At 52.1% G+C, this 230,686-nt stretch carries 202 protein-coding genes, 6 tRNA genes, 1 other RNA gene, 2 pseudogenes and 1 riboswitch (2 of these 212 running past the window's edge); of the genes and pseudogenes, 72 read left to right on the forward strand and 139 right to left on the reverse strand.

Annotated features, from left to right (window positions below; translation table 11 throughout):
- Both EBAPG3_RS00995 and EBAPG3_RS01005 read right to left on the reverse strand, forming a co-directional pair.
- Window positions 1–1,126, reverse strand: partial view of a TonB-dependent receptor gene (locus EBAPG3_RS00995; RefSeq protein ID WP_227869249.1) — the 5' portion only. It extends 1,049 nt beyond the left edge of the window; the window shows 1,126 of its 2,175 coding nt (coding positions 1–1,126); the start codon lies at window positions 1,124–1,126; its stop codon lies beyond the left edge, outside the window.
- Between the two features lie 549 nt (window positions 1,127–1,675).
- Window positions 1,676–2,065 (reverse strand): Fur family transcriptional regulator, encoded by a 390-nt coding sequence (locus EBAPG3_RS01005; protein ID WP_227869250.1) that lies wholly within the window; start codon window positions 2,063–2,065, stop codon window positions 1,676–1,678.
- Window positions 2,066–2,365: 300 nt separating this feature from the next.
- On the opposite strand from EBAPG3_RS01005, the gene EBAPG3_RS01010 reads away from it, so the two are divergent.
- On the forward strand, window positions 2,366–3,712 hold the full coding sequence (locus EBAPG3_RS01010) for a right-handed parallel beta-helix repeat-containing protein (RefSeq protein ID WP_227869251.1): 1,347 nt from the start codon (window positions 2,366–2,368) through the stop codon (window positions 3,710–3,712).
- Window positions 3,713–3,892: 180 nt separating this feature from the next.
- Window positions 3,893–5,998 (forward strand): VanZ family protein, encoded by a 2,106-nt coding sequence (locus EBAPG3_RS01015; RefSeq protein ID WP_004180787.1) that lies wholly within the window; start codon window positions 3,893–3,895, stop codon window positions 5,996–5,998.
- A 4-nt stretch (window positions 5,999–6,002) separates the two neighbouring features.
- Here the strand turns inward: EBAPG3_RS01015 and EBAPG3_RS01020 are convergent, their stop codons facing one another.
- From EBAPG3_RS01020 to queG, 16 genes are all read right to left on the reverse strand, one after another.
- Window positions 6,003–7,775, reverse strand: a complete 1,773-nt coding sequence (locus EBAPG3_RS01020) for an HAD-IIIC family phosphatase (protein WP_227869252.1) — start codon at window positions 7,773–7,775, stop codon at window positions 6,003–6,005.
- Between the two features lie 146 nt (window positions 7,776–7,921).
- Window positions 7,922–8,617 (reverse strand): TylF/MycF/NovP-related O-methyltransferase, encoded by a 696-nt coding sequence (locus tag EBAPG3_RS01025; protein ID WP_004180791.1) that lies wholly within the window; start codon window positions 8,615–8,617, stop codon window positions 7,922–7,924.
- 30 nt (window positions 8,618–8,647) lie between these two features.
- Window positions 8,648–9,589, reverse strand: coding sequence for a GNAT family N-acetyltransferase (locus EBAPG3_RS01030; RefSeq protein WP_004180793.1), 942 nt, complete (start codon window positions 9,587–9,589; stop codon window positions 8,648–8,650).
- Complete coding sequence (locus EBAPG3_RS01035; protein WP_004180795.1) at window positions 9,586–10,548, reverse strand: polysaccharide deacetylase family protein; 963 nt, start codon at window positions 10,546–10,548, stop codon at window positions 9,586–9,588. Before EBAPG3_RS01035 ends, EBAPG3_RS01030 begins: the two co-directional genes overlap by 4 nt.
- Window positions 10,549–10,621: 73 nt before the next feature.
- Window positions 10,622–12,556, reverse strand: a complete 1,935-nt coding sequence (locus EBAPG3_RS01040; protein WP_040853155.1) for an XrtA/PEP-CTERM system amidotransferase — start codon at window positions 12,554–12,556, stop codon at window positions 10,622–10,624.
- A gap of 141 nt (window positions 12,557–12,697) precedes the next feature.
- A complete protein-coding gene (locus tag EBAPG3_RS01045) occupies window positions 12,698–13,858 on the reverse strand; it encodes a TIGR03088 family PEP-CTERM/XrtA system glycosyltransferase (RefSeq protein ID WP_004180799.1) in 1,161 nt (386 codons plus the stop codon).
- Between the two features lie 16 nt (window positions 13,859–13,874).
- Window positions 13,875–15,458, reverse strand: a complete 1,584-nt coding sequence (gene xrtA / locus EBAPG3_RS01050; protein WP_004180800.1) for an exosortase A — start codon at window positions 15,456–15,458, stop codon at window positions 13,875–13,877.
- Entirely contained in the window at window positions 15,455–16,723 is a 1,269-nt protein-coding gene (locus EBAPG3_RS01055) for a TIGR03087 family PEP-CTERM/XrtA system glycosyltransferase (protein ID WP_004180801.1), read from the reverse strand. Before EBAPG3_RS01055 ends, xrtA begins: the two co-directional genes overlap by 4 nt.
- A 4-nt stretch (window positions 16,724–16,727) precedes the next feature.
- Complete coding sequence (locus EBAPG3_RS01060; RefSeq protein WP_051049116.1) at window positions 16,728–17,753, reverse strand: FemAB family XrtA/PEP-CTERM system-associated protein; 1,026 nt, start codon at window positions 17,751–17,753, stop codon at window positions 16,728–16,730.
- A gap of 56 nt (window positions 17,754–17,809) precedes the next feature.
- Window positions 17,810–18,658, reverse strand: a complete 849-nt coding sequence (locus EBAPG3_RS01065) for an XrtA system polysaccharide deacetylase (RefSeq protein WP_040853156.1) — start codon at window positions 18,656–18,658, stop codon at window positions 17,810–17,812.
- Between the two features lie 151 nt (window positions 18,659–18,809).
- Window positions 18,810–19,823: an XrtA/PEP-CTERM system-associated ATPase gene (locus EBAPG3_RS01070; RefSeq protein WP_004180804.1), complete on the reverse strand. Its 1,014-nt coding sequence runs from the start codon at window positions 19,821–19,823 to the stop codon at window positions 18,810–18,812.
- A gap of 13 nt (window positions 19,824–19,836) precedes the next feature.
- Window positions 19,837–21,528, reverse strand: coding sequence for a TIGR03016 family PEP-CTERM system-associated outer membrane protein (locus tag EBAPG3_RS01075; protein WP_004180805.1), 1,692 nt, complete (start codon window positions 21,526–21,528; stop codon window positions 19,837–19,839).
- Window positions 21,500–22,420 (reverse strand): XrtA-associated tyrosine autokinase, encoded by a 921-nt coding sequence (locus EBAPG3_RS01080; protein WP_004180806.1) that lies wholly within the window; start codon window positions 22,418–22,420, stop codon window positions 21,500–21,502. Before EBAPG3_RS01080 ends, EBAPG3_RS01075 begins: the two co-directional genes overlap by 29 nt.
- A gap of 352 nt (window positions 22,421–22,772) precedes the next feature.
- The gene (locus EBAPG3_RS01085; protein ID WP_004180807.1) at window positions 22,773–24,302 is read right to left on the reverse strand and encodes an XrtA system polysaccharide chain length determinant; all 1,530 of its coding nucleotides are present in this window, start codon (window positions 24,300–24,302) and stop codon (window positions 22,773–22,775) included.
- 212 nt (window positions 24,303–24,514) lie between these two features.
- Window positions 24,515–25,141: an XrtA/PEP-CTERM system exopolysaccharide export protein gene (locus EBAPG3_RS01090; RefSeq protein ID WP_004180809.1), complete on the reverse strand. Its 627-nt coding sequence runs from the start codon at window positions 25,139–25,141 to the stop codon at window positions 24,515–24,517.
- A 436-nt stretch (window positions 25,142–25,577) separates the two neighbouring features.
- Window positions 25,578–26,699, reverse strand: coding sequence for a tRNA epoxyqueuosine(34) reductase QueG (queG, locus tag EBAPG3_RS01095; RefSeq protein ID WP_151898837.1), 1,122 nt, complete (start codon window positions 26,697–26,699; stop codon window positions 25,578–25,580).
- A 66-nt stretch (window positions 26,700–26,765) separates the two neighbouring features.
- Between queG and tsaE the strand changes: the two genes are divergently transcribed.
- The 6 genes from tsaE to EBAPG3_RS01125 all read left to right on the forward strand — a co-directional run bounded on the left by tsaE (window position 26,766) and on the right by EBAPG3_RS01125 (window position 33,177).
- Entirely contained in the window at window positions 26,766–27,209 is a 444-nt protein-coding gene (gene tsaE / locus EBAPG3_RS01100; protein WP_004180811.1) for a tRNA (adenosine(37)-N6)-threonylcarbamoyltransferase complex ATPase subunit type 1 TsaE, read from the forward strand.
- 50 nt (window positions 27,210–27,259) lie between these two features.
- Window positions 27,260–28,516 (forward strand): N-acetylmuramoyl-L-alanine amidase, encoded by a 1,257-nt coding sequence (locus EBAPG3_RS01105; RefSeq protein ID WP_151898978.1) that lies wholly within the window; start codon window positions 27,260–27,262, stop codon window positions 28,514–28,516.
- Window positions 28,517–28,738: 222 nt separating this feature from the next.
- Window positions 28,739–29,956, forward strand: a complete 1,218-nt coding sequence (locus EBAPG3_RS01110) for an efflux RND transporter periplasmic adaptor subunit (protein ID WP_004180813.1) — start codon at window positions 28,739–28,741, stop codon at window positions 29,954–29,956.
- A 6-nt stretch (window positions 29,957–29,962) separates the two neighbouring features.
- Window positions 29,963–30,646, forward strand: a complete 684-nt coding sequence (locus EBAPG3_RS01115; protein ID WP_004180814.1) for an ABC transporter ATP-binding protein — start codon at window positions 29,963–29,965, stop codon at window positions 30,644–30,646.
- Between the two features lie 203 nt (window positions 30,647–30,849).
- On the forward strand, window positions 30,850–32,007 hold the full coding sequence (locus EBAPG3_RS01120) for an ABC transporter permease (protein ID WP_040853216.1): 1,158 nt from the start codon (window positions 30,850–30,852) through the stop codon (window positions 32,005–32,007).
- A 3-nt stretch (window positions 32,008–32,010) separates the two neighbouring features.
- Entirely contained in the window at window positions 32,011–33,177 is a 1,167-nt protein-coding gene (locus EBAPG3_RS01125; protein WP_004180819.1) for an ABC transporter permease, read from the forward strand.
- Between the two features lie 52 nt (window positions 33,178–33,229).
- On the opposite strand, the gene EBAPG3_RS01130 is transcribed toward EBAPG3_RS01125, so the two are convergent.
- Window positions 33,230–33,769: an NUDIX hydrolase gene (locus EBAPG3_RS01130; protein WP_004180821.1), complete on the reverse strand. Its 540-nt coding sequence runs from the start codon at window positions 33,767–33,769 to the stop codon at window positions 33,230–33,232.
- Window positions 33,766–34,929, reverse strand: a complete 1,164-nt coding sequence (locus tag EBAPG3_RS01135) for a GNAT family N-acetyltransferase (RefSeq protein ID WP_004180823.1) — start codon at window positions 34,927–34,929, stop codon at window positions 33,766–33,768. Before EBAPG3_RS01135 ends, EBAPG3_RS01130 begins: the two co-directional genes overlap by 4 nt.
- Window positions 34,930–35,247: 318 nt before the next feature.
- On the opposite strand from EBAPG3_RS01135, the gene EBAPG3_RS01140 reads away from it, so the two are divergent.
- The 6 genes from EBAPG3_RS01140 (at window position 35,248) to EBAPG3_RS01165 (ending at window position 42,439) form a co-directional block, all read left to right on the forward strand.
- On the forward strand, window positions 35,248–36,864 hold the full coding sequence (locus EBAPG3_RS01140) for an NAD+ synthase (RefSeq protein ID WP_004180830.1): 1,617 nt from the start codon (window positions 35,248–35,250) through the stop codon (window positions 36,862–36,864).
- A gap of 124 nt (window positions 36,865–36,988) precedes the next feature.
- Entirely contained in the window at window positions 36,989–37,327 is a 339-nt protein-coding gene (locus EBAPG3_RS01145; RefSeq protein WP_004180832.1) for a P-II family nitrogen regulator, read from the forward strand.
- 195 nt (window positions 37,328–37,522) lie between these two features.
- Window positions 37,523–39,229: a M48 family metalloprotease gene (locus EBAPG3_RS01150; protein WP_004180833.1), complete on the forward strand. Its 1,707-nt coding sequence runs from the start codon at window positions 37,523–37,525 to the stop codon at window positions 39,227–39,229.
- A gap of 107 nt (window positions 39,230–39,336) precedes the next feature.
- Window positions 39,337–40,485: an efflux RND transporter periplasmic adaptor subunit gene (locus EBAPG3_RS01155; protein ID WP_004180834.1), complete on the forward strand. Its 1,149-nt coding sequence runs from the start codon at window positions 39,337–39,339 to the stop codon at window positions 40,483–40,485.
- A complete protein-coding gene (locus tag EBAPG3_RS01160) occupies window positions 40,485–41,219 on the forward strand; it encodes an ABC transporter ATP-binding protein (RefSeq protein WP_004180835.1) in 735 nt (244 codons plus the stop codon). Before EBAPG3_RS01155 ends, EBAPG3_RS01160 begins: the two co-directional genes overlap by 1 nt.
- On the forward strand, window positions 41,216–42,439 hold the full coding sequence (locus EBAPG3_RS01165) for an ABC transporter permease (RefSeq protein WP_004180837.1): 1,224 nt from the start codon (window positions 41,216–41,218) through the stop codon (window positions 42,437–42,439). Before EBAPG3_RS01160 ends, EBAPG3_RS01165 begins: the two co-directional genes overlap by 4 nt.
- A gap of 157 nt (window positions 42,440–42,596) precedes the next feature.
- Here EBAPG3_RS01165 and EBAPG3_RS01170 read toward each other — a convergent pair whose 3' ends face one another.
- The 12 genes from EBAPG3_RS01170 to EBAPG3_RS01225 all read right to left on the reverse strand — a co-directional run bounded on the left by EBAPG3_RS01170 (window position 42,597) and on the right by EBAPG3_RS01225 (window position 53,920).
- Window positions 42,597–42,908, reverse strand: coding sequence for a hypothetical protein (locus EBAPG3_RS01170; protein WP_151898838.1), 312 nt, complete (start codon window positions 42,906–42,908; stop codon window positions 42,597–42,599).
- A gap of 312 nt (window positions 42,909–43,220) precedes the next feature.
- A complete protein-coding gene (glmS, locus tag EBAPG3_RS01175; RefSeq protein WP_004180843.1) occupies window positions 43,221–45,065 on the reverse strand; it encodes a glutamine--fructose-6-phosphate transaminase (isomerizing) in 1,845 nt (614 codons plus the stop codon).
- Between the two features lie 68 nt (window positions 45,066–45,133).
- A complete protein-coding gene (gene glmU / locus EBAPG3_RS01180) occupies window positions 45,134–46,513 on the reverse strand; it encodes a bifunctional UDP-N-acetylglucosamine diphosphorylase/glucosamine-1-phosphate N-acetyltransferase GlmU (protein WP_004180844.1) in 1,380 nt (459 codons plus the stop codon).
- A gap of 476 nt (window positions 46,514–46,989) precedes the next feature.
- Window positions 46,990–47,409: a F0F1 ATP synthase subunit epsilon gene (locus EBAPG3_RS01185; protein WP_004180846.1), complete on the reverse strand. Its 420-nt coding sequence runs from the start codon at window positions 47,407–47,409 to the stop codon at window positions 46,990–46,992.
- Between the two features lie 67 nt (window positions 47,410–47,476).
- Entirely contained in the window at window positions 47,477–48,856 is a 1,380-nt protein-coding gene (atpD, locus tag EBAPG3_RS01190; protein ID WP_004180848.1) for a F0F1 ATP synthase subunit beta, read from the reverse strand.
- Between the two features lie 29 nt (window positions 48,857–48,885).
- Window positions 48,886–49,767, reverse strand: a complete 882-nt coding sequence (gene atpG, locus EBAPG3_RS01195; RefSeq protein ID WP_004180850.1) for a F0F1 ATP synthase subunit gamma — start codon at window positions 49,765–49,767, stop codon at window positions 48,886–48,888.
- A 3-nt stretch (window positions 49,768–49,770) separates the two neighbouring features.
- Window positions 49,771–51,312 (reverse strand): F0F1 ATP synthase subunit alpha, encoded by a 1,542-nt coding sequence (gene atpA / locus EBAPG3_RS01200; RefSeq protein ID WP_004180851.1) that lies wholly within the window; start codon window positions 51,310–51,312, stop codon window positions 49,771–49,773.
- Between the two features lie 12 nt (window positions 51,313–51,324).
- Entirely contained in the window at window positions 51,325–51,861 is a 537-nt protein-coding gene (locus tag EBAPG3_RS01205; protein ID WP_004180853.1) for a F0F1 ATP synthase subunit delta, read from the reverse strand.
- Between the two features lie 3 nt (window positions 51,862–51,864).
- Window positions 51,865–52,335 carry a F0F1 ATP synthase subunit B gene (locus EBAPG3_RS01210; protein WP_004180854.1) on the reverse strand — a complete coding sequence of 157 codons (471 nt, stop codon included), beginning with the start codon at window positions 52,333–52,335 and terminating at the stop codon, window positions 51,865–51,867.
- A gap of 37 nt (window positions 52,336–52,372) precedes the next feature.
- Entirely contained in the window at window positions 52,373–52,645 is a 273-nt protein-coding gene (atpE, locus tag EBAPG3_RS01215; RefSeq protein ID WP_004180856.1) for a F0F1 ATP synthase subunit C, read from the reverse strand.
- Between the two features lie 60 nt (window positions 52,646–52,705).
- Entirely contained in the window at window positions 52,706–53,512 is an 807-nt protein-coding gene (gene atpB / locus EBAPG3_RS01220; RefSeq protein WP_004180858.1) for a F0F1 ATP synthase subunit A, read from the reverse strand.
- 18 nt (window positions 53,513–53,530) lie between these two features.
- A complete protein-coding gene (locus EBAPG3_RS01225; protein ID WP_040853157.1) occupies window positions 53,531–53,920 on the reverse strand; it encodes an ATP synthase subunit I in 390 nt (129 codons plus the stop codon).
- An 815-nt stretch (window positions 53,921–54,735) separates the two neighbouring features.
- Between EBAPG3_RS01225 and EBAPG3_RS01230 the strand changes: the two genes are divergently transcribed.
- On the forward strand, window positions 54,736–55,674 hold the full coding sequence (locus EBAPG3_RS01230; protein WP_004180866.1) for a PEP-CTERM sorting domain-containing protein: 939 nt from the start codon (window positions 54,736–54,738) through the stop codon (window positions 55,672–55,674).
- Between the two features lie 218 nt (window positions 55,675–55,892).
- Here EBAPG3_RS01230 and EBAPG3_RS01235 read toward each other — a convergent pair whose 3' ends face one another.
- The 3 genes from EBAPG3_RS01235 to EBAPG3_RS01245 form a co-directional block, all read right to left on the reverse strand.
- Window positions 55,893–56,366, reverse strand: a complete 474-nt coding sequence (locus tag EBAPG3_RS01235; protein ID WP_004180867.1) for a DUF3565 domain-containing protein — start codon at window positions 56,364–56,366, stop codon at window positions 55,893–55,895.
- A 56-nt stretch (window positions 56,367–56,422) separates the two neighbouring features.
- Window positions 56,423–57,445 carry a polysaccharide deacetylase family protein gene (locus EBAPG3_RS01240; RefSeq protein WP_004180869.1) on the reverse strand — a complete coding sequence of 341 codons (1,023 nt, stop codon included), beginning with the start codon at window positions 57,443–57,445 and terminating at the stop codon, window positions 56,423–56,425.
- Window positions 57,446–57,510: 65 nt separating this feature from the next.
- A complete protein-coding gene (locus EBAPG3_RS01245; protein ID WP_040853158.1) occupies window positions 57,511–58,851 on the reverse strand; it encodes a putative O-glycosylation ligase, exosortase A system-associated in 1,341 nt (446 codons plus the stop codon).
- A 181-nt stretch (window positions 58,852–59,032) separates the two neighbouring features.
- Here EBAPG3_RS01245 and EBAPG3_RS01250 point away from each other — a divergent pair, with 181 nt between their 5' ends.
- The 6 genes from EBAPG3_RS01250 (at window position 59,033) to EBAPG3_RS01275 (ending at window position 66,791) form a co-directional block, all read left to right on the forward strand.
- Window positions 59,033–60,502 (forward strand): lipopolysaccharide biosynthesis protein, encoded by a 1,470-nt coding sequence (locus EBAPG3_RS01250; protein ID WP_004180873.1) that lies wholly within the window; start codon window positions 59,033–59,035, stop codon window positions 60,500–60,502.
- 22 nt (window positions 60,503–60,524) lie between these two features.
- Window positions 60,525–61,559, forward strand: a complete 1,035-nt coding sequence (locus EBAPG3_RS01255; protein ID WP_004180874.1) for a glycosyltransferase family 4 protein — start codon at window positions 60,525–60,527, stop codon at window positions 61,557–61,559.
- The gene (locus tag EBAPG3_RS01260; protein WP_151898839.1) at window positions 61,510–62,760 is read left to right on the forward strand and encodes a carboxylate--amine ligase; all 1,251 of its coding nucleotides are present in this window, start codon (window positions 61,510–61,512) and stop codon (window positions 62,758–62,760) included. The genes EBAPG3_RS01255 and EBAPG3_RS01260 overlap by 50 nt, the downstream gene beginning before the upstream one ends.
- A 21-nt stretch (window positions 62,761–62,781) precedes the next feature.
- A complete protein-coding gene (locus EBAPG3_RS01265) occupies window positions 62,782–63,930 on the forward strand; it encodes an ulvan lysase-like protein (protein ID WP_004180878.1) in 1,149 nt (382 codons plus the stop codon).
- A gap of 110 nt (window positions 63,931–64,040) precedes the next feature.
- On the forward strand, window positions 64,041–65,573 hold the full coding sequence (locus EBAPG3_RS01270; protein WP_040853159.1) for an MBOAT family O-acyltransferase: 1,533 nt from the start codon (window positions 64,041–64,043) through the stop codon (window positions 65,571–65,573).
- A gap of 360 nt (window positions 65,574–65,933) precedes the next feature.
- Window positions 65,934–66,791, forward strand: a complete 858-nt coding sequence (locus EBAPG3_RS01275) for a hypothetical protein (RefSeq protein WP_227869253.1) — start codon at window positions 65,934–65,936, stop codon at window positions 66,789–66,791.
- Window positions 66,792–66,957: 166 nt separating this feature from the next.
- Here EBAPG3_RS01275 and EBAPG3_RS01280 read toward each other — a convergent pair whose 3' ends face one another.
- From EBAPG3_RS01280 to EBAPG3_RS01315, 8 genes are all read right to left on the reverse strand, one after another.
- The gene (locus EBAPG3_RS01280; RefSeq protein ID WP_004180882.1) at window positions 66,958–68,310 is read right to left on the reverse strand and encodes a phenylacetate--CoA ligase family protein; all 1,353 of its coding nucleotides are present in this window, start codon (window positions 68,308–68,310) and stop codon (window positions 66,958–66,960) included.
- A 16-nt stretch (window positions 68,311–68,326) separates the two neighbouring features.
- Entirely contained in the window at window positions 68,327–69,430 is a 1,104-nt protein-coding gene (locus EBAPG3_RS01285; protein WP_004180883.1) for a glycosyltransferase family 4 protein, read from the reverse strand.
- Entirely contained in the window at window positions 69,430–70,647 is a 1,218-nt protein-coding gene (locus EBAPG3_RS01290) for a TIGR04063 family PEP-CTERM/XrtA system glycosyltransferase (protein WP_004180885.1), read from the reverse strand. Before EBAPG3_RS01290 ends, EBAPG3_RS01285 begins: the two co-directional genes overlap by 1 nt.
- Window positions 70,648–70,794: 147 nt before the next feature.
- Entirely contained in the window at window positions 70,795–72,141 is a 1,347-nt protein-coding gene (locus EBAPG3_RS01295; protein ID WP_151898840.1) for an ArnT family glycosyltransferase, read from the reverse strand.
- On the reverse strand, window positions 72,119–73,246 hold the full coding sequence (locus EBAPG3_RS01300; RefSeq protein ID WP_004180888.1) for a glycosyltransferase family 2 protein: 1,128 nt from the start codon (window positions 73,244–73,246) through the stop codon (window positions 72,119–72,121). Before EBAPG3_RS01300 ends, EBAPG3_RS01295 begins: the two co-directional genes overlap by 23 nt.
- Before the next feature lie 323 nt (window positions 73,247–73,569).
- Window positions 73,570–74,598, reverse strand: a complete 1,029-nt coding sequence (locus EBAPG3_RS01305) for a polysaccharide deacetylase family protein (RefSeq protein ID WP_004180890.1) — start codon at window positions 74,596–74,598, stop codon at window positions 73,570–73,572.
- A gap of 4 nt (window positions 74,599–74,602) precedes the next feature.
- Window positions 74,603–75,538, reverse strand: a complete 936-nt coding sequence (locus tag EBAPG3_RS01310) for a hypothetical protein (RefSeq protein WP_004180891.1) — start codon at window positions 75,536–75,538, stop codon at window positions 74,603–74,605.
- Window positions 75,539–75,753: 215 nt separating this feature from the next.
- A complete protein-coding gene (locus EBAPG3_RS01315) occupies window positions 75,754–77,262 on the reverse strand; it encodes a PEP-CTERM sorting domain-containing protein (RefSeq protein ID WP_004180893.1) in 1,509 nt (502 codons plus the stop codon).
- A gap of 407 nt (window positions 77,263–77,669) precedes the next feature.
- On the opposite strand from EBAPG3_RS01315, the gene EBAPG3_RS01320 reads away from it, so the two are divergent.
- The 6 genes from EBAPG3_RS01320 to EBAPG3_RS01345 are packed head-to-tail and all read left to right on the forward strand — an operon-like array spanning window position 77,670 to window position 82,331.
- Entirely contained in the window at window positions 77,670–78,422 is a 753-nt protein-coding gene (locus EBAPG3_RS01320) for a GNAT family N-acetyltransferase (RefSeq protein WP_004180895.1), read from the forward strand.
- 3 nt (window positions 78,423–78,425) lie between these two features.
- Complete coding sequence (locus EBAPG3_RS01325; RefSeq protein ID WP_004180897.1) at window positions 78,426–78,677, forward strand: acyl carrier protein; 252 nt, start codon at window positions 78,426–78,428, stop codon at window positions 78,675–78,677.
- Window positions 78,674–79,531 carry a hydrolase 2, exosortase A system-associated gene (locus EBAPG3_RS01330; protein ID WP_040853161.1) on the forward strand — a complete coding sequence of 286 codons (858 nt, stop codon included), beginning with the start codon at window positions 78,674–78,676 and terminating at the stop codon, window positions 79,529–79,531. Before EBAPG3_RS01325 ends, EBAPG3_RS01330 begins: the two co-directional genes overlap by 4 nt.
- A complete protein-coding gene (locus tag EBAPG3_RS01335; RefSeq protein ID WP_040853162.1) occupies window positions 79,528–80,400 on the forward strand; it encodes a hydrolase 1, exosortase A system-associated in 873 nt (290 codons plus the stop codon). Before EBAPG3_RS01330 ends, EBAPG3_RS01335 begins: the two co-directional genes overlap by 4 nt.
- On the forward strand, window positions 80,394–81,644 hold the full coding sequence (locus tag EBAPG3_RS01340) for a glycosyltransferase (RefSeq protein ID WP_004180901.1): 1,251 nt from the start codon (window positions 80,394–80,396) through the stop codon (window positions 81,642–81,644). Before EBAPG3_RS01335 ends, EBAPG3_RS01340 begins: the two co-directional genes overlap by 7 nt.
- 57 nt (window positions 81,645–81,701) lie before the next feature.
- Window positions 81,702–82,331, forward strand: coding sequence for a tetratricopeptide repeat protein (locus EBAPG3_RS01345; protein WP_004180903.1), 630 nt, complete (start codon window positions 81,702–81,704; stop codon window positions 82,329–82,331).
- Window positions 82,332–82,383: 52 nt separating this feature from the next.
- Here the strand turns inward: EBAPG3_RS01345 and EBAPG3_RS01350 are convergent, their stop codons facing one another.
- Window positions 82,384–83,433 carry an SDR family oxidoreductase gene (locus EBAPG3_RS01350; RefSeq protein ID WP_004180904.1) on the reverse strand — a complete coding sequence of 350 codons (1,050 nt, stop codon included), beginning with the start codon at window positions 83,431–83,433 and terminating at the stop codon, window positions 82,384–82,386.
- Between the two features lie 144 nt (window positions 83,434–83,577).
- On the reverse strand, window positions 83,578–84,858 hold the full coding sequence (locus tag EBAPG3_RS01355) for a nucleotide sugar dehydrogenase (RefSeq protein WP_004180905.1): 1,281 nt from the start codon (window positions 84,856–84,858) through the stop codon (window positions 83,578–83,580).
- A gap of 441 nt (window positions 84,859–85,299) precedes the next feature.
- On the opposite strand from EBAPG3_RS01355, the gene prsT reads away from it, so the two are divergent.
- The gene (prsT, locus tag EBAPG3_RS01360; protein WP_040853163.1) at window positions 85,300–88,089 is read left to right on the forward strand and encodes an XrtA/PEP-CTERM system TPR-repeat protein PrsT; all 2,790 of its coding nucleotides are present in this window, start codon (window positions 85,300–85,302) and stop codon (window positions 88,087–88,089) included.
- Between the two features lie 161 nt (window positions 88,090–88,250).
- Here prsT and EBAPG3_RS01365 read toward each other — a convergent pair whose 3' ends face one another.
- From EBAPG3_RS01365 to EBAPG3_RS01390, 6 genes are all read right to left on the reverse strand, one after another.
- Window positions 88,251–89,357 carry a fatty acid desaturase family protein gene (locus tag EBAPG3_RS01365; RefSeq protein ID WP_004180907.1) on the reverse strand — a complete coding sequence of 369 codons (1,107 nt, stop codon included), beginning with the start codon at window positions 89,355–89,357 and terminating at the stop codon, window positions 88,251–88,253.
- 149 nt (window positions 89,358–89,506) lie between these two features.
- Window positions 89,507–90,058 carry a dTDP-4-dehydrorhamnose 3,5-epimerase gene (gene rfbC, locus EBAPG3_RS01370; RefSeq protein WP_004180909.1) on the reverse strand — a complete coding sequence of 184 codons (552 nt, stop codon included), beginning with the start codon at window positions 90,056–90,058 and terminating at the stop codon, window positions 89,507–89,509.
- A complete protein-coding gene (rfbA, locus tag EBAPG3_RS01375; protein ID WP_004180911.1) occupies window positions 90,055–90,942 on the reverse strand; it encodes a glucose-1-phosphate thymidylyltransferase RfbA in 888 nt (295 codons plus the stop codon). Before rfbA ends, rfbC begins: the two co-directional genes overlap by 4 nt.
- A complete protein-coding gene (gene rfbD, locus EBAPG3_RS01380) occupies window positions 90,939–91,841 on the reverse strand; it encodes a dTDP-4-dehydrorhamnose reductase (RefSeq protein WP_040853164.1) in 903 nt (300 codons plus the stop codon). Before rfbD ends, rfbA begins: the two co-directional genes overlap by 4 nt.
- Window positions 91,838–92,902, reverse strand: coding sequence for a dTDP-glucose 4,6-dehydratase (rfbB, locus tag EBAPG3_RS01385; protein ID WP_040853167.1), 1,065 nt, complete (start codon window positions 92,900–92,902; stop codon window positions 91,838–91,840). The genes rfbD and rfbB overlap by 4 nt, the downstream gene beginning before the upstream one ends.
- Before the next feature lie 191 nt (window positions 92,903–93,093).
- On the reverse strand, window positions 93,094–93,882 hold the full coding sequence (locus EBAPG3_RS01390) for a pseudouridine synthase (RefSeq protein WP_004180915.1): 789 nt from the start codon (window positions 93,880–93,882) through the stop codon (window positions 93,094–93,096).
- A 64-nt stretch (window positions 93,883–93,946) separates the two neighbouring features.
- On the opposite strand from EBAPG3_RS01390, the gene EBAPG3_RS01395 reads away from it, so the two are divergent.
- Window positions 93,947–94,023, forward strand: a tRNA-Val gene (locus EBAPG3_RS01395).
- Between the two features lie 496 nt (window positions 94,024–94,519).
- Here EBAPG3_RS01395 and EBAPG3_RS14865 read toward each other — a convergent pair.
- The 30 genes from EBAPG3_RS14865 to EBAPG3_RS01545 form a co-directional block, all read right to left on the reverse strand.
- Window positions 94,520–95,092, reverse strand: coding sequence for an FxDxF family PEP-CTERM protein (locus tag EBAPG3_RS14865; RefSeq protein ID WP_040853168.1), 573 nt, complete (start codon window positions 95,090–95,092; stop codon window positions 94,520–94,522).
- Between the two features lie 824 nt (window positions 95,093–95,916).
- Entirely contained in the window at window positions 95,917–97,365 is a 1,449-nt protein-coding gene (locus EBAPG3_RS01405; protein WP_004180921.1) for a mannose-1-phosphate guanylyltransferase/mannose-6-phosphate isomerase, read from the reverse strand.
- Window positions 97,366–97,514: 149 nt separating this feature from the next.
- Window positions 97,515–98,540 (reverse strand): UDP-glucose 4-epimerase GalE, encoded by a 1,026-nt coding sequence (gene galE / locus EBAPG3_RS01410; protein ID WP_004180924.1) that lies wholly within the window; start codon window positions 98,538–98,540, stop codon window positions 97,515–97,517.
- A 67-nt stretch (window positions 98,541–98,607) separates the two neighbouring features.
- Entirely contained in the window at window positions 98,608–99,345 is a 738-nt protein-coding gene (locus EBAPG3_RS01415; RefSeq protein ID WP_004180926.1) for a WecB/TagA/CpsF family glycosyltransferase, read from the reverse strand.
- Window positions 99,342–100,451, reverse strand: coding sequence for a non-hydrolyzing UDP-N-acetylglucosamine 2-epimerase (wecB, locus tag EBAPG3_RS01420; RefSeq protein WP_004180928.1), 1,110 nt, complete (start codon window positions 100,449–100,451; stop codon window positions 99,342–99,344). Before wecB ends, EBAPG3_RS01415 begins: the two co-directional genes overlap by 4 nt.
- Window positions 100,448–101,380, reverse strand: a complete 933-nt coding sequence (locus EBAPG3_RS01425; RefSeq protein WP_004180929.1) for a polysaccharide lyase family 20 protein — start codon at window positions 101,378–101,380, stop codon at window positions 100,448–100,450. The genes wecB and EBAPG3_RS01425 overlap by 4 nt, the downstream gene beginning before the upstream one ends.
- 366 nt (window positions 101,381–101,746) lie before the next feature.
- Window positions 101,747–103,120: an endo-1,4-beta-xylanase gene (locus EBAPG3_RS01430; protein ID WP_004180930.1), complete on the reverse strand. Its 1,374-nt coding sequence runs from the start codon at window positions 103,118–103,120 to the stop codon at window positions 101,747–101,749.
- Window positions 103,117–103,998 carry a glycosyltransferase family 2 protein gene (locus tag EBAPG3_RS01435; protein WP_004180931.1) on the reverse strand — a complete coding sequence of 294 codons (882 nt, stop codon included), beginning with the start codon at window positions 103,996–103,998 and terminating at the stop codon, window positions 103,117–103,119. Before EBAPG3_RS01435 ends, EBAPG3_RS01430 begins: the two co-directional genes overlap by 4 nt.
- 3 nt (window positions 103,999–104,001) lie before the next feature.
- Window positions 104,002–105,402 (reverse strand): O-antigen ligase family protein, encoded by a 1,401-nt coding sequence (locus tag EBAPG3_RS01440; RefSeq protein WP_004180932.1) that lies wholly within the window; start codon window positions 105,400–105,402, stop codon window positions 104,002–104,004.
- A gap of 103 nt (window positions 105,403–105,505) precedes the next feature.
- Window positions 105,506–106,228 carry an FkbM family methyltransferase gene (locus EBAPG3_RS01445; RefSeq protein WP_004180933.1) on the reverse strand — a complete coding sequence of 241 codons (723 nt, stop codon included), beginning with the start codon at window positions 106,226–106,228 and terminating at the stop codon, window positions 105,506–105,508.
- Window positions 106,229–106,398: 170 nt separating this feature from the next.
- Complete coding sequence (locus EBAPG3_RS01450) at window positions 106,399–107,613, reverse strand: glycosyltransferase family 4 protein (RefSeq protein ID WP_004180934.1); 1,215 nt, start codon at window positions 107,611–107,613, stop codon at window positions 106,399–106,401.
- Window positions 107,610–109,193: an oligosaccharide flippase family protein gene (locus EBAPG3_RS01455; protein WP_004180935.1), complete on the reverse strand. Its 1,584-nt coding sequence runs from the start codon at window positions 109,191–109,193 to the stop codon at window positions 107,610–107,612. Before EBAPG3_RS01455 ends, EBAPG3_RS01450 begins: the two co-directional genes overlap by 4 nt.
- Window positions 109,159–110,169: a GDP-L-fucose synthase family protein gene (locus tag EBAPG3_RS01460; RefSeq protein ID WP_004180936.1), complete on the reverse strand. Its 1,011-nt coding sequence runs from the start codon at window positions 110,167–110,169 to the stop codon at window positions 109,159–109,161. Before EBAPG3_RS01460 ends, EBAPG3_RS01455 begins: the two co-directional genes overlap by 35 nt.
- On the reverse strand, window positions 110,153–111,238 hold the full coding sequence (gmd, locus tag EBAPG3_RS01465; protein WP_004180938.1) for a GDP-mannose 4,6-dehydratase: 1,086 nt from the start codon (window positions 111,236–111,238) through the stop codon (window positions 110,153–110,155). Before gmd ends, EBAPG3_RS01460 begins: the two co-directional genes overlap by 17 nt.
- A 4-nt stretch (window positions 111,239–111,242) precedes the next feature.
- Window positions 111,243–111,929: an exosortase-associated protein EpsI, B-type gene (epsI, locus tag EBAPG3_RS01470; protein WP_004180939.1), complete on the reverse strand. Its 687-nt coding sequence runs from the start codon at window positions 111,927–111,929 to the stop codon at window positions 111,243–111,245.
- A gap of 4 nt (window positions 111,930–111,933) precedes the next feature.
- Window positions 111,934–112,818, reverse strand: a complete 885-nt coding sequence (xrtB, locus tag EBAPG3_RS01475; RefSeq protein WP_040853170.1) for an exosortase B — start codon at window positions 112,816–112,818, stop codon at window positions 111,934–111,936.
- Window positions 112,819–112,991: 173 nt separating this feature from the next.
- Complete coding sequence (gene epsG, locus EBAPG3_RS01480; protein WP_004180941.1) at window positions 112,992–113,924, reverse strand: chain length determinant protein tyrosine kinase EpsG; 933 nt, start codon at window positions 113,922–113,924, stop codon at window positions 112,992–112,994.
- A 19-nt stretch (window positions 113,925–113,943) separates the two neighbouring features.
- Entirely contained in the window at window positions 113,944–115,368 is a 1,425-nt protein-coding gene (gene epsF / locus EBAPG3_RS01485; protein WP_004180942.1) for a chain length determinant protein EpsF, read from the reverse strand.
- A gap of 11 nt (window positions 115,369–115,379) precedes the next feature.
- Window positions 115,380–116,174 (reverse strand): polysaccharide export protein EpsE, encoded by a 795-nt coding sequence (epsE, locus tag EBAPG3_RS01490; protein WP_051049120.1) that lies wholly within the window; start codon window positions 116,172–116,174, stop codon window positions 115,380–115,382.
- Window positions 116,175–116,218: 44 nt separating this feature from the next.
- Window positions 116,219–117,253 carry an EpsD family peptidyl-prolyl cis-trans isomerase gene (locus tag EBAPG3_RS01495; protein ID WP_004180944.1) on the reverse strand — a complete coding sequence of 345 codons (1,035 nt, stop codon included), beginning with the start codon at window positions 117,251–117,253 and terminating at the stop codon, window positions 116,219–116,221.
- Window positions 117,254–117,732: 479 nt separating this feature from the next.
- The gene (gene epsL, locus EBAPG3_RS01500) at window positions 117,733–119,004 is read right to left on the reverse strand and encodes an XrtB/PEP-CTERM-associated polysaccharide biosynthesis outer membrane protein EpsL (RefSeq protein WP_004180946.1); all 1,272 of its coding nucleotides are present in this window, start codon (window positions 119,002–119,004) and stop codon (window positions 117,733–117,735) included.
- Window positions 119,005–119,141: 137 nt separating this feature from the next.
- Window positions 119,142–120,485 carry an undecaprenyl-phosphate glucose phosphotransferase gene (locus tag EBAPG3_RS01505; protein WP_418304124.1) on the reverse strand — a complete coding sequence of 448 codons (1,344 nt, stop codon included), beginning with the start codon at window positions 120,483–120,485 and terminating at the stop codon, window positions 119,142–119,144.
- Between the two features lie 64 nt (window positions 120,486–120,549).
- Complete coding sequence (gene epsA, locus EBAPG3_RS01510; protein WP_085921879.1) at window positions 120,550–121,335, reverse strand: XrtB/PEP-CTERM-associated transcriptional regulator EpsA; 786 nt, start codon at window positions 121,333–121,335, stop codon at window positions 120,550–120,552.
- A 1,376-nt stretch (window positions 121,336–122,711) separates the two neighbouring features.
- Window positions 122,712–122,786: transfer RNA gene (locus EBAPG3_RS01515), tRNA-His, on the reverse strand.
- A 52-nt stretch (window positions 122,787–122,838) separates the two neighbouring features.
- Window positions 122,839–122,915: transfer RNA gene (locus EBAPG3_RS01520), tRNA-Arg, on the reverse strand.
- Window positions 122,916–122,951: 36 nt separating this feature from the next.
- Window positions 122,952–123,028, reverse strand: a tRNA-Pro gene (locus EBAPG3_RS01525).
- A gap of 150 nt (window positions 123,029–123,178) precedes the next feature.
- The gene (folE2, locus tag EBAPG3_RS01530) at window positions 123,179–123,979 is read right to left on the reverse strand and encodes a GTP cyclohydrolase FolE2 (RefSeq protein ID WP_085921880.1); all 801 of its coding nucleotides are present in this window, start codon (window positions 123,977–123,979) and stop codon (window positions 123,179–123,181) included.
- 66 nt (window positions 123,980–124,045) lie between these two features.
- The gene (gene dxs, locus EBAPG3_RS01535) at window positions 124,046–125,890 is read right to left on the reverse strand and encodes a 1-deoxy-D-xylulose-5-phosphate synthase (protein ID WP_085921881.1); all 1,845 of its coding nucleotides are present in this window, start codon (window positions 125,888–125,890) and stop codon (window positions 124,046–124,048) included.
- Between the two features lie 46 nt (window positions 125,891–125,936).
- Window positions 125,937–126,830: a polyprenyl synthetase family protein gene (locus EBAPG3_RS01540; RefSeq protein ID WP_085921882.1), complete on the reverse strand. Its 894-nt coding sequence runs from the start codon at window positions 126,828–126,830 to the stop codon at window positions 125,937–125,939.
- Window positions 126,820–127,074, reverse strand: coding sequence for an exodeoxyribonuclease VII small subunit (locus tag EBAPG3_RS01545; protein ID WP_085921883.1), 255 nt, complete (start codon window positions 127,072–127,074; stop codon window positions 126,820–126,822). The genes EBAPG3_RS01540 and EBAPG3_RS01545 overlap by 11 nt, the downstream gene beginning before the upstream one ends.
- Window positions 127,075–127,317: 243 nt before the next feature.
- Between EBAPG3_RS01545 and EBAPG3_RS01550 the strand changes: the two genes are divergently transcribed.
- The 7 genes from EBAPG3_RS01550 (at window position 127,318) to EBAPG3_RS01580 (ending at window position 135,564) form a co-directional block, all read left to right on the forward strand.
- Entirely contained in the window at window positions 127,318–128,421 is a 1,104-nt protein-coding gene (locus EBAPG3_RS01550) for an aromatic ring-hydroxylating oxygenase subunit alpha (RefSeq protein ID WP_085921884.1), read from the forward strand.
- 41 nt (window positions 128,422–128,462) lie between these two features.
- Window positions 128,463–128,807 (forward strand): SpoIIAA family protein, encoded by a 345-nt coding sequence (locus EBAPG3_RS01555; RefSeq protein ID WP_085921885.1) that lies wholly within the window; start codon window positions 128,463–128,465, stop codon window positions 128,805–128,807.
- 614 nt (window positions 128,808–129,421) lie between these two features.
- Complete coding sequence (locus EBAPG3_RS01560; RefSeq protein WP_227869255.1) at window positions 129,422–131,281, forward strand: fatty acyl-AMP ligase; 1,860 nt, start codon at window positions 129,422–129,424, stop codon at window positions 131,279–131,281.
- Between the two features lie 28 nt (window positions 131,282–131,309).
- On the forward strand, window positions 131,310–132,203 hold the full coding sequence (locus EBAPG3_RS01565) for an NAD-dependent epimerase/dehydratase family protein (protein WP_237089679.1): 894 nt from the start codon (window positions 131,310–131,312) through the stop codon (window positions 132,201–132,203).
- A 36-nt stretch (window positions 132,204–132,239) separates the two neighbouring features.
- Window positions 132,240–132,491, forward strand: coding sequence for an acyl carrier protein (locus EBAPG3_RS01570; RefSeq protein ID WP_085921887.1), 252 nt, complete (start codon window positions 132,240–132,242; stop codon window positions 132,489–132,491).
- A complete protein-coding gene (gene spt, locus EBAPG3_RS01575) occupies window positions 132,491–133,678 on the forward strand; it encodes a serine palmitoyltransferase (protein WP_085921888.1) in 1,188 nt (395 codons plus the stop codon). Before EBAPG3_RS01570 ends, spt begins: the two co-directional genes overlap by 1 nt.
- Window positions 133,679–133,815: 137 nt before the next feature.
- Window positions 133,816–135,564: an ABC transporter ATP-binding protein gene (locus EBAPG3_RS01580; protein ID WP_085921889.1), complete on the forward strand. Its 1,749-nt coding sequence runs from the start codon at window positions 133,816–133,818 to the stop codon at window positions 135,562–135,564.
- 292 nt (window positions 135,565–135,856) lie between these two features.
- Here the strand turns inward: EBAPG3_RS01580 and EBAPG3_RS01585 are convergent, their stop codons facing one another.
- Window positions 135,857–136,453, reverse strand: a complete 597-nt coding sequence (locus tag EBAPG3_RS01585) for a hypothetical protein (RefSeq protein WP_085921890.1) — start codon at window positions 136,451–136,453, stop codon at window positions 135,857–135,859.
- A 106-nt stretch (window positions 136,454–136,559) separates the two neighbouring features.
- On the opposite strand from EBAPG3_RS01585, the gene EBAPG3_RS01590 reads away from it, so the two are divergent.
- Both EBAPG3_RS01590 and nirK read left to right on the forward strand, forming a co-directional pair.
- Entirely contained in the window at window positions 136,560–136,799 is a 240-nt protein-coding gene (locus tag EBAPG3_RS01590) for a hypothetical protein (RefSeq protein WP_085921891.1), read from the forward strand.
- 569 nt (window positions 136,800–137,368) lie between these two features.
- Window positions 137,369–138,469: a copper-containing nitrite reductase gene (nirK, locus tag EBAPG3_RS01595; RefSeq protein ID WP_040851618.1), complete on the forward strand. Its 1,101-nt coding sequence runs from the start codon at window positions 137,369–137,371 to the stop codon at window positions 138,467–138,469.
- A gap of 97 nt (window positions 138,470–138,566) precedes the next feature.
- Here nirK and rnpB read toward each other — a convergent pair.
- Window positions 138,567–138,869: RNase P RNA component class A (rnpB, locus tag EBAPG3_RS01600), an RNA gene on the reverse strand.
- Window positions 138,870–139,157: 288 nt separating this feature from the next.
- Between rnpB and EBAPG3_RS01605 the strand changes: the two genes are divergently transcribed.
- The gene (locus tag EBAPG3_RS01605) at window positions 139,158–139,631 is read left to right on the forward strand and encodes an LEA/WHy family protein (protein WP_004175145.1); all 474 of its coding nucleotides are present in this window, start codon (window positions 139,158–139,160) and stop codon (window positions 139,629–139,631) included.
- 155 nt (window positions 139,632–139,786) lie between these two features.
- Here the strand turns inward: EBAPG3_RS01605 and pyrE are convergent, their stop codons facing one another.
- Window positions 139,787–140,425, reverse strand: coding sequence for an orotate phosphoribosyltransferase (pyrE, locus tag EBAPG3_RS01610; RefSeq protein ID WP_004175144.1), 639 nt, complete (start codon window positions 140,423–140,425; stop codon window positions 139,787–139,789).
- A 28-nt stretch (window positions 140,426–140,453) separates the two neighbouring features.
- On the opposite strand from pyrE, the gene EBAPG3_RS01615 reads away from it, so the two are divergent.
- Together EBAPG3_RS01615 and EBAPG3_RS01620 are read left to right on the forward strand one after the other, a co-directional pair.
- On the forward strand, window positions 140,454–141,245 hold the full coding sequence (locus tag EBAPG3_RS01615; protein ID WP_004175143.1) for an exodeoxyribonuclease III: 792 nt from the start codon (window positions 140,454–140,456) through the stop codon (window positions 141,243–141,245).
- A 111-nt stretch (window positions 141,246–141,356) separates the two neighbouring features.
- Window positions 141,357–142,745 (forward strand): AmpG family muropeptide MFS transporter, encoded by a 1,389-nt coding sequence (locus tag EBAPG3_RS01620; protein ID WP_004175142.1) that lies wholly within the window; start codon window positions 141,357–141,359, stop codon window positions 142,743–142,745.
- Between the two features lie 9 nt (window positions 142,746–142,754).
- Here EBAPG3_RS01620 and metW read toward each other — a convergent pair whose 3' ends face one another.
- The 8 genes from metW to EBAPG3_RS01660 form a co-directional block, all read right to left on the reverse strand.
- Window positions 142,755–143,366 (reverse strand): methionine biosynthesis protein MetW, encoded by a 612-nt coding sequence (gene metW / locus EBAPG3_RS01625; RefSeq protein WP_004175141.1) that lies wholly within the window; start codon window positions 143,364–143,366, stop codon window positions 142,755–142,757.
- Between the two features lie 53 nt (window positions 143,367–143,419).
- Window positions 143,420–144,115, reverse strand: a complete 696-nt coding sequence (locus EBAPG3_RS01630; protein ID WP_004175140.1) for a HugZ family pyridoxamine 5'-phosphate oxidase — start codon at window positions 144,113–144,115, stop codon at window positions 143,420–143,422.
- 131 nt (window positions 144,116–144,246) lie between these two features.
- Entirely contained in the window at window positions 144,247–145,374 is a 1,128-nt protein-coding gene (metX, locus tag EBAPG3_RS01635) for a homoserine O-succinyltransferase MetX (protein WP_004175139.1), read from the reverse strand.
- A gap of 379 nt (window positions 145,375–145,753) precedes the next feature.
- Window positions 145,754–147,481 (reverse strand): phosphoenolpyruvate--protein phosphotransferase, encoded by a 1,728-nt coding sequence (gene ptsP / locus EBAPG3_RS01640; RefSeq protein WP_004175136.1) that lies wholly within the window; start codon window positions 147,479–147,481, stop codon window positions 145,754–145,756.
- Entirely contained in the window at window positions 147,478–147,747 is a 270-nt protein-coding gene (locus EBAPG3_RS01645; protein WP_040851370.1) for an HPr family phosphocarrier protein, read from the reverse strand. Before EBAPG3_RS01645 ends, ptsP begins: the two co-directional genes overlap by 4 nt.
- A complete protein-coding gene (locus tag EBAPG3_RS01650; RefSeq protein WP_004175134.1) occupies window positions 147,737–148,141 on the reverse strand; it encodes a PTS sugar transporter subunit IIA in 405 nt (134 codons plus the stop codon). The genes EBAPG3_RS01645 and EBAPG3_RS01650 overlap by 11 nt, the downstream gene beginning before the upstream one ends.
- Window positions 148,142–148,178: 37 nt before the next feature.
- Window positions 148,179–149,126, reverse strand: a complete 948-nt coding sequence (gene gshB / locus EBAPG3_RS01655; protein ID WP_004175133.1) for a glutathione synthase — start codon at window positions 149,124–149,126, stop codon at window positions 148,179–148,181.
- A gap of 239 nt (window positions 149,127–149,365) precedes the next feature.
- The gene (locus EBAPG3_RS01660) at window positions 149,366–150,937 is read right to left on the reverse strand and encodes an ExeA family protein (RefSeq protein ID WP_004175131.1); all 1,572 of its coding nucleotides are present in this window, start codon (window positions 150,935–150,937) and stop codon (window positions 149,366–149,368) included.
- Window positions 150,938–151,468: 531 nt separating this feature from the next.
- Window positions 151,469–151,569, forward strand: a riboswitch (glycine riboswitch).
- Window positions 151,570–151,614: 45 nt separating this feature from the next.
- Here EBAPG3_RS01660 and gcvT point away from each other — a divergent pair.
- The 7 genes from gcvT to EBAPG3_RS01700 all read left to right on the forward strand — a co-directional run bounded on the left by gcvT (window position 151,615) and on the right by EBAPG3_RS01700 (window position 158,832).
- Entirely contained in the window at window positions 151,615–152,697 is a 1,083-nt protein-coding gene (gcvT, locus tag EBAPG3_RS01670) for a glycine cleavage system aminomethyltransferase GcvT (protein ID WP_040851366.1), read from the forward strand.
- 41 nt (window positions 152,698–152,738) lie between these two features.
- Window positions 152,739–153,128, forward strand: coding sequence for a glycine cleavage system protein GcvH (gene gcvH, locus EBAPG3_RS01675; protein WP_004175123.1), 390 nt, complete (start codon window positions 152,739–152,741; stop codon window positions 153,126–153,128).
- Between the two features lie 101 nt (window positions 153,129–153,229).
- Window positions 153,230–154,585, forward strand: a complete 1,356-nt coding sequence (gene gcvPA / locus EBAPG3_RS01680; RefSeq protein ID WP_004175117.1) for an aminomethyl-transferring glycine dehydrogenase subunit GcvPA — start codon at window positions 153,230–153,232, stop codon at window positions 154,583–154,585.
- 59 nt (window positions 154,586–154,644) lie between these two features.
- Window positions 154,645–155,139: a thiol peroxidase gene (tpx, locus tag EBAPG3_RS01685; RefSeq protein WP_004175114.1), complete on the forward strand. Its 495-nt coding sequence runs from the start codon at window positions 154,645–154,647 to the stop codon at window positions 155,137–155,139.
- Between the two features lie 61 nt (window positions 155,140–155,200).
- Window positions 155,201–156,661, forward strand: a complete 1,461-nt coding sequence (gcvPB, locus tag EBAPG3_RS01690) for an aminomethyl-transferring glycine dehydrogenase subunit GcvPB (RefSeq protein WP_004175106.1) — start codon at window positions 155,201–155,203, stop codon at window positions 156,659–156,661.
- 45 nt (window positions 156,662–156,706) lie between these two features.
- Window positions 156,707–157,642 (forward strand): carbohydrate kinase family protein, encoded by a 936-nt coding sequence (locus EBAPG3_RS01695; protein ID WP_040851363.1) that lies wholly within the window; start codon window positions 156,707–156,709, stop codon window positions 157,640–157,642.
- Between the two features lie 410 nt (window positions 157,643–158,052).
- Window positions 158,053–158,832: a lysophospholipid acyltransferase family protein gene (locus EBAPG3_RS01700; protein ID WP_227869256.1), complete on the forward strand. Its 780-nt coding sequence runs from the start codon at window positions 158,053–158,055 to the stop codon at window positions 158,830–158,832.
- Here EBAPG3_RS01700 and EBAPG3_RS01705 read toward each other — a convergent pair.
- Window positions 158,753–159,580, reverse strand: coding sequence for a symmetrical bis(5'-nucleosyl)-tetraphosphatase (locus tag EBAPG3_RS01705; RefSeq protein ID WP_040851360.1), 828 nt, complete (start codon window positions 159,578–159,580; stop codon window positions 158,753–158,755). The two genes, EBAPG3_RS01700 and EBAPG3_RS01705, sit on opposite strands and share 80 nt — an antisense overlap.
- 245 nt (window positions 159,581–159,825) lie before the next feature.
- On the reverse strand, window positions 159,826–160,371 hold the full coding sequence (locus EBAPG3_RS01710; RefSeq protein WP_004175097.1) for a c-type cytochrome: 546 nt from the start codon (window positions 160,369–160,371) through the stop codon (window positions 159,826–159,828).
- Between the two features lie 148 nt (window positions 160,372–160,519).
- On the opposite strand from EBAPG3_RS01710, the gene EBAPG3_RS01715 reads away from it, so the two are divergent.
- Window positions 160,520–160,596, forward strand: a tRNA-Arg gene (locus EBAPG3_RS01715).
- A gap of 111 nt (window positions 160,597–160,707) precedes the next feature.
- Window positions 160,708–161,622 (forward strand): DUF2971 domain-containing protein, encoded by a 915-nt coding sequence (locus EBAPG3_RS01720; protein WP_004175096.1) that lies wholly within the window; start codon window positions 160,708–160,710, stop codon window positions 161,620–161,622.
- Between the two features lie 365 nt (window positions 161,623–161,987).
- Here EBAPG3_RS01720 and EBAPG3_RS01725 read toward each other — a convergent pair whose 3' ends face one another.
- Entirely contained in the window at window positions 161,988–163,031 is a 1,044-nt protein-coding gene (locus tag EBAPG3_RS01725) for an Lcl domain-containing protein (protein ID WP_004175094.1), read from the reverse strand.
- A 797-nt stretch (window positions 163,032–163,828) separates the two neighbouring features.
- Between EBAPG3_RS01725 and EBAPG3_RS01730 the strand changes: the two genes are divergently transcribed.
- Both EBAPG3_RS01730 and EBAPG3_RS01735 read left to right on the forward strand, forming a co-directional pair.
- Window positions 163,829–165,097 carry an OmpP1/FadL family transporter gene (locus EBAPG3_RS01730; RefSeq protein ID WP_004175092.1) on the forward strand — a complete coding sequence of 423 codons (1,269 nt, stop codon included), beginning with the start codon at window positions 163,829–163,831 and terminating at the stop codon, window positions 165,095–165,097.
- A gap of 191 nt (window positions 165,098–165,288) precedes the next feature.
- Complete coding sequence (locus EBAPG3_RS01735) at window positions 165,289–168,081, forward strand: bifunctional diguanylate cyclase/phosphodiesterase (RefSeq protein WP_004175090.1); 2,793 nt, start codon at window positions 165,289–165,291, stop codon at window positions 168,079–168,081.
- Between the two features lie 142 nt (window positions 168,082–168,223).
- On the opposite strand, the gene EBAPG3_RS01740 is transcribed toward EBAPG3_RS01735, so the two are convergent.
- From EBAPG3_RS01740 to rsmI, 4 genes are all read right to left on the reverse strand, one after another.
- On the reverse strand, window positions 168,224–170,122 hold the full coding sequence (locus tag EBAPG3_RS01740; protein WP_004175088.1) for a potassium transporter Kup: 1,899 nt from the start codon (window positions 170,120–170,122) through the stop codon (window positions 168,224–168,226).
- 484 nt (window positions 170,123–170,606) lie between these two features.
- Window positions 170,607–171,059, reverse strand: a complete 453-nt coding sequence (gene sixA, locus EBAPG3_RS01745; RefSeq protein WP_004175084.1) for a phosphohistidine phosphatase SixA — start codon at window positions 171,057–171,059, stop codon at window positions 170,607–170,609.
- A gap of 307 nt (window positions 171,060–171,366) precedes the next feature.
- Window positions 171,367–171,606 carry a thioredoxin family protein gene (locus tag EBAPG3_RS01750; RefSeq protein ID WP_004175081.1) on the reverse strand — a complete coding sequence of 80 codons (240 nt, stop codon included), beginning with the start codon at window positions 171,604–171,606 and terminating at the stop codon, window positions 171,367–171,369.
- Window positions 171,607–171,926: 320 nt separating this feature from the next.
- Window positions 171,927–172,787, reverse strand: coding sequence for a 16S rRNA (cytidine(1402)-2'-O)-methyltransferase (gene rsmI / locus EBAPG3_RS01755; RefSeq protein ID WP_004175079.1), 861 nt, complete (start codon window positions 172,785–172,787; stop codon window positions 171,927–171,929).
- Window positions 172,788–173,237: 450 nt separating this feature from the next.
- Here rsmI and EBAPG3_RS01765 point away from each other — a divergent pair, with 450 nt between their 5' ends.
- The 3 genes from EBAPG3_RS01765 (at window position 173,238) to EBAPG3_RS01780 (ending at window position 175,982) form a co-directional block, all read left to right on the forward strand.
- Window positions 173,238–173,576, forward strand: coding sequence for a YraN family protein (locus EBAPG3_RS01765; protein WP_004175075.1), 339 nt, complete (start codon window positions 173,238–173,240; stop codon window positions 173,574–173,576).
- A gap of 268 nt (window positions 173,577–173,844) precedes the next feature.
- Complete coding sequence (locus EBAPG3_RS01770; RefSeq protein ID WP_040851353.1) at window positions 173,845–174,432, forward strand: BON domain-containing protein; 588 nt, start codon at window positions 173,845–173,847, stop codon at window positions 174,430–174,432.
- Between the two features lie 164 nt (window positions 174,433–174,596).
- Window positions 174,597–175,982, forward strand: a complete 1,386-nt coding sequence (locus EBAPG3_RS01780) for an FAD-binding oxidoreductase (RefSeq protein WP_004175072.1) — start codon at window positions 174,597–174,599, stop codon at window positions 175,980–175,982.
- A 69-nt stretch (window positions 175,983–176,051) separates the two neighbouring features.
- Here EBAPG3_RS01780 and EBAPG3_RS01785 read toward each other — a convergent pair whose 3' ends face one another.
- From EBAPG3_RS01785 to EBAPG3_RS01800, 4 genes are all read right to left on the reverse strand, one after another.
- Window positions 176,052–176,600, reverse strand: a complete 549-nt coding sequence (locus tag EBAPG3_RS01785; protein WP_004175070.1) for an SCO family protein — start codon at window positions 176,598–176,600, stop codon at window positions 176,052–176,054.
- A 62-nt stretch (window positions 176,601–176,662) separates the two neighbouring features.
- A complete protein-coding gene (cyoE, locus tag EBAPG3_RS01790) occupies window positions 176,663–177,556 on the reverse strand; it encodes a heme o synthase (RefSeq protein WP_004175068.1) in 894 nt (297 codons plus the stop codon).
- A gap of 140 nt (window positions 177,557–177,696) precedes the next feature.
- Window positions 177,697–178,263: an SCO family protein gene (locus EBAPG3_RS01795; protein ID WP_004175064.1), complete on the reverse strand. Its 567-nt coding sequence runs from the start codon at window positions 178,261–178,263 to the stop codon at window positions 177,697–177,699.
- 16 nt (window positions 178,264–178,279) lie between these two features.
- Window positions 178,280–179,002: an SURF1 family protein gene (locus EBAPG3_RS01800; protein ID WP_040851345.1), complete on the reverse strand. Its 723-nt coding sequence runs from the start codon at window positions 179,000–179,002 to the stop codon at window positions 178,280–178,282.
- 61 nt (window positions 179,003–179,063) lie between these two features.
- Here EBAPG3_RS01800 and EBAPG3_RS01805 point away from each other — a divergent pair, with 61 nt between their 5' ends.
- The gene (locus tag EBAPG3_RS01805; RefSeq protein ID WP_004175060.1) at window positions 179,064–179,255 is read left to right on the forward strand and encodes a twin transmembrane helix small protein; all 192 of its coding nucleotides are present in this window, start codon (window positions 179,064–179,066) and stop codon (window positions 179,253–179,255) included.
- 58 nt (window positions 179,256–179,313) lie between these two features.
- Here the strand turns inward: EBAPG3_RS01805 and EBAPG3_RS01810 are convergent, their stop codons facing one another.
- From EBAPG3_RS01810 to coxB, 5 genes are all read right to left on the reverse strand, one after another.
- The gene (locus EBAPG3_RS01810) at window positions 179,314–180,171 is read right to left on the reverse strand and encodes a cytochrome c oxidase subunit 3 (protein WP_085921894.1); all 858 of its coding nucleotides are present in this window, start codon (window positions 180,169–180,171) and stop codon (window positions 179,314–179,316) included.
- A 31-nt stretch (window positions 180,172–180,202) separates the two neighbouring features.
- A complete protein-coding gene (locus tag EBAPG3_RS01815; RefSeq protein ID WP_151898842.1) occupies window positions 180,203–180,373 on the reverse strand; it encodes a DUF2970 domain-containing protein in 171 nt (56 codons plus the stop codon).
- Between the two features lie 35 nt (window positions 180,374–180,408).
- A complete protein-coding gene (locus EBAPG3_RS01820; protein ID WP_004177285.1) occupies window positions 180,409–180,966 on the reverse strand; it encodes a cytochrome c oxidase assembly protein in 558 nt (185 codons plus the stop codon).
- A gap of 121 nt (window positions 180,967–181,087) precedes the next feature.
- Complete coding sequence (gene ctaD / locus EBAPG3_RS01825) at window positions 181,088–182,668, reverse strand: cytochrome c oxidase subunit I (RefSeq protein ID WP_004177283.1); 1,581 nt, start codon at window positions 182,666–182,668, stop codon at window positions 181,088–181,090.
- Window positions 182,669–182,684: 16 nt separating this feature from the next.
- Entirely contained in the window at window positions 182,685–183,821 is a 1,137-nt protein-coding gene (coxB, locus tag EBAPG3_RS01830; protein ID WP_085921895.1) for a cytochrome c oxidase subunit II, read from the reverse strand.
- Window positions 183,822–185,359: 1,538 nt separating this feature from the next.
- On the opposite strand from coxB, the gene EBAPG3_RS01845 reads away from it, so the two are divergent.
- Window positions 185,360–185,938 carry a TlpA disulfide reductase family protein gene (locus EBAPG3_RS01845; RefSeq protein WP_004176155.1) on the forward strand — a complete coding sequence of 193 codons (579 nt, stop codon included), beginning with the start codon at window positions 185,360–185,362 and terminating at the stop codon, window positions 185,936–185,938.
- Window positions 185,939–185,949: 11 nt separating this feature from the next.
- Here the strand turns inward: EBAPG3_RS01845 and EBAPG3_RS01850 are convergent, their stop codons facing one another.
- The 4 genes from EBAPG3_RS01850 to lolA are packed head-to-tail and all read right to left on the reverse strand — an operon-like array spanning window position 185,950 to window position 190,045.
- On the reverse strand, window positions 185,950–186,657 hold the full coding sequence (locus tag EBAPG3_RS01850) for a DUF6781 family protein (RefSeq protein WP_004176154.1): 708 nt from the start codon (window positions 186,655–186,657) through the stop codon (window positions 185,950–185,952).
- Between the two features lie 36 nt (window positions 186,658–186,693).
- Window positions 186,694–188,064: a serine--tRNA ligase gene (serS, locus tag EBAPG3_RS01855; RefSeq protein ID WP_004176153.1), complete on the reverse strand. Its 1,371-nt coding sequence runs from the start codon at window positions 188,062–188,064 to the stop codon at window positions 186,694–186,696.
- 51 nt (window positions 188,065–188,115) lie between these two features.
- The gene (locus tag EBAPG3_RS01860) at window positions 188,116–189,429 is read right to left on the reverse strand and encodes a replication-associated recombination protein A (protein ID WP_040851729.1); all 1,314 of its coding nucleotides are present in this window, start codon (window positions 189,427–189,429) and stop codon (window positions 188,116–188,118) included.
- Window positions 189,422–190,045 carry an outer membrane lipoprotein periplasmic chaperone LolA gene (gene lolA, locus EBAPG3_RS01865; RefSeq protein WP_040851732.1) on the reverse strand — a complete coding sequence of 208 codons (624 nt, stop codon included), beginning with the start codon at window positions 190,043–190,045 and terminating at the stop codon, window positions 189,422–189,424. The genes EBAPG3_RS01860 and lolA overlap by 8 nt, the downstream gene beginning before the upstream one ends.
- Before the next feature lie 406 nt (window positions 190,046–190,451).
- On the opposite strand from lolA, the gene EBAPG3_RS01870 reads away from it, so the two are divergent.
- Window positions 190,452–191,264 carry a methane monooxygenase/ammonia monooxygenase subunit C gene (locus EBAPG3_RS01870; protein ID WP_085921897.1) on the forward strand — a complete coding sequence of 271 codons (813 nt, stop codon included), beginning with the start codon at window positions 190,452–190,454 and terminating at the stop codon, window positions 191,262–191,264.
- Window positions 191,265–191,453: 189 nt separating this feature from the next.
- Here EBAPG3_RS01870 and EBAPG3_RS01875 read toward each other — a convergent pair whose 3' ends face one another.
- From EBAPG3_RS01875 to EBAPG3_RS01895, 5 genes are all read right to left on the reverse strand, one after another.
- The gene (locus EBAPG3_RS01875; protein WP_004175409.1) at window positions 191,454–193,760 is read right to left on the reverse strand and encodes a DNA translocase FtsK; all 2,307 of its coding nucleotides are present in this window, start codon (window positions 193,758–193,760) and stop codon (window positions 191,454–191,456) included.
- A 156-nt stretch (window positions 193,761–193,916) separates the two neighbouring features.
- Window positions 193,917–195,212 (reverse strand): glycolate oxidase subunit GlcF, encoded by a 1,296-nt coding sequence (gene glcF / locus EBAPG3_RS01880; RefSeq protein WP_004175407.1) that lies wholly within the window; start codon window positions 195,210–195,212, stop codon window positions 193,917–193,919.
- 122 nt (window positions 195,213–195,334) lie between these two features.
- Entirely contained in the window at window positions 195,335–196,408 is a 1,074-nt protein-coding gene (gene glcE / locus EBAPG3_RS01885) for a glycolate oxidase subunit GlcE (protein ID WP_004175406.1), read from the reverse strand.
- A gap of 216 nt (window positions 196,409–196,624) precedes the next feature.
- On the reverse strand, window positions 196,625–198,079 hold the full coding sequence (locus EBAPG3_RS01890; protein ID WP_004175404.1) for an FAD-linked oxidase C-terminal domain-containing protein: 1,455 nt from the start codon (window positions 198,077–198,079) through the stop codon (window positions 196,625–196,627).
- Window positions 198,076–199,005, reverse strand: coding sequence for a 2-hydroxy-3-oxopropionate reductase (locus EBAPG3_RS01895; protein ID WP_051048934.1), 930 nt, complete (start codon window positions 199,003–199,005; stop codon window positions 198,076–198,078). The genes EBAPG3_RS01890 and EBAPG3_RS01895 overlap by 4 nt, the downstream gene beginning before the upstream one ends.
- A gap of 339 nt (window positions 199,006–199,344) precedes the next feature.
- On the opposite strand from EBAPG3_RS01895, the gene EBAPG3_RS01900 reads away from it, so the two are divergent.
- Window positions 199,345–200,499, forward strand: a complete 1,155-nt coding sequence (locus EBAPG3_RS01900) for an NAD(P)/FAD-dependent oxidoreductase (RefSeq protein WP_004175396.1) — start codon at window positions 199,345–199,347, stop codon at window positions 200,497–200,499.
- Window positions 200,500–200,681: 182 nt separating this feature from the next.
- On the opposite strand, the gene EBAPG3_RS01905 is transcribed toward EBAPG3_RS01900, so the two are convergent.
- From EBAPG3_RS01905 to EBAPG3_RS01920, 4 genes are all read right to left on the reverse strand, one after another.
- Window positions 200,682–201,242 (reverse strand): hypothetical protein, encoded by a 561-nt coding sequence (locus tag EBAPG3_RS01905; protein WP_051048931.1) that lies wholly within the window; start codon window positions 201,240–201,242, stop codon window positions 200,682–200,684.
- Between the two features lie 90 nt (window positions 201,243–201,332).
- Window positions 201,333–201,710 carry a hypothetical protein gene (locus EBAPG3_RS01910; protein ID WP_004175371.1) on the reverse strand — a complete coding sequence of 126 codons (378 nt, stop codon included), beginning with the start codon at window positions 201,708–201,710 and terminating at the stop codon, window positions 201,333–201,335.
- A 247-nt stretch (window positions 201,711–201,957) separates the two neighbouring features.
- Window positions 201,958–202,557: a YMGG-like glycine zipper-containing protein gene (locus EBAPG3_RS01915; protein ID WP_004175369.1), complete on the reverse strand. Its 600-nt coding sequence runs from the start codon at window positions 202,555–202,557 to the stop codon at window positions 201,958–201,960.
- Window positions 202,558–202,568: 11 nt separating this feature from the next.
- Window positions 202,569–203,018 carry a hypothetical protein gene (locus tag EBAPG3_RS01920; protein WP_004175368.1) on the reverse strand — a complete coding sequence of 150 codons (450 nt, stop codon included), beginning with the start codon at window positions 203,016–203,018 and terminating at the stop codon, window positions 202,569–202,571.
- A gap of 491 nt (window positions 203,019–203,509) precedes the next feature.
- On the opposite strand from EBAPG3_RS01920, the gene EBAPG3_RS01925 reads away from it, so the two are divergent.
- Window positions 203,510–204,001, forward strand: coding sequence for a hypothetical protein (locus EBAPG3_RS01925; RefSeq protein WP_040851483.1), 492 nt, complete (start codon window positions 203,510–203,512; stop codon window positions 203,999–204,001).
- An 89-nt stretch (window positions 204,002–204,090) separates the two neighbouring features.
- On the opposite strand, the gene EBAPG3_RS01930 is transcribed toward EBAPG3_RS01925, so the two are convergent.
- The 7 genes from EBAPG3_RS01930 to EBAPG3_RS15255 all read right to left on the reverse strand — a co-directional run bounded on the left by EBAPG3_RS01930 (window position 204,091) and on the right by EBAPG3_RS15255 (window position 212,058).
- Entirely contained in the window at window positions 204,091–206,508 is a 2,418-nt protein-coding gene (locus EBAPG3_RS01930; protein ID WP_004175366.1) for a Lon protease family protein, read from the reverse strand.
- Between the two features lie 256 nt (window positions 206,509–206,764).
- The gene (locus EBAPG3_RS01940; protein WP_004175363.1) at window positions 206,765–207,781 is read right to left on the reverse strand and encodes a glycosyltransferase; all 1,017 of its coding nucleotides are present in this window, start codon (window positions 207,779–207,781) and stop codon (window positions 206,765–206,767) included.
- A gap of 83 nt (window positions 207,782–207,864) precedes the next feature.
- Window positions 207,865–208,719, reverse strand: coding sequence for a beta-keto acid cleavage family enzyme (locus EBAPG3_RS01945; protein ID WP_004175361.1), 855 nt, complete (start codon window positions 208,717–208,719; stop codon window positions 207,865–207,867).
- On the reverse strand, window positions 208,720–209,388 hold the full coding sequence (locus tag EBAPG3_RS01950) for an LbetaH domain-containing protein (protein ID WP_004175359.1): 669 nt from the start codon (window positions 209,386–209,388) through the stop codon (window positions 208,720–208,722). It abuts the gene before it with no gap.
- Window positions 209,385–210,479, reverse strand: a complete 1,095-nt coding sequence (locus tag EBAPG3_RS01955; protein WP_040851465.1) for a DegT/DnrJ/EryC1/StrS family aminotransferase — start codon at window positions 210,477–210,479, stop codon at window positions 209,385–209,387. The genes EBAPG3_RS01950 and EBAPG3_RS01955 overlap by 4 nt, the downstream gene beginning before the upstream one ends.
- A gap of 6 nt (window positions 210,480–210,485) precedes the next feature.
- Window positions 210,486–210,887, reverse strand: a complete 402-nt coding sequence (locus tag EBAPG3_RS01960; RefSeq protein ID WP_004175356.1) for a sugar 3,4-ketoisomerase — start codon at window positions 210,885–210,887, stop codon at window positions 210,486–210,488.
- A gap of 1,024 nt (window positions 210,888–211,911) precedes the next feature.
- Window positions 211,912–212,058: a hypothetical protein gene (locus tag EBAPG3_RS15255; protein WP_162494970.1), complete on the reverse strand. Its 147-nt coding sequence runs from the start codon at window positions 212,056–212,058 to the stop codon at window positions 211,912–211,914.
- Here EBAPG3_RS15255 and EBAPG3_RS15340 point away from each other — a divergent pair.
- Window positions 212,006–212,267 (forward strand): annotated as a pseudogene (locus EBAPG3_RS15340) (IS5/IS1182 family transposase); the annotation flags it as partial. The gene EBAPG3_RS15255 and the pseudogene EBAPG3_RS15340 overlap by 53 nt on opposite strands.
- An 84-nt stretch (window positions 212,268–212,351) precedes the next feature.
- Here the strand turns inward: EBAPG3_RS15340 and cbbX are convergent.
- From cbbX to EBAPG3_RS01985, 3 genes are all read right to left on the reverse strand, one after another.
- The gene (cbbX, locus tag EBAPG3_RS01975) at window positions 212,352–213,299 is read right to left on the reverse strand and encodes a CbbX protein (RefSeq protein ID WP_004175353.1); all 948 of its coding nucleotides are present in this window, start codon (window positions 213,297–213,299) and stop codon (window positions 212,352–212,354) included.
- Between the two features lie 176 nt (window positions 213,300–213,475).
- Complete coding sequence (locus tag EBAPG3_RS01980; protein WP_004175351.1) at window positions 213,476–213,910, reverse strand: ribulose bisphosphate carboxylase small subunit; 435 nt, start codon at window positions 213,908–213,910, stop codon at window positions 213,476–213,478.
- A 22-nt stretch (window positions 213,911–213,932) separates the two neighbouring features.
- A complete protein-coding gene (locus EBAPG3_RS01985; protein WP_040851479.1) occupies window positions 213,933–215,408 on the reverse strand; it encodes a ribulose-bisphosphate carboxylase large subunit in 1,476 nt (491 codons plus the stop codon).
- A 193-nt stretch (window positions 215,409–215,601) separates the two neighbouring features.
- On the opposite strand from EBAPG3_RS01985, the gene EBAPG3_RS01990 reads away from it, so the two are divergent.
- The 3 genes and pseudogenes from EBAPG3_RS01990 (at window position 215,602) to EBAPG3_RS01995 (ending at window position 218,216) form a co-directional block, all read left to right on the forward strand.
- Window positions 215,602–216,582, forward strand: coding sequence for a LysR family transcriptional regulator (locus EBAPG3_RS01990; protein WP_004175347.1), 981 nt, complete (start codon window positions 215,602–215,604; stop codon window positions 216,580–216,582).
- A pseudogene (locus EBAPG3_RS14870) lies at window positions 216,579–216,718 on the forward strand (IS3 family transposase); the annotation flags it as partial. The gene EBAPG3_RS01990 and the pseudogene EBAPG3_RS14870, both read left to right, overlap by 4 nt.
- 283 nt (window positions 216,719–217,001) lie before the next feature.
- Window positions 217,002–218,216: a tyrosine-type recombinase/integrase gene (locus tag EBAPG3_RS01995; protein WP_004175345.1), complete on the forward strand. Its 1,215-nt coding sequence runs from the start codon at window positions 217,002–217,004 to the stop codon at window positions 218,214–218,216.
- Between the two features lie 331 nt (window positions 218,217–218,547).
- Here the strand turns inward: EBAPG3_RS01995 and EBAPG3_RS02000 are convergent, their stop codons facing one another.
- Both EBAPG3_RS02000 and EBAPG3_RS02005 read right to left on the reverse strand, forming a co-directional pair.
- Entirely contained in the window at window positions 218,548–218,826 is a 279-nt protein-coding gene (locus EBAPG3_RS02000; protein WP_004175344.1) for a tetratricopeptide repeat protein, read from the reverse strand.
- A complete protein-coding gene (locus EBAPG3_RS02005) occupies window positions 218,814–219,500 on the reverse strand; it encodes a hypothetical protein (protein WP_004175343.1) in 687 nt (228 codons plus the stop codon). The genes EBAPG3_RS02000 and EBAPG3_RS02005 overlap by 13 nt, the downstream gene beginning before the upstream one ends.
- A 478-nt stretch (window positions 219,501–219,978) precedes the next feature.
- On the opposite strand from EBAPG3_RS02005, the gene EBAPG3_RS02010 reads away from it, so the two are divergent.
- The 5 genes from EBAPG3_RS02010 (at window position 219,979) to EBAPG3_RS02030 (ending at window position 223,238) form a co-directional block, all read left to right on the forward strand.
- Window positions 219,979–220,431, forward strand: coding sequence for a hypothetical protein (locus EBAPG3_RS02010; protein WP_040851461.1), 453 nt, complete (start codon window positions 219,979–219,981; stop codon window positions 220,429–220,431).
- A gap of 11 nt (window positions 220,432–220,442) precedes the next feature.
- Window positions 220,443–220,898 carry a hypothetical protein gene (locus EBAPG3_RS02015; RefSeq protein ID WP_227869257.1) on the forward strand — a complete coding sequence of 152 codons (456 nt, stop codon included), beginning with the start codon at window positions 220,443–220,445 and terminating at the stop codon, window positions 220,896–220,898.
- 139 nt (window positions 220,899–221,037) lie between these two features.
- Window positions 221,038–221,706: a hypothetical protein gene (locus EBAPG3_RS02020; protein ID WP_040851459.1), complete on the forward strand. Its 669-nt coding sequence runs from the start codon at window positions 221,038–221,040 to the stop codon at window positions 221,704–221,706.
- A 61-nt stretch (window positions 221,707–221,767) separates the two neighbouring features.
- The gene (locus tag EBAPG3_RS02025) at window positions 221,768–222,508 is read left to right on the forward strand and encodes a hypothetical protein (RefSeq protein ID WP_051048927.1); all 741 of its coding nucleotides are present in this window, start codon (window positions 221,768–221,770) and stop codon (window positions 222,506–222,508) included.
- Between the two features lie 103 nt (window positions 222,509–222,611).
- Complete coding sequence (locus tag EBAPG3_RS02030) at window positions 222,612–223,238, forward strand: hypothetical protein (RefSeq protein ID WP_151898844.1); 627 nt, start codon at window positions 222,612–222,614, stop codon at window positions 223,236–223,238.
- 112 nt (window positions 223,239–223,350) lie between these two features.
- On the opposite strand, the gene EBAPG3_RS02035 is transcribed toward EBAPG3_RS02030, so the two are convergent.
- From EBAPG3_RS02035 to EBAPG3_RS02055, 5 genes are all read right to left on the reverse strand, one after another.
- Window positions 223,351–223,426: transfer RNA gene (locus EBAPG3_RS02035), tRNA-Lys, on the reverse strand.
- Window positions 223,427–223,647: 221 nt separating this feature from the next.
- Complete coding sequence (locus EBAPG3_RS02040) at window positions 223,648–223,974, reverse strand: type II toxin-antitoxin system RelE/ParE family toxin (RefSeq protein WP_040851455.1); 327 nt, start codon at window positions 223,972–223,974, stop codon at window positions 223,648–223,650.
- On the reverse strand, window positions 223,974–224,297 hold the full coding sequence (locus EBAPG3_RS02045; RefSeq protein WP_004175336.1) for a type II toxin-antitoxin system Phd/YefM family antitoxin: 324 nt from the start codon (window positions 224,295–224,297) through the stop codon (window positions 223,974–223,976). Before EBAPG3_RS02045 ends, EBAPG3_RS02040 begins: the two co-directional genes overlap by 1 nt.
- A 42-nt stretch (window positions 224,298–224,339) precedes the next feature.
- Window positions 224,340–224,474: a hypothetical protein gene (locus EBAPG3_RS15535; protein ID WP_257789915.1), complete on the reverse strand. Its 135-nt coding sequence runs from the start codon at window positions 224,472–224,474 to the stop codon at window positions 224,340–224,342.
- A gap of 649 nt (window positions 224,475–225,123) precedes the next feature.
- Window positions 225,124–225,924: a type I restriction enzyme HsdR N-terminal domain-containing protein gene (locus EBAPG3_RS02055; RefSeq protein ID WP_004175330.1), complete on the reverse strand. Its 801-nt coding sequence runs from the start codon at window positions 225,922–225,924 to the stop codon at window positions 225,124–225,126.
- A gap of 917 nt (window positions 225,925–226,841) precedes the next feature.
- Between EBAPG3_RS02055 and EBAPG3_RS02060 the strand changes: the two genes are divergently transcribed.
- The gene (locus EBAPG3_RS02060) at window positions 226,842–228,023 is read left to right on the forward strand and encodes a tyrosine-type recombinase/integrase (protein WP_004175326.1); all 1,182 of its coding nucleotides are present in this window, start codon (window positions 226,842–226,844) and stop codon (window positions 228,021–228,023) included.
- Window positions 228,024–228,274: 251 nt separating this feature from the next.
- On the opposite strand, the gene EBAPG3_RS02065 is transcribed toward EBAPG3_RS02060, so the two are convergent.
- Window positions 228,275–229,468: a 5'-methylthioadenosine/S-adenosylhomocysteine nucleosidase family protein gene (locus tag EBAPG3_RS02065; RefSeq protein ID WP_004175325.1), complete on the reverse strand. Its 1,194-nt coding sequence runs from the start codon at window positions 229,466–229,468 to the stop codon at window positions 228,275–228,277.
- 171 nt (window positions 229,469–229,639) lie between these two features.
- On the opposite strand from EBAPG3_RS02065, the gene EBAPG3_RS02070 reads away from it, so the two are divergent.
- Window positions 229,640–230,050 (forward strand): hypothetical protein, encoded by a 411-nt coding sequence (locus tag EBAPG3_RS02070; protein ID WP_151898845.1) that lies wholly within the window; start codon window positions 229,640–229,642, stop codon window positions 230,048–230,050.
- Between the two features lie 418 nt (window positions 230,051–230,468).
- Window positions 230,469–230,686, forward strand: the 5' portion of a protein-coding gene (locus EBAPG3_RS02075) for a hypothetical protein (protein ID WP_004175321.1). Its footprint extends 385 nt past the window's final position; the window shows 218 of its 603 coding nt (coding positions 1–218); the start codon lies at window positions 230,469–230,471; the stop codon falls past the right edge of the window.

The raw sequence follows: 230,686 nt of genomic DNA on the forward strand, positions 1-230,686 counted from the left end.
GGCCCTGATTCTTAAACCGCGTGGCGATCTGCCCGGTTCCCTCGATTTCGTTATGCTTGTAATCGTTATAACCCGTACGTACCTTGAGCTTCTCAAAACCAATGAGGGGTTTGTCCAATTCACCTGACAAATCATAACGGGTCTGCTTGAGATCGATCTTCGAACCTTCCGGGCTGGGTATGCCATACTCACTCTCCAGCCGCGAAATCGACCCGCCAATGAAGCCTCTTTCACCGACAAGGGATCCACCCGCGGATATGCCACCCGTATCTATCGCGCTGTTCCTGACAACGCCTTTCTCGCTGCTCGGGTTGCTCTCATCCGCTCGCCCAGGAATATGATAATCCCCGGTTTTACGCTTGAAGCCACCCACGCTCCAGGAAGCTCGGCCACCGATGCTGCCGGTCGCATTGAAAGCCCCGGTACGTTCCTCTGTCGCCGTATTGCCACGTAGCTCGATATCGCCTTTGGGTGATTTGAACAGTCGATTCGGGATACGTCCGGATACGACATTGACTACCCCACCCGATGCACCGCTGCCATAGAGCAGCGTTGATGGGCCCCGAAGGATTTCGATCTGGGACGCATTGAGTGATTCGACTGTTACCGCATGATCCGGACTGATGCTCGAAAGATCGAGGGTACCGATTCCATTTTCGAGAACTCGAATGCGCGGACCATCCAGGCCGCGAATAATCGGACGGCCCGCAGCCGGCCCGAAGGAGCTTGACGCCACACCCAGTTCGCGAGAGAGGGTATCGCCCAGGCTCGCTTCACGCTTACGGCGCAAGTCTTCGCCACGCAATACTGAAACAGGCTGGGCCATATCAAGCTCGCTACGATTCTCGAATGGCGTGGCGGTCACTACGACTGACGGCAGCACACTGCCGTTGCCCATATCCTGCGCCTGAACAGACGCTATGCCGGACGCAACGGACGCCAGCATAATGATGGCAGATCCGAGGCCGCTTTGAGCGGACGGGTCTCGCCTCCGGCGGGAACCGCCTCGCAAAACCGCCGTCACGTATTCCGCTGGCAAAATCGGCGGCTTGCTCAGTGACTCCTTGAGTATGCTTTCCACGTATTGTGAGAGTGCGCCCCATACGTTAGAACTTGAATAATTCATACCGACTTCTTTAATACATGGAAAAGACGAGTCTTGCGCGCAACTGAGTTGCGTTACGGCGCCAGTTAACTTTTTTTTGCCCAGATACAACCCGAATCAGGCGATATGCGCCAAATGACAGATATCGGGCAGGATTGCTCGATTTTAAGAAGCAGAGGAATTACGCTTGGGGAGGAGCGCGCGTGAGATATGGGAATGAAAAATCCAGAAGGACATGTCTGAATTTCAGGAGCGAAGGAAGCTGTCGTGCTATCTGATCCAGAAAGAGAGGGATTACGATGAGAGGGATAATGCTAAAAGCCGATAAAGCCAAGCAGTCCAGGCAAATTCGATCGAGATCGGAGTCTGCCCCGGTTTCGTTTTGCCCGTGGTCATCCGCTTGAGCCGCGCCGATGCTATCGATGTGCGTAAGCGCGTGCGTCGCCTGAAAGACCGGAACGAACGAAAACATCAATACCAGAATTAAAAATAATCCTTTCCGCACCCCCATGGAAGCGTATCCTCTGATGTAGGCATAGGGGTACCGCATTCTATGAATTGGATGTCTTATCATGCGCATTCGGCACATAAACCCTTGACGGTCAACTCGACCGCCTGAAACCGGTAACCGGCCGGCAACGGACCATCATACTTGGCCTTCAGATCATCAAGGCAAATCACCGTTGTACAACGGGTACATTTAAAATGCGCATGCTGATGTGAATAGGCATCAAAATTTGCTCGAAAACGCCATACTCGATCATCGCTCGCCACCCTATGCACAAAACATCTTTTATTCAGCCATTCAAGCACACGATAGAGCGTGACGCGGTCCAACCGCTGCTCCCCGCTCAGGCGCTCTTCAATTTCGTGATGCGTAACGGCCCGTTGCTCCGCCAGCAGTATGGCAAGAATTCGAACTCTGCCAGAGGTCGCCCGATCGCCGGTACGCCGGATCATCGATTCCGCCTGTTGCTGAAAATTGATAGGCATAGGAGTAATATTGCAACAAAGTTGCGTTTACTATAACCGGATACTTCTGCGTACGCAATATCGGCTTGATGGCTTCCTCCAAGATAGTAGAGCAAATTCAGAATGGGAAGACGGAAACTGTTCATCAGATTCTTGGTATCTGAATCATATTGATGCATAAAGATGTTTTTAATGTACCGTTATCGAACGCAGTCTCGGGGGGCGCCATGCAATTCACCTTGGGGCGGACTCACTAATAAGATGAAGGTTCAGCGGCAAAAAAAGTTTTTGGCTAAATCAATCGATATCCGGTATCTCCCATTGTTTTTAGCAATCACCGGCGTTCTATCCGGTATCTCGCCTGCTTTCGCCGGAGCTACCTACACGGTGGACCCCGGTACCTATCGTGCCAGACTCAAGCAATTGAAACCTGGGGCTGACGTACGGCTAATGCCGGGAGAATACAGGGATGGCCTGCCTGTTCAGCAACTTCAAGGCACTGAGCAAAGCCCGATAACGATTTCCGGACCGGATGGGGAGCCACGTGCGGTGTTTGTTGCGCGGCCCGGACATAACACGGTCAGTATCGTTAATTCGAGTTACGTCACTATTCGCAATCTGGTTCTTGATGGCCGCAACCTGCGGGTGGACGGAGTGAAATGCGAAGGCCACGCAGACTGGGCACATCACATCACGCTTGATGGATTGCGTATACGCGGTCACGGAAATAATCAGCAAACGGTGGGTATTTCCACCAAATGTCCGGCTTGGGGCTGGGTGATTCGCAACAATGTGATCGAAGGTGCCGGAACCGGCCTTTACCTCGGCAATTCGGATGGACGCGCGCCATTTATCGGGGGCCTGATCGACCGCAACCTGATAGTTGATACGCTCGGCTATAACGTGCAGATTAAACACCAGCAGCTTCGCCCGGTGTTGCCGGGGATACCGGATGGAGACAGCGCAACGATCATCCGTCACAACGTTTTCAGCAAGGCGCGTGGCGGATCCGCGGAAATGGCAAGGCCCAATTTGCTGGTCGGGCATTGGCCGCTTGCAGGGCCGGGAGCAAACGACCGGTATTTCATCTACGGCAATTTATTTTATCAGAATCCGCATGAAGCATTGTTCCAGGGCGAAGGCAACATCGCGTTGTACAATAACTTATTTGTGAACCATTTCGGCGATGCCATACGGATTCAGCCGCACAATGATACGACACGCGCGATAAGCGTTTTCTACAATACCGTGATAGCACGCGGGTCAGGGATAACGTTCGCGCGGCGCGAAAACGATCCAGCGTATCCGCAATTCGTTATGGCCAATATCGTATTCGCCGGAGTGCCGGTGCGGGGCGCTTCCCTGGAGACAAATCTGACCGGGGAATTTGCCGATGCGCGGAATCATCTTATCCGGCCATTCGCCCCTTTGGGCAAGATGAATTTAATACCGGTGGACACTCGGGTGCGAAAGCGCGCCGATGACGGCATGCGCTTTGATGCTTACCCTCAAGCCGATCTGGATTTTGATGGAAGCTTGCGTGGCACCGGTGAACTGGGGGCTTATGCACTGGATAGAGACAGACCTCGCTGGTTGCCGGCCCTGGAGATCAAGCCGGTACCTGCCACTCCCTAATAAGGCGTCATCCCTGATCCTTTCTTTAACCCTGAATCCGGTGGCTGACCGCTCATTTTCCAGTCTAGTACATGATCCATAGAGATTTTTACGCTACTTGCGCTACTCGACCTTTACCCCTGCGATGGGTTCACTAACACCCGGCTTGGATTAATCCCTGCTCGATAGAAAATAGAAAAAATGCGCATTCTGTCAGTGATCGCGGTATTGATTGCCTATGGGTCATTGTATCCCGGCAATTTTTCCACACCGGACGCCGAGGCAGCAAGGCAATTCCTTACCGACTGGCGTCCGTTCACCTCTCCGGGAGATTTGCTGGGCAATATCGCGTTGTTTTTCCCACTCGGAATGGCCGGTATATTATTTGCCTCAAACAGAGGCAATGCCACGATTCATGGCGCCTGGCTGCTCCTGTTCGCGCTTGTTTATTCATTCGCCCTTCAGTTGGCACAAGTTTGGCTTCCTTCCCGTTCCGCAGCCCTGGCGGATGTGCTCTGGAATATGACAGGCATGCTGTCGGGCATGGCGGTGGCGCATCTGATAGGAAAACGCTTACCCGGAAATGCACATCCATTCGACGCCGCGCTGCTTGTACCCCTATTGGTGTTAATACTGTGGCTGCTCACCGAGTTATTGCCCCTGGTACCCACATTGGACTGGCAAAAGTTCAAGGATGCACTGAAGCCACTCCTTGAATTCAATATTTCCTTCCCGGCAGCTACGATGCATGCGGCTGGCGCGCTTGCCGCGGGTAGCGCTTTCGTGGCGTTGGGACGGCAGCCCTCCACATGGCTGGGAAGTGCAATCGTAATTGTATGGGCAGGTAAAGTTATTATCGTTAATTTAATACTGGATGCATCGCTTTTCCTCGGGTCGCTGGCAGGTTATGCGGGTTGCCTGATGCTGTCGCGCCTCGGTCGCGTAAAACTCTTCGAGGCCGCATTCTGGCTGCTGTTAATTGCCTGGAGCATTGCTGCGATAACGCCCTTTTCTCCCGCTTCGGGTGGAACCTTCAACGGTATCCCGTTTGCAACCATGCTTCGGGGGTCCATGGAAACCGGTGCCCGGGGACTGGTCCAGTCATTATTTATTTACACCGCTTTGCTATGGCTTTTGCAAAGGACCGGCATGAGTATCGCCAAGGCGGTGGTGGGGCTGGTGGTATGGTCATGTTTGATAGAGCTGACGCAGATGGGTTTGCTGGGCCGCACCGCGGATGTAACAGAACCGATTTTGTTATTACTCATTGGTTGGGCATTGTCGGGAATGCGAAAACATGCAGGCCCCGCAAAGCAGCAAACAGAAACGCCCGCATCAAAGCCACACCCTTTAATGGCGGTTCGCACAGCAGCAAGCGGAAAACGCACACTTGCCTTGCTGACGATCGGAATCGGGATGTGCGTAGCGATCGGCTGGTTGATTACGCGGTCACCCTGGGTACCCTACAACGTGCGCGAACTGGTATACCAGGGCCATCCCTTTCGGTCACTGGTACTCCTTGCCGCCCTGTTGTATTGGGCTATGGGTTTTCCGATATTGATGGCGCAATGGCTGGCGCGGGGGAAGCTGTACCTGCTCAGCTTTCCGCCCCTGGCATTACTGCATGGTTTGATCGCATGGTTGCTGCTATGGTCCGCGGTGCCAAGCGAGAGCATTCACGACATCGTCGGCTCCCCCGTTTTGAATTGGCCTTGGGAATGGGAAATCCTCGGCCGTTTTCTGGCACTGTTCAGCCTCTGGAGTGTTGCGGCAACGGCAGGGACCGTTATTGCCGCGAGGCGCTCCTTCCGCAGTACGAATGGTGCTCAATCCGCGCTGCTGGGATGGGCGATCGGCGCATGCCTGCTTGTACCGATATCCTATTACATCGTGGTGAAGGCGGCCTCCACAGACAATCTGGTTGAACTGATGGCCGGCAATGGCAGCGTCGGTGCATTCCTGCTGATCGGCTTGGCCATGGCGGGAATTTCGTTTGGCGGGACGAAGACCACGCTGGCATTGATTCCCGGGACAACCGGGCGAACAATGGCAGCCGCATGGGTGCTGGCTTCCGGCGCTCTGACCTATTTGGCGATTTATTTCGGCATGGAACAGGTGATCGTCAAATATAACCAGGTGTTTTCCGCATTGCAGTTCTTGCTGAGTAGCGATCGCTCACATCTGGCCGGACCAGGCGAGTTGGCGGTGCGATACATCGCGCTGTGGAGCACTCTTATCACGGCCATTGTAATGGTGCAATATCCATTATGGAGTTGGGCCATATCGGATCTCCGCAAAGCCCGATAGCGGTTTAATGACTGGCTTCCCTGCCTGAACCGGGTTCATTTGCGGACAAGGACGCCACGGAAATAAACGCGCAATCGAGCGAGTGAAGAGTGAGGTCGACACGCAGACCTTTTTCCGGTGAGCAGGGCTCGAAGTGCAGGCTTTCGAGCACTTGTTGAGCGGGAATATTGCGCCCCGTGGGCTTGAAGTTAACCCACAGCTTCTTGGGCTTCTGTTGGCCGCTTTGTGAGATCACCAAGTGATTGAAGAATGCCTGTTCGATAAATCTCCCCTGCACACGGCAGGACAGCATAAAATCCTCGATGCGTATCTCCTGCTTCACAAATCGAACGATGGCGAATCCAACCGCACCGTAGGAACCGAAATTGTCGCTGCAACGGAGAACGTATTTCTTGACTTCGTCATCGGCCAGAATTGGCAGGATCTCCTCCCTTGCGTACTTGCGCCCGGAGAAATTTAATTGATTGGTGCGCTGGACAAGTTCGGATACACGGTCCAGGTCATCGGCCGCATAGGCATCAATGTAAAGCTTTATCTCGCATGAGGCCAGAAATCCAAGATAATCCGAGCCGAACCTGGTTGCGCTTTTCTTGCGCACGAATTCTTCTTTATAAAACTGGCTACGTTTCTTCGCTTCTTCGCTACTCGTCCCCTGATAGCGGGGATCCAGAAAGAGGTTGTCGATATCAGCCGCGTTCACGCAAGCGACTCCTCTCAGCGCCCGCGACACTTCCTCCAGTTCAAAGGGATTGTCATCAATGAAAGCAAAGGTATCCAGACCGATGTTGAGCTGTTCCGCTATGATCCTGACATTTTCGCTCTTGGGAAGCCAATTGATCTGGGGATACAGGAAATAATCCGCTATGCCGAGTTCTTCAAGGCGACGCCACGCGCTTGTCTCGTCATTCTTGCTCGCAATACTGAGCATAATTCCTCGTTCATAAAAAAAGCGCAGCAGATCAAGTACCTTTGGCCGTAACGATACCGCCTCATTTTCAAGCAGTATTCCGTCCCACATCGTGTTGTCAAGATCCCATACCACGCACTTTATCTTTGGATTGCTTGAACTCTGCACACTTTCGGTCTGGTGGTGAACGACAAAATCGGCGGTAAGGAAAACAATACGTGACGCAGTAGTCTCTGCGTCGGGGATAATGGCGATGTCGAACGGAAGACCGCACTCCGTAATCATCGAAAATTGTTCATACCCGAACTTATGCCGCGAGTATCCGGGCGGGACTGTAATCAACGCGCGAAATGGCAGGGGAAGCTTCGTGAGTTGCGCTTGTTTACTCATCATGCCGCTCGAAATCGACATATTCAGCTGCATCCGTATCGGCACATCCGCCGGGTTGTATACTTCAAGCAGGAAAAAATCCGGTTTGGATTCGGTGCGGCTTACCCGATGCATCCAGCGGGCAAAGCGCTCAAGGAGCGCATACTCAAGATACGACCAGCGCATGTCGCGTGTCAGCCGGTACATTACCGCACCCGCCGCATTGGCAAGTGGGGCAATCGAGTTGATCATGCGTTCGGCCAGCAAGGCCGCCGCGGCCGGCATCATCAGGGTATTGCCTCGGGCCTCGATCTTGCCCCATTGTTTGAATGTAACCTCCGCTCCATAACCGCGAGCGGATGGGAAGCGCGGGTTGCGATACATGCCATAGGTCAGGCGCCGGCAACGTTGATCCGGTCTGCTCTGATAGAGGTCACAAGTTGCGAAGCAGCCGGGAGCGGCGCATTCTATGCAATGCTCACCCCACATGAGCAAGGACATTTTTGCAACCCCCTTAACGGGCGTATAGGGTTTTAATGGAGCGAGGTTTCGGTCCATATGCAGATGCATCTCGTATTTATCGAATTCAAACATCACCCACCACTATTACCTTTCCGCAACACCCCGTGGAATATGAAGTTCCTTGCTCATTTTAGACGGCAGATAAATGATTTTCCAAGGGGCGCATAGTCCAGATAGGGGATAAAATTCAGGTGCGTTTCTTGCCGCACAAAATCTGCCAGCGCACGTTGTTCGCCCTGCTCAGGATCACCTTTGTAATTATAAAAATCGTCGAAGCAGATAATGGAACCATTCACGACATAGGACTGGATGAAATCGAGTACCTGAACAGTTGAATCGTACAGGTCGCAATCAACATAGATGACTGCCGCCTTGCGCCCGGATAATCGCCGGTGGGCAACATCGTTCAAGCTATCGCTGTAAAAGCCCTCGATCAGCTCGTACTCCGACGATTGAATTCCGCGGGATGCGAGAATCGTCTCGAACTCCGGGCGGGTACAGGCAAACTGCCCTTCGTACCATATATTGTCGGGATGCTTCTCTGTTGCCGGCAGGCCCTGAAACGAGTCAAAGCCCCACAGCTTCATGTCGTGGCGGCCGTAGCGCCGCTTCATTCGATGCGCATAGCCGAACGTCTTGCCTCGCCACAAACCAAACTCAAAGTAATCTCCAGGCACTTCATTGATCTTGGTGAACTCGAAGGCCTGGCTCAGCATCCCAAGCTCGGTCATTCGATTGTCTGATCGACGATCCATTACTTCAATTATGCGAGCGACCCACTCCGCATCCACTATCTGCTTCGCGATCCGTTTGATTAACATGACTTTCCACCATCCAGAAGATTGTTTAAATCAGATTCCGAACCGCATCATTTTTTTTACTTTCGATTTAAGCCCGAGCTGATCCAGCTTATCGCCAGCCAGCCTGCTGAGATGGTTCACAGCACTTTGACTATGCAGAAGGAACCTGTTACGCAGATTGCTACGCAGGAAAAAGACGTTTGCGCATTGAATACTATGAGTGGCAAATAGCTTTTTATGCTCTGACTGCCCCTCGGTAAAATCAAAAAAACGAAAAGACCGTTCCTCGAACAAATGCTCCAAGGCAAGCCATTGCAAAATTGTACCCACGGAAAAACTCATGTAGCCGGGATCATATCCGAGGTAGGCATAGATCAGGATTTCATTGGAGATCGGGCAATAGAGATAAGAGACAGGCTGGTTCTGATGGAAAAGGATGAATCCGCGAACCAGCCCCTGTTGAGCAAGGTGTTCCATTTCTCGGAGAAACGCCTCCGAATCGGGCAACCCTGCGTCAAGCAGCTTTTCCTGATAGGTTATCTTGGAAACAACCCGGGCAAGCCGGAAGAATTCCGGCATTTCTCCAGCCGACTTGTAGACTTTCCAGGGGATGTCGCCACCGCAATATTCAGCGTATCTCTTGATTTTACGATTGAGAGTCGAGCGCGTCTTGGAGGAAAACTTGCTCTTGTACTCAGCAAATGACTGACGCATATCAATATAATAGCGCTGGTGCTGGGAAGATACATAGCAGAGATAGTCATCCCGCCTTCGAAGTACAGGCTGCTTGCCGTCGACGCGCAGCGATCGCACCAGGAAACCTTGACTATTGGTTTGAAGCGCATCGGCTGGCGGCACCGGCTCTATCACCGGCGGGGTTTCATCATCAAGCCCCACTTCCCGCACTTGCAACCATAGTCGAGATGCGAGCAACGTTTTGTCACCCAGTTGAAGTTTTATGGGTACTTGGCGGTAATGCCATATTTGCTTCACGGGAGCCCCCGACGTAGGCCTTGTTCCAGCATCCTGAGTCCCGTTTTCCAGATTGGCGAGGTGAGCGGGGCAGGCTGCGAAGCCGCAAGATCCGGGATCAAACCGTAAAAACCGCGGGTACGAAAGCAATCCCGATGACGATCGAGAAAGGTGCAGAGCTTGCGGAAACGAGCTACCACGATATCGTCCGGCCGATTCATACTGCCGTTAAGCAGCTCGAAGTTGTGTGAAAGAATAACAAAGGCCTTGCGCCCCGATTCCAGCGCCTGCCAGAGCAGCCCTTCCATCTCCGGGTACGAGCATGCGGTCACTTGCGCATGCCGCAATGAATGCGTGCCACCGTGGAAGACCGTCATGGGATACTCGTACACGCCTTCATACTCGATCGGCTCCACAAGTGAAATATCCGGACTTACGCCGCTATCCCGTCCCAGCATGCTGGCGTTATAACTGCTGTCGAACGCGATATGATTCCTGGCAAGCGCCCGCAGCGTATCCCTGTTGAAACCGAAACTTCCCGCGCGAAAGGCGTTTACGTTTTGACCACCGGCGAGTTCAATCAACTTTGCGCCCGCCTGGATCAGGATCGTTTGATCCTGCAACGAAAAGTAACGCAGGAGCTGTTTTTTGCCGGTAATATTGTCGAGCAGGGGCTCCCTGGATTCATCAACCCATTCAGTGTGCAGATGAAGCTGTAATTCATGGCCGCGTTCTCGAACAAGCCCCACGATTTCCGACAAGGGATCCAGCCCAAACCGGGTCGAAAAGAGGGACTCAACAAAGAATACGCCCGTCAGGCCATGCTCCTGTAATTGATCCAGCTGGTATGGCAACCCGTAATTGCCTCTTGATGTGGGGCCATAGATGTATCGTTGAAATGCACTCGGAAACTTGGCATCAATGTTATCCCAACCATCACACCAGATCTCCACGTCAACAGTAAGAAATACGTCCATCATCCTGTTGCAAATTCCTGGTTCATCAATTTGAATCTGTCATGTGTCCGTATCTTTGGATTGCACAGCAACATCGTCATGCCACCTTGAGATCATTCTTGCGCGAGCCTGAGTGCTCCACCGGCAGTACGTTGCGCAGAAATGATTCAAACATCAGCAGCGTCCATAACGGTGCACTATAATCACGCCTTCCCGACTGATGCTGGTCCAGCATCTCCTTTAGAAAGGCTTGGTTGAAAATCCCCGTATCTGCCAGAACCGACCCCATTAAAGCGTCGTTAAGCCTTTGGCGTAGCGGGCCACGAAACCAGCTTGCCAATGGTACTGAAAATCCCATCTTGTCACGATAAAGGACATCATTGGGAAGGTAGGGTTCCAGAGCCTTTTTGAACACATATTTGCCTTCATGGCCGTGCAGTTTGAAGGACACTGGAAGGCCAGATATCCACTCGACCAGTTTATGATCCAGCAATGGTACGCGCACTTCCAGGGCGTGAGCCATACTGGCGCGATCCACCTTGGTAAGAATATCACCAACAAGGTAGGTTTTCATGTCCAGGTATTGCACACGGGACAGGGCGTCATCGACAGGGCATTTGTCAGCATGCATGCGCAAAACCTCCACCGCCTGGTACCCCTGGAGACTGCGGTGGAAAGAAGCACTGAAGAGACGCTGGCGCATTTTGTCCTTCATAATGGAAACGCTGTGAAAATACCCTTCCACGGAATCTCGCGCGAGCGCCTCGAAAGTGGATTTCGCACGCAAAACCTTTGGTGCCCAGTCGGCCTTCGGGTAGAGGCTGCCTAGCAAACCGAACAAGGGCTTTCGAAACCCAAGTGGCAGCATGGATCGCATTCGATCTTCATAAAGATGCCAGCGATAGCGGCGGTAGCCAGCGAGGTTTTCGTCGCCCCCATCTCCCGACAACGCGACCGTCACGCGCTTTCTGGCCAGTTCACAAACCCGGTAGGTAGGCATGGCCGAGCTATCGGCAAAGGGTTCGTCGTATAAAAAAGCCAGTTTGTCTATAAGCTCGAAATCGTCCTGATCCACTCGTTCGACAGCATGCCGCGTGTGATAGCGATCGGCCACTTTTTGCGCATATTGGGATTCGTTGAAGGCAGGGTCTCCAAAAGAGATGGAGCATGTGTTGACGGGCTCTCCCATCAGGTTGGCCATCATCGCCACCACCGCGCTGGAGTCGACCCCGCCGGATAGGAAGGCCCCCAGCGGCACCTCGGTCATAAGATGAATCTTTACCGATTCACGCAGCCGGACAATCAGTTCTTCCTGTGCTTCCTGCATGCTGATGGAATCGTGCGGAGTAAAGGGTATGTCCCAATACTGGCGCAGCCGCGGCATGCTCTGGCCGGGTGAAAGTTTCAGTGTATGACCCGGAGAAAGCTTGAGTGCGTGCCGAAATATCGTTTTTGGCTCCGGGACATAACCATAGGCAAAGTAGTCTTCGATAGCATGGGCATCCATCTCGCGGATGAAATCCGGATGGGCGAGCACTGCCTTGAGCTCGGAGGCGAAAATAAATGTACCATCCCCGAGCATGCCATAGTAAAGCGGTTTGATACCAAGCCGATCACGAGCAAGAAACAGGGTTTCCTGGTTGCGATCCCACAATCCGAAGGCGAACATGCCGCGAAAGCGATCCACGCAATACTCACCCCACTCTTCCCAGGCATGGACAATGACCTCGGTATCACAATGCGTGCGAAAAGTATGACCGAGGGCGGCAAGCTCTGTGGCAAGCTCCTGAAAATTGTAGATTTCTCCATTGAAAACCACAACTACACTACCGTCTTCGTTAAAAAGCGGTTGCTGTCCGCTGGAGACATCCATGATCGAAAGACGACGGTGGCCGAAGCCCACGCCAGGCTCGGTGTACAGCTCTCCTTCATCGGGGCCGCGATGAATCTGGAGTTGATTCATGCGCCAGAGCACTTGCCGATCGATTTCATTTTTGCCGCGCGTGTCAAACAGACCAACAATTCCACACATGTTGATTTTCCTTTTATTCCGTCCGTTATCCTATCGGCAGTTGTGGTGAATTCGCCGTAAAGATGAAGTCAAGTGATGCAAGAAGCTTTCCTGATCATGGCATCAAGCTGAAAAATGCATGGTCAACCACGGGAATCGGCGTTACGGGCGCAAGGCCTTGTCATAGACTTGAAGGTACCCTTTGGTCATGGCCTCCATGCTGAAGCTTGCCTCGATCTGCCGCCGTGCTGCCTTGCCGTGTTGAATGATCAGATCGGGGTTTTTATAATATCTCAGCATCGCCTCCGCTAATGCTGATGGAACTCCCGGCGGAACCAGCATTCCCGTATATTCTTCCTTTACAAGTTCCACATTTCCCCCGACGCTGGTAGCGACGACCGGCAAACCCGTGGACATGGCTTCCAGAATGGTATTGGAGATGCCTTCACCAAGCGAGGGAAGAACAAAAAGATCCATGACACGCATCAATTCTGGAATATCGGCACGCTCTCCCGGAAACCAGGCAAGCGCTTCCGCCCCGGCCTTACGCAACATATCGATGCATTCCCGGCGCGTAGTCCCCTCACCAACGATCAGCAGCCGCAGATGTTCGCGAGCCGCGGGCTCCTCCTCCAGCACCCTCAAAAAAGCCTGAACCAGGCTGGGATAATTTTTCACACCTGCCATTCTTCCGACACTACCGATGACAAAAGCATTTTCTGTAAAAAATCCTTGTGGTCCCGCTCTAAAGAGAGCGCCATCACGCGGGTGAAAACGCAGGCTATCAACACCGTTGTAGATCTGATTGATGCGCTGTGGCGTTGCTCCCACGGTATCGGCAAGCCAGCTTTCCAGATCTCTGCTGACAGCAATGAAATGATTGACAAAAGGGCGGATTGCCTTACGCAGCAGATTGTATTTGCGATTTTTTCCGTGCAGGTCAAACAGATCTCGGCCGTGTTCTCCGTGGATTCGGGTGCGCACTCCGGCAACCGCGGCAATGACTTGCCCTTCCATCGTGCTGAGATTACGGGTGTGCACGATATCCGGTTTCAAGCGTCGGAGTGTTCCGAATAAATTGATATAAAGACCAAAATCGTGTCCTTCCCGCTTGTTTAGTGCCACGATTTCCACATTCTCTCTCAAGATCCGGTGGCGAAAATCAGAGTATCCCTTGAGGCATACGATAGCGTGCCGGTAACGTTCGGGTGGAATATGGTTGATCAGGTTTACAAGACCATTTTCCAGACCCCCGACCCCCAGGTGATGAATCACATGGACAATGAGCGGAGGCTGCGTGGTAAACGTCCTTGAAGATTTCACCGGACCTTGCTGGGTACTAGCGCTCCCATGCATGCTGGAGCCCTCTTGTTATCGTTGGCATCATGTCATCGACAAAAGCCTGAAGCACTGGAACAGCTTCATCGGATGCTGCTTCGTAACGCGCCGCGATAATAATCTCCGCCCCATCGTCACCTCTGCCCAAGAGCTTATTCCGTGCCAGGATAAATTTAGCCATATAGGGACTGGCCGTCTTCTCTCCGCCAATCCAATACCACCTCCAGACGAGCAGGTTTGCGTCGGGTGAATGAAGCTGGCTCTGCTTGACGGTCACCTGCCGGGAGTCAAGAAGTATGCCGCGTGTATTTTCCTTGATGTTACGCCAGTATGATTCTGTTTCCGGCACGAGCAGATTCCCGGAATTGATCAGTTCTGTTCCCTGCTGCTGGTTGCGGTAATAACTCACATAAAGATCCACCGCCTGGTGATGGTTCCGGTAATTTTGCAGAAATTGGGTAGCGGCTCCAATATACTTGGGCCTCCAGTCGGAGATCGGACTCGTGGCGGCTTCCCATTTTTCTGCTACGCCGGGAATTTCGATTTGTGGTTCCGTGCTGCGGGAGAATCTGTTTTCCAGATAGGCCGCTGACACCGGCCAGATGAAAGCTATTGCAAGGACTGCGCTGGCAGCAAGAACTACGCTCTTCGGCGAACCCTTGCTGCCCTGCCTGAGATCTGGTTTAGGTTGGGGGACCGCATCGGCACCCTTATTCTCGCCATTGTCTTCGCGCCAGAATGATCCGATCCAGAATAACAATAGCATCACGAAACCAAAGAATATCCAACCGTAAATAAGATGGTCAACTCCCACAGCCAGACTCATGTTGCTCAGATGGCCGGTCATCACGATCAGGTAGGCACGAATCCCGTTGGCGATAATGGGCACCAGCACTGAAAGCGCGATGAACGCCAGGCGACGCCTCAGACTTCGGTACGTCAGATAGGCATAAAGCATACCCAGCGTAAAGGATGCGATGAGGTAGCGCAAACCGCTACAGGCTTCCACAACGGACCAATTGCCGCTTGGAATGGTAAAAAAACTGCCCTCACGGTAAACGGGTATGCCCGTCAACTGCAGCGCCCATACGGTAAAGTCGGCGGTAAAGTCGATGAGGGGAGGGATAAATACGTCGCCAAAAGGTACGGCAAGCAAAAGATAGGCCAATGGAAAAGCAATCGCCCAAGCCATTCGGGTTCCCAGAATTGCCCAAACGGCAGCGGGAATCATTGCCATCAGAAAATATTGCTCAAATACCTGAACGCTGGCAAGCGTTGCCATCAGCCAGCCAAAACCCAGGGCACCGAGTACCGCAAGAGCCGGAAGGTTTGGCTCAGGGGAAAATGTGCTTAAATGTTTGCGTTGCCCCCAGATCAGATAGGCACTGAAAGGAAGTATAAGGAAGCCATGGGCAAATGTATCGGATCGCTCCCAGATGGAAACCATGGACCAGGTGGTTTCATGATAACCCGCCAGGATTGCGGCAATGGTGGCAAGTGTAAGAAGGGCGGCCCCCTTCAAGCTTTGCTGATCCAGCGTTGTGGCGGAACCATGCGCGATTTCTTGCGGGGTTTGCACGCTCATGCCGCATCTCCCGCGGATTTAAAATGGTTTTGCAAGACATGCGGACGCGCTTCATCAGCAGAAATCACTTGTGGCTGGGAGAGGAGCGCCTCAACTCGCGCCAGACCTTTTTCCCAACTGTAATCCTTCAGAACCCGGGCCCTTGCGGCACGGCCCATCGTCCGGCGCGACTTGCTCTGGAGCAGCGTAATTATTTGATGAGCAAAATCATCTTCATTGTCAGCAACCAATAATTCCTGGCCGGAAACCGCACATATTCCCTCCATCGCTTGTGGAGAGGCGATTACGATCTTTGCCATGGCCATCGCTTCCAGCACCTTGTTCTGTATGCCACGGGCAATGCGTAGCGGCGCCACCGCCAAGGATGCATGTGCGAGATAGGGCCGTATGTCCGGAACCGATCCCGTTACCGTGATCCCGGGAAGGGCAGACAGCGCCATTACTCTTGCTGCGGGTCGCGCGCCGACAATATGGAACTCAACATTGGGTAAATGCACGCGGATTGCGGAAAAGATACTGCGCGCAAACCAGTCTACGGCATCCACATTAGCCCAGTAATCCATCGCTCCGGTAAAAACCAGGGTATCGGTACCGGTAGCGTAGGGATTAGGGTAAATATTTTGCGGTGAGAAATAATCCGCATCGACACCGTTGTTGAAGTAAGTGACTTTTGTCGCAACCTCCGGCGCGAGCCGCTTGAATAAATCGGCTTCTGCCTCGGAGACGAAGGTCGCAGCGTCAAACTCTCTGGCGACCCGCTTTTCGTAACTGAGCAGCAATCTCGATTCACGCCGGTATATCCAATCCATCGGCCAACTTTTGGTGGCTGCGTATTGCATCCATTTGTCCGAATCGATATCGACAAAATCGATGACCCGGCGTGCAGGCCCGGCATGGCTCACGTATTGCGCCATGCCGGAGGAGAAAACCAGAATATTTCTGACAGATCTTGTTTCGAGTACGCTATTTACCCACGCTTGCAAACTCCTGTCCCGATAGTAGGGCAAGGTAAGGGGCTGCTGGAGAAACAGGCCGCCAAGGCTGCGCAAGCGCGCGGCCTTCGGCGAAAGATTGACAAAGCAGGTCTCACCACAGAGATCCTTGACTTTAGGAAGATGGCTCCAGTCTTTCTCGTCATCAATAAAAGTACCGAGATGGACGCGATAGTGTCGACTCAGGTGCTTGAGCAGATGATAGGAGCGTATTTTGTCCCCCTTGTCCGGCGGAAAGGGAATACGATGAACGAGATAAAGAAGTTCCTGCATGAATCTAGCCCAGATTCTTCACGATGTAAGGACCAATAAGATTGGCCATCGGCAGCGGCAGCTTCTGCCAGGCCTTTATGAAAATCTGATATTTGGGATTAAGGGGATTATGATCGGGTACCGCTCCCGCGCGATGCAACTGATATTCATAATGCAGCGGTTGCGGCTCGAATCCCCAATTCTTCTTGAAATCGTAAGAGCCCGTGTTACGCTTGCTGCGCCCGAAGTCAAAAGTCTTAATCCCCCTTTCGCAAGCGCGCCGCATCAGTTCCCAGTACATGAAGTCATTTCCCGCCACCTCTCTAGCTTCACTGGTGCCGCCGCCATAATAAGGCAATACCTCGTCACGGAAATAAAAGCTCATGACGCCGCTGACGGTACGTCCTCCTTTTAGAATGACCATAAGTTCACAATCTTCAGCGAAAATTTCCTTGAGAAGCCGAAAGTATCTCCTGGAAAAGACCGGGGTACCCAAACGGTGCACGCTTGCGGAATAGGCAAGAAAAAAACGCTCGGTATTTTCATCTAGGGTACTTTCGAGTCCAGCCTTGATACCTTTGCGTACCATTGCGCGCTGCTTGCGCGGGATGGCCTGCATGTTCCGCTCCTCTTCCGGGTCTATGCCCTTGCGGAAAGTGACATAGAGATCCTTGGTGGGCCAATCCGGGTGCTGTATTCTCAGATTCCGGTATTCGAGATAATCGGTGTTCAGTCGCGCAGCAAGCGCCTGGGCAGCACGATCAAGCGCAATCCGGCTGGATTCCGAGATTGCGGCAATGCCGCCATAGACACAGAATGGGAGCGAGCTCAGGCAATGGCCAAAAAGGTGGCTATTGATTTCCGCCAACGGCAGCACTGCTTGAATTTCTCCTCCGGACTCAGCGTAGAGATACCAGGTTTTGTGGCCCAAAGCACGTTCGATGACCGTCCTCCAACCGGCGCGATGAAAGAAAGTAGCTTCGGGACAGCCTGAGACGAATTCGTCCCATCTTGCCGCATCCTGGGGCTGAAAGGCATGGACGACCGGCATGCCGGCCTGATGGAGGGAAGCTTGATGATCCTCCTGGAATGCTTCAATGATGCTGCTCATGCGTCTTGTTCCAGAAAAATCCGATCCACGCGATCCCACCGGAAGTCACGAGTCAACGCTTTGATTCGCTCTTCCATACGATGAAGATTGTAATAGTGGCGGAAGCGTGTTTTCATGCTGATGCCTTGCTGACGCGGCTGCTTATGATCTATTTCCCAGGGGTGGAAATAAAAGATAGCGGAACGGCGTTCGAGATGATTCAATCTTTGCAGGAACCACCGCGAAACCGGGTAGGGCCAAAGCCGGAAATAGCCGCCGCCGGCGGGAAAATTCCGCTTGAACAAACGCATAGTAGTAATAGGCAATTCCAGCAACCCATGATGCGTGCGCGGATGATGGGCAAAGCGGGGAGCCTCCGGCATGCCGTAATGATCATGTTGAATGGGATAAATACTGGAACTGTAACGGTAGCCGGCTTCTTCAAGTATATCCAGCGCCCATAGATTATGGCGGCCGATGGAAAAACTCGGCGCGCGATAACCCAGTACCGCGTTGCCGCCAATGTCTTCAAGAATGGCTTTGCTTCGAACGATATCATCACGGAATTCATGAGTCTCCTGATCGGAGACTCGATGATGGGCCCAACCGTGACTGGCCAGTTCGTGACCGTTTGCGACAATACGCCTGACCATGTCGGGGTGGCGGTCGGCGATCCATCCCAAGGTGAAAAAGGTTGCTTTTGCGCCTTCTTCATCCAGCAAAGAAAGTATGCGATCGATATTGGACTCCACCCGGCAAGATATGGAGGTCCATGATTCCCTTGAAATATGGGGAGCAAACGCTGAAACCTGGAAATAGTCTTCCACGTCGACGGTCATCGCGTTGCGTATTAGTGTTGAGTTCATTTGACCAACCTCGCATAGTGCCGCAAACAATCAAATCCACACTTAGCTCCGCAAACCATTTTCCATTCGCCTGTAAATTACCTCCGCGATTCCCGCCACTGACTTGCAATGAGGGTTCTCCCGGAATTGGCGTCTACTGTAAAGATGCATATCAAACCTTGTCTTTCCCAAGATTCTTGTTTACGCCCGAGGGAGACAGGATCTGCTTGAGCAGCTCCAGTAACGAAACGACAGATTCCTCCAGCTTGGCAACCCGGTCGTCCATTTTCTCCAGACTGGCAAGCGCCTCGGCACTCTTCAGTCCGGATGCGGCATCGAACTCCACCTGGACGTCGTCGGTCGCGTCCGGCATATCGAACTCCTGCTGGATATCGCGTATGACTTCATCGACTTCCGAACTACCGAACTGGTGTAATTTCTCCAGGCAGCCCATTAGCAAAAGGCGATCACACAACGTATTGATCTTGCGAGGAATACCGCCGGCATAATCATGAATGGCGGCAAAAGCATCCTCATCAAACGATGGGTCTCCGCACCAGCCCGCGGTACTTAGCCGATGCTCGATATAGGCTCGCGTTTCCGATAAATCCATGGGTCCAAGATGGTAGGTGGCAGTTACCCTTTGCCGCAATTGCTGCATATTCCCACTCAGCAGGGTTTTCCTGAACTCCGGCTGACCCAGCAGAAATGTTTGCAGCAGCGGTTTATCATCTGTTTGAAAATTGGAAAGCATTCTCAACTCTTCCACCGTGCGGGGAGAAAGATTCTGCGCCTCATCCACCACCAGAAGCGCGCGCTTCCCCTGCCGATCACATTGACGGAAGAATTCTTCGAGTCCGATCAAAAGGGAAGCCTTCCCGGAATTTTCGTACGGCAACCCAAAGGCAGCGGCCACCATTCTGAGTGTATCGTCCGAGTCCAGATGAGTATTGACGATTTGCGCAGCAAGGATATTCTCGGATTCCAGCGTGCGGAAAAGATTGCGTACCAATGTAGTCTTGCCCGCACCCACCTCCCCGGTAATGACGATGAAGCCTTCTCCCTGCGAAAGCCCATATTCAAGATAGGCCATTGCACGTTTATGCCCCTTGCTACCAAAGAAGAAACTTGGATCGGGCCGTAGTTGGAATGGTTTGACCCGGAAACCATAATAGGATGCATACATTTTTCTCTTATCCCTAGAAGCTCATGTTTAGGGAGGCGGTAACAGCATTCTCGCGATAATTTGCCCCGGATTGATTGGAGTCCCGCTCGACATGCCGGAACTCAATCATACCGTTCACGGATGGCCGATCCTGGAACTGCCTTGTCAGGCTCACTCTGCCTATCTTGAAATCGTCTTCCCTGTTCGTATTAAGAAAGGCAAATCTGGTGAACCCCAAATTAAGATTAGCCCTGGTGAGCGCGGAAATCCTGTGACTCCATAATACGTTGACGCCGCTTTGTCTGGTGTGATTGAGCAACGCGGCGTTCACCCCCAGGAGATCGGCATCATCCGCCTCTGGCGAAAATGCCCGGCGCGTCATATTGAATACCCTGAATAATAGCGTATTTGATACACCATTCAAGCCAATAGAAGCCTGGAAACGCTTCTGCAGAAAAAGGCGGTTGGTAAAGAAATTGGTGGGATCAAGAAAAGAACTCGTTCCAGAAAACCCTGGATCGGAACCACCTATACCGCCTATGCCACCTATACCGCCTATACCACCTATACCGCCCGACGGATCACCTATTCCACCTATTCCGCCTATTCCGCCTATTCCACCAAAGCCGCTGCCCATACCGGCCTGCTGATTGAAAGTCGTGATGTTTTCGTTATAACTTGCATTCCATACGGTAAGACGGGTACGGTGATTAGCCAGAACCGAGTAAGTATCCCCAAAAAATCTTTGGCCAGCGCTGGCCACGATATTCGTTCTCTCGTCTGGAATCCACGAAAAACCCACGGTCCACGTGGGACTTGTAGGACTTCCCCGGACTGAAATAAAACTATTTCGTTCGTAGCCTCCGGTCGCGGTCAAGCCGAATCGTGACGTAACCATATAACGAGCATTGGCGATAGACCGCTCCAACTCGACTGTCCGTCCGGTACGGGCAAACTCAATGATCTGATGGTCATAGTTCAGACCCCAACTGAATATCCTGAAAGCATCGCCACTGTTAAGACCCGCCTGGAAGGCGTTCCTCTGGCTATTCCGAAGCGCATTTGCACTGGACTCAACGATGCCATAGGTGTAACGGAGCTGGGCTGATGCAAAATCCTGGAAACGGTGGCGCAAATAAGGACTTATAGTATAGGTTTTTACATCAGCCCTGTTGCCTGTGACATTGACGTTATCGAGCCCCTGCGGACCAAATAAGGAAGCATTTTGTTGGGTCATTGTGGCTCTTCCATCCACAAAAAAAAGATTTTCAACCAATTCAGTTGTGGCACCAACATTGAATTGATGCCTCATCCGGGTAAAGTTACTGTTCTCCGCATAGATGAGGTTATTCATGGTGTAATTAGCAATGAGATTAAAACGGCGCCCTACGCCACTCACGGATATGCCAGGATTGATCTGAGTCACCAAATCACCACCAGACTGCCCCCCCAATCTAACATTGTCGGAGTATGTTTCCCTTAAATTCAAGCGCGGAATTACTCTCCATCCACCGGCCGCAGGATCGGGCGATACATTTTGACCCTGGCCTGGCTGGTTCTGGCCCGGCAAACCTTGGCCCGGCAGGCCCGGGCCCAGCAGGCCTTGGGCCTGCCCATACGAATAGGAGGATAGCAGCAGCATTGCCATGGCGGCAAAGCAGGCAGCCGGACATAGCCCTCCATGGCATTTCTGATTCTCAGGCACTTTCATGGTAATAGTAGCCATAATATTCTCCGCCGGAGAACGATCTGGCCTTGTTGTAAATCAGATTCACAACGTCGCACGACTCGATCTGTCTAAGCATTTCCTTAACCGCCTGCTGTGAAGTCGTTTCAGCCTCCACCACCACGACAATCTGGCCCATCTGGCTTGCCAGCACGCGTGCCTCGCTGGTTAACAGCAGCGGTGGAGAATCAAAGATAACAACGCGATCAGCGTAACGCTGTGCAAGCTCCTTCAATAGCGCTCCCATGCTTTGGCTTGCCAGCAATTCGGTAGAGTGCGAATGCCGTGTTCCCGCCGTGAGAAGTGTGAGTTTCTCGATATTGGTTTTTATCAGAACATCCGCGAGATCAAGGTTTTCATCGAGAAGAATATCCATCAAACCTCTTTCTGTTCCCAGTCCCAGAATTTTTGGTACGGTAGGACGGGCTACATCAGCATCCACCAGAAGAACCCTGCGGTCCATTTCCATTGCAATGCTCATCGCCAGGTTGACAGTACAAAAGCTTTTACCCTCTCCCGCAAGCGCACTGGTAACCATAATCAAGTTGCCATTTTTGATCATGCCCGCGCCCTGATTGAATGCATTGGTTAGCAATGGCCGCTTGATCACGCGAAATTGCTCGGCAACTTGTGTTCTTCCCTGGTCAGGCGTGACGATGCCATACTGGCGCATCTTGGCAAGATTAAGTGTAATTCGTTTGGATGTTGAAGTGGAAGGCGGGACAGGATTGGGTGAAAAACTTTGGCTGATCTCTTCCCCGGCCGAATGATTCGCGCCCGGATGTTTCTGGCCTGAATTTACCGAAGTACCGGGTGGTATTTGCGGTGGCACCTTGGGACCAATCTTTCCTTCTTTTTCAAGCTTACCCGCGGCTCTTTCAATAATACTCACGCTTTCTCCAATAGTGTTGGATTGGAATTTGCCAGAATGCGGTTATCTACCATGCCTTCCTCGAACTAAATGTCCGAATCTAAAGCAAATCGACATGATATTGATTCCGGATCTGGTAATGGAAACAGATGATCGCACCAGGTTTTCCAAGCCGGAGCAAATCTCGGGATTCCGGAAAACCTCATCCTGACCGAGAGAGGCCATTGCAACGAAGCGATGTGTGGTTCACAAATCCCAGCCGTCCCGCCTTGACCTATGCATAACGGCAAAATCTTAGTATAGACGCCTCTTGCGATAATAAATCCTCATGCGTCTCAAAAATTGGCGAGAATTCAGGTAACAAAAAACCGGGTCAAACCATCTTTACCATCAAAGTGCCATATAAACCCAGCAAAGATAGCAACGAAAGACCAAAGGCATAGAGCCGCTTCCTGCTCTTCACTTTCTCTTGGTCCGTCCAGATCATGGGGACCGAACCCAAAATCGGCCTGCCGGTTATTTCCCGCAAGCTCGCCTGGCTGTGGAATGTGGGGCGGACCTGGCTGATGACAAACGCTATCCCGATTCCGGCTAATAGGGATCCGAGAAACACCAGAGAAAACAGCTTGCTGCGGTCCGGTCCTACCGGTCGATCAGAAACCGTCGGCGGGTCGATGATCCTGAATGACATCAAATCGGTGGCGGAACCCAATTCGCCTGATATCTTTGCGGATTCACGGCGCTCAAGAAGCTTTTCATAATTGGATTTATTTACCTGATAATCGCGATTAAGTTGAGCAAGCTCCGCCTCCACCTGAGGTACCGCATTGCTCAGCGACTTTAAGCGATTGTAACGGGCGGTATATTCTTCCACACGCGCCCTCATGGAAGCCACATCAGCTTCGGCTTCCGCCAACGCCACGTTAAGCTGCTGCAGCATGGGACTATAGTTTTTCCCGGGATCTGCGGTATTTCTTACCACGAGCTTGGCCTCTTCTTTTTTGCGCTCTTCAAGTTGAGCGATCAGGCGCTTGGTGGAAATGATATCAGGATGCAACTCCGTAAAATTCAGTCTGAGCGCATCCAGGTTCTTGTTCAATGCAGCGATACGGGAATCAATCTCCACATTGACTATGGGTGACACCGCATCGCTCTGATCCACCATCATTACGGGTTCATCTCCGGTAATTTGTCTCTTGATCGCATCGCGCGCATGCTCGGCCTCCCGTAATTCCAGCCTTGTCTTGTTGAGATCCTCTGTCGCTGCGGATAACTGCGAGTAATAATCGCCGCCTTGCTGGGGCATCATTCCAATGTTCTTTTGTTTGAATGCCTTAAGGTTATTCTCTCCCGCTATCAACTTCTCCTCATAGCTTTGGATCTGCTCATCAATAAAACGGAGCGCCGCGGAAGAATCCTGTCTTTTGTCTCCCAGTCCCCCTTCGACAAAAATGGTCAGCAACGATTGAACAACATCCTTGGCCAGCCTTGGATTCTTATTATTATAATGAATCGTAAATAGGTTATCGCGACCCGTGGTCCCGAGCTTGATTTTTTCCATAAATTCCTTGACAAGCCCCTCATGATCTTTAGCATCCTTGACTTTGATATCCAGATCGACCATGCGGACGACCCTCTCCACGTTGGGGCGGCTGATCAGCGTACGGCTCATGATGGAAACCTGCTGTTGCAGATCGGGGGAAATCGTCATGCCCGCCATCAACGGCTTCAAGACATTTTGGGTATCCACGTAAATTCTGGCTGATGCCTGATAATCGTCCGGCAGCTTATAGACGATAACCCATCCCGCGATGGCCACAATCCAGGCAGCGATTACCGAGATCCAGCGATATTTCCATATCCCCTTCAAATAAACAAGCAGTTGAGTAGTCAGCTCCTCCATTTTGTCAAAGGTTCCCCGGAAATGCTATTTGGCGGCTTTTGTTGCGACGGAATTCTTGGCGGCATCCCTGCACCGCCATCGCGTAGAAAGGTAAAGAGACCATTTTCATGTTCATTGCCATCTTTTCACCCATCTATCTCTCGCTCGGGAGGTGGAACGGGCGGCCGAATCTTTTCTCACGATGGAATTGGATAAAGGATCAATTACAAGGCTCAGAAGAAGCTCTCTGGTATGACTAAAACGTCACCCTGACGCATGGGAACGTTAGCCGAGATGTCACCGTCCCTGATCAGGTCATTCAGCCGAACGCTAAACTGCTGCTGCTTCCCGTCTACACTACGAATAATTCTGGCTTTATTGCCGGCGGCAAAATCCGTTATGCCGCCCACTGCAATCAAAACATCCATTAGCGTCATTTCTTCGCGATAAGGAAGCGCCTGGGGTCTGGCAGCCTCGCCGATGACGCGGATTTGCTCGGTGTACGGTCCAATAAACTGTGTCACGACAACTGTCACAACAGGCTGCTGGATATACTTGGATAATGCCTCTTCAATGTCTCGAGCCAGCTGCGTGGATGTTTTTCCGCTGGCCGGAAGGTCTTCCACCAGCGGCGTGGTAATTTTTCCGTCAGGACGAACCGGCACCGACATGGAGACTTCCGGATTGCGCCAGACAATGATATCCACGCCGTCGCCCGGTCCTATCAAATAATCGTGCGCAATATGCTTTTCGTCGGGAGAAAGAGGCGGATATGTTTTGCAACCGCCCAGAACGAGCATAGGAAACACGATAGCAAAACAGGTCAGCCATTTCGAGGTACTGATATGGGGAGTGCTCACTGAATTTCCTTTTTCTGTTTATTGAAGGTGCGCCGGGTCATGCAGGCAGCCAAGGATAATTAAAGATGCAATAAGTAGATATTTGTGTCAATCAGACAGGATTGATTCGGGCGAAACAGCACCTTTTCAACGTATGTCACGGAATCTAGGATCTTTAATGTGCGCCATAATAGCATTTTTATATCAACCCGCTTCGGAATCGAAAAAGATTATCCTCAAGATAAACCACGCCGCATAAGCAAATCAGCCGAGTGAGCAACTTGTTTCGAGTTGTGTGTCCGCATCGTATCAAGTTCGACGGCGTGAGCAAATAGGACTTTAGTACAATCTTCTCAAGATTCGCGGTGGCATATCCCAAGCCTCACCCAGAGGCATTCACACCCCTTGGGACGCGCCTGTCAGGCATTCTGACAGTCATCCTATCCCGGATCTTTCCCTAAATGCATTCCATATCATGCCGTTGCAATGCCCATCGCACATGTTCGCGCACCAACGATGATTCGTCGTCACATCGCGTCCGCAATGCGGCGGTCACTGCCGCTGAGGATGGCGCATTCCCTAAGCCTACCGCTAAATTACGCAGCCATTGCTCATGGCCGATGCGACGAATCGGGCTGCCGGCAAGCCTGATATCGAACTCTTCTTTAGTCCAGCCAAATAACTCGACAAGTGACACATCATCCAGGCCATTGCGTACCGCGAAGTCGTCCTCACCGGTAACTGCCGCAAATTTGTTCCATGGACAAATTAACTGGCAGTCATCGCAACCATACACCCGGTTGCCGATCAGGGGGCGCAAGGCTTCTGGAATACTGCCCTTATGTTCGATAGTGAGATAGGAAATACAGCGTCTGGCATCGAGCCTATAAGGGGCGACTATCGCCTGAGTAGGGCAAATATCGATGCACTTGGTGCAGCTTCCGCAGTAATTCCCTGTTGGACTATCCACGGGTACTGGCAAGTCGGTATACAGCTCACCCAAAAAAAACATTGATCCAGCTTCGCGCGAAAGCAGCAATGTATGCTTGCCGCGCCAGCCAAGGCCCGATTTCTGCGCCCATTCGACCTCCATCACCGGCGCGCTGTCGCTGAAGACACGGTAATTGAAGTGACCCACTTCAGCGGCTATTTTATCGGCAAGTTTTTGCAGGCGTCCACGCAGCACCTTGTGATAATCTCGACCCAGTGCATAGCGGGAAATAAATGCCTTATCGCCATCGTGCATCACCTGCCAGCTGTTCTTCGCGGCGGGCGGCGTATAGTTCATGCGCACCGAGATCACGCGCAATGTACCGGGAACGAGTTCAGATGGACGTGTGCGTCGTGTCCCGTGTTTTGCCATATAATCCATCTCACCGTGATAGCCTTTGCCGAGCCACTCAAACAGCCCGGATTCCGCTTTTGCCATCTCGGCATTTGCATCCGCGATGCAAATCTCCTGAAAGCCCAGCTCCTTCCCCCATGCCTTGATCGCATCGGCGAGCCGGGGCAGGTCGACCCCTGCGTCCGGGAGATTGCACGGAATACCTGACGGATCCTTGGATATTTTTTCTTGCATAATTCTCATCATACCGATTCTTCTGCCTCATATCACTTTACGCGCAATCTCGAGGGAGAAATCGCAATGCTGGCACTCGGCGCGGAAATCGCAACGATATTGCATCCCGGTATTAGCGTCTTCCTGAGCGGCAATCTGGGCGCGGGCAAAACCACACTGGCGCGAGGGATCTTGCGCGGCCTGGATTATCAAGGAAAAGTAAAAAGCCCCACCTATAATTTAGTTGAACTTTATAAAATTTCTAGGTTATACTTCTATCACTTTGATTTCTATCGTTTCAATGATCCAGTAGAATGGGAGGAAGCAGGTTTCCGAGAATATTTCAACACGGAATCAATCTGTCTGGTGGAATGGCCCGAAAAAGCGGGCGGATTGTTGCCTCCACCAGATTTGCAGTTTCTTATCCACATCACCGGAACAGATCATCGCCGCGTCGAAATTCAGGCGCATACGGAGACAGGCAGACGGTGTTTAAAGCAATGGCGAACCCTAAGAAACCTCGGGCAATAGCCTGTTGCCACAATCTTTCTATTCCATCGGCATTCGCCCTATTTTTGTTGATGGCGACACTCGTCCCGTTTTTGTCACTCAGCAACACCGTTTTTGCGAATACCCTGGTCAGCTCCGCCCGTGTCTGGCCGGCACCGGAATATACGCGTCTCACGCTAGAATCCGCTTTGCCCATCCAGTACTCGCTCAGCGTGGTAAAAGATCCGGATCGAGTGGTGGTTGACCTGGAGCATGTCAGGCTTAGTCCGGAACTTGAGAGGCTGCCAGGAAAAATCGACTCCACCGATCCTTATATACGCGCAGTGCGTATCGGCCGTTTCAAGCCGACCATATTGCGGCTGGTGCTGGACCTCAAAACCGAGGCCATACCGCAAGCATTTATCCTCAATCCTGTAGGCAGTTACGGTTATCGGCTGGTGCTGGACATTTACCCCGCTATCCCGCCCGATCCGCTCATGGCGTTACTGAACGAGAATGCCACAGCAATGTTACAACCAGAACTCAATGCCGGTAACGAAACGAGCATAAAGACAAATAGCAAAATAGCAAAAAATACCGCGACCACCAGAAAGAATAGACCGGAAACAATACGGCTTATAACGGTCGCCATCGATCCCGGGCATGGCGGCGAGGACCCCGGCGCAATAAGCCGCAGTGGCACCCATGAGAAAGATATCACACTGGCGATTGCCAGGAAGCTTAAAGCGAAGATTGATAAAGAGCCGAACATGCGCGCAGCCCTGACACGTGAAGGCGATTATTTTATATCACTACCGATGCGCCTGGTAAAAGCACGCCAATTGAACGCCGATCTGTTCGTATCGGTGCATGCGGATGCTTTCATCAAGCCGCATGCACGCGGCTCGTCTGTTTTCGCGCTGTCCGAGCGCGGAGCAACTTCCGCGGCTGCCCGCTGGTTGGCGAAAAAAGAAAACGAGGCGGACTTGATCGGGGGAGTCAACCTGGATATCAAGGATCCCTATCTCAAGCAAACTCTGCTGGATCTGTCACAAACAGCCACCATTAACGACAGTCTCAGGCTCGGCCGGGAGGTACTCTCGGAAATCGGCGATATAAACCATCTGCATAAAAGCGATGTGGAGCAGGCGGGCTTCGCCGTACTCAAGTCTCCCGATATTCCGTCTATCCTGGTGGAAACCGCTTTCATCAGTAACCCGGACGAAGAAAAGAAACTGAAAGACGCCGCCTACCAGGATAAATTGGCCGACGCAATGCTTGCCGGTATCAAACGCTATTTCGCCAACAATCCCCCCCTCGCGCGTTCAAAAATGGTGTTTCTGGAATAACTTTCTTTTCTCATTCGCCACTATTGGCGCTTCCCTTCCTGACAAAGTTTCACTGACCTCCTGTAAGCCTGCGTGGCATCTGTTTGCCGGCTGAACTCCCAACGTCAGCATGATCACAAGGCGTACTTCTCCGCGGAGCTTGATCCGGAGAAACCAGAAGCCGCCTAGCCGTGGCTCAGCTTCTACGCCATAATCACGCCGTTAACCCGTCCAGGATGTTTTGTGGCCAACGAAGATCTATCCAGATTAAAAATTGACCGGAGCGGCGCCGCCAGTCCAACCGGCCATAGGAAACGTCCCCGCCTCATTTCCACGCTCGCGATCGTTGCGGGACTGAGTCTGCTCCTAATCTTCTACTTTCGTACTGGCACGGTGGCTGAGGTGGAGTCCGGCACAGTCACCACCGCTTACCCGTCACAGTCTTTCACGCTGCTTAACGCCACTGGCTATGTCGTTGCGCAACGTAAAGCGGCAGTCGCCTCGAAGGGTACGGGACGAGTCGAGTGGCTGGGGGTGACGGAGGGCAGCCGCGTGACAGAAGGCGAAATTATTGCCCGGCTGGAGAATATGGATGTCAGCGCAGCGATGGAACAAGCCGCGGCCAACGTCAGGGTAGCCAAGGCAAATTTACAGCAGGGGCAAGCCGAGCTGATCGATGCCGAGGCGGCATTCAACCGCAATAGCGAGTTGCTCGCCAAGGGCTTTATTTCGCAATTCGCCCAAGACATCGCAACCGCCCGCTTTCGCAAAGCCCAGGCGGCAGTTCTGGGTTATCAGGCATCCGTTGGTGCTGCTGAGGCTAACCATCGCGCCGCCCGGATTGCTGTGGAACAAACACTGATCCGTGCACCGTTTGATGGAGTAGTGCTGACTAAAAGTGCCAATGTCGGTGACGTGATAACGCCTTTCTCGTCCGCACTCGACGCCAAAGGCGCGGTAGTGACAATGGCGGATATGAATACCCTGGAAGTCGAAGCCGACGTATCCGAGTCCAATTTACCCAAAGTGAAGCTCGAACAGCCCTGTGAAATTCAGCTGGATGCGATGCCCGACGTCCGATTGCGTGGCGTGGTGCAACGCATTGTGCCGACAGTGGACAGGGCTAAAGCGACGGTGGTGGTAAAAATTCGATTTATCGACCGCGACCCGGACATTCTGCCCGAGATGAGTGCAAAAATTGCCTTTCTGGAAAAAGAAATGGCTGCGGAGCAACGTACTGCCCGCCCGGTGGTCCAGCCCGATGCCATTGTTCAGCGCAATGGAAAGAATGTGGTATTCATCATGAAAGACGAAAGAGCAGTTGAAACACCTATCGAAACCGGCGGGAAAATTGGCGATATGCTTGAAGTTCTGAAAGGCCCCAAGGTGGGTGACAAAGTAATCCTGCGCCCCGGCGATGGACTCGACAATGGCGATAAGGTGCGGACGGTGGCGAAGTAAAGAGGCATGGAGAATCTTGCGGAGCCCATTGTCCAGATCAGGCAGCTCACCAAAAGCTACCATCGCGGCGAGCAGTGGGTACCGGTACTCACGAATATCTCCTTTGATATTGTTTCCGGTGAATTCATCGCCTTAATGGGGCCTTCCGGTTCCGGCAAAAGCACCCTGCTCAATCTGATTGCCGGCATTGACAAACCAGACAGCGGATCGCTGAAGGTAAACGGAACAGATATCGCCACACTTTCTGAAGCGGATCTCGCAGACTGGCGCGCGGCCAATGTCGGCTTCATTTTCCAGTTCTACAATCTGATGCCGGTGCTGACCGCATTTGAAAACGTAGAATTGCCATTGCTGCTGACGCGACTTTCGCGCAGCCAACGGCGGGAACGCGCGGAACTGGCGCTGTCAATGGTGGGGCTGACCGACCGGATGGAGCACTATCCCTCGGAGCTGTCCGGTGGTCAGCAGCAACGCGTGGCGATTGCCCGCGCGTTCATAACCGACCCGGTCATACTGGTGGCGGACGAGCCCACCGGAGACCTTGATCGTGCATCGGCGAACGATATTCTCGCCATGCTTGAGCGCCTGAACAGCGAGATGGGCAAAACCATTATTATGGTGACCCACGACCCCCATGCGGCCAAATCAGCCCGTTCAATTCGTCATTTGGAGAAAGGAGAGCTGATGTAACGAAGTGATCGAATGGCAATATTTTTCTCAGTAATATCCTTTCTGTTTTCGTCAATTACCCCGCAGCGTACCGTGGAATATCGCAATAATCCTGAATCCATCAGTTGCATCAACTCACACCCAAAAGGCGGGCAATCCAGGATATTGTTATTAATCATAATATTGATCCACTCAATGAGCTCTCAACTCCCGGATTCAGGATAATGCATTTCCTGAAGCTTATCCTGAGAAATACGTTGCGTCACAAACTGCGCACCGGCCTGACGGTGCTGGGCCTGGTGGTGGCGATACTCGCTTTCGGGCTGTTGCGCACCGTCGTGGATGCCTGGTATGCAGGCGCGGAAGGCGCCTCATCGGCGCGGCTGGTAACACGAAACGCGATCTCGCTGGTCTTTCCGCTACCCATCAATTACCAGGAACGGATTCGCAGGGTTCAGGGTGTCACGGCAATTTCCCATGCCAGCTGGTTCGGCGGAGTGTACATTACACCGAAGAACTTTTTTCCACAGTTCGCCGTCGATGCAAAAACCTATTTTAATCTCTACCCCGAATACCTTATTTCGCCAACGGATATGAAGGCCTTCCTCACCGACCGCAAGGGCTGCGTGGTCGGTCGCAAGCTGGCGAACACGTATGGATTCAAGGTCGGCGACATCATTCCCCTGCGCGGCACGATTTATCCCGGTGCATGGAGCTTCACGGTACGGGCGATCTATGACGGCGCGAAAGCGGGAACCGATACTTCGCAGTTTTTCTTTCACTGGGACTATCTCAATGAAACCATGAAAAAAGCGGTTGCCCGCAGAACCGATTGGATCGGTGTCTACGTGATCGAAATTTCCGACCCTGACAGAGCGGCGGAAATATCGAACGAGGTAGATGCAATGTTCAGGAACTCTCTTGCCGAAACCCTTACCGAAACAGAAAAAGCCTTTCAACTGGGGTTTGTTTCCATGACCGAAGCGATTGTGGTGGCGATACGTATCGTTTCGTTCCTGGTGATTTTCATTATCCTTGCAGTGATGGCCAATACCATGGCAATGACGGCGCGCGAGCGCGTCGCCGAATACGCCACCCTCAAGGCACTGGGTTTTGGCCCGCGCTTCCTCGCCGGATTGATTTATGGCGAGTCCCTCGCGATTGCGCTGGCTGGCGCGGTGATAGGCATTCTGCTGACCTTCCCTGTCGCCGACAGATTCAGCGAACAGGTCGGCACGCTGTTCCCGGTATTTGGGGTCTCGCTGGAAACCGTCTACATGCAGGCCGCCGCCGCAATCGCGGTTGGCATTGCGGCGGCAATCCTGCCTGCCTTTCGCGCCGCTCGAGTACCCATCGTGGAAGGACTGAGAAGCATTGGTTAGCCTATGACCATTCCTCTCTCCTACATATGGCGCAACTTCACCGCTCGCAAGCTGACTACCCTGCTCACCGCAGGGGGCATGGCGCTGGTGGTGTTTGTATTTGCGACGGTATTAATGCTGGAAGAGGGTCTCCGGAAAACACTGGTGGAAACCGGCTCACCCGACAATGTGGTCATTACCCGCCGTTCCGCCGGTACCGAAGTGCAAAGCGTCATTGATCGCGAGCAGGCTGCCATTGTGGAAAACCAGCCGGAAGTCGCTTACAGCGCGAATGGCTGGCGGCTGGCGTCAAAAGAAATGATAGTGCTGATTTCCCTTGCCAAGCGCAGCTCCGATAAAGCGTCCAACGTATTGATCCGTGGTGTGGGACAAAAAGGAATCGAGCTGCGTCCACAGGTGGAAATCGCCGAGGGGCGCATGTTTCGTCCCGGGTCAACGGAAATTATTGCCGGCAAGAGCGTAGCCGAACGCTATCGGGGCGCCGGCGTCGGCGAAACACTGCGCTTCGGGCAGCGTGAATGGACCGTGGTCGGTATCATGGACGCGGGTAAAACCGGTTTCGATTCGGAAATATGGGGCGATGTGGATCAGTTGATGCAGGCATTCCGCAGGCCGGTCTATTCTTCGGTGATATTGAAGCTGAACGATCCCGCGGTGTTTTCTCAACTCAAGACCCGCATTGAGAACGATCCGCGCCTGACTCTGGAAGTCAAGCAGGAAAGTGTCTTCTATGCCGAGCAATCGCAATTGCTGGCGAATTTCATTCGCTACCTGGGAATGATACTGTCGATTATTTTCTCTATCGGCGCAATTATCGGCGCGATGATCACCATGTATGCCTCTGTCGCCAATCGTGCCACGGAAATCGGCACCTTGCGCGCGCTGGGATTCCGCCGCATGAATATTCTGGCCGCCTTTCTCGTGGAAGCATTGATGCTCGGTGCTGCGGGCGGCGTAGCCGGACTGGTATTTGCATCGTTCATGCAATTCTTTACCATCTCCACCATGAACTGGCAATCGTTCTCCGAACTCGCGTTCAGCTTTACCCTGAATGGCGCGATTATCATCAAATCGTTTGCATTTGCGCTGATCATGGGAGTCACCGGGGGATTTCTTCCAGCCGCAAGGGCCGCGCGCCTCAATATCGTGGATTCGCTACGAGCGGTGTAACGGAGTCAATTGACCGATTTGCGTACCCTGCGCATTCCTGCGGCATGGTGAATTACTTGCGAAGCTCTTCTATGGTGCCCATATGAAAACCCAATTTTCCCTGCTGGCGTTCCTCGAAGTAACGTTTCAACGGTTCCTGGATGACTCGAAACGCCAACGTATCCCAAGGAATCTCTGCCTCTCCAAAAAGCTGGACATCCAGGCTCTCGATACCGGGCTTGAAATCCAGATCCAGCAATCGCGCACGAAACAGAACGTGCACCTGATTGATATGGGGGATATTATAAATGGCATACAGGCTCCCCATTTCGACTCGTGCATTGGCTTCCTCCAGCGTTTCGCGAGCGGCCCCCTGGATCAGGGTCTCGGCATTTTCCATGAAGCCCGAAGGTACGGTCCATAAACCGTGGCGCGGCGCGATGGCGCGCCGGCATAGCAATATCCTGTCCTCCCACTCAGGTATGCAGCCCACTACTATCTTCGGATTTTGATAATGGACAACGCCGCATGCGGGGCAAACATAACGCGGCAAATTGTCGCCTTCGGGAACGCGCAGCTCAACCGGCGTGCCGCAATTACTACAGAATTTCATTTCTCTCTCATTTCTTTCTTGAATGGCGAACTCTCATTCAGCTCATCCAGATAATGATTGATATCCTGTGCTTCGTGTTTCAGATACTTCCCGATAGCGGCGGCGAATTCGGGGTGTGCAAGCCAGTGCGCCGACCAGACGCGCACGGGAAGAAAGCCGCGCGCAAGTTTATGCTCTCCCTGTGCGCCGCCTTCAAACAACGCGATGCAGTGGGCAATACAGAATTCGATGGCCTGATAGTAGCAGGTCTCGAAATGCAGTCCGGGGACAAACTCCATCGTACCCCAATAACGCCCATAGAGCGTACGGGAATTATGCAGATTCAGGGCGGCGGCAACGGGTTGGTCATCGCGCAGCGCCAGGATCAGCAATACATTTTCCGGCATGCTTTTGCCGAGCCGCAGAAAGAATTCCAGATTGAGATAGGGCATGGAATGATGGTTGCGGTAAGTTTTATTGTAGCAGTTGACGAAGAAACGCCAGTGATCAGGATTCGCGTCATGTCCGGACAGCCACTGAAAACGGATACCTTCCGCATGAACCTTGCGCCGTTCCTGCCGGATTTTCTTGCGCTTGCCATGGCTCAGCTCTCCCAGAAACGCTTCGAAATGCGCATAACCTCCAGCGTCCCGATTCTTCCAGTGAAACTGGATACCATGCCGTAACGTCATTCCCGCCAGCTCCATCTCTCGCGCCTCGTCCTCTCGCGGGAACAGGCAATGGAACGATGACACGCCTGTTTCCGCATTTTTGCTTTTGGCCATCTTTAATGCAGCCGAAACCAGCAAGGCGCGATGCTCTGGAGTTTCCGCCAGCAGCCGCCGTCCGGTGACGGGGCTGAAGGGTACTGCGCTCAGCAGCTTGGGGTAATACCTATGACCGGCGCGCCGGTAGGCATCCGCCCAGGCCCAGTCGAATACATACTCCCCATAGGAATGGTTTTTCAGATAAAGCGGCAGCGCGCCACGCAGGGTATTTCCTTCCCACAATGTGACAAATTGCGGTAGCCATCCGGTTGCCCGTGAGGCGCATCCGGTATCATGCATGGCGGAAAAGAACTCATGCCGCAGAAACGGATCGTCCCCGGCCAGTGCGTTCCATGCCTTCACAGAAATACCGTCAAGCGAGTCGATTACCTTTACTTCAAATTCTGGAATCATGAAGTATTTTCACATGCGCCCCGGGATCGCCGCAGAGTAGCAGGGAGACAATAAGCAAAGCGTATTGCATCATATGTCGATTTTATATTCAAACACATTTTCATAGTCCCTGCCAGCCTGCCAACCACGAAGCAAGTCTACATGCGGCGCATTTTTTGCGTTGCCGGAAGGCAGGAAGACATGCACCTCGAGACCGCCGGGGGGTCCTTGAAGCCCACGACCGAGAGTTCATTCTGGTATTATCCTTAGTTCTGTAGAAACCCGACAATCCCCTGCCCGCCGTACAGAGAGTGCCTATCAACCCTCCACTGTCTCATCATGAAGCTCGCTATTGCCCAGATTAATTGTACAGTTGGAGATCTTGGCGGCAATATCCGCAAGATCCTCGACTACACCAATCGGGCTAAAGATGCCGGGGCCGAACTGGTTATCACACCCGAGCTGGCGCTGTCGGGCTACCCGCCGGAAGATCTTCTACTGCGCAACGGATTCCGGTTCGCATGCGAAAAAGCGCTTGCAGACATGGCCAGCGAAGTAAGTGGGGTAACGCTGCTGGCAGGGCATCCTCATCTCGCGGACGGCAAGCTCTATAACGCGGCCTCGGTGATACGCGATGGCAAGATTATCGCCACCTATCACAAGAATCAGCTTCCCAACGACTCTGTATTCGACGAGCGGCGTTATTTCGAACCGGGTTCCGATCCCTGCCTGTTCGAGCTGAAGGGAATAAGATTCGGTGTCAACATTTGCCAGGATATTTGGCAAGGAGACGCTGTCACCCGCGCCAGGGGAGCGGGAGCCGACGTGCTGATAGTGCTGAATGCCTCCCCTTATCACATGCGCAAGCAGGCCTTGCGCCATCAGCTTGTACGGCAGCACATCCGCGAAACGGGAATGCCCGTGATTTATACCAATCTGATAGGCGCGCAGGATGAGCTGATATTCGACGGCGCTTCCTTTGCCATGAATGGCAAAGGTGAGCTGACGCATCAATTCGATGAGCTCACGGAAACGCTCGGCCTGATCGAATTGCAAAACGGCACCCCCATGCGCGGGGAAGTCTCTCCACCGCAAACACTGGAAGCAACCGTTTATCAGGCTTTGTGTCTTGGCCTCAGAGATTATATGGGAAAGAATGGCATACCGGGCGTGCTGCTGGGCCTTTCCGGTGGCGTGGATTCGGCGCTCACACTAGCGGTCGCCGTCGATGCGCTGGGTGCCGACAGGGTGGAAGCGGTCATGATGCCATCACCATTCACCGCCGATATCAGCTTACTGGATGCGCGCACGATGGCCAGGACATTGAATGTACGTTACAGCGAGCTTTCCATCCAGCCGGTATTTGATAAGTTCCTGGATACGCTGGCAAAGGAGTTTCCGGAGCCACCCGATCATAATCGCCCCGACACCACCGAGGAAAATCTGCAAGCGCGCATACGCGGCAACCTGCTGATGGCATTATCCAACAAATACGGCTCCATTGTGCTCACGACCGGCAACAAATCGGAAATAGCCGTGGGATACTGTACGCTCTATGGCGATATGGCGGGCGGCTTCGCGGTGCTGAAGGATATCACCAAAACCCTCGTGTACCGGCTTTGCCGCTACCGCAACACGCTGGGCAATGTGATTCCGGAACGTGTGATCAATCGTGCGCCTTCGGCCGAGTTGCGTCCCGGCCAGACCGATCAGGACAGCTTGCCGCCTTATGACGTGCTCGACGGCATCGTCGAAGCGTACATGGAGCACAATTTGTCGCTGCGGGAAATCCTGGGGATGAACTATGCCGAAGCGGACGTACGGCGCGTGGTGCATCTGATCCGTCTGAATGAATATAAACGCCGCCAGAGCCCGCCGGGTATCCGAATCACACAGCGAGGTTTCGGCAAGGATTGGCGTTACCCGATCACGTCAAAATATCGGGACGAGTTTTAATCGACAATCAAGCGGCGTTCAAGCTTCCCATAACCCCGTATAATCTCCCGCACACCGTCGGCACAAATCGCGGCCGCAATTTATTATAAAAAACATCCAACCAAGGTAACCAGGGTAACGCATCATGAAGAAAATCGAGGCTATTATCAAACCCTTCAAGCTTGACGAAGTGTGCGAGGCGCTTAATGAAGCCGGCGTGAGCGGATTGACCATCACTGAAGTCAAGGGATTCGGCAGACAAAAGGGCCATACCGAGCTCTATCGGGGCGCGGAATATGTGGTGGATTTTCTGCCGAAGATAAAAATCGAAATAGTGGTACCTGAAGCCCTGGTGGACGGTGTTATCGATACCATCGTTAACGTTGCGCGCACCGGCAAGATTGGCGATGGCAAGATTTTCGTCACCAGCATAGAACAGGTAGTGAGAATCCGTACCGGCGAGATAGGCGAGGCGGCAATTTAGCGCAGTGAGCCGGCCCATCTCAGGAATGCCGCGGCAGCGAGAGATAGGGGAGTAGCACGGATCACCTGGTTCCCGCAGTAGCCGCCTCCCCTGATGAAGTGCAGCTTCGTACCCCTGCACTGATATCTCCTCATGTGTCCCTGTCAAGCGCCAAGGCGTGTTGGAACTTCACCCGGATCCGGCTATCTTATCCTCATGAAATTTCGCTATTTAATGGCGGCTTTGCCGCTAGTGTTCCCCGCCAATATTTTTGCCGCGGGACTGCCTGATCTCGGCGATGCATCCCAGGCCACTTTTTCCCCACAGCAGGAGCGGGAACTTGGACTGCGGATCATGTCCGAAATTCGCGCCGACGCCGGTTATCTTGACGATGCCGAAGTCGCCGGCTATCTCACCAATCTCGGGAACCGCCTGCTCCTGAATTCCCGCGAAACACGCCCCGACCAGGAGTTTGAGTTCTTCGCGGTGAAAGATCCGATGATCAATGCGTTTGCGCTGCCCGGCGGCTTCATGGGCTTCAATACCGGCCTTATACTTACCGCGCAAAGTGAATCGGAGCTGGCTGGCGTAATGGCGCATGAAATCGCGCACGTTACCCAGAAACATCTCGCGCGCATGATTGCCGGACAAAGATACAGCATGTTGACTTCTCTGGCGGCGGTTGCATTGGCGGTTCTGGCTTCGCGCACGAATCCTCAGGCGGCGCAAGCCGTTCTGGTGGGATCGCAGGCCCGCCAGATTCAATCGCAACTCGATTTCACCCGTGACCATGAAAAAGAGGCGGATCGTATCGGCTTGAATATACTGATCAGCGCCGGCCTTGATCCCCGCGGGATGTCGGAATTTTTCGAGCGTTTGCAAAAAGCCGGACGATTCCGCGAAAATGGGGCGCCGTCCTACCTGCGCACCCACCCGATCACTTATGAGCGGATCGCGGATATTGATAACCGCACGCACAGTTTGCCTTACCGCCAAGTGCCCGACAGCCTGGATTTCCTGCTGGTGCGAGCCAAACTCCGGGCCTCTATGGATAATCCCGGCGAGGCGGTTGAATACTTTGACTCCGCTTTGCGGGAGAAGCGTTATAGCAGCGAGGCGGTCGAGCGCTACGGACTGATCAATGCCTTGTTGCGAGACAGAAAATTCGTACGCGCAGATAAGGAATTAATGCAATTGTATGAAAACTTGCAGTCTGATGCCGATGATGCATTGGAGAATCACCATCTGGCCTCGTCCCCCCAGAATATATATAAGACTCCACTGTCAAACGACATGATCGAGATGCTCGCGGAGCGCGCCCGGCTTGCCATCGGGCAACCCGCGGAAGCCCTCGATATTTACAAAACCGCCCCACGAATATATCGGCCGCACCGCTCATCGAACCATTACACCGGCACGGATAAAACCTCGGAAAACCATCGCCTCGGTACCACGATCCAGATTACACGTAAAACATTACGGCCAAGCGCCATGATCGAAACCCTTGCGGCAAGGGTTAAACTTGCCATGGGACAAACCGCGGAAGCGCTCGATATTTATGAAGCCGCGCTACGAACCTATCCCCAGCACCGGGCATTGGTCTACGACTACGCCGACGCGCTGCTGCGCAGCAATGGCGCCGAGGCGGCGCTCAAATTCGTTAATCAGCAATTGCAGTATATGCCCAACGACATACGCCTTTACCGGCTGCAGGCCCAAAGCTACGGTGCGCTCGGGGACATGATGATGCAGCATCGCGCACAGGCGGAAGTCTATACGCGTCAAGGCAACGTCCATGCCGCTATCGAACAGCTGCAGATCGCATTGAAAGGCGATGATGGCGACTTCTACCAGAAATCCAGCGCGGAGGCGCGCCTCAAGGAATTGCGCATACTGGCCGAGGCGCAAAAGAACGAAAAATGAGGCTCGGCAATCCATTCTCGCTTACAGCATGATTTCTAAACGGCGCGCACTCGGGTAACATTCGGCTTTCATTTTTCCCCATCCAGGTATCCCTTCCCGAGTTACGTATGGCATTTATTCCCCGCGGCAGGCTGCTTATACTCATCGTGGCACTGCTATCAGCCTTGGCTGGCTTCTGGTACTGGCAAGCACAACCCGATTCCAAGCAGGAACGCTACAAAACCCAGGCCGTCGACCACGGCGATATCATACAGAATATTTCCGCCAACGGCACCCTCAACCCCGTCGTGCTGGTCAATGTGGGCACCCAGGTATCGGGCACGGTATATAGATTATATGCGGACTTCAACGATGCGGTCGAGGAGGGGCAGATACTGGTTGAGCTCGATCCGTCGCTGTTCCAGGCCCAGTTGCGGCAGTCGGAAGCCAATGTGGCAAATGCCCGGACCGCGCTGAAGCTGGCCAATAACAAAATGGCGCGCAACCGCGCCCTTGTGGAACAGGGCTTTATCTCTCCGGATGCGCTGGACGCCGTCGAACAGATACTCGAAGCCGCTCGCGCCCAGCTCGCGGTAAGCGAAGCGCAGCTTGCGCGGGATCGTACCAATCTCAACTACAGTGTGATCCGTTCGCCCATTTCCGGCGTCGTCATCGCGCGCAACGTGGATATTGGCCAGACGGTGGCAGCAAGCTTTCAGACGCCCGTCCTGTTCCAAATTGCCAAGGATCTGCGCGAAATGCAGATCGATACCAGCGTGGCGGAGGCGGACATCGGCCAGTTGCATCTCGGTCAGGTGGTCAACTTTACCGTCGACGCTTTTCAGGAGCGCGAGTTCACAGGCACGGTGAAACAGGTGCGCCTCAACCCCACCATCCAGCAGAATGTGGTGTCATACAATGTGGTGGTAGCGGTGGAAAATAACGAAGGGGTATTGCTCCCCGGCATGACCGCCAACGTGCGCTTCACCGTCAACCAGAAAAAAGATGTATTGCGGGTTCCCAATGCGGCGTTGCGCTATAAGCCAGCCGAAAACGACACGGATTCCGTCACGGCCCCGGCGCGGCGACCTGGCAAGCAAATGGTTTACAGGCTGGAAGAAGGCAAAGCCGTCCCCGTCAGCATCCAAACCGGCATTGCCGATAGCAGTTTCACCGAAATCCTGGGAGACGCGATCCAGCAAGGCGATAAACTGATCATTCGAGAAACCGCCGACAAGGACAAGTCCGCCAGTAAACTCAGATTCAGAATGTTCTGATGATTCCGCAACACGTTTCCGGTGAACCGCTGCTCAAGGTTGAGAATCTTAGCAAGATTTACAGTCTGGATAGCGGGGTCAAAGGGGGGGGAGCGGTCAACAGTCAAGTGCTGTTCGACGTGAACCTGACTATCGATCGAGGAGAGTTCGTTGCCATCATGGGGCATTCCGGCTCCGGCAAATCCACCCTGATGAACATCCTTGGTTGCCTGGATACGCCCACCAGCGGGCACTATTGGCTCGACGGACGGGATATCGCATCACTTTCGGACGATGAACTCGCCCGCGTGCGTAATCGCAACATCGGTTTCGTGTTTCAAGGTTTCAACCTGCTTAAACGCATGACGGCCCTGGATAACGTAGCCACTCCCCTACTCTATGCCGGAGCGACCCGCTCGGATAGCCGCAAGCGCGCGCTGGAACTCTTGCGTCAAACAGGGCTGGGGAACTTTGCCGCGTATCAGCCTAACCAGCTTTCCGGCGGACAGCAGCAGCGCGTGGCCATCAGCCGCGCACTGGTCAACAACCCGCAGCTCATCCTCGCAGATGAGCCCACCGGCAATCTCGACACCCAGACCAGCCGTGAAATCATGGCGATTTTCGAGCAGCTCAATCGCGAGCAGGGCATTACGATTGTGCTTGTCACGCACGAAGACGACATTGCCGCCTGCACCCGGCGGCTGGTTCGCCTGCAGGATGGGCGCATCGTGCATGATGGCGGGGTGCCCGCATGAGTCTTCTCGCCATCATCGGCGAAGCGCTGCGGGCGCTGCGGCTCAACCGTTTGCGCACCGGCCTGACCATGCTCGGCATGATCATCGGCGTGGCGGCTGTGGTATTGATGCTCGCGGTGGGTCAGGGTGCGCAAACCACGGTGAACCAGGCCATCAGCTCGATGGGCAGCAATCTGTTCATCGTCGTACCGGGCGCCACCTCTTCTGGCGCACTGCGTTCCGCCGCTGGCAGCGTGCAAACCCTGACGATGGGCGATGCGCTAGCCATCGCCCATCTGCCTTCGGTCAAGGCAACCGCACCGCTCATTACCGGTACGGCGCAACTGAATTATGGCGCGAATAACTGGAGCACTTCTGTCACGGGCGTCACGCCGGATTACTTCAGTGTGCGCAACTGGCCTGCGGAAAGCGGCGCATTATTTACCGAGGCCGATCTGCGTTCGGCCACGCGGGTTGTCATTCTCGGCCAAATAACCGCCCGGAATCTTTTCGGCGACGAAGATCCGACGGGAAAGACTATCCGCATCAAAAACAGTCCTTTTGTGGTCGCGGGCGTCCTCGCACCCAAAGGGCAAAGCCTGGATGGGCGCGACCAGGACGACGCCGTGTTTATTCCCATTACCACCGGACAAAGCCAGATATTCGGCAACCAGTTTCCTGGAACGATACGGTTCCTGATGGTGCAAGGCCGATCGGACGAAGTAATGGATGAAGCCGAAACCGAAATCAACCAGTTGTTGCGCCAGCGCCATCGCCTTGCCGAGGGGACGGAAAACGATTTCACCGTGCGCAACATGGCCGCCCTCGCCGCTGTAGCAACGGGCGCGGCCAAGGTCATGTCCATCATGCTGGGCTCCATCGCTTCCATATCATTGCTGGTGGGCGGCATCGGCATCATGAATATCATGCTGGTATCGGTCACCGAGCGGACCCGAGAAATCGGCATCCGCATGGCCATCGGCGCCAACCGCCGCGCCATCCTCACGCAATTCCTGCTGGAAGCGCTGGTTATCTGCATCATGGGCGGGCTTATCGGGGTTGCCATCGGCATCGGCGGCGCCTGGGCCGTGAGTCAGGCGACGGATATGGTGGTAGTGATCACATTCGGGATGGTCGCCCTGGCATTCGCCTTTGCCTCAGCGGTGGGGATATTTTTTGGGTTTTATCCCGCGAAAAAGGCGGCGGCGTTGAAGCCGGTGGAAGCGTTGCGGTATGAATAATGGCCAATAAGCTGGAACTCTACCCTCGTTGCCATACCCGCTGCGTCGCAAGAGATGTGAAACGTAAAAATTACTTCCTGCTTCCTCAACTGTTTCGTGAAGGGCCTTCTGCGATAATTATTGTCATGGTTTGATGGCTCTTTCCGGGAGGAATATTTTAATTCTTGAATTGATTTGCACGGGCGTTGGCACGCCCCTCGCTGCCATGCTGACCGGCTGCGTCATCCGCCCGATTTAATCCGGGCATCCCCCTCTCTCGAGACCTTTCAGCGCGGTGAGTGTCGTCCTGCCTACCTTGAGTTTGCGCGTTGCCATATCCTCCCCCCGTCTGCGCCCCACCATGATTCGCCATCTGCCCTCCTCCATAATCCCCACCATGCCCTCCTCCATGCCCTCCTTCTGCCAAGGCGCAGGTAGAAACCAGAAGTATGGTTCCTGTTACAAATGCTGAAATTGTTTTGCTCATCATCGTCTCCTCATGGTTACATGTGGCTGACCGGGATCCATGTTTCCCACGTCAACGGACTCCTAATAGAGTCGAAATTTCAATGTTTGTTTTTTATTAAAGGTACGTTCAGCAGGTTAATAAATCCACCTAATGGGTCGGCAGTTAAAGCTCACGTTTCTCGATAGGGTTGCCGATCCGATGCAATGACCAAAGGCAAAAACGTGCCGGGAATAATAAGGATAGACGTTTTTATTTCTCTGAACAACTCGGAAACCACAATAAATTGTGATCTGTCCCCAAGTGCTCATGGGCTCCGCAGTCCGGGGGTGATAGTTACTCCACCGTCACCGATTTAGCCAGATTCCTTGGCTTATCCACATCCGTGCCTTTTTGCAGCGCAACATGATAAGCCAGCAATTGCAGTGGGATGGTATGAAGGATGGGGCTGAGCGACCCGGCATGTTCCGCCAGCCGAATGATATGCACGCCTTCGCTCTCCTGGATGTGGGAATCGGCGTCGGCGAAAACATAAAGTTCGCCGCCGCGCGCGCGAACTTCCTGCAAATTGGATTTGAGTTTTTCCAGCAGCGCGTCGTTGGGCGCGATGGCGACCACCGGCATGTCCTTGTCCACCAGCGCAAGCGGGCCGTGCTTCAATTCCCCGGCAGCGTAGGCCTCGGCGTGGATGTAGGAAATTTCCTTGAGTTTGAGCGCGCCTTCCATGGCGATGGGATAGTGCACGCCGCGCCCAAGAAACAAGGCATGGCGTTTCTGGGCGAATCCCTCGGCCCAGACCTTGACCTGGGGCTCCACTTGCAGCGCATGCTGCAGCGCGACAGGCAGGTGCCGCAAGGCGGCGATGATCTCGCGCTCGCCCTCGCCAGAGAGCTTGCCGCGCAGTTTCGCCAATGTCATGGCAAGCAGCATGAGTGCCGCCAACTGCGTGGTGAATGCCTTGGTGGAAGCGACACCGATCTCCGGCCCGGCGCGGGTGAGGAAGCGCAGATCGGTCTGCCGTACCAGGGCGCTTTCCGCCACATTGCAGATGGCAAGGCTGTGGCGGTGTCCCAGCGACTTTGCATAGCTGAGGGCGGCCAGCGTATCGGCCGTCTCACCCGATTGGGAAATTCCCACCACCAGGGCTTTGGGGCTGGCGACCGGATGGCGGTAGCGGTATTCGCTGGCAATCTCGACATTGCAGGTCAATCCCGCCAGCGCTTCCAGCCAGTAGCGCGCCACCAGGCCAGCGTGATAGCTGGTGCCGCAGGCGAGTATCAGAATGCCGTCGGTCGTGTTGAAAATATCTTCCGCTTCGCTTCCAAATAGCCTCGGAGAGATGGATTGAGCGTTGAGCACCATTTCCAGCGTATTCGCCACCACACCCGGCTGCTCGAATATTTCCTTCTGCATGAAATGGGCGTAGGGGCCCATATCCACGGCTTCGTTGGTCAGTTCGCTTTCATGGATGGGACGCACCACTTCCTTGCGCGCACCATCATGAAGGCTGACAATCCGGTAGCTGTCACGGCGCAGTTCGGCCACATCGCCTTCTTCCAGATAAATCATGCGCTTGGTCACCTGCAACAAGGCGGAAGCGTCGGAGGCGGCATAGTTGCCGGATTCGCTCAATCCCAATAACAGCGGTGCACCATTGCGGGAAACGACGATACGCTCGGGATCGACTTCTTCCATGACGGCGATGGCATAAGCGCCTTGCAATTCGTCCACAGAACGGCATACTGCCTCGAAGAGATCTGAGGTTTCCCTCAGGTTAAACGTGATGAGGTGGGCAATAACCTCCGTGTCGGTATCGGAAGTGAATTGATATCCCGCGTCCTGCAATCGCTGGCGCAGGGGTTCATGATTTTCTATGATGCCATTGTGCACGACCGCCACTTTCGAGATTTCGCCGGAAAAATGCGGATGAGCGTTGCGTTCGGAAGGCGCGCCATGAGTCGCCCAGCGAGTGTGGGCGATGCCTACCTCGCCATGGAAATCCTGCTCGTCTGCAAGCTTGCTGAGTTCGGCAACCCGCCCGGTGGTGCGCAGTCGATGCAACCCGCCATTCATCAGTGCAAGCCCGGCGGAATCGTAACCGCGGTATTCGAGACGGCGCAAGCCTTCCAGCAGGGTCGGAACAATATTACTTCTGGCTACCGCACCGACTATTCCGCACATTGATTGATTTCCTTTCTGCTTCGTTTCGGAGAATTGCAAGGTTGAGAAGATGCCGCCATTTCATGTTTTTACTTCTCGCCCTTCGGTTTTTTGACGGGCCGCTTCCATCCATCAATGCTCATTTGTTTGGCGCGCGACAGGGTCAGCGTCTCCGGTGGCGTATCTTTGGTGATGGTCGAACCCGCACCAATGGTCGAGCCCTGCGCCACTCTCACCGGAGCCACCAATTGCGTATCGGAGCCGACAAACACGTCATCCTCGATGATGGTCTGGTATTTGTTGGCACCATCGTAGTTGCACGTAATCGTCCCGGCGCCGATGTTGACATTCTTGCCTACCACGGAGTCGCCGATGTAACTCAGATGATTGGCCTTGCTACCGGCAGCGATGGAGCTGTTCTTGACTTCGACGAAATTGCCGATATGCACGTCGCTGGCAAGCGTTGTTCCAGGGCGGATACGGGCATAAGGGCCAATGCGGCAGTTTTTTCCGATTTCGGCGGATTCGATCAGGCTGAAGGGCGCGATCGCTGCCCCCGCCGCAACTTTGACATTTCTCAGAATACTGTGAGCGCCCACTTTCACGCCATCATCCAGCTGCACATGGCCTTCGAAAATGCAATTGATGTCTATCTCCACATCCCTGCCGCAATCGAGTCGGCCGCGAATATCAATGCGAGTCATATCCGCCAGGGTGACCCCCTGATTCAGCAGTTTTTTTGCACATTCATTCTGGTGGATACGCTCGAGCTCCGCCAGTTGCGTCTTGCTGTTGACGCCAATCGTTTCCCAGGCATGAGCTGGGTGAGCCGCGTCCACCTTCACGCCATCCTTGACTGCCATCGCCACAATGTCGGTAAGGTAGTACTCCTTTTGTGCATTGTTGTTTCCCAGCTTGTGCAACCAGCCATGGAGATGCTGGTTTGGAATCACCATGATGCCGGTATTGATCTCGCGGATTTGCCGCTGGGATTTGCTGGCATCCTTCTCTTCGACGATGGCAACGATGGCTTCTCTCTCATCCCGCACGATTCTGCCGTAGCCGGCAGGGTCAGCCAGCTCCACCGTCAGCAGGGCCAGATTTTTCTCCCCCGCCATTGCAATCAATCCCTTCAGGGTTTCGATTCCGGTCAACGGCACATCACCATACAGCACAAGCGTCATGCCGGTATTGTCCAGATGCGGCAGTGCTTGCATCAACGCATGGCCGGTACCCAGTTGTGGCGACTGCTGCACCCAGGTAAGACTCTCATCGCCGATCGCCCGGGGCACAGCCTCGCCACCATGCCCGTAAACAACACAAACTCTTTGCGGCGATAATGCGCGCGCCGTATCGAGCACATGTCCGAGCAAGGATTTTCCGGCCAGCGGATGTAAAACCTTGGGCAGTGCCGAGTGCATGCGTTTGCCGAGTCCGGCAGCAAGAATGACGATATTTAGCTTGGACATTTAATGAAGAATGGTCAGGATCCCTACTGCAAGCAGCAGGCGTTACTCTTTTGCGTATAGGCCGCAGACGGTAAACAGATCAGGGATAATGCTATTGATCCAGCGAGATACAAAGCGCATCATTGTTGATTTGAGCTGGATTCCGGGTCAAGCCCGGAATGACGAATTCATAGTATTTTCTCGGTGGACAAACTGTAAACGTTTCAGCCCCCGAAAAGATGACGTTAATTTATCACATTGCGCGCTTAAAATCCAAGTACCGGCGTCTTTTACGTGAATGCAGCCCACTCCGCGCCGCCTTTCACATGGATATGCCGCATTGGAAGACTTCGATCACAACCACGTTTGGTGATCATCCAATTTAAGCGGATTCTGTTTCAATGCCGTGTCAGCAATCCGTTTTTCCAAACATCTGGGGGCTTATTCCAAGAATAAAAAAGGCGGCTATCGCCGCCTTTGCATCTGAACTCAATGGATCAATGCCCGCGTTTTCTCAGTTTCTGGATTGCCGCCAATTGCGCGATAGCCTCGCTTAGCTCAGCCTGGGCTCGCGCATAATCCATGGAAGAGGAACGATCCCTCATGGCATCTTCTGCGCGCTTCTTGGCTTCCATGGCTTTCGCCTCGTCGAGATTCGCGCCGCGCACGGCAGTATCGGCAAGAATGGTTACGACGTCCGGCTGTATTTCCAGCATGCCGCCGGACACGTAGACGAGCTCTTCTTCCTGCAATGGTGCCTTGATGCGCACCGATCCAGGCTTGATCCGGGTCAACATGGGCGTATGTTGCGGGTAGATACCCACTTCCCCCGCTTCCGCCGGGGCTACCAGGAACTCGGCGGGGCCGGAATAGATCGACTCCTCCGCACTGACTATATCGACGTGGAACACACCCATTTTTCTTTCCGTTACCAATTGATTGGCTTACTTGATTTAAGAAGCCGGGTTTATGAAATCAATTCCTCTATTGCAGGGTTTTGGCTTTCTCGACCGCTTCGTCTATCCCGCCGACCATATAGAAAGCCTGTTCCGGCAAGTGATCATAATCTCCGGCAACGATACCCTTGAAGCCTTTAATGGTTTCTTTCAGCGACACATATTTGCCCGGTGAACCGGTGAATACTTCCGCCACGTTAAAGGGTTGCGACAGGAAACGCTGGATCTTGCGCGCCCTTGCCACGGCCAGTTTGTCTTCGGGAGAAAGCTCGTCCATCCCCAGGATGGCGATGATGTCGCGCAACTCCTTGTAACGCTGAAGGGTCTGCTGCACGTCGCGCGCGGTATTGTAGTGCTCTTCGCCCACCACAAGCGGATCAAGCTGGCGCGAGGTGGAATCGAGCGGATCCACCGCCGGATATATCCCCAGCGAGGCGATGTCGCGCGACAGCACCACGGTTGCATCCAGGTGGCCGAACGTGGTGGCGGGCGACGGATCGGTCAAATCGTCCGCCGGCACATAGACAGCCTGAATCGAGGTAATGGAACCCGACTTGGTAGAAGTGATGCGCTCCTGCAGGCGCCCCATTTCTTCGGCCAGCGTCGGCTGGTAACCCACTGCGGATGGCATCCGCCCGAGCAGTGCCGATACCTCGGTACCCGCCAGCGTAAAGCGGTAGATATTATCGACAAACAGCAGCACGTCACGGCCTTCATCGCGGAAGAATTCCGCCATGGTCAGACCCGTCAGCGCCACGCGCAACCGGTTGCCGGGCGGCTCGTTCATCTGCCCGTATACCAGCGCCACCTTGTCCAACACGTTGGATTCCTTCATCTCATGGTAGAAATCGTTGCCTTCGCGGGTTCGTTCGCCCACGCCCGCAAATACCGAGAATCCGCTGTGCTCGATGGCAATGTTGCGAATCAGTTCCATCATGTTGACGGTCTTGCCCACGCCCGCGCCACCAAACAGCCCCACTTTGCCGCCCTTGGCGAAGGGACAGACCAGATCGATAACCTTGATACCCGTTTCCAGCAATTCGGTGGACGCGGAAAGCTCGTCAAATGCCGGCGCCTTCCGGTGTATCGACATTCTCTTTTCCTCGCCAATGGGGCCCATTTCATCAATCGGCCTCCCCAGAACATCCATGATCCGGCCCAGCGTCTTGGTGCCGACCGGGACCAGAATCTGGTCACCGGTGTTGGTGACCATCATGCCGCGGCGCAGCCCATCTGAAGACCCAAGCGCAATCGTGCGCACAATGCCGTCACCCAATTGCTGCTGCACTTCGAGCGTCAGCTCGGTACCTTCCAGCACCAGCGCGTCATACACCTTCGGCATCTCTTCCCGCGAAAACTCGACGTCAACCACGGCGCCGATACACTGAACAATTTTTCCCTGGCTCATGTTGTTCCCTAAATGCTAAATCAAAATATTTAAACCGCCGCCGCGCCGCCGACGATTTCCGACAATTCCTTGGTAATGGCAGCCTGGCGCGACTTATTGTAAATCAGCGTCAATTCGTTGATCACGTTGCCGGCATTATCCGACGCCGCCTTCATCGCCACCATGCGAGCTGATTGTTCCGATGCCATATTCTCTGTCAGCGCCTGATAAATCAGCGCCTCGACGTACCGCACCATGATGTCATCAATAACCGGCTTGGCTTCGGGCTCGTAAATATAATCCCATACGCCACGCTGCCCGGTGGGCCCGTCGCCGGATTTCAGGCGCTCGTCGGAGAGCGGAAGCAATTGTTCCATCACCGGTTCCTGCTTCATGGTATTGATGAAGCGCGTGTAAAAAATGTACACTCGATCGAAACGGTCCTGGGTGTAGCCATCCAGCAAGACTTTCACCGCCCCGATCAGTTTCTCCAGATCCGGCGTATCACCCAGGCTTACGACATGGGAAATCACGCTGGCACCGAGGCGGTTCATAAATCCAAAACCCTTGTTGCCGATGCAGCACGCCTCGATCTGTTCGCCTTCCGCTTCCCACGTTTTCATTTTACTGACCGCCATGCGCAACACGTTCGTGTTGAGTCCGCCGCAAAGGCCTTTATCGGATGTGACCACGACAATGCCGATCCGTTTTACGGTGTCGCGCTCCACCAGAAATGGATGACGATATTCGGTATAGGCACGGCTCATGTGCGCGGCCACATTGCGAATCTTCTCGCCATAGGGACGCGCTTTTTTCATGCGCTCCTGCGCCTTGCGCATTTTGGAGGCCGCCACCATTTCCATCGCGCGCGTGATCTTCTGCGTATTTTTTACGCTTTTGATCTTGTTGCGTATTTCTCTGCTGCCAGCCATCGGTTAATAGGTTCCGTTCTTCTTGAATTCTTGAATCGCGGCATCAAGTTCTTTCTCGGTAGCCGCGTCGAGATCCTTGGTGGTCTCTATCTTGTCCATGATGGCGTTATATTTGCTGCGTATGTAGCCCTTCAGCGCCGATTCGAATGCCAGGGCGCGCTTGACTTCCACATCATCCAGATACCCCTTATTGACGGCGAACAGGGTAATGGCCATTTCGGACACGCTCAAGGTGGCATATTGCGCCTGTTTCATCAATTCGGTCACCATTTTGCCGCGTTCCAGCTGTTTGCGGGTCGCTTCATCAAGATCCGAGGCGAACTGCGCAAACGCCGCCAGTTCGCGGTATTGAGCCAATGCGAGACGCACGCCGCCACCCAGCTTCTTGATAACTTTTGTCTGGGCCGCACCCCCCACGCGCGATACCGAAACCCCCGCGTTGATCGCGGGACGTATACCGGCGTTGAATAAATCGGTTTCCAGAAATATCTGGCCATCGGTAATCGAGATGACATTGGTGGGAACGAAAGCGGTTACGTCACCCGCCTGAGTCTCAATCACTGGAAGTGCGGTGAGCGAGCCTGTCTTGCCCTTCACCGCGCCATTGGTGGCCTTCTCCACGTATGCCGCACTGACACGCGCGGCGCGTTCCAGCAAACGTGAATGCAGATAAAATACGTCACCGGGATAGGCTTCCCGTCCCGGCGGACGCCGCAGCAGCAGCGAAATCTGCCGGTAAGCCCACGCCTGCTTGGTCAGATCGTCATAAATGATGAGGGCGTCTTCACCCTTATCGCGGAAATATTCACCCATGGTGCAGCCGGAATAAGGCGCGATGAACTGCATCGCCGCCGATTCGGATGCGGTGGCGGCCACCACGATCGTGTACTCCATTGCCCCATGCTCTTCCAGCTTGCGTACTACGTTGGCGATGGATGAGGCTTTCTGCCCGATCGCGACATAGATGCAAACCATCTTCTCACCCTTCTGATTGATGATCGCATCAACCGCCACGGCAGTCTTGCCTGTCTGACGGTCACCGATAATCAATTCGCGCTGACCACGCCCGATGGGAACCATGGCGTCAATGGACTTGAGCCCGGTCTGCACCGGTTGATTCACCGATTGACGCCAGATTACGCCTGGCGCAATTTTTTCAATCGGCTCCGAGCGTTGTGTAGCTATCGGGCCTTTGCCGTCGATCGGCTGCCCCAGCGCGTTGACCACCCGGCCCATCAATTCTTCGCCTACCGGCACTTCCAGGATGCGGCCGGTGCACTTGACGATATCGCCTTCGGTAATGTGCTCGTACGAGCCCATGATCACCGCGCCCACGGAGTCGCGCTCGAGGTTAAGCGCAAGACCGAAAGTATTGCCGGGGAACTCCAGCATCTCGCCCTGCATCACGTCGGAAAGGCCATGGATACGCACGATGCCGTCAGTCACCGACACAATGGTGCCCTGCGTACGGACTTCCGCGGAGACGGCGAGTCCCTCGATTCTACTTTTAATCAGTTCACTGATTTCGGATGGATTTAACTGCATTTCAAATAACTCCTAGCTTTTAAGTGCGACAGCCATGGCTTCCAGTTTACCGCGCACGGAGGCATCCAGCACTTCGTCGCCGATTTCAACTTTCACCCCGCCTATCAATTCGGGATCGATACTTACCGTGGCTTCTATTTTGCGCTTGAACTTGATTTCGAGGCTGGCCACCAGATCTTTCAATTGCTCATCACTCATGGCAAATGCGGAAGCAATTTTCGCTCCCAGCACGCCTTCGTGCTGAGTCTTCAGCTGTTCGAACAGCTCTCTCACCTCGGGCAATATTTCAATCCGGCCATTTTCCGCCAGCAGCACAATGAAATTGCGGCCTGCTTCATTGAATCTGTCGCCGCCTATGCTGAGAAGCAATTCGCCCAATCGCCCGGCCGGAACTTTTGGATTGCCGATGAGCGCACGTATATTGTCGTCCGCAGCGATGGTGGCGGCCAGCTGCAGCATGTCGGACCAAGCGGGAAGCGCATCGGTGGCTTTGGCCAGCCTGAAGACAGCCTCCGCGTAAGGTCGTGCGATGGTGCGGGCTTCAGCCATCGCCTAGAGCTCCGTTTTGATGGAAGCAAGCAGATCGGCGTGCGTTTTGGCGTCCACTTCGCGGTGCAGGATTTTCGCAGCACCCGCCAAAGCCAGATCGGCCACATGCTGCCGTAATGTTTCCCTGGCGCGGAAAACTTCCTGCTCCACCTCTGCCTTCGCACCGACGAGAATACGACTGCCTTCGTCTCTTGCGACGTTCTTCGCTTCCTCGACAATCTCGGACGCGCGTTTTTCGGCCTGAGCAATGATGTCAGCCGCCCGCTGCTTGGCTTCTCTCACCACATCGGCGGAACGATGGCTTGCCAGCTCCAGCTCCTGCTTGCCACGCTCGCCTGCCGCCAGACCGTCGGCGATGGTTTTCTGCCGGTTTTCGATCGCACGCATCAACGGGGGCCAAACGAACTTGACCGTGAACCAGATAAATATGGCGAACGCCATTGCCTGAGAAAAAAGCGTGAAGTTGATATTCATGGCTAGTCTCTGATTATGGTACCGGTAGCGGGCATTATTACTTGATGACGGCCAGCAGCGGATTTCCGAATGCAAAGAGCATCGCCAGACCAACACCGATAATGAAGGATGCGTCGATCAATCCGAGTAACAGGAACACTTTGCCTTGCAGCGTCGGGATCATTTCCGGCTGGCGGGCGGCGCCCTCAAGGAAGCTGCTGCACATGATACCGATGCCGATACAGGCGCCTGCGGCGCCGAGACCGATCATCAGGCCGATACCAATGCCCGTGTAGGCCTGAATCATCGCCAAGTATTGCAAATTGTCCATCTCGTTTTCCTCTCGTCGTAGTGATAAATAATAGTTTTGTGATGGCAGATGGGGGTTAAATCAGTGCGACTCGTGCGCCATGGAAAGATAAACCACCGTCAGCATCATGAAAATGAACGCTTGCAGCGTAATGATTAAAATATGGAAAATGGCCCATCCCGCCCCCAACAGGGTACCGAACAGGGTCCCGGCCAAACCGGTGGCCGCCCACATGCCGATCAGCAGAAAAATAATCTCGCCGGCATAGATGTTTCCGTAAAGACGCAAGGAGTGTGAAAGCGGCTTGGAAACATACTCGACCACATTGAACAGAATATTGACCGGCCACAAGATGGGATTCTTGCCGAATGGGGTACACACCAGCTCATGTATCCAGCCACCCAGCCCTTTTACTTTTATATTGAAAAAAATCATCAGTAACCATACCGACAGCGCCAGCGCGAACGTGGTGTTGATGTCCGTGGTCGGCACGCTGCGCCAGTTATGCAAACCCAGCAGCTCGTAAACCGCGGCCATGATATCGATGGGCAAGAGGTCCATCGCGTTCATCATGAGCACCCACACGAACACGGTGAGGGCCGCAGGTGCGACGAACTTGTGACGGTCGCCATGGAAGGTGCTTTTGACTTGCTCATCGATGAATTCAATGGCCAGCTCGACAAATGCCTGGCGCTTGCCGGGAACGCCGGATGTCGCTCCCCGCACCACCCACCACAGGAAACCAAAGCTGATGATGCCGAGCAGTATCGACATCGCCAGTGTATCCACATGCAATGTCCAGAATGCGCCCTCGCCCACTGAACTGGTCAGGTTGGTGAGGTGATGCGACATGTAAGAAGTTGGAGTAAGCTCTGTGCCTGATGCCATTTTTATTGTCTATTCAAACTATTTAATCCCGGCAGCGCTTGTTTCATCCGTTACAAACAGCGCCATGCCAAAAATCAGCACCGTAACCGCGAACGTTCCGATAAAACCGACCGCGACCACATCCTCATAAAGTGTCAAAACCAGCCAGAGCAATATGATCATGGTAATGATCTTTATCGCCTCCGCTTTCAGCGCAGTTATCAGGACACCCCCCGCGGTGGCACCCTGGTAGTGCGAGATCACCGCCGCAAAGGCAGCGGCGGAAATTATACTGATCACACCGCCCAATAGCGCGGAAGCCGCGCCATGAAACCCCCACAGCAGACCAAGGGTCAGCACCATTGCCACGGTGACGATCATTTGCCAACGCATGACAATGCGCACCGGCTTGTTTCGTATCCAAGGCATATGTGGTGTCTGTCAGAAAACAGCGGCTTGGCGTGACGCTGGGCGGGTTGAAATTTTTTTCACAAGATCTGAATTTTTATTTCCCCAGCCGGCGCACCCTTTCGGGGTTCATCTTTTGGGCCAGCCGAACCAGCAAGATTCCGCTATTCGGCATTGACTGAATTTCAAAACACGCGGATTTTAATCTGCTTGCGCGCGCCAGTCAATGGAAAGTCTTCCCGGCATCTTGGAGAATGACTATGAAAGTTATTAAAAGCATCACACTACGCGCTGAATTGATGCGATTGGCGCAGATATCGGGGCAGATCCATTGCGCAGCAACATATCTCTGAAAACAGCCGTTTTTATAGCGTTTAACACGGAAGCCGCGAGAAATTGGAGGGAATAGGAGTGCTGGAGGGACTTAACTCCTTTTCACTCTTAAACCCGAATCCGGTAGCTGACCGCTCGCTTGATGGATCAGCGATATGGTTAATAACCATATCGTATTATTCGACTCTCACCTTCCGGCTCACCTTCCGGCTCACCTTCCGGGTATGGCCGCTACGGGATGAATTGCATGGTTTTTGCGGCCCATATGGCTGCGTTGCAACTTTTCCCGCATTCCAAAACCACACGATTCACCCGTTCAGTTACCGGATTAGGTTGAATACTTATGACGAGAATGTCGAAAATTTTTACATATATAAATGCCATCGGGCGGCATCGAGCCATAATAAGATGATTATCATGATTATTATATTGAGGTCCGATTATTGCTTCAGTTTAAAATTGCGGTTATTTTGCTTCGCTCAGACCCTTTGACAGAGATAGCAATGAAAATCATATATCCCTCGATTTTATCGACAGCACTGATCGCGAGCCTGAGCTTGCCGGTGCAAGCGAACACAATCAATGTGTTGTGGTATACCTATGCTGATCCGGCCTCGGAATACCGGCAGAAATTTTCGCAATTGGCCAGTATTGTGCATACACTTCCTCAAAGTGATGGGTCAGGCTGGAATCTGACGTACTGGGATGCCAGCAGCGCTGCGGCCCCGGATTTTTCCGCCTATAACGTACTGGTAGTCGAAAGCGGGGAATCCTTTAGGACCGGAGCGACGCCAGGCGGGCCGTTGGCAATACCAAATTACAGTGGCATCCTGAATAATAGAGCGGCAATAGAGGCTGTCCGGGGTGATCGAACCTTTATCACTGCCGCTGACTCCGACTTTCATGCGCTGCGCGGCGACACGGGAAATATTCCTGATAACCCGAGTGCCCCCGACGGGGGCGGAAAATGCGCGCCCGCGTTGACCGCATCCAGTTGTTGGGATGGCGCTTTGGGTCATTCGGTGAATGCGATCAATTGGGCGGGAAGCGGTCATGGCCTTGGAATAGTTTCGTTCCTGGATGGCGAGCACCCGGGATCTTTTTGGTGGACGAACGCAAATTCCTTCCTGCATGATGAACTTGCCGGACATGTGAATTATGCTGGTGCGGACCAGAACCCGATCATTAATCCCTTGCAGGCAGCCTACCCCTTCAATTCCGGACTTACTTCCCAAGGGCTTTCGGATTGGGATAATTCATTTCATGCGACTTTTCTGCCAATCGACGGCTATATACAAATTGTCGACTCAAGTCTGAGGCCGGGTTCCGCCGTGGCTATTGCCACATCCGTTGTCCCGGAACCGGAAATCTACGCTATGTTGCTGGGAGGTCTTGCCCTGATAGGGGCGATAATCCGTCGCAGAAAAGAATCCAGCACTTGACCCCAAATCCGGAATACCCGATTTTCATGCAGCGGATGTCAGTAGCTGGGTGACCCTCTGCATGTTGTTGCCGCAAGGCAGGGTAAAAGCGCGCTATTGTTGAAGTACGCAAAAGGTGCCCTGCTGCATCGAGAGGTCATCTATCTCATTACATTGTCCCCAGGGAGTCATTCAGGATGCCGGAATAATATATGACATCAAGATTTTTGCAGCTTGTATCATTGCCCATCTCTATCCGGCGCCCGATAGAACTCGACGAAGAAGCGAACTGGACCCAAAGGCTCCACATTATGCAGGACTTCCGGCACAACAATTCCAATCTTGTCCGGGAACAGCTCTGTTTCCACTCCGAGGGCCGGCACACGGTAACGTAACCTGCCCTCCTCCACATTTATCTTTGCCCATACACCGGTTTTTGTGGAATGATCTTTCCTCAGAGCGGCCGGTACCGATTCTTCGGTAAATTCGGATGTGCGTTTGTAGGCGATAAAATCGTCCGGAAGCTCAAATTTTTCGCATCGAACGCAATTGAGAGTCTTCCCCAACATGCTGTTGCGACCCTGCTCATCGGTTACCCACGGGCGGTTGATAAATGGCGGATTATGCCGCACATGCTGCGGATGGCCGCAACTGAGAATGGCTATCGGATCACCTTCACTATCCACTTCGAATCCTGTAATCGCTCGTTCCATAAATAATCAAAATAGCAAATCGTTAGAAAAATCCATTGTGTCGTATGATGGCTGAATTAAACGGTGTCGATGGACTTGAGCATATTTTGCGCCATGCGAAGCATGAAGCGTACCGGTTCCCGGTCCCATGGCGTAAATCGCGGCAGCTGATATAAATCCATATCCACTTTGGCTGCACCATGAGCGGTGGAAACAGCTGCGTCAAAACCGAGTTCCCTGACCATTCTCACATGATCCGCTAGATAATCGCGACCCGGTTTGCCGTTCGGATATGCAAAAAGCCGTACGGGAGCGCGAATTATACCCTCCAGCGTCTCTTTGCCATGAGCGATTTCGGCGCGGGCCGCGTCATTCTCCAAGCGGGCCAGGATAGGATGATTGACGGTATGCCCACCAATCTCCATCCCGGCGCCATGCAAAAGCCTGACTTGATCAGAAGTCATCATGAGATTTCCAGCGGGGATGACGGGAATAAGCGCACACATCTCCTCCACCCTGGACCGCCGCACTTCAAGCGGCAGATACTTGAGCGCATCCAGCACGCTATGAATGGCCTGTCGGCGTTGCGGGAGAGTTCCGGTCTCGAATTGCCCCAGGCCTATACTGGCAAGATCGAGGGTATCTCCAGGCGCGCGGCGGATTAATTCAATAACCGTGTCGTTCCACATCCGCCCGCCATCAAGGAAACCGGTCGACACAAAGAATGTCGCCGGAATACCGTGTTTTTGCAGGATCGGCAGGGCGATTTCCGCATTATCCGCGTAACCATCGTCAAATGTGATGCAGGCTGCGCGCGGCGGCAGTTTTCCTTCACGCAAGCCGTGCACCGCATCAAGAAGGGAAATTATTTTGAAGCAGCCTGCAAGCTGCTTCATTTGATGATCGAAATTTTCCGCATCACTCTCTCCGGGAAACAGCAGGTCCGGTCGAGGCAGTACGCGATGATAGATGAGTATCGTCAAGCGGCTGCTTGACCCGCCAGGAGAAAGCAGGTTCAGGAGCGCACGGCTCGGCAACAAGGTCCAGGGCGGCATGGGATTGACCGGCATTTCCACGTGGCGGGCTTCACGCACCGGCATACGCGCTATCCGGGCACGCCGCTGCCAAGCAAGCCATGAAATAACCCATTTCGATATGCATGCCGCTAGCCTGAGTCCCCGGCGATTCGTTGCGATTGTGATGGATTCAAGTTCCCGAGTTGACGTTGAGTGCCGGAACGTTTCTCAATGACCGCCAGCGCGGCCTTCTCCTTCAGCTCTTTCTCCACGAGAAGGCGGGTTGCCACCATAGCCGCCATCAGATAATAAGGCACATCAAAATAAAGCAGACTCAGGAATGCTCCACCGACAGCAAAACCTATTAGGCTCACCTGGATCATGGTCGCCAGATTATAGGCCCACATGTAGTCATCCCTTTTGGCGGTACTGCGGATGATCCATGAGCCTGTTCGCCAAGTCATGAAGCCAAGCAAGAGATATAACCCTAAACCCACAAATCCATGCTCACCGAGGGCCTGAAAATATATACTGTGGGCTGCATGTATATCAATAGGGTTGGGCGCGTAGCGGTAAAAAAGCTCAGGCATTGCGACCTCGAAGCCGCCGCCAGTCAAGGGCCGGTCCTTAGCCAAATTGTAGGCCATCCACCAGGCGTTGAAGCGGCCTTGAACCGACTCATCTTCTTCGTAGGTATTAATGGAATCCATTCTGAGTGACCACTGGTCAGGCATGAAAGCAAGCAGGGGGGGGATGGCCAAAACTGCCAAAAACCCAAGACCAGCCTTTTGTCGGCTTTTGAGCCAAAGGAACGCGCCCATGGCTGCAATCGCCAACAGGGCGCCTCGTGAATAGCTTCCGAGGGCGGCAACGGCGCAAAGCAGCATGGCGGCAGTCAGACCATGCCGCACCCACTTATTCGGTGAAATGATTTGCAAATAGTGCATCAGGGGAATGGTCATAATGAGCGCGAGGGCTATCTCATTGTTTCCTCCAATAAAAGTACCCTCCGGCCCCCAGACCATATCCACTCCCCCACTTTTTATTGTAAAGATTCCGCCTTTGACGCCATAATAGCCAAGCGAAACAACTATGACCAAAATGAGAAGCTGCACATGTTTTTTTGTCTTTATCAGCATTAGCGTAACAAAGGTCATCAGCATGATTTTTATCACTTTGTTCCACTGAATGTACGCATCATCCGGATATAAGGCAAAGATCGTCGTTACATTCATCCAGAGCACGAAAGCAATGAAAATCCAGGTGACCGGGGTCAGAGGCAATCCTTTCGATTCTTTGGTAAAAAACAGGCTTACAAAGGTGACGCCCGCGACGATTGCGGCAAACGGAAATGTGGCGGCAAACCCCCAGCCTTGCGTATGAGGGTTCATGACGCTAATCCACACCCACATCAATATGCCTATATAGGGTCTTTTTAAGATCAGGGGTAAGGAACCTAATACAATAAGGGTGACAAGAATATCTCTCATGATCTGATACGACGAATTGAGCTATTGAAGATTTATAGCGGTGGATATGCAGAGCTAACATAGAAGATTTTACTCTGGCAGATTACCATATCCAATGCCCCTATTAAATAATTGCTTATGAATGCCGTAAACCTCAGAAGTAAAACCTGATCTACTTTTCCCGCATTTAAACATAACCTGAATGAGCGCTACAAGAAGGTCGCTGATATTTTCATTTGCTGAAAAATATACCGTTCTGGCTCTAGGTATTGTTGGCACAATGATCATATCCCGTTTGCTGACGCCAGCCGAGATCGGTATTTTCTCGGTCGGCGCGGTATTAGTCGGCGTTGCGCATATCATCCGGGATTTTGGTGTCGGCCAATACGTAATTCAGGAAAAAGAGCTTACGATTCAAAAAATAAATGCAGCCTTTACTCTGACCCTTCTTATTGCGTGGTTTACGGCAGCTATACTTTTCCTCATTAGCGATCTAGCTGCCCAATTCTATAATGAACCTGATGTTAAGCCGGTAATATTGGCTCTGGCACTAAACTTCCTGCTGATTCCCTTCAGTTCGGTCACATTGCCTTATCTGCGGCGGCAAATGAAGTTCGGTGCGATATACTGGATAAACACCGCAAGCAGTTTGATCCATTTGCTGGTCTCAATAATATTGGCCCTCTTGGGATTTGGATTTATGAGTCTTGCTTGGGCCACTGTTGCCGGGACAGGAACAACACTATTGGTAAGCCTGTATTTTCGGCCGAAGGAATTGCCTTGGAAACCAAGGTTCTCGGGTATGAATAAGGTCATATCATTTGGCAGCTATGCAACGGGTAGCGGAATTGTGGATGAGATTGGTGTTGCCGCCCCAGATTTGATTATCGGAAAAATGATCAATATGGAGGGGGTTGGCATTTTCAGCAAGGCCCAAGGTGTGCTTGGAATTTTTAACAGGCTTATCACAAGTGCGATTTCCCCCGTTGTCTTCCCGTTGTATTCGGCTCGGGCTCGTGAAGGTCATAATTTGAGAGAAGCCTACCTAAAAACCATGAGCTACATAACAGCACTTTCGTGGCCTTTTCATGTCTTTCTCGCGCTGATGGCCTTTCCGATTGTCAGGATACTCTATGGGGATCAATGGGATGCCACAGTACCGCTCGTCAGGATCATGTGTCTCTCCGCCGCTGCCTACAGCATGTTCAGCTTAACTAAATATCTATTTGTCGCGATGGGCCATGTGAAAAAACAGGCGCATCTTGACATGATGTCAGTACCGGTAAGAATTCTCGGTCTACTCCTAGCGGCACCATTTGGACTTGATGCGATAGCTTGGGCTATCGTGCTGACTACATTTTTTAGATCCTTCCTGACTTATCGATATCTCGCAGCACTCACAGGCATGCGATTTCTCGAATTCCTTGGATCAGTTTCAAAGAGCTTTTTACTCACTTCTTTGACAGCGGTTGTACCGATAATTGTCATGATCACGATACCAATTGAGCCCGGCCATCTGCTGTTACCATTAGCCATTAGTACCGGAGGAGTTTTCATTGTTTGGATCTTAGGAATTTTCTTTCTCGACCATGAAATAAAGAACGAGTTCGAAAAGCTGATTTGGAAGATCAGGAATCCAAAAGCCAACAGTGGTGCTGCGAAGATTGATTAATTCTGCGGAAATGAGGATATAAATGCATGTTGGTTACTTATCCTATCCGATGCTATTTCAGCGTATTGGTGGCCTACAATCGCGCATTCGGGCAACGATGGAAGCGGTTAAACAATTAGGAGTCGATGTCGAGATAGTCGATACTGCACGAAGTCGGCTAAAGGATTACGACATTATCCATGTATTTGGATCCATGAACGGCAATCACCGCATTGTAGAAGCAGCAAGAGAGATGGACCTGCCAGTTATTCTATCCCCGCTTGTATCACCGGCGTGGGATCACGCCGCAGGCGTAAGAGCACGGTTAGCCGAAAGTATAGTAGGTAGATTGACCGACTGGAATGTGCAGACAACCTACGGGCACATTCGCCGGGGGTTGGATTTGGCTAACCTGGTTATAGCACTCGGCGAAGATGAGAAGAAGGCGATTATTTCCGGATTTTTGATTGAGCCGATGAAAATAAAGATCATTCCAAATGGTATCGGTGACCGATTTTTTGTGGCTGACGCCGAGTTCTTTCGTAGCGAGACCGGCATCGGCGGTGATTTCGTTCTTGTTGTAGGGTCGATCTCGCCTTACAAGAACCAGCTTGCAGTGGTGCGGGCACTCACGGATCCTCCGTTCCAAATCGTATTGATTGGTCCAGCTGGGAAGCAGGACCAGGATTATCTACAGGAGTTGCTACAAGACTCCCGTGTAAAATGGTTAGGGGCACTTGAACATGGCGACCCCCTGCTGGCAAGCGCTTTTGCTGCTGCGTCGGTGTTTGCACTGCCAAGCAAAGGTGAAGTATTTCCTAATGCAGTTCTGGAAGCGCTGGCGGGTGGCACCCCGGTAGTCATGACTTCGCAAAGTGCGCTATGCTTGCCCGAAAGCGAATTTGCTCTTAGAAAGGTACATTGGGACGATCAGACTCAGCTCAGGCGTGAAATTATCGATCTGAGCGAGCAACGGCCGCCGCGAGAAGCCGTGCGCAAACTTGTTCAGAGCTACAGGTGGGACCGTATTGCGCGTGAAATTGTTGACTGCTATGAAGCTTGTTATGCAAACGCCTGAGTCTGAAAATTACGCCGCCCTCTCGTCATCGTCGCAACATCTATGTGCGACCCCAATCCCGGCTGTGGTGGTGGGTTCAGATCTAAATGGCCTCGGTGTTTTGCGGAGTCTCGCAGCCGGACGGGTACTTACATATCTCGTTGGCACGCCTGATGGCATTGCCATGTATTCGCGCCATGGTTATAAGCATAGGGTTGAGAATACTGCGGGCGAACAGCTTCTTAAAGCACTGCACGCTATAAGGCGGAAATTTCCTTGCCGTCCGGTACTTTTTCTTACGGAAGAAAAATCCATTCAGACTGTGTCTGAGCGGCGCGAGGAAATTCTTCCTTATTACCGTATCCACTTGCTTGCCCCAGATAGGCTGGCCGCGCTTATGGACAAGACCACATTTCAGGCATTGGCTCAAGCACACGGGGGGCGAATACCCAAAGCCATAAGTATTTCTGCAGAAGACGATCTTCTAAGGCTCGACGAAGTGGATTATCCGTGCGTACTGAAGCCTGCTTATAAGCACTATGGCTATGGTGCGCAATTTCAAAAAGCTTATGTAGTCAATTCCAGGGACGAAGCAGCACGTCGTTGGCGAGAAATATCTCCCGTGATGCCAGACCTGATTTTACAGGAATGGATCGAGGGCAATGATAGCGATATTTACTTTTGTTTGCAGTATGTTGGAGAAAATGGTGATCCAGTTGTGAGTTTTGTCGGCCGCAAACTACGATCCTGGCCACCTCGTATCGGTGGCACCGCCAGTTGTATTGCCGCACCACAGTTCGAGCGAGAATTGACGGCAGCGACTACTGGTTTTTTTCGGTCGGTTGGCTTTGTGGGCATGGGCAGCATGGAGTTCAAGCGTAATGTGCATAATGGGGAATTCTACATTGTGGAGCCGACAGTATCACGAACCGACTTTCAGGAGGAAGTAGCGACTGTAAACGGTGTGAATATCCCGCTCGCCGCTTACTGCCACGAAGTGGGAGCACCTATTCCAGTCATAAATCATGCAAGCCCTCCCCGCCTGTGGCGAGAACCCGTGACAGACCGCTGGGCACGGGAATGTAGTACTGGCACACCGCCCGAGATTGGCATCCCGCACAAATCATGCAATGCATATTTCCGCATGGACGATCCTGCTCCTTGGTTGAAACTCATGCGTGAACGTATTTTTGCGAGGCTGAAACATCTGCTGCGACGCTAAGTTTGAAAGAGGAGAAAATTGGTGAAACATTGGGTTCAGTTGGCTCGCGACCAGCTTGGGGTTGGGCGTGGCGCTCCACAGGCAATTAACGCGCATTTGGAAGCTGCAGCGCAATGGATTTGCCGTGCGCAGGCGGCTACACCAGACGATGGCGTAGCGCACTCCTATGACATTCGCGCCAACAAATGGCTTGCGTCCTATCCGGAGACGACTGGATACATTATCCCTACGTTATATGATTACGCGCAACACTTCAATAAGCCTCAATATCGTGAGGCGGCACGCCGCATGGCGCAATGGGAAGTTGACGTACAACTCCCTGAGGGGGGTGTACGCGCTGGTACGATGGACGCACATGTGATTACACCCACGATCTTTAATACGGGTCAGGTGTTATTTGGTCTTGCGCGAGCAGCGAAGGAAACGAACGACGACCGCTTCTTGAAGGCTCTCAAGCGCGCGGCCGACTGGTTGGTCAAAGTGCAGGACGAAGATGGGTGTTGGCGGCAATTTCAATCTCCTTTCACAACTACTAGTGTAGCTGCGTACAATACTCGCACCGCATTCGGTTTGTCGCGGGCGTTTGAGGTTATCCCAGACGAACGTTATCTGCTCGCAGCTGACCGTAATATCGCATGGGCACTTTCCACAGCAGGCGAAAACGACTGGTTTCCAGGAAATTGCCTTACTCGAAATTCGGATGATAGCGCGTTAACTCACACCATTGCTTATTCAATTCGCGGTCTGTTGGAAGTCGGTGTAGTGCTTGAAAAATCTCAGTATCTGGAACACGCGCTAAGAATGGCAAAGGCCGTAGCACTGGCGCAACGCGAAGACGGCTCACTTCCCGGATATTTAACCCCGGATTGGCAAGGGAAAACGAGCTGGACGTGCGTAACGGGAAATTCACAAATGGCAATTAACTGGTTTCGCCTCGCGCGAGAAACGGGTGAATCCTTGCTTGTCCAACATGCGATCGCCGCTAACCGCCATAACATGGGACTCCAAGACTTGAGTACAGATAATGTAAATATATATGGCGCTATCAAAGGCTCGCATCCCATCAATGGTGGCTATATGACCTGGCGTTTCCCTAACTGGGCAGCGAAGTTCTTTATGGATGCGCTCATGCTGGAAGCACTTGGTGAATCGGTGGAAAATATTGGATAGGTTGGGATTCTGGAGTAAATACCGCAGCCTACCGTGTAATTGACGACACGCCCCATGTTTTACAGCCTGTTTGACAATAACAACTAATCTTATATAAGCAATAGGCAAACGTGTTATTCAACTCCTTTGCTTTCATATTTGGTTATCTGCCAGTCGTCGTTGCGGTTTACTTCTGGCTAGGCCGCCACAACCCCACGTGGGCGGCAGGATGGCTTGCTCTGGCCTCCTTAGTTTTTTACGGGTATTGGGATTACCGGTACATTCCTCTGCTTCTCGCCTCCATCGGGTTCAATTACTGGGTCGGTCTATGTATTGTTCAAGCCGTTAAGCCTGCTCGGAAGTACTGGCTTGTCTTTGCGGTGACAATCAATCTGCTCCTGCTTGCCTATTTCAAATACGCTAATTTTTTCCTTCATACAATCAATACCTTTGGCGTTACGGATTTCCAGCCACTGGATATTATTTTGCCAATTGGTATTTCATTTTATACATTTACCCAGATCGCTTTCCTTGTTGATACCTATCAGGGAAAGGTAAATGAATATCGATTTATTCATTACCTTCTATTTGTTACTTACTTTCCGCATCTTATTGCCGGACCAGTCCTGCATCACAAAGAAATGATGCCCCAATTTGCCGATAGGAAGAATTACTATCCAACAGGAGAAAACATCACTATAGGGCTATCTATTTTTGTTATTGGGTTAGCAAAAAAAATATTAATTGCGGACAATATTGCGCCCTTGGCTAATCCGGTTTTTTCTCCGGATGCTCATCCACAACTTATTGAAGCATGGATCGGTGCCCTGGCCTATACGTTCCAACTCTACTTCGATTTTTCGGCTTACTCGGATATGGCCATTGGCTTGTCCCGTTTATTTGGGGTCAGGCTTCCCCTCAACTTCAACTCACCGTACAAAGCGGCGAACATCAGTGAATTCTGGCGAAGATGGCATATGACGTTATCGCGTTTTCTTCGTGACTATTTATATATCCCACTAGGTGGAAGTCGCATTGGTTCCTTCAACCGCTATCGTAATCTGATGGCCACCATGCTATTGGGCGGACTCTGGCATGGGGCTGGATGGACTTTTGTCATCTGGGGTGGCTTGCATGGGCTTTATCTTGTTATCAACCATGTTTGGCAGTTCATCGCATCCAAAACCGAAATAAGAACAGGTGTACTCTGGGCGATAGGCAGCCGCTTAATTACGTTTCTGGCGGTATTAGTGGCGTGGGTGTTTTTCCGAGCACCAGATATGCGGACAGCCATCGATATTCTTGGCGCGCTGGTAGGGTTGAACGGTATTTCGCTACCCCGCGGTTTTGAGCTCTATGCGAGCTGGTTCCAAGACTTGCCCGTCGTCCCATCGTTCAATGGAATTCAATGGATTGATTTTGGTGGAATTGGTATACCTGTTCTATTGAGTGCCATGTTGATAGCATGGTTTGCACCCAATACGCAGGAGATCTTTTACCGATACGATCCATGCCTTGAGAAAGTACCTCTACCGAATTCGACTATTAGCAGATACATCCCCTGGTCCCCCTCAAGAATCTGGAGCATGGTATTTGCACTAGCTTTTGTTGCATGCGTCCTTCATATGAATCGCATTACGGAATTTCTATATTTTCAGTTTTGATTTTTCATGAACTCGGACACTACTATTTATCCTGTGCCACATGCTCAATTTCGCGCATATGTGAGGATATTTTGTTTCCTCTCTGCTTCATTATTAATCTTAATTCTAAGCCTTAATTATCTTGTGGATCCTTACCTGATCCATCAATGGGATTCTCCACTGGTTCAACGCTTACGACCACCAGTGGAGAAGCTTAGTCCCTGGGGTAAAACTTACGCAGTCGCAAAATATAAACCATCGGTTGTGTATCTAGGAAATTCAAGAACCGAGCTTGGACTACCTACCAGCCTAAGTATATTTTCTGGGAAAAGAGTGTTCAACACCGCCATATCAGGTGCAACTATAGGAGATGCGATTGCCATGGCAAAGCACGCAACCACAGTCAATCGTCTTGATACAGTCGTGTGGGGTATTGATTACCCTTCTTTTTCTCTTGCTGTCGGCAGTACAGATCTGGACAGAGAACTTGTGGCGAATACAGGGAATTACTTCTTTCATCGTGCATTGATGGACGTCAAACGCTCATTAGCAGAAGATATGACGAAAGACTCACTTAAAGTGTTACTGGGTTACTTCGGTTCGGTATGCCGCTCGAGTTTAGCCTTCCACGGCCGGCGTGACGATGCCTGTATGGTTACCATTCTTCAGGATCGGGGAGGAACGGCAAAGGCGTCGGAAGCGGAGATTAAATCGTTCAGTCAGAATACCCCATCTGCCCAGGCTGCAATGATGACATTCAATTTAGCCCTCAAGGAAATGTGCGATGCGGGGACAAAGATTCGCCTTTACATCAATCCTACGCATGCGTCGATGTTGGATGCCATTTTCTGGGCAGGCAACTGGGATCTGATGGAAGCGTGGCAACGCTCCTTGGTCAGGATGGTGGACCTGAACCTGCAGTCAGGGTGTGACATTCGCCTATTTGACTTTTCCGGGTTTAACAGCATTACAACAGAAGCACTTCCACAAGTAAGTGGCCAGAAGGAAATGAAGAACTATTGGGAGACATCCCATTATCGTTCCCATATCGGCACCATGGTTCTAAAAAGAATGTTTGTTACCAATAACAATTCCTTGCCGAGTGACTTTGGCATCGAGCTGAATTCAGAAATGTTACCTGCGTATCAGGAGCAAATCCGGCACGACCGTGATCAATACCATATCAATCACCCGCTCGAAACCCAACTTGTAAAGCAATTAACATCAAACAGCACCTAGAAAGGTTATCTGTCGCCTGTCTACAAAATTGAAAATGACCAATGTCACCTATCTTCGTGTCTGAAATTACTTGGCAAGTATTTCCCGAATGCTGAATGCACACTCGAAGACAAATTTTTAAGCCTGCACTATCCATCCATAGAAAGATTTGAAAAACACCTTTTTATTAACCCGGCGCAACCCTGCTTATCACATAGCGGAACTTCCCTGATTTTTCTGCCGGAATTTCCGTTACTTCCTCAATAGCTATCTTAACGCCTTGTCCGAGTCGGGCCTTGAACCCCAACTCGATTTTCTCAACAAGTTCTGGGTTGAGCCCACCCTCAGAAACCGCTAGCACGCGAGTAAAATCCCGGCTTTCCTGGATTATTTTAAAAGCCAGAATCTGCGGCAATTCGCGCAGGACATAAATCAGGGCCAGGCCGTGCATGACGGTGCCATTCTGGGCCACCAGAAAATCGGTACTGCGGCCCTGGATTTCCTTAAGTAGGGGAAGGCCTCGTCCACAAGTGCAGGGTTTACTATCCAGCACACCGATGTCCCCGGTACGATAACGGATGAAAGGGAAGTCACGGGTGGCAAGATGGGTCACAACGATCTCCCCCACCTCGCCATAAGGTACAGGCACGCCCTGTTGATCCACGATCTCGACAATAATGTCTTCGGCGGTGATGTGCATTCCACTGTGGGGGCATTCATGCGCGATAAAACCCGCATCGCGGCCGCCATAGCCATTCGCCACCGGGCAGCCGAAAACTTTGCCAATCTGTTGTCGCTGCTCATCGTAGAGCCGCTCCGACGTAACAAATGCAACGCGGATGCCCAGGTCATCCATGCGCCGCCTTCTTGTCTCGGCATGGCGGGCGATATGAGAGAGCGCGGAGGGATAACCAAAGAGCATTCTTGGTCGAACGCTTCGAATCTCATCCAGGAATTGATCAAGTTTTTGCTCCGATATTTCGAAGGCAGGAAGCAGTTTTGTCCTGAGCAGCCGATCGCGCAGGGCGCGCATGCTATCCTGCGCACCGAGTTCGATGGGTGAACCCCAGATCACGATCTCCGGATCGCCGATATCCACTCCCCACCAGCGCGTGGCGCGCCATTTCGCCGCGACGTCGTGACTCACACGTTCCTTGCCGATATAAAAGATCAGCGGATTGCCGCTGGAGCCGCCCGTATTGAAGCTCGCAAGGTACCGGGCATTATCCGATTTGAGCGCCTCGATATTGTGGCGAATGGTGGTTTTATCGAGAAGGGGCAGACGCGTGAGATCAGACAGCAAATGGACATCCCGCGCTTTGAAGCCAATCTCCGCGAAGCATTCACGGTAGTAGGGAACGTGTGCCTCGACGTGCACAAGCAGCCGACACAGGCTGGAAAGTTGTAGCTCTTTCAGGCGCTTGTCGTCCCACCATTGAGAGATTTCCATCTGCTTGCGCACTGCCACGCTGTCGTGTTTCTTGAAATGCTCTTGGAGGGGAAAAAATAGCCCTGAGATCAGTGACGTGTATAAATCCATAGGGAGTCGATTTCCGTTAGTGGCTTGTTTGTTTTTTTGCCAGCACCTGTTCGTAAACAGCCAGCAACCGGTCACGCACTTTCGGCCACGTATACTGCTGTACCGACGCTATGCCCGCCTCGCTGATTTGCCTGGCTTTAGCTGGTTCATTGAGCAGCGTAAGTATCGCACCGGCCATCGCTGCCGGATCATTTACAGGCACCAGCAGAGCGGTTTTTCCATGCTCCACCAAGTATGGCACGCCCCCTACATCCGTGCTGACAACCGGGACACCACTGGCCAGTGCCTCCAGCACCGAAATAGGCATATTATCGGCCAGGCTGGGATTAACCATGATATCGGCACGACGGTAAAGATCGGCCATGCCTTCATTGTCCACCCGGCCCGTAAAAGAAACAGCCTCGGTCATGCCGAGCCCGGCCGCAAGTTTCTCAAGTGCCTGCCGCTCCGGCCCTATGCCCGCAATGGTAAGCATCGCGCCGGGAAATGTTTGTTTGATAATGCTGAAGGCACGCAACACCGTACCATTGTCGTAAATTGGCTCCAGATTGCGGGTAACGATGATATGCGGGTTATTTGTCTTCCAGGGAGATGCCACACCAGTTTCAGCCGAAAAACGGCTGAGATCGATAATATTGGGTACGATTGAGGTCGAGAAACCACGCTTCCCAAACACAGCTTCAAGAAAACCCGAAGGAACGATGATTGCGTCTGTCTGGCGCAGACTGGGCTTGATCCAGGCAAAGGATTTGTCAAAGAAAGCATCCGCTTCGCCCCCCCGATAATTTACGACGACCGGTATCCCCCTGATTCTGGCTATCCAGATTGCGGGAGCGGCGAAGAGGTGCCATGACCACCCTGAATTCGCCATCACATGGAATAACCGCACATGGGCTGCGGATTGCCATAGGTGAGCCAGATAGGGTATAAGCCGGAATACCGCCCTTATCCCCTTGAGTCCGCCAATCCAATGGGGACGATAAGGACGGTTAACCTGAACCAGTTCCACTGTGGCACCTTCTGCACGCAGCAATTTTGCCAATTGCAGCGTTTGATTCGCCATTCCGCCGGAAGGCGGAGGCAAGGGTCCAACCAACCCGATGCGCATACCCGATGCCATCACTCTGGAATACCTTTGCGAATGAGTGGACCGTAAACGTTTTGATAACGGGCGACGCTGCCCCGCCAGGTTCGCTGGGTTTCCACAAAATTCCGTGCTGCGTCCCGAAGACCGGGCCACAGGTCCGGTCTGGCGAGAAGATTCAAAACCTTGGCCGCTAAGGCATGAGGGACTCCTGCCTCGAAAAGGACACCGGTTTTCCCGTCTTCGATGAGTTCCAGATGGCCCCCGACATCCGAAGCCACAACCAAGCGGCCTTGTGCCATGGCTTCAAGCGGCTTGAGCGGTGTGACAAGATCGGTAAGCCGCATCCGAAGCCGCGGGTAGACGAGTACATTGATCAGATCGTAATAGCGCTGCACCTGATCATGAGGAACACGGCCAGCAAAGATTATCTTGTCTTCCAGGCCCAGTTGCATGGCAAGCGCCTTCAATTCCTGCTCCTGGGGACCGCCTCCAACCAGTAGGATGCGAATGTCCGGATTGCTGAGAAGCATCTCCGGAAGGGCTCTCAGCAGGATACTCAAGCCTTCATATGCATAGAAAGAACCGATGAAACCAAGCAGCAGCTTGCCATCGAGGCCGAGGTCTTTGGCGAGTTGCAGATCAGGCGAGGCATTGACACTAAAATTTTCTATATTTACGGCGTTGGGTATGACGGTAACCTTTTCCGGCGCGATACCCCGCCCGAGGATGTCGTTCCGCAAACCTTCGCAGATAGTGGTGACCGCATCGACATGCCGCAATGCGTAACTCTCCAATCCACGGGTAAGGCGATACCGAATACCCCATTCACTACTGGTGCCATGGTCCACCGCGGCATCTTCCCAGAATGCCCTGATTTCATAAACGACTGGAATACCCAGTCGCCGGCCCGCCCGCAAAGCGGGTAAGGCATTCAGGACTGGAGAGTGAGCGTGCAGAATATCCGGCTTGACGATTTCCGCTACCTCATTCAATCGATGGGTCAGACGATCAATGACGGCGGTCTGATTCAGGACAGGCAGTTTGGACATCAAGCCGATCGCGGGTGGAGTGCGATAAAAATGCCATCCATCAACACACTCTTCAAGCAACCCGCAATTTCCCTGCTTCGGCCCCGTCAGATGAAAGGTTTCCCATCCCAGCGCCCACTGTTCCTTGAGAATCGACAAGGTGCGGAAAGTATAGCCGCTATGCAACGGAAGGGAATGATCGAGTATATGAAGAATTCGCATTAATATCAGTCAATTCGTCAGCAAGCCGCCGGTTCAGAAAGGATGTCACACCCAGGCCGCTGTCTGGCACATATTGGTCTGGAGAAAATTTTAAGCAGGGCTTGAGCCTCGGCGCTTCGATTTATGTTCAGACCATCAACCACCGTTTTATGCCTGGCGATCTTGTGATTCAAATTGACCGGCCAATTCCGGGGAAGTCCTGGAAGCGAATTCCTTCAACATGACGGCTGCCCAGGCAGCATACATGATGACCCATGGCATGGCAGGAAAATGGAATCTCGCCTGCCCGGAAAAAACCACCGATATCAGTGTCAGATAAATCATCAAGCAATATCCAAAGAACACCCAAGGCCGGGCTACACTACGGCCATTTTTTACCAAAAGAACCAGCGCAACAAGAGAACCGGCAAGCAACAAGCCGTAAAAAATCTGATTTATCCATCTGACTGAACGAAAAATTGACTGATACTTCTGGTAGTGCTGATAGCCCGCCTGATAAGCCCATTCAGCTTCCCCATTTTTAGCCCAGAGATGCCATATCTTCAATGGAACCAGTTCGGCAAACCTGCCAGGGTTTTCCCTGATCCATGCAAGCGCCAGCTCTTTTGCCCGCCGATCCGCTCCCACTTGATCTTGTACGGAAAAATTGCGCTGAACCACGAGGGGATCATTCTCCACATAGCTTCCATCGGCAGTGGGATTATTTCCGGTCAAAAGCGTCGCGCCACCATTGGTCGAGATAAGTACGACTTCGCCAAAGACCTGAGTATTTCGTACTGCCCATGGCACGAGTACCGCTGCCATTATCACGTAGATGGCAAAGCCCTTAACAATATCCTCATGCAGATTAGTTTCACTTTTGGGGCCAAAAATACGAAAGAGCACTAAAAGACCGGGCAAAAATACAATCTGCGGCTTGGTTAGCGCAGCCAGCCCAAAGATCAAGCCCGAAACGAGAATCCAAATCCATCCACGCCGGGCGATATAGAGGTATACGGCGAAAAGCAGCAAAAATGTAAAGTAAATCTCCGTTAATAAGAAGGAAGTATAGGCGATATTGTTCGGATATATTGTAAGCAGGAGAACTCCCAGGCGTGCAGCGGCTTCGCTACGGAAAATCCGACGGGTCAACTCCAGTTGCAAAAAAAAAGTACCCGCCGCCATCAGTAAATTGGCCATCTGTCCAACGAACTGATCTTGGCCGAAGAGATAAAAAAGAATACCCAGAAATCCGGGATAACCGACGGGCCAGTATGCGGTAGGATAGCCATCTTCCGAGTAGCCCCCGCCACTCGCGATACTCAGGCCCCGGCCAAGGAACCAGCTCGAATCAGAATCCATTTCCACCGGCAGGAAAAAAATCGGTACTGCACGCAATACAATGAAAAACAGGAAGCAAACCGGTACGAAATAATGCGAGTCGAGTATCCGGAACGAAGAAGCCGCCGTCACCCCACGCCCCTGCATATGGCTAATCTTTGGGGTCCGGAGCATGCTTGAATGTCCAATAGGAATTCAGGAAATAATTAATGAACATCGCGGGTGCAATGCCGACAAGCTGGTGAATCTCTGGGGGTGTCGCGGGAAACAGCATCGACAGCAACACGAACGTCGAATAACTCACCGCCAGGGATACGAGAGATACCATGTTGAATTTCAGACCCTTGATACGCACATGGTCGGCGGATTTCCGCCAGCGAAAGGTCCAGTAGTTGTTTAACAGGAAATTCGTGATGATCGACGCTTCGATCGAAATGGGTGACGCAAGATACTTATTAACGTTCGCCTGAAGGAGCAAGGTGAACACGCCAAGATTCACCACGACTCCGGACGATCCCACAATGGCAAACTTGATGAATGTTTTCGAGCTATGCAATCGGATCCACCAGGCATTCAGGATAAACTCGATGATGTCCGAGATTCCAAGCTTGGATTCCCCTTCGGTCCGGTCAATAAAATCCACCGGAACTTCTTTGATAGTCGCGCCCAGAGACACAGCCTTATGAAGCAACGCCACCTGAAAGGCGTAACCCTGGACACGGAGATCATCAAATACGATTTTCCTTAACAGTGATGTCTTGATAGCCCGGAATCCCGCAGTGCAATCGTGAATTTTGTATAGGCCCGCAACATAACGGCCAACGATATTTCCCCCCAGTGAATTCATGCGGCGCAGCAGCCCCCATTCCTTTGGGATCGATCCGCCTTTCACATAGCGGCTTCCGATTACAAAATCGGCTCCCTGGTCCAGAGCGGCCATCAGCCGGGGGACATCTTCCGGCTTGTGCGAAAAATCGGCATCCATTTCGAACACAGCATCGGCGTGTAGCTTATCCATGGCATGGCTCATGCCACGGATATAAGCGGCACCAAGCCCGGCCTTCTGCCCCATCAGCAAATGGACATTGGCATTTGAACCACCAGCCTGTTTCTGCCGTACGATATCCGCGGTGCCATCGGGTGAGCTATCATCCACCACAAGAATGTGCATGTCGTGCGACATATGTCGAAACTGCGCTTGTAACGCATCGATGATATGGCCAATATTGTCTCGCTCGTTATACGTCGGCAAAATCATTACTACTTTCAGATTCGCCATAGGATCTGCGCCATAAAAGTCAATTTATCAGGTTGTGGGTTAAGATCAGAACTGCGGCAATTAACGGTAATTGGTATAGAGCAAGGTTTCCAAAGTACCCCAAAATTCCCAACGCGGATTTGAACCGGACGTTTGCGTGGCCTGGGTCAAGGATTCCCCAGCCTTTGTACTTTGGCCTGGGTAACTCTGGAAAACCAGCACAACTGAATAAATGTGAACCGATGATACTGCGGATTGCGGTCCCGCGATCGGCGGAATAACGTCATGAACAAGCGTCACTTCATTAAATATAACATAACGCCCTGGTCCAGTCGTTACCAGCCTTACCTGCGTCCCACAGCCCTGCGAAATTTCCGCATGAGCTCAAGGAAACCGGAAAGCTCCGCCTCGAACTCTACCTGGGCGATATTCTCGCCGTCCAGAAAACGCCGTAGCTCGAGGCGTTCCGTATGCGGGTAATTGAATCCGGAGAGGCAAGTGGTAGCGCTTTCGATTCCCAGCGCTCTCAGCCAGGGAAATTGCGAGGGGTGGAATTCGCCGCTGGGGTAGCAAAGGTGCCGGAGTGGTCGATCAGCAATACGTTCAAGCACAACGCGGTTATCAGTGATCTCGCTTTCAACACCGTCCCGATCACCGATTGGCAGACGATGACGATGTGTGTGCAGTTGCACATTCATGCCCTGTGCGGGAAGCTGTGCCAGTTGCTCCATGGTCATCAGGCGAAAAAGCGGATTATCTCCGTCCGGATTCCAATCCACCTCCAGTATCTCCGCAAGCTTCATCAGCAAGGCTCGCCTTTCCTGGTCGTTTCCTTGCTCGCTCGCTTCGCTGATACGGCATGCCGCATGTTCCCTCTCGTCAGGTGAATTCAGAACGATGGTTCCCGGAGCCAGCCCGAGGCAATACATGTCCAGTGCTTTTCCTCGCCCTTTCCAGATCAAATAGCGCAGCGCCACGTTAAAGACAGGCATCCCATTCACTGCATCTCTAGTGGTCACGTACACAGTCGAGGGAAATCCATGCTCCCGCAGGGCGGGCGCCGCTTTCGTGCCAGTACCAAGCCAGCCATCGTCAAACGTTATGACCACCGCCCGGGGCGGAAGGCTTTTCTGATACATGAGCGCCAAGGCTTCGTTGAGCGAAAGTACCGGGTAGTCATGCCGCTTTAGATATGCCATGCGTTCAAGAAAGGTATCCTCGCGCATGAACAGCTTCGGCTGGAAACGATGTTCGTCATGAACCGATATGCCGTGATAACAAATGATGCGCAATCCCGGCGCAGTCAGTATCCGCGCCACGCCGAAACCACCGAGTGCCTTGACGACGGCCAGTACCATTTGGCGAAATGACATATGTTCAGGCTTGAAGACCTTCTGCGCGCGCTTGCTTCGCCCAGCGAATCAAATCGTCACGGGCCCAGACCATCAGGTAGTTGGTCGGCATGTATTCCCCTTTTTCATACTGCTCCTTGCGCCGCCGTGAATGGCCGGTCGCGTTGCCTATGGCTGCCCTGTCGCTTCCCATACGAAAAATACGGGCTCCATTTTCCAGAGGCCGGTGGCGAAGAAAGCCAAGATTGGGGGTAATCTCCTCCACCTGGGGGTCGTACCACCAGCTACTGCCAAATAAACCTTTGATTTGAGCATCCATTTCCAGCAGATCGGCAACTCTCAAGTAACAACGATCCCAGCCTTCCGGAGTAAATTGCCGACGAGACCGTGGATCCATATGCATTTCATAAAATGGTCGAAAACCCCCACTGCGTGTAGTAAAAAACCACAGCACTCCGAGCAACTGGTTGATGCCATCGCGTATCGCGGTACTTCGCGGGACGCCTGAAAACTCATCCACGAGTTCCGCCCCGCAGGGGATCAACTTGCCACGGCAAATCGCTAGATCCTTGTTAAAAAGATCATTCGCGTGAATATAAAATCCATGGGGATTGGTGTCGAACTGCTCAAGAATACGCCGAAATTCAGTTTCATACTGGGATGCCACGGAAACCGGAAGCGCTTTTTGCGCATGCCGGCCAAAATCAACAATCAATGTCGCGATTACCAGCTTATGGTAAAGCTCCATCCCGGCCAAACCACACCTCTGCTCTATCTCAGTGCATCCGGTGCGAAAGGTCGCCGGAAGATCGCCATATCCACCATAAGTGCGGTTCGCAACAAGCTCAGCGGTGAAACGCTCTGGGGGAAAACTGTCCATGACCCCGGGGTATTCGTGGGCAAATTGCGCTGTGAAACCACGAACAAGCGAGGCGGCCTGTGAAATAGGAAGCTCGACCATTGGCTGATATTATCATCTCGGCCGGAGTGGCCATACAACTAATTGATCTCGTAAAAATCCAGGACAATGTCAAATGAGAGGCGGGAGGCGACTTCTTCGCCGCAAAATAGATCTGGAAAATATAAGAATACGGGCCACTGGGCGCTCATTTTTTACCCGTCAGCAATTGGCGCCATTCAAACTTATGCCTTCGGTAAATTCTTTCAGCAGCATTCTTACCGTACGCGGTGATACAAATCATGTCGGCGCGCAGACCATCCGACAAGACCGAGTCCCGCAAGCAATAGTGCGTACGTTTCCGGTTCTGGAACAACTGCGGCAACCATTGGTTTATACAGCCATACACCAGCATCCCACACCCCTCCTCCCTTATATGAAATTTCGTCTAGGGCAATAAATGCGCCCAGCATATCATCATAGTGCCATTTGCCAAGCACCCCAGCACCAAAGTTTCCGTGAGGATGATCCACAGTTGAGCTTTCTATTTTGGAGACAGTCCAGGTAGTATTTGCGCCAATGTTTCCAGCTGTGTCCGTGATAACATTTGCTGACCAGACCGTACCGCCATTATTTCCACCATCCCACAGAACAATCGTGTTATTGGCTGAATTATAATCAATACCAAAATTTCCGGTCACTATAAAATCGCTGCCATCCTTATTGACTAGGTTGACTCCGATATCTGGATTGCTACGGGGGTTAGCCGCATTTGCATTATCTAGATCCCATATCGTCAATTCGGATGTATATTGCCCCGTGACTATAGCTGTTTTAATGTAAAGATTGTGAGTGGTGTCGATCGTTCCAGCGCTTTGGTATCCGCCCGTGTTATGGGACAAGCCGATTTTCTCCCATGTATCCTCGCCGCCATTTCTGACGTCCCCCAGGGTGTAGCGATAAAGTGACGGGAATCCCGATGAATTCGAGTCTGCAGTAAGATAAACAACGTCCTTGCCATTCTCGGTGCGGTAGGCAGTAGTTCCGTGAATGTATCCTGGAGCATCAGACCCAGTCCAATGGCCTTGCCGGTCAATCCACATGTTGCCGCCTTCTGCGACATTGTTAGTATTCCAGCCGGAACCCGTGGTGCCACCGACCTTGTTTGGGTCCGCCTTGATTGGATCCCACAAATAGGGTCCGGCACGACTGACGGTTATTCCGTCCGTCTTCCGGAAACTTCCCCCGTGTGGCGTTGCCGCGCCCCCGAATGTAAGGAACATGTCATTGACGGGCAGATAGAGATTGTTGTCATAAGTATGCGCGGATTGTGGCGCATCGCCGCCGATAATAAAGCCATTTGCATCGATCTTGCTCGGCAGGGAACCGCGTCCCCATTTACCTGTAGCTCCATCCCACACGTACATCTCATTGCCGGCATAATTCGCGTGGCCGCCACCCCAGAGCATTAATTTTCCCTGGGTCGAATCCCAGGCGAAAGAGCTCCAGGCGCTAACGACACCGATGGGCTTACTATTCGGTACTGCATCGGCCCCTGTTGGCCAGGCATCGGAATAGAAATTAGTGCTCGCCTTGACCCAGCCACCCGCTGGAGTTGTTGCAAGCAATGACGACAAACGCTCGAAGCTGGTCGCATTTGCCTGCGCCACGAATATGAAGAATAAACTCGCGCCAAGGAGTTTGATAAATGCCAGATTTGCTATCCGTGCCTTGGCACGATAAGAACGCAAAACTCGTTGCTTATTCGATACGCTCAATTTATGCATATTCTCATCCCTGAGAAAAATATAACTCGAAAAACTAACACCGCAATCTTGTAAGCTTCTATCCCACGGCACTAAAAAAACGAGACCACTTTTCACCTTTACTTAATACTGCTATATAAGTTTTGTTAATATAACAGGCATGCGTCAAAATCAGAATAGAGTAAAATCTAACTTTTAATGGAATAATTGTAATTGCGAGTGTTTTCAGGATAAAACGCCGTTATTCCTCTACCGCAACGACAGAATTCACCGAAATATACGGATAAGCTCCACAGACAGGTGGAAGAGTCTTCGCTTGATCCCCGCACTCGGCTGACTACAGTTCAACAGCCAGATATGGCAGATTAACTACTCATCTCGATGCCTCGTTTGGTGGATATTCCCGCTAATCAATCGGTGCGAGTGCAATGGCGTCCATAACAGCACGAAAAAAAGCGTTTTACCAGATGTTGCAGCAATGGGGCTGGGGCAATACCAGTCTTTTCGTGCTCAATAGATTTCTGGCCATGATCTCAAAGGGGGGTCTGCGATTATATAAATATTACTTAATCGCGCAGCCAGTGGCGAAGACAAGCCTGCTTCCACCGGGCAGAGGCAGGAAAATAGAGATTCGAGTGATTCAGCCATATGACGAAATTACCCGGCAATTCCCAAGGCCCGCGGCAGCGATCGAGGCTCGATTCGAGCAGGGCGCGAAGTGCCTGGTGGCATTTAAGGAAGAGCAATTTATCGGCTTCCTGTGGCTATTGATGGGGAGCTACCAGGAGGACGAGGTACGTGCCCGCTATACTCCGCTGCCCCTAAAACAGGCGGCGTGGGATTTTGATGTGTACGTGGTGCCAAACTTCCGCTTGGGATTGGCTTTTCCGCGCCTGTGGGATGAAGCAAACCGTTTTCTGACCGCGAATGATATTCAATGGTCATGCAGCCGCATTTCAGCATTCAATGCAGGTTCGCTCGGCGCCCATGCGCACCTGGGAACGATAGCCCTGGGCAGCGCTATCTTTTTTTGTGCGGGCCAGTGGCAAATCACGTTCGCCTCCATATCCCCCTATTTTCATCTGTCTTTAAATCGGGAGTCATTTCCGGAATTCAGCTTGAATACACAGGGACTCGGGAGAGCCCCTTCCACCGAACACGACAAACCCACTATGGAGTAAGCAATGCAGCACCTTGAAGAAGTAAAAAACATTCTGTCCGATGTATTGAGTCTCGGTGAGCGAAAAAAATTTCTCAATGAGGATTCAATCCTGCTGGGCAGCCTCCCGGAATTGGATTCAATGGCAGTCGTGAATGTCATCACGGCTCTGGAAGAGCATTTTGGCATTACCGTGGACGATGATGAGATCAGTGCGGGTACTTTTGAAAGCCTTGGCAGCCTGACTCACTTCGTCGAGCAGAAATTGGCTGAATGAAGGGCTTGCCGGACACTCTCCCCGCCGAGTCTTTTTTCCTGAAGACGGGGCTTGGGGAGCGGTTTTGTCTCTATCACGGCCCTCACCCCGATAGGGAATGCCGTGGCGCACTAATCTATGTTCACCCATTTGGCGACGAGATGAACAAATCCCGCCGGATGGCTGCGATACAGGCAAAAGCACTTGCTGCGATAGGAGTCGGCGTCTTGCAGATCGATCTTTTTGGCTGCGGCGACAGCAGCGGTGAGTTTGGGGATGCCCGCTGGAATGTCTGGAAACAGGACTTGGCCACTGCATGGAATTGGCTAGAGAGCAGAGTGACTGTCCCCATCAGCCTTTGGGGCCTGCGTTTGGGAGGGCTGCTGGCATTGGATTTCGCCAGGAATCAGGAAAATGTGATTGACAAGATCATCCTGTGGCAGCCGGTTATTAGTGGAGAATCGTTTCTCACCCAGTTTCTGCGCCTGCGGCTTGCTCACGAAGTGCTCTCGGGTGGCGAGGGTAGCGGGAAAGTGTCCGGAACAAATGCCATGCGCAGCACCCTTGCAAAGGGAGAGATGCTTGAGGTGGCGGGTTATGAACTTGCACCGGATCTGGCCGCCGCTATTGATTCGCTGAAGGCGGCCGAGCTCATTGTAACGCGGAGTCCCGTTCACTGGTTCGAGATCGTGGCCGAGCCAGACCGTCCCATAACCCCCGCTGGAGCCAGGGTGGCAAGCGCATGGAAGCAGAATGAGGTTGATTTGCATGTACACCTTGTGCCGTGCCTGCCATTCTGGGCGACTCAGGAGATTTCGGAATGCGCTGGCCTGGTATCGGCTACGACAAACGTTTTTTCCGATAGCATTCCATGAATTTCGGGGAACGTACGATTACCTTTTCGTGTAACGGCAACTGGTTATACGGAGTTTTGAGTTTGCCCGAATCCTCTGTTTCCAGAGGCGTGGTGATCGTAGTGGGGGGACCCCAATATCGGGTTGGGAGCCACCGTCAATTTACATTGCTTGCCCGCCACCTTGCCGCTCATGGTGTACCCGTGCTGCGTTTTGATTACCGGGGAATGGGCGATAGCGAAGGAGATGTGAGAACGTTTGAAGATCTGGACGACGACCTGCGTAGCGCGATCGATGGCTTTCTGAACGAAGTTCCGTCTGTCAACGAAGTGGTGATCTGGGGATTATGTGATGCTGCGTCGGCCGCACTTTTCTATTCTCATCAGGATAAACGCGTAACCGGCCTGGTACTGCTTAATCCGTGGGTAAGGACGGATGAAGGAGCTGCCAAGGTTTATCTGAAACATTATTACGTCGCCCGGCTATTTGAACCACGCTTATGGAGCAAAATATTACAGGGGCGCTTTAATTATTCGGAGGCGGCTCAATCATTCCTGAAGACTATCGGCACAGTCTTGAAGAGAAAAAAAAGTACTGTGGCAGTCCCGAATAGGGAGGGGAGCAAATCTTGCGATCGGACACCCCTGCCACAACGGATGTTCACCGGACTCAGCTGCTTCGAAGGAAGGCTGCTCCTGATTACCAGCGGCAATGACCTCACGGCTCAAGAGTTTCTGGACATGGTCCGCGGTTCACCCGAGTGGCAACAGCTGCTCGCCTCTCCACGCGTATCCCGGCTCGATTTACCCGAAGCCACGCATACCTTCTCCCGGCGCGAGTGGCGTGATCAGGTGGCAGCCTGGACAAAGGACTGGATTCGGTCATGGTAAAAAGGGTCCTGATGATCGCATTTCACTTTCCTCCCATGCGCGGGAGTAGCGGCATCCTGCGGACCCTGAAATTCTCCAGGTATCTTCCTGAATTTGACTGGGAACCCATCGTACTGACCGCCCATCCCAGAGCCTATGCCAGCACCAGTAACGATCAGGCCGGCGAAATCGCGGACCGGGTAGCGGTATATCGGGCATTTGCTTTGGATACATCCAGGCACCTGTCGTTTATGGGGCGATACCCCACGCTGCTGGCTTTGCCAGACCGCTGGGCCTCCTGGTCGCTTGGAGCGGTGCCCATGGGTCTGTATCTGATTCGAAAATACCGGCCCGATGTCATCTGGTCAACTTATCCAATCGCGACAGCTCATTTGATCGGACTTAGCTTGAGTCGATTGACCGGGCTTCCCTGGGTTGCGGATTTCAGGGATCCAATGACCGATGTAGACTATCCACCCGATCCGCTCACTCGTCGTATGTTTCAATGGATAGAGAAAAAGTCGGTCAACTATTGCACTAAGGCTGTTCTCACTACTCCAGGGGCGATTGACAACTATAAAGAACGATTTCCACAAACGCCCGCTTCGCATTTCCATCTCATTGAGAATGGATATGATGAGGAAAATTTTGCCGCGGCTGAATCAAGCCGGGTAGAGGAACAAAAAAAAAGTGCTCGGCTCATTCTGGTACATAGCGGGATTATTTATCCTTCCGAACGCGACCCGACACAGTTCTTCGAAGCCCTTGCGGTTCTCGCCCGGCAAGGGTTGATTTCTCACACCGGTCTTCACGTGATCCTGCGAGCCACCGCTCACGATGAATACCTTCTTCGACTGATAGATCAATACGAGATTGGTAATATTGTTTCGCTCGCCCCCCCCATTCCCTATCGGGAGGCCTTGTCCGAAATGCTGGCTGCGGATGGCCTGCTGATACTTCAGGCATCCAATTGCAATAATCAGATTCCAGCAAAACTTTATGAGTATATGCGTGCTCGCCGTCCCATTCTGGCCTTGACAGACCCAACTGGAAATACCGCCGCGACATTAATCGGCGTGGGGGTCGACACGATAGCACCCCTGGATTCCAGGAATGATATCATGCGGGAACTGCTACGTTTTCTGGCATTAATCAAAGCAAATGAGGCTCCCATCGCATCAATGGAAAATGCGCTGGCAGGCTCGCGCAGATCCAGAACAAAGGAGCTGGGCAATCTTCTTGATACCGTGGCGCAACACGCCTGATGATCGCGAATCGTTACCCATTGTCCGAATCGAATATTTACCTGGAAGGAGCCTGTAATGAAACCAGTATCTTGCCTTGCAGCATTAGTGATTTCTGTGGTCTCAATAAACCTTCAGGCGGCGCCTCATTGTGGAGAGCTAACCGTAGCCTATGGGGCAACCGGTGGCGACTACACAAACAGTGAGGATAGGAAGAACAAAGTACCTATCGTCGAGCAATATCATTTTACCCCCAATATTGAGAATCTGGTCAGTGGAAATTCGGGACCCTTGGGGGGAGAGTTGACCTATACACTCGAACGTTTCCCCAACCACCACCGTGCATTGGCATCATTTGCAAAACTTGGCCTTAGAGATAAAACTCCAAAACCGATTGGCTCACGTTTTTCCGTGGAATGCGCATTTGACCGCGCTATTCGCTTCAAGCCAAACGATCCCACGGTTCGCATGGTATACGGTACCTATCTCCTAAAACTTGGGCAGCAGGATAAAGCCATCGACCAGCTCAATGTGGCAGTTAACCTTCAACCGGAAGACCCCACTATTAACTATAATCTCGGCTTGCTCTACGTGCAGAAAAAAGATTATGAACAGGCAAGAACTTATGCAAAGAAGGCCTATGAACTTGGCTTCCCGCTGCCTGGCCTCAAAAACAAGCTGGTGGAAGCTGGAAAATGGGAAGATTAGTCTGAGGCGAGGGTGGCCTACTTCGCAAGAACTTCGGCCATCTTAATATTGTTTATTTTGTATCGCCGCTCTCGGATGCAAGATGGGTAATATACCAATCCAGCGCCTGCTTAAGCCCTTCATCGATCCGATGGGTGGGCGCAAAACCCAGCATCCTGACAGCCTTGGAAATATCGGCCTGTGAATGACGTACATCCCCCTCGCGAAACTCTACATACTCCGGCCTATGGTGCTGGAGGTGGGGAAACTTTTCCAGAAGTAACGTACGCATCATTTCATAGAGTTGATTGAGGCTGGTGCGTTCATTAATTGCCACGTTGTAGATCTGATTGACCGCGTCCGGATTCTCGGTCAGTGCCGCCAGAAGGTTGGCTTGAATAACATTCTCAATAAAACAGAAATCCCGGCTCGTTTCACCGTCTCCATTGATATACAGCGTCTTGTTCCTGATAAGCGCGGCGATCCATTGAGGAATCACTGCCGCATAGGCGCCATGTGGGTCCTGCCTCGGTCCGAACACATTAAAATAGCGCAGACCTATGGAGCCCATGCCATAGCAGCGAGCAAATACTTCAGCGTAGAGTTCGTTAACATACTTGGTCACGGCATAAGGCGAGAGTGGCCGTCCGATCACCGCTTCAATTTTTGGCAAATCGGGATGATCGCCATAGGTGGAACTGGATGCCGCATAGATAAAACGCCTGACAGGAGCGTCTCGTGAGGCCACCAGTAAATTAAGGAAACCCGAAATGTTGTTCTCGTTTGTGCGGATGGGATCCTGAATCGAACGCGGCACGGATCCAAGAGCCGCTTCATGCAATACGTAATCCACGCCTTTGCACGCATCCCTGCAAACTTCGAGCTGGCGGATATCGCCCTCAAGGAAATTGAAATTCCGCCATGCCTCTTCTCCAACCAGCTCTTTTATCTGCTCGAGGTTATTCCGATAACCGGTCGAAAAATTATCCAGTCCAACTACTCTCTGGTTCAGCTTGAGTAAGGCCTGCAGCAAATTAGACCCGATAAACCCGGCAACACCTGTAATCAGCCAGCAATATTGATGATCTTTCAGATGCCGCAGAATATTTTGATAGCTTGTCATATTCGGTCATCCTGTTTATTCGGCTTAAATCTGCCCGGTAACAAGATTACCAGAACAATAAAAGTCAAATGGTGCAAAGAATCTCTGGGGATCATGGGCCGGGCTGAAAAGATAGAAAGTGAGCCGCAACCATCAGATCGAGGTTTAAAGCCGCCAGACGTTAAAACCAGCCGCGCGTAGCGCTATTGGGTCGAGCTGGGATTTAACATCAATAAAGCATCCTTTATCGGTGACTTTGGATTGGAAGTCTGTCAAGGGTCTGCCGATAAATTCCCGATGCGAAACCGCAACTATTATCGCATCCGCACACGGGAGATTTTCCCATGACTCAAGTTCCAGGCCATACTCATGACGAGCTTCCCCGGGGTCGGCGACAGGATCATGGACATGGATCTCCACGCCGTAGGACTTGAGTTCATTAATCAGGTCCGCCACCTTCGAGTTCCTCAGGTCGGGGCAGTTTTCCTTGAAGGATAATCCGAGAACATTCACTCGTGCACCCCGGACGTTAATATCAGCCTTTATGATGTGTTTTATTGTTTGTTCCGCGACAAATTTTGCCATGCTGTCATTGATACGGCGCCCCGCCAGAATAACCTGGGGGATATAACCGATCATCTCTGCCTTGTGGGTAAGATAATAAGGGTCCACGCCGATGCAATGCCCGCCTACCAGACCGGGACGAAAGGGGAGAAAATTCCATTTGGTACCCGCAGCCTGGAGAACTTCAAGGGTATCAATTCCCAACTTATCGAAAATGATAGCCAGCTCATTCATCAATGCTATATTCAGGTCGCGCTGCGTATTCTCAATTACTTTCGCGGCCTCTGCAACCTTGATGCTGGATGCGCGATACACGCCGGCGCACACCACGCTTTCATAAAGCACTGCAATTTTTTCCAGTGTATCGTCGTCGTCTCCCGACACGACCTTCAAAATAGTGGTCAGCCTGTGCTGTTTGTCACCGGGATTGATACGTTCCGGAGAGAAGCCCACATGAAAATCATTTTTCCATTTCATACCGGAATGTTTCTCCAGCACCGGAATGCAGATTTCCTCCGTGGCACCCGGATATACTGTGGATTCATATATAACAATCGCTCCTCGCTTCATATGCTTCGCTACGGTCTGACTAGCCCCGGCGAGCGCAGCAAAATCCGGCTGATGGGCAAGATCCACCGGTGTTGGCACTGCCACCACGATATAGTCGGCCTGCGCTAACTCAGAAGGGTCCGTGGTGACAGAAAGCTGACTTGCGGCCCGAAGATCCTCAAACGGCACTTCGCCGGTGGGGTCTACGCAACGCTTATAACTTTCGACTTTGCTGGCGGAAAGATCGTAACCTATAGTCCGCCGTTTCTTGCCGAATTCAACCGCCAAGGGCAATCCTACGTAACCCAAGCCCACCACAGCTACGACACTCATAATTATCTCCACTCCATTATTGTTCATACAACATAAATAATTGCCGCGTCACTCAGAATTATCAGCCTGAACTCGCATAAGGTAACCTGTACTAAAGGCCAATTCTGCAACAGCTATATATCAGCATATCATACCGGGTAACGATGGTGATAAGATAACAAGAACAGGTGTTTCCCAATAGCACCAAGCAGATAGATCTGCAGCGAATGGCTATTTACATGTTATAAATAAAAAATGGGTATTATTACCACCTTTAAAATAGATGAAGCGTTCCCATCAACTTCATCCATGAATGATCCGGGTATATACGCATGATTTTCGACTACCGGCCCCTATACTTCCGATAACACAATACATCGTGCTATTGCTGGATTTGCTGGGAGCAGGTTTTTGAGGCGGCGTTTAATATAATTACAATCGCTAATGGAAAAGGGAAGAGTTATGCGTAACCTAAGCGTCGCCACTGGAACCAAAAGCTTATTGACGCTTGTCACCTCGATTGCACTGATCGGGACAGGCATTGCCGGCTGTAGCAAAACCGAGGATGTTCCGAAGCTGATGTCCGAAGCCCGACAATATCAGCAAAAGGGCGACGACAAAGCCGCCATTATCCAGCTTAAGAACGTATTGCAGAAAAATCCGGATGATGCCGAAGCCCGTCATCTCCTGGGTACGATTTATAACAAAACTGGCGAATTGCAATCAGCGGAGAAGGAGCTCCGCAGGGCCTTGAACCTGGGGCTGAGTCCTGAAAAGGTATTGCCGGACTTAGGGCGAACATTACTGAATCTGGGTCAATTTCAAAAGGTTCTGGATGAAACGCAACAACTTTCCGAGAACAAGAATTCTCCTGAAATTTCGACATTGCGGGGACGCGCGCTCCTGGCATTGGGTAAAGCCAAGGAAGCCAAGGATCTATTCGAGCAGGCGCTTCATGACAAACCTGGCTTTCCTGATGCATTAATCGGATTGGCTCGATATTCACTCGCAGAAAAAGATATCGAGACTGCAATGCGTTTTACGGAGCAGGCGGTAGCCGGAAATCCGGATAATGCCGATGCATGGCTTTTCAAAGGTGACCTGTTACGCACCCAAGGAAAAACTGATCTCGCTCTTGCCGCTTACGATCAGGCTGCGAAGTTAAAACCAAATAACTCCACCGCGTTTATCAATAAAGCCTTCATAGAAATTGATACCGGAAAATTGGAAGCCGCCAAGGCGGATATCGATGCGGCACGCAAAGTGGCACCCGGTAACCTGATGGTCCTCTATACCCAGGCGCTGCTTGATTTCACCCAGGGAAAGAACGCTGTCGCATGGGAATCTTTGCAACAGATACTGAGCAAGGCTCCGGAACATATGCCTAGCGTATTACTCGCGGGAGCAGTTCAACTTGCATTGGGATCAATACAGCAAGCCGAACAACATCTGAAGCATTATCTGGACAAAGACCCGGGAAATCTTTATGCCCGCAAATTAATGGCCTCGATTATGCTAAAAAGCCGTCAGCCACAACGTGCGATCGCCATACTGAGTCCTATGCTCAAAAACGTGCAGCAAGACCCTCAGTTGTTCGCCTTGGCGGGTGAGTCCTATATGCAGGCCAAGGATTTTGCCAAGGCAACGGAGTATTTTGAAAAGGCCAGCAATATCGCGCCGGAAAGTGTAATGCTGCATACCGCGCTAAGCATGAGCAAACTGGGAGAGGGCGATGGTTCTCGTGCCGTGGCCGAGCTGGAGAAAGCAACAAAACTGGACCCCAAATCTGCTAACGCAGGCATTTTGCTGGTCATGACCCATCTTCGTCTCAAAGAATTCGACAAGGCGCTCACGGCGGCGAAAACTCTTGAAAAGGAACATCCGGACAACCCCTTCATTCAGAATCTGAAAGGTGGCATCTATCTGGGTAAGAAAGACGTGCCCAGCGCGCGTGCAAGTTTTGAAAAGGCGCTTTCCCTTGATCCTGTTTTTTTCCCGGCTGTGACGAATCTCGCGCAACTTGACCTGCGGGACAAGAATCCGGATGCCGCCAAAAAGCGCTTTGAGGCCATTCTGCAAAAGGACCCAAAGAATATTCAGGCTATGACCGCGCTCTCCGGTCTTGCTCTCAATCAGGGGCAAGCCAAGGAGGCTACAGCATGGCTGGAACGGGCCGCCAAAGAGAATCCGGATGCGCTCCAGCCCGCCATGCTTCTGGGAGTCCATTATCTGCGTTTGGGAGAAAAGCAGAAAGCTCTGATCTTTGCCCAAAAACTGCAGGGCACACATACCCGCGACCCGGGTGTGCTGGAGCTTCTGGCACAAGCCCAGTTTGCCAACGATGACAAGGCTGGCGCTCTGGAGAGTTACAACAAACTTGCTGTCGTAATGCCGGAATCCGCTCTCGCCCAATTCCGTATCGCTTCCATTCACATGTCAATGCAGAACTTGCCCGCCGCTTCTGATGCTTTGAAAAAAGCGTTGACATTAAAACCCGACTACCTGGATGCACAATTGGCGCAAGTCATACTTGAGGCACAAAAGGGAAATTATGAAAGAGCCATTTCAATTTCCCGCCAGATTCAGAAACAGCAACAAAAATCACCTGTAGGTTACATAGCGGAAGGTGATCTGCAAATGAAACAAAAAAATTCCGTGCTCGCTATAAAAGCTTATGAACACGCATTGACGCTCAACAAGAGTCAACCCTTAATAATCAAATTGCATGAATTGATCAGCCAGACGGGAAAGGGCAAGGAAGCAAACACCCGTTTGCTCCAATGGCTGAAGGAACGGCCTGATGATGCATCGGTTCGCATGTACCTTGCCGGAGTGTATCTCACAGACGGCCAGACGAAATCCGCCATAGAGCAATATCGAATTGTCCTGCAGAAAAATCCAGACTATGTGCCGGCGTTGAACAATCTTGCGACGGCTTACCAGCGGGAAAAAGACCCGCTGGCCCTGGAATATGCTGAAAAAGCATATAAACTGACCCCCGAGAGCCCGGAAATACTGGACACCCTAGGATGGATATTGGTAGAACAAGGCAACTTAACCCGCGGCTTGCCGCTCCTGCAGAAAGCCGCCTCGCTGGCACCGGACATAGGGGAGATCCGCTACCACTTTGCGCTTGGACTGGTTAAAGCGGGTGACAAGGCTAAAGCCCGAAAAGAACTTGAACAATTGCTGGCTACGGGAAAGGATTTCCCCCAGATCAACGAGGCAAAAACGTTGCTGAAGCAAATATAGGGATAGCCACGGTAACCGCCGGATGAAAATTCAGAACCCAATAATTCGGTTGCCTTGCGGCATGGGGTAAGTTGGAATGCACTTCGAAGCATGTCCCCCCTCTCTTTGAGAGGCCGGCTAATTGTTTACGTTTCCCACTCATGTCCGACAGAATCAGTCGATCATGCGTTTTTTTGTCTGGCCACCGTATCATTCAAGGTAGCGTCGGATATGGGCGCATCGCGTCCTGAGCTTGCCGCCGAAGCCTCGTTCCAGATGCGACGCAGAGCATCCCACATGCCAGCACGCATCGTCTTCAGATAAAGGGTGTTATCACTTAAACCACTCACCAGCCTCCGCTGAGCCTCACCAAGATTATGATAGGGCAAGCTCATGAAGAGATGATGCGTGGCATGATAGCGCAGGCCAACAGGGGCCCATAGGGCGGTAATAAACAAATTACCCGGAACATTGATGGAATCGAGAAATTGCTCGGTAAACTCCATCTGATGATCACCGGGGTTACGATAGGCATGGGCGCTGAGCGTGCGTAATGCGTTCACAAAGAAAATGAACATTGCAATCACGTACCAGAGAACCAGAGCCTTATAGGTCAGCACGCCCAACGCAATGCAAATAAAAGCTGTTGTTACAAATACGAAAGCGGCAAACTCCTGCAACCGCCAATGCGTATCGTTACGGATGGCATTTTGTGCACGTTTATAGCTCATATCGATGGTAAGCGAGGAAGCTCGCTCCCAAATAAATTTACGCAGAGGTGGAATCAGATAAGATAGGGGCGTAAGAAGAAGGAAACGGATAATGAAGAAGAGAGGCAGAATGAACGACAACATGACATAGCCGACCATAGCCACCGGTTTCTGGGTAGCGAAGGGAATATATTCTCCATCCTTGCTGGTTCCGTAGACATCGCGCTTGTGATGATCGTTATGCACGCCGTCATAGGTAAAAGAGGGAACCAGCAATGGTATACCGCAAATGATATTCCATACCAGACGAAACAGTCCGAATGTGCCCTTTTTCAAATGAGCCAATTCGTGAACGAAAATGGCCGCACGATAAAAAGCAAATGTCGCAACAATCGCGGTTACTATCTGCCAGGCGGAGAACTGCGGCATCGACAGAGCGGCTATAAAGGAAACCCAACCCAGCGAAATATGAAAGAGAAAATCTCCCCAGTAAATCCAGGGATTGGGCGTCATCAGATCGCGGACAAGCTCGTGTGCCTCCCGCAACGGGAATTCCCGGCCAGTTGTTGTTTCCATCATTTCCAGACCCTCATTTCGGATCGTTCACTGTAGATTGCATTAACCTTGTTTGCAGGCCTTATCTGATACAGCCGCCGGTTCATAACAACTCGTTCGCATCCGTCTTCGCTTCGTTCATCACGACCATCTGGCAAATAACAGGCGTGGCTTCATGCAAATAGCTCGGCATCTGCGAGACTCGCTCCCAGCTCGTCCTTGATTGAAATGATCGGTTGTTCGTCATTATCAATTGGCCAGGCGATGGCAACCTTGGGATCGTTCCACGCAAGACTGCGCTCAAAATCAGGAACATAGTAGTCTGTGGTTTTGTACAGAAAATCGGCGCTATCACTGAGCACGTAAAAACCATGTGCAAACCCCGGCGGCACCCATACCTGACGGTAGTTATCTTCAGTCAGTTCCACTCCGACCCACTGGCCAAAGTTCGGAGAAGACTTGCGGATATCTACCGAGACATCAAATACCGCACCACGCACTACGCGCACCAGCTTGCCCTGTGGTTGCCGGATCTGGTAGTGCAGACCCCGCAGCACGCCTTTGACCGAACGACTGTGATTGTCTTGGACAAAATTTACATCAAGCCCGGTAGCTTGACTGAAAACCTTTAGATTGAAGCTCTCAAAGAAAAATCCCCGGCTATCCCCGAAGACTTTCGGTTCAATAATCAGGACGTCAGGGATGGAGGTGGAAACTGCTCTCATACAGCTACCCGTTCCTTCAGTAGGCGCAATAAATATTGGCCATAGCAATTCTTGGCCAGCGGCTGCGCAAGTTTCTCGAGCTGTGCGGCGCTGATGAAACCCTGGCGGTAGGCAATCTCCTCGGGGCAGGCTACCTTGAGACCTTGCCGGTGCTCAATGGTTTCAATGAAGTTGCTGGCCTCTATCAAACTCTCGTGGGTACCCGTATCCAGCCACGCATAACCCCTGCCCATAATTTCAACGCTGAGTTGGCCGCGTTCCAGGTAGATGCGGTTAACATCGGTTATTTCCAGTTCGCCTCGGGCGGAAGGCTTGAGATTAGCGACAATGTCAGTGACCTGATTATCATAAAAATACAGTCCGGTAACGGCATAGTTGCTTTTGGGTTGAGAAGGTTTCTCTTCCAGTGAAGTGACTCGATTATGAACATCAAAAGCGACTACACCATAACGCTCGGGATCTTGTACGTGGTAGGCAAATATGGTTGCGCCTTCCGGCCTTGAGATGGCACGCCGGAGTTGCACCTGCAAATCATGACCATAGAAAATGTTATCGCCCAGTACCAGAGCGCTGGGACTATTTCCTACAAAATTTCGGCCGATGGTGAATGCATGAGCCAATCCGTCCGGACTCGGTTGCACGGCATATTGCAAGTTCAGACCCCAGTCACTTCCATCACCTAGGAGTTGTTCAAAACGTGGCGTGTCTTGAGGTGTGGAGATGATCAGAATATCGCAAATACCCGCCAACATGAGCGTGCTCAGAGGATAATAGATCATCGGTTTATCATAAATGGGCAGCAGTTGCTTGGAAACCGCCTTCGTCACGGGGTACAGCCGCGTGCCGGAACCACCGGCGAGGATAATGCCTTTACGCTGGGTCATGATTGCGTCTCGAGAATTTCGGTAAGCATGCGTGCCACGCCAGTTTGCCATAATGGCAAACTCAAATCGAACGTATTCCGTAGTTTTCTGGTATCCAGGCGCGAGTTTGCGGGTCTCGGAGCGGGCGAGGGAAATGCACTGGCAGGTATGGGTTGAATACTTTCTGGGGCGACCCTGAGTCTGACTCCCATTTGATGAGCCAAGTTCAATACGAAACGGGCATAACCGTACCACGAGGTCTCTCCCGCCGCAACCAGATGATAGAGACCGGATACGCTTTGCTGCCGCAGCGCCTTGCGGATAGCGTGAGCGGTGACATCCGCGAGCAAGTCGCCACCCGTGGGCGCCCCGATCTGATCATCGATAACGGTGAGGCGCTCGCGTTCCCTGGCAAGGCGCAACATGGTTTTTGCGAAGTTGCCGCCACGTGCAGCAAAAACCCAACTGGTACGAAAGATCAAATGATTGCAGCCAGAGGCAAGTATGGCCACCTCGCCTTCCAGCTTGGTAGAACCGTATACATTTAAGGGGAAGGCAGTATCGGTCTCTACCCAGGGTTTGCTCCCACTACCATCAAACACGTAATCGGTAGAGTAATGGACCAGCCATGCGCCGAGCTTTCGGCATTCACGGGCAAGCGCGGCGGGAGCGAGGGCATTGATGACGCGGACGCGCTCCGCCTCACTTTCAGCCTTGTCTACCGCGGTATGTGCAGCGGCATTCACGACCACGTCTGGAGCAATTGCTCGAACGGTTTCGGCGATACCATCAAGACGGGTGAAATCGCCGCATAGTTCTTTGCTGTCGAAATCCAGGGCCACCAATTCGCCCAGCGGGGCAAGACTTCGTTGTAGCTCCCAGCCAACCTGGCCATCTTTGCCAAACAGCAGGATTTTCATCGGGTGCGTCCCTGGTAATGCTTCTCAACCCAGGTGCGATAGGCCCCGGATTGTACATTTCCGACCCAGGCCGGATTGTCGAGATACCACTGCACGGTCTTGCGAATGCCAGTTTCAAAAGTCTCATCAGGTTTCCAGCCCAACTCACGCTCAACTTTGCTCGCGTCGATTGCATAGCGGCGATCATGACCAGGACGATCGGTGACGAAGGCGATCAGGCTGCGGTAGGGTCCGATAGTGAGCGGTCTTAGCGTATCCAGTAATGCGCATATGGTGTGTACGATTTCAATATTAGGTTTCTCGTTCCAGCCACCTATATTGTATGTTTCTCCGGGAGTGCCTGCTTCCAGCGCCCTGCGGATGGCACCGCAATGGTCTTTGACATAAAGCCAGTCGCGGACCTGCAGGCCGTCGCCATACACAGGCAATGGTTTGCCCGCGAGAGCATTGACGATTATCAATGGGACGAGTTTCTCCGGAAATTGATACGGCCCATAATTGTTGGAACAGTTACTGGTCAGCGTGGGCAAACCGTAGGTATGATGGTAGGCGCGAACCAGATGATCACTGGCAGCTTTGCTTGCCGAATAGGGACTATTAGGCTCATAGCGATGGGCTTCATTAAAGGCTGGCTCGCCCGTGGCCAGGGAGCCGTAAACTTCGTCAGTCGAAACATGGAGAAAACGAAAATCCTGCTTTGCTTTACCGTCCAGTCCGTTCCAGTAGGCCCGGCCAGCTTCCAGCAGCCGGAAGGTACCCACGATATTGGTCTGGATAAAAGCCTCCGGGCCATGGATGGAGCGGTCCACGTGGCTTTCCGCAGCGAAATTGATGATGGCGCGGGGTCGATGACGCGTCAACAGATCGGTAATCAGAGCGGAATCACCGATGTCGCCCTGTACGAAGATATGCCGCTCATCCGCCGCCAGCGCGGCAAGATTCTCCAGATTACCCGCATAGGTAAGTATGTCGAGGTTGACAATCGCTTCGTCGGATTGTGCCAGCCAATCCAATACAAAATTCGCACCGATGAATCCGGCACCTCCTGTAACCAGTATCATTTATTCCCTTGCAATCTGTGCCGCATTGATGATTCTACCGTACCCCTGCCGCTGCCAGTATAAGATGAGTGCATAAGTATCCTTGCACAGAGATAACAGCTCGATTGCTTCAACTCCTTTTGAGGAGTCACACTATACGATCTGTATGCTAAACGGGGTTCCAACATTCTGTTAACTTCCCGTCACTTAAGTTAAAACGCTTCGCCATGTCTCAAATAGCGCCACTCCCCAGCTGGAAGGTCGGCCAGTTTTACTTTGCCAATGCGAATGCGCTTCAACCCGGTTACTTTCAGCCCGACCAGTTCGCACATTCGACGGATCTGACGTTTCTTGCCTTGGCGTAAAATAAATCGTAGTTGATCCTGATTCTGCCAGCTTACCTCGGCGTGTTTTAACTCTTCACCATCAAGGCTCAGACCATGGTTTAACAAGCCTAGTGCATGCTTTGAGAGCATCCCCTGCACGCGTACCAAGTACTCTTTGTCAACGCTCGACTCCACACCGATCAACTGCCTGGCAATGCGGCCATCCTGCGTGAATACCAGCAATCCCGAGGAATCAATATCCAACCGGCCCGCCGGGGCCAGTCCTTTCAAATGCATTGGGCTGAAATTTTGCGCCGCTTGATCTCCACGAAAACGGGATTCCCGGCGTATCAAGCCGAGCGCCGGCTGATACCCCGGCTCCGGCTGTCCCGAGACATAACCAATAGGCTTATTCAGCAATATTGAAACTTGACCCTGCTGCTGGGCTTGCGCCGCGTTGTGAAGCTTTATTTTCTGTTCGGGATAAATCTTCGTGCCCAGTTCAGTTATGCACTCGCCATCCACAAACACCCACCCGCGCTGGATATAGCCATCCGCCTCTCGGCGCGAGCATAACCCTTGCTGTGACATGAGTTTGGACAGTCTGACTTTTCCCGTAAATTCGTTTAGCAAAGTTACGTCTCGTATGAAAAATTTGATTGCGTCAATGCGCATATTGCCAGAACTTGACATTATAGTTTGAACCGTTGTCTCGTTTCAGATAAAATCTACTCCTCCCAGGCGCGTAGCTCAGCTGGTTAGAGCACCACCTTGACATGGTGGGGGTCGTTGGTTCGAGTCCAATCGCGCCTACCAGGGAATCTGGCAAGTAAATTTCTCATTAACCACGAAATCCACCTCTGGGAGTTCTCTCTCAGCAGATTTTCTCCTCCTTGCAAACTTGCTGTCCGGCTCGACGGCCGGAAGTGCCTAGTTCTGCCAAAGACCAGCGCAGCTACTCTTTGATTGCGCTTACGACGACAAACCCCGCAGTATGAGCGTGAAAGCAACTCTGAGTTACGAAATGTAAGCAGATAAAAGAGCTGTAGCATATCCGGAGATTCGGGGTCCTAGGTGTCCAATACCGCTGTCCGACCCCTGCTTTGCGGAATCCCTTGCTCGAAACCGAGCAATTAGCCTGCATCGAATTTATCAGAAAAGCAGAGATTAAACCCCGCAAGAGATCTGGAATCATAGCGCCAAGCTCAAAAAATGAGCGGCCAACTGCCCGGGGCTTAGAGGCAATAAGAAACGGCCCCGGAAGGGGCCGCGAGGATGAATCCTGAGCAGGGCAGAACCCCTGTGGATCCAACTAGGAAGTCTTACGCATACTCCGCCGCCGCACGACTGCACCCATCAAGCCCAAGCCGGCCAGCAACATGGCATAAGCTTCGGGCTCGGGAACCGGTGTCACACTGATTGAGCCACTATACAAGCCGCCTAGTGAACCACTCGTTACCCCGGTGATATTGAGGTACGCTGGGCCAGTAAGGGGCTGATCCCATGACAAACTGAGATGATCACTGGTATTGCCGGCTGAGGGCAGCACAGTCGACTTCAAGACTTGATCATCGGTAGTCCCTCGGAGTCCGTCTGTTCCGTACGAAACCAACGATAGCGTAGCAAGCACTGTCCCGAAGGATCCTAATTCCGGAATATTCAGCGGAAAATTAACCACGCTGTAACCCGAGCTCGCATTGGGTTCTGAAAGACTAAAGGTGAAAATATCGCTGAAGCTTTGTACACCTCCTAATATGCTCCCCGTAAAGGTTGTCGGAGCGCCGAAAGATACCGTACCAAGATCCGTTGTCGTAGCGTTAGCCCCGACGCTGGCGCCAGCCAGTATTGCCACCGCAACCGCTCGCTTCAAAGAAGAATTAATCATATTGCCTACTCCTATTAGTTTTTTCCAAATATTTTTTGATACTAAACTCATCCATATGGCTCATTTGTGCAGTAATTCCATTGCAACTAAAATGAGGAATAATTTTTAGATATTTTCATATTAGAAATATCGAGTTCCGGAAAAACTGGAATGACGAAGCTCGATGGTTGACAGGCTACACTAAGCAATGAAGTTATCCAATAGACCGATCGGGCTAGCGAAGACAAAAAACGTGCGGTACACGCAGAAATTGATCTCCAGTGCGGGCATCATTTGATGAAGAAAATAAAGCAATATTCATGCCAATCTTTAGAAGATTGCTATCCGGCAAGTCGCTTTCATGCTTAAAGCATGCACAACCTGAATCGATTGACAAGGGAAAGGAAGATCGGGTCAGCGGTGGAACATTCCGAAGCTTGGAGTAGAGGAGTCGCGGCGTGCGGGAGCGGCGTCAGCGATTGGAGAAAAAATAGAACAACAGTCCCTGGGGGTGTGGCTGCCGACTTGAACACCGGACAGTGTTGCTTATGATTTTTGGAGCCTTACTGCAAATACCCTATGATATCCAGTGGAAGGACCGGGTTTGCAGTTTCTGGCACAGGACAAGGTGCAATTTGCGGGCCTGGCATACCGGCTGAATACCTGCGCCCTTAGGAGTGCTCGCCGGGAAAGCACCCCCCAATATCTCAGCAGGCACTTCTATGGCGTTCTAGTTGCGATTGGGATCGCATAAAATGATAGCCCGGTACCACAATGAATCTTGCCCGCCGCCCCATGACGGATAGCATGAACAAAGGGATTCGCTTGCCAGACGAGGTTATCTGTCATCCTTCTTTCCGCCCATAAACATCTTCAAAGCGCACGATATCATCCTCACCCAGGTACGAACCCGATTGCACTTCGATCATCTCCAGCGGCAAGCAGCCCGGGTTTTCCAATCGATGGCGGGTACCCAGCGGAATGAAGGTGGACTCATTTTCGGACACCAGGTAGCTTGCGTCTCCGCGTGTCACCTGTGCCGTGCCGCGCACGACGATCCAATGTTCCGCGCGGTGATGATGCATTTGCAGCGATAGGGCAGCCCCCGGCTTAACCACAATTCGCTTTACCTGGAAGCGCTCGCCGGCATCTACGCCATCGTACCACCCCCATGGACGAAAAACCTTGCGGTGCAGTTGTCCCTCGGGCCGCCCCTCGCGTTTAAGGCTATCGACAATCTTCTTCACATCCTGCGTCCTGCTCATATGAGCAACAAGGATGGCGTCCGGCGTTTCGACCACCACCATGTCGTCCACCCCCACGCATGCCACCAGCCGGTCTTCCGACATGACCAGCATATTATTACAGTCATGCAACATCACGTCGCCTTGCGATACATTGCCCCGCTGGTCTTTTGGCAGTACTTCCCACAAGGAATCCCAAGCGCCAACATCGGACCAGCCGGCCGAGAGCGGAATGACCGCGCCGATTGGCAGCGAGCCCTCACCGGCAGCGATGCGCTCCATGACCGCATAGTCGATAGAATCGCTTGGACACTGCATAAACGCTTCCCTGTTTACGCGCAAAAAGTCGCCATCAATTGAACCTTTATCCCAGGCCGCGCGGCATGCCGCCAGAATATCCGGCCGGCAGAAGCCGATGGCCGAGAGCCATACCGAGGCTCGCAACATAAATAAGCCACTGTTCCAGAAGTAAGAACCGGCATCAAGATAAGCCTCTGCCGTAGCAAGGTCGGGCTTTTCCACAAAGCGTGCGATGCGGCAGGTTCCATCCGGGTCGATCGGGTCCCCGGACTGAATATAGCCATAACCCGTTTCAGGCGAATCCGGCTTGATGCCAAAGGTGACCACTGCGCCTTCAGCCGCAAGAGTCATGCCTTTGCGCACCGCCGCCTGAAAACATTTTGTATCCGCGATGACGTGATCCGCAGGCATGACCAGTAAAATTGGATCCCCTCCCTCACGCATCGTCGCCAGGGCGGCCAGAGTCAGGGCAGGTGCGGTGTTGCGTCCGGCAGGCTCAAGCAGGAGCGTGCCCTTCATGCCTATCAGCCGCAGCTGCTCGGCAATCACGAAGCGATATTCTTCATTGCAAACCACCAATGGCGCCCCAAGCTCTATATCCGCCAATCCTTCCATGCGACGCACGGTAGCCTGCAATAAGGAGTCTTCCCCGATCAGCGGCAAAAGCTGCTTTGGATACTTTTCACGTGAGAGTGGCCACAAACGTGTGCCTGAACCCCCAGAAAGCACAACCGGAATCAATAATGACATGAAAATTCCCAATTAGGATAATACATGTTATCGGCTAAATCCTTCTTTGCCTAATCGGAGATCTCTTCCATTCAACCAAGTTTTCAAGAGATTTGATCCCCGTGCCGAGTACAAGAACTCTCGCTGCACTCTTTGGCCTGCCCTTTGATTCAATTTCCATATCCTTCAGGATTAGCCTTCTGCCAGCGCCAGGCGTCCGCACACATCGCGTCCAGTCCAAGCTTCGCCCGCCAACCCAATAAATCCAGTGCAAGCGCCGGATTGGCATAACAGGAGGCGACATCGCCGGGACGCCGGGCAGCAATCCTGTAAGGTACTGTTTGTCCACTTGCCTGTTCAAAAGCGCGCACCATGTCCAACACGCTATATCCTGTGCCCGTGCCAAGATTTATGGTCATACATCCGCCTTTTCCTTGTCTCTCCAGAACGCCCAGAGCTTCCAGGGCCCTGATATGGCCTAATGCCAGATCCACGACGTGGATATAGTCCCGTACCCCGGTACCATCCGGCGTTGGGTAGTCATTACCCCATACATTGAGGAATTCTCTGCGACCCACCGCCACTTGGGCGACGAAAGGCATTAAATTATCAGGAGTACCCTGCGGGTCTTCCCCGATCAGCCCGCTGGCATGAGCACCCACCGGATTGAAATAACGCAGGATACCGCATCGCCAGGAACAAGCACTGCGGTGCAGATCACGCAAAATTTCCTCGACCATCAGTTTGCTACGCCCATAGGGGTTGGTGGCAGAGAGCGGGTGGTCTTCGGTTAGCGGCAGCCATTGCGGATCGCCATAAACCGTAGCGGATGAACTGAATACCAGCGTTCGCACACCACACTCGTCCATCGCCTCCAGCAGACGAAGAGTACCAACGACATTATTGTCATAGTATGCCAGCGGTTGTTTAACCGACTCGCCCACCGCCTTGAGACCGGCAAAGTGAATGACCGCATTTGCCCCGCTTTCACGCAAGGCCGAACTCAGTGCGGCTCGATCCCGGCAGTCACCTTGCACCAGATGCAATTTTTTGCCGGCAATACGCTCCACTCGCGCCAATGCCTCGGGACGGCTATTGCAGAAATTGTCAAACACCGTGATATCAAAGCCTGCGTTCAATAATTCCACGCAGGTATGCGAACCGATATACCCCGCTCCGCCAGTAACAAATATCATGGAAATCCCAATTAAAAATCACAGTCGTTCAAAACGCCTGCTGCCATCCGTGGCTGGGAGAAATACGCTATCGACGCACATATTCCTTCAACAGCAGCCAGAAAAAAAACATGTCATCAACAAAATAGCGCTTGAACATGCGGCGAGGCTCCTGCAGAAATCGATAAAACCACTCAAGTCCGGCCCCCTGCATCCAAACCGGTGCGCGCTTGACCTTGCCAACTGCTACATCGAAAGTTCCCCCGACACCCATGGCAAAAGGAATTTTCATCTCTGCCTGATAGCGCCCCAGAAAATGTTCCTTCATTGGAGAACTTATGGCAACAAACAATAGATCAGCCTGCGCAGCCTTGATCTGCTCAACCACTTCGGCCTCCTCCTCCGGCTTCCAGTAGCCGTTGCGATAGCCAGCCACGGTCAAGCCAGAGTATTTCCGCATATAAACCTGCTTTACCCCCAAAACTACCTCCTCCCGGGCGCCAAGCAAATATACTCGCCAACCCTTCTCCGCTGAACGCTTCATGAGTGACTCAAACAAGTCCACCCCGGCTACACGTTCTTTGAGCGGCTTGCCAAGCAAGCGCGAGGCCCATACCACCGGCATTCCATCCACGTTGATCAGCGGGCACTCGTTGATAATACGGCGCAACTCAACGTCGCGGCTGGCCTTAACCAATTTGTCGACATTGACCACCACGTGCTGGTGGGGTCGCCCGCTTTGGATAAATTTCTCGATGGTATGCAGCGTTTCTTCCATCGAGAGATTATCGATTTGGCAGCCCATCATCTCGATACGCTGGTTCATGACAATTCCCTCGCCAGCACCTCGACAATCCGCTCTGCCGCTTTACCATCCCACAAATATGGGCGGCGACCCTGCTTGCCCTCCCCTCGCAACACCTTGCGCGCCTCCGAAACGATGCGTGCGGGGTCCGTCCCAGCCAGTACATTGGAACCCTCTTCCACTGTCACCGGACGCTCGGTATTCTCCCGGATGGTGATGCATGGCACACCAAGCGCTGTGGTTTCTTCCTGCAGTCCGCCACTGTCGGTCAATACCACAGCGGCGTCTTTCCATAAATGGAGGAAGGCCATATAAGCTTGTGGTCCCATTAATGTGATGTTCGGCCCAAGATTGATCCCAAATTTTTCCAGATTGCCTCGCGTGCGCGGATGTACCGGAAAGATTAATGGCAGCTCATGGGCGATTTGCTTCAGCGCCTCCCCGATAGGCACCATTGCCTCAATGCTGTCCACATTTGCTGGCCGATGTAGCGTTACCACGCCATACTGACCGCCGTTAACTTGATGCGCTGCTTTGAAAGTATTTGTTTCAAAACTAAAGGTATCGGAGCAGATCAGTTTTTCTGCTTGATACAATAAATTATCGACCATCACGTGCCCTACGTAATGTATCGCCGAGTCCGGCTTACCTTCTTTTTTTAGGTGCGCAATACCACTTGGCTCCGTTACAAAAAACCAGTCTGAAATACTATCAGTGACCAAGCGGTTAATTTCTTCCGGCATGGTCATATCGCCGCTACGTAAACCCGCTTCAACATGACCCACCGGAATATCAAGTTTCTTGGCGGCAATCGAGCAGGCCAACGTCGAATTCACATCCCCTACCACCAAAACAGCATCAGGCCGCTCAATCTGGCATAGTTCCTCAAATGCAATCATGATCTTACTTGTCTGCTGCGAGTGGCTGCCGCCGCCGGCCGCCATGAAGACATCCGGTTGGGGAATGCCCAGTTCCTCGAAAAAAACATCGTTCATGTCCCGATCATAGTGCTGGCCAGTATGGATAATCTTGAATGCCAAGCCGCCATGCGCTTGTAGAGCGCGTACGATGGGAGCAATTTTCATAAAATTCGGACGAGCTCCGGCAACCAGATATATTCTTTTCATATGCTTAGCTTATTCTGCCGGCCGACCCGGCTGTATACACGGAAACCGACACCCAACAATCCTGTCATCATCATCACATAGATATTGGGCTCTGGAACAACGGATATGGCCATGGATTGAAATGTCTCCTTTCCATCTCCGATCTTGACTCCACTGGAGTATGTCGTGACAGATGGCCAAGTAGACAGTGTGGGAAAAACATATGTACCGGTCTTAAACCATAGCCCGTGCTCGTCATTGAAGGTATTGATATGATTCTCTTCCTGGAAAAGCAGCACGCCATCCTTCCAGAACTCCAGGAAACCCGTATTGTCCGCAGCCCACTTCACATGTAAGTCCAGGAAAGTCCACTTCTCCGTATCAAGCGTCCACGACGCCAGTTCACGACGCTCAAAATCAATACCCGCTTTCGGAGAAGTACCCAGCGGAGAAGTAATCCTATCGTAATCAAATGAATTGGAAAGCTTTATCTTGTCATCTTGCACAACAAGGGCTAGCGTAGGGTACCGTAGGCTGCTCTCGCCCGTATCGGCAAGGCTTTGGATCTGTGCGATAACGAGTTCATTTTTGACGCTTCGCAGTGAATCAGGCAAGTAATACCCCCATGAGTACCAGCGCTCCGATCCCATGGGATCCTTCGATGCGCTAACTTCAGAGCGAAATCCGCCACTCGTCGACGAGTCCCCGAATAGCCGCGTTGCCCGCATCACCGATCCGCCAGAACCCGCCGGATCAAGAACGCGCTCTAAGTGGCCCGCAATGCCATGAGGTGCCAAAGTGGCGTTAATGGCCGTACCGTTCGCCTCGACCGCTGCATAGCGGGAAAAATCACCTTCGCTGAATCTGCCGTCAAAAACAATATCTGCAGAGGCATGGTCGCAAAAAAATACCAAGGCAAGATTAGCCACAACTACTTTAATTTTTGTCATGTTCGCACCTATAAAAAGAGGACAACACGTTGGAGATCCCAAAGAATTATGTTGTTGCAAAAATAATGCTTCCAAAAGCGCGTTAAATTTACGATTCGGTATTCGATATGCCGTTAGTTCGGATATCCGGTGCACGGTCCATGGCCATAACTTGAATGGGTGCCCATACGTATTCCACAATCAACACTATGGGTTCAACCGCTCCCTTATGCTCTTGATGCAGCTAACCATTAAATAACAATGGGCCATTTATGAATAGCTGCAACATCTTACAGGTGCATTGCGATACCCTTAATCAGCTTCTTCATGGAATCAATGCGATGTCGCGTAAGTGAAGCGCGGTCACAACCCGGTTCCAAGGCTACTCTACCAAGCCGCCGGGTCAGCTTTGACCAATATCGGGACCGGGCCAATGGGAATTTTCTGGCCCGGATCAATCGTAGCATCGGCCCGGCCGATCTGCTCAAATGCCACTGCCCGGAAGGGGGATGGATCCCACTCACCTGCCGCTTTCTCCGACCACACCAGCACGCCACGCCGGGAACCTCGTTCAATATCACACGACCATACTTCCGCCGAACTGCGTGTACATCCCATGAGCCGGCTACCCACCAGCCAATGAAATACTTTATTGTACGCGATGCTCATGGTGGTTGGGCTGTGTCCCGCGGACCCAGCCAGCCCCATCGTCGGATGAGGCGGCTCGCCATCCCAATTGAACCAGTACACTCGCTGAATACCGCTGCCCGCAGACAGAATCAGCGCACGCGCTACATAACCTGCTCCCTGCCAGTGATCAAGAATATCCTGCCAGCGGCCTTTGGGCGTTTGCGGTTGAACACCCAGGTCCGCTCGTGCAAACTGGTAGCCCATTTCTGTATTCCAGATTGGCTTGTTCGGCAAATCATAAGCATTCAGCAAGGTACGCAGGCGTGCAGCCACATCAGCTATTACTTCCGGAGGTGCTACGTAAAAGTGGAATCCGATAACATCGGCCCAGCGTCCACCCCCGAGTTTGAGAAATGCTTCAAGTCGTTTCAAGCCATTGCCCTCAATTGTGACAGAAGGCGAAACCACTGTAATTGCTGGGTCAACCTCCTTGAGCGTCGTGTAGGCGACTTTAGCCAATTCAACCATTTTTGCCGCAGAACCCGAGTAGGACTGCGTAGCTCTCCCATCCCGAGATGTAGCCTCTACTTCTGAGAAAGCGGGTTCGTTCCAGATTTCATACGCGGAAATACGTCCTTTATATCGGCTCGCCACGGTGCGAACGTAATCGGCCCAGTCTTTCAAATCACTCGGCTCGGCGGCACAACCGAGACCCTGCCCGCATGGCTCTTTCGGCCGCGATGAAGCCCATTGAGGCGTGCGCCCGAGAGTCAGCATCACGTCAACATCATTTTTTTCCGCAAGTTCGACATACCGATCGAGCCGCGAGAAATCCCATTCACCTTTGACTGGCTCGAGCTCATACCAATTCGTATAGGTCCACCATAATCTCCAGGAGCCAAAGGGTATGAATGGCCACCCCGAGCGCTGCCCCTTCGGGTATGGCACATCAAGATGATGGATATGCATCCCAAAAAATTTTCGATCAATTTCCTTTGCAGAAACTGTATTTTCTGCCGCGACTGCACCCCCTGATGACAGAACGCCAGCTAAACCCATCAGGAAAATCATATACGCCGCTTTGACTTTGAATCCAGCTAGCCAGAATTTTCCATTTACATGGTGTGTCATATCGTTCTCCTTCGAAATAATGTCCGGGATAACTGGGCAATACTCCACGTCGCGAAAACCCGGACGTAGGGAAAGAACCAGTAAAGTACCCAGGCAGGACCACAATGCCGACGGGTAAAGACCGCCCATGCATAAGGCGGCCTCCCTTTCGGCCCAAGAATAATTTTCAATCGTTTTCGGAGAGGTAAATTCCTATCCATAAACGTTCCTTCAATTTTATTTCTATCGCAGACCCCGACGAATCCAGGTGCAACCCAGAGTGCAATACCCGCCTTCCGGGCACGAAGACCATAGTCAAAATCGCCAAGTCCATGAACAAATATGGTGTCCAGATTTCCCACCACGGAAGCGACAGCCACTGGAATCCATACGCAATTGCCATTTACCGTCTCGCATGCAACAGCTTCGGTCTCTGAATACACCAGTTGTGGGGTCGTGCGTTTCCACCAGGAAGAAAACACGACTCCACCATAGGTTGCCTTTTCCCTCTTGCGATCTTGAACAGTTCCCACGACGATAGCGTATTCACCCCTTATTGCACTCCTTGTATTGAGCGTGTGTTCCAGCCTGAGCAATGTGTCCTTTACCAGATGCGTATCATCGTTAAGCCACAGAAATCGATCATGACCACCTTGGAGGGCCTTTTCAAACGATATATACATGCCTCCGTTCCAGTATGCGTTTCCATCAGTTCGCGTGATGAAAACTTCTGGATAAAGCTCTCGAACAGCTTCATACGTGCCATCGCTGCTGCCATCGTCCGTAAGATAAACGGCCAGCTCCCAGTCAGATGGTTTATCCAGCGAATAAAGTGCTTCCAAACAAGCAAGCGTACCTTCACGGCGATTATGGCAAGTGAGAATTGCGGCGACTCTCATAATTTAGCGACGCCTGGAATCTGATAAGGAATCGTTCGCGGCAAAGAGCAGAAATCCAAAAATCATGAAATGCATAAAAAATGTTGCATCAATAACCGCGAGAGTTCTAATAGGGGTTTCAGTTCCACATCTCAGCAACAAGAAAGAAACCAGCGCAAGAGATATCCCTCGCGTATACGACGCTGTCCGTATCGCATATACAACCAGGGTGACCAAATAGATGAGGAGACCGGCAAGACCCACCACACCGGAATCACCCAGCGTTTGAATTACCTGATTATGCGCCTGACCCACATAGAGCATCAGAAACTGCGCCCTGAACTCCTGGCCCCACAAAGTAGGCCCATAACCAAACCACGGGTTCCTTTCCCAAAGCTGGAGCGTTATCTGCCAAATCTCGGTCCTTCCGGTAAAAGTAGACAACGACGACAGTGCGGGATAACGGAAATACGATCTGATCAGTAACTCATCCGAGAAGAGCAGTCCGGCAAACGCAACCACGGAGAACACACCGGCCACCGACAATATTAATGCAGCCCGGAATCGCATTTCTGATGAGCCTTTCTCGGACAGGAAACGTGATGAAATCAGATAGTAAGCGGCAAGAACGCTTACTGCTACTATTGCTGCAATCCAGGCCGTTTTGGACTGCGCAAGCAGCAGTGTCAGTAAAGCCGCCCCCAAAAAAAAGATACGGAAGCCGGCTCGAGCCGGTTGATACCACTCAAGCAACAAATAAATCACGGCCAGCGGTCCCAGCACATTTGGATGCGCTGTCAACCCGGCAAGCCGCCCCGACAGTCCCGGAATCAGGATTCCCTGTGCAGTATAAGAGAAGGCCCAATCCGGTTTTACGCATAGCAGCAAGCTCCCGACCAATACGACTGCAATGATCAGTTTTACGTGGTAAACGAATCCCTTGAGAGGTATATCGTTAAGCATGAATAACGCCAACAGCATCATGGGACCGTAAAATAACTGGGGAACGAATGCCGGCACTGTGCCGAATAGTGAGCTCAGCACGAAACTCGCGGCGACAAAGATAAAGTATGCCCAGATCAAACCAGTGCCGGCTTTAAGCACCCGGTCTTTTCCGGTTGAAAAATGCGCGATCACACCAATAGCCGCCACCAATGAAAGCGCCGTCACTATCCGTTTGAACCAGACCGCCGCAATAGCAATGAATCCACCTCCGCCCGTATCGCCGATCACAGGATCATATTCGCCCCCGCCAATTCGAATAATCGCGAACAGCAGTGTGCCGCCAAGGCCGATCATCCAAACCAGCAAATAGGCTATGCGAGTGCGTCCGAGGTATCCGATACCTCGTTGCAGGGAAAAGAAACTCAAAATCGAGCCTGCTGCGAGCACGAAACTTGAGAAGATCAGGATTGTTTCAACCATACTGGCATTCGATGGAAAATTTGGTTTGATGCAGCTGGATAGAGCAAACTGGCAGTTCGTAAGGTACTAAACTTTTCGCTGCGATCCTCTGCCAGAGAAGATTTCAACTACGATGATATACGCCGTCGACCTGTAGCAGATGACCGGAATCCCTGTCTGAAAACCCATGCTCTATAGATACGAGCTTGTAACCCTTTTCAGTAAGAAGACCATTCAAATCATTAAAAAGTATCTGCCCCTGGTATAGCGGAACCAGGGACATTTCCAATTGAATCATGCATATGCGGCCGAGAGACTTATCTGCACCCTTAATCACTTTATGTTCAAATCCTTGCGTGTCGATCTTGAGGTAGATGTTGTTTTCCAATGAACAATAGCTATCGATTACGGAATCAAGAGTCTTGACGCAAATCGTTTCACGCCCGATATATCCTGAACTGGGGGCTGATTTCAGATGCGAAGGCAACATATTGAAAAGCGAACTGCTGTATGAATTCCCGGCAATATTAATATCCGCCATTCCATCTTCATCCCCCAGAGCAAAATTGTTCACCTCCCATTTTGAATCGCGTGCGGCATTTTTCTTCAGTGTTTCAAACGCTGAACTCTGTGGCTCGAAGGACACGATCTTCCCGGAAAATTCCAGGTCTCTTCTCAGCTCTCTGGCAAACTGACCGATGTTGGCACCCACATCCAGGACGGTATCTATTGCATAAGTCTCCAATAATTTTTTTCTCCGCGCCAGCGTATGGGAAGCCGGATCAAATCGGGATACGTCATATCCTGCCTTCCGCAGTAAACTTCGGAGCTCTTGCCTTAATCCCATGTCGTATTTCCCGTCGTCAAATTCTCATCAAGTAAATCAAGATTTTCCGCACCAACTGTTTCCCCATGATTGTTTTTCGGGCACATGCCCGCGGATCTCCTGGGATATCAGCCTGCAGCAGAAAACCGCGCCATGCCCCTGATATATATTCCTGATGTGACAGGACAAGGTCATTGAAGCACGCGGCGATAAGCATCGAGATACTGCCCGGCTATGGCTTCGGGGCTGGCGATCTGCCATATCCGTTTTTGAGCATGGCTGGCGAGAATTCTTATCTCATCGGGCCTTTTCAGCACACGACGGATGGCTGCCTCGACTGCAGCAACATCCATCACATCCACCAGTTGGCCTGCTGCACCGTGGTCCAGCAACCAGGGTATGGCGCCGGAACGGGTTCCGCCGATAATCGGCACTCCCAGCGCCATGGCTTCAGCCACAGCCATGCCGAACGACTCAGTAATAGCCGTATGCACCAATGCATCAGAGCCGGACAACTCTTCCAGCAGCTTGCGATGTTGCACGCCGCCCCGTAATTTTATGCCATCGAGGCGCACGCCCGCCGCCCGTATATATTTTTCAGCCTTCCCATTAGGTCCGAAGTCCGGGCCATACAAATGCAGCTCGGCGTCTTGCCCGATTGCTTGTCGAATATTCGCAAAGGCTTTTATCCCCGGCAGCGGATTTTTAAATCCGTTCCAATACCCGGCAACCATTGATATAACCGGGAACCGTCCATTACCAGGAAATCCTGCCCGCACCGGTTCAAGATCCTTGAGCCAGACGGGTAAAGGGTTTGCAATCACGTCTGCCGGACGGATGCCCTTTTGCGCCAATCTGTCCGCCAGATAACCGGAAACAACCGTTAGCGGGAGGCCTCTTGCCAGTATTTTCCGAGCCATCAGGTAACGGCCGAAATAATAGGGACTCAAGGTGAAACGTAGAATGTCTTCAGGCACATCATGCATTGTAGCAATGGCGGGAACACCCGATTCCTGGGCTACCATCGCGAATTCGTATGTCCAGTGTGCATGAAGAATATCGATCTTTTCCTGCGCGACCGCTGATGCCAGTTTCCGACGCTCAAGGGAAAAAAAATCGCAGATCCGCCCCAGTCGCCCGTGGCGGGGAAGCGTTCCATTCGGCCGGGCCGGGCAAAGCCACAGGCGGAAGCCTGGTCCATCCAGATATTGAGGATCATTCGACGGATGGAGGCTGCGGTCCGAAGTAAAAGCAACAACGTCGTGACCCATTCTCAGATATGTGGTAATAAGTGTAGCGATAAAAGGTGCGCCGGGGTAACCCGGTGGCAAGGGAATATCGTCTCCAACATCAAGAAGATGCCGTACATCTGCTGTCGCTACGGGACTGATAATACCAATCCTCATCTTTTTTCCCTGCGATGCTCGTGCTCACACATAATGGCCTCTATGCGTGACGCTACAAATCGCGGCAGGCGGCCGGAAAACCGTCGCAACACCCTGGCAAGACCTGGAGCCAGCACCCAGCCGGGAACCAGCCAAAATAACGCAAAGGAAAGCGGACCCGCAATGACTACAGCAAGTCCGATCTGAATTAGCGGGTAGTACACCTTTGCAAACGCCACCGCCAGGGCAGTACTACCCGCGGCGACACAACCCAGAACTAAAGGTCCGCGAAAACAACCTGTTACTTCACCCAACCGCAGATCGAGTATACGCATGACAGTCAGTACCAGTAAAAAAGCCCTTATAAGGTAGACCCCAAAGACCACCCAGGCGAGCTGAACAGGTGTAGCCAGACCAAGGACAATAACCAACCCGAGAAAACAAAGTACTGTGAACCATTGAAGCAGGGATTCGGTCCCCACACGGTTCATCCCCCACAGAAGAGGCCCGGATACGGCTGTCACTGCATGCAATGGCATGGCTAAGGCGAGCGGTTGCATCATTGCAACGGCCTCTTTCCATTCCTGACCATACAAAACAAGTATTAGAGGCTCTGCAAGCATTGCAGCGGAAATAAACACGGGCACCGTGGCAACGGCGACCAGGGACAGGGTCGCAAGATAGGCCGCACGCAAAGCACTATGGTCATTCTGAATAGCGGCGCTGGTGGGAAAAAGGACAGATTGCAGTGTTGTTACCAAATGATTGGTGGGGTAGCGGACGAGGTTGTAGCTCACCGCATAAAAGCCCAGCGAACGAGCACCAAAGAAACGCGCCACTAAAAGATTGTCGAGATTCTCAATCAACCAGTTAGCAATATTGGTAGTAAGGGCGCGCGCACCAAACCAGGATAAATGATTTATGCCTTGGGGCCAGGTGGGGACAAGCCGATGCCTGACTTGAGTGAACATAAGTATCCATGAAATGAGCAACTGAACAAGCCAGGCCCAAAGCATTGCCCAGGCGGTATGTAATATGGCGGCAAGGGTAAACCCCACAAAAACCTGGCCAACAATCATTCCTGTCAATTGCGCCAGTTGAATGCGTTTGAAATCGAGCGATTTTCTCAATAACGCAAGCGCAACGGATGCAATGACCTGAAGAAAAAGAGGAATGGCGGCAAATCTCAGATATGCCACAGCCTCCGGATTGCCAAGCAGGAATGCCAGTTGCTCAGCGAACGCAGCAAGCAAGCCTGCCCCAAACAGACCACTTATTACAAGCAGGGTCCATACACGCTGAATGTCGTTGCTGGTCAGTGATCGTGTCTGGATTAACGCTGAACTTAGGCCCATTTCCGCAAGGAGATAACCCACTCCAACCACCATGAAACACAGAGCGTAATAACCAAATTCGGCCGGACCCAGGAACCGCGCCAGCACAATTTGTGCAATCAATTGAATTACAACACGAAACACTACACCAATGTAATTCCACTTGGCGGCACGGAGCGCTAGGTGGGCGACTGTGCTCCGGGATATCGTTGCATCATCCCCATTAACAGGATTAAGCGGCGCTTTGGCCACGAAGGAAATCTGCATACGCTCGGCCTATTCCTTGAACCAGGGAAGTCCGGCTAGACCAACCGATACGTTGTAACCGGGAAACATCCATCAATTTCCTGGGCGTTCCATCTGGTTTACTCGTATCAAAGACAATCTCGCCGGTATAACCCACGATATTTTTTACCGTTTCGGCCAGTGTTTTGATAGTGAGATCCTCGCCTACACCGATGTTCACCAGTGGCGGCTCGAATCTCCCCGTCCGCGATTCGTCACTGCCCAAAAGACTCTCATAATCTTCATCCGGCAGATTCATGAGAAAGACACACGCATCAGCCATATCGTCGCTGTAGAGAAATTCCCTTTTTGGATTACCGGTACCCCATACGACCACTTCCTTGCAGCCAGCCTGCTTGGCCTCATGGAATTTGCGGATCAACGCGGGAATTACATGACTATTGTTCAAATCATAGTTATCGCCGGGTCCGTAGAGGTTTGTCGGCATCACGGCAAGAAATTTGGTACCGTATTGCCGGTTGTAACTCCAGCACATTTCAATGCCCGCAATCTTGGCCACGGCATAGGGTCGATTAGTTGGCTCCAGCGGGCCAGTCAGCAGGTACTCCTCCTTCATCGGCTGCGGAGCCAGTTTTGGGTAGATGCAACTGGAACCCAGAAACATAAGGCGCTTGACCTGAGCTTTGTAAGCGGCGTGAATGACGTTGGTCTGGATAACGAGATTGTCGCGAATAAAGTCGGCCGGATAAAGATTGTTGGCCAGAATACCGCCCACTTTTGCGGCCGCAAGAAAAACATAATCGGGTTTTTCCCGTGCAAAAAAAGTCTCGGTGGCTCCCTGATCAGTCAGATCGAGTTCAGTATGGGTTTGCGTGAGAAGATTATCGTAGCCCTTTGCCTGAAGATTCCGAACAATGGCGGAGCCAACCAACCCACGGTGGCCGGCTATGTAAATCCTGGTATTCCTGGCTACCGGGTTATTACTCATGATAGTCATAGGCGGCGAATCCATGTTTCTTCACCAGTTCATCCCGCTCGGCGCTCTTCAGGTCCTCGCGCACCATTTCGGCAACCAGTTCGTTAAAACTGGTTTTTGGCTTCCATCCGAGTTTTTCTTTGGCCTTGGTCGAATCGCCAAGAAGTGTTTCAACTTCGGTAGGGCGGAAGTAGCGCGGGTCGACTTTAATAATGAGTTTGCCATGTTGATCGGTGCCGGTTTCCTCGACGCCCTGACCTTGCCAGTCGATCCTGATGCCCAGTTCCCTGGCGGCGAGGTTGACGAAATCCCGAACTTTATGCTGCACACCCGTGGCAATGACAAAATCTTCAGGCTTCTCCTGCTGGAGCATGAGCCACTGTGCTTCAACATAGTCTCTGGCATGACCCCAGTCACGCAGCGCATCCAGGTTGCCAAGATACAGGCAATCCTGCAGGCCAAGCTTGATGCGGGTTAGCGCCCGGGTAATCTTGCGTGTGACAAAGGTCTCGCCGCGAATAGGGCTCTCGTGATTGAAAAGAATGCCGTTGCAGGCATATAAACCATAAGCCTCGCGGTAATTGACGGTGATCCAGTAACCGTAGAGCTTGGCAACCGCATAAGGACTGCGCGGATAGAAAGGGGTTGTTTCTTTCTGAGGAGTCTCTTGCACAAGACCGTATAGTTCGGATGTGCTGGCCTGGTAGAAGCGGATTTTCTTTTCCAACCCCAGAATACGGATGGCCTCCAGAACGCGCAACGTGCCAATACCGTCGGCATTGGCTGTATATTCCGGGGTCTCGAAGCTGACCGCAACATGACTCATGGCAGCAAGATTATAAATTTCGTCGGGCTGCACCTGCTGGATGATGCGAATAAGATTCGTCGAATCCGTCAGATCGCCATAGTGCAAAACGAAGTTGCGTTGAGAAACATGCGGATCCTGGTAAAGATGATCGATCCGGTCGGTATTGAACAGCGAGGAGCGGCGTTTGATGCCATGTACAATGTAACCCTTCTTGAGCAGAAAATCAGCAAGATAGGCGCCATCCTGGCCGGTTATGCCGGTAAGAAGTGCAATTTTCTTCATTGGATCAGTTGAGTGAAAGATTACCGTTTAGCTTCTTGCGGTACTCGGGGGTTAAGGCATTAAGCATTTGATCGGCAAACTGAGTCTGCATTTCATATGCATTAGTGGCTTCGGCGTCGATGGAAGAAATACGAATCAGCATGCCATCGGGAATCTTTCCGTTAAGGCCATAACTCATTTCGGCCAGTTTTTTCTGGATACCGCCTTGAAACACACGATCGCCGACCGTGGTCCAGTACGTAACTGGTTCATTGCGTTGTCCCAGACTGGTCAAGATGCGGGTTACCGGAATTGAACCGTTCGCGGTAGTCAGGGCACCTGTTTGCTTTGACTGAAGTGAAAATCCTTGCGCGGGATAGCACACTTCAGGGTAATGCATCTGCATGGAGTCTCTCTGATTATCGCCATAGGCTATTGCAAGCATGATCCGATAGCCGTTGGCATTCACGTAGGTGCGACTGAGCGTCTGGGTGTAGATTTTATCTATGAGTTCTTTTTGCTGTGGATCGACGATCTGAATGGATTGTTTCTGATCTTCGTACCACTCACCAAAGTGGTGCGGTATTATCGTTTCCAGATCGATTGCCGGTCCTTGTTCAGCGATCTTGTAGGTTGGGCGCAGAGCGAGCGCGAGACCGGAGGCGGCGAGCATCAAGATCAGAAGAACAAAATTTCTGAGCCAGAGATTCATCGTTTCACGCTCCCCTCAACGCGCCACCACGGGCACTTCGCAGCTTGACGCCCAACTGCAGCAATGAATCCACTCCAATGATCAACAACAGCGCACTAAGAAATAGCACCATGCCCGCAAACCCGTGCAAAAAGCCTTGTCCGGCCTCGTCACCAAAATGATAAGTAATTAATGTCAGTACCATTACACGAATAACATTGGCGGTAAAGGAAATAGGCACAATCAGGATAGCGAGGGCAATGTTGCGGAAGAGCGAATCATGCCGAATAATATTCAGGTAAAGAAGTCCCAGTGCTTCAAGTGTAAACAGGGTATGCAAACCCGCGCAGGCATCCGCCACCAACAGTTTATACTGTCCGATCTGGAGAATGACACCAGTACGTGCAATAGGATAATTCGCCCAGAAAAGAATATTTTCCGCTACGTAAGAGACAGCCATTTTCATCGGCATAGTCAATACGTCTACTACCGCACCGGGCAGCGGAACCATGAAAAGCATAAAGAAAAGCGGAAACCACTGCGCCTTAAGCGCAGCCCCGCCACGCATGAGCAGGAGAATGGAGGCAAGCAGCCAGATGACCGAACCGACCTCGAAAACCAGAATATCTTGTGAGCGACCCACAATATAAAGTACCAGGCCAAAAATGAAGACAGGCCAACCGGCTGCGGCAGAAATGGATTGACCTTCGCTGACTTGCCACATCTCCGGCCACTTGCGATACATAAGCCAACAGGCGATACCGAGTACAATAGGACCGTGTGCTTGCTGATCGGTACCCCAGACTCCCCGAAACAAATCAACCAGGGTGGGTAAATAAAGTACTAATAATCCAGCGATAATCGGTAACCAGGCAAACAACGGGTTGGTCCAGCCTTTCGGCTGACCCATTTGTCTGATAAAGGTCACTGGAGAATTCATGCTTATTCTTGTTTTGGCAACGAGCGATATCTCGTGAATCCAGCGTTGCAGCTCCCCATAAGCAACACAGCCACGGGATCGCTATTCAGGGTGAGATTATGCATTGGAACATCTGATACCGGCCTCACATCCATTCTTCTGGCTCAGAAATCGTTCAGTACTGAGCCCACCAGCGCAGTACGGGTTTGCTGAAGGCTCCGGGTTAATTTAATCATTTCCGAGACCGAGCTTCGATTCTTGCGGGCGAGTATGAGCGCGGCGGCCGCGCCGGCCGCGATTATTTGGGCTTCGGCGTATTCATTTGCGGCCGGCGTATCCAGGATGACGGTATCGAAATCACGGATCAGCGACTTCAGCAGCTCGGCAAAACCAGCACGGCCAAACAACTCTTGTGGATTCGGCGGTATGGCCCCTGCTGGGAGCACATACAGTTCGGGTAGGGAAGGCACGCGCGCAATCGCTTCGGTACCGATGCGACCAGCGAGCATGCCTGAAAGGCCGATAGTGTTGCCGAGCTTGAACAGTTCATGCTGGCAGGGCGTCCGCAGGTCGGCATCAATAAGCAAGGTACGCTCGCCAAGCTGCGAGAAAACAACGGCCAGATTAGCCGCAATAAAGCTTCGCCCCTCTCCAACGTTCGAACTCATAATGGCAAGAGCGTTGTGATGTGTCTCGGCATTGAACCAGCGAAACATAAGTTGACTGCGTAATGCACGCAACTTCTCAACGACAGGACTGAATGGCGTATAAGCGGCTACCACCTGATGATTTAGGCTGGTATCGTCCGCCGGGAGATAAAGATCATCAAATTGGCGGGAAAGGGCGAACCGTATATCGTCATCCGTCAGCAGGCCCAGTTCGATCGCGATATCACCAAAACGCTTGTCCTGATCGTTTTGCAGGCGCGAGATACGTTCGGCGTTTTCCGCGGACAGACGCCCATTTTCAATGAGGATGGTTCCAATCGCGCTGCCGCTGCTGCCAATGGGCTGGGTCTTTCCATAGACAAGCGGATCAGCGGAATTCGTGGCCTGATTTCGCTTGAAAGTGGAGAAGCTGGTGCTCACTGGTTTCATAGTCTGATTCCGATTGATTTCAGGAAGCCTTCATTCCGAGTACCTGCCTGGACACTTTCTGACGGGAAAGTTTTTTGGGAAATCTGCGTAAAGTCGAAGATGATGCTGCGGATGGAATCGTCGCCAGTACCGGCAGATCGATGATCTCGGCGAGATCCTCCACTGAGCGCACGCGACGGTTGCCGAGTTCAAGTATCAATGCGAGGCCTACTCCAAGTAGTGTTCCAAGAAAGATCGAAATTAATACGTTGAGGAATATCCTGGGCCGAGAATGTTCGGTGGGTATTGAGGCGGGATTGAGTGTTGCAATATTTGTTTGCACCGAATGACTTTCAAGCCGGGTTTGAGCGGAACGCAGACTCACACCTTCAAAGTTACGCTGGGCAGCTTCTACATCTCGCTGGAGCACGCTAATCTGATCACGCTGCCTGTTCAGTTCTAGTACACGTTTTTTCTGCACTTCCATTGCTTCGAGCAACTCCTTTTCCTTCTGCTTGCCAACTCGGTAGGACGTACCGATGCTGTCATGGATTTGCCGAGTCTCACTGGCCAGCTTGTTCCTGAGCGCCGCAAGTTCAGATTGGGCACGCTTGGTTTGCGGGTGATTTGCGCCAAGATTGACGTTGCCTTCCTGGAGCTTAGCCTCAAGGCGAGCGATGTCCGATTTAATGCTGTTGATCAATGGGCTTTGCATCACTTCTGTCAGCGTTTCGGGATTACCCACGGACTTGCGCTTACTGCTGCTGTCGGAAGTCTGCCCCTGAACGATGGTTAGCTGTGTTGAAAGTTCGTTGAGCTTCGCGACTTCATAGTCAAGGCGTTCATCGGTAGCGACAATGCCGGTTTTTTGCTGATAGGCAGAGAGCGCCTGTTGAGCCTTTTCAAATTTATCGCGAAGTATTTTGATCTGATCTTCAAACCAGGCAGCATATTGGCGGGCGGGTTCGACCTTGAGATCAAGATTGATATCGATGTAAGCCCGTGCAAAGGCATTGGCCACAGTCGCGGCAAAACCAGGTTCGCTGCCACTGAAATCGATATTGATGACATTGCTCTCGCGCGAAGGTTTGACGTCAAGTTTCTGCTTCAGCAGAGCAGCCAGCCAGACGGTTAACTCACCTTCACCGTTGGTAGCTGCCATCCATTGTTCGCGGATGGCAGGGCTCTCATCCATGCGAAGCAATTTGACTACGCGCTGAGCTACGCGATCACTATTAATGATATCTATCTGCGTAGCCATATAGCCGGGAGCCGCGAGGCCGGGCAAAACCATTCCCGCCAATGGATCGGGTGACTTGACATCAACCACAACGGCGGTACTGGCGGTATATTGTTTTGGCAACAATAGACTGATCACAAGTGTAGCGATCACAATAACCAATAGCGTGAAAACCACTACCTTGTAACGCGCCCGGAGTATAAGCAGGAATTGCTGGATTGTCATGACTTTGACTATCAGAAAATGCTTTCGCGTACGTAGATAACGTCGTTGGGCTGCACCGCATCGGTCATCTCTGGCGAGAGCTTCTCGATCTTGCCCTCGTCATTCTTCCGGTGGAGACGCAAACGCCATTCGCTGCCGCGCGTGGTGGGGCCACCGCCTTGAGCCAGTGCCTGCATTACCGTCATGCCACGTTCGATACGATAAGGGCCCGGCCGCTGGGCCTCGCCATATATGTAAAAAACCGGGGCGCGGTGCACGTAGATAATATCCCCGCCAGCGAGAAAGATATCTTCGTCCGATTTTGCCCCAAGGTAAAGTGCGGGAATATCTATAACTTTACGGAAGGGCTTGCCATTCCGTAAGCCAGTGACGATGGCGAAATCATCTCCGGCCATCGTGGCTCCCCCGGCCATTGCCAGCATGTCGCTGACACGGCTCAATGTCTCAAGTGGAAAACGCCCTGGCCGGTTGACCTGCCCAAGCACACTCACCTGGTTACCGCGCATCTGTAAAAGGACAATATTGATTTGCGGGTGCTGAACGAAACCACCATTTTTGAGTGCCGCGGCAATCTTCTTTTCCGCAGCAGCAATGGAAAGGCTGCCAACGTCAACGGCACCAATCAACGGAAAAGTGATGGAACCATTTTCGGATACGCGGGTTTCAGTCGTGAGATCAGGATTCTGGAAAACATTGATACGCAGGACATCTCCCGGACCAAGTGGATAGTCGAGATTATCCTCCGCAAAAACGTTCGTCGCCAACAAGGAAAAAACAATGAATGTCCGAATGAGTACTTGGGTCATGAATGTCACGCTTTTCTTATGCATTTCGGTAAGTTGAACAAGTTTCACTTCAAACCGGCCACACCTTTTTCAACAGCGATGTCAGCAGCAGACTTCGATATGGCAGCGCCTGCCGCAGGTGCAGCTGGTGGCGCAGTGGCTGCCTGAGATGTCGCACTGTCGCCGCCGGAGAATTCGCCCATATAGGTAATTTTGGCTTTGGCCTTGAGCGCTTTGAGCTCTTGCTTGGCTGCCTCTGTCGTACGCTGGTTGCCGAGAAACTGTTGAATGCGTGGGAGTGCGACATCTTCGGATATCGGTACCGACTGTGAAGCGGCAAGCCGCATCACCGTAATGGATTGGGGACCTTCCATAAGCAAGCCTTGCCCGACTTTGAGCGGATGTATTTTGGGCAGCAATTCAAGCGGAATCTGCTCGGCTGGACGCGTGGCACTTCCGCCCACGAATTTTATGCCTTTACCCTTTAACCAGTTGGCAATATCCTCCATTGATTTGCCACCATTGAGCAATTCACGTAACTCGTCCGCAATCCCGGATATTGCGGGAAGCACGATTTCCTGGATGTTGTAGATGCGCCGCTCGGCAAAAAGCTGCGGATGTTCAGCGTAGTATTTCTTTGCATCATCGACAGTTGGTTTGTCCATTCCCGCGGCAATCTGCTCAACGTAGGCACGGGCAAGGATTTCCCGGCGTGCATTTTCGATGGACATGAGAACATCGGGTGAGCGATCGAGTTTTTTCTCAATAGCTTGTTCGACGGCGAGTTCCTGATCAACAAGCCTGTCGAGGATTTCCCGGCGAATCTTCGGCGCCATTTCGGGCTTATTGGCTCCGGCGCCCGTACGGCTAAGTATGTAATTGACCTGGTGAACCGAGATTTCTCCGGAATTGACCTTAGCCGCAATCTGGCTAGCGGGCTTTTCGGCTTCCTTGTTGTTGCAAGCGGCCAGCCCGAATGCAGCGGACACAAACAGTATCGAATATGTTAATTTTTGACGGAATGCTTCCATGTGTACCTTGAAAGAAAAAATGTTGACACCCACAATATTCAGAAATTGAATAATACGATTGGTAATCACGGCCCATCAGGTGAAATGACGGGGTGACAGATCAATCAGCCAGATTCAAAAAAATAACCGATGTATCTTAGGTTTACAGTGTTGCATTTTCGTGACCGCTGCTTGCCTTACGGTACTTTGATTGTGCCAGCTGATGATTGGCCAGTATAAGAAGAAGGTAACAAAAAATATATACACCAGATACCAATCGCCGTCAATGCGGGTTATACGTATATTTGAGATTTTGTAGAATTATTCGCAAGTGTCATCGGTTCGATTGACAATTACGTTTTTAGCATCCGCTCATAATTAAAACTCGTGTGGTCATCCCCATCGGGATTATCTCCAGGAATCGCTGGTCTTCCGATAGTCAACGAATCAAGTATGGCATATGCCGCAAGCCGACTATATGAATAATTATAATTACAATATACGAATCAGATTATTAAGCAATGATTACAAAGTACTACTCCCCGTTCCCGGAAATATTCTCTCCGCCGTCAAAAACTGAGTCTCGCCGTAACACTGCCTGCAGTACTGTCGAAATCGAAGCCGGTGAGGCTGGAGGATCGATGATCCCTCTGAAATACAGCACTCATCGAGAGCATATTCAGTGGCTTCCAGTCCAATGCAATAAGGCCGGAATGCATTGTGTCGCTACGATCGGCGGGAAGGGAAATAACAGCGCCCAGGAAATCGCGAACGATAAAATCGTAGCGCATGCGTAAGGCTGTTTTATCTGTGATTTGCCACACTGGTGACAGTGAGAAACGGTTGGTGGCGATATAACTACTGGAAAAGCGCTGAAACTGAGAAAGTTGGAACGCAGACGCAGTTTGGAAATTGGAGAGCTCGCGCGCCCAACTCATGGATATGCGGGTTTTGGCGGTTGGAGCCCAATTCAGATTGAAATTGCCCACGAACCCGGAAAAATCGCGCTGGGGAAAGTGGGCATGGTTACGTTCGAGATGACCGGCACGCGCATCGATGGAAGTCTTGCCGGTAATAAACCAAGCTAACCGTACTTCATGTTCCAATTCGTCGAAACGGGTATCGAAGAGCTCGCTTGAAAGCGGTTGCGGCCGCTTAAAGAATTCACCCAGACCGCTTCTTACCTTGTAGGTCAGCGAGCTGCCAGAGGGAAAGTCATAGCGAATGCCACCTTCGACGGAACGCACTCTGTTATCAAAATCCTGCACGGTAAGCCGGCTGTTCTTGCGCGTATCTTGGGAAATACCACCGATAATGCGCCAGCCCCCATTGATTTCGAAGACGCCATCGAAACGGATATTGTCATCGGTACGTAAATTGCGATTGGTAGAGTTGGCAAATCCAGTGAGGTCGGCAAAGTTGTTAAGCACCTCCCTGTGGCCACTGCTCAACTTACCGTGAAGATAGGGGGTTAGATACCAATGCCAGGCGGCCGTATAGTTTTTTCCGATAAAATTAAGGAAGTCAAAAGTATTATAGCGATTATCGACGATACTGCCATTAAACTCGAAGCGCTGCATCGAATAAAGCTTGTTCACGCTGAGCGCGACCGATGAGGTTACGATTTGATCAGATCGAGAGGGTTGTCCGAGCAAGGTAACCGGGTTGACAAGGGGCGATAAACGGAAAACATTGCTATCGTACATCAGCATGCTGCTCGCGGTTACATTGAACGTATCTCCCGCATCGGCACTGGCATACTGGACAGTCAATGGTAACAATATGAAGGCGGCAATCGCGAGCCAAGGACGGTTGCAACGGGAAAGATTCAGCAGCAACATTTTCTTAATCGGTTTTTTTATCTTTCCGGGTACAAATAATACCGCAATGGGTATTATGCTGGCTGCAAGAAGGTAACGGAGGCGTTGCTCACAGACAATAGCCCATAGGAGCTATCGGAGAGACCAAGCGTCTGAGTTCAATACGCGGCGCGATCCCTGAAGACCACCATGATGGTTTTGAGGATGATGTGCAGGTCAAGCCGCAGCGACCAGTTGCGCAGGTAGTCGAGATCGTGGTCGATGCGCGCCTGCATCTTGTCGAGCGTCCGTGTTTCGCCGCGGTAACCGTTGACCTGGGCCCAGCCGGTGATTCCGGGCTTGACCTTGTGGCGGATCATGTAGCCCTTGATCAGGTTGCGGTAGATCTCATTGTGCGCCACGGCGTGCGGGCGGGGCCCGACGATGCTCATGCGCCCCTGCAGGACGTTGACGAACTGCGGCAATTCGTCCAGGGAGCTCTTGCGCAGAAAAGCGCCGATGCGCGTGATGCGGCTATCTCCCTTTTGCGCCTGGCGGATCGATTCGCCATCTTCGCACACCCGCATCGAGCGGAATTTGTAGACCAGGATTTCCTCTCCATCGAGGCCGTAGCGGCGCTGCTTGAAAATGACGGGGCCGGGGGAATCCAGCTTGATGGCCAGGGCGATGATCAGCAGAAGCGGCGAGATCAGCGCCAGGATGAGCAGGGAGAGAACGATATCGCTGGCGCGCTTGATGATTCCGTTGGAACCGGTGAAAGGCGATTCGCACACGGAGATGACCGGGGTGCCGCAAACGGTGCCGCTGCGGCCCTGGATAAGATCGGTGATGAACATGTCGGGCACGAAGTAGATGGAGGCCGTGGTGTCTTTCAGTTCGTCGAGCACATGGAGGATGCGCGGCTGCGAGGCCATCGGCAGCGACAGGTAGATGTACTGGATGCGGTTTTCCTTGACGAAGCCGGGAAGCTCGCGCAGCCTGCCGAGCAACTGGCTGTTTGCGGCCTGGTTGAGCCGGTTCGGGCTGCGGTCATCGAAGAAACCGGACAGCTCGATTTTTGAGTAGCGCGTCTCGTGAATGCGGCCGGCCAGCGCGGCGCCTTGATCATTCATGCCGACGATGATGGCGCGCTGCGGCGGCCCTTGCAGCATCAGCAGGTAAGGGGCGGTGGCGCGCAGCGCCAGATGAGCGCCGATCTGGCTCAGCGGCGCCACCCAGAGCCATGTGATCAGCGCCTCGCTGGAGAATTCGTTCATATAGCCGGTGGCAACGCCCAGAAGAAGCAACAGCAAAACCACCCAGAACCAGCTGTACAGAACGTCGAAGACCAATCTTTTAATTGAAAATTGCAGGCGCGAAGTGCCGGGGAAGGTGATCGAAAACACGATTACCGCGAGAATCAGGTAGGGAGGCGGCAATCCCCCTTCAATGCGGGTGCTCACCAGCCAGAGCGAAAGTATCAATGCCGCAGGGTCGAGAATGGACTCGACAGCGCTCAGCATGTTGTTGCCAAGCGGCCCTTTGCTATGGGTGGAAACCGTGGAAGCAGAGAATACCGGATTGGCTTCAGCCATGGCTGAGACTGCGTTCTATCTTCGATACGGCCTGCATCCGGTTATAAACGTCAAGTTTCTTGAAGATGTGCTGCAAATGGTTTTTTACGGTGAAGGCGCTGATGGACAGGATACTGCCGATCTCGGCATTGGTTTTGCCCATCTTTACCCAGTTCATGATTTCGCTTTCACGCTCGCTTAGTCCGTAGTCTTCACTTTCCGGAGAATCCGCCAGAAGTACCCCGGCGCAAGGGGGGTGCGCCAGGGGTGCCACGCGGCGTAATGCCGTGTCCAGATAAGGCAGCAGGATTTCCATTGCACTAAGCGTGGAGCTATCGAATTTGTCTTGCGAGCTGAAAATCACGTAAAGACAATCATGACGTCCGCGTTTGTCGCTGATGCCATGCAGCACCGAGGAATGCATGCCCTGCAAGGCTTTGCCAAAAGAGGATGGCAGGCCGCCCTCTTCATACAAAGCATTAGGTCGAACGCTCGATGCGCAGGCCATTCTCCCCAGTTCATCCCACCGATTATAGAGTTTCCGCAGCAACGGTGATAGATCTTCCGATTCCAAGTGTGCGGTTCTAATCCCAGGTAGCGCGGAAACGATATCGTGCCGGATAAAATTTGAGCCAAAATCGCCCCAGGCGGCAAGCATGATCTCATGAGGCAGATAATGCTGAACTTCTCCCTGTAACCATCTGAACAGGTCAAGGTGTCCGCGCACGGTGATCCCTTCCTGGATAATACGGGCGTAACGCTGAAGATGATCAGAAGAAAGTGAAGAGAAGAAACTCATAATCGTGATGTTTGGTCAGCTGCTTGGTTTAAGAAGTTGGGCAGATTGATTCTTCGACGCAAAAGCCGGTATTCCACTGGTTCATGTACCTGACTCAAAGTATGAGAAAGCCATGGCGCCGAAGGAATGTTGCACCATCACTACTGCGTGACAACAACTACCTTATTCAGCGGATCGTCATCGCTGCCGAAGAAACCTTCTGTTCTTGATAAAAATTCTCCAGGCTGCGCGGACGGCGGGCTTCGAACCCATTTTGCACGGTAACACCAGGAAACCATATTTAATATTTCCCCGTTGGAGTGTCCGTGCGATAACCCACATAACGTGGGATAGCGAGGAAGAATCCTGTCTTGACAAGATAAAGCACGATTCATGCCATGTTTTTTAACATTAAAAATCAATTAATTATCAAATGATACCAGGGCCATGTTGTCGTCAAACAAGGTAGATTTCTGGCCACCACATAATAACTATCTGTTTATAATGGAATTTTATTGTCGCTAAAGAGCGACAAATAAATTTATTCGGGAAATGCCACCAATGGGTTGGCATTTCCCAGGATTGCGACGTGGTAACAGTCTCTTATGTAGCAGGGTTACCCGCCTCAACGGCATGCGATGGAAGCGGATTGAAGAAAAGCAAGGTTGCTTAGCGAAATGAATTACCTATTTACCAGCACATTGCCAACGAATTCAAGTCAAGGCTTAATATATGCTGAACAAGTATCTGATGCTTGGAAGCATCTTCAGAGAAACCACTTAAGCGCACCTATGGAATAAATAGCCCGATAATCGGTATCAGTCCATCGGAAGATAGGGCTAATGGGTTACCATGCATCCGTCTCTGGGTTAGAGGGGGTGAATGGGGGCTACACCTGTGTATTTACAATAGTAAAGCTGGGGGTTTTTGGTGTCCAGGGGAAATTGTGCAGACGTCTGCAATACCTAGGACTTTTGAAACTCGCACTCAGACCATGTAGCAAGCTCGTCAACGATCAGCGAAAATTGCTTCAATTGCTCAGTATCCAGCAGCGAGGCCTTTAGGGGATGTGGGTTTTCATTAGGCTCATATACAAGGGTCGATACATCCATGTGTTGGTCAAGCTCATGGGAGTAAGTTTTGAATATGGTCTTCTGGTATTACCTCACGATCAAGTCCGGTTAAGCCGTCGCGACAGAACACGAACGCTGTGGTGATTGATTGAACGTCGTCCGAAGCGTGTGGCAGCATAAGAGCGCGCCTAGCGTCTCTAAAGCTATTAGCCTGGTGCTCATATTTCAAATGGCTCTCTCTCATAACAACGGGTTACAAACCGGTTACATTTTATAAATAGGGTTATAAAAAAAGACCTGCATTTCTGCAAGTCTTTGTTTTTATGGGGTGGCTGATGGGGATCGAACCCACGACAACCGGAATCACAATCCGGGACTCTACCACTGAGCTACAGCCACCATCCGAAAATAACCGCATAGCCTGGAATACCATGAGCTAGAAGATAGCTTATGGCGTGCCCGACAGGAATCGAACCTGTAACCCCCAGCTTAGAAGGCTGGTGCTCTATCCGGTTGAGCTACGGGCACCACTCAAATCGGATTTCGCCCCACATTAGCATGAATTGGTCGGGGTGGAGAGATTTGAACTCCCGACATCCTGGTCCCAAACCAGGCGCGCTACCAGGCTACGCTACACCCCGGAAAGGGCGTTACTATACCTTTCCATCCATGAAAGGTCAATTTATGGCCTTCTTCCACCAGAATTATCGTGGACCCGGAACCGCGCCTGAACATATGGCTCCCTGATGATATGCAAATGTTGACCTTGAGGGCCTGCCGGGCGCTGCTTCTCAGTTCTTCATTTTATTCCGTTCGATCAGCGCATAAGCCGAATGATTGTGGATGGATTCAAAGTTTTCTGATTCCACCACGTAGGCATCTATGCGCGCATCTCGATCCAGGACCACAGCTACGTCGCGAACGGCATCCTCGACAAATTTGGGATTGTCGTAGGCCTTTTCGGTAACGTATTTCTCGTCCGTACGCTTAAGTACTCCGTACAGCTCGCATGACGCCTGGCCTTCGGCGATTTTTATCAGCTCCTCGATCCAGACAAAACTGTTGATGCAAATCGAGATCGACATATGGGAGCGCTGGTTGTGAGCTCCGTAAGCGGAAATTTCCTTGGAACATGGGCATAGGCTGGTCACCGGTACAATGACCTTCATGGTGAACTTGTAGCTTCCTTCACTGATTTCACCGATAAAGGTCACCTCATAATCCAACAGGCTTGTTATTCTGGAAACCGGCGCCGCTTTGTTGATGAAATAAGGAAAGGTCATTTCGATACCGCCGGATTCGCTTTCGAGCTTCTCTACCATGGCTCGCAAAATATTTTCAAACGACTCGACGGAAATTTCCCGCTCGTGGCTGTTGAGTATCTCCACAAAGCGCGACATATGCGCGCCTTTCATATTATGAGGCAAATTTACATACATATTGAATAGGGCCACGGTATGCTGTTTGCTGCCATCCTTGTCTTTAATCGTCACCGGATGACGGACGGCCTTGATACCTGCCCTATTGATTGCGATACGCCGGGTATCCAAGACGCCTTGGACATCCGCAATAAGAAAATTCATGTCGTTCATGATACCTGCCTTCCAAAAAGGGACGCCTGCGGATCAGGTAAAATGGTTGAAACGGTGGAGTTTTAACTACCCGGGAAGTCTTGATCTGACCGATCTGACGATTCCTGTCTTATCCAGCCCGCAGTCCGCCAGCATTTGCGAAGGATCGCCCTGGTCTATAAAAATATCCGGCAATCCCAATTGCAGCACCGGACCGGCAAAACCCCTGCTTTCAAGGGATTCCAGGACCGCGCTACCCGCGCCGCCCATCACGGTATTCTCTTCAACCGTCACCAATAGTTCGTGACTCGTTGCCAGAGAGGCAATCAGGTCTTCATCCAATGGCTTGACAAAACGCATGTTGACAACGGTCGCGTTTAATTCTTCCGCTGCTTCCAGACAGGGTTTGAGCATGCTGCCAAAAGCCAGAAGTGCGATTTTCTCCCCGTTGCGGCGAATCTCGCCACGTCCCACAGGGAGTACCTGCATATGTTTTTGCGGCGCTATGCCGGTTCCCACGCCACGTGGATATCGTACTGCGGTGGGCGTATCCATTTGAAAGGCGGTATAGAGCATCTGACGGCACTCGTTCTCGTCGGACGGGGTCATCACGGTAATATTCGGGATACATCGCAAATAGGTTAAATCAAAACTGCCGGCATGAGTGGGACCATCCGCACCTACCAATCCGGCGCGGTCTATGGCAAACACTACCGGCAGGTTCTGGATCGCGACGTCGTGAATCAACTGGTCGTAGGCTCGTTGCAGAAACGTTGAATAAATGGCCACTACCGGTTTCATGCCGTCACAGGCCAAGCCCGCCGCGAAAGTGACCGCGTGCTGCTCGGCGATACCGACATCAAAATAACGATCGGGATATTCCTCGGAAAATCTCACCAGCCCCGAGCCTTCACGCATCGCCGGTGTGATTCCGATCAGGCGCTCATCCAGTGCCGCCATGTCGCACAGCCACTCCCCGAAAATCTGGTAATAGGCAGGCTTGCCGGCAGCCTTGGGAAGGATACCTGCCTCTGGATTAAACTTGGCTACACCATGGTAGAGAATCGGATCATCCTCCGCCGCCTTATAACCGGCGCCTTTGCGCGTTACTATATGCAGGAACTGGGGGCCGTTGAGATGTTTTATGTTATTGAGCGTGGTCACCAATATGTCAAGATCATGACCGTCGATGGGACCGATATAATTGAAACCGAATTCTTCAAATAACGTGCTTGGCGTTACCATCCCCTTTACGTGCTCTTCCGCGCGTTTGGCCAGCTCCAGCATCGGTGGCACCACACCCAGCATTTTCTCGCCAGCACGCCGGGCCGTCGCATAGAATTGTCCCGACATGAGCCTGGCCAGGTAATTGTTAAGCGCCCCTACCGGGCGCGATATCGACATGTCATTGTCGTTGAGTATCACCAGCAAATTAGTGTTCATGGCGCCTGCGTTGTTCAATGCCTCGAACGCCATGCCAGCGCTCATCGCACCATCGCCGATAACCGCTACTACGCGCCGGTCCTTTCCTTCCCTTTGCGCCGCTACCGCCATACCGAGCGCGGCGCTGATGGATGTACTGGAGTGCGCCGTACCGAATGCGTCGTACTCACTTTCATCACGTCGCGGGAATCCTGCAACGCCGCCTTGCATGCGCAATTTGCTCATGCCTTCACGACGGCCGGTAAGAATCTTGTGAGCGTAGGTCTGGTGACCAACATCCCATACCAAACGGTCATGAGGCGTATTGAAAACATAATGCAATGCAATGGTCAACTCGACTGTGCCGAGATTCGACGACAGATGTCCTCCTGTTTTAGCTACTGATTCAACAAGGAACTGGCGCAATTCGTCCGCGAGCTGCGGCAGCAGCTTGCGTTCCAGCCTTCGCAACTTGGAAGGGATATTAATGGTGTCAAGCAGTGGATACATTTAAACCCTGAAAAATGTTGTATTCTTTATTGTGGCAAACATCAGCTCAAAACTCCCGATGAATGATGAAATCGGTTAGTTGCCGTAACCGTCCCGCTGTTGCGCCAAAAATCTCCAGTGCCTGATAGGCGTCGCGCCGCAACTCCTCGGCCAGCTCACGCGCCTGGCTGCTTCCGAGGATACTTACGTAGGTGGGCTTGTTGTTTTCGGCATCCTTGCCCGCGGTTTTACCCAAGGTCGCCGTGCTAGCTTCAGCATCAAGCACGTCGTCGACGACCTGGAACGCAAGACCGATACATTTGGCGAAATGATCAAGACTTGTCAGTTGATTCTCATTCAGACTGGTGCCGCAATAGGCGCCGAGCATTACCGCAGCGCGTATAAGCGCCCCGGTTTTATGAATATGCATAAATTCCAGCTCCGGCAGACTCAATGTCTTGCCAACGCTGGCGAGATCAACCGCCTGTCCGCCCGCCATGCCCCGCGAGCCCGCTGCTTGTGCCAGCTGCCTGATCATTTCCAGCTGCATTTGGGGGCTATCCGTCAAGCGATATTCAGCCAGCAATTGGAAGGCCAGGCTTTGCAAGCTGTCGCCCGCCAGCAACGCGGTGGCCTGATCGTATTCTACATGGCAAGTAGGTTTACCCCGCCGCAGCACATCGTCATCCATGCACGGCAGATCGTCATGCACCAGGGAATAAGCATGGATCAACTCCACCGCCGCCGCCGCAATCGTTACACGCTCTTCGTCCGCGTTGTTCAGCTCTCCCGCCGCGAACGCAAGCAGCGGACGTACTCGCTTCCCGCCACCCAGAACGGTATAGCGCATGGCGTCATGCAGACGCTCTGGAGGAACATCTGCGGCGGGAAGTAAGGTCTGCAGGGAAGTTTCTATGCGTACCTGGCGGCTCCTCGCCCAATCCTGGAAATCAGCGATCATCGATACCGGGCGGGGAGAAATTTTTCAGCGTATCAGCCTCAAGGAGACGCACCTGTTGTTGCGCATCGCGCAGCTTGGACTGACAATATTGCAGCAGCTCTGCGCCCCGCTTATGGGCTGAGAGCGAAGCTTCGAGCGGCATTTGTCCTGCCTCCATTTCGACCACGATACTTTCCAATTCCGTCAATGCCACTTCAAAACTTTCTGGCCGCGAAAATTTGACGGGTTTAGCAGGCTTTGTCATGATAAGCACAGTGTCACAGAATAGATGCGTCCGGGAATTTGCAAAAATAACGCAATAAGCAGGGTCAGGTCAATTAAATACATGAAACTTTCTTCAGCAGCGTCTTTTAGTCGAGATTATAGGCGTTTTAGAAAAGATATCACGCTCTTCCGGCTTGACTAGTTGCGTTTCTTCAGCAAATGCCGGGTTTTTTTGCATGGCAATCGTCTTTTTTGAATCCCCTTGAGAAGGAAAGTACCTGATATGTCCAATCTTGTTGATGTTTCCCAACTGGCGCAAGCAACCACCCCGCTGCCCACCGACTGGTATCTCGACCCTCGTATCCTTGATTTGGAAAAACGCCTTCTATTCGATCAGGGGGCAGGCTACGTGGGCCACGAAATTATGCTGCCGAACGTCGGGGACTACTATGTGCTGGAGTGGATGAATAGCGCCAAGGTGCTGGTACGGAACAAGGATGGCATTGAATTATTGTCAAATGTATGTCGCCATCGACAATCACTTTTACTCAGGGGACGCGGCAATACCCGGAATATTGTTTGTCCCGTGCATCGCTGGACTTATGATATGAATGGCACGCTGCTGGGAGCCCCCCAATTTTCCGAGAATCCTTGCCTCAACCTGGACACGACATCCTTACAGAGTTGGAATGGCCTGCTATTCGCGGGCAAACGGGATGTAACACGCGACATGGCTCATCTGGGCGTCCTGAAGAATTTCGATTTTTCCGGCCATGTACTGGAGCGAGTGCTGATCGAGGAATATGCCTGCAATTGGAAGACTTTTATCGAGGTGTATCTGGAAGACTATCACGTCGAATCATATCACCCGGGCTTGAGCAACTTCGTAAACACCGCTGAATTGAAATGGGAGTTCGGCGAGTGGTACAACGTGCAGACGGTCGGGATAAATCATGGACTCACCCGCGCCGGCACGCCGGTTTACGCCAGATGGCATGAACAATTGTTGCTCCAGACCAAGGGGAGGACACCGGCCTACGGAGCAATCTGGATGCTCTACTATCCTAATATCATGCTGGAATGGTATCCTCATGTATTGGTTATCAGCACGTTGTTGCCGACTGGGACCGAGCGTTGCACAAACGTGATCGAATTCTATTATCCCGAGGATATTGCCTTGTTCGAACGCGAGTTTATTGAAGCCGAGCAAGCTGCCTACCACGAAACCGCCGTTGAGGATGATGAAATTTGCAAACTGTTAACCGCCGGCCGCCGCGCACTATATGAGCAGGGTACGAATGAAATCGGGCCCTATCAATCGCCCATGGAAGATGGCATGGCGCACTTTCATGAATTTCTGCGCCGGGAAATTGGATCACACATTTAATTCCGGCTTATTGAATTTATTTATCATAAGTGACTTGACCCATGATTACGATTGAAGAAACCGACAATCTCATAAGCGTTGCCGTTTTCGGTGAATTCACCCTAGCTGATTATAAGGAATTCGAAGAGCAGGTGATCTACAAATCCCGGTCGGGAAGCCGGATGAATCTTCTGTTGGATTGGCGCGACATGCTCGGCTATACCGTCGATGTCGCATGGGAAGACATCAAATTCATCCGCGAGCATGGCAGCGAATTCAATCGGATTGCAATTATCACCAATAATCAATGGCAGGCTTGGGGCGCCTGGGTATCCAATCTTTTCATTGATGCAAGCATCAGGGTATTTAGCGATTACGCCAGCGCGAGGGCATGGGTAGTTGCTTAACATTGTTTGTCTTCGTGCTTAACGAACGGAAGAAAGCCAAGAATGAAAGGGCGTGACAGATATCCACCCGAAATCCTTTAATCCGGGTTCCGGAATCATCACAAAAGTGGTCGATACAATCACGCGTCCAGTCCCTTCTATCCAAATGTGATTTCATGGCAGGTTCTTCATCTGCACAATTTCTGTTGATTATTGATTAATTAACTATGAAGAAAATTTTTGTTGCAAAAAAACGACACATTTCTCCTCCATTCTCCAAAATCTCTTTATATTGATCCCCAACTCGTCCAAAATGGAACCTGTTACTCTTATATGCGACAGGTGGGGGCTCATAAATATCTCAATGTCATTTCAAATACCGAGAAACTGGCGCTTTATCCGTCTTTTAAGGACTATATGAGCAGCAGCCAATATTGCCTTGACAGAGAAATCCGCCATAATATAAGCTCGGAAGTTAATTTTATTAACACTTATGATTGTATTAGTGAGTACTTGTTATCACAGTAATTATTCTAGGTATTGAAGGAAAAGATTAAAATTTCAAATCAAGCCGTGAATAGATTAACAACCACAACCAGTGCGTATCCGACCGGAATCCTTTACATTATAAAAAAATGACTAGTCCCATTAATTTGGAGGGGAAGACCTTGAGTTCAACAATAGCGAAGTTGAACGCTCCGCTAACGCAAGCGTTTAATCCTCAATTGTCAGGCGAGTCGCCGATAGCAATAACTCCAACACCGACTTCCAACACCCAAACTCAGAGATTAGCTGATTTTGAGACATTAACGGCTGCTTTAGAATACGCGGCGTCAGGGAATGCTGGATATAACTTCTACGATGCCAAGGGGAATTTACGCTCGGTCCTTTCCTATCAGGCGCTAAGGCAAAATGCCCGTGTTTTGGCCCGGCGTTTAGCGGGCCTTGGCCTGGTTCATGGTGATCGCGTAGCACTTATTGCCGACACCACCCCCGAATTTGTCGAATTATTTTATGGGTGCCGCTACGCGGGACTGATTCCTTTTGCAATGCCGGTTCCGGTCAACCTTGGCAGCCACACGGTGTATGTTCAGCAGCTCCGGGGAATGCTCGAGGGCGGTCAGGCAAGTGCAGCATTGGCCAATGCAGACTATATAGGCTTTCTTGAAGAGGCTGCCGAGGGATCTCAAGGGTTGAGATGGGTGGGTACACCTGAGCAGCTGGGAGAGCTCCCCGCTCCCGAGATGTCGCTGAAAGCAAATCATCCTGACGAAATCGCCTATCTTCAATTTACCTCAGGCAGCACTCGTATTCCGCGCGGAGTCATCATTACCGAGCGGGCCTTAATGAGCAATCTGCAAGGAATTGTGCGTAATGGCCTGGAGATACGTTCCGGTGATCGCTGTGCGTCATGGCTGCCCTTTTATCATGATATGGGGCTGGTGGGAATGGTCATGGCACCCATGGTGGCGCAAGTTTCGGTCGACTACCTGGCTACCCGTGATTTTGCAATCCGGCCTCTGCAATGGTTGCGCTTGATCAGTCGAAATCGTGCTACCGTCGCATTTAGCCAGCCATTTGGCCTCAAACTTTGCACCCTGCGAGTTCGTGATTCGGATCTGGAAGATCTTGATCTTAGCAGTTGGCGTGCGGCGGGTGTCGGTGCGGAGATGATCCGTCCGGATACCTTGAGAAATTTCGCTGAAAAATTCGCCCCGGCGGGTTTTGACGCACGAGCCTTTCTACCGTGCTACGGACTGGCTGAATCGACGCTAGCCGTTACCTTTTCTCAGGTTGGCCGTGGCTTTCAAAGCTTGCGGGTTGATGCTGGCACGCTGGTAGATAAAAAGATGGCGGTCCGCTTACAAGCGGAAGGCAGAAAATATAGCGAATTTGTAAATTGTGGCCGCCCCTTGCCCGGGCATACCGTCAAGGTTGTGGACGATGCCGGGTTGACTCTGCCTGATTTGAGAGTAGGCAGCGTATTGGTATATGGTAGTAGTATTATGACGGGCTATTTCAATAATCCGGAGGATACTCAAAAGACTCTCCGTCCTGGTAACTGGCTGGATACCGGCGACCTTGGCTTCCTTTTTGAGGGAGACCTGTATGTTACCGGGCGCCGTACGGATGTCATTATTGTCAATGGACGTAATATCCGTGCCCAAGATATCGAAGAGCTTGCCGAACAGCAACCGGAGGTGAGGGCCCGTGAAGCATCCGCCTTTGGTATAACCGATGCCAATGATGTTACGACGATCGTATTGGTTATAGAGTGCCGCTTGACCTCCATAACGGATCGGCAGTCTCTTACCAGCCGGTTGCAACGGCTGGTGTATATGGCATTTGGTGTTAATTGTCTGGTTGAGCTAGTTTCGCCACACACTTTGCCCCGTACCTCATCCGGCAAACTGTCGCGTTTTGCGGCGCGCCAGGGTTTCATACAGCGGACAAATCTGACAGACCAGCTATCTGCCGAGTCCGGGGACAAATAACCGGCATATGTCGGGCTCATGGGTGGCAGTGACCGGAGCCACCGGCTTTATTGGTAGCGTACTTTTAAAATCCCTGATCAAAGAGGGATGGAAGATCAAGGCATTGGCCCGCCACCCTCGTGCCAATGATGAGTTTACGCAATGGATTGAAGGTGATTTAGACAATCTGGATGCATTGCGGAGTCTCGTTGAAAATGTTTCTGCTGTCGTACATTGCGCAGGCCGGGTTCGAGGCAGTTCCCTCGAGGATTTTATCGCCACCAATGTCGAAGGCACGAGCAACCTTGTGCGGGCTTCAATACAGCAGGCCTCGCCGCCTCGCTTTCTTCTTATTTCTTCTCTGGCTGCCAGGCAACCGGAACTTTCTTGGTACGCAACCAGCAAGCGCATGGCTGAGCAGTTAGTGATTGACCATTCACATATCATGCCGTGCGCGGTTTTCCGTCCGACCGCGGTGTATGGCCCGGGTGACAAGGAAATGAGCCCGCTCTTCAGAGTCACACAGCGTGGCATATTACCCATGGTGGGGAAAGCTGCTATGCGCTTTGGCTTATTGCACGTCAATGATTTGGTGGACGCTATTCTCTGCTGGCTCTCGACCCAGGCTCCCGTCAACGGCGTCTATGAACTTGATGACGGACTGCCGGGGGGCTATGACAGCCAAACTGTCGCAGCCATTGCGCAGGATGTCTGGAAACGGCCGGTCCGCTGTCTCTTTTTGCCGGCACCACTCGTTTCGCTGGTCGCTAACATTAACTTGTGGTCGGCACAGATACTGCGTTACTCGCCGATGTTAACCCCCGGGAAAGTTCGAGAACTACAACATCCGGACTGGGTCTGCGATATTACGCCTCTAACCCAGGCGCTTCCAAATTGGCGACCTCGCGTTCGCCTGCGCGATGCCTTACCTCAGGCAATATGATTTTCTATAACAATCAGATCGATTCAGAGTTGAGCCATGTCTAACGATTACAGCGATATCCTTCAGAAACTTTGTCATCATCTTAGGCAGTTTACTGGTCCTGAGGTGGAAATTACGCCGCAGACTGATCTCATTAATCAGCTCGCTATTGATTCTGTCAAATTATTGAACCTGATTATGGAAATCGAGGATGAGTTTGATATTTCCGTGCCGCTGAACGCTCTCGCGGATGTTCAGACGGTTCATGAACTTGTAAATTTGATTCACCAGATAAAATTGGGCAAATAATGAGTTTGCTGGATAAACTGGATGCTGTTGCCGCAGCGAGAAAGGCCTTGCTACCCGAGGGTGTTGATGTTTTTGGCATACCCATAGGACAGATTTATTCTGCGACAGAGGCAAAAATCGGTGATCGCCGCATACTTTTCCTGGGCACGAACAACTATCTCGGACTGACCTTTGCGCCGGAATGCCTGCGAGCGGCGCACGAAGCGCTTGAAAGCGAGGGCACCGGTACCACGGGTTCGCGCATGGCCAGCGGAAGTTATGGCGGGCATCGTGCGCTCGAACGAGAGTTCGCGAATTTTTATAACTGTCTGTCATGCATTGTTTTTACAACGGGTTATCAGGCAAATCTCGCTACCATCTCTGGCCTTGCGGGAGCTGGTGACGTGGTGCTCATTGATGGCGACTCTCATGCAAGCATCTATGACGGATGCCGCTTGAGCGGAGCCGAGATAATCAGGTTTCGTCACAATGATATGACGGACCTGGATAAGCGTCTCCGCCGCCTGGGAGAGCGCTCGCGCTCGACACTGATCATTGTCGAGGGTATTTACAGCATGCTGGGCGACCGGGCGCCGCTGGCAGACATTGTCAGATTAAAAGATGCCTACCACAGCACCCTTCTTCTCGACGAGGCGCATTCTCTCGGAGTTCTGGGCCGGACAGGCCAAGGTTTGGTGGAAGAAACCGGGCTCATTGGCGGAGTCGATTTCATCACGGGTACCTTCAGCAAAAGTCTCGGTGGCATAGGAGGCTACTGCGTAAGTAATCATCCCCAACTCGATCAGTTACGCTATGTCAGCCGACCGTATATATTTACGGCATCACCCTCACCGGCCACCATCGCATCGACGCGGGCAGCACTCAAATTACTGCATGACGGTACCGGACTGCGTGAGCAGCTTTGGAAAAATGCGCACCAGCTTTATTCAAGACTTCAGGAACTTGGCTATCAGCTCGGGCCGGAGCCCAGCCCTATTGTTGCAACCATACTTGATACCCCACAGCAGGCGCTGGCTTTATGGAATGGCCTGCTCGAACATGGTATCTACGTCAACCTGATGCTGCCGCCTGCGGCACCGGATGGCAAATCGTTGGTACGTTGCAGCGTAAGCGCAGCTCATACCAGTGAGCAAATGGATTATGCCGGTCAGGCTTTTGCCGAGCTGCGCGGAACGATTTTTCAATAAAATTCCCGCTTCTTCCGGTTTGTTTCATGATATGACATGCAGAAATCATCCTCTTGTTCCAATCACATAATGGTTCTCATCGCGCTGTATCGATTTTGAATCCGAAGAATAGATAATTATTAAATTCATGAAACGGCATGCGTACTCTTCTTACCTATAGCATGGTTTTTCCTCGGCGCAGCGCCTACGTGCTGGTGGCGCTGCTGGCCGCAGGCATTGCTGAGGGACTCAGTTTGACCGCTCTTCTCCCTCTACTTTCGATCGCGATAGGCGGGACGGGAGACTCGGATATCGGCCGGATTATAGTGGATACCCTGCAGGGGATTGGGATTGAACCCACAATAGGCGTCATGCTATTGATTATCGTCGGTGGCATGCTTATCAAAAGCTTGATACTGCTGTTAGCCAACAGGCAGGTTGGCTATACCGTAGCGCATGTCGCAACCACTCTGCGCCTGGAATTCATCAAGGCGCTGCTTGCCAGCCGCTGGCAATATTATTTGCGCCAACCCATAGGTTCACTTGCCAATTCGGTTGCCACAGAAGCATATCGGGCGGCAAATGGCTTTGAGCATAGCGCCAACGTTCTCGCCCTGGCAATGCAAGTGCTGGTCTATTCAATTGTGGCCTTGTTTATTTCATGGCAGGCAACCCTTACCTCTCTTCTCATCGGCATGATCCTGCTCCTGGCGCTGCACCGCCTGGTACGCGCCACTCGCAGAGCAGGCTCTAAGCAGACGCATTTGATACGTCATCTATTGACTTATCTTTCCGATATTCTCAGCTCGGTAAAATCATTAAAGGCCATGGCGCGGGACAACGTGGCCGATGCCATTCTCCGTGATCAGACCCAGCAACTGGAGAAAGCTACGCGCCGGGAAGTCATGAGCAGAGAAGCTTTATTAGCCTTGCAGGAGCCCATACTTGCCGCCTTGACGGCGAGTGGCTTATATCTGGCGCTCGTAATGTGGGAACTTTCATTACCTGAGGTAATGGTAATGGCCTTTCTGCTGACCCGTATCCTTGGCTTACTCAACAAAACACAACGGCGTTATCAACAACTCACCGCGCAGGAAAGCGCTTATTGGGCGATGCGGGCAGCGACTGAAGAAGCGCAGGCCGCAGCTGAAAGAACTACCGGGACCCTGCAACCCACCCTGCAACAGGGGATCAGCCTTAAGCATATAAGCTTCGATTATGGGGCAAAATCGATATTTCGTGATCTCAACATCGAGATATCCGTGAAATCGTTCACCACCATCACGGGAACGTCAGGGGTGGGAAAAAGCACGCTGCTCGATCTTCTCTGCGGTCTGGCTGAACCCAAGTCGGGGCAAATCCTGATCGATGGCGTATCGCTGCATGAAATTAACTTGCGTCAATGGCGATACATGATAGGTTACGTATCTCAGGAAACCATTCTGCTCCATGACACTATTCTGAACAATATTCTTGTCGGTGCGCCTGATCTGGCTTATGCCGATGCGGAACGGGCACTACGCCAGGCGGGTGCCTGGGATTTCGTCAACGCTCTCCCGGAAGGCTTGCAGACCGTGGTGGGTGAACGCGGAGGACTTCTGTCAGGCGGGCAACGTCAGCGCATAGCAATTGCCAGAGCGCTCGCCCATCAGCCGCTTTTCCTGCTCCTGGATGAGCCAACCAGTGCCCTCGATCCAGATAGTGAACGGATAATTTGTGAAACGCTACAGAGGCTGGCACAGAATTTCACCATCATCGCAGTATCTCATCAGCCTGCGGTGGTCAATGCTGCCAACATCGTCTATGCCCTCTCAAAAGGCAAAGCCGAACGCTTACAACGCTCTCCTGACAGCGATGATCATTCAGAATCGCTGGTAATTTTGAATGTTGTTGCTGACAACACTTAGCATGCTGGGCAAGAAAACTGCATTGGAGACACGCCCGTCCAGGGATGAACCGTCGATGGAACTTGCAACCTCCATCACTCATGATCTTTCGCAACCGTTTTCTATGATCCCGACTCCTGCGGCTGGGCAGGGTGGGAGTATGCGATTTGGGTGCGGGGTATGATTCGGCTAACGAGCATGCATCAATCAGGGCGGATACCTCCACACTGATTGGCAACGAGAAGAAGTGTACTGATTGAGATCGGCAACTGTCTGACCCCAAACACGCTACCGGTTTGGTCAGACAGTAATATCAGGAAGCTTTTACAGTCGGCCGGCGGCGCAGCCAAAAAAAGGCTCCGATACCCGCTACACCCAGCAATAACGCGATCTCCGTCACGCCAAAACCCGAGCCATGTCCGCCGTGACCCCCTCCCCCGCCAACATGTACCGGAATGCGCACCGCCGTGGTCATCTTGCCGGCCTTCTCTGTCTCCAGCAGCACCGCATATTGGCCAAGTTCCTCCAGGTTCACTGTAAATGCAATGCTTCCGGACGGATATTGTTTGGCAGGCACGGACAGGATTTCATGTCCCCCTTCCCCATGTCCTTCCATCACAAGGCGGATTGCAATGGGGATCTCGCGAGACTCGGGATCTGTCAAATCCACCGAAAAATACAGTTCACCTATTTCCGGAACATGATCACAATACGCATGAGTGGGTGGGAGATCGCCTTTCGGTTTTTCATAAGCACTGAAAGCCACGGGAAAGGCTCCCGTTTTGATGGCACAGTCTCCTGAATGATGGCCTTCATGAGCGAGCATCAGTTGCGCATGAACTGGCACCGCTGTCAGTGCCACCAACATTGTGCATGCCAACCCCACCACTCGCTCAAACATTCTATTCATAATATCTCCGGTTTCAAATCCGCAAATTAATCGTATGTCCAGCATTTTAGGTGGACAATATAGTCGCGAATTGTATACCAAACTCACTGCGAATAGGAAGCAGTGTATGGCCGGAAATCCGCAAACGGCCGAGCTTAGCGAAATTTTGCCAATCCGGGCACAAATATGGCAACTGACATTTTTTGGTTATGGCGGTGCGGTGTATCGTTCTTTCGGCCCAGTTGGTTCGGATATCCTTATCGCCGCCGGGATAAAAAGCCTCGTCCGGATGGCCATGCCGAGACGACTTTCCTGCCTTTCCTGTCGCCGCCATTACATGCCAGATGAGGCTGCGGAAATTTTATGATAACTACATTTAGTCAGATCTGATTTCACCTCCGCAAACTCCAGGAAATTCCGTTTCCCTCGAAATCCTTTCGGGCTTTCAATGAACGCTATAAATCCGCCGCCAATATTTATTTGGTCACGAAATGCCATGATATTTGGGGGGAATATTAGCCCATGGAAACGCGCGTCGAGATTCAACTCAGCATGGACAGGTATATGTTAAAGCTGTATAGTTGCCGAGCCTTCGCTCTTTAGGGCATCTCTAAGAATTCGAATATAGTGGCAATGGGTTATTGCTCCTCGATCGCCAAATGAGAATATTTTCCTGCCTGCCGGACCTGCGCGGCGAGAGGTTGTTTGCGCCCCTCGCCCCTTATGGCTGTTGCGGGTCGCTGCGGGCAAGCGCGTTGCCGAGGTTGCTGACTGGGCACGGGGGATGAATCCAGGCGAGTGCGCGCAAGGATCTGGCCGGGAATCGAGTTTTTAGAGATGCTCTTCAGAAAAGGGTGAGATGTTAGCCATAGAATGCCGGGCGGAAAGAAATGGCGCATGGATATGCGCGGTAAATAAACATTTATGGAGGGAAACATGAACAAAGTTGTTCGAGGGGCAATCGGATTCGGATTGCTGTGTATGAGTGCCGGTGCGGCCATGGCGGCGACGGACATTTCCAAATTGCCGGTGGTCACCCAGAACCTGGTGGCCCCGCCTTTTGTGCCCCAGCATGACCAAGTGGCCAAAGGGGGTCCCAAAGTCGTCAAGGTACGCATGGAGACCATAGAAAAGCTGGTGCAGGTCGCACCGGATGGCACCAAGATGTGGGCACTGACTTTCAACGGCACGGTTCCCGGTCCGCTGATCGTCGTGCACCAGGATGACTATGTGGAACTGACACTGGCCAACCCGAAGACCAGCACCATGGCACACAACGTTGACTTCCATGCGGCCACTGGCGCGCTGGGCGGAGCCGGCCTGACGCTGGTGGCGCCGGGCGAAGATGTGGTATTGCGCTTCAAGGCGATCAAGGCCGGGGTATTTGTCTACCACTGCGCCCCGGGTGGCACCATGATTCCGTTCCACGTCATTTCGGGCATGAACGGCGCCATCATGGTATTGCCGCGCGATGGCCTGAAAGACAACAAAGGCAAATCGGTGCGCTATGACCGGGCCTACTACATAGGCGAGCAGGATCTCTATCTGCCCAAGGACAAGGACGGGAAATACAAAGTGTACTCCCAGCCTGCCGAAGGCATGGCTGAAATGCTCGACGTTGCCAAGGGACTCATCCCCACCCATGTCGTCTTCAATGGCGCGGTCGGTGCGTTGACGGGCGACAATGCGCTCAAGGCCAAAGTGGGCGAGAAAGTGTTGTTCATTCACTCCCAGGCCAATCGCGATACCCGGCCTCACCTGATTGGCGGCCATGGCGATCTGGTATGGCAAGGTGGCAAATTCAGCGACCCCCCCGTCACCAATCATGAAACCTGGTTCATTCCGGGGGGTGCCGCAGGTGCTGCGTTGTATGAATTCAGACAACCCGGGCTGTATGTGTACCTCAGCCACAACCTGATCGAGGCGGTGTTGCTGGGTGCTGCGGCGCACATGAATGTCGAGGGCACATGGAACGACGATCTCATGAAGCAGCTCAAGAAGCCGAATGAGAATTCAACCCCGGCGATGGATCACTAAAAAGAATCCATTAGTATCCTGTCCGGCGCGGCTTCAACCTTACGTTGAAGCCGCGTTTTTTATGGAATCGATGGATGCTTAAGTGGAATATGAAATAAAATGAAGCTGGCCGGTAAGCCGGGTTCTGTCGTGGACAATCATTCCTCTAGACGCACGGTTGCCCGTACGTTCAAGCAACCTACCCGCAGGCTCAGCGAGCAGCATCATTACCTGCCTATTTGGTCTTGCTCCGGATGGAGGTTACCGCGTTTCACCGTAACTTAATACGCTCGTCTCTGTGGCCCTATTCCTCGCCTCACGGCGGCCGGCCGTTAACCGGCATCCTGCTCTATGGAGCCCGGACTTTCCTCCCCCTGTCTTTCATGACTGAAAGGCAAGCAGCGATTGTCTAGCCAGCTTCGAGGGAGATAGTATCACCAAACTAATGGCATGAAACAAACTCATCCCCTTACGAACCTATTTTTATGCGCTATTCCTGTGGATGTATTGTGTGAACGTGTTCCTTCACAAGCCGCCCTCCGCTCTGACAGGATTCATTCAGAACTCCTCCTCGATCTTCCACGACTCCAGATCGAGGAGCAATGTGGTCCATACTCCCATTGGCTCCTGCGAGACAAAAAAGCAAGCGAAAACCCCCCAACCAGATATTCAGGTTATGATTTCAAATTCCAGAAAGCCGGTGAACCTAATGAATCGTTGCGTACTGCTTATTTCCACGCTGCTTCTTCTCTTATCCGGATGCGCGGCGCTCAGGCTGCATGAACCCCTTCGCATCTCCGTAGCCGGAATCGAGCCACTGGAAGGGAGAGGTATGGAAGCGCGCTTCGCGGTACATCTCAGAATTCAGAATCATGATGACTCCTCTCTTACCTACGATGGCATCGCACTCGATCTTGATTTGCGCGGGATGAGCTTCGCGAGCGGGGTAAGCGATCAGCAGGGCACGATACCCCGTTTTGGGGAGACGGTAATCACGGTGCCGGTCACCGTCCCCGCGACGACCATCATCCGTCATGTCTTCGGGTTTGCCACCGGTGATCGTACCAAAGTCGACTACCGGCTGCGCGGTCACCTTGGTGGACGGGGATTTGCCATCGGGCGATACTTCGACTCAAAAGGAGAAGTTATGCTGCCAACCATGCCACCAGAGCAGGTGAACTGACGTCAGTTCCTGGCAAGGGCGCACAGGAAGGTTATCCCGCGAGATACGGGTGCCACGAAATACGGTCGGATATTCCCTATACCGCCGATCCCGCCCGACGGCCGCATGACGTTAGATTTGAAACGGTCCTGGTACCGAAATCCGCCTTTCCCGGATCAAGCAACCCCGTATTGTGCACGGTAGCTTTCTATCGCGCGTAGATTGAGTCCCAGATTCCTGTCCCGCAGATAATTCGCAATATCGTCCAGATTAATGATGCTGGCGACCTGAATTCCATATGCATGATGAACCTCCTGCGTAGCGGAAAGCTCCCCATTACCGCGCTCCATCCGGTCAAGCGCAATAATGACCCCACAAGGGATGGCGCCCGAAGTGCAAATATGGCCGACAGACTCACGAACTGAAACACCGGCGGAAATGACATCATCCACAATCAGCACACGCCCGGCTAGGGGTGCGCCAACGAGGTTCCCCCCTTCGCCATGGTCTTTCACTTCCTTGCGATTGAAACAGAAAGGATAGTTGTGTCCGCTTTCGGCCAGTGCAATAACGATAGCGCTAACCAGCGGAATACCCTTGTAGGCGGGACCAAATAGCATGTCGAACGGAAGCTGCGCACCAAGAATGGCTTTGGCGTAAAATTGCCCCAGTTTTCTGAGGGAGTCGCCATCGTTGAATAACCCGGCATTGAAAAAATACGGCGACATTCGCCCCGCCTTGGTTTTAAATTCGCCGAAGCACAGTACATTACGGCTAATGGCAAACTCAATGAATTCCTGACGAAAATCGGACATCGCTATATGACAAACTGGAAAAATAGACGTGAGAATTATAACGCTTAACCTGAATGGCGTGCGCTCCGCCGCAAACAAGGGATTCTTTCGGTGGCTGCCAATGCAGCAGGCGAATATCGTATGTGTGCAGGAACTGAAAGCTCATTTAATCGACATTACCGGAGAAATGGCTTCTCCTGATGGCTACCATGGTTATTTCCACTGCGCGGAAAAGAAAGGATACAGCGGAGTAGGTATTTACAGCCGGCACAAGCCCGACAATATTATTGAGGGTCTTGGTATTACGGAAATTGATGCGGAGGGACGTTTTCTACGCGCGGACTTTGGGCCATTGACCGTGATATCAATCTACTTTCCTTCCGGCTCCAGTGGCGAACACCGGCAAGCTGCCAAATTCTTCTTTCTTGAGCGATTTCTCCCCATGCTCAGAGAACTCGCGGGTTGTGGCAGGGAGATCATATTGTGCGGTGACTGGAATATCGCCCACAAAGAAATCGACCTGAAGAACTGGCGCTCCAATCAAAAAAACTCCGGCTTTCTGCCCGAAGAGCGTGCCTGGCTGAGCGGAGTTTTCGATGAGCTTGAATTTGTCGATGTATTCCGGCAAATTAACGTGGAACCCGAGCAATATACATGGTGGTCCAATCGCGGGCAAGCCTGGGCCAAGAATGTGGGCTGGCGCATTGACTATCAGATCGCCACACCGGAGATCGCGGCCAAGGCGACCGAAGTTTCGATTTACAAAGCGGAGCGTTTCTCGGATCATTCACCGCTTACCATCGACTATGACTATAGCATATTATCCGAATCCGGTAATTGATCACTCCTATTGCGCTATAACCGCCCCCCCCAATGCCGGATCCCGACCGCTTGAGCCACACCTGGCCGCCACCTTCATGGTGAGTTCTGTACAACTGCCGGATCCAGGATAATGTCCGCCGCCTTATCTGGCTGGCTGCATGCTTTCCGCATTTATACCCACCCCCGGGTATTGGGGATGCTGTCGCTGGGTTTCTCTGCCGGGTTGCCACTGCTGTTGGTACTGGGCACCCTATCATTCTGGTTGCGGGAAGCAGGCATCGAACGCTCCACTATCGGCCACCTGAGCTGGATCGGTTTGGCTTATGGCTTTAAATGGCTGTGGTCACCGCTGGTGGATCGTTTGTCATTGCCGTTATTAACCCGGCTTCTGGGTCGGCGGCGTGCGTGGCTGTTGCTGTCGCAAATCGTTATCGCCATCGCACTAGCCGGTATGGCGAGTACCGACCCGATCGAGAACTTGACGTATATGGTTTTCTTTGCACTTGCTGTCGCTTTCGCTTCCGCCACCCAGGATATCGCGCTCGATGCCTATCGAATCGAAGCCGTAGCGCCAAGACTCCAGGGTGCCATGGCCGCCACTTATCAGGCAGGCTATCGTGTAGCCATGATCATGGCTTCCGCAGGCGTATTGTGGATAGCCGCAGCGGTAGACCCTTCGGAAGCCGCCTATGACTATGCGCCCTGGCGCACTGCCTACCTCGCGATGGCTGCATGCATGGCCGTGGGCATTATTACCACGCTTATCATCCGCGAGCCGGAAGTTCCTGTCACTCATCTCATCGCAGAAAATGAAGGTCACGCCCGGGAGGTCATCGCTCACTGGAATCTGAACGCGCGACTCGCGCAAATGCTCGCCTGGCTGTATGGAGCAATGATTGCGCCCTTCCGGGATTTTATTGTGCGTCATGGCCGGCAGGCATTGGTGATTCTGGCATTGATCGCGCTTTATCGCATCTCGGATGTCGTGATGGGTGTAATGAGCAATCCTTTTTATGTGGATATGGGCTATACCAAAGATGAGGTGGCAATGATCTCCAAAGTGTATGGCGTCATCATGACGATCACAGGCGCGGTCCTAGGCGGGGTGCTCACGGCAAAAATCGGTGTCATGCGTACGCTGTTTCTGGGAGCGGTATTATCGGCGGCAACCAATTTGCTGTTTGTCTGGCTGAGCGGCCGCGGACACGACCTGACCGGGCTTATATTCACCATCTCCGCCGATAATCTGTCTGCCGGCATCGCTTCTTCCGCTTTTATAGCCTATCTTTCCGGCCTGACTAATTCCGCCTACTCCGCCACGCAGTATGCACTGTTCAGTTCGGTAATGCTGTTGTTGCCAAAATTCATTGCCGGATTCAGCGGTGTATTCGTCGACGCTTACGGTTACGCCAGTTTTTTTACGGGCACGGCGTTGCTCGGCCTCCCGGTATTGGTATTAGTATGGTTAGCGGGGCAGGCAAAATTCAAGACTGAGGATTCTCCGCCGCATGTCAAGTGACGCTGATGACTACTTTTGTTGTTCAAATCGATAAAACGCCAGTGTTCCCAGTAAATTGGGCAGAAATGTAATTTGATGATCTCCGCTCATTACCCTGCGCTCGAGAATATGCGCACCGTGCTGGCTGCAGAACTCTTCAAAATCACCCAGTGTACAGTTGTGAATGTTGGGTGTATCGAACCACTGGTAGGGTAGTGTTTCCGATACGGGCATATGACCGGACATGACCTGTAGCCGGTTTTTCCAGTAACCAAAGTTCGGGAACGATACGATCCCCTCTTGGCTTACCCGCAGCATTTCCTTAACGATTCCCTCGGTGTGTTTTACCGCCTGCAACGTTTGTGAGAGAACCACGTAATCGAACGATCTCGATTCAAAACTTAGCAATCCCGATTCCAGATCGCTCTGGATTACATTGACTCCATTATTGAAACAAGCCAGGACATTGTCGTCATCTATCTCCACGCCATAGCCGCGGATGTTGCGCATATCGCGCAGGAAACACAGCAACGAACCGTCGCCACAGCCTAAATCGAGTACCTTGGCGCCTGGTTTCACCCATGCGGCAATAGCGGCGAAATCGGGCCTAATGGCGGTGGATGGGATAGTAGGGCTGGTCACGTCTTCGGTATTTGCAGGATTTGTTCATTCTGTTCGGAGATATATTATCAAAATCATCTGGTTCTTTGCGCCATTTCAACCAAGGCATGCCGCGCCTGTCGCGCGTCGAGTACCATCTCCTCAAAATCAAAACGCAAATACCCCCCATCGGCGCATACATCGAAACCATCGCAGTCGATGCCCAGCATTTCGACATCCGATACCTCGCATTGGTGGAAGCGTTCACAATAACGCAGCAAAGTATCGCGATGATCCGCATTCATATGTGCAATGACATCGTCCTCCTGCCCGATCAACGGATAGGCCGGCACCAGATAGCTGGCCGCCGAGACCCAATGAATTTTGCCGAAGCCGCCAATGTAGCGCAATGTCTGTGGCAGGATGCGGTAGAAAGAAAAGTCGCGCATGGCGAGATAGCTTTCCGCTTCCGGAAAATGGCGCAGATAGCGCACGGCAATACGGTGGTCGTCCTCCACCGGTTGCGCCATTCCCACCATTGTGACGCGCCCCTGCGACTGGATGTTCAAATCGTTGTAATTATGCGTAATGAGACTTACACGGGCATCAACGCGGATATTTCTGGTATGTTCCGCCAGCAGGCTGATAAGGACAAGCAGGCTGCCATCGTGGTCCACCAGATAATAAATAATCGAGCCGAACGGATGGCCATTGAACTTCTCCGACAAGGTGCTCAAGACACCGTAGCGGTGAGTACGTAACATCCGGCGGGCTGCGCGCGCATTACTCATGGAGGCTTCTCGGGCAACTCGAGTTCCGGATTAGGCGCATTTGCCCCCGCCATTGCGGTGAATCGGCCAGGACGTACGGCGAAGCAACGGCCTGCAGGATTTCAAGCATATCCATGATCACTATCTTCGGCCTATATGACAATGTTGTCCATATAGGCCCGCATCAGCCTGTGATAATGACGGTCTTCCATCAGGAAGGAGTCGTGGCCGTGGCTGGAAGTGATTTCCGCGTAGCTCACATTGAGTTCATTATCCAGCAATGCCCTGACAATGGCACGCGAGCGCTCGGGCGAAAAACGCCAGTCAGTGGTAAACGACAGCACCAGAAATTTTGCCTTGGCGGCGCGGAATGCCGCGCTCAAATCATTGTTATGCAGGTACGCAGGGTCAAAATAATCGAGTGCCTTGGTCATGAGCAAGTAGGTATTGGCATCAAATTGGTCAGCAAATTTATCTCCCTGGTAGCGCAAATAAGACTCGATTTCGAACTCCACGTCGAAACCGAATGCAAGCGCTCCGTTACGCAACTCCCGCCCGAATTTGGCAGCCATCGCGTCATCCGACAAATAAGTAATGTGCCCCAGCATGCGGGCAAGCCTTAAACCGCGCCGTGGTATCGCGCTGTGCGAATAGTAGTCTCCACCGTGGAAATCCGGGTCGGTAATGATGGCCTGGCGGGCCACGTCGTTGAATGCGATGTTCTGTGCAGTCAGTTTGGCGGCGGCGGCAATCACCAGCGCATGCCGCACCCTTTCCGGAAAATCGAGCGTCCATTGCAACGCCTGCATACCGCCAAGGCTGCCGCCCGCCACTGCGGCGAACTGATCGATGCCAAGATGGTCTGCCAGCCTTACCTGGGTTTGCACCCAGTCTTCCACCGTTACCACCGGAAAATCCGGACCATAGTATTTTCCGGTCTTTGGATTGATGCTGGCCGGCCCGGTGGAACCATGACAGCCACCGAGATTATTCACGCCCACCACAAAAAACTTGCGTGTATCAATGGATTTGCCCGGACCGATCATGTTGTTCCACCAACCTGCGCTTTTGGGGCTATCCGCGTAACAGCCTGCTAAATGGTGATTGCCGGAAAGCGCGTGACATACCAGCACGGCGTTGGATTTGGCCGCATTAAGGTCGCCGTAGGTTTCATATACCAACTCGTAGTCTTCAAGCACTGCGCCGCTCTTCAAATACAGCGGTGTGTTGAAGCGTGCGCTTCGCGGCGCAACAATATCAATCGAACCGGAATCTTGCATCAGAAATCATTCATGAGAAAAAACGTTTACGCTTAGAGGCGTATCAAAAAAAATGCTGCGCAAGAATGCCAGAAAATAACAGCGACTTTGATTCCCTCGCATTTCCAGGGCTCAAACGCATCGGCGGCTGGCACTCATGCAATCCGGGATCGGTAATCATAGTCAAATACCGTTAACAATCCTTGAGCGCATATCCCAACCTGGGCGGAATACTCGCCTCCGCTCCATCTCGATGCTTCGTTGCCCGAAGAAAAATATCACTTATCCAGGTATCATGCCGCGGCATGTCCCCTCCGCCCTCGTTTGCCACTCATTGGAGAAAAAGTTGGCAAACAAGTTCACCCGTGATCCGCTTTTTGAGAAGCTGCATCAATCTCGATCAGCTATTCAGTTTCGCCAATAATGCTTGAATTTTTGCCGGATCATCGGCCTTGAGCATCTTCTGCGTGAGCGGAATGATATCAGACAGATTGCTCCTTAATACTTCTCGTTTCACAGTCAATAGTTGTGCGGGGTGCATGGAAAAAAGCCGCAGGCCGAAGCCCAATAGCAACCGGGTAAACAATATATCTCCCGCCATTTCGCCGCAGACCGTCACGGGCACGCCGGTTCGGTTGGCACTCCGAATGATATGTGCAACCAGCCGCAGCACTGCCGGATGAAGGGAATCGTAGAGGTGCGCCACCGAATCGTCGGCACGATCTATGGCAAGCGTATACTGAATCAAATCGTTGGTGCCGATGGACAGGAAATCCAATTTGCGCATAAAAATATCGAGACACAGCGCCGCGGCGGGAACCTCTATCATGCCACCTACCTGGATTTTCTCGTCGAACAGAAGCTTTTCGTGGCGCAGGCTTTGCTTGGCATTCTCAATCAAGTGCAATGTCTGCGTAATTTCGGCAACACTGGAGAGCATCGGCACCAGAATACGCATCTGGCCATAACGCGAAGCGCGCAAGATCGCTCGCAACTGCGTATGGAACATTTGTGGTTCGGCCAGACAAAGGCGGATGGCGCGCAATCCGAGTGCCGGGTTGGCCGCTACGCGCTTGGCGCTATCGAGATTCTTGTCGGCGCCCAGATCGAATGTACGAATTGTCACGGGCAGCCCTCGCATTTTTCGCGCCACCGTACGATAAGCTTCGAATTGCTCGTCCTCGTCAGGCAGGGTGTCGCGATTGAGAAATAAAAATTCACTGCGAAATAAGCCGATGCCGGTAGCGCCGTTCTCTTTGACCTGTTCGATATCCTGAGGGAGTTCGATATTGGCGTGCAGCTCCACTGTAGTGCCATCGAGCGTCGTGGCAGCGGTTGTTTTGATGCGTTTCAGCTTCTGCTTTTCCAGCTCAAATTGGCTCTGGCGCAACCGGTATTCCGATAGCACATGCTTGTCAGGATCAACGATCACGACGCCCTGATTGCCGTCCACGATCAGAATGTCATTATCGCGGATCAGGCGGCGAGCTTGATGCAGCGCTACAATGGACGGAATATTGAGACTGCGCGCGACGATGGCCGTATGGGAAGTCAAACCGCCCAAATCGGTAAGAAACGCGCTAAACCGGTGCTGCTTATATTGAATGACATCGGCAGGGCTTAAGTCATGGGCAACCAGAATGCTGTCGCCATCACGCCTCAGCGATGTGGGAACATAACCTGGATGCCCCAGCAAGACTTTCAGTACACGCTCCACCACCTGGATCACATCGGTTTTGCGTTCGCGCAGATAGGGGTCTTCAATCTCCTCAAACTGGGCCATCAATACGCCCATCTGCTGAGTAACCGCCCATTCAGCATTGCACTGATTCTGGGCAATGTAGGTTTTGGCCGCAGTGGAAAGCGTGGGATCGTCCAGAATCATCCGGTGCAGATCAAGGAATGCGCCATATTCCGCAGCTGCGGGACCATCGACAACAGAAGCATGCAGGGCTTCAAGTTCCTCGCGAACCGCTGTGAAGGCGGTGTCAAGTCGAGATATCTCATTGCTGACCTGATCCGGCGGCACGATGTGATGTGCCACCTCCAGCGCAGCATGGGAAGCCAGATAAGCGTGACCTATGGCAATACCGCCGGAAACGCCCACACCATGCAACGCGAAGCTCACTCACTTTCCCCGAAATAATCCTCGATCAGATTTACCAGCGCCTGCATGGCTTCGGTTTCATCCGCACCGTTCGTTTCGATACTCAGAATGACTCCCTTGCTTGCGGCCAGCATCATCACACCCATGATACTTTTCGCATTAACCCTACGGTCGTTTCGCGATAACCACACTTCACTCTTAAATTTACTGGCCAACTGGGTTAATCTGGCCGAAGCACGCGCATGCAGACCCAGTTTGTTGATGATTTCAATCTCTCTATATTGCATCCTGCGGCCTCGAGTCAATGCGCATGACACCTTCCCTCCCACCGGTCAGCGCCTTATCCCTAACCACTGCGAGGGGTTCGTTGCGATAGGTGAGCGCTCGCACCAGCATAGGCAGATTGACTCCAGCGAGACATTCCACCCTGCCGGGGCTAACCAGCCGAGTGGCGATATTGCAGGGCGTTGCACCGCAAATATCACTCAATACCAGCACACCATCGCCACAATCGAGTTGTTTGACCAATTCCAGCGCTTTAGGCACAACAGCGTCAGGATCATCCTTGTTGGTAATACTCAGATAGGTCAAATGCGGCGATTCCTCTCCCAGGACATGGTTGGCGCAATGGATAAGACTGTCACCCAGATTGCCATGAGAAATAACCAGGATTCCGATCATGTTCGTTCCCGCCACTTTTTATCAGGGGAGAAATACATTAGTTAAACATCTTTTCAAGCGCATCCAGCATCATCCCAGCAGCGTTGAAACCCGTCTGGTCAGCAATCTCCCGCATGCAGGTCGGGCTCGTAACGTTAATTTCGGTAAGGTAGTTCCCGATCACATCCAACCCAACCAGCATCAGGCCTTTATCATATAGCGCGGGACCCAGCGCTTCAGCGATTTCACGGTCGCGCCGGGTAAGCAACTGCGCCACGCCTGTGCCGCCCACGTTAAGATTGCCGCGCGATTCACCTGCCTTCGGGATACGTGCGAGGGTGTAAGGCACAGGCTGCCCCGCTATAAGCAGAATGCGTTTATCACCTTGGGTGATTTCGGGGATATAGCGCTGCGCCATGATCGTACGCGTACCGTAATGCGTAAGCGTTTCCAGAATCACGCTGATATTATGATCAGCGCTATGAATGCGAAACACGCTGGCTCCACCCATGCCGTCAAGCGGTTTCAGTACGATGTCGCCATATTCAGCAAGGAAATCACGAATCAAATTTTCCTGCCGTGTCACCAAAGTCGGGGCGGTAAATTGCGGAAACTTTGCTATGGCGAGTTTCTCATTATGATCCCGCACCCCTCGCGGGCTATTGACGACGCGAGCACCCTGCTTTTCCGCCAGTTCCAGCAAGTAGGTACTGTAGACATACTCCATATTGAATGGTGGATCCTTGCGCATCAGCACCACGCTAAATTCTTGCAGTGGCGTTTCCTTCGGCTCCGCTGTCCGATACCAATGATGTCCGTCGGCCCCGGATGTAAGTTCCAGTGCGCGTGCAAATCCAATTGTCTCGCCGCGCCTCCATACCAAGTCCCCTTGCTCCATGCTAAACAGCTGATGACCGCGCGTGGCTGCTTCACGCATCATGGCAAAGCTCGAGTCTTTATAAGGCCTGATGGAATCCAGCTGGTCGAGAATGAAGGCGAGTTTCATTTATTATTGCTGATCAGTTATTTTTGGAGCGGACAGGTTGTCAGGCGAGCGCGGGCTCGTTATGCACACGGTACTTTCAGGCATATCCATCGTTCCCGATCGAGAATCGGGATCGCCCGGAACAGCGCCAAGGTAGACTTCCGCATGGAATAAAGAGGATGTTTACTGGAAATTTACATTGTAGCACCACGTGTTAGCGGAACCCGTGAATATTGGAATCGTGCATGGGAACTCGGAAACTAGTGTAGTTCGCCCATCGTATACAGCTCCGTCCGAAAATCGGTTTTGTATTTTTGTGGAAGTTCGGCCTCCGCCGCGACGGCCTGGTCATGGCTTGGATAAATTCCGTACGAAACCCTGAATCTGGCTTCGCCGTCATTGGTTACCGGATGTACAAAAAGGTCGGATAAATTTACCAGATGCTGAGCACGAATCAGAAATCGCTCCATCCGGTCGGGCTGAACATTCTCAGTTGCAAATAACTGAATACTATAATAACTTTTATCCACAGTCGCTATCATTTGCCTGGTTGCCTCGATTCTTTGCTCTAACAGCTTATGCCCCGCCAACTTGACTCCGCCAACATCCAGCCCGGCGGTTGCATGTCTTTCGGTTGCACGGCCTAACCCGTCCTGGGTGGATGCGCTTGTTCCTGCCGCCGTCGGCAGGGGTCCTTTCGGCGTAGAGGGTCCGGGCGATGGGGACGGCGGAGGGGACGCGGAAAGCGCGGGCGGAACAGCGGGCACGGAAGATCCGAGTACAGGTGCTGCTGCCGGAGGGATACCGGGAGCAGCTAAGGCAACCGCCGGGGGAGATATCGGGGCAGAGAGCGGAACTGATGCTACCACTTCAGCGGATACCGGAGCTACAGTGGGGGCAACGCTGGTGGGTGTAGAGTACTGGGCTTGCCAGCCCAGTACTCCCAGCATTACCACGGCAAACATGGCGCCCGCACCTGCTATGCGGCGATTCGGCACATGAGGGCGTTTGATCCCGGAATCGTTGATGGCCGCTCTGGCATGATGGGCGTCTATGGCTCGAGCATGGACCGAAAATGCCGCCAACAGGGATTTATCAGCAAGAATGTTTATCCGGTGAGTGAGCCCACCGGAAGCCGCGGCAATTAATTTTACCGCCTCAGGAGTAAAAATATCCGGGCCGCGATAACCAGCGGCGCGCATGCGGTGCAGGAGATAGCCGTTCACTGCTTCAGCCCCGAACGGGTGTAGCATTAAGTGGTGCGTGATGCGATTCTTCAACTGACGCATGGGTGGCAAAGCGAGCGTATGTTCGAGTTCAGGCTGACCAAACAGAACAATTTGCAATAGCTTGTGATGGGATGATTCAAGTTCGTAGAACAATCGTAACGCTTCCAGTGTCTCTGTCGGCAGGGTGTGGGCTTCATCTACCAACAGCACCACTTGTTTGCCAGCATATTTCTCGATCAGCGCATTCTGCAAGTCACATATTGCAACGATGGTGCGTGCTTCGGACATCGCGCTTTCAGCAAGCTCAAACTTTAATTCGCCGGCCATTGCATGGAAAAGTTCATCTCGCGACAGATTCTCCTTCCCCAGATACACGGTTTTCACCCCGGAAGGTAACCGTGTCATCAGTACCTGACATAAGGTGGTTTTTCCACTCCCTCTTTCTCCGGTGAGCTGGATAATGCCCTCGACCCCCTCACCATGTGTCAGCACATAGATGAGCGCGTCCAGCGTCGCGCCTCTACCGCCTCCCTCATAAAAAGAATCGGGGAGTGCTGTATGGGCAAATGGCTGTTCAGAAAGCCCGAAATGTCCAAGGTACATTATTCTCAATCCGGTAATTGTAGCGAATTCACTATAGATGAAGTCACATGGCCCAAACAAGTTTGTGTATCGTAGCGTCCAACAAAAAAGAGTGATCAACCTGTATTTGAAAAATCTGCCGGTAGTTCGTAACCATGGCCCTTAACCGAACCTGAATCGCCATGCAGTATGCTCAGTGCAATCCTGCTAAAAATTGCTTGCTCTGGGTCACGCCACTGATATTTCCGCTCATTATCCGGATGAGATACGGCGTACTTTCTCTGAACGACATAAAAGTCCGGTTCCAGATTCCGCGGGTCTGGAATAAGATATCATTATCAACGTAAAATTTCCTGCTTCCCAGCGCGGGAAAAAACTCTTTCAACACGCTATTTACCTTGTCTTGATCCCCGTTGCTGGAGTATAGTTCGAGTCTGCTATTTATATCCAAGCGGAAGAGCGCGCCGGTTTCATCGTCGCCGCCGAAGGCGCAACCCCCCGGAATCGCTCAGGCGTAGATCAGATCGATCCTGATCCTTAAGAACCGCTTGCGACAAGCAATCTGGAGAGTGCCGGCATTGAAGCGGCCACCGAAGGGGCACACGGGATAGGCATTCCGTAATCTCTCAGGTAAAAAGGACAGAGGGGTGAGGTCATGTAATGTGACTTCGCCTTTTTTATTTTTGGGACACCCATCCGTGAAAACAACTGCTCTTAATCAAACCCACCGCGAGATGAAGGCCAAAATGGTCGATTTCGGGGGGTGGGATATGCCCCTGCATTATGGCTCCCAGCTTGATGAACACCACAAAGTACGTAGTGACGCCGGCATGTTCGACGTATCCCATATGCTGGCGGTGGATATCAAGGGCGAGTCAGCGCGTGGTTTTTTGCGACGGCTGGTTGCCAACAACGTGGATAAGCTGACACAGCCGGGGAAAGCACTTTATACGTGCATGCTCAATCCCCAAGGGGGAGTAATAGATGATCTGATCATTTATTTTTTGACGGAATCGTATTTCCGCATGGTAGTCAATGCGGGTACCGCTGACAAGGACATGGCGTGGATGCTGGTGCAACGCGATGAAACCGCGTCCGGTCTGGAAATCATCCCCCGCCGTGATCTAGCCATGATTGCGGTGCAAGGACCTAATGCACGCGCCCGGGTTTGGCAGGTTATTGCCGGCTCCCAAGCCGAGACCGAGGGCCTGAAGCTGTTTCAGGCGACAATGTACGATAAATATTTTATCGCCCGTACCGGGTATACCGGAGAGGACGGCTTTGAAATCATGCTCCCCTCGAAGGATGCCGCAGACTTCTGGCACGCGCTCCATGCCGCAGGCGTTGCTCCAGCGGGGCTTGGTGCGCGTGACACGTTACGGCTTGAAGCAGGAATGAATCTTTACGGTCAGGACATGGATGAGACGGCCAGTCCGCTGGAGTCCGGATTGGCCTGGACAGTTGATCTGAAAAGTGAGCGTGACTTTATCGGTAAGTCAGCACTGCTGGAAAGACCCGTCAAGCAACAATTGATTGGCTTGCTTTTACTGGAGCGGGGCATGCTGCGCAGCCATCAGAAGGTTGCTACGCAACAGGACGAAGGCGACGGCGAGATAACCAGTGGCGGATTTTCCCCGACACTTAATCAGTCTATCGCCTTGGCGCGTTTGCCGTTAAAGGTATCCGCGGGCGATGAAGTGCAGGTATTGGTGCGGGACAAGATGCTGCGAGCGAAAGTGGTGAAACCTCCTTTTGTTAGGAACGGCAAGAGCCTGATTTGATTGTACATAAAAGAAATATCATTTAATTCCGGAGCAAAAACATGATTATTCCAAACAATCTGAAATACACTAAATCCCATGAGTGGGTCAGGCTTGAGGACGACGGAACGGTGACGGTCGGCATTACTCAGCATGCTCAGGAGTTACTGGGCGACATGGTGTTCGTGGAGACGCCGGATGTGGGGCGCAACCTCAAGCAGGGAGAAGAATGTGCCGTAGTGGAGTCGGTCAAGGCTGCGGCCGACGTGTATGCGCCTATCGCGGGAGAAGTCACCGCGGTTAATCCCGATCTTGAGCCAGCCCCCGAGAAAATCAATCAGGATGCCTACGCAGCATGGCTCTTTAAGCTAAAGCCGGCGAACGCCGCCGACCTGAACAATCTGCTCGACCCTGCAGCCTATCAGAAAATACTTGAGAGCGAAGAAGATTGATAAAGCCATGAACCCGCAAAAATTAATGCCGGGATAGTATTTCCCGATTTATCTTTCATTTCCCCTTTTATCTTTCCCACCCATGATTCGCGGAACAAACCATGCCGTTCATTCCCCACACTGAAGAAGATATACAAGCGATGCTTGCCAGCATCGGCGCAAAAACCATTGATGATCTGTTCGACGAGATCCCTCCCGCCCTGAAGGGCGGCAGCTTGAAGCAAGTACCTCCCGCTTTGAGCGAAATGGAAATTTCACGATTGATGCTTGAGCGCGCCGAAACGGATGGACGCTATCTCAATTTCATCGGTGCGGGTGCCTATGAGCACCATATTCCGGCTGCGGTATGGCAAATAACCACTCGCGGCGAGTTCTATTCCTCATATACCCCCTATCAGGCGGAGGCAAGTCAGGGCACACTGCAACTGCTCTACGAATATCAGACCATGATGGCGTCGCTGACCGGAATGGATGTCTCCAATGCGAGCATGTACGATGGCGCTTCCGCACTGGCTGAAGCGGCGTTGATGGCGGTGCGCTCGCATAAATCCTCGCGCCGTATTCTGATGCCTGCAACGGTGCATCCCATCTACCGTAGCGTGGTGCGCGCGATCGTCAAAAATCAGGGTATTGACGTGGTCGAAATTCCTTATTGCAGGGAGTCCGGCCAGACCCTGCCCGAGTCTCTGGATGCGTTCGACAAGGAGGAATTTGCGGCACTGGTCATTCCTCAGCCCAATTTCTTCGGCGTCCTCGAACAGGTTGATGCACTCACCGATTGGGCGCACCACAAGAATGCGCTGGCGATAGGCGTGGTCAACCCCATGGCGTTGGCATTACTCAATCCACCCGGCGAGTGGGGTGCAAAAGGTGCGGATGTTGCGGTGGGTGAAGGCCAGCCATTGGGAATTCCACTTTCGAGCGGCGGCCCCTATTTCGGTTTCATGGCCTGCAAGCAGGCGCTGGTGCGGCAAATGCCCGGGCGTATCATCGGCCGCACTACAGACCAGGATGGCAAGCCTGGCTTTGTTCTCACGTTGCAGGCACGGGAACAGCATATTCGACGCTCCAAGGCCACTTCCAACATCTGCACCAATCAAGGGTTGATGGTAACCGCCGCCACCATTTACATGGCGCTGACGGGTCCGGAAGGGTTGCGCCGAATTGCCTCCCAGTCTCATGCAAACACCTTGACTCTGCTGGAAAAACTGGAAGGCCTGAAAGGAGTAAAGAGAATTTTCAATGGATCGGTATTTCACGAAATGGTGATTTCGCTGCCGGGACCGGCTGGCGATATATTAAGGACGCTCAAAAGTCAGCAGATATTGGGAGGATTGAATCTGGAGGATTACTATCCAGAGCTTGGTAGTGCAATACTGGTATGCGCCACCGAAACCAAAACACCGGCGGATCTGGAAAATTACGTGGGCTATCTAGGGCAGGCGATTACCGCATAGTTGCCGGTCGATACCTAGCCACCCTCAATTAAACCATTCTTAATGTAAGGAGAAAAGCCATGGTTACGCTTGCAGGCAACCCCATCAAAATTGAAGGAACCTTCCCTAAAGTGGGCGAAAAGGCACCGGCATTCTCGCTGGTAAACAAGGATCTGAAGGATGTCACGCTGGCCGATTTTTCCGGCAAGAAAAAAGTACTTAACATCGTTCCCAGTTTGGATACCCCCGTCTGTGCCATTTCTACCCGTAAATTCAATGAAAAGGCCAGCAACATGGAAAATACCGTGGTGCTGATAATCGCCGCTGATTTGCCTTTTGCCATGAGCCGTTTCTGTGATACCGAAGGACTGGACAAGGTGGTGGTATTGTCCACCATGCGCGGGGCGGAATTCATGAAGAATTACGGCGTCGCCATTACCGACAGTCCGCTGGCCGGCATTACCGCCCGTGCCGTTGTGGTACTGGACGAAAACAACAACGTGATTCACGCTGAGCTGGTGCCGGAAATAAAGGACGAACCCAACTACGATGCGGCTTTGGCTGCCCTGAAATAAACCCGGCAATGCTAGACGCGCCCTATAAATAAACACTTATTGCAAAACCTGGATTATACCCATGTTGATATTCGAACACGCGCGCCCCGGACGGCGCAATTATTCGCAGTCCCCAGCAGCGGCAACAAAAACGGATGGCATTCCCCAGAGCCTGTTGCGTAAGGTGCCGCTGCTGCTGCCGGAAGTGTCTGAAATGGATGCGGTGCGTCATTACACGCGACTGTCGCAGAAGAATTTCTCGATAGATACGCAATTCTATCCGCTTGGCTCCTGCACGATGAAGTACAACCCGCGGGCATGCAACTCCCTGGCCATGCTGCCGCAATTTCTGGCTCGACATCCGAGGGCGCCGGAAAGTACCGGGCAGGGATTTCTTGCATGCATGTATGAGTTGCAGGAAATATTGAAAGATGTAACCGGCATGGCGGGTGTAAGCCTCACACCAATGGCCGGTGCGCAGGGTGAATTGATCGGCATAGCGATGATACGCGCCTATCATGAATCGCGCGGAGACACTGCCCGTAACGAAATAATTGTTCCCGATGCCGCCCATGGCACCAACCCCGCCACCGCAGTCATGTGCGGCTACAAGGTGGTGGAGATCGCCACGGACAAGGAAGGCGACGTGGATATGGACGCGCTCAAAGCGGCCGTTGGCCCGCAAACAGCCGGGTTGATGCTGACCAATCCTTCCACGCTTGGCGTATTTGAGAAGAACGTAGCCGAGATGAGCAGAATTGTCCATCAGGCGGGTGGATTGCTCTACTACGACGGTGCGAACCTCAATGCGATACTTGGCAAGGTCAAGCCTGGTGACATGGGTTTTGACGTCATTCACATCAATCTGCACAAGACTTTCTCAACCCCCCATGGGGGTGGAGGGCCGGGTTCCGCGCCTGTAGGTGTTGCCGAGCGTCTATTGCCGTTCATGCCCGTACCGGTGGTGGCATCTGAAAGCGGCATATATCGCTGGCTGACGGAAAAGGATATACCTCAATCCATCGGCAGACTTTCGGCGCATATGGGTAATGCGGGTGTGCTGCTGCGGGCGTATGTCTATGTCCGCCTGCTGGGCGCGGAAGGTATGCACCGCGTGGCCGACTTCGCCGCGCTCAATGCCAATTACCTGATGGCGGAACTGGGCAAAGCAGGTTTTGAAATTGCCTACCCGACTCGCCGTGCCAGCCATGAATTTATCGTCACATTAAAGGAGCTGAAGGAAAAAACCGGCGTCACGGCAATGAACGTGGCCAAGCGGCTATTGGACAAGGGTTATCACGCGCCAACCACCTATTTTCCCTTACTGGTGCCGGAATGCCTGTTGATCGAGCCTGCCGAAACCGAGTCCAAGGAAACGCTCGATGCGTTTGTCGTGTCCATGAAGGAGATCCTGGAAGAAGCCCACACCCAGCCGGACATGGTGAAAGGTGCGCCCTACAGCACGCCGGTGCGCAAGCTGGACGATGTAAAAGCTGCGCGAGAACTGGATCTAGCCTGGAAGCAACCTGAGGAACCAGTCTGATTTAACCAGATGTAAAAAGACCGCCTCACCTGACAAGCTGGGTATATGCATACACTTATTTGCGGCTCCATGGCATATGACACCATCATGGTGTTCAACGACCATTTCAAAAATCATATCCTGCCGGAAAAGATTCATATTCTGAATGTTGCCTTTCTGGTCCCGGATATGCGCCGCGAATTCGGTGGCTGCGCTGGAAATATTGCCTACAATTTGCAGATGATAGGTGGCAATCCGCTTATCATGGCCTCAGTGGGCGACGACCATCAACCCTATGCCAGTCGGCTGAGCAATCTGGGATTGGTACAAACCTATATACGCCATATAGAAGGTACATTCACCGCGCAAGCGTTTATCACCACTGATCTGGCGGATAACCAGATCACCGCGTTCCATCCCGGCGCAATGAATTTTTCGCATGAGAACCATGTCATGGATGCGAAAAACGTAAGCCTCGGCATCGTTGCTCCAGACGGGCGTGATGGCATGGTGCAGCATGCCCGTGAATTTCACGAAGCAGGCATTCCATTCATGTTCGATCCCGGGCAAGGGCTACCCATGTTCAATGGCGAAGAGCTGCTGGATTTTATTGCCAAGGCCGATTATGTGGCCGTCAATGACTACGAAGGTCAATTACTGTGCGAGCGTACCGGACGCACGCTGGAAGCGCTGGCGAAACTCGTAAAAGGCCTGATAGTCACAAGGGGTTCGGAAGGGTCGATAATTTATTCCGATGGCCAGCAAATCGAGATCCCGAGCGTTAAACCGGAAAAGCTGATTGATCCGACCGGCTGTGGCGATGCTTACCGCGCGGGACTGCTTTACGGCCTCATCAATGAAATGGATTGGCGGAGCACCGGACAGCTTGCCTCGCTTATGGGAGCATTGAAAATCGCTCAGCGTGGCGGACAGAACCATAGTTTCAGCCGGAATGAGATTGATCAGCGATATTTTGAAATTTTCGGCAATCGCATTCTATAAGAGCGGAATATGCGGACGAATATTTTTTCGGTAGCGTTGATATACTTGTCAGCAACCATTTAAGCGGTTGTACGGCGGATTTATCGGGAATGATTATTCCCGCAGCCATGCCGTCAAGAACACAGTGTACCCACCGACGTGTTGGAGACGTACGTGAAGTGAGACGGAAGGTGCGCGTAGCAACATCGGTGCAGCACTGCCGATGACAGACTTGGTGTCATCCTGATTGTTCCCGTCATGCTTGGCAGCGGCCTTCTGAAACAGGCCTTGGGAAATTTGAGCGCCAACAGTCGTTCTATTGATCGAAATGGTGGCGCAGGAATAGTATTGAATAGTATTTACTTTCCATCAAGATCGACCGTCATTGTTGATGCGATAATAATGGCATGGAAAAATCCACTACGAGCAGATTGACACAAATTGTTCGTGCCATCCGCTTGCTGTTGCATATCATTTCGGGCCTGGCCCAATCCGCGATATATCCCCACGTGGGCCAGTCGGCGCAAAAACGTATGGCGCAGAGGTGGTCCGCAATACTTCTCAAGATTCTATGCATCAGGTTGCGCTACAGCGGCGCCGTGCCTGTGGCTGACGAGCGGCGGGTGATGTTAGCGGCCAATCATGTTTCCTGGCTGGATGTTTATTCTCTGAATGCGGTATGCCCCGCTCGTTTCGTAGCAAAATCTGAAATTCGTGGCTGGCCATTGCTCGGCTGGTTAAGCCGGAATGCGGGAACATTATTCATCGAACGCACAAAGCGTAGCGATACCGCCCGCATCAACACGGACATTGGCAATGTGTTGGCTATGGGAGACCGGGTTGCGGTATTCCCGGAAGGCACTACCAGCGACGGCACCATGCTGCGACATTTTCATGCGTCGCTATTGCAACCGGTGGTAACGGTCGCAGCGATATTATGCCCGGTTGCGATACGTTACACCGACGCCACGGGATTGATCAGCAAGTCGGCTGCATTCGCCAATATTTCGATGCTGGAATCACTGCGGCGAATATTGCGGGAACCGTGGATTAACGTCGAATTAATCTTCGCCGACCCTATTCATAGCGGCGGGAAAAACCGGCGTGAACTGGCGCGATATGCCGAACATGCTATTGCCAGCGCTTTGTTTCTTCCCCTGCCGCACAAGACACCTGGAAAACCTTTCGATCTTCCAGCCGAACCGCAGTGAGATTTCCTCCCCATAAACAGCCTGTATCAAGCGCTATCAGATTGCTTCTTATCTGCAAACCCAGCGCCGACCAATGGCCGCAAACAATGGTCGCTTCCCGGCTGGCTCGATTCGTTACCTCAAACCATGGCAGATAGCCAGCCGGGGTGTCGCGCACCAACCCTTTGTGGGCGAAATTCATTTTTCCGTCAGGTGTGCACACGCGCATCCGCGTCATGGCGTTGATGATCACTCGCAGGCGCGCATATCCTTCGAGGCTGTCGTCCCAATGGTCGGGTTCGTTGCCATACATATGGGAACATAAATTGTGAAAATCTCCACTGCGAAGCGCAGCCTCGACTAATTGGGCAAGACGCACGGCTTGTTCCACATTCCATGACGGTAACAAACCCGCATGCACCATGACATAATTCTTATCCACATGCAGCAGCCGCTGATGCCGCAACCAATGAAGCAATTCGTCCCTGTCAGGCGCAGAGAGTATTTCCTGTAGCGTATCGTTCCGGTGCAATCGGGCGCAATCTTCTGCAACCATGAGCAGATGCAGATCGTGATTGCCTAGCACCATGATTGCCGCGTCGTTCAGCCCCCGGATAAAACGCAATATCGACAGCGAATCCGGCCCTCGGTTGACAATATCCCCCACCAGCCACAATCTGTCTTTCGAGCGATCGAAACGAATCAGGTCAAGAAGCTGCCTGAACTCCTCGTAACACCCTTGCAAATCACCGACCGCGAAAGTAGCCATTCTTTGGAGAACTCGTTAACGTCAATCGCCCAAGACTCATGCGGCCCCGCTTCCAATCTAAATCCGACAGCTACCGCTCATTTTCCAGTTTAATGCCATGGCCTGGCAAAGATTCAGCCCCTGGCCTTCACCGTTTTGGTGAAATCGCTCAGATTGGATTCAGGATTCACATCCCGCCAAAAAACAAGGGCGATATGGATTCTTCCTATCGCCCCGCTATTTTTCGCTTTCATGCCCTCAGGAAATTATTTCGCCTGACTCACCATATAATCCACCAGTGCTTTGACATCAGCATCGGATAGGCTGGCATTTCCACCTTTGGCAGGCATCGCATTCTTGCCCTTGATCGCACTGTTGTATAGCGTATCCGTACCACTCTTGATACGGGAAGCCCATGTCGATTTATCACCGAGTTTGGGAGCGCCCGCGGCACCACTTGTGTGACACGCAGCGCAACTTGCTGTGTAGATTGTCTTGATCCTATCTGCGCCATCTGCAGCCGCTGCCGGAGCGGCTACCGTACCTGCCTGACTGGCTACTCCCACGTTCTCGTCAGCCTGCGGCGAATCACTTGCCATGATCAGCCGACCCACCGGTTTCAAGCGCTTCGCGACGGCTTCATCCGAATAAATGGGATCATTCTGATCTACCGTTCTATCGCCCGTAACAAGCTGTGCCAGCAATATAATAGTCAAGACTGGAAACAAAAAGGCGGCCAGAACGACCGTAATCAATTGTTTCGGTGTCTTGATGGACGAGGTATGCCCTTCTTCTTCATCAATCTCGCTCACAATAACTCCCCAAGGAAAAAGGGGTTATTGTATAGATTCATGCGTGTTGAAGCAAAATGCAATTCGTTTACGTTGGACGTGGGATTTAAAAAAGGCTATTCTATGGCATCCAACCGGTTTGCTCGATAAGGGTTACACCACTTCATTTGCGCCCATAGCTCAGCTGGATAGAGTACCGCCCTCCGAAGGCGGGGGTCACACGTTCGAATCGTGTTGGGCGCGCCACAAAATCAACAACTTACCTCATATAGCCAAGTGGAGAATGATTTCGTGTCAGCACGGTGTCAGCAAACCTCAGTCGATGTAGCATAATTGCCGACGATACTCTCGTCCTCAATGCAGCTAAAATCTCGTGAGCTAGCTCCATACGAAGCTCTTCCTGCTGAAGTCGAGCGGACGCTTCACTCGTTAAATACACTCTCACCCATTCAAGCACGGCAGTATCTCAAGGGACCTCCTAACAGACTCCCGTACTTCGTATATCGATACCTTAGCCCGGAAATCCCGCAGCTTTTTCTAGCAGATTATTTAGTAGACTCTTATTTTTATTTGAGTCCAGCATCTGCCTTTAACGACCCTTTTGATACGGGAGCGCACATAACGGTTAGCGAAAACGTAAAGAAATTGACATCTAAATATAAAAAAGAAATTAGTGTTCACATGCCCGGGGCGAATTGGAAACAAAGAGAAAGAAAACTGAGGGAGCTAATGTTTCAATCGTCGGCCAAACGTCTTTCAGATACCAGAGCGGCCTTTGAAAAAAATTTAGATGATGCGGGGGTTATTTGCTTCAGCGATAAGGCCCGTGATTTATTGATGTGGAGCCATTATGCATCCCATCATCGGGGACTGGCAATTCAGTTTCATATCATTAACGATGTCCGAACAATGACTAGGTTAAGCCCCGTTGATTATTCAAAAGACTATGTTTCAATTGATTGGACCGATTACACTCACGAGCAACTAGGTGTGGCGTTTCTTAGAAAACATGAGGGATGGAAATATGAGGAGGAGCGCCGGATTTTTGTTGTTGACGGCGCCAGAAAGTATCTGAAGTTTCGACCCCAATTGGTTACGGGGTTGATATTTGGCTGTCGTGCAGATCTAGGGCTTAAGAAAAAAGTAATGGAAGTGCTAACTCAAAGATCATCTCAGAAACTTCCTCCAATTAAGATATATCAGGCCACCAAGCATCAAAAGGAGTACCGCATTCGTTTAGGAAGAGATCGCTCGATGGATTGGCCTACATAGTTAATTCTCTATTTTGGGATGTGAACTAATGTCCTTCATCCCATGGACGGTTACCGAATGCGGAGAAATCGAAAGAAGATTTTATCGAAACAGTCATCAAGCTACCAGTGTTCGGCTTGGTGCGGTTTAAATGTCGGCGCATGACTGGTTGACAGGGGAAGAATCGGTACAGATTCTGGGCGGCTAATGAGGCGTTTAAAGTGGGGTGAGAGAAATACCCTCGAGTGAGGATGTGCGAAAGGGTCCTTCCCTAGCTAGAAAGGATAGACATAAAAAAGCCCACGTCTCGGGTGGGCTTTCAGGGTTTTTAGGGACGCTACTTGCGCAATTGTCAACTGAACTGCAGTTCTGCGGACCGCTGATGGTTAGCCTCTCGCCCTGTGTATACGCCATCCCAATAGTCCCAAGCCTGCCAAAAACATTGCGTATGTTTCTGGCTCCGGGACCAACTGAGTGATCGGGTTCATATGCATACTAGCTTGACCAGTAGCGGCAAAGGTTAGCCCTGTAACAAATGCTGTGGCGGAGTTCGGATCCAGGCCCGCGCTGGTTTCGATGCCTGTGATTCTAAATCTATCCACTCCTGCTCCACCGAATGCATGCTGTATGCCAGAATCTAATGTCGAATCCAAGGTCCATTCGGTCCCATTCCATAAATATAAGCTAAAGTGGCCATCACCAACGCTCGGGAGCAACACGGATGTGAAGTTTGGGCCGGAATCTAACAGGTAGTCGTATCCGACTGCTACCGTAGGATCGATATAAAGAAGCTCATTTGGTATCGTAAAATTGAACTGCCACCCACTTGGCAAAGTAGCGGTTGGCAATATCGGGTTCTGGGGTGCAAAACCTGATGCAACTGGGACATCCCCCTGGCGTACTGCCCAAGCATAGTTATCGTCATCCTTACTCCACCCTAGTTCCAAGCCGAGCCGAAAAGAGTACGTTTCCGCGTAACTTTTATCATCTGTGAGTTCCTGATTGGTCCAGTAGTAAGCAAAAAATGATGACGATTGTATATTATGGAATAGGCCATACTGAGAGTTATGATGAGTTGCTATATCCCCCCCAGCGATTCCGCCCAGTTCTTTCTTAAACAAGTTGTCCATTTCACTATAGTAAGGCTCACAGATTGAGCATAATACTTCGTATATCGAGGTTGCAGGTAAACGCCAATCGCTGTAACCAGCGTAAGTCAGATTGGACGCCCATACAGTCGCTTCGGACCAGGTCATCTGACCAGTGGCATCAAAACCGGAAGTTTTCGCATAATTCGCATCCGCCATCCATGTGATGTTGCTCCCACTATCATAAATCAAGCCATTCCCCCGATCGAACAGATCCGCATGCGAAGCCGTGCTTATGCTAAGCGATGCCCCCACGACGATGCTAAATACTTTTTTTTTCATTTTATTTTCCTAGAAAGAAGAATTTTATTAACGTCTTTTTATGTGCGACATAGATACCCGCCGAGATGTTGGAAGTAATGAATGCTCAAAATTATTTGTGCGACCCTATATACTCATTGTAGATTAGATAATTTTATAGAGAATCAGCAGGTTTGGGGTAATTGCGTGGCAGATCGGGCAATAAAAACCCGGCGCAGTTTTCTGGCAGGGGCAGGGTTATTTCATACACTGCTGATTGTTTCCAGAAATGTTAACCACACAATCGAATGGCCCGCATTTGCACAATGTGATGTGTGTTGTGATATGTGCTCCGGTTCCTGGAGGCGGAACATTCACCGCTGCACTGGATTTGCTTCCAAGCATACCGAAAGAATGGATGGTAACAACGCACTTCAGGCCTTCCTTTTTCCGCGCCCAAACACTGCATACTCCATCCCCCCAGTCACCACTCAGGCTTATTGAATACGCCGGTATAGCGAGAGGCCGCTGTCCCTGCCCTCAGGCGGAGGAGTATCCTGACGACGCTCACGGTAAGTCTGTTTAAAAATCCCGAAAGGCAACAGAACTTTGAGACTCAGCCGCCTCAAGGTATATCGACGATTAGAGGTGGATATCACCTGTAAAATTTTACAGCTATCAGGGAACTGAATCTTGGTTTCTAATGGCGTTACCATAGCGTCATAGGAGGTCGCCTCCCTTGTTTAAACCATCTCCATATATACATACGATACCTGAAACACTATGCATATTGTCAGACCTGAACTCTCCCACTCCGCGCGCGTCCGTATTCGATTGAATTGAGATTCGATCCTGCAGCCCGGTTATTATTGCTATTTCTGCTAATGGGTAGCATGTCCATTGCCGACAGTGTTGTCGCAGCAGGATTTGCCTTACAAAACCAGAATGGAGCTGGAACGGGCTATGCCTACGCCGGAGCGGCGGCGGTCGCGCAGGACGCTTCAACGATCTATTTCAATCCGGCCGGTATGACCTATCTTGCCCCCAGACATCACATTTCCGGGGCGTTTAGCTTACTGGTGCGGTCGTTGAAGTTCAATGATACGGGCAGCGGCGCATTACTGGCCTACCCACTCGGCGACAATGGCGGCCAGGCGGGTGGCTTGGCCGCGATTCCAGCGGTTTATTGGACCATGCCTGTTACATCCGCGCTGCGCCTAGGATTGGGTGTGTCGCCAACCTTTGGCAATTCCACGGAGTGGAGTAATACCTTCGTCGGCCGGTATCAAGGTGTTTTCTCGGAAATAAATGCCATCAATTTCAATCCCAGCATCGCCTGGCAAGTGAATGACTCCATCTCGCTCGGCTTAGGCTTTAACGTCGTGAGATTCGAGGCTGATTTGCGCAGCATGTCGCCGGTAACAGCACTATTACCTGCACGGGTGGATGCCAGAGCAAAAATGACCGGTGACGATATAGGTTTTGGCTATAACCTTGGCGCCATGTTCCAGTTGACCCCGGCCACGCGCGTGGGTTTGACCTATCGATCAACGGTGAATCTGAAAGTGGATGGGCATCTTGCGATACTCAGCAATACCCTGCCGGCTTCTGTCTCTGTTGAATTGCCGAATACTGCATCGGCAGCGGTGTCCCATAGGGTCAATGACCGGTTGCAGCTTCTCGGTGACGTGACATGGACAGGCTGGAGCAGCATGCCCGCATTGGCGGTCAGGAGTCGTACTTCCGGAGCTGTCCTGTCGAACGAGTCGCTCGGATTTAAAGATAGTTATCGCGTGGGCCTGGGAGCTCAATACCAGTATAGCGATACCCTTCGACTACAGACAGGAGTCGCTTACGATCAGTCGCCGGTACGCAATGCGGCGGATCGAACCGTTCGCCTGCCGGACTCGGATCGTATCTGGCTGGCCTTGGGGTTTAACCATAAGATCAACAAAAAGACATCGATCGATGTCGGATATGCCCATGTATTCTTTGACAAGGCCGAAATCAATCGGGCGACGAACAATAACCCACTGCTCCAGATTGTCCGTGGTTCCTTCAATACCTCTGTACACATCATTTCTGTTCAACTCAACCACCGATTTTGATCTCATCGCGAGGATGAGCCGGCACCCATGGAGAAGCAGAATTCCAAGAATGAATCTAATATTAGTGGTGTGAGATCACATACACCAGAATCGACACCGCAAACAGCAAACACGTACCGCTCTAAATATCGCCCATGGCCGAACCCCATGACCGGGGAATATGGTGTTGCGTAAATTCATAAACACTCCAAATGATACAGCATAAGCCATCGAGTGATTCGAACACCACGCAATCCGACGCGCTGAAAGTCGAACAAACTCGACTGCTCTATGCCAACTTACCAACTGCCATCGGCACCAGTCTGGTGCTGGCGCTGATTCTTGTCTATGTACAGAGACCGGTGATAGATCACGCCTTGTTGTTTGGCTGGCTTATAGTGATGATCATGGTTTCATTATACAGGACTATTTTAATAGTACTTTGGCACGGCAACCGAGAGAGTGGCATATATTTTATTTTGCGTTGGAGACTCAGGTTTCGTGTGTGGGTCATCGCCAGTGGACTGGTTTGGGGCATGAGCGGCATACTACTGTTCCCGGCGGGAAACATGCCCCATCAGGTATTCCTTTCCTTTGTCCTGGCTGGATTGAGCGCCGGAGCCGTCACCACATTGTCAATGGACAGATTATCCGTATTGAGCTTTCTGCCGCTGACACTGCTACCGCTGATCATACGTTTCTGGATGGAAAGCAGCGAAATCTCCCTGTCCATGGGCGTGATGACCGCACTTTTTTTAGTTGTTATTTCGCAAAATGCGTCACGAGTAGGACGCACTATCCATGAAAACCTAAGCCTGCGTATCGAAGCATCCGCTCGTGAGCAGAGATTAAGACACAGCGAGGAAAGCCTGAATCAGGCGCAGCAAATCGCCCTTTTGGGAAACTTTGACTGGAATCCGGTTTCTGGAGAAATGAGGTGGTCCGACGAACATTTTCGTCTGTGGGGTCTGGAACCCCATGCCGTAATACCCAGCTATGCGCTATTTTCGCAAGCGATACATTCCGATGACGTGGCGCCGCTGGAAGAAATACTCCAGCAGGCGCTGCGAGGTGGGCGCTTCTATGACTTCACGTACCGGATACGTTGGCCCGATAACAGCGAGCACCAGATCCATGGCCGGGGCGAGGTAGTGTTCGATGATGCTGGCCGGGCCGTTAACGTGACAGGTACCGTGCAGGATGTCACCGCGCACAAGCAGGTTGAAGAGGCTCTGCAAGAGGGCAAAATGCGCCTGCAGCAACTGAATCAGAATCTCGAACAGCTTGTCGCCAAGCGCACAAGTGCGCTGAGAGAAAGTGAGGCCCGCTTCCGGTTCCTGTTCGAGCACATGGCGGTAGGTGTAGCGCAGATCGATACCATGACCGGCCGCTTCGTGCGCGTCAATCAGAAGTATGCCAATATTATTGGCTATACGGCTGCGGAGATGCTCGCACTGGATTCTCAATCCCTTACCCATCCCGATGATCTCAAAACCGCCGTGGACAATATGGAGCGCCTCAAGGCGGAAGAGATTCGCGAATTCGAGATGGAGGAGCGGTATTTTCGCAAGGACGGTATGGTCATCTGGGTGAAGGTGACGGTTTCACCGATGTGGGTGCCGGGTACAAAACCCGATTATCACATTGCGGTAATACAGGACATTACTAAGCACAAGCAGGCGGAAGAACAAGTACATCAACTTGCTTTCTATGATCCGCTCACCAGGCTGCCCAACCGGCGCTTATTCCTGGATCGTTTGCAACAGGCGCAGGTTCATAGCACACGCCACAAGACCCATTGCGCGGTCCTGTTCATCGATCTGGATAACTTCAAGACGCTTAACGACACGAGAGGTCATGATATCGGTGATCTGCTTTTGATTGAGGTTGCTAAACGCCTCCGCGATAATGTGCGCAGCAGCGATACCGTAGCCCGGCTGGGTGGCGACGAGTTTGTCGTAATCATTGAGGGATTGAGCGAAGACTCTCCGGGAGCAGCTGCCCAAGCCAAGGAAATCGGCGATAAGTTTCTAACATCTGTCGCCCAGCCTTTCAAGCTTCAGGAGTTTGAATACCACGGCTCCTCCAGCATCGGTATCCGCTTGTTTCATGATGGCGAGACCAGCATAGATGACCTGCTCAAGCATGCCGATACCGCGATGTATCAGGCCAAGACAGCGGGGCGCAATACCCTGTGTTTCTTCGACCCTTCCATGCAGATCGCGCTGGAAATGCGTACCGCTATGGTAACTGAGCTGCGTCAGGCCTTGACTCGTCAGCAATTCAAGCTTCACTATCAGAGGCAAGTCAATGCGGAAGGCTCTGTGGTGGGTGCGGAAGTCCTGCTACGCTGGCAGCATCCCGAACGAGGAATGATTTCGCCGATGGTATTCATTCCGATCGCCGAAGAGACCGGTCTCATTGTGCCGCTTGGGAAGTGGGTGCTGCAGATGGCTTGTGCGCAGCTTAAGCAATGGGAGCACGACCCGGGTACCCGCAACTTCCAGCTTGCCGTCAACATCAGCGCACGCCAGTTCCGTCAATTGGATTTTGTGGATGAGGTACTTGAGGTACTGGAAAAATCGGGAGCCGATCCACTCAAGCTCAAGCTCGAGCTTACGGAAAGTCTGGTGCTGCAAGACATTACTCATAGCATTGAGAAAATGGAGACATTATGCAGTGCCGGCATACGTTTCTCACTGGATGACTTCGGTACCGGACACTCCTCGTTGACCTATCTCAAGCGTTTGCCGCTGGAGCAAATCAAGATCGACCAGAGTTTCGTAAGCGACATCACTACCGACCCAAGCGACGAAGTAATCGTTCGCACCATTATCGTGATGAGCAACAGCCTTGGAATGGAAGTCATTGCCGAGGGTGTGGAAACGGAAGAACAGCGAGACTTCCTCGCCCGGAACGGTTGTTACACCTATCAGGGCTATCTGTTTGGAAGACCCATGCCAATCGAGGATTTTCAGAAACTGATATCCCGATTTCAAGTATAAGATTTAATCGGGCTAACCTTCATCGGCTTTCATGACACAAGTCTGCGCAAAACAGCTCTGACGCTTCACTATCTCGAATTAAAACCGGCCTGATACTTTCACACCCCGACTTTTGTAGCCAATTCCTTTGAACGGCAGGCTGCTAGATCTCGACGCGTGCCCCCAGCTCGAGAACCCGGTTAGCGGGTAACTTAAAGTATTCCGCCGCGTTGCTCGCATTGCGGGTCATGGCTGCGAAAAGGCGTTCCCGCCATAATGCCATGCCGGCGCCGGAACTCGGCACGACGATCTGGCGACTCAGAAAGTAGGACGTTTGTAACGGCTCGAATATAAGTCCATATTCCTGGCACAATTCAAGTGCATAAGGCAGATTGGGCTCGTCTTTGAAGCCGTAACGGACAGTAACTTGGTAGCAGTTATTGATTAATGGCTTTACGGAGACTCGCTGGTCTTTAAGAACCCGTGGGGTTTCCAAATGGGCCACCGTCAAGAATATCACTCGCTCATGCAAAACCTGATTATGAGCAAGATTGTGCAGAAGCGCATGGGGTACTCCATCCAAATCGGCCGTCAAAAAGATCGATGTGCCGGCGACACGTGTCGGAGGATGCGCCAGCAGCGATTCCAGAAATGGCTGAAGCGGAATAGCGGCGGAGCGTAAGTGCTCGAACAGGATTTGACGTCCGCGATGCCATGTAACCATGATGGTAAAAATTATCACTCCGATTACGAGCGGAAACCATCCGCCCTGGGCAAGCTTCAGGGTGGTGGCCGCAAAAAATGTCATGTCAATGGCAATAAAAATGGTTGTCGCAAAAACAGCTAAAAACCAGGAGTACTTCCAGGCGTAGCGAAGTACGAAAAATGTCAGCAATGTTTCAATGACCATCGTGGCCGTTACGGCAAATCCGTACGCGGATGCGAGACTGGAGGATGAACCAAAGCCCAGGACCGCCATAACTACCGCTGCAAGCAGTGTCCAATTGACAAAAGGAATATATATCTGACCGATCTTTCGGTCGGAGGTGTGCTTGATCTGCATGCGCGGCAGAAATCCCAGTTGGATGGCCTGTTTGGTCATGGAGAAAACGCCGGAGATAACGGCTTGCGATGCGATGACGGTGGCTACGGTCGCCAATCCTACAGCCGGATAAAGCGCCCAGACGGGGAACAAAAGATAGAAGGGATTGGAAATTGCCAGCGGATTGGAGAGCAGCAGCGCTCCCTGCCCGAGATAATTCAACGTAAGCGCTGGGAGCACACATCCATACCAGGCAAATCGGATAGGTTTGGCGCCGAAGTGTCCCATATCCGCATAGAGCGCTTCTCCACCTGTAATCGCGAGCACCACGGCACCCAAGGCGACAAACGCCAACCACCCGTTGTCTAGGCAGAAGGCGATGGCATGAACCGGATTCAGCGCGGACAATATCTGGGGAGCGGCCCCGATATTGGCGAGACCGGCAAGCCCAAGCGTACTGAACCATATCAGCGTGATCGGTCCGAACATGGCGCCGATTCCGCCGGTTCCCCGCTGTTGAATTAAAAAAAGCGCGATGAGCACAGTCAATGTGATGGGTACGACGTACGGCTTGAGAAGCGGGGTCGCCACTTCCAATCCTTCCACGGCACTCAGCACAGAAATCGCCGGAGTAATAACCCCGTCTCCATAGAACAGCGCTGCGCCAAAGCCACCGATGAGAAATAGAGCATTGCGCAGTTGCGGATGACTTGCGACCGAGGAACTGGCGAGCGAGAGCAATGCCATGATGCCACCCTCACCCTTATTGTCCGCACGCAGGATTAGCGTTATGTACTTGAGCGAGACCACCACCATGAGCGCCCAGAAAATGAGCGAGATAATGCCGATTATATTGCCCTCGCTGACGGCAAGCCCGTGGACAGGATCAAAAACCGTCTTCATGACGTATAAAGGACTCGTACCAATATCGCCGTAGACTACCCCCAGTGCGGCGAGACTTAGCACGCTCAGAGACTGATGCCCGGTAGTTGTTTTCGATTCGGTATTTTCGCTGATCATGATCCCAGACCCCGCAATGGAAGCACATCCGCCAAAAATGTGAAGTTGAGCTGAAGCCGGAAGTTATTGCAGGTCATGTGACGCCAAACTCAAAAAGAAGGGTGAAGAATAGGGGTAAACAGGTAAACTTATTGATTTGGCGAGAAAATACCATAAATTTCGTCATTCCGGGCTTACCGGGATCCAGTCCAGACCAGCAAGGCGCGATCCGGGCGCCATTGACCAGCTTGAATCGGCATGGCGCTTATACTGTTTGCTTGTTGGATCAACAGGATTTGGATACATTTGAAGCAGACTGGTTTACCTGATGGTGGCACCATGGTGGCTTGGACATTCATACTGCAAGCAGTAAGCCGTATACAGTACTGCGGTCCCCTTTGTGTCAATTTGCAGTATCGCGGGCGTATAAGTTTGAAGACCCTTTCATGGCGGCTTGGGTAATGAATGGATTGCTTGCTGGTACATACGGCAATTGCAAACAAGACTACAACATATCCGGAGAAATGCTGGCATGCAAGACGACTTCGGCGATATCCCCCTTATTTTTGCTGCTAAACCACCATATTGCGCCTTTCCGGACGCTCCATTCCACTGGGTCGCCTGACATGAGAAAGGCCGCGACTTCTCCAAGTGTAGGCTGATGGCCCACCACCACTACCGCTCCTTTGGCATTCGGCCAATCTGCAGCTGCGAGAATTGCTTTTGCCGATACACCCGGCCCAATTGCCCTGACGGTTTCGAAATTATCATCGAGCGCCGTTGCAGTCTGCTGGGTGCGCGTGGTGGGACTGACTATGATACGTGTGTTTTTTGGCAATCTTGGCTTGAGCCATTCGGCCATGACGCGCGCTTGTTTTAACCCCTTATCTGTAAGTTTCCGCGCGCTGTCGGGCATACCCTCCTCAGCTTCGGCGTGACGCCATAAAATGAGCTCCATGTTTTCTCCTATAGTAAAACTATTGATCCATAGTAGCCTGACAGTGTGCCGGGTAGAGACAATCTTGGTCGCACGAATGAACTGACGTTGAACTGACAAAATGCGCTATAGCGACTATCACCTCTGATCTTGTAACTGGCAGACCTACGTGAAAATTGCCTCATCATCAACTGGCGAACATGCGCGAATGAGGGAACCGGTAGTGAATGCCGATGGAAGGAACTCTGTCAGCGAAAAATCTATTGTGGATGACGGGGAAATGATGCTTGCGGAAATGGCGGGCATATCCGCCCGCCTTCCATCGCAATTAGGACTTCAACGCAGAAATGGGGGCGCCAAAGTTGATGTGGAAAGGTGCTCCATTGATTACGATTGCGGGCACCGACTTCACGCCAGCCGCTTCAGCAGCCGCAATGCGATCGGCGTGTTCGCCGAGATGCACAAGCTCCACATCGTAGCGGGTGGGATCCAGGGCATCAGCAATCTGACGCTCGGCTTCGACACATACAGGGCAGCCGGCATGGTAGAAAGTAGCAGGTGTTTTCATAGTTGATATCTCCAGAAGATTTAGATGTCAGTGGGGACTACCCACGTTCGCAAGAACCAGTTGAGCTGTAACCATGCGACGGGGCCATTATAACCCAAGACCCCCAGGCGATCAAAACTGCGGGCGGGATGACACCCATGAATTCCGATATAGCTGTGCATTCGACGATGGTGTCTATTGGCGATTTTTAACCTTGATACGGCAGTTGGCTGCTCATTTACCGGATTGACATTGTAATTATGCTATTTGACTTTTACTCTTGGATGTGCCCGCAGCAAAGACAAATTAAAGATTGGTTCCGGCGGATGACAATTACCTTGCTATGCTCCGCTATTTGTCCCATCTTTTATTGCCAATGCCAATGCATATAACAGATTCTTGCTCTCACCGGTTATTTCCGCCGCTAATTTGACGGCCTGCTTCAGTGGCAAATTTTTTAATAATAGGGCCAACGCATGCTGTGCCTGATCACTGACCTTTTCTTCAATTTGGACTTCTGCGCCGGACACAAGTAGCACGAACTCGCCCTTTTGATGGTTGGCATCAGCCTGCAACCATGCGGGAGCATCATGCAAAACACAACTGTGAAACGTTTCGAACACTTTGGTCAACTCTCTGGCAATAGTGAGTCGGCGATGCATGCCCAGCACCTGAACCAGATCGGCCACGCAGTCAATTATACGATGCGGGGCTTCGTAAAATACCAGCGTGTGAGGCTGCGGCTTTAGCATCTCCAGTTCGCGTCTGCGAGGCCCGGAATTGACAGGGAGAAATCCGTAGAACAAAAAATGGGGCAGGGTGATTCCTGATGCAGACAGAGCACAGATGGCCGCGTTGGCGCCCGGAATCGGGGTCACTTTGTAGCCTTGATCCCGCACCAAGCTCACCAGTACACTCCCCGGATCAGAAATCCCCGGCGTACCTGCGTCAGTGACAAGAGCAATGGATTTTCCTTGGGCAAGCAAATTTGCGACCTTTTTCGCCATGACGCGTTCATTGTGCTGATGCAATGCCATCATTTTTCTGGATATCGAATAATGTGCCAATAAATGCGCAGTGGTGCGGGTATCTTCGGCGGCGATTACATCCACCGCCGCGAGTATGTCCAATGCCCGAAGACTGATGTCCCGCAGATTTCCAATGGGGGTGGCAACGACATATAGCGTGCTGGGGGATATCATAGTATGGTGATTCATTTATTTGATGGTGCCGCGTTGGATCGTTGCACTATAAACCAAATCTGGCGCCGGGATGGAACGGGTGGGTGTTTTTCAACGTACCCGGCATGGCTTAGCCATACAAGATTTCTATTTTATTGCGTGATGACTTGGGCTGGGAGATCGGCTGGAGAATGAGCACCCGCTGCCGAATTTAGATAAATAATCAATCTGTCTTTAATGGAGCCGGAATGATTTATGATCAGGGTGCGCACGAGGATTGAGTTAACGGCGGTCGAGCTTTTCTGGATGTCCATGTATTGCTATCGCCTAACGCAATCCGGGAAACTGATGGTAATGCGTTATGCCAGATTGGTTGGCGTTGTAGAATGCCATATTGGCCGGGATCTCCGGTTAGGGCGGAAATCGGGTACCTTATTGTTTTTGAGCCGGGATTAGGTGGGACGCCAGGATATGAAGGGCAATGAGGCCGAGCGATATGCTGAAACATTTCTGCTGCATCAGCACCTTAACTTGCTTGAACGAAATTACCGATGCCGCTATGGGGAGATCGACCTCATCATGCGAGATGGCGAGGTGCTGGTATTTATTGAGGTGCGGTTGCGCACGAATTTGATTTTTGGTGGGGCGGCGGCTAGCATTACGCGGTTTAAGCAGGCGAAACTGTTACGTTCGGCGCGACATTATCTTGCCGGCTTGAGGACGACACCTCCGTGCCGCTTTGATGCAGTGTTGCTATCAGGCTCCAGCGGATCGGAAATTGAATGGATCAAAAATGCCTTTGATGAATAGAATAGCGTTGTTATCGAGTCGCAGATATTGCTTCCTGATGGTTTTCCCTATGAACAGGATGAGAATCTTGATAATCGGACTGACTTGTAGCGAAGCGAGTATATGACCGAATGCCTATTTTAAGGGCTCATGGTTCTTTTATTTGGTTAGCCGAAGATGGCAGCCATAAGCCGCCCGGAGGCTTTTGTAGCCGATTTCCTTTAAACCCGGCGGGGCTGCAGGTGCGGCGAAAGGATATGATTGTTGCTTTTTTACGAAGGGGACGCTGATGAGAAGTTCGGGTGGGGGATGGCTTTTTTTGCTTGCGCTGCTATTTCCATTTCTTCCGGGATGCGCCGCGTTTATAGCGGCCGGCGTGATCTCCGGTGTTGGTACAGGTGTAGCGGTATCTCAAGACCGGCGGACAGGGGGCATTTTCGTCGAGGATGAAGGGATTGAGATTAAGGCCGGACGCCGCATCGGGGAGAAATTTGGGGGGAATGTTCACGTTAACATCACGAGCTTTAATCGCAACGTGTTGCTCACCGGGGAGGTTCCGTCGGAAAATATAAAGAAGGAGATTGGAGATCTGGTCAAGGGCGTTGAAAATGTACGCAACGTGACTAACGAGATAGCGGTAGCCGGAATAAGCTCGTTCATGTCTCGCAGTAATGACGCATTGATCACATCTAAGGTCAAAGGCCGCTTTATGGATGCCGGGAAATTTCAGGTTAATCATGTCAAGGTCGTTACGGAGAACGGTGTAGTATTTCTGCTGGGCATGGTAAATCGCAAGGAGGCTGAAAGCGCAGTAGAGATTGCAAGTTCGACCAGCGGCGTAAGGAAGGTGGTCAAGGTTTTTGAATACCAAGGTTGATCGTTGCTGCCCGGATATTCAAACCCCGATTGATACACCGAATGCAGATCGAATATTGAAACCTGCGACCTGTAACTTTGCGCATCGCCCGGTGCATGCTTCGGTGCAGGGGCACGTCGTTGAATCGTTGGATATCGGCAAATCTGCCGCGCTGTTTTCTTCAAATGCTTTCCGTTGACTTCGTTACCCAGCTTCGGAATCTTTTGCCTTCCGACCGGCTACTCACGGACCCGGTAGACTGTTACGCCTATGCCTACGACAATAGCCGGAAGATTTTTCCACCTGCGGCGGTAGCGTTTCCGGTGACGGCGATGGAAGTGCAATCCATTGTCACGCTTTGCAATGATCATGGTATCCCGCTCACTCCGCGCGGACGCGGCACGGGGACATCGGGAGGAAGTCTTCCCGAACGGGGGGGTGTGGCATTATCGCTGGAACGAATGCTGCGTATTGTTTCCGTCGATCCCGCCAATCGGGTTATTGTCACTGAGCCGGGTGTTCTCAATCAATCGATACAGGACGCGGCTAAACCCCATGGCTTCTTTTGGCCGCCCGACCCGTCCAGTGCTGCTTATTCGAGCATAGGGGGGAATCTTGCCACTTCCGCGGGCGGACCTCATGCCGTGAAATATGGCACGACCCGAGACCATGTGCTAGGGCTGAGAGCCGTGACGGGGGCGGGCAAGTTTATTAAAACCGGGTGCTATACCACGAAAGGGGTGGTTGGCTATGACTTGACACGGCTTCTGATAGGCTCGGAGGGTACGCTGGCCGTCATCACGGAAGCGACACTCAAGCTCACTCCTCTCCCTCAGGCGCGTAGCGGGATCACCGCGCATTACCGCGATGTCAGCAGTTGTGCATCCGCCATCGTTAAGGTAATGGCGCTTCCTGAAACCCCTAGTGCGCTTGAGTTTCTGGACGCGGGGGCACTTGGCTTGATCCGGGGGCGTTTCCCGGACATGGTGCCTCACGGTACCTGTGCCATGCTGATGATCGAGGTGGATGGACCTTCTCGCAGTATCACGGAATCAAGTGCATCGATTCTTGACGCCTGCCGCAATTCGGGGCTGATTTCCGCCGAGGAAGTGATGGATGCCGCCACCTTGTGGTTGGCACGTAAAACGTTATCCCCGCTATTGCGCGATATTGCGCCAAAAAAAATCAACGAGGACGTGGTAGTGCCGGTTTCGGCGTTACCGGAATTTCTGGATGGCCTTGCGCGGCTGACTGGCGAGCACAGGATTGCCAATGTCAATTTCGGTCATGCGGGGAATGGCAACATTCATGTAAATCTGCTGGTAAATCCGGATGTGGGCAATGAAATGAATCGGGCGGAGAAATGCCTGAATGAGATGTTCGACCTGGTGATTAGCCTCAATGGGACGTTATCGGGTGAACATGGCGTGGGTAGCGAGAAACGTGCATACGTGGGCAAGGAGATTGATTCGACAACGCTGGCATTGATGAAAGATATCAAACGGGTATTTGATCCCCGGAATATCCTTAACCCGGGAAAGTTATTCCCTGCCGATCCCCCGATAGAGTAGCGCACCCTGCTCCTTTACACCCAGCCAATTCGCTGGCTCCGTACGCCTCTTTTTCTCCGCAAGTCTCCGCTAAGCGGATGTTCTCAATAATTCCACGATATCATGGGCAAAAACGTCCCGTCCTGCGCCATTACTTATATATAACCTGAGTTTCCCCTTGGGATCAAAAATATAGGTGCCGGAAGAATGATCCATGGTGTGGTGATTTGGCGAATTCCCCATCTGCTTCTGATAAACGACCTTGAACTCACTGGCGATGTTTTTTGTTGATTGCGGATCACCGTGCAAACCCAGAAATGCCGGACCGAATGCCGACAAATATTGTGCTAACCGCTCAGGCGTATCGCGTTCCGGATCAACCGTAACAAATAATACCTGCACACGCGTTGCGTCTTTACCCAGTTTCTGCAGGGCCGCGGCGACTTCTCCCATGGTGGTGGGGCATATATCGGGGCAATGCGTGTACCCGAAAAAAAGAACTACGGCTTTACCTTTAAAATCAGCCAGGGTTCTGGATTTACCCATATGGTCGGTGAGTTTGAAATCCTTACCGAATTCGGCACCTGTGATATCCGTTGCCAGAAAGGTTGGCTTCGCGGTATTTCCGCAAGCTGCCATAACAACTGCTACCGACCATATTATGATTGCATAGAAGGTACGATACCTCATGCGAAATCGGTTCAGAACCGGATGTAATGATCTACCAGCAACACGACGAACAACGCCGCCAGATAAAATATTGAGTATCGAAAGGATTTCCGCGCAAGCTGATCGCTGTAGTCAACATAGATCTTTACCGCATAGTACAGAAATACGGCATCTAATACTCCCGCTCCAAATAAATAGATGAGTCCGCTCATTTGGGTGGCGTAGGGCATGAGTGTCACGCCGATGAGTATTAGCGTGTACAGTAGAACATGCAAACGCGTAAACTTGTCGCCATGAGTCACTGGCAACATCGGCATTCCCACTTTTGCGTATTCCAGTTTTCGGTACAGCGCCAGCGCCCAGAAATGAGGAGGTGTCCAGGCAAAAATTATGAGAAACAGGAGCAGCGCATCGGCGGTCACTTCGCCCGTCACCGCCGCCCAGCCGAGGACAGGTGGCATTGCGCCGGAAGCCCCCCCAATTACTATATTCTGGGGAGTCATTGGCTTCAGTATTACCGTATAGATGATCGCATAGCCGACGAATGTACCGAGTGTGAGCCACATGGTTAGGGGATTTACCAGCTCATGAAGAATCAGCAAACCCGCTCCACCTACCAACGCCAGGAAAAATAAAGTTTCGGGAGAAGTTACCTTCCCCCGTGGCAGCGGCCTCGCACGCGTGCGCGCCATGACTGCGTCGAGCTTTTGTTCCACCAGACAGTTTACTGCCGCGGCCGCACCCGCCACGAGCGCAATTCCTAGGGTACCGAATATCAGCGCGTTTAATGGAACCGCCCCGGGGACCGAGAGAAACATGCCGATAAATGCGGTAAATACGATGAGCGACACGACCCTCGGTTTGGTTAACCGATAAAATTCCTGCAAACGCGAAGCGGTTTGTTGCCAAGCCAACGTAGTAGCCATAATTGTCACCTCCTAATTCATCTGCCACAGGGACAGCCGCCTGCTTCTATCTCATAAAAACCAAACTACTGCAATTGCTATCCATTTACCGGCATCCGGCGTCCGGGAGAAAACCCGCGTCCCCGGGATATTCGTTCGTCTTAATGCTTTGAATCCGTTCCCATCGCATGTTCCAATTGAGATACCTTGAGTAACCGTTTGATATCTTTTGCCATGAGCGCAGGATCTGGATTCTTGGGAAAACGCATCATCAGGTTTCCTATAGGATCGATAAGGTATATGTGATCATGCCTTGAGGCTGTCGCGGGGAGCTGCGCGAGTATGTTGCTATCTTTCACATTAATCCGCCATGTGCCCTCGAATTCGCTCGCGATTTCAGGCGGGGGTGCTTCCGGGTCGTCAATCAGCCATACCCGTTCTACACGGTCCTTTTCCGTATTTTGTATCAACCGGACCTGACGCATGTAGTAGAGTTTTTTCCGGCAATACTCGTCGCACTTCCCCGAATCCACCGATATCAATGCCCATTTCCCGCGTAGGTCTCGTATACGAAAAATGGTATTATTGGATTGATTCAAACCATTCCCCGCCAAGGGCTTCACTTCGAGCAATTCACCATAATTTACGCTCTCAGGTCTCACTTCCCAAAAATAAAGCGTATAAGACGCGATAATCGGCGCACCCATCAATACCAACAACAGGATCATCGTACGCCTGCTTGTTCTAATTGCTTTTGGAGTGCTCTCGTTTGACACTTAACACCACATAAATAATCAATACCGCTAGCGCCATGGCAAACCATTGGAACGCATAACCTAGGTTCCTGCTGGCACCAGAGTCCGGCCGGACCCATTGCCGCACCAAACCGTCCTTTACATCATCCTGCTGCAATATCATCACGGGCTGCAACGTTAACCCGGTGGCGATGCGGTAGCGCTCCAGATCGAGATTTTCCCATACCTGGCCCGATACCAGTTCATCGGAAAGCTCGAGCGTTTTCTGTGTTGCGGATGTCGCAATCCCTGAAACCACCACCGTGCCATCGGGCACGGCTGCCTGCGGCAATTTCCTGCGATCACGGTCCGCAGCCGCCCAACCACGGTTTATCAAAACATGCATCGAACTTGTACCGATTTTTAGGGGAGTGATGATATGGTAGCCCGCCATTCCCTGATTTATCTTGTTATCCAGATAAATCGTATGTTTCGGTACATACACGCCGCTAACCTCGACATGCCGGTATTGCAAGTCCTCGAGCTTGACAGGCACCGCCGGCAACGCTACTGCAGGCTGCCTGGAGCGTAAATCAAGTTGCTCCTGCCTCGATTCCTTTTCCCGAGCTCGGGAAAGCTGCCAGTTACCAAGTTGCAACATAATTACTATCACTACCGCCGCAGTCGCTGTTGACCATAATCGCGGCGTAAATCTCCAGCCTGAAATAGTCATTGGATAGTGTGCAGAACTCGGCTAAACTTGTTCCTGAACCCTACAACTACCGGAATTGGCCTTGAAAATCGTCGTCGTACTATTTCTGTTCTTCATACTCGCCAGCTTGGCATCCGCTTTATATTACCTGGTCAAAGACAAGGGACAGGGTACGCGCACCGTCAGGTCCCTGACCTTTCGCATTGGTTTGTCAATGTTTCTCTTTGCCTTGCTGATGATAGGCACTTATCTAGGCTTCATCCCGCTTCAGTGATTCGCCGGACTTAAGGACGGCTACAAAAGCGCCGATTCCTCAAATCCGGGCGGACCGTCTATACCAGCCAATAGACGAAGATAAACAGCCCCAGCCAGACCACATCCACAAAGTGCCAGTACCAGGCGACCCCTTCAAAGCCAAAGTGATTCTCGGGCGTGAAGTGGCCCGCCATGACGCGAAACCATATCACCAGCAGCATGATGGAACCCAGCGTCACATGGAAACCGTGAAAACCGGTCAGCATGTAAAACGACGCACCATAGGCGCCGGTCGTCAGCTTGAGGTTGAGATCGGAGTAGGCATGGCCATATTCATACGCCTGCAGGCCGACAAACAGGAATCCCAGCGCAAACGTCAGAAACAAACCCAGCTTCAGCTGTCCGCGCTTGTTCAGCTTGAGTGCCCAGTGCGCCCAGGTAACCGTCACCCCCGACGTCAGCAGTATCAGGGTGTTGATGGCAGGGAGACCCCACGGCCCCATGGGCATGAACTTCTCGCGGATTCCGGGGCCGGCCGTGGGCCAGTCGCCCGTAAAATCTGGCCACAGCACTTTGTGCTCCAGATCGGCAAGCCAGGGAACCGAATAGATCCGCATGTAGTACAGTGCCCCGAAGAAGGCGGCAAAAAACATGACTTCGGAAAAAATGAACCAGGTCATTCCCCAGCGGAAAGACTGGCCTACCTGCGCGCTGAACTTGCCGCTCTCGCTCTCCCGCGCCACCGTGCGGAACCAGACAAAGCACATGTAGAAGAGAATGGCAAAGCCAATCGTGAGCAGCCCATAACCTATGGGTAGCCTGTTGACTGAGAATGCCGCGCCGAAACCCATGAATAACAGCGCTATCGACCCGGTCATCGGATAGGTCGATGGGGCCGGAACGTAATAATGACCGTGACCTGCTTCTTGGCTCATGTTGAATCTCCCGCGTATAATTAATTAATTTCTAACTTGTTACAAACTTAACCAGCAATAACACTCCCCCCACAAACAACGCCGCACCAATGATTCCGGCAATAATCACCTGCCCCATTGTCAGGGTTGCCGCATCATGATCATGATCGGTATGCTTCCGAACGCCAAAAAAAGCCCATGATACAGCCTTCATCGCTTGCATGAAGGTTCCCTTGGCCGGCCTGTCGCTGTTGTCTTTCAACTTTTATTCACACGGCTGCCTGTATCAGCCGCCTTGTCGCCACCAAGCTCAAAGAATGTGTACGAAATGGTCACGGTATCATAGTCAGCCGGAAAACCGGATTCAATCATGAATTGAACCGGCATCTGCCTTACCTCATTTGGTTTTAATACTTGCTTGCTGAAACAAAAACATTCAAGCTTCTTCAGGTACTTGGCTAGCAATTGGGGGCTGTAACTGGGTATTGCCTGGCCGTTTATTTCGCGATTTGAATTATTTCTTACTTCATACATTACCTGCACCAATTCACCAGGATGTATGCGCACAGTGGATTGCAGCGGTTTGAACTCCCAAGGCAGCCCGCGTGTATTGGCATCCAGCTGCACCGTCACCCAACGAGTGGTATCCACTTGCGTGTTTTCTGCCAGCGTATCCGCCTGCAGCAAATTATTGATACCTGTAACTTCACAAATCTTTTCATAAAACGGCACCAACGCAAAACCAAAACCAAACATGGCTACTGTAAAAATCAGTAGCTTCTTCATGACAATGGAATTGGATTGGATTACGTTCATTTCCAGTTCTTTATAATGACTGTAACAAAAAGACCCACTACGATTGCCAGCAGAATTAGCGCCGTTCTGATTGCTCCACGCTTCCTTCGTGCATTTTCTGCTGGCATATCGTAGCCGTTTATTACCTGACGACCGGGGGGGTCTCGAAGCTATGATAAGGTGCCGGTGACGGCAGTGTCCACTCCAGCGTAGTCGAACCTTCCCAAGGTTTCGCTGGAGCTTTCTCTCCGCCACGGATGCACTTCAGCACCACGACGAGAAATATCAACTGGCTCAAGCCAAACCCGAAAGCGCCAATACTGGAAATCATGTTGAAATCGGCGAATTGCAGCGCATAGTCGGGGACACGGCGCGGCATGCCCGCCAGTCCCAGGAAGTGCTGCACAAAAAAGGTGACATTGAAAAAGACCATTGACATCCAGAAATGCAATTTGCCCAGCTTCTCATCGTACATATGGCCAGTCCACTTTGGCAGCCAGTAGTACGCTCCGCCAAATATCGCGAACAACGCACCCGATACCAGCACATAGTGGAAGTGTGCGATGACATAGTAGGTATCCTGTACCTGAATATCTATCGGCACGATTGCGCAAACCACGCCGCTGAAACCGCCAATCGTAAACAGGAAAATGAAACCGATCGCAAACAGCATGGGTGTCTCGAAGGTCATGGCGCCACGCCACATGGTGGCGGTCCAATTGAATACCTTCACGCCGGTCGGGATGGCGATCAACATGGTCGCGTACATGAAGAACAGCTGCCCGGTGACCGGCATGCCGGCGGTGAACATGTGATGCGCCCAGACGATGCAGGACAGGATGGCGATGGAGGCGGTTGCGTAAACCATCGAGGAATAGCCGAACAATGGTTTGCGCGCAAATGTCGGGATGATTTCCGAGACAATGCCAAATGCCGGCAAGATCATGATGTAGACTTCCGGGTGCCCGAAGAACCAGAACACATGCTGGAATAACACCGGATCGCCGCCGCCCGCCGCATTAAAGAAGTTGGTGCCGAAATTGCGGTCAGTCAGCAGCATGGTAACGGCTCCCGCCAGCACCGGCATTACCATGACCAGCAGGTACGCTGTGATCAGCCAGGTCCAAACGAACAGCGGCATCTTCATCAGCGTCATGCCCGGCGCACGCATGTTGAGAATGGTGGTGATGATATTGATCGATCCCATGATGGAAGAAGCACCCATGATATGGAGGGCAAAGATCCCCATATCCATGCCCATGCCCATTTGCACCGACAACGGCGGATAAATTGTCCAGCCGCCCGCGGGCGCCCCGCCTGGCACAAAAAATGAAGCAATCAGCAACAATGCCGCCGGAGGCAGCAGCCAGAAGCTCCAGTTGTTCATGCGGGCGAAAGCCATGTCCGGCGCACCGATCATCATCGGTATCTGCCAGTTGGCAAAGCCCACAAACGCCGGCATGATGGCACCGAACACCATCACCAGGCCATGCATGGTGGTCAACTGATTAAAGAATTCCGGCTGGATGATCTGCAAGCCCGGTTGGAACAGTTCGGCCCGGATAGTCAGCGCCATCACGCCCCCGGTGAGGAACATGATGAAGCTGAACCAGAGATACATCGTGCCGATATCTTTGTGGTTGGTGGTGGTCAGCCAACGCATCATCCCGGTGGGGTGATGGTCGTGCGCGTGTGCAATGTCGTGATCGTGTACTGCTGCCATGGTTTCCTCCTCGATGCTATTTTCTGAGTTCGTTGATTTCGGATGGCTGCACTACGTCGCCTGTGGTATTGCCCCAGGCATTGCGCTCGTAGGTGACCACCGCCGCGATTTGTACATCCGACAGATGCTTGAAAGCCGCCATTGCCGTGCCGGTCTTTCCGTTCATTACTATGTTGATATGCTCGCCCTTGGGACCCGTGGCAATCTTCGATCCATCCAGCGCGGCAAACGTCCCCGGAACGCCCTTGCCATTAGCCTGGTGACAGGCAACACAGTTGCCGGCATAGACTTTCTCGCCTTCGGCTTTCAGCTCGTCCAGCGTGAAGGTCTTGTTGACGTCAACCGCCGCCACGGCGGATTTCTTCTTCTTTTCAGCCACCCACTGTGCGTATTTCTCCGGCTCCAGCGCTTCCACCACTATCGGCATGAAGCCGTGTTCCTTGCCGCAGAGTTCGGCGCACTGGCCGCGATAGGTGCCGGGCTTGTCCGCCGTGAACCAGGTGTCGCGTATGAAACCGGGAATGGCATCCTGCTTGACCCCCAGGGCCGGAACCCACCAGGCATGGATCACGTCGTTGGCCGTAAGCAGTATCCGTATCTTCTTGCCTGTCGGCACCACCAGGGGATTATCCACTTCCAGCAGGTAGTTCTCGCCCTTGGTTTCCTTGTTCTCCTGCTGCGCCCGGGGAGTGGACAATGCACTCAGGAAGCTGATGCCCTCCCCTTCGCCCGTAATATAGTCGTACCCCCATTTCCACTGGTAGCCGGTCGTCTTGATGGTGATATCCGGACTGGAGGTGTCTTTCATGGCGATGATGGTCTTGGTGGCCGGATAGGCCATGCCAACCAGGATGAAGAACGGGATGATGGTCCAGATGATCTCGACCGTGGTGCTGTGATGGAAATTCGCAGCTTTGTAACCCGCATCCTTGCGGTGCTTGAGCACCGAATAAAACATGGTGCCAAAAACGCCGATAAAGATCGCCAGGCATATCCATAAGGCCAGCGTATGCTGATCATATATCTGCCGGGCGATGATCGTCTGCGGCTCGGGCAAGTTCAACTGATAAGGATCCGCCGCCGCCATTGCCAGTCCGGAATACATGGCGAGCGTCAGAACTCCTGCCAGCGCTGCTGTTACTTTACTACTCATATTTCCCCCCACTTGATTACTGATGACAGTACGACCCAATAATAATTACAAAAACCCGATGTTAGGCCCGGCCTCGTGAGATGGTATCCAGATTATCCCTACTTAGACTGATACCCATGAGATATTCTCACGCACACAAAAAATATCTTCTCAACCTCTATTTCGCCAAAATAACCCTATTGCGAATGTCAGTAATTATGTTATTCTACGGCCTTATAGCGGCCGCAAAACACTAAGAATAAGAGGCAAGTCTATAAGTTCAAAGTTTCAACTAAAAAAATTCGGAAGCCTGTTTCTTAATTAAATCCAGGCAATGAAATTTTCTTGTTTGATGCGAATTCGGGATTGAAAAAAAGAGCGACAAACTCCACCCGGAAATGCAACCGTAATTTCGATGCCATGACTATGCTCTTCGACTATTTTTTAACCGAAAAGTATTTTCTCGCCGAACTATTTAATCTTCCTTATTCAGTCAAGTTACGGTTTTTCAAGAAATTATTGTCTTTCATTTCTTAAGCAATCAGAACTAATTCGTTCTGCATTAACAGCAATCTCCATGTGTCCAGCGCTGTTTTTTTATGCTGGGTGTCACAAATAAATCAGAACAAAATTCTACCACACGAAAATTGGGCGTACAAGAAAGAAACGCTTCTTGCTAACCAAAATTAATAATGCCCCTATTCTAAAAAGCAGTATTTTTCCCTCTTTAAAACAAGGTAATTTTACCCTATTTGAATTGTGGCGATTCCCATCTGGGAGGATAAGTTTATCCTCTCGCGAGCATCCATTTTTCTTCACGTCCTACCTTAATATTCCAAGGCAGAAGCTGAAGCAATCGTTTTCCGCATATTTCTCCAATCATGCTGCGCTCATGCGGCAACGCATATCAACGTACCCGCTGAGAGTGCCTCTCGCACCAATCGAGTTATTCTATTGTCAAATCCCTATTGTTGACGAGGTTATGGCAAACTGGTTATTTCGGTGGCATGATCTCGCCGGGTGCCGACAATCGCCCACATGGATAAAAACTCGCTCATCCATCCCGACCCCGGTGCTTGCCGCTTATGAAGAAATCATTCTCTTGACGAAGCTGCTGCACTCCGCCTATTATTGCCGTGTTTAAATACGGACCATATGATTTAGTTCTACTATTTAATGAGTTAGGAGGCATTAAATATTGGCCTGCCGATTCTTGAAAAGAACAAAAACACTGTCAGACGGTCTCCTGGATCGTGATGCTGTCCGGCTAAATACGCACATCACGCCCCTCACCGCATTGGATCGCAACCATAATGGCAAAGAGTACGCTCGATTCAACAACGCCGGGGAGCTTCTACGCCCAACCGACTATAGGGAGTGGGGTTTTGTTGGTTCCCGGTTACTCCAAAAGACATGAATGACGGCACACCAGCCTTCCCGGAATTTCATAATGTCTATATCGACCCCGCCAGGGGCCAATGAATGAGCGAAAACTTTCGGCTCGTGCAATAATTATCCGGTTTCCTCAACTTTTATCGGAACCTATTGGGGGTATAAAAATGGCAGAAACCGCGAGTATCATTAATGCAAGCGCAGCACCAGAGCTACAGACCTCAGCATGGCTCAACACCCCACGGCCGCTTACGCTTGCTGCATTGCGTGGCAAGGTGGTCGTTCTGCATACCTTTCAAATTTTCTGCCCAGGTTGCGTACAAGTCGGTATTCCGCAAGCCCAGAGAATATCCCAGGAGTTTGATCCTGACCGGGTTGCAGTGATCGGACTGCATACCGTCTTTGAGCATCATGCTGTAATGGGCCGTGACGCACTTGAGGTATTCGTGTACGAATATCGATTGCGCTTTCCCATCGGAATCGATAAATACGATGGGGAGCCGCAAGGTGTGCCCCTTACAATGCGCGCATACCAGATGCAGGGAACGCCCACCCTTATCCTGATCGACAAATCCGGGCGTATCCGCCTGCATAAGTTTGGGCATGTGAGCGATCTTTCGGTAGGATTCTCGATTGGCGCATTACTCTCCGAGGAGGTTGAAATCGATGAATCCGCGGCCACGCCCGCGGCAGCGGGGACAGGCAGCGGAAATACTGTTTGTGACGAAAACGGATGCAGCATCTGACAGGAAACCGGCTAGCCCGGCTTCCTGTCGTTATCGCCCGGCTTAACCCGCTCTGCAATGCCTGTAAGTAAACCGGCAGCCACTTGGCGCATGAGATCGGTGATGGCGTGAGTCAATTGCAGGCCGGCCTCAAGCCGGGTCTGACCAGCGGAAGTTATCTCATGATTGAATGCCGCAAGCGTCTCCTTTAATTGTGAACCAACCGAAGTCCCGTTGCGCTTCGCATGCGCGACCAAATCGTGTAAGGTTTCCGACACAACTTTCTGGGCGGTGGCAGCCGACGCCTGTACGATTTCAAGAAAAAGATTCTCCACGCTTTCAAGCTCGTTCCGCACACGGGTGAGTTCCTCACCGGAAAATTTTTGCGCGCGGCCTGTCGCTTCCTCTAAAGCCAGCTTCGACGCTTCGGCGAACTGTGCCAGCGCGGCATCCAGTCCGGCAACCGCATCGCGAACGGGCGTCAACGCTGTTTGCGCGTGGGCTGACTTATGTTGCAGTTCTTGCTGCGCGCCTTCTCGCACACCTTGCATTACCGCTGTCATGATACGCCTCAGGGATTCAATATCGCGGTTTTGCGTGCTGAGCGCTTTGACTGTCAGGTCTCGAACCGCCTGCTGAACATTATCCCCCTGTGCAATAGCGCCACGAACCTCGGCCTCGAGCGCCGCTATGTCGGCGGTTGCGTCATGAGCGGCCCGGCTTCCGGTTTTCTTCTGCATGGTAAATCCCTCCTTAAATGATGAATTGATGTTTGATTAGTTTCCCGGCTTGGGCCCGAGCCGGTCAAGGCCGCCCATGTAAGGCTGCAGGACCTTGGGAATCGACAGGCTCCCATCAGCATTTTGAAAGTTTTCAAGAATCGCCACCAACGTTCGACCTACCGCCAGCCCTGAGCCATTGAGGGTATGCAATAATTCCGGCTTGCCTTTTTCATTGCGGAAGCGCGCCTGCATGCGCCGGGCCTGAAATGCCTCGCAGTTACTGCATGATGAAATTTCGCGATAGGCGCTTTGCGCGGGCAACCATACTTCGATATCGTAAGTCTTGGCTGCTGAGAAGCCCATGTCGGCGGTACATAGCACCATTACGCGATAAGGCAGTTCCAGTTTTTGAAGAATCTTTTCGGCATGCCCGGTAAGCTCCTCCAGCGCTTCGTAGGATTGCCGGGGATGCACGATTTGCACGAGCTCCACCTTGTCGAACTGGTGCTGCCGAATCAACCCGCGCGTATCCTTGCCATAGCTGCCCGCTTCGGAACGGAAACATGGTGTATGCGCTGTAAACTTGATGGGAAGTGATTCGAGAGCGATGATCCGATCACGTACAATGTTAGTTAGCGGAACTTCGGCAGTAGGGATCAAATATAAGTTATCGTTCTCAGGCGTAAACAATGGATCGCCTGGTGACCCCCTCTGATAACTCTGATTCCTGGAAAGACGCTCCGTCGATATGAATCTTTGTCTGGGGATCTCGAACAAATCCTCCTTGAACTTAGGTAACTGCCCCGTGCCGCGCAGACTCTCCGAATTGACCAGATAGGGCACATACGCCTCGGTATAGCCATGCTCTCTTGTGTGCGTGTTCAGCATAAACTGCGCAAGTGCGCGATGAAGCAACGCAAGTCCGCCTGTCATCAGGCTGAAGCGCGCGCCGCTTAGTTTTACAGCAGCAGGGAAATCAAGGAAATCCATGCTCTCGCCGATGCTCACATGGTCTCTCACCGCAAACTCGAACGTGCGCGGCGTTCCCCAGCGGCGCACTTCCCGATTATCGGCTTCACTCGTGCCCTCGGGCACGCTGGTATGCGGCAGGTTGGGAATTTGCAGCAATATGTGCTGCAGGGCGGTTTGGATTTGTTCAAGCTGAGCTTCAGCCTGCTTCAGTTCATCGGCAAGATTATCCACCTCCGCCAGGATAGCGGTAACATTTTCACCTCTGCCTTTGGCATTGCCAATCTGCCTGGAGACGGCATTACGCCGCGCTTGCAGTTCCTGGGTGCGGGTCTGCAGCGTTTTTCGTTCTGCTTCCAGCGAGTTGAATTCCGCAGCTGGAAAAGTATGTCCGCGTTTGGCGAGAAGGCTAACAACGTTTTCCAGATCAGTGCGTAATACCTGAATATCTAACATGCAAACTCCAAAAAACGTGCCTTGTGCCGGGTCCTGATAAGGTGCAGCTGTCTACGGTATTTTCTTCGCCTGCTTGTCCAGCTCACGCAAATGCACCAGCTTTTCCGAAATTTTACCCTCCAACCCACGTACAGTCGGTTCGTAAAACCTAACCGCCGGCATACCTTCCGGAAAATAATTTTCCCCGGCGGCGTAAGCTTCCGGATCGTCATGAGCGTAGCGATACTCATGTCCATAGCCTAGCTCCTTCATCAACCTGGTGGGCGCATTCCGTAAATGCTCGGGGACACGATGTGACGGGTTGCTGCCTATGAAAGACCGGGCTTTATTATACGCAAGGTAGGCGGCATTGCTCTTCGGCGCGCAAGCAAGATATAGCGTTGCTTGCGCTAGGGCGAGCTCTCCCTCCGGACTTCCCAGCCGTTCGTAAGTCTCGATGGCATCGAGCGCAATCCGCAATGCGCGCGGATCAGCCAGGCCTATGTCCTCCACCGCCGCGCGAATCAACCGGCGTCCAATGTAAAGCGGATCGGCCCCACCGTCTATCATGCGGCACATCCAGTACAGTGCGGCATCGGGGCTGGAACCGCGGAGCGATTTATGCAGCGCTGAGATCTGATCGTAAAATTCATCACCGCCTTTATCAAAGCGGCGCGTTCCGCGGGAGAGCGTGCTACCGACATAATCCGCTGCTATTTCAGTAACTCCGGCGATGGCTGCCGCGGTTTTTATTTGTTCCAGCAAATTGAGCAAGCGCCGCGCATCGCCATCCGCATATCCGATCAATAAACGTCTGGCGTCCTCGGTAAATCTTAATCCCTGCAATGCCATATTGATCGCTCGTTCAAACAGGATTGAGAGATCGTCTTCAGACAAAGCGGCAAGCACGTAAACCTGCGCGCGCGACAATAGTGCATTGTTGACTTCAAACGAAGGATTCTCGGTGGTAGCACCGACGAATGTCACCAGGCCCTGCTCGACATACGGCAGAAACGCATCTTGCTGCGACTTGTTGAAGCGATGCACCTCGTCCACGAACAGAATGGTGTGGCGGCCCGATTGTTGCAATATGGATTGCGCTCGTTCTATCGCATCACGGATATCCTTGACGCCCGACAATACCGCCGACAGCGCAATGAACTCGGCGTCAAATGCCTGCGCCATAAGCCGCGCCAACGTAGTTTTGCCGGTACCAGGCGGTCCCCACAATATCATTGAATGAGGCTTGCCGGATTCAAACGCGAGCCGCAATGGCCTGCCCGCGCCAAGCAGGTGCGACTGCCCCACAACGTCTCCCAGTTCTTGAGGACGCAATCGTTCCGCGAGCGGAGCTGCAGGCTCCCGCTTTTCGAACAAATCAATCACTGATTACGTCCACCCCTTCAGGGGGAGTAAACTTGAACAACTCTGACGAGAGCCTGGGGTTTTGTTCCATCCGGGAAAACGTAAGCACCGTCGTCTGACCAAAATTATCGTGCAACTCCATTGCTTTCAATCCGCCCGCAGGGGTGAATCCCAGACGCACCCATTCAAAAGTCCCCTCCTTGGTTCTGGGTTTTGCTTCGAGCCATTCCGTATCCCCCTGTGATCCGATTTCAGTCAAATCAAAATCGGCCTCGATATTGCTGCTGCCCGCGAGCAACGCGGCGGGACTGGTACCGATAGCGAGATCCAGCTTGCGTACCGTCACCTGATCAAGATCGCGATCGTAAAACCATATCCGGGCGCCATCCCCGACTATCAATTGCTCATAAGGTTTTTCGTATACCCACCGGAATTTACCAGGACGCTCGAATTGCATGGTGCCGCCGCCTCTTTGCACCACGCGCATATTTTTGTCCAGGACCGTCTGCACAAACGTCGCGCGAACGGTACGCGTATCCTGGACAAAAGTCTTGAGACTGCTAAGCGCCCCTGCCTCCGCAATGGAAGTAAACAAGGAAAGCAGCAGCAAGAAATAGGATCGTTCTAGAAAATTCATATGTTTCTCGATAGTATTGAGCAAGCGACACGCATCGATAAGAGTCTCCGAAAGAAGCCACAATTTACTCTGCGCGTGCATTCAATGCGCCCATCATGGCACGTAATCCCGACTTTATCGAGATTGCTACTGCGATTTTACCGGCTTCTGCCGTTATCAGGGCGGATAAAACGCCTTGACCCGATGTCATCACAGGAGCACCGGTTCGCCTGAAGATCATCCGTCCAATTCGAGTGTCTTATACAGATACTATTGTTTTATGCCTGATTAAAAGATTACAGGAAAAACCACAATGTATTTGTGGGAACTACATGAAAGTATCAAAGTCTAAACTACGCTTGCGGATTTATTTCGCTGCTAAAAGTTGATAGAATTTTCAATTATTGGTAACAAGGAGGTAATCAAAATGGCAACAACACTGGGAACATCAGGCAGCCATGCCGGGTCGAGCGGACGCGACTACGACATGTCGCTGTGGTACGACTCAAGGTGGTACAAATTCGGGCTGATCACGATGCTTGGAGTAGCGATATTCTGGATCTGGTTTCAGCGGACGTTTGCCTACTCGCACGGCATGGACTCGATGGAGCCGGAATTCGAGAAGGTATGGATGGGGTTGTGGCGGGTGCACATGATCGTGATGCCGATTTTTGCGCTGGTCACGTGGGGATGGATCTGGAAGACACGCGACACCAACCTGGACAACCTGGACCCCAAGCTGGAAATCAAGCGTTACTTTTACTGGATGATGTGGCTGGGCGTCTACCTGTTTGGCGTGTACTGGGGTGGCAGCTTCTTCACCGAGCAGGATGCCTCCTGGCACCAGGTCATCATCCGCGACACCAGCTTCACCCCGAGCCATGTAGTCGTGTTTTATGGCTCCTTCCCGATGTACATCGTCTGTGGCGTGGCCAGCTACCTGTATGCCATGACCCGTCTGCCGCTGTACGCCCGGGGCACCTCGTTCCCGCTGGTCATGGCCATTGCCGGACCGCTCATGATCCTGCCGAACGTAGGCTTGAACGAATGGGGCCATGCCTTCTGGTTCATGGAAGAACTGTTTAGCGCACCGCTGCATTGGGGCTTTGTGATACTGGGCTGGTCGGGGCTGTTTGCCGGGGGCATTGCGGCACAGATCATCACCCGCTACTCCAACCTGACCGACGTCGTCTGGAACGGACAGAGCAAAGTCATCCTCAACAACCGGATCGTACCGTAACGGCTGATCCTGAGAGACCCTGGTAGGGCTGGCCGCCCTGCTCCTGCAAGATGGGGGAGCGGGGCGGTATCATTTGTGGCACAGTCAGCGCCAAAAAAGACTGGATCGGTCACAAGCAGCAAGCAACGAAGTTGCATAGCAATTCATCCGCGACGCTCAAAATCCTGCATGGCGGCAATTGGAATAATTCTAATCACTCCGCGTCGCAGGAACGAGCACTTCCCGGTTACCGTTGGTTTGCATGGCCGAAACAAGCCCGGCGCGCTCCATCTCCTCAATTAACCGCGCAGCCCGGTTATAACCGATACGCAAGTGTCGTTGCACCAGCGAGATCGAGGCGCGACGCGACTTGAGCACCATCGCGACGGCTTCGTCGTAAAGTGGATCAGCTTCACCGCTTTCCTGTCCGGCCACGCCATTACTTTCGCCTGTATTGCCGCCACTTTCTTCTTCGATTGAGTTAAGCACTCCATCCACATAGCGCGGCTCGCCATGTTCCTTGAGATATTCCACCACACGATGCACCTCCTGATCGGCGACAAAAGCACCATGTACCCGCTGTGGATAGCCGCTGCCAGGTGGCAAATAAAGCATATCCCCCTGCCCCAGCAGCGCTTCCGCCCCCATCTGATCGAGTATGGTGCGTGAGTCCACCTTACTCGATACCTGAAATGCTACCCGCGTCGGAATATTGGCCTTGATCAACCCAGTGATCACGTCCACCGAGGGGCGTTGCGTGGCGAGCAGCAAATGCACGCCTGCGGCACGGGCTTTTTGCGCAAGTCTTGCGATTAATTCCTCGACTTTCTTGCCCACCACCATCATCAAGTCTGCCAACTCGTCTATGACCACCACAATCAGCGGCATTTCCTCCAGTGGCTCAGGCGCATCCGGCGTCAGGCTGAACGGATTGACAAGCGGCTTATCGTTCTTGATGGCATCGCGGATTTTTTGATTGTAACCGCCGAGATTACGCACGCCCAGCGACGACATCAGCTTGTAACGGCGCTCCATCTCGGCCACGCACCAGCGCAACGCACTCGCCGCCTGCCGCATATCGGTCACCACAGGCGCCAGCAGATGGGGAATGCCTTCGTATACGGACAGCTCAAGCATTTTCGGATCCACCAGAATCAGGCGCACCTGCTCGGGCGTCGCCTTGTAGATGAGACTCAGGATCATGGCATTGATCGCCACCGATTTACCCGATCCTGTCGTTCCAGCTACCAGTACGTGCGGCATTCTGCCCAGATCGGCCACCACCGGATGTCCGCCAATATCCTTGCCTAACGCGATAGTCAGGGGTGACCCCATGTCGGAATATGCCTGCGAACTGAGGATTTCCGACAGGCGGACCACCTGCCGTTTGGGATTGGGGATTTCCAGACCCATGCTGGTCTTGCCGGGGATGGTTTCGACCACGCGTATACTCACCACAGACAGGGAACGTGCCAGATCTTTCACCAGATTGAGGATCTGATTGCCCTTCACGCCTATTGCCGGCTCGATCTCGTAGCGGGTAATGACCGGGCCGGGATAAGCCGCCACCACTTTGACCTCGACGCCAAAATCGATCAGCTTGCGTTCAATCAGGCGGGACGTAAATTCAAGCGTGTCTGTCGACAGCATTTCCACATCCTTGGGCGGCTCATCCAGCAGATGCAGCGGCGGCAAGGGAGAATCGGGCAAATCGACAAACAGAGGCGTCTGTTTCTCTTTGATGACACGTGACGACTTGAGAATGATGGTGGCCGGGGGCTCAATATGCAAAGGCGGGTTTTCGTGGAAGCGCTTCTTGCCGACCTCCACCAATTCATCGCGCTTGATTGCCGAAACAACGCCTGCGCGCCGGTCTTGCCAATCCTCCCAGCTGCGCCGGGTAAACAACCAGGTACCCTCAATCAATGCCCCCAGTCTCTCAGCGAAGCGCACCCACGACAGGCCGGTAAACAAGCTGAATCCGATCGCCATCAATATCAGCAACGCCAGAGTCGCACCCGTGAAACCCAGCATTTGCGACAGATTCTGGTTGATTAGCTGACCCAGCACGCCTCCCGGAGCCTGTGGCAGCATTATTTTGAGTGTATAAAACCGCAGCGCTTCAAATCCGCTGCTGGCGGCCAGCAACACCGCGAAACCAGCGGCTGAAACAAATAATGGACGGCGATCAAATATCCCCACGGCATCAATACGATGATAGCTCCATGCCACCAGATAAAGGAAAAACAGCACCCACCACCAAGCGGAAGCGCCAAACAGATACAGCAGCAAATCCGCGAGCCACGCGCCAGCAGTTCCTCCAGGGTTAAGGGGGGAGCGGTCACCACTATGCGACCAGCCAGGGTCGGCACGATCATAACCATAGAATATCAGCACCAGATAAAGCACCACACCCAGCAGGGCGAGTCCGCAGGATTCGCGCAATAGCCTGACGATCCTCGACGGCAGGGGATTGGACCCCGGCTTTTTTGCCATTGGCTTGTTGACAAAGCTCATGAATAGTATTGAGGAAACAGAAACAAGGGGCACTAGGTCTGATTATATAGAGTTAGCGCAGAGGGAAAAAGCAAACTACGACGAAATCCTATCCGGCCCGAATTTACGAGATAGTAGCAGGGATGTTTGTACGAATACCATCGCCCACTGGCAAATTCAGGCACGCGCGCCTTCAGCGAGTCTCTGGTCCAGCAACTCGATCCAGTGACTGACTGGTAATGTTGTCCCGCTTTGGATATGCATAAGGCAACCTATGTTGGCGGTAGCCACACATGTGGGACTGCCTGATTCCAATGCAGTCACCTTATTTTTCAAGAGCTGTTGCGATAGCTCCGGTTGCAGAATGGAGTAGGTCCCGGCCGATCCGCAGCAAAGATGGGCATCCGGCACAATGGTCAATTCGAAACCCGCGGCAATCAGAATCCTTTCGATTACACCGCGAATCTGCATGCCGTGTTGCAACGTACAGGGAGAATGAAAGGCAGGCTTTGATTTTTCTGTGCCGGCCGGCAAGTTGTTGATGAAAGCTTCCAATGTCCGGGTCTCGGCTTCGAGTATTTCGCTGATATCTTTACACAACTCCGATATACGTGCCGCCTTTTCCGCATAGGCCGGATCATGACGCAACAAGTGGCCATATTCTTTCACCGTCACGCCGCAACCGCTGGCAGTCATGACGATTGCTTCCACTCCTCCCTTTTCCGGCCCGACATTAATTCTCCTTTCGTTCCCCACATATGGCCACCAGGCGTCCACATTGCGGCGCATGTAATCCAACCCCTCCTGCTGGGCATTGAGATGGTACGAAACCGCGCCACAGCAACCCGCGTTTTCCGCTTTGATCAGGGATATACCCAGGTTGTCCAGTACCCGCGCGGTAGCCGCATTGATATTGGGGGCCAGTGCCGGCTGCACGCAGCCTTCGAGTACCAGCATCTTGCGTGCATGACGAACGGGGGGCCATGTTCCTGCAAGCGGCCTCTCTTTAGCTTCCGGCGGTATTGAATCTTTCAGGCTGCCCGGAAGCAATGGACGAATGCCTCGCCCCAGTTTCAATAGCGACGCAAACACCTTGGAGTTAGGCAAGGTCTGGCGCAGTGCGTACCGCATGGCACCCGCCGCCGCACCGCGCCCCACCTTCTTTTCAACGATGCCACGACCAATATCCACCAGCCGCCCATAGCGCACGCCGGATGGGCAAACTGTCTCGCACGCGCGGCAAGTGAGGCAACGGTCAAGATGCAGCTGGGTTTTTTGCGTAACCGGCTCACCTTCCAACATCTGTTTCATCAGGTAGATGCGGCCGCGCGGGCTATCCAGCTCATCGCCCAGCAGCTGATAGGTCGGGCAGGTGGCAAGACAGAAGCCGCAATGCACACAAGTCCGCAATATCGCGTCGGCTTCCTGCCCTTCGGGAGAATCCTTGATGAAATCGGCAAGCTTGGTTTGCACTATCCTAAATCCGGCAGTTGATCGCTCATTTTTTTATTTAATGCAGCAGTGCAGAAAGACTTTCTTAGAGCCACTTGATCTCCAACGTGATGATAAGGTTGTTATAACCCGGACTTGAGATATCAATATTGAGGATACATGCGGCCAGGATTGAATATCCCCATGGGATCGAATTTCTCCTTTAAACGCCGGTGTATAACCATCATCGCAGGTTCAAGAGGATGAAATACGTCAGCGCATGATTCGTGGCTGCGAAATAGTGTAGCGTGTCCGCCCGCGGCTTTCGCGATCTTGCGCACAACAACGCCGTCGAACCCTGACTCACCTGCCCACCAGCGCAGTGCGCCGCCCCACTCCATCAACTGCTTCCCCGGTAGCGGCAGTGGCGGAGCCGTCGATTTTATGGATAGGCGCCAGAAGGATTTTCCGGATTGAAAAAAAGAATGTGACTGTTCGCGTATCGATTCCCAGAAAGCCGCTCCGTCAACGATTTCATCGCCTCCCAGTTTCGCATGCGCTGCACGCACTGCAGGTTCGGCGCCAGAGAGTCTCACAGCAAGTTCGCCATCGTAAAAACAGGTCGCGGAAACCGGCAGCGGCTTGCCTGCCCAACGATTCATCCTGTCTATGGCCTCAGCTTCCGTCATGGCCATCCGTAGCGTGATTTCCATTGGCGGTAGCGGCAGCACCTTGAACGAAACTTCCAGCAACAAGCCCAGCGTCCCCATCGATCCCGTCATCAAACGCGAGATATCATAGCCCGCGACATTTTTCATGACCTGTCCGCCAAAACGCAGATCATCTCCTCTGCCGTCAAGCATGCGTACTCCCAGCACAAAGTCGCGCACCGCTCCGGCGGCTGCCCGGCGTGGACCCGACAGGCCAGTCGCGACACAACCGCCCAGCGTAGCGGCAGGTAAAAAATGCGGCGGCTCGAACGCCATCATTTGACCATGCTTGCACAGCTCGGTTTCGAGATCGGCCAAACGAGTGCCGGCGCGGGCAGTCAACACCAGTTCGGTCGGCTCATAATCCACGATTCCCGCATAAGCGCTCGCGTCAAGAACACGTTCATTCCGTCCCATAACGCGATTACCGTAGAAATCCTTGCTGCCCCCGCTGCGTATACGCAGCGTTGCCTTATCCGCGGCGGCAGCGCGGATAAGGCCGGTAAATTGATCGATGATAGATTGCATATTTACATTGAATCACTTACGGCCCGTCGGATTTTAAGAATCAAAGCACAAAAGTGACTGGGTGAGGATAGATTGTACGATTTTGAAGGCCAATAATTGATCGATTAGCCGAATAAGCGGTGAAACAGGGGCCGCCCGATGCTTTTGGCCTCGGCTGTTGCAACCGATTTCCCTTACGTTCGAGAGGCAGTCCCGGGATGCAGATTAACCCGTTTCTCAAAATCTTGGCAATTCAGGAAATTTGTCTTCACCCCGATGCACGTGCATGGCGCCATGTTCGGCGCAACGGCGCAGGGTCGGTACGGCTTTTCCGGGATTCAAAAGTGCGTCAGGATCGAATGCCGCTTTTACCGCATGAAATGTTTCAAGCTCCCCGGCCTTGAATTGTGAGCACATCTGATTGATTTTTTCGATACCGACGCCGTGCTCGCCCGTAATGCTTCCCCCGGCCTGGATGCACATCTGGAGTATTTTTGCGCCAAATTCCTCGGTCAGCTCCAGTTCGCCGGGCCGATTGGCATCGTAAAGAATCAGCGGATGCAGATTGCCATCGCCCGCGTGAAAGACATTCATGCAACGCAGACCGTATCCGGCGGAAAGGGTTTCAATTCCACTCAACACCTGCGCAAGCTTGCTGCGCGGAATAGTCCCGTCCATGCAGTAGTAATCAGGTGAAATACGACCTGCGGCCGGAAAGGCCGCTTTACGACCAGCCCAGAACTTGAGCCGTTCAGCTTCGTCGCGAGAAGCTCTGATTTCGGTTGCGCCACTCCTGTTCATGATCTCGCCAATACGCCGGATTTCCTCCGCCACTTCCTCCATCGAACCGTCGGATTCGCATAACAGGATCGCCTCCGCCTCAAGATTGTATCCTGCGTGGATATACCCCTCCACTGCGTGCGTGGCGATTTTATCCATTATCTCCATGCCGGCCGGAATAATGCCGGCACCAATCACATTCGCTACCGCATTGCCCGCCTTCCGTATGTCGTCAAATGCCGCCATGACGACTTGCGCTTTTTCCGGTCTGGGCAGGAGTTTTACAGTGACTTCGGTAACGATACCCAGCATGCCTTCACTGCCGGTCATGAGCGCCAGCAGGTCGTAGCCCGGGGAATCCAAGCCCTCTCCACCCACTTCGAGAACATCACCCTCAATGGTCATCACCCGCAATTTGAGGATATTGTGCACCGTGAGCCCATACTTCAGACAGTGCACGCCCCCGGAATTTTCCGCCACGTTGCCGCCAATGGAGCAGGCTATCTGCGACGAGGGGTCAGGTGCGTAGTACAGGCCATGGGGTGCCGCCGCTTCGCTGATGGCAAGGTTGCGCACCCCCGGTTGCACCCGGGCGATACGTGCGGCCGGATCGATTTCCAGTATGCGCTTCAATTTGGCAAGCGACAGAAGAACGCCTTCCGCATGGGGCAGCGCGCCGCCGGACAGACCAGTGCCCGCGCCACGTGCCACAACCGGGGTTTTCGATACGTGACAGATCTGCAGAACTTCGGCCACTTCCTCTTCAGTTTCCGGCAACACCACAATCATGGGCGTTTGCCGGTATGCCGATAGACCGTCGCACTCATACGGCCGCAGATCTTCACTCTCATGGAGCACCGCGTGCTGCGGAAGAAATGCGCGCAGCCGGGTAACAAGTTCAAGAGGTTTCATAGCTCAACAGTCCGATTCCCATTCGCCGAATCCGGTTTATTGGATTTTGATTGAATCTCATGATTCGCCAATCTTTCCAAAGCCTGCACCAAAGCTGAACTATCCAATTTTGCGCCATCGTAAGCGACACAGGCATTGAACAGCTCCTGGGTAGCGGCAGTATTAGGTAAACTCACGCCCATCGCGCGCGCGCCGGAAAGCGCGATATTCAAATCCTTTTGATGCAGTTCAATGCGAAATCCCGGATTGAATGCGCGCTCGATCATGCGTCCGCCATGCACCTCCAGGACGCGCGACGCGGCGAATCCGCCCATCAGGGCTTGACGCACCCTGGCAGGGTCGACGCCGGCCCTGGATGCAAACAACAACGCCTCACCCACGGCCTCGATAGTGAGCGCAACGATGATCTGATTGGCAATCTTGCAAGTCTGACCGGCGCCATTATCCCCGATCAAGGTAACGCTTTTGCCCATTAACTCAAGGACAGGCTTCACTTTCTCAAATACCGTTTCCGTGGCCCCCGCCATAATGGTAAGGGTGGCATTCTTCGCGCCTATATCACCCCCCGACACGGGGGCATCCACATAATCACAACCGAGCTGGTTGATCCTGGCGGCAAATACCCGGGTCTCAATGGGAGAAATGGAACTCATGTCCACCACGATCTTGCCTGGCGTCAATCCCTGTGCCAAGCCATTCCCACCGAATAATACGCTCTCCACATCCGGGGTGTCGGGCAGCATGGTAATAATGATTTCAGCATTTTGCGCCACTTCTCGGGGTGAAAAACAAGCCTCGCCCCGTTGCTCGAGCAATTCTTGCGGCACGCCGCTACGCGAATACAGAAACAACGCGTGCCCGCCATTGATAAGATGCCCGGCCATAGGCTTGCCCATGATGCCAAGACCAATAAAACCAATATTCATCACATTGTGCTCATCAATGCGCTAAATGCCGGACCGGCTAGCGCATTCCGGCTTGTCATCCCGATTTCCGGATTTTCTCATGCATCCGGGTGACACTAGCAAACTTTATCGATATCCCACTGACTAACACAGCTACCGTAGCTCAGAAACATGCGCATAAGCCTTTGAAAAAACCAAAATCAGGTTGAAAATAATTTATCATTCACTATATTTTCGAGGAACCGGAATGACCGAATTTCAGTACGATATATATAACCTCATCCATGACAGAACGATTGTCAGTCAGCAGGGCGCCTTCGCCCGGAACTTGATAAGGACCCACTTTGAGATGGTGAAAGGTTGAGCCGGCAACCTGTAGTCATCATCGGTAGCGGACTCGCGGGATATACCGTGGCTCGAGAATTTCGTAAGCTGGACGCTGAAACATCCATCCAGATCATTTCCGCGGATCATGGCGGATTCTACTCCAAGCCTATGCTGTCAAATGCCCTGGCTACGGGTAAAACGCCGCTATCCATACTCAATGCCAACGCGGAAAAAATGGCCGAGCAGCTGAAGATGACAATTCGGTCGCATAGTCGCGTAACGGCCATTGACCCTTCCAGCAAGAGCGTGACCTTGCCAGAGGGAGAAAAACTTCCTTACAGTCAACTCATTCTGGCCCTGGGAGCTGATCCCATCCGTCTGCCGCTGCAGGGGGACGGGGTTGACGCGATTCTGTCGGTAAACGATCTCGACGACTATCACCAGCTGTGCACTGCACTACGGGGAAAGAAAGATGTGACCATTCTGGGCGCGGGGCTGATCGGCTGCGAATTTGCCAATGATCTGGCGGTAGCGGGTTACCGGGTACGCGTTATCGATATCAGCGCACGTCCTCTGGGACGGCTTCTGCCGCAGGCCGGTGGCACCTTCATGCAGCATCGGCTGGAGGCTATTGGTATCACTTTTCATTTGGGGACGGCGACACAATGCGTGGAACGAATTCACGAAAGCCTGCGCTTGACGCTCGACAATGGGGAAATCATACAAACAGATGTCTTGCTTTCCGCCATAGGATTGCGCCCGCGCATTGCCCTGGCGGAAGCAGCCGGCATTAAAGTGAATCGGGGCATTGTGGTGAGCCGTTCGCTACAAACCCGGTACGCGGATATTTATGCGCTCGGTGATTGTGCCGAAGTGGAGGGCAGGGTACTACCTTTCGTCATGCCGATCATGCATGCCGCACGTGGCCTTGCGGCAACGCTTGCCCGGACGCCAACTCTGGTCCGGTATCCCGCGATGCCCGTGGTGGTTAAGACCCCCGCCTGCGCAACCGTCGTCTCACCTCCCGACCCTGATGCGCGGGGTGAATGGCGGATAGAGGAAAGCGAAAACGGCGTGAAGGCATTATTTCAAAGTGCGGATGGCAAACTGCTGGGCTATGCGCTGCTGGGTACGGCAACCAGGGAAAAGAATTTGCTCGCAACGCAGTTACCGGCAGTGATGGAATAAGCCTGCCCGCTCATCGGGAAGCAGCAGGTTCCGTGGTCCGCCCCAAAGGCAAATGCTTCTTCATTATTCCCGGCCTGGCGCGGCGCCCCGGAAACATTTGACCCCCATCATGCGTGCGATACCCAATCCCCGCCACGCTTCATATTCAAGCCTTGGGGCTAAGACCTGTCAAACCGTCCAGATCAGTATCCCTTCGAGCGCATGCAGGAAGCATAAGCGGCCTGGTACTCGGCATCGTGAGACTTGGTCTCGTTAAGTCCATAGAGGCTTCCCCCCGCCGCGCCGGCTACGCCGCCAATAGCGGCTCCTTTCCCCGCGCCTTTTCCTCCACCCGCAATGGCGCCGCCGGCCGCACCTACAGCCGCGCCAATAGCGGCACCCAGCGCGGCATTCTTGAGTACCTCTTCGGTTTTGCTATTTACCTCTTCGCTCGCATACCGGTTGCATTCTGCCATAACAGCCTGCGAGGGATACGCCGGTTGGGCTGGATGCACTACCGGGGGAGGAGGGTATGCAACTTGCGGGGGACTGGGCACGCGGGCAGGCCGTTGCGGCTCCGCGGCGGGGGGCGTGGCTTTCCCCGCCTCGGCTGCAGGAGTCTCGCTGGTTTGCGCCGACTGGGAATCGGGTAACCCGGGTTTGGAATCTCGCCCTACAAAGAGCATTGTGGCGGCTGCGGTTGCACCTACCAATAGTATTCCAATCGTTGCGAGCTTCCAGGTGTTAAGGGATTCATTCGACATCTACATTCTCCTTCTGAGAAATACTTTGCCATCTGGTACTTGCCCAGCGACCCCACGGGTAGCTGTAATGGCGCGATCCTGACTGCCTTTTTAATCTGCTTTACCCTTACCATGGCCACGAGCCTTGCCGCCATGCTCCTTGTCATGACCACCCGCCTTGCCACCATGTTCCTTGTCATGGCCATAAGCCTTGCCGCCAGCTCCACCATGATCCTTACCATGACCACGTCCATCGTCATCCTGATTTCTCAGATCCGCACGGTCTTTACCTTTGGTTGCACCGGTGGACCATTGCGCATTCGAGTTCTCGCTTCCTTGCTGACTCCGGTGTTCAAAGGCCTTCCCACCGCGCTTCCCGTCCCCGCCCACGCCATCCTGCTGGGCGCCGGTCCCTTGCTGCGCCAGCACCGGGCTGCCATAACCAAGAGCAATACCCGCCAACAATACCACTAAACTGACTTTGCGCATGTCCATCTCCTTTTTGCAGTTATGAAGCATCTATCCGTTTTAGAAAAATTTATCGACATATCTCATTCACCATACCCCTCACCCGTTGGTAACTCGTAAGGCCATTATTCCAATCGAAATCCTGAAAGCAAATCCATTTACCGCCCGTGGCGCAAAGACACTCAAGCCTAAATTCTAGAGCTTTCCATCTTACCTACTTTAGTAGCAATCACCATAGTACTTAAGTACATCCTTGCATCCTGAGAGGCTAATATCTTTTCAAAATTTTACCGCTTGGAGGTGGTGGCGGCGGAATGCCCGGAGGGGGCGGGGGGGGCGGCGGCAACGTTCCTCCCTGTATCCCCGTTGCAGGCGGATAAGTTGGATTAGGCGCGCCCATATATCGGTTATAACCGTTCAAGGAAGAATCATTGATCTGACCGGATACCGGGACGCGATGACCTCTGGCATACATGCATTGGGTATAGCCCGTATCGTAACGTTGCTGACTGATATTGCCTGACGCACCGGCGGTATTTGTTCCGGCCAAACCTCCCGCCAAGAGCCCGGTACCCGCACCGATAGCAGCACCACGCCCACCTCCCAAAGCCGCGCCCGCTGCCGCGCCCAGCCCGGCGCCGACGGCGGCGCTTCCAACTCCGCTGGTGATCGAAGCCCGGTTCGGCGTCATACCCCCGACTTGTTCGTAAGCAAATTGCCTACAGTAGTAATCGTCGTAACGAAATTCATCAAAACTTCTGCCAGACCCCGGCAAGGCCATAATACTTGGGCCGGTGGGTATGCTTGCACACCCCGCCAGCAAAGATATCGCCAGCAAAGCGCATAATTTGATTATTTTCGGCATCATGGCGGGCTTACCTATTGAGCAGGCTGGGGAGAAACCTGCAGCCAGCCGCCGGGGCAGTTTTTGATGTAGGGATAGTAGCCTTCCGGATTGCGGCAATAGTGCCAATAGTTGGCGGCCTGAACCTGGGGCTGGGCTTGTATAATCTGTGGTTGCTGCTGGACATAAACCGGTGGTGCCGCCTGCACCGCAACGGCAGGCGCATACCCGTAATTTGGTGCATATCCATAATTAGGCGCGTATCCATAAGAAGGGGCTCTGCCACCATAATAGCCCAAACCATAACCCAGCAATCCCATCCCGAGTGCTAACCCATACCCCCCATATCCCCCGCCCCCATAGTGGCGATGGTGACCATGGTGGTGATGACCGTGATGGCCATGGCCTCTGCCGGCCCATACCGAGCTGGCAGGAAAGGTTCCGAGCAGAATGAGCGCAAGGCACATTAATCTGATTTTTTTCATGCGGGCCTCCATATTTATGGCTACGTTTAATTGCGCGGAGAACCAATTTAGTAAGCATTTTTCTCTGCAGCTATGGTGATATAACGCACCAGCACCGGAATTGGTTGTCACCCTGGTTACATAGACTAAAAAAATAATTTCCAGAGCAACCCTTACTGAGCTCTTTCCTTAACCCGAGTTGAATTCATATAAGATCCAGGAGTTTGAAATCCTACCGGCCAGACTTTTGGCCGGTGGTCTTATATCGGGATTCAGCCGCGCCGCGATTTACAAAGTCTCAGAAACCCTATAATAGAACGCCAATCCGTTGGCAAGAATAAAGCCGGGGTAAATCGTAAAAAATCATGTACGTTACGACAACCGATGCGCTGCTTGATACGTTATATCAAGATGATCCTGGAGAATGACATCTGGGCGATCCAGCTCATCGGTCAACCAGGTGTGGGATATCCTGACTTCATATGAACCGCGACTGCGGAATGGAGACTTACATGAAAAAAATCAGATTAATGTGCCTTGCGCTCATTCTGCTCGGAGCCTTTCCTGCAACCACCGTATGGGCTAACGGGAGGGGCCATCATCACGGAGGAGGCTTTGGATGGGGATTGGGGCTGGGGCTGTTGGGCGGCTATGGCCTGGGTTACTACGGCAGGATACCCTATCTCCCCTATTACGGGTACCCGCCTGCATATCGCTTTGCACCCTATGGGTATGGTTACGGGTATGGACCTGGCTATGGGTATGGATATGGACCTGGCTATGGTTATGCGCCATACGGGTATGGGTACCCGCCTGTTATGACGGTACCTTCAGCCCCACCCGTTTATATTCAGCAGCAGCCACAGGTGATACAGACCCAGCCAATAGCACCGCCAGCTCAAGCCAACTATTGGCATTATTGCCGCAAGCCGGAAGGTTACTATCCCTACATCAAAAACTGCCCTGACGGCTGGCTGCAGGTCGCCCCACAGCCTGCTCAATAAGCAATATATACAATATAGCCGCACCGTCACCGCCCCAAGTGACGGTGCACTGAGCTGACCGGGGCCAGCGAAGGTCTTGCCGTGCACAATCACGAGCGTTTGCGCCTTACCTTCGGACGCTGTGACTCCTGGCAAGCGCGGCGATAAGCCAGCAAGGTCTGATGAGCGCGACCCAATACGCTGTCGTGCGGATAATTACCTGTCTCGTCCGCCATGCCGGCCGGGAAACCAGTGAGCAGCTGCACGCCTTCGCTCGCATGCTCCGCAGTGTAAATATGGAATAAATTTCCGGCAACTGCCTCGACCACCTTGCGCTCCAGCATCAGGTGCCGGCGGTTGCGGGCTGGAATCAGTACGCCATGACTGCCATCCAGTCCGGCTGTCTCGCAGACGCTGAAATAGCCTTCTATTTTTTCGTTGACTCCACCTACCGGCAGCACTTCACCATGCTGATTGACTGCACCGGTTACGGCGATACCCTGTTTGAGGGGCAGATCCGACAGGGACGAGAGCAGAACATACAGTTCGGCACAGGATGCAGAATCCCCCTCCATGCCGTTATATTCCTGTTCGAACACAATGGAAGCATTGAGCGCAAGTGGTGCGGCATGGACAAATAAAGCGGACAGGTAGTTCTGTAATATGAATACCCCCTTATCGTGGATCGGTCCGGACATTTCAACCTCGCGCTCGATGTTGAGTAAGCCATCTTCACCCGCAAAGGTGCGTGCCGTGACACGTACCGGAAAGCCAAAGCGGTAATCTCCCAGATCTACCTGGGTTAGACTGTTGAGTTGGCCTACTTTCTCGCCATTCAGCGTGATGAGTACATCGCCTTCGGCTATGGACTCCTGCAGGCGTTGTTCAGGGTAGTCATGGCGCAAGACGCGCGCGCGCAGGGCCGCCTCGACATCCTCCGCATCGACCCGGTGACCGGCACGCGCTTGGCACAGCGCCGCACTTTCCATCACCAGCGCCTCGGCACGGGCGAAAATCGCGCTTTGGCGCAATTGATCATCCACTTGACGGTGGGAGTCTTCCAGCAGACATGCAACGGCAGCGGCGGTAAAATGCGGCAGCCCCAGTTCCCGGCAGGCATGGGCAACAAAGATAGCCGAGGCGCGGCGGGTTTCGGCGCTGGCTAAAAAACTTTCGGCAAAGTCCACCTTGACGCGAAAGCGACGTGCAAACTCCGGGTCTGCCTCCTGCAAGTCATAATACTGTTGACGTGAACCGATCAGGACGATCTTGACTTCCACATCCACCGCCTCGGGTACGAGTGAAACAGCCGTGATCGAGGTAAAAGCCGTGCCCGGTTCCTCGATCTGCAGCCTGTCGCTGCGCAGCAAACGACGCAGCTTTTCCCACACCAGAGCATCGGCCAGCAGGTCGCGCAGATGCAACATCAGGAAACCGCCGTGCGCCCGGAGCAAGCTGCCCGCACGAATGCGCGTAAAATCGGTTGCCAGCACATCATTCTCGGACTGATATTCGATACTGCCGAACAGTGAGTGAAACAACGGGTTGTCCTCGACGATGACCGGCGCACCGTTCAGGCCGTCATTATCCACTACCAGATTAACCCGGTAGCGGGACATCACCCGCTCCAGTTCCTCCTGCCGGCCCTCCTCATCGGTATCGGAAACCTTAAACAGCTCCAGATTGCCAAGCACATCCTCCATGACTTGTTCCAAGTAGGAACCAAGCTTGACGGAGTCCTTGATCTGTTTTCTCAATCCGGCACGGATTTCCTGTGATTCGCTCTCCAGCAGCGGTTTCACTACCTGACGCTGCAACGCTGCCAGAGCTTCGTTCATGACACGCTCCATCGGCCGGATTTTCTCGAAATAACGGGTAATCTCAGCGTGCAGCTCCTGTTCGGCCTGCTCTATCTCGACCCGGCGCGCCTTTGGCAGGGTAAGCACCTCATCCTCGGTGAGAATATGTCCTTTCTCACCCAGCAGGGTGAAAACTATGTGCCCACCCTCGCGGTGGATAGTGAAATCATGGGATTCGGCAAAGGCAGTAAGTTCGGTATAAGCCTTGGCCTCTTCCGCCTTGTAGGCTTTTTTAATGCGCTCGCTCCCGACCTTAAAATCCTGCCCACCCAGGCGTTGCGGTATTTCCATCAGCAGGGATTTTGTCAGCCGCGCCAGAAGTTGACGCAGCAGGCGCCCCTGTCCGGCCGGAAGGCGCAGAGCCAGCGGCCTTTCGGGCGCATCAAAGTTGTGCAGATAGCATAAGTCGGGCGGTGTCGACCTCATTGCGGCAGCTGCGACCATCGTTTGGCGCAGCAGCGAAGAGCGGCCACTGCCGACCTCTCCCAGCACGAAAAGGTTATAGTCGGGCTGATCCATCCCCAGACCAAAGCGTGCGGCCATTTCCGCGCGCTCCTGCCCGATCCACGGCAACGGATATTGCAGCAATTCCGAACTATCCGAGAATCCAAGCGAATCGGGATCGATGGTCAGGCGCAGATCAGCGGGGAACAGATTTGAGATCGGCATATGGCCCCATAGAGAGCAGAGGATTCCAAGTTATTGATTACATACACCACCCGTCTATCACTGCCAAACATAATACAATGGGCGGAGCGCAGGATAGGCTATCTGATTCCCCTCTGACACTCAATGCCGATCATGCCGATGCGGATGCAGATGCGAATGCGAATGCGGATGCGGTGTCTGATTCAGCTCCCAGGCGAGCCAACACGCAGGCTATATACCCCATCGATATGCCGGTCTTCTGCATCAGAAATTCTTCTTAGCGGAAAGCAAACCATCCAGCTTTCTTTGATAGTTTTGCTTTGCAATCCCGTAGGGCTAATGCGCCAAATATATCCAGGCTGCCTGCAAGGTTGCTGAGGCGATGAAAATCATCAACGGTTTCCCCCTTATCAAACAATAATTGTAGTGCGAACAAATCATATGCTGGGGAACCAACCGACAAGGCCATATCGGCAACCAGGAATTCCGGTCTGATGCTGGTATCTATTCCCGCCCGCGCCACTTCACCGGCGAAAACCTCGAAGATTAGCCGAGGCTCCATGCTGCAATATTGTTTTAATATCTGGGCAAGCTCAAACATGTCTCTCAACAAGCTGTCCGGCCGGGGAGCGCTCATGTTTTTATTCCCGTTCCGTATGCGAAACGCCGTAAACTGGTCGGGCAATAAAAACATGTTATGCCCTGACTTTAATATGCGTATCCACATGTCAAAGTCCTGAAGATTGGTCAGTCTTGGATCGTAACTGCCAACATCCGCGTAGACGGAACGCCGGATCATTGCCGTAGGCGCGCATAGACAGTTCCCACGGAAAAAGAAACTATTCAACCATGTGGCCCGATTAAAATCCCGGAATGAGAGCGGTCGTTGGAAATCATTGAACGGCTTATTCTTGTTGCCATCCTCATCCACTGCCAGGGGTAGACCAAAAAGCGCCGAAATATCCGGCCTGCTCTCCAAAAAATTGACCTGTTTTTCAAGTCGGCCGGGAAGGGCATAATCATCAGAATTCAGGATGGCTATATATTCTCCGCTCGCCCTCGCGAGGACTGAATTCATTGCTATCGAGATACCATTGTTCCTGGGCAGGACTTCGAGTTTGATACGCTCATCCCGAAACTGCCGGACAATCTCAGGTGTGCCGTCCGTAGACCCATCATCCGTTACGACAATTTCAAAATCCTGGAACGATTGATCAAGGACACTTTGGATTGTCTGATGAACATAGGGGGCATGGTTGTATGATTTAACAACCACGGATACCTTGTGTGACATAACACTCCTCTTCTGACGGATGACAGCCGGCTTTCTGGCGCCACGGATATTCCAGGCGTCGCCGGGCATTCAAATACCGGCTATCACCACGCCAACCGCAACCCAAGCCGCCGGCGTAATTCGTTCGGGGTCATTACCTTTCTATCGTGTACTGCCGCGAGGGTATGCACCTTCCGGATCATGGCACCGTTGCTCGCAGGAATGGTCCGTTCGACGTCCAGCCACAGGTTGTCTTCCAGTCCGATGCGAACCCCTGGGGCCGCTGCAACCGCAATCCCGGCGACGGTGAACTGCCAGCGCCCGAGCCCGCCAAGGCAGTAAGTGATATTTGCCGGCAATGCGGCTAAAAGGCAGCCGATATCGAGAAAGCGTGCCTGCGCCGAAGCGAGATTGCCCAGAATCAGATTGGCATAGATCGGTGCATCGACCAAATCATGGTCGATCAGATAACTCACTACATTCGCCATGCCCAGGTCGAAAACTTCAAGCTCCGGTTTTATCCCCCGTGACCTCATTTCATGCGCCAAGCCGATTACCGTATCCGGCGAGGTGACGCTGGCGCCTCCTGGAAAATTGAGCGAGGACAAGGTCAATGATGCCATATCGGGGCGCAAGTCGGCATCCAGGGTCAGTACCTCGGCACGTTGCTCAAGCGTTATGCCGCCCCGCCCTGAGCAGGAAACACAAATAACCAAGTCCGGACGTTTTTCGCGGATTCCGCCGATAATTCGTGCATATATTTCCTTGCGATATGTTGGCGCACCGAGTTCGTCACGGGCATGAAGATGTACGCCGGTGATGCCTATCTCGGCGCATGCCAGCACATCGGCGACGATTTCATCGGGCTGCAATGGCACCGATGCAGACAGTGCACGCGTCGGCACCATACCCGTCGGTGCCAGATTCAGGATCAATTCCGATGTTTGTGCAGAGGACATTTAATACCCCGACATGCTGACTGTAATACCCTTGTATCCAGGGATATTCTCCTTAACGATCCTGGCTGGATTGCCCAATACCAAACAATGTGCCGGAACGTCGCCGGTAACTACCGCCCCTGCTCCCACAACGGAATTCTCCGCTATAGTGACCTTCGGTAACACGACTGCCCCCGCGCCTATCATTGCCCCTATTCCGATGGTGACTTCGCCCGCCACAACCGCGCCAGGCCCTACCGACACGAACTGACCTAACGTGGCGTGGTGCCCTATGGTCGCCCCCCGGTTTATAAAGACAAAGTACCCAAAGTGGCTATGGGCGCCCAGACTGCAGCCTGCATTGATATAGCCGCCAGGCCCCATGTCCAGGGAACGGGGAACGGCCACGGTGGGGTCTATCAAACTGTGCGGGCGGGAAAATCCCATGCGCTTGGCCTCCATGGCAGCTAATTGCCGGTTTCCGGGCGTAAATAGCGGTACAACGAAAGGCAAGCCGGGAATTTCTTCGCCGAGTGCGTCGGGAGTCATGACCGGAATCTCCCTGGATAAGAAACTCTCGCCGATGTAATTCCGTACGCCGGCCGTAATCGACACCCCCGCCCGGAACAGGCTTTCCTCCACGTCCACGAGGATCGGCGACCCGATTCCATATATAACCACTTGCGTCATGGCTTAATAGCCTTATCAATGCTCTCGGCAATGATCCCTGCATTGCCAGCGGCGACTTCCGGCTGGATGGGAAGACTAAGCAATCGTGGCGAAAGCCACTCGCTATGAGGAAGCTGATCCACAATCGCATCCTTGAATGCAGGGTGATGATTCAGCAGGGGGTGATAATGGACCGACGTGCCGATACCCATTTCGCTCTGTAGCAAATGAGCAAGCCGGTCTCGATCTTTGTACGCAATCGCGAATTGGTGATAGACGGCACCTGGGTCGTCCGGTGGCAGAAGCAGATCGAGTCCGGCTAACTCTCGCCGATATTCATCGGCCAGCGCGCGACGCTCGATATTCCCTGCATCGAGGTGTGGTAGCAGCACAGACAGGATGGCCGCCTGCAACTCATCCATCCGGGAATTGAAGCCCATCGTCGAACTGATCCGCTGACTGTCTTTCATGCCATAATGCCGCAGGCTTCGAAGCCTGGCCGCAAGAAGGTCATCATTCGTGACAATCGCGCCCGAATCGCCTATGCCGCCCAAGTTCTTGGTTGGATAGAACGAAAAAGCCGATGCATGCCCAAAACCTCCCAGCATGCGGCCATCGATACTGGCACCATGTGCTTGAGCACAATCCTCGAGTACCGCAAGTCCATGGTGCCCGGCTATATCCATCAACCGCAGCATGTTGGCTGGGTGCCCAAACAGATGCACCGGAATGATTGCCGCCGTTCTTGACGTAATTCCGGCCTCAACTGCGGCTGGATCGATACAGCGGCTTATCGGATCGATATCCACGAAGCGTGGCCGAGCACCGCAATGCAAAATCGCCTGTGCCGTTCCGGAAAATGTCAGCGCTGTGGTAATCACCTCATCGCCTGCCCCGATACCCATACCGCGTAAAGTCAAAGCCAGTGCATCGGTACCCGAAGCCACGCCCACACAATGCTTGACACCCAGGTATGCCGCAAAGTCGGCTTCGAACGACTCTACCGCCGGTCCGAGTATGTAATGTGGCGAAGAGACAGTGTTGGCGATGGCACGATCCACCTCCATACGAAATCGAGCGATGCGACGAGAGGGATCCGCCTGAGGAATCATCGCCAGCTAGCCCTCCTGGAAAAGAGGCTGCGGCCGATTGAAGTGCCGCGACTCCGCATAAGTCAGGGATGACACAACGAGAAGGATTGTTCCCGGAGAAAATTCCTTTAGCCGCAGCCAGACCCCAGGGCGAATCCAAAGCGCCTTCTGATTGCCAACCAAGCGCAGGCTGGCTTGCCGAATACCGTTGTCCAGTTCGACCGTGACCGATCCGGTCATGATAGTGATCAGTTCTTCGGATGTTCCCGCATGCCCTGCCCGTTCGCTCGACGGATCGGACACCGTGATATAAAAAATGCGCCTGGGTGCAAATGGGAGGCCATCCTGCTCCTCGAGCGCGACGAGGGAACCGCGCTCGTCCACATGGACAACATGCGTCAGCAGTTCGACGCCTTCGATAACCTGCATCGTAGAATTCTTACGTAGAAAGGTTTAAGTTTTACAAGTGGCGCGCGCTATCCATGCTGCAGGCAAATAGCATGAACGGCATCACTCTCGATCCTGCCCTATCCAAAAATCAATAAGAATTTATATGATTTGGGGTACAGGTTATGAAGCATTGAATCTGAAGCTGAAGCACCCGTTGCTAGCTTTTATCTGGAATATTACCCATCAATTGCCGACTGTGGATAGCCACTGAATTTCAAATATTTTCGCTGAAATTTTAAGGTACTGAAAAATGTTACATCAATTAAAACTAGCGCTTAATTTATGCCAAGACGACCTATGGAATGTTGGAAATATTCGGTTCCAGCTAACAAGAAATTCATTTAAGACCGGCGAACGCCATTGTGAAGCCAGTCTTGATCAGAGACTCGCCCAATGCTGACGCTTTGATAGCTGAAATGCTCGTTGCTCTTTCTCGATCTCATCCTTTATGACCATAAGACACAATTCACTCGATCCGGTATCACCATCAAAAATGAGAGTACCCCCGCATTAAGCCCGCAATGCAGGCGAGAGGCTAGGCATTGGACTCCATAAATGCGAGTCCGTCTGCCGAATTATTCACATTTCTTCTGTTGAAAATCCACAATTCCCCATTAGAAGTTACCCCTGCGTTACCCAAAAAGAAAACGGGGTCAGCATATTGGCTAACCCCTTGATTATTTGGTGGGTCGTAGCGAATCGAACGCTGGACCTACGGATTAAGAATCCGCTGCCCTACCATCTGAGCTAACGTCCCGGAATTCCAAGGAATCTGGCGGAAATGAGAAGCTTGAGTCTCAGCTCCGCATTGGTCAACTTCTTCAAGTAGCGAATGCTACCACATCCGTTGAGAGATTCGAATGGCTGATGTGCAGCGGAAATTTGGATCTACCCAAGCATTTCCTTGTGCGCAATTATCTGTTGGTTCGGAATTGTCCCTTATCTTGTTATTCATGACCCGACGTGCAGATGGATCATTCCATCAATACAAAGCGAAGTGATTTTAGGCGTGGATACGCATCTGGATACCCACGTTGCCGCAGTCATCAGTCAAGGAGGAAGACTCCTTGGCACGCTTGCGACGCCAACCAATGCTGCCGATAAAAGCCCAATGCTGCCCGAACACGCCAGCGCGCAAAATTACTGGCAACCTCTACGAATCCGTTCGAGATCCGGTGCGCGCCATCGCCAAGACAGAGGCATACCAACAATCATGCAAGGGATAGAAAAAAAGTGAAATGCTGTTTACCCACCTCAAACGCATCCTGAAACTGTATCGATTGCGTTTGCGATATCTAAGTGGTGCCAGATGAGTTTCTATTGGCGGTAACTGTCCAGAATTTACGATGGATGGCGCGCCATTTGAAAACTGACATCGAGGATATACTTTACCCTGAAAAAATACAACAGCGCACCACGCTTCATGTTTTTTGCAACAAAACCCTATTTTTTTGTTTCCGTACCGGTATTGGATTCACCATCAAGCTTGCCTTCGAGGAACACGCGGCTGGCTAGAATGTCTTCCGCTTCAAGCGTCATAAGATCAATTCTGGCCAATGATTTCTTGGACCCCTCGAACAGGCGATTGGCTTGGCGCAGCCGGGCCCGATCAAGGGCATTGCGAATAGAACGCGCGTTGGCAAAATGCTCCAGCTTCATGCGCAACCGGATATAGTCACCGAATGTTTTTTCGCCCTCGGGACTGAAGCGATAGTTCTGCGCAGCCAACATGAGTTTGGCGATTGCAAGCAACTCATCGGCACTATAGTCGGGAAAGTCGATGTGATGGGCAATACGCGAACGCATACCGGGATTACTGTGGAAGAATTTGTCCATCCGGTCTTTGTAGCCCGCCAGAATCACAACCAGGTCTTCACGATTGTTCTCCATTGTTTGCAAAAGGATTTCAATCGATTCTGCGCCATAATCACGTTCGTTCTCGGGCTTGTAAAGATAATAGGCCTCGTCAATGAATAGCACGCCACCCATTGCTTTCTTCAATACTTCCTTGGTCTTCGGCGCGGTATGGCCGATATACTGGCCCACCAGATCGTCGCGGGTGACGGAAACAAGATGGCCCTCACGCACATACCCCAAGCGGTGCAAGATTTCGGACATCCGTAGCGCTACGGTGGTTTTTCCGGTACCGGGGTTGCCGGTAAAGCACATGTGCAGACTGGGTGCCCCAGCGGTCAGGTTCAACTTCTTGCGCACGCGATCGACGAGCAATAGCGCCGCAGTTTCGCGGATGCGGGTTTTGACGGGCTTCAAGCCGATCAATTCTAGATCAAGTTTATCCAGCACTTCCTTGATGTTGGATGCACGAAACTCAGCGTCCAGATCAACTGAATCAGTATCGGAGGGGGCGAGTTCCTTTAATAGTTTTTTCAATTTGATCCCCACAATGAAGTACGTAAGATATTAGACGCGTTGGCTGTATTTGATTTGTAAACGGGGTGCATACGAGTTCATGAGTGGGCACGGGTGGATGGAGAATGTAATTCATCATCCCCATCCACCTTCGCCTAGATGTATCCCTTCCCTGGAAAGGAAGGGAGGAGCCCTCATTAATACCGTTCGGATTCCGCTTTGTCAGTTGCGTAGGAATGAATGGTGTAACGAATGCTACGGCCTTCCACTTCCTGGCGTACCAGGCCAAAGCCCGGTTCTGTCTTCGGACGGTTGACGATATACGACATAGTCGGACTTTCCACCCCGCGCGTCGAGTTAAATGCGGTTACCCGGATATAATGATTCGGATAAGTTTTGCGGCAGTCATTGATTTCCGACAGGATCCCGGCGGGATCTTTCAAGTCAAACATCGGATTGCCGAACATTTCCCAATACGTATTGCGCGGGTGGGGATCGTCGGTGTACTCGATACCTATCGCCCAATTGTTTTTCAACGCATATTTGATTTGTGCGGAAATTTGTTTATCCGTCAGTGGCGGCAGGAAAGAGAATTGCCCCTGCGTGATGCGATTTCCTACATTGGTCATCATAATTATTATCTCCTATGTATGGTTAGACGCTGGCCGTGGTTGAGGGTACGAAATCGGCTGTGTCGGTTGATTCATAATTGAAGGTAATATCCTTCCATGTATCCAGCGCCTGTTTGAGCGGCGTACACCATTTGGCAGCTGCCTGAAGAATCTCGGGACCTTCTTTCACATAGTCACGGCCTTCGTTGCGTGCCAGGATCATGGCTTCCAGCGCAACACGATTGGCAACCGCCCCCGCTTGTATGCCCATCGGATGACCGATGGTACCGCCGCCAAACTGCAGTATCACATCTTCGCCAAGATAATCCAGCAACTGGTGCATTTGGCCGGCGTGAATGCCGCCCGAAGCGACCGGCATAACCTTATTCAGCGAGGCCCAGTCTTGATCGAAGAACAGGCCATGTTCGACATTTTGCGGTGTATGCGTATCCCGCAGGGTGTCATAAAAGCCCTTGATCATGAGCGGATCGCCCTCGAGTTTGCCAACCACTGTGCCGGCATGAATATGATCCACGCCCGCCATCCGCATCCACTTGCAGATCACGCGGAAATTCATGCCATGATTTTTCTGGCGTGAATAGGTTGAGTTACCGGCGCGATGCAGATGCAGGATCATGTCATTCTTGCGCGCCCATTTGGCCATCGACTGAATTGCCGTGTAGCCGATCACCAGATCGATCATGACGATCACCGATCCAAGCGACTTGGCGAATTCCGCGCGTTCGTACATGTCTTCCATGGTGCCCGCGGTGATATTCAGATAGTGGCCCTTGACTTCACCCGTTGCAGCGGAAGCCTTGTTGACCGCCTCCATGCAGTAGAGAAAACGGTCGCGCCAGTGCATGAAGGGCTGCGAATTGATGTTCTCGTCGTCTTTCATGAAGTCGAGTCCACCCTTAAGGCCTTCGTATACCACGCGTCCATAGTTGCGGCCGGAGAGTCCCAGTTTCGGTTTGGTGGTGGCACCGAGCAATGGCCGGCCAAACTTGTCTAGACGCTCGCGCTCTACCACAATACCCGTGGCGGGACCCTGGAAGGTTTTCAGGTAAGCGACGGGAATGCGCATATCCTCCAGGCGAAGCGCTTTCACGGCTTTGAAACCAAATACGTTGCCAATGATGGAGGCGGTCAGGTTGGCGATGGAACCCCCCTCGAACAAATCCAGATCATAGGCGATGTAGGCGAAGTACTGCGCCTCATTCTTGGTGCCGGGACCGGTATTAGGCACGAGTTCCGAGCGATAAGCCTTGGCACGATAGAGTTCGCAGGCAGTCAGGCGGTCAGTCCATACAACGGTCCAGGTAGCGGTGGAGGATTCACCGGCGACTGCAGCGGCCGCTTCTTCATGATCCACTCCGGGTTGTGGAGTGATGCGGAAGAGGGCGATGACATCCGTGTCTTTGGGTACGTAATCCGGTTCCCAGTAGCCCATTTTCTTATATGGAAGAACACCCGACTTGTAGCGGTCTTTACCTTCTTTGATTGTTTCGGAAGTCATAATTATCTCCAAGTTGTTGAGAAAACCACACCATGTCCACTTTTCAAGAAATTTGAACAGCAGGCAATACCAGTTCAATAACAATATATTTTCCGGTGCGTTGTGTGCATCATGTAATATAACCATCATAAATAACAATCAAATATATCGATGCACTTGATAGACTTATATCTATGGATAACAGGAGTGATTCATGCGCCATAGCACCTTGCGTCAACTTGAAGTTTTCGAAACCATTGCCCGTCTGGGAAGTTTTACACGCGCCGCAGAAGAGCTATTCTTGACTCAACCCACGGTATCGATGCAAATCAAAAAATTAACTGATGCAGTCGGTTTGACGCTGTTCGAGCAAGTTGGCAAAAAAATGTATCTCACCGATGCCGGACGCGAGTTGCATCAAACCTGCCGCGACATTTTCGAACGCCTCGCGCAGTTCGAGATGGTTGCGTCGGACATGAAAGGGCTGAAGGCTGGCAAACTGCGGCTTGCGGTGGTGACTACCGCAAAATATTTCGCACCGCGCTTGCTTGGCATGTTTTGCCAGCAATATCCGGGCGTCGAGGTCTCGCTCAAAGTATCCAACCGTGAGCGTGTATTGGAACGCTTGGCAGACAATCAGGACGATCTTTATATCCTAGGTCAGCCGCCGGAGGAAGTGGATGCGGTGGCACAGGCGTTCCTGGAGAATCCGCTGGTCGTGCTTGCACCCGTCAATCATCCGCTTGCCAATAAGAAAAGAATCCCGCTTAAGCGTATAGCCGAAGAGCCATTTTTGTCGCGTGAGCCAGGTTCCGGCACGCGCATTGCGACTGAGCGTATCTTTTCTGAACAGGGCTTGAAATTGAAAATCCGAATGGAGTTAGGAAGTAATGAGGCCATCAAGCAGGCTATTATTGGAGGCTTGGGCATATCAGTCTTGTCACGCCACACCTTGGCGCTGGATGCGCCCATGGGACAACTAGCTGTGCTTGATGTGCAGGGTTTCCCTATTGATCGCCAGTGGTACTACGCCTACCCATCAGGAAAACAGTTGTCTATTGTGGCGCAGGCATTTTTGAGTTACTTACAGCAAGCACCGCAGTTTTTGGTTGAAGTATCTTGCAATACGCGACCATCAGACACTGAACTGCCCGGTTTCGTGGAGGCTCCAACATCTGAGAGAATGGAGCCATAAATATATCAAACAAGTTTTCCCCCGAAGTACTTGAACGTGCGGTCCGCATGGTGTTCGAACACCGTGGCGAGTATCCGGTTGTGTTCCCCAGACCTTGCATGATTGGGGCCGTAAACACGAGATCGACCCTGGCATATTAAGTCCAGATATCCTCGTATCGAGGGTGGCACGCTCTACAAATAACAAGGGCTTACAATCTCTGTAAGCCCTTGTTTTATTGGTGGGTCGTGAGCGGCTCGAACGCTCGACCTACGGATTAAGAGTTCTAAAGGGAATATTTTATAGGGTTTGAATCTGTTTTAATATGCTTATAAGTCTCTGTTTTTTATTAATGTAACTTTTAACAGCTATTAATCCGATTGACGTTGTTTTAAATATCCGGTCTACTATGCGGCTACTAAATCCTGTTAGTAGCCCCTATGCCCAAGCTTACCAAGTCTGTTGTCGATACCATTCCTTATCCCGAAACCGGCCAGATATTTTACCGCGATTCAGAAATCAAAGGTTTTGGCCTGCGCGTAGGCACTGGCAGCAAGGTCTATATTGCCGAAGGCAAGGTCAACAATAAAACGGTGCGCGTGACCATCGGGCGTCATGGCATCTTTACTGCCGAGCAAGCCCGGCAGGAAGCGAAAAATATTCTGGGCATGATCGCGCGCGGCATCAATCCCAACGATGCTGACAAAGCCAAGCGGGCGCGTAGCGTGACCCTTGCCGAAGCCTTTCAAGCCTACCTCAAGGCACGCAGCAGTCTTAAACCCCGCACCATTTACGATTACCGGCGCTTAATGGGAACCTATCTTGCTGACTGGCAGAACAAGCCGTTAGTGGAAATCAGCAAAGACATGATTGAGCATAAGCATCGTGAAATCGGCGCACGCAGTCCTGCCCAAGCAAATCTCACCATGCGCTTTGTGCGCGCAATCCTGAACTTCGCCATCGGTCAGTATGAAGATTCCGCAGGCAATCCCATCATTACCGATAATCCCATTAAACGGCTTTCGCAAACCCGCTCCTGGTATCGGGTAGACCGGCGCAATACCGTTATCAAGGCCCATGACCTACCGGCATGGCTGAAGGCGGTTCATAACCTTACGGATGATAGTGTCGGGCCGAATCGGGAACTGATACGGGATTATTTGCTATTGCTGCTTTTTACCGGCTTGCGCCGTGAAGAAGGTCTTAGCCTGACATGGAAGCAAGTTGATCTCAAAGCCAAAACGCTCACCCTGCCCGATCCCAAGAACCGGCAAGCACATGTCTTGCCCTTGAGTGATTTTCTCTATACCTTGCTCACACGCCGCTATGCACAAACCGGCAAGAGCAGTCCATTTGTGTTTCCGGGAGATGGCGTGAAGGGCTACCTCAATGAGCCCGGCAAACAGATGAAACGCGTTACGGCAGAGTCTGGCGTAGCATTTACGCTGCACGATCTGCGGCGTACTTTTATCACGGTGGCTGAAAGTCTCGATATCTCGGCCTATGCCGTGAAACGCTTGGCGAATCACAAAATGGCCAATGACGTGACCGCAGGCTATATCATCGGCGATGTGGAGCGCTTACGCATTCCCATGCAACGGATTACCGATTTTCTGATTCACGCCAGCCTGACGGACTCAGCAGCATGCGACTGACACATCAGTTCGAACACTTTGACCCCTTGACGGGGGAGCTGCCTGACCCTTACGCCATCATGTTTTTTGAATCGGTGCATCGCGCGAGAAGTTTACTCATAGGCCGAACCTCGGAACAGATTAAGCAGGCTACTCTTGTCATCAATGGGATTCTGTATCCGCGCGTCCGAACTGCGCCGCCGGTATTTTGCCTCTGACTTTTGCAGCAGCCAACACCTTGGAATCGCTGGGAAGAGACAACATTGCAAAACTTATCCTTTGTGCAACAGCCGATAGTTTAAAGTAGGAAACGCGGGACACAGATGCTACTCCCGCTAGATCATCTCTGCTGTCATTGGTTAGTGGTGGATACGGATGTGCACTCCTTCGCAATTGCATCAAGCAGCCCCTGTACCTGTTGCGCTCGCGTAGTCGCGCCTAATTCACGGAATAGTCCAAGGGATTTCCTGTACATCGCCTCGGCTTGCGCCAAGTCCCCGCGTATCTGATACACATTCCCCAGATTACCATAAGCAGTGGCAAGCCTTTCCCGGTCACCCTGAGACTCGGCAATGGCTTTAACCTTCCCATAGGCCGCTTCCGCGTAGTTCAACTCGTCTATACGAACCAATAAACGTCCGAGCTGGTTCCACCATCCGGGTTGTTGGGGTCCAGTTCTACTGCCCTCCGATATGCGGCAAGCACCTTCTTCGTATTATCGTAAAAGGCCAGAGCACCAAGATTTCGCGCAGCTTCGGCTGCTTCCAGATTCGAAGCCTTGCCCTCGGCGGATTTGTGTTCAAGGACCGCTTGAAAGAGCGCCTTGGCCCCTTGCGCATCGCCCTTCTCCAATTTGGCCAGGGCATCTTCTTTCTGTGGTTCGGGCACGTTGGCTTGCGCTAAAGCTACGACCGCTTTGGCGCAAGCTCGTATTACATCCCGCCGCGCACCCTCATCAAACGCAATCGTTTTCGGATGCTGACAGAACCCTTTCGCCATCTCGACCAGGCCTTCCAGGCGCGTTGTCTCAGTCCGGCTTTTTAGAACATTTGGATCGTGCTGAAAATGCTCCTGATAGAAGGCAAAGCCAAAACCGAGAATGATCACGGCAAGCGCAATGACAAAGCCATCGCGTAGGAAGCTCTGTACCACTTTGCCGCCAGTATGGGGCGTAAGCGGTGGGAGAATCCCTGCTTTTAGCAAGGCACGGTGGATACCGAAAAACAGAAGCAGGACAAACCCGACCAGCACCAATGGATTTGTCAAATAGGGCGCAACTTCTTTGAATACGGTAATCTCTTCCATTGTCTGTTGCGGCACCGGCAACAGAGCCTGTATCTGTTACAGGCTCAAATTTCCAGTCTGTTCCTGTAACGGCAACAGGAAAAATTAACTCTCTCGTTCCTGTAACAGGAATGAACACCTCCACTGTTCCTGTAACAGTAACCGTTACAGAAAATCTGGCACGTCTTGCTGACGAATATTGGTGGCGTCGAGCATTACATAAGGGTTATGTCAAACAGTTCCGAGTACTGTCAATAACTGTACGGATAGGGATACGCTCGGATAAGATAAGATAAAAGTCGCTCGATAGCCGGGCCAAGCTATCCGGATTATCGTGGGTTGTTAAAGAGGCGCCGAAAAATGAGAGTGCTTGAGGATCAGCTGATTACACAAGCATAATTGACGCCATAAATATTAATTGTTATACAGATGCCAGCGGCCATATATTAACTGTTAGCCTTGAGTGAAGGAGCAGTAGCAATGCCAGAGGGAAATCTACATGCTGATACTTGAACGGTGGTTGCCAATATTCTTAGTACTGGTGGCCTTGCTGGTGTCGGTCTTTTCAGCATACATAGTCACTCAACGAACATTAACGGGTCTTGAAAGTGTATTGCTACAATCTTTTACTCTAATTGCTGGGTGGGTAGGTTCGTTCTTCTTTGGTCGTCAATCCGCGAAGGACGCCGCACGCGCGATAATAAAACCGCACGCACGCTCGGCCTTTCGCCGACTGATATCTTTATACGAAAGCTTGTCACGCGTCGCCACAGAAATCGAGAACTCGCATAGTACGGGAGGTACCAAGAATGGTGAGATTACACTCGCAAAACTCGAAGCAATAGTAATCGAACAGCTTGCTACTGCTGATCATGCATTAGAAGATTGGAGTGACATAGTTCCTGATGATGTGGCGGAGTTGCGAGCCAAGGTTAGGCAATCGGAGAGATAAGGGCTACGGCAATGAGTGAGCGGATAAGAGCGAAAGTGGCCAGAATTCTCAATTCTAGAGAGATAGTTATAACTGCTGGAGCAAGTAACGGTGTCGTCGTTGGCATGTATTTCGATGTGATGGATCCGAAGGGCGAAGATATTACTGATCCTGATACACGTGAAATATTGGGCTCTATTGAAAGACCAAAGGTACGTGTTCAAATCACCCAAGTGCAGGATCGACTCGCTGTAGCCTCAACTTTTAAAAGGCAGAAGGTCAATGTCGGCGGTACAGGATTTAGTGATTTCGGCGCTGTTTCGCGTGCGCTCATGCCACCAAAATACGTTACGAAGCACGAAACCTTAAAGACGGACGAAAAAACTTGGGAAGATCTCGACGAAGAACAAAGTTATGTCAAGACCGGTGATCCGGTAGTGCAGGCCATTGAGGAAATTGGTTTAAAGGACGACGTGGGTAATGACTAATACGTCGCTCCAGCCGAAGTCAAGGCGCGATGCGACCACCCTTGGCTGAGTTTGCTCGTTTTAGGTGCCTTAAAGTCCCTGCGTGCCGATGACAAGCCTAAATCCGCCAAAGCTTGGAACTGATCCAGTCCGTGGATGGATGTACTACTCCATCCACCTCGCTGGATCGTATGTGCTGAAAGAGTTCTTCCTTGCGTCAAACTATCGTGAATGCATAGCCGCATCAGAACGCAAGATAACTGAGGTAGGTAAATGGGCCGTGGAAATGCGCTCACAGGGCTACCATGAGCTTCACACGCACGCCTTCGTGGGTATGTGGGCGGCCTTCGAGGCAGGGATTGAAGACACGGTTGCCTCAGTTATTCAAAATGATCGTGCTGCCGCAACTGCTGCCGTCTCCAAATTCAAGAAGGATCGATACTCAATACATGCTTGGCCGTGGACTCGAAGCGTCTGCATTGAGATTGCGCAGAAGCTGGATCAGAAATCAAAGGATGCTGTGATCAACGGTGGTATTGACCTCTTCGGAAGAATTCGCAACACGTTCTCTTGGGTTGACGTCTCTGTTGAGGATGATCTAATCGTCTCGTCCGGCCTTGCTGAAGCAAGCAGAATGAGGAACATCATTGTTCATCGTTACGGGCAGATCGAAGGGGACGATGCAATTGCCGTGCCTGCTTTGACGCCATGGATTGGCAAAGTGATGCCCATTGATCCTGCCAAGTTCGATTCGTACTACAAGGCAATTGCCGGATGCCTGGTGGCGCTCATGACAGCCATGTCCAAGAGCAGATATGGCGGCACCTAACCGGCTGCTCGAGCCGACGTCCCTCGGCAAGCCTCGGTCCGCGGCTCAGCTTCAACGTTAAATGCTTAGTACGTTGATTGAAACCTACACTCTGGCTAGCAAATGGTCGAACGACAACCAGGGCGTTGTCAGCATTGCTGTCTTCGCTGGGACCATAGCCTTCGGTTGGGCAAGCGGCATCTTCTCAGCGCTTCGGCGTAGGCCGAAGTTTAAGCTTTCGCTGATAGACGGTCCAACGTTCTGCTGCACGTACCCGATTGGCAAACTTCACCAAGAATTTGAGGTTCATCGAACAGGCGTCGCCCTCTATCTTGCAATCGCAAATGTTGGCTCTGCCGCGTCCAGCATAGAGGACATCTCTGTCGGGTACCACTGGCACTTGCGGCCATTCAGTGTAAATTGGCTAAAGTACACGGTTGGATGGTTCTGGCTCACAGCTCAATCGGCAGCGCTTGCAGATTTCCAGGCCAACATCGGCAACAGCATCAAGGTTTATCCATTCCTGACGCAAGTCAACTTCTTGTCGTCCGCGAAGGCCATCACGTATCTTGAGGTAGGCCGTTCAACGAACGGTGTTATCTACTTTGAACAAGCCGATAGTTGGGGCGGCTGTTTCCCAAAAGTGCACGACGGCCGGGTCCGAATTCGTGTGCGTGTTCGAGATGTCTTCGGAAAGAGGCATGCGGCCAAATTCACAATTGCTTCAGTCTCGCTTGAGGAAGCCAGAAAGTACAACCCTGCCTTCGGAAAAACTCTTGCGGAGCTGCGTGGCGAACCTCTTCCCTATGACAAAAGCATCTAACCCTTCCATCGAGTGACCCCGTCCTGACCTGCGGCCTCCGTGGTCCGTCATGTCAAACGTTAGACATTTCAATTCCCATATGCCACTACCCATATTCCCGTACATGATCGCGCGTAAAAGTATCGTCTCAGGCATAACGGAGGACGAGTTAGCTAGCATTAGCCTTTTCAGAGAGCGCGTAGAAAAACTTGCTGCGTCCCAAGCCAAGTACCAAAATATTCCGATATGTAGCACTAGCTTAGACGCTGAATCTGGAAAGCTGATTTTTCGAGCAAACACCCCAGATGTTGATGACATCCTAAATATAGCGGTGAAATTTAGATTCTTCTACGCGGACAAAGAGCCGACGCAATTTGAAAAAATTCTCACGCAAACCCGTCGACGCATTTCTGATGAGTGGGCTAGAAATTACATGGACAGAATCGCCAACTTGTACAAGGTCGCAATGAAGCAGAACGACACTTCGAATGCTCTCGGCCATCCGATCGAAAACCGCAAAATCATCAGCCTGTGGTTCAATTCGGAATTCTTTCACTCGGCACTTGAGAAACGGGACGAACTCCGAACAATCAATGAAGTCATTGGCCCCCAAGCGTCACTTTTTCAGCTTTATACGGCAATAGTGAAATGTTCGAGCTTCATCAAGAATCTTTATGCGGTTGTCCACAAACTTGAGGCCGGCAACGAATATGTCTACACGCCAAACCACCACTTTAGAGTGGAAGATTAGTTATGCCGCCAAAATGTCTAACATACGACTAACCAACATGAGTTCCTCATAGTCTACTATAGGCCTAACTTAAGACAACAAAGACTTACATTTCTGTAAGTCTTTGTATATTTGGTGGGTCGTGAGCGGCTCGAACGCTCGACCTACGGATTAAGAGTCCGCTGCTCTACCAACTGAGCTAACGACCCGGAATATAGACCCGGAATTCCAAGGAATCTGGCGGAAATGAGAAGCTTGAACCTCGGCTTCGCATTAACCCAACTTCATAGTAGCGAATGCTACCACATTCGTTGAGAAATTCGAATGGATGATGCTCCAGAACAGCCTTCCGGCGCCTTCCTGCCTTCGATTCTCTTTTGAGGTAGCGGCGAAACGACGGATGTCACGGTGAGCACGAAGGAGTGAGCCGTCAGGCTCCCAGCAGCCGACGAGCCAGCAACGATTGCATGTCCCTCCGCCCGTCCGCGATAAAGTAGACGTAAACATGTTGCTCGACGACACGATAGATCACCCGGTAAGGCTTGAAAAAGGTCTCACGATAGTCTCGAATGCCTAGCACCAGCAATTCCTTGGGGTGGCTGCCACGTTCCGGAAAAGTTGCCAGCGTTTCGACGATTTCCAGCAACCGATCCAGCACATAGTTCGCGCTGGCGAGCGAGTCGAACTCTGCGATATAGTCATAAATCGATTCGAGATCGCGTTCCGCCCCATCGGTAAGCAGCACCTCATATCGCATCAGCGTCCGGCCGATTTAGCGCGCAGCCGAGCGGCCACGTCGTTAACCGGCTTGACCTTCCCGGCTTCTATCTCCTGATTGCCAAGTGCGAGGATTTTAAGTAGCGCCAATGTCTCCTGCGTTTCCTCATAGGAAGCCACGTCCTGGATTACTGCCTTTGCCTCGCCGTTCTGTGTGATAATCAGGGGCTCGCGTTGCTCGGTCAGTTGCAGCAACACCTTCGCCGCATTGGCCTTCAGGTAGCTGATTGGTTTGACTTGGGTCGAATAGCGCATGGCATCCTCTTTCAGATCGAATAAAGACTGAATATAGTCCTTTTGCAATCTTTGGACAACCCCGCCGGTTCAGCAGCTCCGGGTAGGCGATTATTCGTAAATACGACCACGCTTCATCCCGGTCAGTTCGCGCACCAGGCACAGCCTGATCATAGCGTGGAGCATTTTGTTGACGATATGCACACTCTGGCGGTGGCCATTGCCGAGCTTTATATCAAGGAACATAGAAACCATCATGAGCGAAAACATTCTGCGAAAAATAGGTGGTCAATATATCGCGGAGGCCCTTAATATGAAGGAAGATTTCAGGAAACGGTGATCAAGCTGCCGGTGTTCGGAATGGTGCAGTTTAAATGCCAGCGCATGGCTGGCAGGCAGGGAAAGAACCGCTACAGATTTTGGATGGCTATTGAGGCGGTTAGAGTGGAGCAAAAAAATACCTTCGCGTGAGGATGGGTGAGGGGAACCCAAGGAATAGTGATTCAGTTTGAAATCTCCTGTAAAGATTGCATTTCGATATTCGAAAGGGCTATGATCAAACTCAATAGTATGGGAGGAGCTATGGAATGGATGCTGATGGCTGTGATAGCTTTCGTGGCGGGCGGTTTAATTGGGGTAAAATTGAGGCGCGAGAGAACTGATCTTCGGCTAAGAAGAAGTGCGCGCGAATGGGAAAAGGGTATCGACAAAAAATAATAACCCGGCGCAGTTTCCTGGCCGGGGCGGGGCGTCACTTTTGCAAGGGTTATGGTCCACACCCCGCGATACGCATCTTACGGGACTCGACGAGATTAACTATTGGACTGAGGTACCGAGCTCAGCAATAAAAAACCCGCCGAGGCGGGTTTAGGAATGTGATAAATCCGATCATCACTTATTCTGCTCCTGCAATCTCAGGTTCTGGTTCCTTGGTGATGGCACGCTGATTAGCCGCACGAATAGCTTTTGCCGCGGCGCGAGAAATTTTCTTACGTGCGTCATCAGCTTTATCGCCCTCCATTACCTCTCGTTTTATTACCTCATTAGAAAGCACACCTTTAATCTGGTCGATATCAATACGCACATCCGGCGAAACGCGCCGAAGTTCACGACGGATAACTTCAAGCACAGGGTCGGTTTGCAACATTGCCCCAATGAAGAATCTCGACAACGCTTGCTTTTGGGTATGGTATTCACCTAGAACAGAACGCTGCCATCCTTCTTTACACCAGAGATAAAGCAATTCAACATCATTTTCTGACCGAGCATTCATGACCGAAAAATCAATATCAACCACGAGCTCCTGGTCAATTGGTTTCGCAAAAACCAGGTGATAAACACGCCAACACATGCCGTTTGTAAGCAAGACCCAGTCGACTCCTTGATTCGCCGCATAATCGACAGCTTGCTTCACATGTTGATCTTTAAGATCGAGTCCGATGGCCTTTACTTCAATAAGTATTTGCAATGCCCCCTCAATCTTGATACCGAGATCACAATAAGTCCCTCGTATTGAAAATTCTGACGTCACTTCTAGGTACTTATCATATCCAAATACATCTGCAAGCATGTCTTTAATAATCGTTACCGTGTCAGCCTCACCGACATCTCTTGCTTTTGCTGCAGCTAGTATCGGTTGATATCTTTTAATGCCCGCAATGAGTCGTTCAGTCACTTTTTTTGGTATTGATGCCATGTTCTCTCCCTTGTTTGTAGCGCCATTTTTTACGCTGCTCGAAGGATTTTACAGAACTCAGCAGTATTAGATACTGTCCCGAGGTACACCGGAGAATCAGTGTGGGTATTCGGAAGTGGAAGAGCTACCCGAACAGAGTAATGTGGCGAAAACGCATAACACAAGGGACTTAAAATCCCTCGTGATATCGCATATTAGTGTTCCATGGGAAAATGGGCCTGCAATCTGGACACAACAGGAGCAGCCATGAAAAATGAGTTTCTGGCTCGCATCGACGTGAACGAGGTGGAGTAACTACTGTACAAAACCCCCATCCTTGATAAATACCCTGTCATTCATCATTCGATTCTCATAATGAGTCATATATTTAATCCTTCTGATAGCTACCGCCAAGAGTGTTACTCCATCACCAGCGGATATATCGGCAATAGTCTAATCGTTCTATGTAACTCAAGCGCTGTCATGCCGCCCTCCTTTGCTGCTCGCTAGGATGGCTTTGCGCACCGCCATATCATTTTTAACTTCATGGGAAATATCTATTTGGGGGCATCAAATTCTCATTGGGGGCATTATTTATGTTTGAATTATGCCCCCTTTAAGAAGTGATTCAATAGAATTAGGATGGACGCAGTTGGACGTAAACCTAACGAAAAAGCCCGCTGGATGCGGGCTTTGTGGACTTGCTAGGACATCTAAATGGTGGAGACGAGGAGGATCGAACTACCGACCTTCGCATTGCGAATGCGATGAAATCCGTTTTAACAAGATTTAAACGGTTTTAAATATGCGTTTAATCAGTCGTTTATGTACTAATAAAGCTACTTAATTTTCCCCTTGTTTGAAATATCTTTCCTACATTCTTCCTACACGCTATAATTTCACCGACCTTATTTTAGTTTGTGTAGGAAATTTCAAGAATGCCAAATCTGACAAAGAGTTATATCGAGCAAGTAGCCTATCCGACCACATCTGGTCAAAAATTCGAATGGGATGATTCGATGAGGAGCTTCGGCGTCAGAGTGACGCCGGCCAGCAAAACTTTCATCGTTGATCGTAAATTTAATGGTCGCACTGTGCGGCTAAGTATTGGCCGATTTCCGGAATGGACAGTTCCCCAAGCGCGTGAGCGCGCGCGTGAGTTGATCGTTATGATGGATAATGGAATTGACCCTCGGCTTGAGGCAAAGAAACAGGCTCAGGAAGGCGTAACACTTGAGACTGTTTTCAATCAGTTCATGTCAGAGCGCCAGCTCAAGGAAAGGACCCAATCTGATTATTGTCGCTACCTGAATCATTACCTTTCAAGCTGGAAAAACAAACCTATCACCCGCATTACTGCCGACATGATTTCGAAGCGATATGCGGAAATAGCCGAAAGCAGTAGCGGGTCATCACAAGCATCTTCCGTTATGCGGTTTTTGCGGTCAGTACTAAATTACGCCCAAGCCCATTACGGCACCGAAATTTTGCCAGTTAATCCCGTCGCCACGCTCACAGCTAAACGCACCTGGATAAGAGAAGCGCCTCGCACAGATCACTTGCGTATGCATGAGATTAAACCCTTCATTGAAACGTTGCGCTTACTGACCAATAAAGTAATGGGGGCCTATCTGGAGTTCATGTTGCTAACCGGAGCAAGGCGAAGCGAAGCCGCTTCTTTAAAATGGAGGGATGTTCATACAAGAGCCAATACACTGACGTTCAAAGATACAAAAAATCACACCGACAGAACCATTCCGATAACTCCGAGACTTGAAGAACTATTGGAATTAATGAAGAATTGGCGCATGGGCGATTATGTATTTGGTTCGATGGGCAAGGATGGCAAAGCAGGACGAATTTGCGAGCCGCGCAAGGCGATGCTAAGGGCCAACAAAGCCGCCGGAAGTGAAGTCACTGTGCATGGCTTAAGACGGACTTTTGCTACGGTTTTAGAAAGCCTGGACTGCCCAGCCTATCCGCTTAAGGCATTGCTCGGACATAGTATGAAGGGCGATGTGACTGCATCCTATTACACGCAGATTGGGGTGGAACGATTAAGGCCGTGGTTAGAGAAATATGAGAATTATGTGCTCAAGTTAATTGAAGCTAACAAATAATGTGTAGTTATTCAGACTCGATCTGACGGAGGATGTCAGAATTGAAAGGCCGCTTTGACCCCAACCAATTGTACGAGAAACCGCAAGCGGACCTCCAACGATTCAACTCACCGGCCTGCGGGCAACAAAGCAAAGCGGCACTGTTGCGGGTTCGGTGCAACTGACGGTTGGCCTCTGTCCAGACTCCAGAATATTTAAGCACGCAGGCATTGATGTATCATACCGTTAGCTCTGCAAGCCCATGCTTAAAGCTACCGTTGTTCTGGCGCCAAAGGAAAGAGAGCAGCGATAAAACTGACTGTAAATGCAGCGGCTGTATCTGCGGCATATTTTTTCCAGTCGTCACGTTCGTGCGTTCCACGCGATGCTTCTGAGACAGCTTGGGCCGTCGTAGTTGCTCGCGGCAAATCTGAGATACCTCTTATCATTAGGAAGCCTACGGTTGTATGCATGGCGTGGGCTTGGTCAATTGCGCTACCCGCGCCAGCGCCTTCCATCTCAACTGCATTTATCTTTGGCCATTTTTCGAGCACTCGTTCAAAGAAGGCGTTTGTCGGATCGTCTACGACTTTTTCTCCCGAGGCAACTTCCCCACGGATCACTTTAGGTTCAGCGGAGGTTGGCGGCCTAGCCCTAATCAGACGCTTCCAGTCATTGGAGATTCCATGAGCCATTGCTCCGTTGAGCAGTCCCTTATCGGCATCATAGTTTCTGTCCCTCGGCATAAATGTCTTTTCGATTTTGCCGTACTCGTACCCATATATGACATCAGCAAGAATGACGTCGCCCTTCGCTACATCCTTTAGGCCACCTGCAATACCAACAAGTAGGATGTATGAAGTTTTCCATCGGGCAACCGTATCCAGTACTGCCATCGCGCTGTTCGTGTTGCCAGCGTGCCCCATCATTCCAATCGCCACCGAGTAGTCACCCTTGTCTGATTTAATCTTCGCCGTTTGCCATGCGTACAAATTCGGTTGATGCTTACGGCTCGGCGCCTGCTTCAAATCAACAACTTTGGTACAGACGGCGTTAAATTCCTCTGGCAGCACGGTCAGAATGACAACGTCGACAGAAGACTGAGATGATGCACCACCGGGGCCTAAATATTCTCCACGCTCATTCCACTTCGCCTCAAATTCCCACAAGAGTGCATTCATGCTCTCAAAGAAGTTGATCCAATACGTCCAGGTCCATTCTGAACCATCGCGCTTCCTCGCAATGTTTTGCAGTTCAGGGATCGAATCATTCAGTTGACGGTACCGCTCTAGCTCTTTGGATTCTTTGCCAAAAGCGTAGTTGACGAGCTCCTCGCTTGCTGCGATCCATGCGTACAACTCCGCCGAACTCACCTTCTCTGAGTCAGGGACAGCATTCAACTTATCTTTGCATAGGTGAATCTTCTGGATCATGTCGCGGGATTGCTGAATCTGTAGCGTAAACATTGTTTTCCAAGAATAAGCAAGTAATTGATTCAGCCTGAAATAGCGAAATGAGCCAAACTTTATTATAGGGCGATAATTTTGCGCCCTAACTCGACTGGTTGTCAAAAATCCTGTTAACGCGGTGCGAGTGCTCAGCAATATCGCTCACAAGATGTATGGCGTTACTCCGCCATGGATGAACAAAAAGGAAGCAAAACCGGTAACCCTATCTGTAACGGTACCGGTAACGGATACTGTCTCCGATCTGTTCCTGTAACGGTAACGGTAACAGGAAAAAATAACCTTGCCATTCCTGTAACAGGAATGAGCACCCTTACCGATCCTGTAACGGTTACAGGAATTATGGCGCGTCTGGTGGATGAGTACTGGTGGCGTCGGGCACTACGCAAAGTCTGCGGCAGAAAATTTGAACATGGCGCTATCCGCTTGGGAGTGATCCATAAGGGCGAATGGGGCCGCTTTGTTACGTTGATGGGTGGATCCGAGGCGAAACGAAAAAATTCCCGATATCACTGGCTAAGCAGGGGAACAATGAGCTTAACCGTTATAGGGAACCGAAAGGGGACAAGATCATTGGCATAGCATGGGAAAGCGTTGTATTCCCTACCCGGATTCATCAATGGACCGTCAAGCATAAATGCGAACCCAATAGGATGAAAGGGCCGACAGACCTTAAGGAACTTGCGAATGAAAGCGCGGCAATAATAACATTACCTCAGACTGGTCCTGCACCCTTGGAGTTCTGTCAATAACTGTACGAAAATGTGAAAATGTGGAGTGTCTGGAACGTGCCAATAGCTGCCACTCAAATCATCATGACGAAGTTGGCTTAACCATATTTGCGCTTCCAAGAGTACGCCAACTCCACCCGTTTATACTATACTGTGCTAACAGACAAATTCGTGTGGCCATCAATGAATCAAGCCGTTATCGTGAATCTATATGCTTCTCCATTCAATAGTGCAGACCGGTGGGTTTGTTGCCAAGAGGAGGCTTTGCCATGACCAGACGGATTGATCCCGAACCAGTCGTAATATTCATGGCATTCATGGGAACTATCGGAGCGATGGTAGGCGCCGTCAACTATGTGAAAACGCACTACAAACCCTTGCCGTCACAGGTGCGGGAGAAGCTGGTGCGGTCCTTAAGGGAGCTTGACGATCACATCAAGCATCTGCGGGCAGATCTAGCAAACATTGAAGAAATCTTTCTTAACGC

Source organism: Nitrosospira lacus (genome assembly GCF_000355765.4).
Taxonomy (GTDB): Bacteria; Pseudomonadota; Gammaproteobacteria; order Burkholderiales; family Nitrosomonadaceae; genus Nitrosospira; species Nitrosospira lacus.

What these genes read in the sequence shown, in the direction of transcription:
- EBAPG3_RS01005 (WP_227869250.1), bottom strand. Translation starts at nt 2,065, where the DNA reads ATGATCCGGCGTACCGGCGATCGGGCGACCTCTGGCAGAGTTCGAATT.
- EBAPG3_RS01015 (WP_004180787.1), top strand. Translation starts at nt 3,893, where the DNA reads ATGCGCATTCTGTCAGTGATCGCGGTATTGATTGCCTATGGGTCATTG.
- EBAPG3_RS01020 (WP_227869252.1), bottom strand. Translation starts at nt 7,775, where the DNA reads ATGTCCTTGCTCATGTGGGGTGAGCATTGCATAGAATGCGCCGCTCCC.
- EBAPG3_RS01025 (WP_004180791.1), bottom strand. Translation starts at nt 8,617, where the DNA reads ATGTTAATCAAACGGATCGCGAAGCAGATAGTGGATGCGGAGTGGGTC.
- EBAPG3_RS01035 (WP_004180795.1), bottom strand. Translation starts at nt 10,548, where the DNA reads ATGATGGACGTATTTCTTACTGTTGACGTGGAGATCTGGTGTGATGGT.
- EBAPG3_RS01040 (WP_040853155.1), bottom strand. Translation starts at nt 12,556, where the DNA reads ATGTGTGGAATTGTTGGTCTGTTTGACACGCGCGGCAAAAATGAAATC.
- xrtA (WP_004180800.1), bottom strand. Translation starts at nt 15,458, where the DNA reads ATGAGCGTGCAAACCCCGCAAGAAATCGCGCATGGTTCCGCCACAACG.
- EBAPG3_RS01055 (WP_004180801.1), bottom strand. Translation starts at nt 16,723, where the DNA reads ATGCAGGAACTTCTTTATCTCGTTCATCGTATTCCCTTTCCGCCGGAC.
- EBAPG3_RS01060 (WP_051049116.1), bottom strand. Translation starts at nt 17,753, where the DNA reads ATGCCGGTCGTCCATGCCTTTCAGCCCCAGGATGCGGCAAGATGGGAC.
- EBAPG3_RS01065 (WP_040853156.1), bottom strand. Translation starts at nt 18,658, where the DNA reads ATGAACTCAACACTAATACGCAACGCGATGACCGTCGACGTGGAAGAC.
- EBAPG3_RS01070 (WP_004180804.1), bottom strand. Translation starts at nt 19,823, where the DNA reads ATGTATGCATCCTATTATGGTTTCCGGGTCAAACCATTCCAACTACGG.
- EBAPG3_RS01075 (WP_004180805.1), bottom strand. Translation starts at nt 21,528, where the DNA reads ATGGCTACTATTACCATGAAAGTGCCTGAGAATCAGAAATGCCATGGA.
- EBAPG3_RS01085 (WP_004180807.1), bottom strand. Translation starts at nt 24,302, where the DNA reads ATGGAGGAGCTGACTACTCAACTGCTTGTTTATTTGAAGGGGATATGG.
- queG (WP_151898837.1), bottom strand. Translation starts at nt 26,699, where the DNA reads ATGCAAGAAAAAATATCCAAGGATCCGTCAGGTATTCCGTGCAATCTC.
- tsaE (WP_004180811.1), top strand. Translation starts at nt 26,766, where the DNA reads ATGCTGGCACTCGGCGCGGAAATCGCAACGATATTGCATCCCGGTATT.
- EBAPG3_RS01105 (WP_151898978.1), top strand. Translation starts at nt 27,260, where the DNA reads ATGGCGACACTCGTCCCGTTTTTGTCACTCAGCAACACCGTTTTTGCG.
- EBAPG3_RS01115 (WP_004180814.1), top strand. Translation starts at nt 29,963, where the DNA reads ATGGAGAATCTTGCGGAGCCCATTGTCCAGATCAGGCAGCTCACCAAA.
- EBAPG3_RS01120 (WP_040853216.1), top strand. Translation starts at nt 30,850, where the DNA reads ATGCATTTCCTGAAGCTTATCCTGAGAAATACGTTGCGTCACAAACTG.
- EBAPG3_RS01125 (WP_004180819.1), top strand. Translation starts at nt 32,011, where the DNA reads ATGACCATTCCTCTCTCCTACATATGGCGCAACTTCACCGCTCGCAAG.
- EBAPG3_RS01130 (WP_004180821.1), bottom strand. Translation starts at nt 33,769, where the DNA reads ATGAAATTCTGTAGTAATTGCGGCACGCCGGTTGAGCTGCGCGTTCCC.
- EBAPG3_RS01135 (WP_004180823.1), bottom strand. Translation starts at nt 34,929, where the DNA reads ATGATTCCAGAATTTGAAGTAAAGGTAATCGACTCGCTTGACGGTATT.
- EBAPG3_RS01140 (WP_004180830.1), top strand. Translation starts at nt 35,248, where the DNA reads ATGAAGCTCGCTATTGCCCAGATTAATTGTACAGTTGGAGATCTTGGC.
- EBAPG3_RS01145 (WP_004180832.1), top strand. Translation starts at nt 36,989, where the DNA reads ATGAAGAAAATCGAGGCTATTATCAAACCCTTCAAGCTTGACGAAGTG.
- EBAPG3_RS01150 (WP_004180833.1), top strand. Translation starts at nt 37,523, where the DNA reads ATGAAATTTCGCTATTTAATGGCGGCTTTGCCGCTAGTGTTCCCCGCC.
- EBAPG3_RS01155 (WP_004180834.1), top strand. Translation starts at nt 39,337, where the DNA reads ATGGCATTTATTCCCCGCGGCAGGCTGCTTATACTCATCGTGGCACTG.
- EBAPG3_RS01160 (WP_004180835.1), top strand. Translation starts at nt 40,485, where the DNA reads ATGATTCCGCAACACGTTTCCGGTGAACCGCTGCTCAAGGTTGAGAAT.
- EBAPG3_RS01165 (WP_004180837.1), top strand. Translation starts at nt 41,216, where the DNA reads ATGAGTCTTCTCGCCATCATCGGCGAAGCGCTGCGGGCGCTGCGGCTC.
- EBAPG3_RS01170 (WP_151898838.1), bottom strand. Translation starts at nt 42,908, where the DNA reads ATGATGAGCAAAACAATTTCAGCATTTGTAACAGGAACCATACTTCTG.
- glmS (WP_004180843.1), bottom strand. Translation starts at nt 45,065, where the DNA reads ATGTGCGGAATAGTCGGTGCGGTAGCCAGAAGTAATATTGTTCCGACC.
- glmU (WP_004180844.1), bottom strand. Translation starts at nt 46,513, where the DNA reads ATGTCCAAGCTAAATATCGTCATTCTTGCTGCCGGACTCGGCAAACGC.
- EBAPG3_RS01185 (WP_004180846.1), bottom strand. Translation starts at nt 47,409, where the DNA reads ATGGGTGTGTTCCACGTCGATATAGTCAGTGCGGAGGAGTCGATCTAT.
- atpD (WP_004180848.1), bottom strand. Translation starts at nt 48,856, where the DNA reads ATGAGCCAGGGAAAAATTGTTCAGTGTATCGGCGCCGTGGTTGACGTC.
- atpG (WP_004180850.1), bottom strand. Translation starts at nt 49,767, where the DNA reads ATGGCTGGCAGCAGAGAAATACGCAACAAGATCAAAAGCGTAAAAAAT.
- atpA (WP_004180851.1), bottom strand. Translation starts at nt 51,312, where the DNA reads ATGCAGTTAAATCCATCCGAAATCAGTGAACTGATTAAAAGTAGAATC.
- EBAPG3_RS01205 (WP_004180853.1), bottom strand. Translation starts at nt 51,861, where the DNA reads ATGGCTGAAGCCCGCACCATCGCACGACCTTACGCGGAGGCTGTCTTC.
- EBAPG3_RS01210 (WP_004180854.1), bottom strand. Translation starts at nt 52,335, where the DNA reads ATGAATATCAACTTCACGCTTTTTTCTCAGGCAATGGCGTTCGCCATA.
- atpE (WP_004180856.1), bottom strand. Translation starts at nt 52,645, where the DNA reads ATGGACAATTTGCAATACTTGGCGATGATTCAGGCCTACACGGGCATT.
- atpB (WP_004180858.1), bottom strand. Translation starts at nt 53,512, where the DNA reads ATGGCATCAGGCACAGAGCTTACTCCAACTTCTTACATGTCGCATCAC.
- EBAPG3_RS01225 (WP_040853157.1), bottom strand. Translation starts at nt 53,920, where the DNA reads ATGCCTTGGATACGAAACAAGCCGGTGCGCATTGTCATGCGTTGGCAA.
- EBAPG3_RS01230 (WP_004180866.1), top strand. Translation starts at nt 54,736, where the DNA reads ATGAAAATCATATATCCCTCGATTTTATCGACAGCACTGATCGCGAGC.
- EBAPG3_RS01235 (WP_004180867.1), bottom strand. Translation starts at nt 56,366, where the DNA reads ATGGAACGAGCGATTACAGGATTCGAAGTGGATAGTGAAGGTGATCCG.
- EBAPG3_RS01240 (WP_004180869.1), bottom strand. Translation starts at nt 57,445, where the DNA reads ATGCCGGTGCGTGAAGCCCGCCACGTGGAAATGCCGGTCAATCCCATG.
- EBAPG3_RS01245 (WP_040853158.1), bottom strand. Translation starts at nt 58,851, where the DNA reads ATGAGAGATATTCTTGTCACCCTTATTGTATTAGGTTCCTTACCCCTG.
- EBAPG3_RS01250 (WP_004180873.1), top strand. Translation starts at nt 59,033, where the DNA reads ATGAGCGCTACAAGAAGGTCGCTGATATTTTCATTTGCTGAAAAATAT.
- EBAPG3_RS01255 (WP_004180874.1), top strand. Translation starts at nt 60,525, where the DNA reads ATGCATGTTGGTTACTTATCCTATCCGATGCTATTTCAGCGTATTGGT.
- EBAPG3_RS01275 (WP_227869253.1), top strand. Translation starts at nt 65,934, where the DNA reads ATGGCAAAGCACGCAACCACAGTCAATCGTCTTGATACAGTCGTGTGG.
- EBAPG3_RS01280 (WP_004180882.1), bottom strand. Translation starts at nt 68,310, where the DNA reads ATGGATTTATACACGTCACTGATCTCAGGGCTATTTTTTCCCCTCCAA.
- EBAPG3_RS01285 (WP_004180883.1), bottom strand. Translation starts at nt 69,430, where the DNA reads ATGGCATCGGGTATGCGCATCGGGTTGGTTGGACCCTTGCCTCCGCCT.
- EBAPG3_RS01290 (WP_004180885.1), bottom strand. Translation starts at nt 70,647, where the DNA reads ATGCGAATTCTTCATATACTCGATCATTCCCTTCCGTTGCATAGCGGC.
- EBAPG3_RS01295 (WP_151898840.1), bottom strand. Translation starts at nt 72,141, where the DNA reads ATGCTCCGGACCCCAAAGATTAGCCATATGCAGGGGCGTGGGGTGACG.
- EBAPG3_RS01300 (WP_004180888.1), bottom strand. Translation starts at nt 73,246, where the DNA reads ATGGCGAATCTGAAAGTAGTAATGATTTTGCCGACGTATAACGAGCGA.
- EBAPG3_RS01305 (WP_004180890.1), bottom strand. Translation starts at nt 74,598, where the DNA reads ATGTCATTTCGCCAAATGGTACTGGCCGTCGTCAAGGCACTCGGTGGT.
- EBAPG3_RS01310 (WP_004180891.1), bottom strand. Translation starts at nt 75,538, where the DNA reads ATGGTCGAGCTTCCTATTTCACAGGCCGCCTCGCTTGTTCGTGGTTTC.
- EBAPG3_RS01315 (WP_004180893.1), bottom strand. Translation starts at nt 77,262, where the DNA reads ATGCATAAATTGAGCGTATCGAATAAGCAACGAGTTTTGCGTTCTTAT.
- EBAPG3_RS01320 (WP_004180895.1), top strand. Translation starts at nt 77,670, where the DNA reads ATGGCGTCCATAACAGCACGAAAAAAAGCGTTTTACCAGATGTTGCAG.
- EBAPG3_RS01325 (WP_004180897.1), top strand. Translation starts at nt 78,426, where the DNA reads ATGCAGCACCTTGAAGAAGTAAAAAACATTCTGTCCGATGTATTGAGT.
- EBAPG3_RS01330 (WP_040853161.1), top strand. Translation starts at nt 78,674, where the DNA reads ATGAAGGGCTTGCCGGACACTCTCCCCGCCGAGTCTTTTTTCCTGAAG.
- EBAPG3_RS01335 (WP_040853162.1), top strand. Translation starts at nt 79,528, where the DNA reads ATGAATTTCGGGGAACGTACGATTACCTTTTCGTGTAACGGCAACTGG.
- EBAPG3_RS01340 (WP_004180901.1), top strand. Translation starts at nt 80,394, where the DNA reads ATGGTAAAAAGGGTCCTGATGATCGCATTTCACTTTCCTCCCATGCGC.
- EBAPG3_RS01345 (WP_004180903.1), top strand. Translation starts at nt 81,702, where the DNA reads ATGAAACCAGTATCTTGCCTTGCAGCATTAGTGATTTCTGTGGTCTCA.
- EBAPG3_RS01350 (WP_004180904.1), bottom strand. Translation starts at nt 83,433, where the DNA reads ATGACAAGCTATCAAAATATTCTGCGGCATCTGAAAGATCATCAATAT.
- EBAPG3_RS01355 (WP_004180905.1), bottom strand. Translation starts at nt 84,858, where the DNA reads ATGAGTGTCGTAGCTGTGGTGGGCTTGGGTTACGTAGGATTGCCCTTG.
- prsT (WP_040853163.1), top strand. Translation starts at nt 85,300, where the DNA reads ATGCGTAACCTAAGCGTCGCCACTGGAACCAAAAGCTTATTGACGCTT.
- EBAPG3_RS01365 (WP_004180907.1), bottom strand. Translation starts at nt 89,357, where the DNA reads ATGATGGAAACAACAACTGGCCGGGAATTCCCGTTGCGGGAGGCACAC.
- rfbC (WP_004180909.1), bottom strand. Translation starts at nt 90,058, where the DNA reads ATGAGAGCAGTTTCCACCTCCATCCCTGACGTCCTGATTATTGAACCG.
- rfbA (WP_004180911.1), bottom strand. Translation starts at nt 90,942, where the DNA reads ATGACCCAGCGTAAAGGCATTATCCTCGCCGGTGGTTCCGGCACGCGG.
- rfbD (WP_040853164.1), bottom strand. Translation starts at nt 91,841, where the DNA reads ATGAAAATCCTGCTGTTTGGCAAAGATGGCCAGGTTGGCTGGGAGCTA.
- rfbB (WP_040853167.1), bottom strand. Translation starts at nt 92,902, where the DNA reads ATGATACTGGTTACAGGAGGTGCCGGATTCATCGGTGCGAATTTTGTA.
- EBAPG3_RS01390 (WP_004180915.1), bottom strand. Translation starts at nt 93,882, where the DNA reads ATGCGCATTGACGCAATCAAATTTTTCATACGAGACGTAACTTTGCTA.
- EBAPG3_RS14865 (WP_040853168.1), bottom strand. Translation starts at nt 95,092, where the DNA reads ATGATTAATTCTTCTTTGAAGCGAGCGGTTGCGGTGGCAATACTGGCT.
- EBAPG3_RS01405 (WP_004180921.1), bottom strand. Translation starts at nt 97,365, where the DNA reads ATGTCATTATTGATTCCGGTTGTGCTTTCTGGGGGTTCAGGCACACGT.
- galE (WP_004180924.1), bottom strand. Translation starts at nt 98,540, where the DNA reads ATGATATTTGTTACTGGCGGAGCGGGGTATATCGGTTCGCATACCTGC.
- EBAPG3_RS01415 (WP_004180926.1), bottom strand. Translation starts at nt 99,345, where the DNA reads ATGAACCAGCGTATCGAGATGATGGGCTGCCAAATCGATAATCTCTCG.
- wecB (WP_004180928.1), bottom strand. Translation starts at nt 100,451, where the DNA reads ATGAAAAGAATATATCTGGTTGCCGGAGCTCGTCCGAATTTTATGAAA.
- EBAPG3_RS01425 (WP_004180929.1), bottom strand. Translation starts at nt 101,380, where the DNA reads ATGACAAAAATTAAAGTAGTTGTGGCTAATCTTGCCTTGGTATTTTTT.
- EBAPG3_RS01430 (WP_004180930.1), bottom strand. Translation starts at nt 103,120, where the DNA reads ATGACACACCATGTAAATGGAAAATTCTGGCTAGCTGGATTCAAAGTC.
- EBAPG3_RS01435 (WP_004180931.1), bottom strand. Translation starts at nt 103,998, where the DNA reads ATGAGAGTCGCCGCAATTCTCACTTGCCATAATCGCCGTGAAGGTACG.
- EBAPG3_RS01440 (WP_004180932.1), bottom strand. Translation starts at nt 105,402, where the DNA reads ATGGTTGAAACAATCCTGATCTTCTCAAGTTTCGTGCTCGCAGCAGGC.
- EBAPG3_RS01445 (WP_004180933.1), bottom strand. Translation starts at nt 106,228, where the DNA reads ATGGGATTAAGGCAAGAGCTCCGAAGTTTACTGCGGAAGGCAGGATAT.
- EBAPG3_RS01450 (WP_004180934.1), bottom strand. Translation starts at nt 107,613, where the DNA reads ATGAGGATTGGTATTATCAGTCCCGTAGCGACAGCAGATGTACGGCAT.
- EBAPG3_RS01455 (WP_004180935.1), bottom strand. Translation starts at nt 109,193, where the DNA reads ATGCAGATTTCCTTCGTGGCCAAAGCGCCGCTTAATCCTGTTAATGGG.
- EBAPG3_RS01460 (WP_004180936.1), bottom strand. Translation starts at nt 110,169, where the DNA reads ATGACTATCATGAGTAATAACCCGGTAGCCAGGAATACCAGGATTTAC.
- gmd (WP_004180938.1), bottom strand. Translation starts at nt 111,238, where the DNA reads ATGAAGAAAATTGCACTTCTTACCGGCATAACCGGCCAGGATGGCGCC.
- epsI (WP_004180939.1), bottom strand. Translation starts at nt 111,929, where the DNA reads ATGAATCTCTGGCTCAGAAATTTTGTTCTTCTGATCTTGATGCTCGCC.
- xrtB (WP_040853170.1), bottom strand. Translation starts at nt 112,818, where the DNA reads ATGGGTCAGCCGAAAGGCTGGACCAACCCGTTGTTTGCCTGGTTACCG.
- epsG (WP_004180941.1), bottom strand. Translation starts at nt 113,924, where the DNA reads ATGAAACCAGTGAGCACCAGCTTCTCCACTTTCAAGCGAAATCAGGCC.
- epsF (WP_004180942.1), bottom strand. Translation starts at nt 115,368, where the DNA reads ATGACAATCCAGCAATTCCTGCTTATACTCCGGGCGCGTTACAAGGTA.
- epsE (WP_051049120.1), bottom strand. Translation starts at nt 116,174, where the DNA reads ATGACCCAAGTACTCATTCGGACATTCATTGTTTTTTCCTTGTTGGCG.
- epsL (WP_004180946.1), bottom strand. Translation starts at nt 119,004, where the DNA reads ATGTTGCTGCTGAATCTTTCCCGTTGCAACCGTCCTTGGCTCGCGATT.
- EBAPG3_RS01505 (WP_418304124.1), bottom strand. Translation starts at nt 120,485, where the DNA reads ATGCTGAGCGCTGTCGAGTCCATTCTCGACCCTGCGGCATTGATACTT.
- epsA (WP_085921879.1), bottom strand. Translation starts at nt 121,335, where the DNA reads ATGAGTTTCTTCTCTTCACTTTCTTCTGATCATCTTCAGCGTTACGCC.
- folE2 (WP_085921880.1), bottom strand. Translation starts at nt 123,979, where the DNA reads ATGAACGACATGAATTTTCTTATTGCGGATGTCCAAGGCGTCTTGGAT.
- dxs (WP_085921881.1), bottom strand. Translation starts at nt 125,890, where the DNA reads ATGTATCCACTGCTTGACACCATTAATATCCCTTCCAAGTTGCGAAGG.
- EBAPG3_RS01540 (WP_085921882.1), bottom strand. Translation starts at nt 126,830, where the DNA reads ATGATCGCTGATTTCCAGGATTGGGCGAGGAGCCGCCAGGTACGCATA.
- EBAPG3_RS01545 (WP_085921883.1), bottom strand. Translation starts at nt 127,074, where the DNA reads ATGACAAAGCCTGCTAAACCCGTCAAATTTTCGCGGCCAGAAAGTTTT.
- EBAPG3_RS01550 (WP_085921884.1), top strand. Translation starts at nt 127,318, where the DNA reads ATGTCCAATCTTGTTGATGTTTCCCAACTGGCGCAAGCAACCACCCCG.
- EBAPG3_RS01555 (WP_085921885.1), top strand. Translation starts at nt 128,463, where the DNA reads ATGATTACGATTGAAGAAACCGACAATCTCATAAGCGTTGCCGTTTTC.
- EBAPG3_RS01560 (WP_227869255.1), top strand. Translation starts at nt 129,422, where the DNA reads ATGACTAGTCCCATTAATTTGGAGGGGAAGACCTTGAGTTCAACAATA.
- EBAPG3_RS01570 (WP_085921887.1), top strand. Translation starts at nt 132,240, where the DNA reads ATGTCTAACGATTACAGCGATATCCTTCAGAAACTTTGTCATCATCTT.
- spt (WP_085921888.1), top strand. Translation starts at nt 132,491, where the DNA reads ATGAGTTTGCTGGATAAACTGGATGCTGTTGCCGCAGCGAGAAAGGCC.
- EBAPG3_RS01580 (WP_085921889.1), top strand. Translation starts at nt 133,816, where the DNA reads ATGCGTACTCTTCTTACCTATAGCATGGTTTTTCCTCGGCGCAGCGCC.
- EBAPG3_RS01585 (WP_085921890.1), bottom strand. Translation starts at nt 136,453, where the DNA reads ATGAATAGAATGTTTGAGCGAGTGGTGGGGTTGGCATGCACAATGTTG.
- EBAPG3_RS01590 (WP_085921891.1), top strand. Translation starts at nt 136,560, where the DNA reads ATGGCCGGAAATCCGCAAACGGCCGAGCTTAGCGAAATTTTGCCAATC.
- nirK (WP_040851618.1), top strand. Translation starts at nt 137,369, where the DNA reads ATGAACAAAGTTGTTCGAGGGGCAATCGGATTCGGATTGCTGTGTATG.
- EBAPG3_RS01605 (WP_004175145.1), top strand. Translation starts at nt 139,158, where the DNA reads ATGAATCGTTGCGTACTGCTTATTTCCACGCTGCTTCTTCTCTTATCC.
- pyrE (WP_004175144.1), bottom strand. Translation starts at nt 140,425, where the DNA reads ATGTCCGATTTTCGTCAGGAATTCATTGAGTTTGCCATTAGCCGTAAT.
- EBAPG3_RS01620 (WP_004175142.1), top strand. Translation starts at nt 141,357, where the DNA reads ATGTCCGCCGCCTTATCTGGCTGGCTGCATGCTTTCCGCATTTATACC.
- EBAPG3_RS01630 (WP_004175140.1), bottom strand. Translation starts at nt 144,115, where the DNA reads ATGAGTAATGCGCGCGCAGCCCGCCGGATGTTACGTACTCACCGCTAC.
- metX (WP_004175139.1), bottom strand. Translation starts at nt 145,374, where the DNA reads ATGCAAGATTCCGGTTCGATTGATATTGTTGCGCCGCGAAGCGCACGC.
- EBAPG3_RS01645 (WP_040851370.1), bottom strand. Translation starts at nt 147,747, where the DNA reads ATGCAATATAGAGAGATTGAAATCATCAACAAACTGGGTCTGCATGCG.
- EBAPG3_RS01650 (WP_004175134.1), bottom strand. Translation starts at nt 148,141, where the DNA reads ATGATCGGAATCCTGGTTATTTCTCATGGCAATCTGGGTGACAGTCTT.
- gshB (WP_004175133.1), bottom strand. Translation starts at nt 149,126, where the DNA reads ATGAAACTCGCCTTCATTCTCGACCAGCTGGATTCCATCAGGCCTTAT.
- EBAPG3_RS01660 (WP_004175131.1), bottom strand. Translation starts at nt 150,937, where the DNA reads ATGTACCTTGGACATTTCGGGCTTTCTGAACAGCCATTTGCCCATACA.
- gcvH (WP_004175123.1), top strand. Translation starts at nt 152,739, where the DNA reads ATGATTATTCCAAACAATCTGAAATACACTAAATCCCATGAGTGGGTC.
- gcvPA (WP_004175117.1), top strand. Translation starts at nt 153,230, where the DNA reads ATGCCGTTCATTCCCCACACTGAAGAAGATATACAAGCGATGCTTGCC.
- tpx (WP_004175114.1), top strand. Translation starts at nt 154,645, where the DNA reads ATGGTTACGCTTGCAGGCAACCCCATCAAAATTGAAGGAACCTTCCCT.
- gcvPB (WP_004175106.1), top strand. Translation starts at nt 155,201, where the DNA reads ATGTTGATATTCGAACACGCGCGCCCCGGACGGCGCAATTATTCGCAG.
- EBAPG3_RS01695 (WP_040851363.1), top strand. Translation starts at nt 156,707, where the DNA reads ATGCATACACTTATTTGCGGCTCCATGGCATATGACACCATCATGGTG.
- EBAPG3_RS01705 (WP_040851360.1), bottom strand. Translation starts at nt 159,580, where the DNA reads ATGGCTACTTTCGCGGTCGGTGATTTGCAAGGGTGTTACGAGGAGTTC.
- EBAPG3_RS01720 (WP_004175096.1), top strand. Translation starts at nt 160,708, where the DNA reads ATGCAGCTAAAATCTCGTGAGCTAGCTCCATACGAAGCTCTTCCTGCT.
- EBAPG3_RS01725 (WP_004175094.1), bottom strand. Translation starts at nt 163,031, where the DNA reads ATGAAAAAAAAAGTATTTAGCATCGTCGTGGGGGCATCGCTTAGCATA.
- EBAPG3_RS01735 (WP_004175090.1), top strand. Translation starts at nt 165,289, where the DNA reads ATGATACAGCATAAGCCATCGAGTGATTCGAACACCACGCAATCCGAC.
- EBAPG3_RS01740 (WP_004175088.1), bottom strand. Translation starts at nt 170,122, where the DNA reads ATGATCAGCGAAAATACCGAATCGAAAACAACTACCGGGCATCAGTCT.
- sixA (WP_004175084.1), bottom strand. Translation starts at nt 171,059, where the DNA reads ATGGAGCTCATTTTATGGCGTCACGCCGAAGCTGAGGAGGGTATGCCC.
- EBAPG3_RS01750 (WP_004175081.1), bottom strand. Translation starts at nt 171,606, where the DNA reads ATGAAAACACCTGCTACTTTCTACCATGCCGGCTGCCCTGTATGTGTC.
- rsmI (WP_004175079.1), bottom strand. Translation starts at nt 172,787, where the DNA reads ATGATATCCCCCAGCACGCTATATGTCGTTGCCACCCCCATTGGAAAT.
- EBAPG3_RS01765 (WP_004175075.1), top strand. Translation starts at nt 173,238, where the DNA reads ATGAAGGGCAATGAGGCCGAGCGATATGCTGAAACATTTCTGCTGCAT.
- EBAPG3_RS01770 (WP_040851353.1), top strand. Translation starts at nt 173,845, where the DNA reads ATGAGAAGTTCGGGTGGGGGATGGCTTTTTTTGCTTGCGCTGCTATTT.
- EBAPG3_RS01780 (WP_004175072.1), top strand. Translation starts at nt 174,597, where the DNA reads ATGCTTTCCGTTGACTTCGTTACCCAGCTTCGGAATCTTTTGCCTTCC.
- EBAPG3_RS01785 (WP_004175070.1), bottom strand. Translation starts at nt 176,600, where the DNA reads ATGGCAGCTTGCGGAAATACCGCGAAGCCAACCTTTCTGGCAACGGAT.
- cyoE (WP_004175068.1), bottom strand. Translation starts at nt 177,556, where the DNA reads ATGGCTACTACGTTGGCTTGGCAACAAACCGCTTCGCGTTTGCAGGAA.
- EBAPG3_RS01795 (WP_004175064.1), bottom strand. Translation starts at nt 178,263, where the DNA reads ATGATCCTGTTGTTGGTATTGATGGGTGCGCCGATTATCGCGTCTTAT.
- EBAPG3_RS01800 (WP_040851345.1), bottom strand. Translation starts at nt 179,002, where the DNA reads ATGACTATTTCAGGCTGGAGATTTACGCCGCGATTATGGTCAACAGCG.
- EBAPG3_RS01810 (WP_085921894.1), bottom strand. Translation starts at nt 180,171, where the DNA reads ATGAGCCAAGAAGCAGGTCACGGTCATTATTACGTTCCGGCCCCATCG.
- EBAPG3_RS01815 (WP_151898842.1), bottom strand. Translation starts at nt 180,373, where the DNA reads ATGCAAGCGATGAAGGCTGTATCATGGGCTTTTTTTGGCGTTCGGAAG.
- EBAPG3_RS01820 (WP_004177285.1), bottom strand. Translation starts at nt 180,966, where the DNA reads ATGAACGTAATCCAATCCAATTCCATTGTCATGAAGAAGCTACTGATT.
- ctaD (WP_004177283.1), bottom strand. Translation starts at nt 182,668, where the DNA reads ATGGCAGCAGTACACGATCACGACATTGCACACGCGCACGACCATCAC.
- coxB (WP_085921895.1), bottom strand. Translation starts at nt 183,821, where the DNA reads ATGAGTAGTAAAGTAACAGCAGCGCTGGCAGGAGTTCTGACGCTCGCC.
- EBAPG3_RS01845 (WP_004176155.1), top strand. Translation starts at nt 185,360, where the DNA reads ATGGCAGAAACCGCGAGTATCATTAATGCAAGCGCAGCACCAGAGCTA.
- EBAPG3_RS01850 (WP_004176154.1), bottom strand. Translation starts at nt 186,657, where the DNA reads ATGCAGAAGAAAACCGGAAGCCGGGCCGCTCATGACGCAACCGCCGAC.
- serS (WP_004176153.1), bottom strand. Translation starts at nt 188,064, where the DNA reads ATGTTAGATATTCAGGTATTACGCACTGATCTGGAAAACGTTGTTAGC.
- lolA (WP_040851732.1), bottom strand. Translation starts at nt 190,045, where the DNA reads ATGAATTTTCTAGAACGATCCTATTTCTTGCTGCTGCTTTCCTTGTTT.
- EBAPG3_RS01870 (WP_085921897.1), top strand. Translation starts at nt 190,452, where the DNA reads ATGGCAACAACACTGGGAACATCAGGCAGCCATGCCGGGTCGAGCGGA.
- EBAPG3_RS01875 (WP_004175409.1), bottom strand. Translation starts at nt 193,760, where the DNA reads ATGAGCTTTGTCAACAAGCCAATGGCAAAAAAGCCGGGGTCCAATCCC.
- glcE (WP_004175406.1), bottom strand. Translation starts at nt 196,408, where the DNA reads ATGCAATCTATCATCGATCAATTTACCGGCCTTATCCGCGCTGCCGCC.
- EBAPG3_RS01890 (WP_004175404.1), bottom strand. Translation starts at nt 198,079, where the DNA reads ATGAAACCTCTTGAACTTGTTACCCGGCTGCGCGCATTTCTTCCGCAG.
- EBAPG3_RS01895 (WP_051048934.1), bottom strand. Translation starts at nt 199,005, where the DNA reads ATGAATATTGGTTTTATTGGTCTTGGCATCATGGGCAAGCCTATGGCC.
- EBAPG3_RS01905 (WP_051048931.1), bottom strand. Translation starts at nt 201,242, where the DNA reads ATGTCGAATGAATCCCTTAACACCTGGAAGCTCGCAACGATTGGAATA.
- EBAPG3_RS01910 (WP_004175371.1), bottom strand. Translation starts at nt 201,710, where the DNA reads ATGCGCAAAGTCAGTTTAGTGGTATTGTTGGCGGGTATTGCTCTTGGT.
- EBAPG3_RS01915 (WP_004175369.1), bottom strand. Translation starts at nt 202,557, where the DNA reads ATGATGCCGAAAATAATCAAATTATGCGCTTTGCTGGCGATATCTTTG.
- EBAPG3_RS01920 (WP_004175368.1), bottom strand. Translation starts at nt 203,018, where the DNA reads ATGAAAAAAATCAGATTAATGTGCCTTGCGCTCATTCTGCTCGGAACC.
- EBAPG3_RS01925 (WP_040851483.1), top strand. Translation starts at nt 203,510, where the DNA reads ATGAAAAAAATCAGATTAATGTGCCTTGCGCTCATTCTGCTCGGAGCC.
- EBAPG3_RS01930 (WP_004175366.1), bottom strand. Translation starts at nt 206,508, where the DNA reads ATGCCGATCTCAAATCTGTTCCCCGCTGATCTGCGCCTGACCATCGAT.
- EBAPG3_RS01940 (WP_004175363.1), bottom strand. Translation starts at nt 207,781, where the DNA reads ATGTCACACAAGGTATCCGTGGTTGTTAAATCATACAACCATGCCCCC.
- EBAPG3_RS01945 (WP_004175361.1), bottom strand. Translation starts at nt 208,719, where the DNA reads ATGTCCTCTGCACAAACATCGGAATTGATCCTGAATCTGGCACCGACG.
- EBAPG3_RS01950 (WP_004175359.1), bottom strand. Translation starts at nt 209,388, where the DNA reads ATGACGCAAGTGGTTATATATGGAATCGGGTCGCCGATCCTCGTGGAC.
- EBAPG3_RS01955 (WP_040851465.1), bottom strand. Translation starts at nt 210,479, where the DNA reads ATGATTCCTCAGGCGGATCCCTCTCGTCGCATCGCTCGATTTCGTATG.
- EBAPG3_RS01960 (WP_004175356.1), bottom strand. Translation starts at nt 210,887, where the DNA reads ATGCAGGTTATCGAAGGCGTCGAACTGCTGACGCATGTTGTCCATGTG.
- EBAPG3_RS01980 (WP_004175351.1), bottom strand. Translation starts at nt 213,910, where the DNA reads ATGATGACCAATGTAGGAAATCGCATCACGCAGGGGCAATTCTCTTTC.
- EBAPG3_RS01985 (WP_040851479.1), bottom strand. Translation starts at nt 215,408, where the DNA reads ATGACTTCCGAAACAATCAAAGAAGGTAAAGACCGCTACAAGTCGGGT.
- EBAPG3_RS01990 (WP_004175347.1), top strand. Translation starts at nt 215,602, where the DNA reads ATGCGCCATAGCACCTTGCGTCAACTTGAAGTTTTCGAAACCATTGCC.
- EBAPG3_RS01995 (WP_004175345.1), top strand. Translation starts at nt 217,002, where the DNA reads ATGCCCAAGCTTACCAAGTCTGTTGTCGATACCATTCCTTATCCCGAA.
- EBAPG3_RS02005 (WP_004175343.1), bottom strand. Translation starts at nt 219,500, where the DNA reads ATGGAAGAGATTACCGTATTCAAAGAAGTTGCGCCCTATTTGACAAAT.
- EBAPG3_RS02010 (WP_040851461.1), top strand. Translation starts at nt 219,979, where the DNA reads ATGCTGATACTTGAACGGTGGTTGCCAATATTCTTAGTACTGGTGGCC.
- EBAPG3_RS02015 (WP_227869257.1), top strand. Translation starts at nt 220,443, where the DNA reads ATGAGTGAGCGGATAAGAGCGAAAGTGGCCAGAATTCTCAATTCTAGA.
- EBAPG3_RS02020 (WP_040851459.1), top strand. Translation starts at nt 221,038, where the DNA reads ATGTACTACTCCATCCACCTCGCTGGATCGTATGTGCTGAAAGAGTTC.
- EBAPG3_RS02025 (WP_051048927.1), top strand. Translation starts at nt 221,768, where the DNA reads ATGCTTAGTACGTTGATTGAAACCTACACTCTGGCTAGCAAATGGTCG.
- EBAPG3_RS02030 (WP_151898844.1), top strand. Translation starts at nt 222,612, where the DNA reads ATGATCGCGCGTAAAAGTATCGTCTCAGGCATAACGGAGGACGAGTTA.
- EBAPG3_RS02040 (WP_040851455.1), bottom strand. Translation starts at nt 223,974, where the DNA reads ATGCGATATGAGGTGCTGCTTACCGATGGGGCGGAACGCGATCTCGAA.
- EBAPG3_RS15535 (WP_257789915.1), bottom strand. Translation starts at nt 224,474, where the DNA reads ATGTTCCTTGATATAAAGCTCGGCAATGGCCACCGCCAGAGTGTGCAT.
- EBAPG3_RS02055 (WP_004175330.1), bottom strand. Translation starts at nt 225,924, where the DNA reads ATGGCATCAATACCAAAAAAAGTGACTGAACGACTCATTGCGGGCATT.
- EBAPG3_RS02060 (WP_004175326.1), top strand. Translation starts at nt 226,842, where the DNA reads ATGCCAAATCTGACAAAGAGTTATATCGAGCAAGTAGCCTATCCGACC.
- EBAPG3_RS02065 (WP_004175325.1), bottom strand. Translation starts at nt 229,468, where the DNA reads ATGTTTACGCTACAGATTCAGCAATCCCGCGACATGATCCAGAAGATT.
- EBAPG3_RS02070 (WP_151898845.1), top strand. Translation starts at nt 229,640, where the DNA reads ATGGATGAACAAAAAGGAAGCAAAACCGGTAACCCTATCTGTAACGGT.